This window comes from Guggenheimella bovis (assembly GCF_054492335.1).
Window position 1 is genome coordinate 1 of the sequence record NZ_JBQWTF010000001.1, and the last position, 228,702, is coordinate 228,702.

The 228,702-nt window shown below is 43.7% G+C and carries 236 protein-coding genes, 17 tRNA genes, 1 rRNA gene, 1 other RNA gene and 1 riboswitch (1 of these 256 only partly in view); of the genes, 243 read left to right on the top strand and 12 right to left on the bottom strand.

The features are described from left to right. Positions 1-6 precede the first annotated feature (6 nt). The 16 genes from rrf to ACUB3H_RS00080 all read left to right on the top strand — a co-directional run bounded on the left by rrf (position 7) and on the right by ACUB3H_RS00080 (position 1,484). Positions 7-123, top strand: a 5S ribosomal RNA gene (rrf, locus tag ACUB3H_RS00005). A gap of 8 nt (positions 124-131) precedes the next feature. Further along, positions 132-206, top strand: a tRNA-Asn gene (locus tag ACUB3H_RS00010). Positions 207-218: 12 nt separating this feature from the next. Next, a tRNA-Leu gene (locus ACUB3H_RS00015) sits at positions 219-306 on the top strand. A 27-nt stretch (positions 307-333) separates the two neighbouring features. Then, positions 334-410: transfer RNA gene (locus ACUB3H_RS00020), tRNA-Asp, on the top strand. 3 nt (positions 411-413) lie between these two features. Further along, positions 414-489: transfer RNA gene (locus tag ACUB3H_RS00025), tRNA-Thr, on the top strand. A 13-nt stretch (positions 490-502) separates the two neighbouring features. After that, positions 503-587 (top strand) — tRNA-Tyr (locus ACUB3H_RS00030). An 18-nt stretch (positions 588-605) separates the two neighbouring features. Further along, positions 606-679, top strand: a tRNA-Gly gene (locus ACUB3H_RS00035). Between the two features lie 17 nt (positions 680-696). Then, positions 697-773: transfer RNA gene (locus ACUB3H_RS00040), tRNA-Arg, on the top strand. Positions 774-786: 13 nt separating this feature from the next. After that, a tRNA-Gln gene (locus ACUB3H_RS00045) sits at positions 787-862 on the top strand. Between the two features lie 6 nt (positions 863-868). Next, a tRNA-Lys gene (locus tag ACUB3H_RS00050) sits at positions 869-944 on the top strand. Between the two features lie 7 nt (positions 945-951). After that, positions 952-1,040, top strand: a tRNA-Ser gene (locus ACUB3H_RS00055). 5 nt (positions 1,041-1,045) lie between these two features. After that, positions 1,046-1,137 (top strand) — tRNA-Ser (locus ACUB3H_RS00060). Positions 1,138-1,142: 5 nt separating this feature from the next. Next, positions 1,143-1,218: transfer RNA gene (locus tag ACUB3H_RS00065), tRNA-Trp, on the top strand. A gap of 17 nt (positions 1,219-1,235) precedes the next feature. Further along, a tRNA-Ile gene (locus ACUB3H_RS00070) sits at positions 1,236-1,312 on the top strand. An 11-nt stretch (positions 1,313-1,323) separates the two neighbouring features. Then, positions 1,324-1,399 (top strand) — tRNA-Phe (locus ACUB3H_RS00075). Between the two features lie 8 nt (positions 1,400-1,407). Then, positions 1,408-1,484, top strand: a tRNA-Arg gene (locus ACUB3H_RS00080). A 42-nt stretch (positions 1,485-1,526) separates the two neighbouring features. Here the strand turns inward: ACUB3H_RS00080 and ACUB3H_RS00085 are convergent. Further along, positions 1,527-2,726 (bottom strand): AI-2E family transporter, encoded by a 1,200-nt coding sequence (locus ACUB3H_RS00085; protein WP_459128605.1) that lies wholly within the window; start codon positions 2,724-2,726, stop codon positions 1,527-1,529. A gap of 66 nt (positions 2,727-2,792) precedes the next feature. Between ACUB3H_RS00085 and ACUB3H_RS00090 the strand changes: the two genes are divergently transcribed. Next, positions 2,793-3,149 (top strand): phage holin family protein, encoded by a 357-nt coding sequence (locus tag ACUB3H_RS00090; protein ID WP_459128606.1) that lies wholly within the window; start codon positions 2,793-2,795, stop codon positions 3,147-3,149. On the opposite strand, the gene surE is transcribed toward ACUB3H_RS00090, so the two are convergent. Continuing rightward, positions 3,146-3,880, bottom strand: coding sequence for a 5'/3'-nucleotidase SurE (gene surE / locus ACUB3H_RS00095; protein WP_459128607.1), 735 nt, complete (start codon positions 3,878-3,880; stop codon positions 3,146-3,148). The two genes, ACUB3H_RS00090 and surE, sit on opposite strands and share 4 nt — an antisense overlap. After that, positions 3,858-4,568: a tRNA threonylcarbamoyladenosine dehydratase gene (locus ACUB3H_RS00100; protein ID WP_459128608.1), complete on the bottom strand. Its 711-nt coding sequence runs from the start codon at positions 4,566-4,568 to the stop codon at positions 3,858-3,860. Before ACUB3H_RS00100 ends, surE begins: the two co-directional genes overlap by 23 nt. A 25-nt stretch (positions 4,569-4,593) precedes the next feature. Here ACUB3H_RS00100 and ACUB3H_RS00105 point away from each other — a divergent pair, with 25 nt between their 5' ends. The 16 genes from ACUB3H_RS00105 to ACUB3H_RS00180 all read left to right on the top strand — a co-directional run bounded on the left by ACUB3H_RS00105 (position 4,594) and on the right by ACUB3H_RS00180 (position 18,946). Further along, on the top strand, positions 4,594-5,406 hold the full coding sequence (locus ACUB3H_RS00105; RefSeq protein ID WP_459128609.1) for a tRNA 2-thiocytidine biosynthesis TtcA family protein: 813 nt from the start codon (positions 4,594-4,596) through the stop codon (positions 5,404-5,406). Then, positions 5,407-5,934 carry a cob(I)yrinic acid a,c-diamide adenosyltransferase gene (locus ACUB3H_RS00110; RefSeq protein ID WP_459128610.1) on the top strand — a complete coding sequence of 176 codons (528 nt, stop codon included), beginning with the start codon at positions 5,407-5,409 and terminating at the stop codon, positions 5,932-5,934. Then, positions 5,918-7,036 (top strand): beta-N-acetylhexosaminidase, encoded by a 1,119-nt coding sequence (gene nagZ / locus ACUB3H_RS00115; protein ID WP_459128611.1) that lies wholly within the window; start codon positions 5,918-5,920, stop codon positions 7,034-7,036. Before ACUB3H_RS00110 ends, nagZ begins: the two co-directional genes overlap by 17 nt. Next, a complete protein-coding gene (polA, locus tag ACUB3H_RS00120) occupies positions 7,029-9,422 on the top strand; it encodes a DNA polymerase I (protein WP_459128612.1) in 2,394 nt (797 codons plus the stop codon). The genes nagZ and polA overlap by 8 nt, the downstream gene beginning before the upstream one ends. Continuing rightward, positions 9,412-9,987 (top strand): dephospho-CoA kinase, encoded by a 576-nt coding sequence (gene coaE, locus ACUB3H_RS00125; RefSeq protein WP_459128613.1) that lies wholly within the window; start codon positions 9,412-9,414, stop codon positions 9,985-9,987. The genes polA and coaE overlap by 11 nt, the downstream gene beginning before the upstream one ends. Before the next feature lie 37 nt (positions 9,988-10,024). After that, positions 10,025-10,111, top strand: a tRNA-Leu gene (locus ACUB3H_RS00130). Between the two features lie 153 nt (positions 10,112-10,264). Further along, entirely contained in the window at positions 10,265-10,645 is a 381-nt protein-coding gene (locus tag ACUB3H_RS00135) for a BlaI/MecI/CopY family transcriptional regulator (RefSeq protein ID WP_459128614.1), read from the top strand. Between the two features lie 2 nt (positions 10,646-10,647). Then, positions 10,648-12,030 (top strand): M56 family metallopeptidase, encoded by a 1,383-nt coding sequence (locus ACUB3H_RS00140; RefSeq protein WP_459128615.1) that lies wholly within the window; start codon positions 10,648-10,650, stop codon positions 12,028-12,030. A 114-nt stretch (positions 12,031-12,144) separates the two neighbouring features. Further along, positions 12,145-13,167 (top strand): C39 family peptidase, encoded by a 1,023-nt coding sequence (locus tag ACUB3H_RS00145; protein ID WP_459128616.1) that lies wholly within the window; start codon positions 12,145-12,147, stop codon positions 13,165-13,167. A gap of 14 nt (positions 13,168-13,181) precedes the next feature. Continuing rightward, positions 13,182-13,616, top strand: coding sequence for a hypothetical protein (locus tag ACUB3H_RS00150; RefSeq protein ID WP_459128617.1), 435 nt, complete (start codon positions 13,182-13,184; stop codon positions 13,614-13,616). 335 nt (positions 13,617-13,951) lie between these two features. Further along, on the top strand, positions 13,952-15,274 hold the full coding sequence (gene rsxC, locus ACUB3H_RS00155; protein ID WP_459128618.1) for an electron transport complex subunit RsxC: 1,323 nt from the start codon (positions 13,952-13,954) through the stop codon (positions 15,272-15,274). A gap of 6 nt (positions 15,275-15,280) precedes the next feature. Beyond that, positions 15,281-16,216 carry an RnfABCDGE type electron transport complex subunit D gene (locus tag ACUB3H_RS00160; protein WP_459128619.1) on the top strand — a complete coding sequence of 312 codons (936 nt, stop codon included), beginning with the start codon at positions 15,281-15,283 and terminating at the stop codon, positions 16,214-16,216. Continuing rightward, the gene (locus tag ACUB3H_RS00165) at positions 16,213-16,779 is read left to right on the top strand and encodes an RnfABCDGE type electron transport complex subunit G (protein ID WP_459128620.1); all 567 of its coding nucleotides are present in this window, start codon (positions 16,213-16,215) and stop codon (positions 16,777-16,779) included. The genes ACUB3H_RS00160 and ACUB3H_RS00165 overlap by 4 nt, the downstream gene beginning before the upstream one ends. Continuing rightward, complete coding sequence (rsxE, locus tag ACUB3H_RS00170) at positions 16,776-17,372, top strand: electron transport complex subunit RsxE (protein WP_459128621.1); 597 nt, start codon at positions 16,776-16,778, stop codon at positions 17,370-17,372. Before ACUB3H_RS00165 ends, rsxE begins: the two co-directional genes overlap by 4 nt. A 2-nt stretch (positions 17,373-17,374) precedes the next feature. Further along, positions 17,375-17,956: an electron transport complex protein RnfA gene (locus ACUB3H_RS00175; protein WP_459128622.1), complete on the top strand. Its 582-nt coding sequence runs from the start codon at positions 17,375-17,377 to the stop codon at positions 17,954-17,956. Positions 17,957-17,965: 9 nt separating this feature from the next. Beyond that, positions 17,966-18,946, top strand: a complete 981-nt coding sequence (locus ACUB3H_RS00180; protein ID WP_459128623.1) for an RnfABCDGE type electron transport complex subunit B — start codon at positions 17,966-17,968, stop codon at positions 18,944-18,946. A gap of 14 nt (positions 18,947-18,960) precedes the next feature. On the opposite strand, the gene ACUB3H_RS00185 is transcribed toward ACUB3H_RS00180, so the two are convergent. Continuing rightward, complete coding sequence (locus tag ACUB3H_RS00185) at positions 18,961-19,467, bottom strand: DUF4364 family protein (protein WP_459128624.1); 507 nt, start codon at positions 19,465-19,467, stop codon at positions 18,961-18,963. A 109-nt stretch (positions 19,468-19,576) separates the two neighbouring features. Here ACUB3H_RS00185 and ACUB3H_RS00190 point away from each other — a divergent pair, with 109 nt between their 5' ends. Further along, the gene (locus tag ACUB3H_RS00190; RefSeq protein ID WP_459128625.1) at positions 19,577-20,329 is read left to right on the top strand and encodes a transposase; all 753 of its coding nucleotides are present in this window, start codon (positions 19,577-19,579) and stop codon (positions 20,327-20,329) included. A 47-nt stretch (positions 20,330-20,376) separates the two neighbouring features. Then, the gene (gene hpt / locus ACUB3H_RS00195) at positions 20,377-20,904 is read left to right on the top strand and encodes a hypoxanthine phosphoribosyltransferase (protein WP_459128626.1); all 528 of its coding nucleotides are present in this window, start codon (positions 20,377-20,379) and stop codon (positions 20,902-20,904) included. 12 nt (positions 20,905-20,916) lie between these two features. Here the strand turns inward: hpt and ACUB3H_RS00200 are convergent, their stop codons facing one another. Beyond that, positions 20,917-21,723 carry a hypothetical protein gene (locus ACUB3H_RS00200; protein ID WP_459128627.1) on the bottom strand — a complete coding sequence of 269 codons (807 nt, stop codon included), beginning with the start codon at positions 21,721-21,723 and terminating at the stop codon, positions 20,917-20,919. 27 nt (positions 21,724-21,750) lie between these two features. Here ACUB3H_RS00200 and ACUB3H_RS00205 point away from each other — a divergent pair, with 27 nt between their 5' ends. The 15 genes from ACUB3H_RS00205 to holA all read left to right on the top strand — a co-directional run bounded on the left by ACUB3H_RS00205 (position 21,751) and on the right by holA (position 43,423). Beyond that, positions 21,751-22,434 carry a class I SAM-dependent methyltransferase gene (locus tag ACUB3H_RS00205; protein ID WP_459128628.1) on the top strand — a complete coding sequence of 228 codons (684 nt, stop codon included), beginning with the start codon at positions 21,751-21,753 and terminating at the stop codon, positions 22,432-22,434. Next, positions 22,431-23,003 carry a DUF445 domain-containing protein gene (locus ACUB3H_RS00210; protein ID WP_459128629.1) on the top strand — a complete coding sequence of 191 codons (573 nt, stop codon included), beginning with the start codon at positions 22,431-22,433 and terminating at the stop codon, positions 23,001-23,003. The genes ACUB3H_RS00205 and ACUB3H_RS00210 overlap by 4 nt, the downstream gene beginning before the upstream one ends. Positions 23,004-23,096: 93 nt before the next feature. Further along, positions 23,097-29,357 carry a Cna B-type domain-containing protein gene (locus tag ACUB3H_RS00215; RefSeq protein ID WP_459128630.1) on the top strand — a complete coding sequence of 2,087 codons (6,261 nt, stop codon included), beginning with the start codon at positions 23,097-23,099 and terminating at the stop codon, positions 29,355-29,357. Positions 29,358-29,581: 224 nt separating this feature from the next. After that, on the top strand, positions 29,582-31,510 hold the full coding sequence (thrS, locus tag ACUB3H_RS00220) for a threonine--tRNA ligase (protein ID WP_459128631.1): 1,929 nt from the start codon (positions 29,582-29,584) through the stop codon (positions 31,508-31,510). A gap of 138 nt (positions 31,511-31,648) precedes the next feature. Beyond that, the gene (locus ACUB3H_RS00225) at positions 31,649-33,847 is read left to right on the top strand and encodes a G5 domain-containing protein (protein WP_459128632.1); all 2,199 of its coding nucleotides are present in this window, start codon (positions 31,649-31,651) and stop codon (positions 33,845-33,847) included. Between the two features lie 14 nt (positions 33,848-33,861). Continuing rightward, positions 33,862-34,446, top strand: a complete 585-nt coding sequence (locus ACUB3H_RS00230) for a hypothetical protein (RefSeq protein WP_459128633.1) — start codon at positions 33,862-33,864, stop codon at positions 34,444-34,446. Between the two features lie 86 nt (positions 34,447-34,532). Continuing rightward, positions 34,533-35,792, top strand: coding sequence for an MBOAT family O-acyltransferase (locus tag ACUB3H_RS00235; protein ID WP_459128634.1), 1,260 nt, complete (start codon positions 34,533-34,535; stop codon positions 35,790-35,792). Positions 35,793-35,800: 8 nt separating this feature from the next. Beyond that, entirely contained in the window at positions 35,801-37,138 is a 1,338-nt protein-coding gene (locus tag ACUB3H_RS00240) for an alginate O-acetyltransferase AlgX-related protein (protein WP_459128635.1), read from the top strand. 291 nt (positions 37,139-37,429) lie between these two features. Next, complete coding sequence (gene trpB / locus ACUB3H_RS00245; RefSeq protein WP_459129837.1) at positions 37,430-38,641, top strand: tryptophan synthase subunit beta; 1,212 nt, start codon at positions 37,430-37,432, stop codon at positions 38,639-38,641. A 141-nt stretch (positions 38,642-38,782) separates the two neighbouring features. Further along, complete coding sequence (infC, locus tag ACUB3H_RS00250) at positions 38,783-39,301, top strand: translation initiation factor IF-3 (RefSeq protein ID WP_459128636.1); 519 nt, start codon at positions 38,783-38,785, stop codon at positions 39,299-39,301. 11 nt (positions 39,302-39,312) lie between these two features. Then, a complete protein-coding gene (gene rpmI / locus ACUB3H_RS00255) occupies positions 39,313-39,507 on the top strand; it encodes a 50S ribosomal protein L35 (RefSeq protein WP_459128637.1) in 195 nt (64 codons plus the stop codon). 9 nt (positions 39,508-39,516) lie between these two features. Then, complete coding sequence (gene rplT, locus ACUB3H_RS00260) at positions 39,517-39,876, top strand: 50S ribosomal protein L20 (protein WP_459128638.1); 360 nt, start codon at positions 39,517-39,519, stop codon at positions 39,874-39,876. A gap of 91 nt (positions 39,877-39,967) precedes the next feature. After that, positions 39,968-40,468: an ECF transporter S component gene (locus ACUB3H_RS00265; protein WP_459128639.1), complete on the top strand. Its 501-nt coding sequence runs from the start codon at positions 39,968-39,970 to the stop codon at positions 40,466-40,468. Between the two features lie 50 nt (positions 40,469-40,518). Continuing rightward, a complete protein-coding gene (locus ACUB3H_RS00270) occupies positions 40,519-42,438 on the top strand; it encodes a ComEC/Rec2 family competence protein (RefSeq protein WP_459128640.1) in 1,920 nt (639 codons plus the stop codon). Positions 42,439-42,442: 4 nt separating this feature from the next. Next, the gene (holA, locus tag ACUB3H_RS00275) at positions 42,443-43,423 is read left to right on the top strand and encodes a DNA polymerase III subunit delta (RefSeq protein ID WP_459128641.1); all 981 of its coding nucleotides are present in this window, start codon (positions 42,443-42,445) and stop codon (positions 43,421-43,423) included. A 26-nt stretch (positions 43,424-43,449) separates the two neighbouring features. Here holA and rpsT read toward each other — a convergent pair whose 3' ends face one another. After that, positions 43,450-43,713 (bottom strand): 30S ribosomal protein S20, encoded by a 264-nt coding sequence (gene rpsT, locus ACUB3H_RS00280; protein WP_459128642.1) that lies wholly within the window; start codon positions 43,711-43,713, stop codon positions 43,450-43,452. Positions 43,714-43,838: 125 nt separating this feature from the next. On the opposite strand from rpsT, the gene lepA reads away from it, so the two are divergent. From lepA to ACUB3H_RS00550, 54 genes are all read left to right on the top strand, one after another. Then, a complete protein-coding gene (gene lepA, locus ACUB3H_RS00285) occupies positions 43,839-45,650 on the top strand; it encodes a translation elongation factor 4 (protein WP_459128643.1) in 1,812 nt (603 codons plus the stop codon). After that, the gene (gene hemW, locus ACUB3H_RS00290; protein ID WP_459128644.1) at positions 45,640-46,713 is read left to right on the top strand and encodes a radical SAM family heme chaperone HemW; all 1,074 of its coding nucleotides are present in this window, start codon (positions 45,640-45,642) and stop codon (positions 46,711-46,713) included. The genes lepA and hemW overlap by 11 nt, the downstream gene beginning before the upstream one ends. A 12-nt stretch (positions 46,714-46,725) precedes the next feature. Continuing rightward, complete coding sequence (locus ACUB3H_RS00295; protein ID WP_459128645.1) at positions 46,726-49,260, top strand: calcium-translocating P-type ATPase, PMCA-type; 2,535 nt, start codon at positions 46,726-46,728, stop codon at positions 49,258-49,260. A gap of 104 nt (positions 49,261-49,364) precedes the next feature. Next, on the top strand, positions 49,365-50,384 hold the full coding sequence (gene hrcA, locus ACUB3H_RS00300; protein ID WP_459128646.1) for a heat-inducible transcriptional repressor HrcA: 1,020 nt from the start codon (positions 49,365-49,367) through the stop codon (positions 50,382-50,384). A gap of 8 nt (positions 50,385-50,392) precedes the next feature. After that, complete coding sequence (gene grpE / locus ACUB3H_RS00305) at positions 50,393-50,896, top strand: nucleotide exchange factor GrpE (RefSeq protein WP_459128647.1); 504 nt, start codon at positions 50,393-50,395, stop codon at positions 50,894-50,896. A 23-nt stretch (positions 50,897-50,919) separates the two neighbouring features. After that, entirely contained in the window at positions 50,920-52,734 is a 1,815-nt protein-coding gene (dnaK, locus tag ACUB3H_RS00310; RefSeq protein WP_459128648.1) for a molecular chaperone DnaK, read from the top strand. Between the two features lie 31 nt (positions 52,735-52,765). Beyond that, positions 52,766-53,917, top strand: coding sequence for a molecular chaperone DnaJ (dnaJ, locus tag ACUB3H_RS00315; protein ID WP_459128649.1), 1,152 nt, complete (start codon positions 52,766-52,768; stop codon positions 53,915-53,917). A 41-nt stretch (positions 53,918-53,958) separates the two neighbouring features. Beyond that, complete coding sequence (gene prmA / locus ACUB3H_RS00320; protein WP_459128650.1) at positions 53,959-54,822, top strand: 50S ribosomal protein L11 methyltransferase; 864 nt, start codon at positions 53,959-53,961, stop codon at positions 54,820-54,822. Continuing rightward, entirely contained in the window at positions 54,819-55,505 is a 687-nt protein-coding gene (locus ACUB3H_RS00325) for an RsmE family RNA methyltransferase (RefSeq protein WP_459128651.1), read from the top strand. Before prmA ends, ACUB3H_RS00325 begins: the two co-directional genes overlap by 4 nt. Next, positions 55,502-56,683 carry a tRNA (N(6)-L-threonylcarbamoyladenosine(37)-C(2))-methylthiotransferase MtaB gene (gene mtaB, locus ACUB3H_RS00330; RefSeq protein ID WP_459128652.1) on the top strand — a complete coding sequence of 394 codons (1,182 nt, stop codon included), beginning with the start codon at positions 55,502-55,504 and terminating at the stop codon, positions 56,681-56,683. The genes ACUB3H_RS00325 and mtaB overlap by 4 nt, the downstream gene beginning before the upstream one ends. Beyond that, positions 56,671-57,012: a histidine triad nucleotide-binding protein gene (locus ACUB3H_RS00335; protein WP_459128653.1), complete on the top strand. Its 342-nt coding sequence runs from the start codon at positions 56,671-56,673 to the stop codon at positions 57,010-57,012. The genes mtaB and ACUB3H_RS00335 overlap by 13 nt, the downstream gene beginning before the upstream one ends. Before the next feature lie 94 nt (positions 57,013-57,106). Then, the gene (gene rpsU / locus ACUB3H_RS00340) at positions 57,107-57,298 is read left to right on the top strand and encodes a 30S ribosomal protein S21 (protein ID WP_459128654.1); all 192 of its coding nucleotides are present in this window, start codon (positions 57,107-57,109) and stop codon (positions 57,296-57,298) included. Then, complete coding sequence (locus ACUB3H_RS00345; protein ID WP_459128655.1) at positions 57,255-57,734, top strand: GatB/YqeY domain-containing protein; 480 nt, start codon at positions 57,255-57,257, stop codon at positions 57,732-57,734. The genes rpsU and ACUB3H_RS00345 overlap by 44 nt, the downstream gene beginning before the upstream one ends. Positions 57,735-57,800: 66 nt before the next feature. Further along, positions 57,801-58,739, top strand: a complete 939-nt coding sequence (locus tag ACUB3H_RS00350) for a PhoH family protein (RefSeq protein ID WP_459128656.1) — start codon at positions 57,801-57,803, stop codon at positions 58,737-58,739. Next, positions 58,736-59,182, top strand: coding sequence for an rRNA maturation RNase YbeY (gene ybeY / locus ACUB3H_RS00355; protein WP_459128657.1), 447 nt, complete (start codon positions 58,736-58,738; stop codon positions 59,180-59,182). Before ACUB3H_RS00350 ends, ybeY begins: the two co-directional genes overlap by 4 nt. Next, positions 59,179-60,201 carry a DUF3048 domain-containing protein gene (locus ACUB3H_RS00360; protein ID WP_459128658.1) on the top strand — a complete coding sequence of 341 codons (1,023 nt, stop codon included), beginning with the start codon at positions 59,179-59,181 and terminating at the stop codon, positions 60,199-60,201. The genes ybeY and ACUB3H_RS00360 overlap by 4 nt, the downstream gene beginning before the upstream one ends. After that, positions 60,198-60,581: a cytidine deaminase gene (cdd, locus tag ACUB3H_RS00365; RefSeq protein ID WP_459128659.1), complete on the top strand. Its 384-nt coding sequence runs from the start codon at positions 60,198-60,200 to the stop codon at positions 60,579-60,581. The genes ACUB3H_RS00360 and cdd overlap by 4 nt, the downstream gene beginning before the upstream one ends. After that, positions 60,574-61,452 (top strand): GTPase Era, encoded by an 879-nt coding sequence (era, locus tag ACUB3H_RS00370; RefSeq protein WP_459128660.1) that lies wholly within the window; start codon positions 60,574-60,576, stop codon positions 61,450-61,452. The genes cdd and era overlap by 8 nt, the downstream gene beginning before the upstream one ends. After that, the gene (gene recO, locus ACUB3H_RS00375; protein WP_459128661.1) at positions 61,449-62,126 is read left to right on the top strand and encodes a DNA repair protein RecO; all 678 of its coding nucleotides are present in this window, start codon (positions 61,449-61,451) and stop codon (positions 62,124-62,126) included. Before era ends, recO begins: the two co-directional genes overlap by 4 nt. 11 nt (positions 62,127-62,137) lie before the next feature. Then, on the top strand, positions 62,138-62,467 hold the full coding sequence (locus ACUB3H_RS00380; RefSeq protein ID WP_459128662.1) for a hypothetical protein: 330 nt from the start codon (positions 62,138-62,140) through the stop codon (positions 62,465-62,467). Positions 62,468-62,469: 2 nt separating this feature from the next. Continuing rightward, complete coding sequence (locus tag ACUB3H_RS00385) at positions 62,470-63,855, top strand: glycine--tRNA ligase (protein ID WP_459128663.1); 1,386 nt, start codon at positions 62,470-62,472, stop codon at positions 63,853-63,855. After that, on the top strand, positions 63,848-64,645 hold the full coding sequence (locus ACUB3H_RS00390) for a pyruvate, water dikinase regulatory protein (protein ID WP_459128664.1): 798 nt from the start codon (positions 63,848-63,850) through the stop codon (positions 64,643-64,645). Before ACUB3H_RS00385 ends, ACUB3H_RS00390 begins: the two co-directional genes overlap by 8 nt. Beyond that, a complete protein-coding gene (locus ACUB3H_RS00395; protein WP_459128665.1) occupies positions 64,642-65,655 on the top strand; it encodes a deoxyguanosinetriphosphate triphosphohydrolase in 1,014 nt (337 codons plus the stop codon). Before ACUB3H_RS00390 ends, ACUB3H_RS00395 begins: the two co-directional genes overlap by 4 nt. Beyond that, complete coding sequence (gene dnaG, locus ACUB3H_RS00400) at positions 65,646-67,325, top strand: DNA primase (protein ID WP_459128666.1); 1,680 nt, start codon at positions 65,646-65,648, stop codon at positions 67,323-67,325. Before ACUB3H_RS00395 ends, dnaG begins: the two co-directional genes overlap by 10 nt. A gap of 10 nt (positions 67,326-67,335) precedes the next feature. After that, positions 67,336-68,451: an RNA polymerase sigma factor RpoD gene (rpoD, locus tag ACUB3H_RS00405; protein ID WP_459128667.1), complete on the top strand. Its 1,116-nt coding sequence runs from the start codon at positions 67,336-67,338 to the stop codon at positions 68,449-68,451. A gap of 8 nt (positions 68,452-68,459) precedes the next feature. Then, positions 68,460-69,056 carry a tRNA (adenine(22)-N(1))-methyltransferase gene (locus tag ACUB3H_RS00410; protein ID WP_459128668.1) on the top strand — a complete coding sequence of 199 codons (597 nt, stop codon included), beginning with the start codon at positions 68,460-68,462 and terminating at the stop codon, positions 69,054-69,056. A 30-nt stretch (positions 69,057-69,086) separates the two neighbouring features. Beyond that, positions 69,087-69,415, top strand: an RNA gene (gene rnpB, locus ACUB3H_RS00415) — RNase P RNA component class A. A gap of 113 nt (positions 69,416-69,528) precedes the next feature. Next, complete coding sequence (locus ACUB3H_RS00420; RefSeq protein ID WP_459128669.1) at positions 69,529-70,500, top strand: CpaF family protein; 972 nt, start codon at positions 69,529-69,531, stop codon at positions 70,498-70,500. Continuing rightward, on the top strand, positions 70,478-71,011 hold the full coding sequence (locus tag ACUB3H_RS00425; RefSeq protein WP_459128670.1) for a hypothetical protein: 534 nt from the start codon (positions 70,478-70,480) through the stop codon (positions 71,009-71,011). Before ACUB3H_RS00420 ends, ACUB3H_RS00425 begins: the two co-directional genes overlap by 23 nt. Further along, positions 71,008-71,721: a hypothetical protein gene (locus ACUB3H_RS00430; protein WP_459128671.1), complete on the top strand. Its 714-nt coding sequence runs from the start codon at positions 71,008-71,010 to the stop codon at positions 71,719-71,721. Before ACUB3H_RS00425 ends, ACUB3H_RS00430 begins: the two co-directional genes overlap by 4 nt. A gap of 2 nt (positions 71,722-71,723) precedes the next feature. After that, positions 71,724-71,891 (top strand): Flp1 family type IVb pilin, encoded by a 168-nt coding sequence (locus tag ACUB3H_RS00435; protein WP_459128672.1) that lies wholly within the window; start codon positions 71,724-71,726, stop codon positions 71,889-71,891. Positions 71,892-72,152: 261 nt separating this feature from the next. Beyond that, the gene (gene pduL, locus ACUB3H_RS00440; protein WP_459128673.1) at positions 72,153-72,731 is read left to right on the top strand and encodes a phosphate propanoyltransferase; all 579 of its coding nucleotides are present in this window, start codon (positions 72,153-72,155) and stop codon (positions 72,729-72,731) included. After that, positions 72,724-73,356 carry a deoxyribose-phosphate aldolase gene (gene deoC, locus ACUB3H_RS00445; protein WP_459128674.1) on the top strand — a complete coding sequence of 211 codons (633 nt, stop codon included), beginning with the start codon at positions 72,724-72,726 and terminating at the stop codon, positions 73,354-73,356. Before pduL ends, deoC begins: the two co-directional genes overlap by 8 nt. 84 nt (positions 73,357-73,440) lie before the next feature. After that, on the top strand, positions 73,441-75,621 hold the full coding sequence (locus tag ACUB3H_RS00450) for a DNA gyrase subunit A (RefSeq protein ID WP_459128675.1): 2,181 nt from the start codon (positions 73,441-73,443) through the stop codon (positions 75,619-75,621). Next, positions 75,609-76,907, top strand: coding sequence for a UDP-N-acetylmuramoyl-tripeptide--D-alanyl-D-alanine ligase (locus ACUB3H_RS00455; protein WP_459128676.1), 1,299 nt, complete (start codon positions 75,609-75,611; stop codon positions 76,905-76,907). Before ACUB3H_RS00450 ends, ACUB3H_RS00455 begins: the two co-directional genes overlap by 13 nt. Next, the gene (gene mraY / locus ACUB3H_RS00460; protein ID WP_459128677.1) at positions 76,904-77,848 is read left to right on the top strand and encodes a phospho-N-acetylmuramoyl-pentapeptide-transferase; all 945 of its coding nucleotides are present in this window, start codon (positions 76,904-76,906) and stop codon (positions 77,846-77,848) included. The genes ACUB3H_RS00455 and mraY overlap by 4 nt, the downstream gene beginning before the upstream one ends. 8 nt (positions 77,849-77,856) lie before the next feature. Beyond that, a complete protein-coding gene (gene murD / locus ACUB3H_RS00465; protein WP_459128678.1) occupies positions 77,857-79,146 on the top strand; it encodes a UDP-N-acetylmuramoyl-L-alanine--D-glutamate ligase in 1,290 nt (429 codons plus the stop codon). Further along, entirely contained in the window at positions 79,139-80,227 is a 1,089-nt protein-coding gene (locus ACUB3H_RS00470) for an FtsW/RodA/SpoVE family cell cycle protein (protein WP_459128679.1), read from the top strand. The genes murD and ACUB3H_RS00470 overlap by 8 nt, the downstream gene beginning before the upstream one ends. Further along, positions 80,224-81,312 carry an undecaprenyldiphospho-muramoylpentapeptide beta-N-acetylglucosaminyltransferase gene (murG, locus tag ACUB3H_RS00475; RefSeq protein ID WP_459128680.1) on the top strand — a complete coding sequence of 363 codons (1,089 nt, stop codon included), beginning with the start codon at positions 80,224-80,226 and terminating at the stop codon, positions 81,310-81,312. Before ACUB3H_RS00470 ends, murG begins: the two co-directional genes overlap by 4 nt. Then, the gene (locus tag ACUB3H_RS00480; RefSeq protein ID WP_459128681.1) at positions 81,312-82,010 is read left to right on the top strand and encodes a cell division protein FtsQ/DivIB; all 699 of its coding nucleotides are present in this window, start codon (positions 81,312-81,314) and stop codon (positions 82,008-82,010) included. Before murG ends, ACUB3H_RS00480 begins: the two co-directional genes overlap by 1 nt. A gap of 100 nt (positions 82,011-82,110) precedes the next feature. After that, complete coding sequence (gene ftsZ, locus ACUB3H_RS00485) at positions 82,111-83,247, top strand: cell division protein FtsZ (protein ID WP_459128682.1); 1,137 nt, start codon at positions 82,111-82,113, stop codon at positions 83,245-83,247. Positions 83,248-83,283: 36 nt separating this feature from the next. Then, positions 83,284-83,742 (top strand): transcriptional regulator NrdR, encoded by a 459-nt coding sequence (nrdR, locus tag ACUB3H_RS00490; protein ID WP_459128683.1) that lies wholly within the window; start codon positions 83,284-83,286, stop codon positions 83,740-83,742. Continuing rightward, positions 83,729-84,385, top strand: a complete 657-nt coding sequence (locus ACUB3H_RS00495) for a purine nucleoside phosphorylase YfiH/LACC1 family protein (protein ID WP_459128684.1) — start codon at positions 83,729-83,731, stop codon at positions 84,383-84,385. Before nrdR ends, ACUB3H_RS00495 begins: the two co-directional genes overlap by 14 nt. Beyond that, positions 84,360-85,649, top strand: a complete 1,290-nt coding sequence (locus ACUB3H_RS00500) for a DUF512 domain-containing protein (RefSeq protein WP_459128685.1) — start codon at positions 84,360-84,362, stop codon at positions 85,647-85,649. The genes ACUB3H_RS00495 and ACUB3H_RS00500 overlap by 26 nt, the downstream gene beginning before the upstream one ends. Beyond that, positions 85,646-86,971 (top strand): ribosome biogenesis GTPase Der, encoded by a 1,326-nt coding sequence (gene der / locus ACUB3H_RS00505; protein ID WP_459128686.1) that lies wholly within the window; start codon positions 85,646-85,648, stop codon positions 86,969-86,971. Before ACUB3H_RS00500 ends, der begins: the two co-directional genes overlap by 4 nt. Continuing rightward, positions 86,968-87,960 (top strand): NAD(P)H-dependent glycerol-3-phosphate dehydrogenase, encoded by a 993-nt coding sequence (locus tag ACUB3H_RS00510; RefSeq protein ID WP_459128687.1) that lies wholly within the window; start codon positions 86,968-86,970, stop codon positions 87,958-87,960. The genes der and ACUB3H_RS00510 overlap by 4 nt, the downstream gene beginning before the upstream one ends. Then, positions 87,957-89,099 carry an HlyD family efflux transporter periplasmic adaptor subunit gene (locus ACUB3H_RS00515; RefSeq protein WP_459128688.1) on the top strand — a complete coding sequence of 381 codons (1,143 nt, stop codon included), beginning with the start codon at positions 87,957-87,959 and terminating at the stop codon, positions 89,097-89,099. The genes ACUB3H_RS00510 and ACUB3H_RS00515 overlap by 4 nt, the downstream gene beginning before the upstream one ends. After that, positions 89,100-89,771 (top strand): YggS family pyridoxal phosphate-dependent enzyme, encoded by a 672-nt coding sequence (locus tag ACUB3H_RS00520; RefSeq protein WP_459128689.1) that lies wholly within the window; start codon positions 89,100-89,102, stop codon positions 89,769-89,771. Next, positions 89,768-90,256 carry a cell division protein SepF gene (locus tag ACUB3H_RS00525; protein WP_459128690.1) on the top strand — a complete coding sequence of 163 codons (489 nt, stop codon included), beginning with the start codon at positions 89,768-89,770 and terminating at the stop codon, positions 90,254-90,256. The genes ACUB3H_RS00520 and ACUB3H_RS00525 overlap by 4 nt, the downstream gene beginning before the upstream one ends. Beyond that, complete coding sequence (locus ACUB3H_RS00530; RefSeq protein WP_459128691.1) at positions 90,256-90,516, top strand: YggT family protein; 261 nt, start codon at positions 90,256-90,258, stop codon at positions 90,514-90,516. Before ACUB3H_RS00525 ends, ACUB3H_RS00530 begins: the two co-directional genes overlap by 1 nt. A 186-nt stretch (positions 90,517-90,702) precedes the next feature. Then, complete coding sequence (gene ileS / locus ACUB3H_RS00535) at positions 90,703-93,792, top strand: isoleucine--tRNA ligase (protein WP_459128692.1); 3,090 nt, start codon at positions 90,703-90,705, stop codon at positions 93,790-93,792. Further along, the gene (locus tag ACUB3H_RS00540) at positions 93,789-94,694 is read left to right on the top strand and encodes an RluA family pseudouridine synthase (RefSeq protein WP_459128693.1); all 906 of its coding nucleotides are present in this window, start codon (positions 93,789-93,791) and stop codon (positions 94,692-94,694) included. The genes ileS and ACUB3H_RS00540 overlap by 4 nt, the downstream gene beginning before the upstream one ends. Next, positions 94,691-95,209 (top strand): bifunctional pyr operon transcriptional regulator/uracil phosphoribosyltransferase PyrR, encoded by a 519-nt coding sequence (gene pyrR / locus ACUB3H_RS00545; protein WP_459128694.1) that lies wholly within the window; start codon positions 94,691-94,693, stop codon positions 95,207-95,209. The genes ACUB3H_RS00540 and pyrR overlap by 4 nt, the downstream gene beginning before the upstream one ends. Positions 95,210-95,222: 13 nt before the next feature. After that, positions 95,223-95,297: transfer RNA gene (locus ACUB3H_RS00550), tRNA-Thr, on the top strand. A gap of 12 nt (positions 95,298-95,309) precedes the next feature. On the opposite strand, the gene ACUB3H_RS00555 is transcribed toward ACUB3H_RS00550, so the two are convergent. Next, entirely contained in the window at positions 95,310-96,920 is a 1,611-nt protein-coding gene (locus ACUB3H_RS00555; protein ID WP_459128695.1) for an Rqc2 family fibronectin-binding protein, read from the bottom strand. A 29-nt stretch (positions 96,921-96,949) separates the two neighbouring features. Beyond that, a riboswitch (cobalamin riboswitch) is annotated at positions 96,950-97,086 on the top strand. Positions 97,087-97,142: 56 nt separating this feature from the next. On the opposite strand from ACUB3H_RS00555, the gene ACUB3H_RS00560 reads away from it, so the two are divergent. The 18 genes from ACUB3H_RS00560 (at position 97,143) to ACUB3H_RS00645 (ending at position 114,959) form a co-directional block, all read left to right on the top strand. Continuing rightward, positions 97,143-98,102, top strand: coding sequence for an ABC transporter substrate-binding protein (locus ACUB3H_RS00560; protein WP_459128696.1), 960 nt, complete (start codon positions 97,143-97,145; stop codon positions 98,100-98,102). After that, positions 98,102-99,064 (top strand): FecCD family ABC transporter permease, encoded by a 963-nt coding sequence (locus tag ACUB3H_RS00565; protein ID WP_459128697.1) that lies wholly within the window; start codon positions 98,102-98,104, stop codon positions 99,062-99,064. The genes ACUB3H_RS00560 and ACUB3H_RS00565 overlap by 1 nt, the downstream gene beginning before the upstream one ends. Beyond that, on the top strand, positions 99,061-99,828 hold the full coding sequence (locus ACUB3H_RS00570; protein WP_459128698.1) for an ABC transporter ATP-binding protein: 768 nt from the start codon (positions 99,061-99,063) through the stop codon (positions 99,826-99,828). Before ACUB3H_RS00565 ends, ACUB3H_RS00570 begins: the two co-directional genes overlap by 4 nt. A gap of 333 nt (positions 99,829-100,161) precedes the next feature. Then, complete coding sequence (locus ACUB3H_RS00575) at positions 100,162-101,073, top strand: hypothetical protein (RefSeq protein WP_459128699.1); 912 nt, start codon at positions 100,162-100,164, stop codon at positions 101,071-101,073. A 39-nt stretch (positions 101,074-101,112) separates the two neighbouring features. Further along, on the top strand, positions 101,113-102,123 hold the full coding sequence (locus ACUB3H_RS00580) for an FAD:protein FMN transferase (protein WP_459128700.1): 1,011 nt from the start codon (positions 101,113-101,115) through the stop codon (positions 102,121-102,123). Further along, on the top strand, positions 102,120-103,976 hold the full coding sequence (locus tag ACUB3H_RS00585; protein WP_459128701.1) for an FAD-dependent oxidoreductase: 1,857 nt from the start codon (positions 102,120-102,122) through the stop codon (positions 103,974-103,976). The genes ACUB3H_RS00580 and ACUB3H_RS00585 overlap by 4 nt, the downstream gene beginning before the upstream one ends. Positions 103,977-104,033: 57 nt before the next feature. Next, positions 104,034-104,888, top strand: coding sequence for a polyprenyl synthetase family protein (locus ACUB3H_RS00590; RefSeq protein ID WP_459128702.1), 855 nt, complete (start codon positions 104,034-104,036; stop codon positions 104,886-104,888). Continuing rightward, positions 104,888-105,802, top strand: coding sequence for a UbiA family prenyltransferase (locus ACUB3H_RS00595; protein ID WP_459128703.1), 915 nt, complete (start codon positions 104,888-104,890; stop codon positions 105,800-105,802). Before ACUB3H_RS00590 ends, ACUB3H_RS00595 begins: the two co-directional genes overlap by 1 nt. Further along, positions 105,799-106,170, top strand: coding sequence for a NusG domain II-containing protein (locus tag ACUB3H_RS00600; protein ID WP_459128704.1), 372 nt, complete (start codon positions 105,799-105,801; stop codon positions 106,168-106,170). The genes ACUB3H_RS00595 and ACUB3H_RS00600 overlap by 4 nt, the downstream gene beginning before the upstream one ends. Next, complete coding sequence (locus ACUB3H_RS00605; RefSeq protein WP_459128705.1) at positions 106,154-106,696, top strand: Gx transporter family protein; 543 nt, start codon at positions 106,154-106,156, stop codon at positions 106,694-106,696. Before ACUB3H_RS00600 ends, ACUB3H_RS00605 begins: the two co-directional genes overlap by 17 nt. Positions 106,697-106,769: 73 nt before the next feature. After that, positions 106,770-107,861, top strand: a complete 1,092-nt coding sequence (gcvT, locus tag ACUB3H_RS00610) for a glycine cleavage system aminomethyltransferase GcvT (protein WP_459128706.1) — start codon at positions 106,770-106,772, stop codon at positions 107,859-107,861. Between the two features lie 12 nt (positions 107,862-107,873). After that, positions 107,874-108,245, top strand: a complete 372-nt coding sequence (gene gcvH, locus ACUB3H_RS00615; RefSeq protein ID WP_459128707.1) for a glycine cleavage system protein GcvH — start codon at positions 107,874-107,876, stop codon at positions 108,243-108,245. Beyond that, a complete protein-coding gene (gene gcvPA, locus ACUB3H_RS00620; RefSeq protein WP_459128708.1) occupies positions 108,245-109,573 on the top strand; it encodes an aminomethyl-transferring glycine dehydrogenase subunit GcvPA in 1,329 nt (442 codons plus the stop codon). Before gcvH ends, gcvPA begins: the two co-directional genes overlap by 1 nt. Continuing rightward, positions 109,573-111,018, top strand: coding sequence for an aminomethyl-transferring glycine dehydrogenase subunit GcvPB (gcvPB, locus tag ACUB3H_RS00625; protein WP_459128709.1), 1,446 nt, complete (start codon positions 109,573-109,575; stop codon positions 111,016-111,018). Before gcvPA ends, gcvPB begins: the two co-directional genes overlap by 1 nt. Beyond that, positions 111,015-111,872 (top strand): bifunctional 5,10-methylenetetrahydrofolate dehydrogenase/5,10-methenyltetrahydrofolate cyclohydrolase, encoded by an 858-nt coding sequence (locus tag ACUB3H_RS00630; RefSeq protein ID WP_459128710.1) that lies wholly within the window; start codon positions 111,015-111,017, stop codon positions 111,870-111,872. Before gcvPB ends, ACUB3H_RS00630 begins: the two co-directional genes overlap by 4 nt. Beyond that, positions 111,856-113,517 (top strand): formate--tetrahydrofolate ligase, encoded by a 1,662-nt coding sequence (locus ACUB3H_RS00635; protein ID WP_459128711.1) that lies wholly within the window; start codon positions 111,856-111,858, stop codon positions 113,515-113,517. The genes ACUB3H_RS00630 and ACUB3H_RS00635 overlap by 17 nt, the downstream gene beginning before the upstream one ends. Further along, positions 113,501-114,538: a dual-specificity RNA methyltransferase RlmN gene (gene rlmN, locus ACUB3H_RS00640; RefSeq protein ID WP_459128712.1), complete on the top strand. Its 1,038-nt coding sequence runs from the start codon at positions 113,501-113,503 to the stop codon at positions 114,536-114,538. Before ACUB3H_RS00635 ends, rlmN begins: the two co-directional genes overlap by 17 nt. Positions 114,539-114,548: 10 nt before the next feature. After that, positions 114,549-114,959, top strand: coding sequence for an ATP-binding protein (locus tag ACUB3H_RS00645; protein WP_459128713.1), 411 nt, complete (start codon positions 114,549-114,551; stop codon positions 114,957-114,959). 9 nt (positions 114,960-114,968) lie between these two features. On the opposite strand, the gene ACUB3H_RS00650 is transcribed toward ACUB3H_RS00645, so the two are convergent. Continuing rightward, positions 114,969-115,682, bottom strand: a complete 714-nt coding sequence (locus ACUB3H_RS00650; RefSeq protein WP_459128714.1) for a TrmH family RNA methyltransferase — start codon at positions 115,680-115,682, stop codon at positions 114,969-114,971. A gap of 90 nt (positions 115,683-115,772) precedes the next feature. Between ACUB3H_RS00650 and ACUB3H_RS00655 the strand changes: the two genes are divergently transcribed. The 16 genes from ACUB3H_RS00655 to ACUB3H_RS00730 are packed head-to-tail and all read left to right on the top strand — an operon-like array spanning position 115,773 to position 130,476. Then, complete coding sequence (locus ACUB3H_RS00655; RefSeq protein ID WP_459128715.1) at positions 115,773-116,573, top strand: GTP pyrophosphokinase; 801 nt, start codon at positions 115,773-115,775, stop codon at positions 116,571-116,573. 1 nt (position 116,574) lies between these two features. Beyond that, a complete protein-coding gene (locus ACUB3H_RS00660) occupies positions 116,575-117,270 on the top strand; it encodes a metallophosphoesterase (protein WP_459128716.1) in 696 nt (231 codons plus the stop codon). Then, positions 117,267-117,893 carry an HAD family hydrolase gene (locus ACUB3H_RS00665; RefSeq protein WP_459128717.1) on the top strand — a complete coding sequence of 209 codons (627 nt, stop codon included), beginning with the start codon at positions 117,267-117,269 and terminating at the stop codon, positions 117,891-117,893. The genes ACUB3H_RS00660 and ACUB3H_RS00665 overlap by 4 nt, the downstream gene beginning before the upstream one ends. Further along, positions 117,890-118,816, top strand: a complete 927-nt coding sequence (locus tag ACUB3H_RS00670) for an ROK family protein (protein ID WP_459128718.1) — start codon at positions 117,890-117,892, stop codon at positions 118,814-118,816. Before ACUB3H_RS00665 ends, ACUB3H_RS00670 begins: the two co-directional genes overlap by 4 nt. After that, positions 118,813-119,691 (top strand): YicC/YloC family endoribonuclease, encoded by an 879-nt coding sequence (locus ACUB3H_RS00675; RefSeq protein ID WP_459128719.1) that lies wholly within the window; start codon positions 118,813-118,815, stop codon positions 119,689-119,691. The genes ACUB3H_RS00670 and ACUB3H_RS00675 overlap by 4 nt, the downstream gene beginning before the upstream one ends. Before the next feature lie 2 nt (positions 119,692-119,693). Further along, entirely contained in the window at positions 119,694-120,311 is a 618-nt protein-coding gene (gene gmk / locus ACUB3H_RS00680) for a guanylate kinase (protein ID WP_459128720.1), read from the top strand. Continuing rightward, positions 120,277-122,451, top strand: a complete 2,175-nt coding sequence (locus ACUB3H_RS00685) for a primosomal protein N' family DNA-binding protein (RefSeq protein ID WP_459128721.1) — start codon at positions 120,277-120,279, stop codon at positions 122,449-122,451. Before gmk ends, ACUB3H_RS00685 begins: the two co-directional genes overlap by 35 nt. Before the next feature lie 8 nt (positions 122,452-122,459). Next, the gene (gene def, locus ACUB3H_RS00690) at positions 122,460-122,951 is read left to right on the top strand and encodes a peptide deformylase (RefSeq protein WP_459128722.1); all 492 of its coding nucleotides are present in this window, start codon (positions 122,460-122,462) and stop codon (positions 122,949-122,951) included. Then, entirely contained in the window at positions 122,948-123,862 is a 915-nt protein-coding gene (fmt, locus tag ACUB3H_RS00695) for a methionyl-tRNA formyltransferase (RefSeq protein ID WP_459128723.1), read from the top strand. The genes def and fmt overlap by 4 nt, the downstream gene beginning before the upstream one ends. 2 nt (positions 123,863-123,864) lie before the next feature. After that, positions 123,865-124,542 (top strand): zinc metallopeptidase, encoded by a 678-nt coding sequence (locus ACUB3H_RS00700; RefSeq protein ID WP_459128724.1) that lies wholly within the window; start codon positions 123,865-123,867, stop codon positions 124,540-124,542. Beyond that, entirely contained in the window at positions 124,539-125,783 is a 1,245-nt protein-coding gene (locus ACUB3H_RS00705; protein WP_459128725.1) for an RsmB/NOP family class I SAM-dependent RNA methyltransferase, read from the top strand. Before ACUB3H_RS00700 ends, ACUB3H_RS00705 begins: the two co-directional genes overlap by 4 nt. Then, complete coding sequence (locus tag ACUB3H_RS00710; protein ID WP_459128726.1) at positions 125,780-126,487, top strand: Stp1/IreP family PP2C-type Ser/Thr phosphatase; 708 nt, start codon at positions 125,780-125,782, stop codon at positions 126,485-126,487. The genes ACUB3H_RS00705 and ACUB3H_RS00710 overlap by 4 nt, the downstream gene beginning before the upstream one ends. Before the next feature lie 2 nt (positions 126,488-126,489). Then, complete coding sequence (locus ACUB3H_RS00715) at positions 126,490-128,376, top strand: protein kinase domain-containing protein (protein WP_459128727.1); 1,887 nt, start codon at positions 126,490-126,492, stop codon at positions 128,374-128,376. Continuing rightward, the gene (gene rsgA, locus ACUB3H_RS00720; protein WP_459128728.1) at positions 128,373-129,236 is read left to right on the top strand and encodes a ribosome small subunit-dependent GTPase A; all 864 of its coding nucleotides are present in this window, start codon (positions 128,373-128,375) and stop codon (positions 129,234-129,236) included. The genes ACUB3H_RS00715 and rsgA overlap by 4 nt, the downstream gene beginning before the upstream one ends. Further along, the gene (rpe, locus tag ACUB3H_RS00725; protein WP_459128729.1) at positions 129,236-129,880 is read left to right on the top strand and encodes a ribulose-phosphate 3-epimerase; all 645 of its coding nucleotides are present in this window, start codon (positions 129,236-129,238) and stop codon (positions 129,878-129,880) included. The genes rsgA and rpe overlap by 1 nt, the downstream gene beginning before the upstream one ends. Continuing rightward, positions 129,877-130,476, top strand: coding sequence for a thiamine diphosphokinase (locus tag ACUB3H_RS00730; protein ID WP_459128730.1), 600 nt, complete (start codon positions 129,877-129,879; stop codon positions 130,474-130,476). Before rpe ends, ACUB3H_RS00730 begins: the two co-directional genes overlap by 4 nt. Positions 130,477-130,498: 22 nt before the next feature. Here ACUB3H_RS00730 and rpmB read toward each other — a convergent pair whose 3' ends face one another. Next, positions 130,499-130,693 carry a 50S ribosomal protein L28 gene (rpmB, locus tag ACUB3H_RS00735; RefSeq protein ID WP_459128731.1) on the bottom strand — a complete coding sequence of 65 codons (195 nt, stop codon included), beginning with the start codon at positions 130,691-130,693 and terminating at the stop codon, positions 130,499-130,501. 147 nt (positions 130,694-130,840) lie between these two features. Here rpmB and ACUB3H_RS00740 point away from each other — a divergent pair, with 147 nt between their 5' ends. From ACUB3H_RS00740 to ACUB3H_RS00770, 7 genes are all read left to right on the top strand, one after another. Further along, entirely contained in the window at positions 130,841-131,185 is a 345-nt protein-coding gene (locus ACUB3H_RS00740) for an Asp23/Gls24 family envelope stress response protein (protein WP_459128732.1), read from the top strand. After that, the gene (locus ACUB3H_RS00745; RefSeq protein ID WP_459128733.1) at positions 131,185-132,768 is read left to right on the top strand and encodes a DAK2 domain-containing protein; all 1,584 of its coding nucleotides are present in this window, start codon (positions 131,185-131,187) and stop codon (positions 132,766-132,768) included. The genes ACUB3H_RS00740 and ACUB3H_RS00745 overlap by 1 nt, the downstream gene beginning before the upstream one ends. A 32-nt stretch (positions 132,769-132,800) precedes the next feature. Continuing rightward, positions 132,801-134,741 (top strand): ATP-dependent DNA helicase RecG, encoded by a 1,941-nt coding sequence (locus ACUB3H_RS00750; RefSeq protein ID WP_459128734.1) that lies wholly within the window; start codon positions 132,801-132,803, stop codon positions 134,739-134,741. Then, positions 134,738-135,289: a 16S rRNA (guanine(966)-N(2))-methyltransferase RsmD gene (gene rsmD / locus ACUB3H_RS00755; RefSeq protein WP_459128735.1), complete on the top strand. Its 552-nt coding sequence runs from the start codon at positions 134,738-134,740 to the stop codon at positions 135,287-135,289. The genes ACUB3H_RS00750 and rsmD overlap by 4 nt, the downstream gene beginning before the upstream one ends. Positions 135,290-135,291: 2 nt before the next feature. Further along, positions 135,292-135,771, top strand: a complete 480-nt coding sequence (gene coaD / locus ACUB3H_RS00760; RefSeq protein WP_459128736.1) for a pantetheine-phosphate adenylyltransferase — start codon at positions 135,292-135,294, stop codon at positions 135,769-135,771. Then, a complete protein-coding gene (locus ACUB3H_RS00765) occupies positions 135,768-136,253 on the top strand; it encodes a hypothetical protein (protein WP_459128737.1) in 486 nt (161 codons plus the stop codon). The genes coaD and ACUB3H_RS00765 overlap by 4 nt, the downstream gene beginning before the upstream one ends. Before the next feature lie 247 nt (positions 136,254-136,500). Continuing rightward, the gene (locus tag ACUB3H_RS00770) at positions 136,501-136,887 is read left to right on the top strand and encodes a hypothetical protein (protein ID WP_459128738.1); all 387 of its coding nucleotides are present in this window, start codon (positions 136,501-136,503) and stop codon (positions 136,885-136,887) included. Between the two features lie 94 nt (positions 136,888-136,981). Here ACUB3H_RS00770 and ACUB3H_RS00775 read toward each other — a convergent pair whose 3' ends face one another. Next, the gene (locus ACUB3H_RS00775) at positions 136,982-138,370 is read right to left on the bottom strand and encodes a hypothetical protein (RefSeq protein ID WP_459128739.1); all 1,389 of its coding nucleotides are present in this window, start codon (positions 138,368-138,370) and stop codon (positions 136,982-136,984) included. 165 nt (positions 138,371-138,535) lie between these two features. Here ACUB3H_RS00775 and ACUB3H_RS00780 point away from each other — a divergent pair, with 165 nt between their 5' ends. From ACUB3H_RS00780 to lipA, 56 genes are all read left to right on the top strand, one after another. Next, a complete protein-coding gene (locus ACUB3H_RS00780; protein WP_459128740.1) occupies positions 138,536-139,624 on the top strand; it encodes a metallophosphoesterase family protein in 1,089 nt (362 codons plus the stop codon). Next, positions 139,621-141,984 (top strand): ATP-binding protein, encoded by a 2,364-nt coding sequence (locus tag ACUB3H_RS00785; RefSeq protein ID WP_459128741.1) that lies wholly within the window; start codon positions 139,621-139,623, stop codon positions 141,982-141,984. Before ACUB3H_RS00780 ends, ACUB3H_RS00785 begins: the two co-directional genes overlap by 4 nt. Next, the gene (locus ACUB3H_RS00790) at positions 141,981-142,853 is read left to right on the top strand and encodes a cation diffusion facilitator family transporter (RefSeq protein ID WP_459128742.1); all 873 of its coding nucleotides are present in this window, start codon (positions 141,981-141,983) and stop codon (positions 142,851-142,853) included. The genes ACUB3H_RS00785 and ACUB3H_RS00790 overlap by 4 nt, the downstream gene beginning before the upstream one ends. A 39-nt stretch (positions 142,854-142,892) precedes the next feature. Then, the gene (locus ACUB3H_RS00795; protein ID WP_459128743.1) at positions 142,893-143,144 is read left to right on the top strand and encodes a hypothetical protein; all 252 of its coding nucleotides are present in this window, start codon (positions 142,893-142,895) and stop codon (positions 143,142-143,144) included. Positions 143,145-143,153: 9 nt separating this feature from the next. After that, on the top strand, positions 143,154-143,822 hold the full coding sequence (locus ACUB3H_RS00800; RefSeq protein WP_459128744.1) for a metal-dependent hydrolase: 669 nt from the start codon (positions 143,154-143,156) through the stop codon (positions 143,820-143,822). 72 nt (positions 143,823-143,894) lie between these two features. Continuing rightward, positions 143,895-144,230: a YlxM family DNA-binding protein gene (ylxM, locus tag ACUB3H_RS00805; RefSeq protein WP_459128745.1), complete on the top strand. Its 336-nt coding sequence runs from the start codon at positions 143,895-143,897 to the stop codon at positions 144,228-144,230. A gap of 8 nt (positions 144,231-144,238) precedes the next feature. Continuing rightward, entirely contained in the window at positions 144,239-145,585 is a 1,347-nt protein-coding gene (gene ffh / locus ACUB3H_RS00810; protein ID WP_459128746.1) for a signal recognition particle protein, read from the top strand. An 18-nt stretch (positions 145,586-145,603) separates the two neighbouring features. Then, positions 145,604-145,849: a 30S ribosomal protein S16 gene (rpsP, locus tag ACUB3H_RS00815; RefSeq protein WP_459128747.1), complete on the top strand. Its 246-nt coding sequence runs from the start codon at positions 145,604-145,606 to the stop codon at positions 145,847-145,849. Between the two features lie 11 nt (positions 145,850-145,860). Further along, positions 145,861-146,088: a KH domain-containing protein gene (locus ACUB3H_RS00820; RefSeq protein WP_459128748.1), complete on the top strand. Its 228-nt coding sequence runs from the start codon at positions 145,861-145,863 to the stop codon at positions 146,086-146,088. After that, positions 146,085-146,549 carry a ribosome maturation factor RimM gene (rimM, locus tag ACUB3H_RS00825; RefSeq protein ID WP_459128749.1) on the top strand — a complete coding sequence of 155 codons (465 nt, stop codon included), beginning with the start codon at positions 146,085-146,087 and terminating at the stop codon, positions 146,547-146,549. The genes ACUB3H_RS00820 and rimM overlap by 4 nt, the downstream gene beginning before the upstream one ends. Continuing rightward, the gene (gene trmD / locus ACUB3H_RS00830) at positions 146,546-147,292 is read left to right on the top strand and encodes a tRNA (guanosine(37)-N1)-methyltransferase TrmD (protein ID WP_459128750.1); all 747 of its coding nucleotides are present in this window, start codon (positions 146,546-146,548) and stop codon (positions 147,290-147,292) included. The genes rimM and trmD overlap by 4 nt, the downstream gene beginning before the upstream one ends. Then, positions 147,270-147,617 carry a 50S ribosomal protein L19 gene (gene rplS / locus ACUB3H_RS00835; protein WP_459128751.1) on the top strand — a complete coding sequence of 116 codons (348 nt, stop codon included), beginning with the start codon at positions 147,270-147,272 and terminating at the stop codon, positions 147,615-147,617. Before trmD ends, rplS begins: the two co-directional genes overlap by 23 nt. A 37-nt stretch (positions 147,618-147,654) precedes the next feature. Further along, positions 147,655-148,482, top strand: coding sequence for a ribosome biogenesis GTPase YlqF (gene ylqF / locus ACUB3H_RS00840; protein WP_459128752.1), 828 nt, complete (start codon positions 147,655-147,657; stop codon positions 148,480-148,482). Beyond that, positions 148,463-149,206: a ribonuclease HII gene (locus ACUB3H_RS00845; protein WP_459128753.1), complete on the top strand. Its 744-nt coding sequence runs from the start codon at positions 148,463-148,465 to the stop codon at positions 149,204-149,206. Before ylqF ends, ACUB3H_RS00845 begins: the two co-directional genes overlap by 20 nt. Positions 149,207-149,262: 56 nt before the next feature. Continuing rightward, positions 149,263-149,952, top strand: a complete 690-nt coding sequence (dprA, locus tag ACUB3H_RS00850) for a DNA-processing protein DprA (RefSeq protein WP_459128754.1) — start codon at positions 149,263-149,265, stop codon at positions 149,950-149,952. After that, positions 149,900-151,957, top strand: coding sequence for a type I DNA topoisomerase (gene topA, locus ACUB3H_RS00855; RefSeq protein ID WP_459128755.1), 2,058 nt, complete (start codon positions 149,900-149,902; stop codon positions 151,955-151,957). Before dprA ends, topA begins: the two co-directional genes overlap by 53 nt. A gap of 126 nt (positions 151,958-152,083) precedes the next feature. Then, positions 152,084-152,866: a 30S ribosomal protein S2 gene (gene rpsB / locus ACUB3H_RS00860; RefSeq protein WP_459128756.1), complete on the top strand. Its 783-nt coding sequence runs from the start codon at positions 152,084-152,086 to the stop codon at positions 152,864-152,866. After that, positions 152,866-153,801: a translation elongation factor Ts gene (tsf, locus tag ACUB3H_RS00865; protein WP_459128757.1), complete on the top strand. Its 936-nt coding sequence runs from the start codon at positions 152,866-152,868 to the stop codon at positions 153,799-153,801. Before rpsB ends, tsf begins: the two co-directional genes overlap by 1 nt. Positions 153,802-153,838: 37 nt before the next feature. Then, positions 153,839-154,549 carry a UMP kinase gene (gene pyrH / locus ACUB3H_RS00870; protein ID WP_459128758.1) on the top strand — a complete coding sequence of 237 codons (711 nt, stop codon included), beginning with the start codon at positions 153,839-153,841 and terminating at the stop codon, positions 154,547-154,549. Next, positions 154,546-155,103: a ribosome recycling factor gene (frr, locus tag ACUB3H_RS00875; RefSeq protein ID WP_459128759.1), complete on the top strand. Its 558-nt coding sequence runs from the start codon at positions 154,546-154,548 to the stop codon at positions 155,101-155,103. Before pyrH ends, frr begins: the two co-directional genes overlap by 4 nt. A gap of 6 nt (positions 155,104-155,109) precedes the next feature. Next, on the top strand, positions 155,110-155,808 hold the full coding sequence (gene uppS / locus ACUB3H_RS00880) for a polyprenyl diphosphate synthase (protein WP_459128760.1): 699 nt from the start codon (positions 155,110-155,112) through the stop codon (positions 155,806-155,808). Then, positions 155,789-156,559: a phosphatidate cytidylyltransferase gene (locus ACUB3H_RS00885; RefSeq protein WP_459128761.1), complete on the top strand. Its 771-nt coding sequence runs from the start codon at positions 155,789-155,791 to the stop codon at positions 156,557-156,559. The genes uppS and ACUB3H_RS00885 overlap by 20 nt, the downstream gene beginning before the upstream one ends. 50 nt (positions 156,560-156,609) lie before the next feature. After that, positions 156,610-157,731: a 1-deoxy-D-xylulose-5-phosphate reductoisomerase gene (gene dxr, locus ACUB3H_RS00890; protein ID WP_459128762.1), complete on the top strand. Its 1,122-nt coding sequence runs from the start codon at positions 156,610-156,612 to the stop codon at positions 157,729-157,731. Continuing rightward, positions 157,719-158,726, top strand: coding sequence for an RIP metalloprotease RseP (rseP, locus tag ACUB3H_RS00895; protein WP_459128763.1), 1,008 nt, complete (start codon positions 157,719-157,721; stop codon positions 158,724-158,726). The genes dxr and rseP overlap by 13 nt, the downstream gene beginning before the upstream one ends. Then, the gene (ispG, locus tag ACUB3H_RS00900) at positions 158,723-159,754 is read left to right on the top strand and encodes a flavodoxin-dependent (E)-4-hydroxy-3-methylbut-2-enyl-diphosphate synthase (RefSeq protein ID WP_459128764.1); all 1,032 of its coding nucleotides are present in this window, start codon (positions 158,723-158,725) and stop codon (positions 159,752-159,754) included. The genes rseP and ispG overlap by 4 nt, the downstream gene beginning before the upstream one ends. Continuing rightward, complete coding sequence (locus ACUB3H_RS00905; protein ID WP_459128765.1) at positions 159,751-163,863, top strand: PolC-type DNA polymerase III; 4,113 nt, start codon at positions 159,751-159,753, stop codon at positions 163,861-163,863. The genes ispG and ACUB3H_RS00905 overlap by 4 nt, the downstream gene beginning before the upstream one ends. A gap of 93 nt (positions 163,864-163,956) precedes the next feature. After that, complete coding sequence (locus ACUB3H_RS00910; RefSeq protein ID WP_459128766.1) at positions 163,957-164,406, top strand: ribosome maturation factor RimP; 450 nt, start codon at positions 163,957-163,959, stop codon at positions 164,404-164,406. Between the two features lie 3 nt (positions 164,407-164,409). Then, on the top strand, positions 164,410-165,453 hold the full coding sequence (gene nusA, locus ACUB3H_RS00915) for a transcription termination factor NusA (RefSeq protein ID WP_459128767.1): 1,044 nt from the start codon (positions 164,410-164,412) through the stop codon (positions 165,451-165,453). Beyond that, a complete protein-coding gene (gene rnpM / locus ACUB3H_RS00920; RefSeq protein WP_459128768.1) occupies positions 165,440-165,706 on the top strand; it encodes an RNase P modulator RnpM in 267 nt (88 codons plus the stop codon). The genes nusA and rnpM overlap by 14 nt, the downstream gene beginning before the upstream one ends. Next, on the top strand, positions 165,699-166,007 hold the full coding sequence (locus ACUB3H_RS00925) for a L7Ae/L30e/S12e/Gadd45 family ribosomal protein (RefSeq protein ID WP_459128769.1): 309 nt from the start codon (positions 165,699-165,701) through the stop codon (positions 166,005-166,007). The genes rnpM and ACUB3H_RS00925 overlap by 8 nt, the downstream gene beginning before the upstream one ends. After that, positions 166,000-168,225, top strand: a complete 2,226-nt coding sequence (infB, locus tag ACUB3H_RS00930; protein ID WP_459128770.1) for a translation initiation factor IF-2 — start codon at positions 166,000-166,002, stop codon at positions 168,223-168,225. The genes ACUB3H_RS00925 and infB overlap by 8 nt, the downstream gene beginning before the upstream one ends. Continuing rightward, the gene (rbfA, locus tag ACUB3H_RS00935) at positions 168,222-168,575 is read left to right on the top strand and encodes a 30S ribosome-binding factor RbfA (RefSeq protein WP_459128771.1); all 354 of its coding nucleotides are present in this window, start codon (positions 168,222-168,224) and stop codon (positions 168,573-168,575) included. The genes infB and rbfA overlap by 4 nt, the downstream gene beginning before the upstream one ends. After that, a complete protein-coding gene (locus ACUB3H_RS00940) occupies positions 168,568-169,497 on the top strand; it encodes a DHH family phosphoesterase (RefSeq protein ID WP_459128772.1) in 930 nt (309 codons plus the stop codon). Before rbfA ends, ACUB3H_RS00940 begins: the two co-directional genes overlap by 8 nt. Continuing rightward, positions 169,481-170,323 carry a tRNA pseudouridine(55) synthase TruB gene (gene truB, locus ACUB3H_RS00945; protein ID WP_459128773.1) on the top strand — a complete coding sequence of 281 codons (843 nt, stop codon included), beginning with the start codon at positions 169,481-169,483 and terminating at the stop codon, positions 170,321-170,323. The genes ACUB3H_RS00940 and truB overlap by 17 nt, the downstream gene beginning before the upstream one ends. Continuing rightward, positions 170,320-171,204 (top strand): riboflavin biosynthesis protein RibF, encoded by an 885-nt coding sequence (gene ribF, locus ACUB3H_RS00950; protein WP_459128774.1) that lies wholly within the window; start codon positions 170,320-170,322, stop codon positions 171,202-171,204. The genes truB and ribF overlap by 4 nt, the downstream gene beginning before the upstream one ends. A gap of 9 nt (positions 171,205-171,213) precedes the next feature. Continuing rightward, positions 171,214-171,660, top strand: coding sequence for a MarR family transcriptional regulator (locus tag ACUB3H_RS00955; RefSeq protein ID WP_459128775.1), 447 nt, complete (start codon positions 171,214-171,216; stop codon positions 171,658-171,660). Continuing rightward, positions 171,660-171,887 carry a glutaredoxin family protein gene (locus tag ACUB3H_RS00960; protein WP_459128776.1) on the top strand — a complete coding sequence of 76 codons (228 nt, stop codon included), beginning with the start codon at positions 171,660-171,662 and terminating at the stop codon, positions 171,885-171,887. Before ACUB3H_RS00955 ends, ACUB3H_RS00960 begins: the two co-directional genes overlap by 1 nt. A gap of 114 nt (positions 171,888-172,001) precedes the next feature. Next, positions 172,002-172,265, top strand: a complete 264-nt coding sequence (gene rpsO / locus ACUB3H_RS00965; RefSeq protein ID WP_459128777.1) for a 30S ribosomal protein S15 — start codon at positions 172,002-172,004, stop codon at positions 172,263-172,265. Positions 172,266-172,318: 53 nt separating this feature from the next. Beyond that, positions 172,319-174,700 (top strand): polyribonucleotide nucleotidyltransferase, encoded by a 2,382-nt coding sequence (gene pnp, locus ACUB3H_RS00970; protein WP_459128778.1) that lies wholly within the window; start codon positions 172,319-172,321, stop codon positions 174,698-174,700. Continuing rightward, positions 174,678-175,115 (top strand): dUTP diphosphatase, encoded by a 438-nt coding sequence (gene dut, locus ACUB3H_RS00975; protein ID WP_459128779.1) that lies wholly within the window; start codon positions 174,678-174,680, stop codon positions 175,113-175,115. Before pnp ends, dut begins: the two co-directional genes overlap by 23 nt. Positions 175,116-175,121: 6 nt before the next feature. After that, positions 175,122-177,407, top strand: a complete 2,286-nt coding sequence (locus ACUB3H_RS00980; RefSeq protein ID WP_459128780.1) for an FtsK/SpoIIIE family DNA translocase — start codon at positions 175,122-175,124, stop codon at positions 177,405-177,407. Next, a complete protein-coding gene (rimO, locus tag ACUB3H_RS00985; RefSeq protein ID WP_459128781.1) occupies positions 177,408-178,682 on the top strand; it encodes a 30S ribosomal protein S12 methylthiotransferase RimO in 1,275 nt (424 codons plus the stop codon). Beyond that, positions 178,679-179,209 (top strand): CDP-diacylglycerol--glycerol-3-phosphate 3-phosphatidyltransferase, encoded by a 531-nt coding sequence (gene pgsA / locus ACUB3H_RS00990; RefSeq protein WP_459128782.1) that lies wholly within the window; start codon positions 178,679-178,681, stop codon positions 179,207-179,209. The genes rimO and pgsA overlap by 4 nt, the downstream gene beginning before the upstream one ends. After that, on the top strand, positions 179,206-180,282 hold the full coding sequence (locus ACUB3H_RS00995) for a molybdopterin-binding protein (RefSeq protein ID WP_459128783.1): 1,077 nt from the start codon (positions 179,206-179,208) through the stop codon (positions 180,280-180,282). The genes pgsA and ACUB3H_RS00995 overlap by 4 nt, the downstream gene beginning before the upstream one ends. A 33-nt stretch (positions 180,283-180,315) precedes the next feature. Beyond that, positions 180,316-181,329 carry a recombinase RecA gene (recA, locus tag ACUB3H_RS01000; protein ID WP_459128784.1) on the top strand — a complete coding sequence of 338 codons (1,014 nt, stop codon included), beginning with the start codon at positions 180,316-180,318 and terminating at the stop codon, positions 181,327-181,329. A 75-nt stretch (positions 181,330-181,404) separates the two neighbouring features. Beyond that, positions 181,405-182,946 (top strand): ribonuclease Y, encoded by a 1,542-nt coding sequence (gene rny, locus ACUB3H_RS01005; protein ID WP_459128785.1) that lies wholly within the window; start codon positions 181,405-181,407, stop codon positions 182,944-182,946. Between the two features lie 188 nt (positions 182,947-183,134). Next, complete coding sequence (locus ACUB3H_RS01010; protein ID WP_459128786.1) at positions 183,135-183,905, top strand: MarR family winged helix-turn-helix transcriptional regulator; 771 nt, start codon at positions 183,135-183,137, stop codon at positions 183,903-183,905. Positions 183,906-184,017: 112 nt separating this feature from the next. Next, positions 184,018-185,451 carry a cobyric acid synthase gene (locus ACUB3H_RS01015; protein WP_459128787.1) on the top strand — a complete coding sequence of 478 codons (1,434 nt, stop codon included), beginning with the start codon at positions 184,018-184,020 and terminating at the stop codon, positions 185,449-185,451. After that, on the top strand, positions 185,448-186,371 hold the full coding sequence (gene cbiB, locus ACUB3H_RS01020) for an adenosylcobinamide-phosphate synthase CbiB (protein ID WP_459128788.1): 924 nt from the start codon (positions 185,448-185,450) through the stop codon (positions 186,369-186,371). The genes ACUB3H_RS01015 and cbiB overlap by 4 nt, the downstream gene beginning before the upstream one ends. After that, complete coding sequence (locus ACUB3H_RS01025; RefSeq protein WP_459128789.1) at positions 186,368-187,297, top strand: threonine-phosphate decarboxylase; 930 nt, start codon at positions 186,368-186,370, stop codon at positions 187,295-187,297. The genes cbiB and ACUB3H_RS01025 overlap by 4 nt, the downstream gene beginning before the upstream one ends. Continuing rightward, positions 187,294-187,818 (top strand): bifunctional adenosylcobinamide kinase/adenosylcobinamide-phosphate guanylyltransferase, encoded by a 525-nt coding sequence (gene cobU / locus ACUB3H_RS01030; RefSeq protein ID WP_459128790.1) that lies wholly within the window; start codon positions 187,294-187,296, stop codon positions 187,816-187,818. The genes ACUB3H_RS01025 and cobU overlap by 4 nt, the downstream gene beginning before the upstream one ends. Further along, a complete protein-coding gene (cobS, locus tag ACUB3H_RS01035; protein WP_459128791.1) occupies positions 187,815-188,534 on the top strand; it encodes an adenosylcobinamide-GDP ribazoletransferase in 720 nt (239 codons plus the stop codon). The genes cobU and cobS overlap by 4 nt, the downstream gene beginning before the upstream one ends. A gap of 1 nt (position 188,535) precedes the next feature. Further along, positions 188,536-189,036, top strand: a complete 501-nt coding sequence (locus ACUB3H_RS01040; RefSeq protein WP_459128792.1) for a histidine phosphatase family protein — start codon at positions 188,536-188,538, stop codon at positions 189,034-189,036. Further along, positions 189,026-189,733, top strand: a complete 708-nt coding sequence (locus ACUB3H_RS01045) for a hypothetical protein (protein WP_459128793.1) — start codon at positions 189,026-189,028, stop codon at positions 189,731-189,733. Before ACUB3H_RS01040 ends, ACUB3H_RS01045 begins: the two co-directional genes overlap by 11 nt. A gap of 7 nt (positions 189,734-189,740) precedes the next feature. Continuing rightward, a complete protein-coding gene (locus tag ACUB3H_RS01050) occupies positions 189,741-190,721 on the top strand; it encodes a lipoate--protein ligase (RefSeq protein ID WP_459128794.1) in 981 nt (326 codons plus the stop codon). Next, complete coding sequence (gene lipA / locus ACUB3H_RS01055) at positions 190,711-191,556, top strand: lipoyl synthase (RefSeq protein ID WP_459128795.1); 846 nt, start codon at positions 190,711-190,713, stop codon at positions 191,554-191,556. Before ACUB3H_RS01050 ends, lipA begins: the two co-directional genes overlap by 11 nt. 32 nt (positions 191,557-191,588) lie before the next feature. Here lipA and ACUB3H_RS01060 read toward each other — a convergent pair whose 3' ends face one another. Further along, positions 191,589-192,608: a branched-chain amino acid aminotransferase gene (locus ACUB3H_RS01060; RefSeq protein ID WP_459128796.1), complete on the bottom strand. Its 1,020-nt coding sequence runs from the start codon at positions 192,606-192,608 to the stop codon at positions 191,589-191,591. Between the two features lie 122 nt (positions 192,609-192,730). On the opposite strand from ACUB3H_RS01060, the gene ACUB3H_RS01065 reads away from it, so the two are divergent. From ACUB3H_RS01065 to ACUB3H_RS01090, 6 genes are read left to right on the top strand one after another with little or no spacing between them, the layout of a single operon-like run. Continuing rightward, on the top strand, positions 192,731-193,135 hold the full coding sequence (locus tag ACUB3H_RS01065) for an RrF2 family transcriptional regulator (RefSeq protein ID WP_459128797.1): 405 nt from the start codon (positions 192,731-192,733) through the stop codon (positions 193,133-193,135). A gap of 2 nt (positions 193,136-193,137) precedes the next feature. Then, complete coding sequence (nifS, locus tag ACUB3H_RS01070; protein ID WP_459128798.1) at positions 193,138-194,289, top strand: cysteine desulfurase NifS; 1,152 nt, start codon at positions 193,138-193,140, stop codon at positions 194,287-194,289. An 11-nt stretch (positions 194,290-194,300) separates the two neighbouring features. After that, entirely contained in the window at positions 194,301-194,750 is a 450-nt protein-coding gene (nifU, locus tag ACUB3H_RS01075; protein ID WP_459128799.1) for a Fe-S cluster assembly scaffold protein NifU, read from the top strand. Next, the gene (gene mnmA, locus ACUB3H_RS01080; protein WP_459128800.1) at positions 194,743-195,774 is read left to right on the top strand and encodes a tRNA 2-thiouridine(34) synthase MnmA; all 1,032 of its coding nucleotides are present in this window, start codon (positions 194,743-194,745) and stop codon (positions 195,772-195,774) included. The genes nifU and mnmA overlap by 8 nt, the downstream gene beginning before the upstream one ends. Positions 195,775-195,783: 9 nt before the next feature. Next, positions 195,784-196,536, top strand: a complete 753-nt coding sequence (locus tag ACUB3H_RS01085) for a nitroreductase family protein (protein ID WP_459128801.1) — start codon at positions 195,784-195,786, stop codon at positions 196,534-196,536. After that, entirely contained in the window at positions 196,533-196,796 is a 264-nt protein-coding gene (locus ACUB3H_RS01090; protein WP_459128802.1) for an ATP cone domain-containing protein, read from the top strand. Before ACUB3H_RS01085 ends, ACUB3H_RS01090 begins: the two co-directional genes overlap by 4 nt. Positions 196,797-196,828: 32 nt before the next feature. On the opposite strand, the gene ACUB3H_RS01095 is transcribed toward ACUB3H_RS01090, so the two are convergent. Beyond that, positions 196,829-198,220, bottom strand: a complete 1,392-nt coding sequence (locus ACUB3H_RS01095; protein ID WP_459128803.1) for an alanine/glycine:cation symporter family protein — start codon at positions 198,218-198,220, stop codon at positions 196,829-196,831. Positions 198,221-198,513: 293 nt separating this feature from the next. Between ACUB3H_RS01095 and alaS the strand changes: the two genes are divergently transcribed. From alaS to rpsA, 36 genes are all read left to right on the top strand, one after another. Next, complete coding sequence (gene alaS / locus ACUB3H_RS01100; protein WP_459128804.1) at positions 198,514-201,135, top strand: alanine--tRNA ligase; 2,622 nt, start codon at positions 198,514-198,516, stop codon at positions 201,133-201,135. Between the two features lie 10 nt (positions 201,136-201,145). Continuing rightward, the gene (locus tag ACUB3H_RS01105; RefSeq protein WP_459128805.1) at positions 201,146-201,400 is read left to right on the top strand and encodes an IreB family regulatory phosphoprotein; all 255 of its coding nucleotides are present in this window, start codon (positions 201,146-201,148) and stop codon (positions 201,398-201,400) included. 1 nt (position 201,401) lies between these two features. Beyond that, positions 201,402-202,304, top strand: coding sequence for an aldo/keto reductase (locus ACUB3H_RS01110; protein ID WP_459128806.1), 903 nt, complete (start codon positions 201,402-201,404; stop codon positions 202,302-202,304). Further along, on the top strand, positions 202,304-203,017 hold the full coding sequence (gene ruvX, locus ACUB3H_RS01115; protein WP_459128807.1) for a Holliday junction resolvase RuvX: 714 nt from the start codon (positions 202,304-202,306) through the stop codon (positions 203,015-203,017). Before ACUB3H_RS01110 ends, ruvX begins: the two co-directional genes overlap by 1 nt. Next, entirely contained in the window at positions 203,017-203,469 is a 453-nt protein-coding gene (locus ACUB3H_RS01120; RefSeq protein WP_459128808.1) for a Fur family transcriptional regulator, read from the top strand. Before ruvX ends, ACUB3H_RS01120 begins: the two co-directional genes overlap by 1 nt. Then, positions 203,462-205,138 carry a ribonuclease J gene (locus tag ACUB3H_RS01125; RefSeq protein ID WP_459128809.1) on the top strand — a complete coding sequence of 559 codons (1,677 nt, stop codon included), beginning with the start codon at positions 203,462-203,464 and terminating at the stop codon, positions 205,136-205,138. Before ACUB3H_RS01120 ends, ACUB3H_RS01125 begins: the two co-directional genes overlap by 8 nt. Further along, positions 205,139-205,465, top strand: coding sequence for a YlbF/YmcA family competence regulator (locus tag ACUB3H_RS01130; protein WP_459128810.1), 327 nt, complete (start codon positions 205,139-205,141; stop codon positions 205,463-205,465). Continuing rightward, complete coding sequence (gene mltG / locus ACUB3H_RS01135) at positions 205,462-206,490, top strand: endolytic transglycosylase MltG (RefSeq protein WP_459128811.1); 1,029 nt, start codon at positions 205,462-205,464, stop codon at positions 206,488-206,490. The genes ACUB3H_RS01130 and mltG overlap by 4 nt, the downstream gene beginning before the upstream one ends. Continuing rightward, positions 206,490-207,101: an O-methyltransferase gene (locus ACUB3H_RS01140; RefSeq protein ID WP_459128812.1), complete on the top strand. Its 612-nt coding sequence runs from the start codon at positions 206,490-206,492 to the stop codon at positions 207,099-207,101. Before mltG ends, ACUB3H_RS01140 begins: the two co-directional genes overlap by 1 nt. Next, positions 207,089-208,276: a peptidase U32 family protein gene (locus ACUB3H_RS01145; RefSeq protein WP_459128813.1), complete on the top strand. Its 1,188-nt coding sequence runs from the start codon at positions 207,089-207,091 to the stop codon at positions 208,274-208,276. Before ACUB3H_RS01140 ends, ACUB3H_RS01145 begins: the two co-directional genes overlap by 13 nt. A gap of 54 nt (positions 208,277-208,330) precedes the next feature. Then, on the top strand, positions 208,331-209,389 hold the full coding sequence (locus ACUB3H_RS01150) for a M24 family metallopeptidase (RefSeq protein ID WP_459128814.1): 1,059 nt from the start codon (positions 208,331-208,333) through the stop codon (positions 209,387-209,389). Between the two features lie 8 nt (positions 209,390-209,397). After that, entirely contained in the window at positions 209,398-209,958 is a 561-nt protein-coding gene (gene efp / locus ACUB3H_RS01155; protein WP_459128815.1) for an elongation factor P, read from the top strand. Positions 209,959-209,968: 10 nt separating this feature from the next. Next, positions 209,969-210,421, top strand: coding sequence for a CD1247 N-terminal domain-containing protein (locus ACUB3H_RS01160; RefSeq protein WP_459128816.1), 453 nt, complete (start codon positions 209,969-209,971; stop codon positions 210,419-210,421). Positions 210,422-210,490: 69 nt separating this feature from the next. Beyond that, complete coding sequence (locus ACUB3H_RS01165; protein ID WP_459128817.1) at positions 210,491-210,844, top strand: Asp23/Gls24 family envelope stress response protein; 354 nt, start codon at positions 210,491-210,493, stop codon at positions 210,842-210,844. After that, the gene (nusB, locus tag ACUB3H_RS01170; RefSeq protein WP_459128818.1) at positions 210,834-211,250 is read left to right on the top strand and encodes a transcription antitermination factor NusB; all 417 of its coding nucleotides are present in this window, start codon (positions 210,834-210,836) and stop codon (positions 211,248-211,250) included. Before ACUB3H_RS01165 ends, nusB begins: the two co-directional genes overlap by 11 nt. Then, complete coding sequence (xseA, locus tag ACUB3H_RS01175; RefSeq protein WP_459128819.1) at positions 211,228-212,475, top strand: exodeoxyribonuclease VII large subunit; 1,248 nt, start codon at positions 211,228-211,230, stop codon at positions 212,473-212,475. Before nusB ends, xseA begins: the two co-directional genes overlap by 23 nt. Continuing rightward, positions 212,465-212,671, top strand: coding sequence for an exodeoxyribonuclease VII small subunit (gene xseB / locus ACUB3H_RS01180; protein WP_459128820.1), 207 nt, complete (start codon positions 212,465-212,467; stop codon positions 212,669-212,671). Before xseA ends, xseB begins: the two co-directional genes overlap by 11 nt. Next, entirely contained in the window at positions 212,652-213,488 is an 837-nt protein-coding gene (locus ACUB3H_RS01185; RefSeq protein WP_459128821.1) for a polyprenyl synthetase family protein, read from the top strand. Before xseB ends, ACUB3H_RS01185 begins: the two co-directional genes overlap by 20 nt. Continuing rightward, on the top strand, positions 213,488-215,281 hold the full coding sequence (dxs, locus tag ACUB3H_RS01190) for a 1-deoxy-D-xylulose-5-phosphate synthase (RefSeq protein ID WP_459128822.1): 1,794 nt from the start codon (positions 213,488-213,490) through the stop codon (positions 215,279-215,281). The genes ACUB3H_RS01185 and dxs overlap by 1 nt, the downstream gene beginning before the upstream one ends. Beyond that, complete coding sequence (locus tag ACUB3H_RS01195) at positions 215,271-216,026, top strand: TlyA family RNA methyltransferase (protein WP_459128823.1); 756 nt, start codon at positions 215,271-215,273, stop codon at positions 216,024-216,026. The genes dxs and ACUB3H_RS01195 overlap by 11 nt, the downstream gene beginning before the upstream one ends. Then, positions 215,983-217,578: a DNA repair protein RecN gene (locus ACUB3H_RS01200; protein WP_459128824.1), complete on the top strand. Its 1,596-nt coding sequence runs from the start codon at positions 215,983-215,985 to the stop codon at positions 217,576-217,578. The genes ACUB3H_RS01195 and ACUB3H_RS01200 overlap by 44 nt, the downstream gene beginning before the upstream one ends. Then, the gene (locus ACUB3H_RS01205; protein WP_459128825.1) at positions 217,575-218,723 is read left to right on the top strand and encodes a phosphopentomutase; all 1,149 of its coding nucleotides are present in this window, start codon (positions 217,575-217,577) and stop codon (positions 218,721-218,723) included. The genes ACUB3H_RS01200 and ACUB3H_RS01205 overlap by 4 nt, the downstream gene beginning before the upstream one ends. After that, on the top strand, positions 218,720-219,994 hold the full coding sequence (locus ACUB3H_RS01210; RefSeq protein WP_459128826.1) for a thymidine phosphorylase: 1,275 nt from the start codon (positions 218,720-218,722) through the stop codon (positions 219,992-219,994). Before ACUB3H_RS01205 ends, ACUB3H_RS01210 begins: the two co-directional genes overlap by 4 nt. A gap of 11 nt (positions 219,995-220,005) precedes the next feature. After that, positions 220,006-220,497 (top strand): ferritin-like domain-containing protein, encoded by a 492-nt coding sequence (locus tag ACUB3H_RS01215; RefSeq protein WP_459128827.1) that lies wholly within the window; start codon positions 220,006-220,008, stop codon positions 220,495-220,497. 50 nt (positions 220,498-220,547) lie between these two features. Next, entirely contained in the window at positions 220,548-221,282 is a 735-nt protein-coding gene (locus ACUB3H_RS01220) for a segregation and condensation protein A (RefSeq protein ID WP_459128828.1), read from the top strand. Continuing rightward, positions 221,275-221,778: an SMC-Scp complex subunit ScpB gene (scpB, locus tag ACUB3H_RS01225; RefSeq protein WP_459128829.1), complete on the top strand. Its 504-nt coding sequence runs from the start codon at positions 221,275-221,277 to the stop codon at positions 221,776-221,778. Before ACUB3H_RS01220 ends, scpB begins: the two co-directional genes overlap by 8 nt. Continuing rightward, complete coding sequence (locus tag ACUB3H_RS01230; RefSeq protein WP_459128830.1) at positions 221,775-222,458, top strand: pseudouridine synthase; 684 nt, start codon at positions 221,775-221,777, stop codon at positions 222,456-222,458. Before scpB ends, ACUB3H_RS01230 begins: the two co-directional genes overlap by 4 nt. A 108-nt stretch (positions 222,459-222,566) precedes the next feature. Further along, positions 222,567-222,779 carry a 4Fe-4S dicluster domain-containing protein gene (locus ACUB3H_RS01235; protein ID WP_459128831.1) on the top strand — a complete coding sequence of 71 codons (213 nt, stop codon included), beginning with the start codon at positions 222,567-222,569 and terminating at the stop codon, positions 222,777-222,779. Continuing rightward, positions 222,769-223,902, top strand: coding sequence for a 2-oxoacid:acceptor oxidoreductase subunit alpha (locus ACUB3H_RS01240; protein ID WP_459128832.1), 1,134 nt, complete (start codon positions 222,769-222,771; stop codon positions 223,900-223,902). Before ACUB3H_RS01235 ends, ACUB3H_RS01240 begins: the two co-directional genes overlap by 11 nt. Continuing rightward, positions 223,902-224,726 (top strand): 2-oxoacid:ferredoxin oxidoreductase subunit beta, encoded by an 825-nt coding sequence (locus tag ACUB3H_RS01245; RefSeq protein WP_459128833.1) that lies wholly within the window; start codon positions 223,902-223,904, stop codon positions 224,724-224,726. Before ACUB3H_RS01240 ends, ACUB3H_RS01245 begins: the two co-directional genes overlap by 1 nt. Continuing rightward, the gene (locus tag ACUB3H_RS01250) at positions 224,723-225,274 is read left to right on the top strand and encodes a 2-oxoacid:acceptor oxidoreductase family protein (RefSeq protein WP_459128834.1); all 552 of its coding nucleotides are present in this window, start codon (positions 224,723-224,725) and stop codon (positions 225,272-225,274) included. Before ACUB3H_RS01245 ends, ACUB3H_RS01250 begins: the two co-directional genes overlap by 4 nt. Further along, a complete protein-coding gene (locus ACUB3H_RS01255) occupies positions 225,252-226,103 on the top strand; it encodes a MurR/RpiR family transcriptional regulator (protein ID WP_459128835.1) in 852 nt (283 codons plus the stop codon). The genes ACUB3H_RS01250 and ACUB3H_RS01255 overlap by 23 nt, the downstream gene beginning before the upstream one ends. A gap of 46 nt (positions 226,104-226,149) precedes the next feature. Next, positions 226,150-226,794: a (d)CMP kinase gene (gene cmk / locus ACUB3H_RS01260; protein WP_459128836.1), complete on the top strand. Its 645-nt coding sequence runs from the start codon at positions 226,150-226,152 to the stop codon at positions 226,792-226,794. Continuing rightward, positions 226,769-227,377 carry a lysophospholipid acyltransferase family protein gene (locus ACUB3H_RS01265; RefSeq protein WP_459128837.1) on the top strand — a complete coding sequence of 203 codons (609 nt, stop codon included), beginning with the start codon at positions 226,769-226,771 and terminating at the stop codon, positions 227,375-227,377. Before cmk ends, ACUB3H_RS01265 begins: the two co-directional genes overlap by 26 nt. Further along, positions 227,358-228,188 carry a 4-hydroxy-3-methylbut-2-enyl diphosphate reductase gene (locus ACUB3H_RS01270; protein WP_459128838.1) on the top strand — a complete coding sequence of 277 codons (831 nt, stop codon included), beginning with the start codon at positions 227,358-227,360 and terminating at the stop codon, positions 228,186-228,188. Before ACUB3H_RS01265 ends, ACUB3H_RS01270 begins: the two co-directional genes overlap by 20 nt. 15 nt (positions 228,189-228,203) lie before the next feature. Further along, a protein-coding gene (gene rpsA, locus ACUB3H_RS01275) for a 30S ribosomal protein S1 (protein ID WP_459128839.1) crosses the window boundary here: on the top strand, positions 228,204-228,702 show its start. Its footprint extends 557 nt past the window's final position; only the first 499 of its 1,056 coding nucleotides appear in the window; it begins with the start codon at positions 228,204-228,206; its stop codon lies off the right edge, out of view.

Genomic DNA, 228,702 nt, shown 5'->3' on the forward strand with positions numbered 1-228,702 from the left:
TCAAAATCTAGTGATTATAGCAAGAGGGATACACCTGTTCCCATCCCGAACACAGAAGTTAAGCCTCTTCACGCCGATGGTACTCGGAGAGTGATCTCCCGGAAGAGTAGGTCGTCGCTAGTTTTAAGCGTTCCAAAGTAGCTCAAAGGCAGAGCACTCGGCTGTTAACCGATAGGTTGTGGGTTCGAATCCCACCTTTGGAGCCATTTTTATATTATGCCGGGGTGGCGGAATAGGCAGACGCACAGGACTTAAAATCCTGCGATCATTGCGATCGTACCGGTTCGATCCCGGTTCTCGGCACCATTTCATGCCACTCACAATACTATATACGGTCCGGTAGTACAGTTGGTTAGTACGCTAGCCTGTCACGCTAGAGGTCGAGGGTTCGAGCCCCTTCCGGATCGCCATAAGCCAGTGTAGCTCAATTGGCAGAGCAACTGATTTGTAATCAGTAGGTTGCGGGTTCGAGTCCCATCACTGGCTCCATATTTACTTATACGGAGGGATTCCCGAGTGGCCAAAGGGAACGGACTGTAAATCCGTCAGCAACGCTTTCGAAGGTTCGAATCCTTCTCCCTCCACCAATTTAATAGACCATACTGGCGGGTGTAGCTCAATGGTAGAGCCCTGGCCTTCCAAGCCAGTCGCGAGGGTCCGATTCCCTTCACCCGCTCCATTTTAATGTTTAAATCCGCGTCCGTAGCTCAGCCGGATAGAGCAACGGCCTTCTAAGCCGTGGGTCGGGGGTTCGAGTCCCTTCGGACGCGCCACTACAGTAAATTTTGGGGATTGGCCAAGTGGTTAAGGCAACGGACTTTGACTCCGTCATTCAGAGGTTCAAATCCTCTATCCCCAGCCAATATATGGTCCATTAGCTCAGTCGGTAGAGCACCTGACTTTTAATCAGGGAGTCCCGCGTTCGAGTCGCGGATGGATCACCATCTTCTTGGAGAGGTACCGAAGCGGTCATAACGGGGCGGTCTTGAAAACCGTTAGGGTGCAAGCCCACGTGGGTTCGAACCCCACCCTCTCCGCCAAATATGGAGAAGTACTCAAGTGGCTGAAGAGGCTCCCCTGCTAAGGGAGTAGGCTCTGAATAGGGGCGCGAGGGTTCAAATCCCTCCTTCTCCGCCATATGGAGGGGTGTAGCTCAGCTGGTAGAGCAGCGGTCTCCAAAACCGCGTGTCGTGGGTTCGAATCCTGTCACCCCTGCCATTTAACAACAAATTCGAGGGCCATTAGCTCAGTTGGTTAGAGCATCCGGCTCATAACCGGCCGGTCCGGGGTTCGAGTCCCTGATGGCCCACCAAATATATACTTGCCCAGATAGCTCAGTCGGTAGAGCAATGGACTGAAAATCCATGTGTCGCTGGTTCGATTCCGGCTCTGGGCACCAAATCATATGCGCTTGTAGCTCAGCTGGATAGAGTACATGACTACGAATCATGGGGTCGGGAGTTCGAACCTCTCCAGGCGCGCCAAAGAAAAAGCTCGGTCAATGACCGAGCTTTTTCTATTCCTCATTATTCTTCATTCTTATTAGGTCTAACCGCACGTATCGGATTCTTTCGGTTTGAGAGCGCTTTCATATCTTCCTTATGTTTCAATCGAGCATTCGTTTCTTCTGTAATAAGAGTATAGAGAATACTCATCACAGGAACACCTAGAATCATTCCGGTAAAACCAAAGAGATTACCTAAGATCGTCACAGAAAAGAGTAAGAGCAGTGCAGGAATACCTAAGCGATTTCCAGCAACGTGGGGGTAAATGAAGTTTCCATCGACTTGTACCACGATCAAAATGAGGAGCACTCCTATAAGCGCTTTAAGCGGGTTAGAGATGAACATAATGAGTCCACCGATGATCGTTGCAAAGATGGCACCAAACATCGGGATCAGGGCTCCTACGCCCGTAATAAAGGCTACTAAGAGACTCTGTGGCATCTGAAAGATCGATAGGACGATGTAGGTGAGTGTTCCGCAGATGATCGATTCTAACATCTGTCCTGTTACGAAGTTCTTAAAGGCCGAAACACTTAGGTATACGATGTGACGAATCTGCTTGGCTCGCTTCTCAGAAAGGAAAGCTTCCATGAAGCGGAAGAGGTGCTTAAGGATCGTTTCCTTCTGAAGTAGAAAGTAGATGGCAAAGACGAAACCGATGAATACGGTAAGCGTCGTAGAAAGTACGCGAGAACTTAACTGCAAGAAGGAGTTAAAGGCATTTGGGAGAAATCCCGTCATGAACTTTGAAACTTCCTTCGTGATGTTCTTCGCATCAAAGTTTGACATCTCCATCCATTGGCTGATCGCCGGATGACTCTTTGCAAAGTTATCGAAGTAATGTGCTACGGCATTTAAGCTCTCCGGTACCTTTAGGGCAAATTCCTGAAGGCTTTGAACGGCCTTAGGCATAATGATCACAACGATAAAGCCGAGAATGGCTAAAAAGACGATGACCGATAGGAAGACACTTAAGGGACGTCTAATTTTCTGATAGACGGGCTTATCTGGTTTCGATACGAGCACGTGCTCTTCAATGATGTCGTTAAAGACATCGAGGATAAAGGCCAGTGCCATACCGATAAGTATTGGCATCATGAGCTTTAGAATGTACAAAAGGCTTGCCCAGATGATCGATAGATTATCGAGACCCCAGGCAAAGAGGATGCCTATAATAATGAGATATAATAACTGTTTTACAGGTAAATTTTTTCGTGTCATAGAGCCTCCTAGGCTCATTATAGCAGAGTGAAACCTTCTTATGGTAAAATAGGGCGGAGGTGAAAGATGAAATTTATCTTAAACTGGGCCTTAAATGGCCTCATTATCTATCTAGCAAGTCACACCTTCCACTTAATGTACGTCGAGGATCTTAAGACCGGACTTATCGTGAGCCTAGTCGCTGCCGTCATAACGCTCCTCATACGCATTTTAAGTGGAGTATTAAAGGTAACAGGATGTTTGACGCTTGGGATCACGTACATTTTAGGGCTCATTATAGGTCTCTTTGCGATTCCCATTGCCCTTCATTACACCCAATATGTCGTCGATGGATTTAAACTAAAAGACATCCTATCGACGATCATCGTAAGCTTCTTTATCTCTGTAACGAATTCAAGTGTAATAAAAAGTAAGAAGGACTAGCCTTTGATGCGTTCCTTTAGCGCTTCCACTTCTTTATAATCCGTGCGGTCAAAGCCTAAGGGAGTAATCGAAGTATAGCCATTGGAGCAGGCGAAGACATCTGTGTTTTCGTCATTTTCTGTCGTTAAAAGACTTCCTTCGGACCAGTACATGCCATTTTCATGGCGGAACTTAGCACTAAATAGACGCGTACCTTGCGTTGTAATCTTTATTCCTTTGGAGTGATTGAACTCTCTTAAGGGGAAGTTTACGTTGAGGACGATTCCAGGACTACTTAGCTTCTTTTCAAGAATGTACTCTAACGTTTCACTTAAGAGATTCTTTGCGATGTCAAAGTGGCCAAAGTCCGTACTAAAGGCGATGGCAGGAATGTCGTAGATGACTGCTTCTGTGGCTGCAGCAACGGTACCAGAGTAGAGAATGTCGGTTCCGAGGTTGGGGCCATCGTTTACTCCAGAGAGCACGAGATCGATGGGAAGTCTTAAGTATTCTCTTGCGACCTTTACACAGTCTGCAGGCTTACCGCTAATGTCCCAAGCGAAGGTATCAGGGCTTAGTGGCTCTGCACGGTCGATTTCTAGTGGTTCATGGATCGTAAGACCCATGCTCACAGCGCTCTGTTGACTTTTCGGTGCTACGACGTAGACCGTACCAAAGTTCTTTGCGACCTCAGCTAAGATTTTAATGCCGTCTGCTTTAATGCCGTCATCATTTACAACGAGAATGTTCATTTTGAATCCTTTCATGTATCGTTTGGAGTACAAAGTGAGCAATGCATAATCCTGCTGCATTCGGTACGAGTGAGATGCTCGCTGGAATATGGCGACCTAATTCTTCTTTTACAACGACCGGAGTAGGAATTTCCGTCGAAAAGACGACAGGAAAGTCCTTTAATCCACGCTTACGTGCTTCATAGCGAAGGACCTTCGCAAGTGGATCGGTATTTGTCTTAGCAAGCTTCGTGACTAAGACTTTAGAGGGATCGGTGCGATTGGCCATGCCGAGGGAACTAATAAAAGGAATACCTTCTTCTTGAGCTTTACGAATAAGAACGAGCTTATTGGTCACTTGATCGATGGCATCGACTAGAATGTCACACTTCGGAAGAGTGGAGTCTTCTGTAAAGAGCTCCTCAACCGTTTCAATCTCCATCTCGAAGCGCTCCTCAAGAAAAGCCTTTAGTGCCATGACCTTAGATGTACCGTTCGTCTCCTTCGTCCACTGGATGTGACGGTTTCCGTTGGAATCACTCAGTGTATCAAAGTCCCAAAGGGTAATCTTTCCTACACCGAGTTGACTCACAGCTAAGCTCGCCGCACTACCAACGCCTCCACATCCGATAATACCCACATGTGTTTGTTTTAGTTCATGCATCAGTGCTTCTCCTAAAAGAGCACGGTTGCGTTCAAAAATATCCATAACATCTCCTTAGAAAGTGAAAACAATGTCTCGAATTGATCGACTCATACAAAAAACCTATCGTAAAAAGCTCTGGACACCCTTTATCCGAGCGATAAAAGACTTTGAGCTTATAGAAGACGGCGATAAGATTGCCGTAGCCATTAGCGGAGGAAAGGATAGCTTTCTTTTAGCGAAGCTCTTTCAAGAACTCTATAAGCACGGTAACAGAAACTTCGAGGTCTCCTACTTTGTCATGGATCCCGGCTACGAAGAAGAACACCGAAAGCACATCCTTGATACGGCAGAAGCCTTAGAACTTCCCATCACGATCTTTGAACGTGAGATCTTCGATGTCGCGATGAAGCTCGATGAAAAGCCTTGCTACATGTGTGCAAGAATGAGAAGAGGTCATCTTTATTCCATCACAAGAGAGCTTGGCTGTAATAAACTAGCCCTAGGTCATCACTTTGATGACGTCGTGGAAACGGCCCTCATGAATGTCTTAAGTGCTGGAACGACCATGGCGATGATGCCTAAGCTTCACTCCACAAACTTTCCTGGACTCGAACTCATTCGTCCTCTTTATTATATCGAAGAAAAGGACATCATCCGCTTTAGTAAGGAAACGGGGCTGACCTTTTTAAACTGCGCTTGTAAGGTGAGTACAGGTGAGATCGTAAGTAACAGAAAGCGCATCAGAATCCTCATAGAGTCCCTTAAAGATGATTTTCCTAACCTAAAAAAGAGTATATACTATTCGACGGTCAATGTGCATACAGAGGCCATCTTAGGAAGCGTTAGAAAAGGAATACATTATAGCTTCCTCGAAACGTATCATACCCCAAAGGAGGATTAAATGGATATTTATACAAAAACGGGAGATAAAGGAACGACATCACTTTTTACAGACCAAGTCGTTCCCAAGGATAACATTCGCGTAGAAGCCTACGGAACGATCGATGAGCTCGGTTCTTTCATCGGCTTTGCTAAAGTCAAAGTGAACGACGAAATGCGTGCATGGCTCGAAGACATTCAACAACAGCTCTTTGTCGTAGGAGGAATCCTTGCAAGTGAGGGCGAAGAATATCCTTATAAAGTCGTAGAACAAGACGTAAGAAAATTAGAGCGCATCATCGATGACTTAAAGACGAGAGATACCTTCCCGTCACTCGAGCACTTTATTATTCCAGGGTCAAGTGAAGAGAGTGCAAGACTTCACCTCGCTCGTACCGTTTGTAGAAGAGCAGAGCGCCTCATGGTTACACTAGATAGAGAAATAGGAACAGATCCCATGGCCATTAAGTATGTAAATCGTCTATCCGATGTGCTTTACACCATGGCACGTTTCTATGAAGCAGAAGAGACGTATGTCGAATGGAAGTAAGTGGCTCATTTTGCTCTTGGTTCTTTTACTTGTAGGCTGTGAGAATCTCGTAGCCTTTGAAAGCACAGAGCTAAGAACCTTTGAACCAGAAACCACGGAAGTAAAAGTCAAACCCATTGAAACGTTGGAGCCTGAGGTAGAGAGAGTGATCTCTGCCTCTCGCTTTCTTGTCGTAGGGATTTTTGGCACTCACTTAACGGAAGATGAAAAGCGGATCTTTAAAGAGTATGAAATCCAACACGTCATTCTCTTTGAGTACAACATTGAATCTGTTGATCAGCTTCAAAGTCTTGTTGAGGAACTTCGAGAGATCAACCCTAACATGCTCATTACGATCGATGAAGAGGGTGGACCCGTTCAGCGCTTAAAAGAAGTGGGAGAAGCACTTCCTAATGCACGTAAGCTCGGAAAAGAAGATCGTGACGCTTGGTTAGAGCAGGGAATAAAGATCGCAGAGAATCTAAAGAAGTTTGATATCGACCTTACATATGCTCCCGTAGCCGATATCTTTTCTAATCCTCTTAATAAGCTGTTTTTAAACCGTTCCTATGGAACGACACCGGAGCACGTCATAGACGTTTCTACGGCCGTTTATGAAGGCATACGTGAGGGTGGAAAAAAGGGAGTCGCTAAGCACTTTCCAGGGCACGGTGATACGAGTATCGACTCACACTATGAACTACCGTATATCGATAGAACACTAGAAGAACTAGAAGAAAGAGAAATGAAACCCTTTAAGGCACTAATCGATGAGGGAATCGACGGTGTCATGGTAGGCCATCTCCGCTGTAAAGCCTTTGGAGAGTTACCTACGAGTATTAATCCTGAAGTCTTTAAGTATCTAAGAGAAGAACTTCAATATAAGGGTGTCATTTTTAGTGACGACATGAACATGCAAGCGATCTCTGAGCGCTATGGCATAGAAGAAGCCGTCTTTCGCTTCTTAGAAGCAGGAGGAGACCTAGCCATTACACCCATTCAAGGAAAGCGCTTAGAAAAGCTTTTACTAGGCTTAGAGGAACGAATCAAAGAATTACCTAAAGAAGATCTCCAAGAGAAACTTCAACGGATCGATTCACTGAAAGAGGAAAGACATGAATAAACTGATGATCATCGATGGAAATGCCATACTGAACCGTGCCTTCTTTGCACTGCCACCCCTTACGACGCGCGATGGTATTCCCACAAACGCCGTCCTAGGCTTTCTTACGATGCTCTTTTCTGTCGTGAATGAGAGAAAACCGACGCACCTCATCGTCACCTTCGATGCCGCAAAAAAGAACTTTAGACACGAGCTCTACAGTGACTACAAGGGAACGAGAAAGGGAATGGCCGATGAACTGAGGGCACAGCTTCCCATTTTAAAAGAAATTTTAGACCAGTTAGAAGTTGACCGTCTCGAATGTGAAGGCTATGAAGCCGATGACCTCATAGGAACTCTAACAAAGCGTGCCGTTCAAGATGGAATGGCTGTAGAGGTCATAAGTGGCGATAAAGATATTCTACAGCTCGTAAAGGACCATGTGACGGTAGGTATTACAAAGCGTGGCACCAAAGATGTCCTGTATTACGATAGAGATCTCGTAAAAGAAGACCTTGGCATCTACCCTGAACAAGTGATCGAATACAAGGGTCTAAGAGGCGATACGAGCGATAACATTCCTGGTGTAAAGGGCATCGGAGAAAAGACAGCCGTATCGATGCTAGAAGGAAATAAAACACTGGAAGAAGTCTACGAGAACATCGAGACCTTTACGAAGAGACAGCAGACGCTTCTCACAGACGAGAAAGACATGGCATTTTTAAGTAGAACGCTTGCTACGATCAATGAAGACGTTCCGATCGATCTTTCTTTTGATACCATGCTTCACGAAGGATTTCAGGGTGAGAAGGCAAGAACCATCCTTTCACGCTATGAACTAAAAAGCATCATGAAGCAGCTAAACCTCGATGAAGTCGCTTCCGTAGAGGAAGTCGTAGAGGAAGTGAATCCCCCCACGAATGAGCGCTTTGTAAAGGTCGTAGGAGAAGACCTCATTGAAAGGGGTGGAGATGGACCCGTCATCGGTTTTAACCTTCAGCCAGCCTTCTTAAAGGGCTTAGAAGCGAAAGCATTCTATGACGTATCACTAGAGCACTATCTTTTACACCCAGAGCTCGATAGCACCGATCCCGTACAGGTTGTAGGAGCAAAGGTAGAGGACGACGACTTCTTCGAAAAGCTCTGGGCAAAGCATGTGACCTTTATGAAGGAGCTTAAGGAAAAGGATCTCCTTCACGTATACTTAGATATTGAGCTTCCCCTCGTACCGATCCTTACAGAGATGACGAGAGAAGGCTTTCGAGTAAATACCAGCACACTCGATGAAATCGATCAAGAGATTACAAAGAGACTTACGGACCTAGAAAAGAAGATCTATGAACTTGCCGGGGAGGAATTTAACATCAACTCTCCCAAGCAACTCGGAGTCATCCTCTTTGAAAAGCTCGGTCTTCCACCGATAAAGAAAACGAAGACAGGATATTCTACGAACAAGGATGTCCTCGATCGTCTTCTAGACCGCCATGAAATCATAAAAGAAATCTTAGACTACAGAACGGTTGCAAAGATCAAAGGCACCTACATCGATGGACTTAGACCCATGATTAAAGAAGACGGAAAGATCCATTCGACCTTCCAGCAGACGATCGCCGTCACTGGACGCCTTTCATCGACCGATCCAAACCTTCAAAATATTCCCATTAGGCTTGAAGAAGGAAGGCAAATTCGAAAGATGTTCATTCCTTCTACGAGTGAGAGAGTTCTATTAAGCTTTGACTACTCACAAATTGAACTTAGAATTCTCGCACACGTCTCTGAAGATGAGCACCTCATCCATGCGTATAATAACGGAATCGACATTCACGCCCTAACAGCATCTAAAGTCTTTGACATTCCTCTAGAAGAAGTGACAGGGGATGTCAGACGTGACGCCAAGGCCGTAAACTTCGGAATTGTCTATGGTATCAGTGACTTCGGATTATCGAATAACATACAGATTACTAGAAGTGCAGCAAAAGATTATATCGACAAGTACTTCGAAGAGTACCCGAAGATTAAAGAGTACATGGATAAGTCCGTTGCCTTCTGTAAAGAGCACGGCTATGTAAAGACGCTCTCTGGTAGAATCCGTGAGATTCCTGAGATCAATGCAAAGAATTTTAACTTACGATCCTTTGCAGAAAGAACGGCTATTAATACGCCGATTCAAGGTTCTGCTGCAGACCTCATAAAGATGTCCATGATCGAAGTCGATAGAAGAATGAAAGCAGAGAAGCTTAAGAGCAAGATGATTCTTCAAGTTCACGACGAACTCATCTTCGATGTCGAAAAAGATGAACTCGAAACCATGAAAGCGCTCGTAAAAGACGTTATGGAGAACATCGTAACCCTTAAATTACCGCTAGAAGTCTCTACCGACGTAGGAGATACGTGGTATGAAGTATAAACACACCTATGCGATTACAGGAGCCATCTCTTCCGGAAAGAGTGCAGTAGGAGAGATCCTTCGTGAACTCGGCTATCCTGTAATAGATAGCGATCAGATTGCAAGAAAAGTCGTAGAACCGAATACAGAGGGTCTACGAAGAATTGAAGAAGCCTTTCCAGAAGTCGTCGTAGAGGGAATCCTAGACAGAAAGAAACTTGCAAAACGCATCTTTCATTCGGAGGAGGAGAGGATCAAACTCAATGAACTTCTCCATCCTCTCATCCGTAAAGAGAGCGATGAGATCCTTACTTCCTTCAATTCACTCTCTTTCTATGAAGCCCCCTTACTCTTTGAAGTAGGCATAGAACATGACTTTAAGGGAGTCATCTATGTCGATAGTGCCTTTAAGCTAGAACGCCTCATGAACCGAGACGGAATTGATGAAGCGTATGCGAAAAAGAAGCTACAATCCTTCAAACGCCCCGATTTTCCCTTTACCTTTATCGTTTGGAATAACGGTTCCAAAGAGGCTTTAAAAGAGACCGTAAAAAAAAGTATCATTTGGCTTAAAAAAAATGCTTGACATTCGTCGCGCGCTTGCTATAATTTTCTTTAGACGCGCAAGAGTGGCGGAATCGGCAGACGCGCTACTTTGAGGGGGTAGTGGTATTATTACCGTGTGGGTTCAAGTCCCGTCTCTTGCACCAAAACGAGACCGACAGTTGAGAAAATCAATTGTCGGTTTTTGTTTTACCTAAAAACATTCCAAGATTATTTTTGTAAATAGATTGTCAAAATGTTAATACAATGTTATACTCAAGATGAAAATAAAACGGATATCGGTATTGGGAGGTGAAATTTTGGAATTTTCAAATGGTGAACTCACTGTGATGCAGATGCTCTGGGATGGAGAATGTTTGGATGAAAACGGAGAGATTCAAGCTCTAGAGTTATTCAAGCTTCTTAACGAAAAATTTGGATATCAAAAGACTTCATGTTATACCTTTTTTGGTCGCCTTCTTGATAAGGGAGCTATTTCAAGGCGTGAACCTAAATATACGATAAAGCCCGCTATATCAAGAGATGAGGCGCTAAGAGATCAGCAAGAGGAAGCGATTCAAAAATTATTTCAAGGATCTTTCGTTAACGTTTTTAGGGCGTTTTTGGACCACAGCCATGTTAGTCAAGAAGAACTACAGGAAATGAAAGACTTCATCAAGAATTTTGAAATAGAGGAATAAAGATGGATGGAATAGAGTTCTTAACCATATCGTCACTAGAAAGAAGTATCAAGAGCATTTTCGTGATTGCTCTTATACTCTTGATTCGTAGACGATTGAACCTTAAGAGCCTCAAATGGGCAAATATGATTTTATGGTCATTCCTCATCATCTATTTGCTAGTTCCATATACCATTTTGATCGAAATCAAAGAACCAGACCAATATGGAATCTTAAAGTATTTACTAGAACCAATACTGACCATAGAAAATGACATTCGATCCTTTGAATTAGAATTTGGCTATTTCTTATCTAAAGCAAATCGTTTCTTTGTAGGATTCTTGTTCCTCATCTATTTCATTACTCAGGTGATGAAGAGGAACAGGGCATTTGAAAATGCCATACCGATTCTTCATGATATCAGAATTGAAGAGGCGATTCATTCATTTGGATTAAGACGAACAGTGAGCGTATTTAAAAGTAATAGCCTAAAAATTCCAGTAACCTACGGTGTTCTTCACCCGAAGATCTTTCTTCCAGCCGGGGTCATAGACGATAACGAATTACTAGAACACGTGTTATACCATGAATTAGTGCACATCAAGAAGTACCATATGGTCTTTAATCATTTAAAAAATCTCATTACCTGTACGTATTGGTATAATGTGTTTTTTCTTCTTGCCTCAAGATACATGGAAGACGATATTGAAGTTCTATGTGATAAAGACGTGATCCAAAGATTAGGAGATACGGTTCAACATAGAAGAGAATACTGCATGTCTATGCTGAAGCTCATTGAACCGAAAGAAAACTCAAGAAAAGTCGTTCTACAGTTAAATCCGACTATGGAAAGGATGATCATAATGAAAAAATGGAAGACCAAATTTTCAGGTATTTGCGCTTTCGCATTCATCTTGATGTTATCCATGACAACCTTTGCAGATGTAAGAGTAGCGCAAACGTCAGTCGTTATTGAAAGCGAGGCTACTGAAATATCCGAAGTAAATCTTGATCACAGAGTCAACGAAATAACAGACGAAATGTATGAGAAATTAATTCTTGAAGAAATACCTCAAAGTGAATTAGCATCTGCAAATATAGATCATAAAGTGACGTTAGATGGATTAAGTCACAAATCATACTCATTCAATATGGAATCGTGGACAGAACCTAATCACGATGGATTTACCATCAAAACGAGTGAGATGTCATGCAACGGGGGATTAAATTACGCACTAATCATAAAAGAAAACGGAAAAGAAATCTATAATAAGCACTATACGAAAGCCACCACACTAATGGTAAAGGCATTTTACAAGAGTAGATTCGAAGTGATTGTTAACAACAGTTCTACAAACGCATTGACCTATAGGGTCAATATCAATAGCTATATCATTAGGAGGTGAGGAGATATGAAGTACATGAACCCTCAAAGGTATAAGAACGGAGATGAATAAAGGGAAGTAAACACTTAGAATCTCAATACTTAATTATTCACAGTTTAAACCAAGGAGGAATACATGAAACAGATTAATAAAAGAATTATCAGTTTGACTCTTTGTTTCTTACTTTTGACTTCATTTCTGATGAACCAAACTACAGTATTTGGACAAGATCTAAATGCTAACTATCCAAGTCAATTAGTAAAATTAGCTAAGTTACGTGCAGAAACATTCTTAACGAACATTGGCAGACCGTTACAACTCGAAGAGGGGACTCTGCTAAAGAATATTAATGGAGAATTTGAAGCGGTGTCGTTTAATTTCCCGACAATGGGCTATATCATTGTGAACATTAAAGATATGAGTATTCCAGAGTTAAGCTTTAAAAACTCAAACCCCTTTAATGGTGTACAGAATCCAGTGTTTAATGGTCCATTGAGTTACTACAGCATGGTTGGAAGCGACTTCATATCTCTGAAAGGTACTAAGCACATTAAAAGGGAACAGTTTGATTATGAATATTGTAGACCCGTAAAACCTTTTACGAAACTTACTTCAGGAAGATTAGAAGATAGCGCTCCGAATGCAATAGGTTATGGTATTACAGAAAAATATTTAAGAGGGTCATTAAAAGTCTGGACAAGCAACTGTGAGAGTTGCTGTGGAGCAATAGCAAGTGCAATTTGCATGAGATACTATTATGACTATGTTAGTACGAGTTATGTACCTAGGGCCAGTATAGAGCGAATTGAACTCATATCACTCATGCAGAAATATGTAGGAGAAGCCTTAACACATTACGGGAACGTTACTAATGGACTAAACAACTATTTTAGATCAATGAAAATAAATAATACGGCTAATGTGACCAGAGTAGACGAATTTCTACAAATTAAAACTGAAATCAATAGAAATAGGCCGATCATAATAGGTATGATTCAATTTAAGCAGAGTGGAGGGCATTGGTGCGTAGCATATGGATATTTTGATAGTAAAGAAGATGGAAAATATGTAATCGTAAATGATGCTGATGGTAGAACTGATGTTTGGATTCAACCGATTTCATCTATAATTGATGGAAGTATTTATTTCACAAATTAAGTAAGGACGTTGTGATGAAAAAAAAGATTCGTATCATTGCTCTATTATTATTCCTAGCCCTATTCATGGGTTGTACCTCGCGTGAATCAGAGTACAATGTTCGATTAAATTTTAAATTAGATGAAATAGAAAGTGTTATTGTAGGGAGGACTGGTGGATACGATTCGGTTGAAGTTAAAGGAGAAAGACTGGAGCGTTTAATCGAAACGTTAAATTCCTTTAAACTTAAGGCACTTCGAGAAGAACTGGGAAAAGGTACGAAGTATGGAATCGGCATCTACAAAAAAGATGGTGAATCCATTGTAATTCGAATAGTTTTCGGTGACATGATCATTGGAACAACCTACTATGACATTTTGAATTTTGATGAAGAAGCTCTTTTAGATGCCTATCGGATCGTTCCCATAGGAAAAAGAGGCCACCCTTCTAAAAATTTTATGTGGTACTAGTGATATCGATACATACAGGACTGAATTATTCAAAACTCATTAGAGATGGATTTTACCTAAGAAAGGCTAAGTACTCACGTGGTGCTTAGCTTTTTCTTCGTAAGTTTCCTCTCATTCTCTTTCAGAATGAATTGCTTTCTTCTAACATATTAGAATTATCTATTACAGTATAAAAACCTGAAATAATTATGAATCCATTGTGATTAGGGCACTTTTTAGAAAAAATGAAATCTCATTAAAAACCTGTAAGGATCTTTTCACTTTGCAAGTGTTAGTGTGCTATAATTACAATAGTATTTTTTAAATACGGCGGACTTATATTTTAGGAGGTTTCAATGGATATCCGGACCTTTAGAGGAGGTGCTCATGTACCTCACAATAAAAGTGCTACGGAAGCCATAGCTACGAAAGTCGCTACAGCCCCGCAGAAGCTCTTTTTCTCTATGCGCCAACACATTGGTGCTCCGGCAAAACCCCTTGTTAAACCGGGTGATCGTGTTCTTAAGGGACAGATGATCGGTGAACCTGGTGGTTTTGTTTCTGCTCCAGTGCATTCAAGTGTTTCTGGAACAGTGAAGAAGATTTCGATGATGAAGATTCAAGGTGTAGATACGGAAGTCATCGAGGTCGAGAATGATTTTAAAGAAGAACTAGATCCAACGGTTGTTCCACGTGAACATGTAGATCAACTGACTGGTAAGGAAGTGAAGGACCTCATCGCTAAGAGCGGTATCGTAGGTATGGGTGGAGCAGGATTCCCACTTCATGTAAAACTCTCACCTCCACCAGAAAAGACGATCGATCTCATCATCTTAAACGGTGCAGAGTGTGAGCCTTACTTGACATGTGACCACCGCTTAATGTTAGAAGAAGCAGATCAGATTATTCAAGGTCTTCTTCTCATCATGAAGAGTGTCGATGTCAAAGAGGGTTACATTGGTATCGAGACGAACAAGCCCGATGCGATTGAATCCATGACCAAGGCTGCATCACCTTATTCGAATGTACATATTGTGGGACTTGTACCAAAGTATCCGCAAGGCGCTGAAAAGCAGCTCATTAATGCCGTAACGGGACGAGTCGTTCCGAGCGGTGCTCTTCCACTAGACGTAGGTGTGGTTGTAACGAATGTCGCAACAGCAAAGGCTGTCGCTGACTATGTTGTTCTCGGTATTCCTTGTATCGAACGCTACACGACCCTTACAGGAAGTGCTATTAAGAGTCCTGGTAACTTCGTCATTAAGACGGGTGCTCTCCTAAGTGACATCATTAAAGAGGGTGGAGGAGTTACGAGTGACTTTAAGGAACTCATCCTAGGTGGACCTATGATGGGTAACTCCGCACAAAGCTTTGACATTCCTGCGACGAAGACAACGGGTGGACTTCTTTTCTTAAATGATAAAGAATCGAAAGCTTATGAACCGAAAAACTGCATTCGCTGCGGTCGCTGTGTCGAAGCTTGCCCTATGCACTTACTACCTCTTTACATCAGCCGTGCTATGCTCAAAGATCGCTTAGATCTCGCTGAGAGCTATCATGCACTCGATTGTATTGAATGTGGCAGCTGTTCATTTGTCTGCCCCTCTAGAAGACCTCTCGTTCATTCCATTCGTATGGCAAAACGCGCCATCATGGAAAACAGAAGAAAGCAAGGGTAGTGAAGTATGGAACAAAGATTATTTTCAACGTCTTCACCCCATATTCGTACGAATGAAGACATTACAAGAGTAATGCTCGATGTCATCATCGCATTGCTCCCGGCTGTCGCTTGTGCCGTCTATTTCTTTGGGGTACGCACACTCGCAGTCATTGGTATAGCCATTCTATTTGCTGTTATTACAGAAGTCATTTGTCAAAAAGCCATGGGAAGACCCAACACGATCGGCGATCTCAGTGCTGTCGTTACGGGCCTCTTACTAGGCTTAAACCTCTCGAGTGCGATTCCTCTATGGATTCCTGCAGTCGGTGGTGTGTTTGCGATCTTTATCGTAAAAGAAGTCTTTGGCGGAATCGGCCAAAACTACATGAACCCAGCTCTTGCTGCACGTGTTTTCTTAGCAATTAGCTATACACAAGCGATGGGCGTCTTTAAAGAGCCTATGACCGATGCAGTGAGCCAAGCTACAGCACTTACGCTTTTAAAGAGCGGTGCTGTCAATGAACTACCGAAACTACAAGATATGCTCATCGGTAACATGGCAGGAAGCCTTGGTGAGACGAGTGCTATCGCGCTCCTTATCGGTGGAATCTATCTCTTAGTTCGTAAGGTCATTGACTGGAGAATTCCAACGTTCTTCATCCTTACGACCTTTGTGATGAGTTTCCTTCTCTACGAGATGAATCCTACGGTCGCTTTGCAAGCTGTTCTCTCTGGTGGTGTAATGATCGGTGCCTTCTTCATGGCAACGGACTTTGTAACCTGCCCTGTAACACCTGTAGGTCGTGTGATCTTCGCTATCGGATGTGGATTATTAACTGTTCTCATCCGCCGCTTTGGTGCTTATCCAGAGGGTGTCATGTTTGCTATTCTTCTCATGAATGCGATGTCACCAGCGATTGAGAAGTTTACTGCCCCAAAGGTGTTTGGAGGTAGAAAATGAATAAGATCTTAAAGTACGGACTGCTTCTGTGTCTCTTTGGAGCACTGAGTGCACTGCTCTTAGGTGTCTTCAATCAGATTACAGAAGGTCCTATTCAAGAAGCACGTTTAAAGGCTGAGATGGAAAGCCGTAAGCAAGTTTTCCCTGAGGCCGATAACTTCGAAGAAATGCCAAACCTAGAAGCACTACAGGCAGGAGATACAAACATCCTTTCTGCCCATAAGGCACTAAAAGGTGCTGAGACGATTGGTTATGTCATTAAGACCAAAGCCAACGGCTTCAGTGGCCCTGTAGAAGTTATGATCGGTGCCAAGGTCGACGGTAGCATTAATGGCGTACGCATCGTAAACCAAACGGAGACTCCAGGAGTAGGAGACCGTTCGACCAAGCCTGAATTCTATTCACAATATGAAGGGAAAACCCTTACATCAGAAATTGGCGTAAATAAGCAAGCTCCACAAGGCAATGAAATTCAAGCTATTAGTGGTGCTACTGTTACATCAAAAGCCGTTACCAAAGCTGTTAACTTAGCGAAGGGCGTTTTAGAAAGGATTGGAAAATGAGATTAAAATATTTAACAAATGGTCTTATTAAAGAAAATCCGACGTTCATTCAATTGATCGGTATGTGTCCCGTATTAGCGATCACGACGAGTCTTCAAAATGGTATCGGTATGGGTCTTGCAGTAACGGCTGTATTGATGCTCTCTAACATGATGATTTCAGCCATTCGTCGAGTTGTACCGGGTGAAATTCGTATTCCGATTTTCGTCATTGTCATTGCAACCTTCGTAACGATCGTAAGTATGGTGCTTGAAGCCTTCGTTCAACCGCTTTATAAAGCACTCGGTATCTTCTTACCATTGATCGTTGTAAACTGTATCATTCTAGCTCGTGCAGAAGCCTTTGCTTTTGACCACGGCATCTTCGATTCCATGCTCGATGGTATCGGTATGGGACTCGGTTTTACCGGTGCACTTTGCATCATTAGTTCGATCCGTGAATTCTTAGCGACTGGTGGAATTCATGTGGCTGGTGTTGGATTCCAAACAGCTCTTCCTCCAACCACATCCTTTATCCTTCCTCCAGGAGCCTTTTTAACGCTCGGTCTGATCATCGCCGTGATCAACCACCTCAAGAATAAGAAGGAGGCTTAATCATGGAAAATGCTAGTATTCTTACGATTATGATCAGTGCGATTCTCGTCAATAACTTTACATTAAGCCGTTTCTTAGGAATTTGTCCTTTCTTAGGAATGTCTAAGAAGACAGAGACAGCCCTAGGAATGGGTCTTGCTGTTATCTTCGTTATTACGATGAGCGGTATTTTCTGCTACTTTGCAAACGAATACTTACTGAAACCACTCAGCATGGAATACATGAAGACTGTTATGTATATCCTTATCATTGCAGCTCTCGTACAGTTTGTTGAAGTAGTTCTTAAGAAAATGCTTCCTTCACTCTATCAAGCACTCGGTATTTTCTTACCACTTATTACGACCAACTGTGCCGTACTAGGTGTTACCTTACTTAATGACCAATTTGGTTATAACCTTCTTTATACCATCGTTCACTCCATGAGTGCTTCGGTTGGTTTTACGATGGCTATTGTGCTCTTCTCAACGATTCGTGAGCGCAACGAACTCAACGATAACCCTAAGGCCTTTGACGGATTCCCGAAAGCCTTGATTACCGCTAGTCTACTTTCCTTTGCCTTTTTAGGCTTTACAGGAATGGTGTAGGAGGTAGGTATGGATTTCAATTCTCTCATTGGTCCGATTGCCAGTATGGCAGGCTTAGGCGTTGTCTTTGGTAGTGCCTTAGCTTATGCTTCACAAAAATTTGCTGTTCCTGTCGATGAACGTGCCGTAGAAATTAATGCGATCCTACCACAAGCAAACTGCGGTGGCTGTGGATTCCCTGGTTGCATGAACTACGCTCAAGCAGTCGTAGAAGGCGCTGAGATGAACCGTTGTAGCGTCGGTGGTGCTCCTGTCGCCGTTAAGATTGCAGGAATCATGGGTGCTGAAGCAAACTTTGACTCTGTTCGAATGGCTGCAAAGGTCCTCTGTCACGGTGGAACGAATGCCGTCGATCTCGTAAGCTACTCAGGTATTAAAACCTGTTCTGCTATGAACCTCGTTAGCGGTGGGCCAAAGGCTTGTAAGCAAGGATGCTTAGGCTGTGGTGACTGCGTTAAGGTTTGTCAATTTGGTGCGATTAAAATCAACGACATCGGTGTAGCAGAGGTCGATCCTGAAGCTTGTACAGCATGTAAAAAGTGTATCGAAGCTTGTCCTAAAAAGATCATCATGCTCATCCCAGCTGATCAAAATACAGTTGTCACCTGTTCTTCATTAGATCCCGGAGCAGTCGCTAAAAAAAGCTGTGAAGTCGGATGTATCGGTTGTAAACTCTGTGAAAAGGCTTGTCGATTTGATGCCATCCACGTAGAGAACAACCTCGCACGTATCGACTACACGAAGTGCACCGACTGTATGGAATGCTTCAAGGCATGTCCTACGCATGCGATTACGGCAGATGAAAGCCAAAAGAAAAAGGCTGAAATCGATGAAAGTAAGTGCATCGGATGCACCATCTGTGCAAAGAACTGCCCAGAAGAAGCCATTTCAGGTGAATTAAAAGCAGTACATAAGGTCGATCAAGAAAAATGCATCGGCTGTGGCGTCTGCGAAGAAAAATGTCCAAAACAAGCGATCACATTAAAATAAGCTTCCGAAGAAGCTTAGCGATCGAGTAAAAAACGAATGAGGTCCTCTCGAAAGAGAGGATCTTTTTGTTTTGATAAAAGTCTTTCCGAGATTTCTGGATCGACCTTAATCATTAGGTGCACGAGACGTTCGTGGTTCTCAAAGTAATCGAGGTGAAGGTATCCGTCTTGATCGAGAAACCTTTCTAGACTTTCTTGAGGTTCAGGATTTGAGACAAGAATCGCGTTATCGATATCGATCCTTACATCCTCGGGCAAGCGGTCGAGAAAAAAGCTCATGACAACGAGTCCCTCATCACTTATAGAAAGTGTATTATTCCCACTGTTTATGTCAAATATGACGAGATCGCTACCAAATATGTCGGTTTCGCATTTTTGCCACTCGTCATCTGATACATTAAAGGTGTCTTGGAAAAGGGACTTCAATTGCTCTCTTGATACTTTACCACCGAGGGATTGAATGGTGTAAAGGATCGTGAGACGTCTTTCAATTTGTGAGTAATGGGCAATGTCTTTTTTCATGAGTCTATTTTATCACAAAAAGTGGAATCCGTTTCCAGATTGGTAAGATTCATGCTAGGTGCTACTCAAAAATGTAGGAAGAAGTAAGATGAATTCGAAAGGAGGTCGTATGAAGAAAATTTTTCACATTGTCGTAGGCACAGCCCATGAAAAGGTTCTTTTCCATTCACTTGAGGACGAAAAAAGACTAAAGGACTACTTACATATTTACAAAGAACGAAATCATCTAGAAATTTTTGCCTACAGCATGAAGTCGACGGTGCTTCATCTCATCATCCGTGCAGAACATGCGGATACGTTCATTCAAGGACTCATGGAAGCGTACCAGTATTATTTGGAAATGAAGTACCAAGAGGAATACATGATAAAGATGAAGGTCTTTATCATCTCAAGTATGGACGAATTTTGGAAGCTGATGCGATATCTGCATCAACAAGGATCGAACTCAGGAATTGACTACATGGATTACACGCGCTATAGAAAGCACCCTTTCTTAGATATGGGTCCTATTATTCAGAGCTTCCAAAATGATTCTGAGGATCCGAAGAAGCAATTCTTTAAAGAAGTTATTAAGGAAAATGTTTCAGACTATACCGCAAAGATGGAAAAGCTTGAGGTCTTTGAGGTCGATAAAATGAGTAAGAGAAGAGCGAGAGCGGAAGAATTTTTCGATGACTTTTTACGTGAACACCACTTGAATAAGTTTGAAATCATGCTCGATGAGAATAAGCTTCTTAGAGTTACACTCATTGAACGCTTCAGAAAAGAGACGGATTTAAGTTTTCGAGACATCGGTTATGTCTTAGGGATTAGTCATACGAGCGTCATACGGACACTACAAATGAATCAACCTCGTTCTTGAAAAGAGGAAAGAAATTTGAGATAATGAGAACCATAAGGGGGTAACTTATGGAGAATCACAACGTCTTATTTTCTAAAGAGGACATTCAAAAAAAAGTTGATGAACTAGGAAGCCAGATTACGAAGGACTACGAGGGAAAGAATCTCCTCATCATCGGACTTCTTAAAGGTAGTTTTGTCTTTGTAGCCGACCTCATGAGAGCCATTAAACAACCTGCAGCTATCGAATTTATGACAACGAGCTCTTATGTAGGAGATACGACAGAGACGTCTGGAAAGGTGAGAATCGTCCACGACGTAGAGAAGGATCTAACGAACTTTGACGTCATCATCGTAGATGACATCATCGACAGTGGACTCACGATGAGTGAAGTTTATAAGCTCATTAAGGAGCGCCTTCCTAAAAGTCTTAAGACGTGTGTACTCTTAGATAAACCCTCGAGACGACAGGTCGATTTTAAAGCCGACTACACGGGCTTTGAAATTGAAGATCAATTCATCGTAGGTTACGGACTAAACTACGGTGATCACTTTAGAAATGTAGATCATATCTTTGTCTATGAAGAAGAAAAATAAAATCGATAGCTTCTAGCTATCGATTTTCTCCTTTTTAAGGTTGTAGATCTGTAAGAGGTTTAGATAGAGCACATGCTCTGGATGGCCCTCTAAGAGGACTGTAAGTCCACTATCGACGGATAGGTCTCGAGCTATTCGAACGACCTGTATAGGGCGTCCTGGGCCCATAAATGCGATTCCTTTTAAGATGTCCCAGATACCTTCGAGGTTAAAGGGACGAAGGAAGTCAAGCTGGATTAAAAAGCGCTCTTCTAAGAGGCGAGTAAAGCTATCCGTTAATAGTCCAAAGCGAATCTGTTCGTTCTTTAAGCAGGCGAGAACGTGACCGATCACTTGATCTTCAAGGTCTGTATAATCGACGGAATTCGGGCGTTCACTTGCTTCTTGAATGATCATCGAACGAGCATGACGTAGATTAAAGACTTCGTCGATCTCATTTAACAGGTGGCTAATCACTAAAGCATAGGGATGAGCGACCTTTAAAATGTGAACCTCATCAGAGAGCTCCTTTTGAAAGAGAAAGCGCATCACAGTGCGTTCCTTTTCAAAAGAACCACTGAGGTCGACACTTAAGACATTCTTATCTTCTAAATCTAAGATGATCTCTCGGTAGTCCTCTTTATCGAAAAAATAAGCGAGATCAATTGATTCCGTCAGTAATTCTGATAGAGGGCGTTGTCTATATTCAGTTCCTTCGATGTCTACGATAGCTGCTGGAACATCTTTTCGGAAGAAGTGAAGTGTTTCTCCCTTATGATGTAGATCCTTTGCAAGCCTTAACGAGGCATCGCATCCTGTTCCTATAAGTGCAATATTCATCTTACTCCTAGCTAGAAATGAGGGCCTATGTATACGATCTTTGCAGACTTTTATGACACTCATATCGATTACGACTATAGTCGATTAATAAAATTAGTACATGATTTCCCTGTAGAAAGAGCAAAAGCGCTCGATATCGGATGTGGTACAGGGCAATTTTCAGAAATCTTAAGTCAAAGCTTTCAGAAAGTGTTAGCCATCGATCCGAGTGAAGAGATGCTCTCTTTGGCACGTTTCCGTCATCAGAGAACAAATATAGAATACCTTTTAGGCAGTACTCAATATATACCCACGAATGAAACCTTTGAACTTGTTGTAGTTATTAATGATGTAATTAATTATATTACGCCAGATAAACTTCCACAAGAGGCACAAAATATCATGAATGCCATAACCCAGGGAGGGTATCTTCTCATCGATGTCTCATCGCCTAAAAAGCTAAGAGAAAAACTAGGTAATGAAATCTATTACATAGAAGGGGAAGGGGAGGAACTTTACTGGATGAACTCCTACGACGAAGAGGAGGACAAGGTCGATTTTGAACTCGTTCTTTACAAAAAAGAAGGGGAGCTTTACCGAAGAGATTCCGAGTGGCATACGCAATATGTCCATGAAGCGGATGAGCTTCAAAGGTGTTTTGAACCTTTAGAACTCGTCTATAAAGAAGAGACAGAAGATCGTTATTTATATCTATTCCGGAGGAATTATTGAAAGAACTACTAATCATGACACTCGTGGGTGGCTTTATTGGATACATCACAAACGCCATAGCCATCCTCTTATTATTTAGACCTTATGAAAAAAAGGGACCCTTTCAGGGAATGATCCCTAAACGAAAGGTTGATATTGCAAAAAGCATCGCAGAAGTCGTAGAGACAGAACTGGTAAATTTAAATGAACTATCAACCGTAATGGCGAATGACGTTGATTTCGATGCGCTTAAAGATAGAGTATCGATGAAGCTAGCTGAAGCGATTAAGGAACAAGTAAAAGTCATTCCGACCACGATGACGTACCCCCTCATTTATCGCTACCTCGATAATAAAGGACCAGAGCTGTTAGATGAACTCCTTCAATCCTTTTTAATGGAGCAGCGAGATAAACATCTGGTCGAAAAACTCGTCGAAGATAAGATCATGTCCTATGAGGTAAAGGACCTTGAACAGCTTGTTTGGTCTATTTCAAATAAGGAACTAAATTTCATCATTATCTTAGGTGGAGTCCTTGGTGCCATCATTGGTCTACTGCAAGGTATCCTCGTCATGTTCTGGTTAAAATAGTCAAAATAAGCTTTGAGAACAAGTTCTCTATCATATATCCATATATCCGTATGTTATAATTATCAATGGTAATCGATTCATCTAGGAGGCAAAATGGTAAACAAACGATTCACTGCATTCATCTTATTAGGGGCACTACTTCTATCTATTTTATCGCCCTTTAGTTCTTTTGCTGCAACTGTAAATGTCACACTAAAAGCGGTAGATACGAGTGGAAATCCGCTTGAAGGTGTGAGATTTTGGGTCAATAACGGTTCGTGGTCTTATGCCTCCGAATATTTTACAGATTCTACAGGAACGGTATCCTTTCAGCTAGATGACACGGATACTTATTATGTGGATCAATATGTATATCCAGGTTTCGGAAAGACTGATACCCAAACCATAACCCCTACTGAAGGAGCATTCTATACCTTTACAAATCAGCCCTTACAAAATGTCACGTTAAGATCAGTTGACAGCGCAACTGGTAATGGCATTTCCAATGTCACATTCGATATTGTCGATTTGAACACAAATCTCCTTGAGAGTGTCATGACGGATTCGAATGGGGATGCTATCGCTGCACTTGATCCTTCGAAGTCATACACAATTACTCAAAGAGTAGTATATGGTTATCAAAAGCCAGCCTCCCAAAAGATTAGTGCACCCTTTGATTCGATTTACACTTTTAATAACGTACCAGGGAGCGGTAGTATTACTGTTTCTTTAAAAGATGTGAATGGATATGTGATTCCTGGTGTTCCAGTAGAAATCGCTTTAAAGAGCGATAATATGACGATCGCAACGATAACGACAAATGATCAAGGAATTGCAAACTTCGCCAACTTAGATACTGATTTATATGTCGTAAGAATTGCTAGGCAAAATCCACCTGTCTATTCCTATACGCCTCTTTCTAGAAATGAATATCAGTATGATGCATGGGATCTCTATGTCTCACAGACGAATAGTTGGAACACGCATCTTGATCTCGTACGCTCAGATTTTCCTACTTCAAAAGAAATTACGATTCAGATCGTTAAAGGATTCTTGCTAAATTATAATCCCTACGCTATAGAAGGAATTGGAGTTTATGCAGTAGAAGGATTTGGACCTGATGCACCCAAAACACTCATTGGATATACAGACGCTAATGGACAAGTTAAATACACTTTAGATCTCACTTCACAATTTAAGCCTCAATTTACAAACGACAAAATCGATGGATTTTACGTAATAGATAGTAATTATATTCCCAACTCAGAAAATCCAACCAAAGTGATCATTAATAATATACCGGAAGAACAGTATATAGCTGATTCGATCACTGTAAAAACCGTTGATAAAACGACGGGTCAACCAGTACCTCAGGTTCAAGTTAGGCCATATTATAAATTATCAGCGGATGAATTACTCTACCGTATGCCTCCTGAAATGAAGTTGATAAATGGTGAGTATTATGCTCCTAGCAGTTTTCATCCCTTTATTACAGACGGTTCTGGAACTTTCACATCTATAGGGTATACTTATGATCCGTTCGTATTTGCACCAGAAGGATCCATTCGCGGAACGATCGATACCGTCGTATTTTTCGCAGAAGGAAGTCCATTTGGATATATCACAACGGATCAGACATTCACCATCGATCCTACAACGAAGGAAGTGATCATCCCCTTAGATCGATCCACCTCAGTTGATTATGTTCCAAATGATGTTGTGCTAAGAAAGACGGACAACAATGGAAATCCATTAGTGGGTGCTGTCTTTAATTACTACTATAAAAAAGACCCTATCGAAGTTCTTCCACCGACGGCTGAAGTCATTCAAGTGGGCGGTGTCGAATATGTAAAAGGAAACTCTTTTCCTATTTACACGGGAGCAGACGGTACTTTTACCTTTACTGGTTATACGTTTGACCCGGCTAGCCCACCACCATATAGCGCTTTAAGAGGTAACTTAGGAGAAATTTTACTCCAGGAGGTTCAAGCACCATTTGGTTATGCACTAGATAAGACTTTCATTCCAATTAATTCGAATGAAGTGACCGCAATAAATCAACCTGGTACCAGTTCGAATATCACATTCAAGTTTGTGGATGCCGATACCTTGGAACCTATTACGATCGATCCAGGTCTTTTGCCAGACTTCACTTTATTTAAGGGACCCCTTTCAAACCCGGATTTCTATTCAACCTCACTTCTAAGCACAACGGGAGAAGTTACTTTTGAAAATCTGACGAATTCCTATGAGTACTTTTACCAAGAACCTAACATCCAGGGCTATACGAACTCTCAAGAATATAAACTGGTTGATTTAACCAAGAGTGAAATTATTGTTCCTTTGAAAAAGGTCGGTACAAGTAGCAGGTTCATCATAAGAACAAGCCAGTTTACGCTACAAAATGGTACTCCTTATCCCTTGCCATTGGCGGGAAAAACGTTAAGACTGTATGATGCGAATGGAACTTTACTTGAAGAATTTACTTATGGTCAAGACACGGCGGATTACTATACAAAAAATGACTATCCAGAAGGAACTTATACAGTAAAGTTATTTGAAGGACCAGTACAAGTCGGCGAGCGTACTTTTACGGTAACGCAGCAAGATTTCATAAACACTGCTGGATTGCCATTTAGTGTAAATTTCTTAATTCAACCTGCTCCGATTCGAGTACAAGTAGATAAGTATGATTCGGTGACGAAAAGTAAGCTTGCGAATGCCGAATTCGCTATCTATAGATATTTCGAAATGCCTAAAGGCCCCATGATGGTTGGCCCACTTCCAACCCTTGAAAATCAGTTTAACTACGCTGGAAAGCAATGGACGTATTATAAAACAGTTAAAACGAATGCCGATGGTCAATTTGATCCTGAGCTTCAATTAGACCGATTAGGCATGGAATTAGTAGGATCTCCAGCTTATGAATATCTAATGGTTGAGATCAAAGCACCAGACGGATATGCGAATAATTTTGAACCTGTCCTGATTTCAAAAACAGAAGATCTTCAAACCTTTTCTATTCCAAACGATCCAACCTTTATCGACGTTGAGAAGAAGTGGGTGGATGGAGACAACGTGAATAATACACGTCCTGCATCCATAGACGTTGGTTTATATAACGACACGACACTAGTTCAGAGTGCAACACTTGATGCTACGAACAACTGGAGTCATCGCTTCACTGGACTCAATTACTACGATGCGAATGGGGTTCTCATTAACTATACCGTTAAAGAAATCAATCCTTTAACCAACTATGTGACGACCTATGCTCAAGAAGCAGGTAATCCTCATAAGACGATCATTACAAATACGCTTACAAAGGATATTCATGCGATAAAAGAATGGGGTGAAGGGTCAACAGAAGTACCTGTAACCTTTGAGCTTCAAAAGACAGTTAATGGTATTACGACGACTGAAACTAAAACATTGGATTCGACCAATGGATTTACTACCGTTTGGGAAAAACAACCTGTTTTTGATGAATTAGGTAATGAAATTACGTACACGGTAGTAGAAAAAGATCCACCAGTAGATTTCATTGTTTCAGAGACGACGGGTACGGGAATAGAGACAGATCCATTTAATATCACAAATACACCAAAGCCAAAACTACGTGACGTGATCGCAGAGAAGAAATGGTCTTTGGGATCAACGCCACAAGCTGTGACCTTTGAGCTCACCCAGACTTTAAATGGAACGACGACTACCATGGGACAACTCGAGGCAAATGATTCCAATGGATATCGTGTGGCTTGGGAAAATGTACTCGCTGAAGATGTCTATGGAAATGTAGCGACGTATTCCATTACTGAAGTAAATCCTCCAGCTGGATTTAAAGCCAGTGCTGTAACAGGCAATGGAACGGTTGATTCCCCCTTTGCCATTACAAATACTGAAGTAAAAGATGTTTATGCTAAGAAATCTTGGTCAGCTGATGCTACGCCAGCACCTGTAGATTTGACGCTAAACCAAGTGATTAATAATGTCTTGACACCCGTAGGAACAAAAACTGTAAACGACGCTAATTCCTGGACTGTTTCATGGGCAGAGCAACCCGTTTACGATGCATCTGGAAATGAAATCCAATACATCGTCACTGAAAATGTTCCCGATGGTTATTCAATGAAATATGACGGTGGAACCGGAACAGCGGCAGAGCCATATATTATCACTAATACACTGAATCCAATACCTGCTCCAAAGACTGTAGATATCTATACAGAGAAACGATGGGCAGCGGGTTCTACTCCTGTAGCTGTTACGCTTCAACTTGCGAAAGTTACGGATAATGGTCTCGTGGTTGTGGGTGAAGCTGAGTATAATGATCAGAACGCCTATAAACATACCTTTACAAATCTTCTTTTAGAAGATGAGTTAGGCAGTGTGATTAGGTATGTACTCATTGAACCGAATGAACTAGCTGGATTTAATTCAAGTCCTGCTGAAGGATCAGGTACAGAAATAGATCCTTTCTTCATCACGAATACGCCGATTCCAGTACCAAAGATCGACATTCACGCGAAGAAGGAATGGGCTCCAGGGTCTACACCTCAGGCAGTTACCTTTGAATTAAGTAGAATTGATGGATCAACGGTAGAGACACTTACACAAATGACTCTAGATGCTCCTAACTGGGATGCTACTTGGACGGACCTCGAACAATTTGCTCCAAATGGTAGCGAGTACACTTACATCGTTAAAGAAATCGATGTTCCAACAGGTTTTACAGCAAGTGTTCCTACAGGTACAGGTACGGTTAGTGATCCCTTTATTATCACTAATACACCAGATTCAACGCCAGTCGTTGTAGAGACCGTAGATATCTATGCTGAAAAACAATGGGAAACGGGTTCAACATCCGTTCCAGTTATATTGGAATTAAGAAAAGTCGAAGGCGATAACTTAGTACTTGTTGATCAAGCTGAATTCAACGAAGGTAATTCCTTTAAACACACCTTTGTGCGTGTTCCATTAAAGGATGAATATGGTAGCGATATCCAGTATGTTCTAGTTGAACCCAACGTACCCACTGGATTTACTTCGAGCGCTCTAAGTGGTTCTGGAACACAGACAGATCCTTTTGTCATTAAAAATACGCCAAAGCCACTCCCACCAAAAGAGACTGTTGATATTCACGCAAAGAAGGTATGGGAAATTGGTTCTACTGGAGAACCTGTTACCTTTGAACTTACACGTATTCTAGGAACAGATCTAGAAGTTCTAGAATCAAAGACTTTAAGCAGTGATACGGAGTGGAAGGCTAGCTGGACTGGTCAAGATAAGTTTGCTCCAGATGGAAGAGAATACACGTATCTTGTAAGGGAAATCAATCTTCCGACCAATTACAAAATGACCTCTGAGACCGGATCTGGTACATTGGATGACCCATTCATCATCACAAACGGAGTCAACGAGACACCACCCAAACTTCGAGACGTTTATGCGAAGGTCATTTGGGCTCCAGGTACAACGCCGGGCCCGATCGAACTAGAATTAAGTAAAATTGAAGATGGTAAGGTTGTAGTCATCGGCAGGGTAACTGTTTCAAGTTCAGATAACTGGTCTACAATCTGGAGAGATCAACCCATTTATGATGCATATGGTAGCGAAATCGTCTATCTACTGAATGGGGAAAAGATTCCACCATATCACCATAAGAGTGATACGACGGGCGTGGGAACAGAAACGAATCCTCTAGTTATAGAAATTTCTACTCTTACAACTCCAGCAGAAGTCATCGACATTCATGCAAGAAAAGATTGGGAAGAGGGGCTTAAAAAAGTTCCAGTCACCTTAAAACTTTTTCGCATCGAAGGACGAAACGTCGTTGAAGTTGAACGAAAAGAAGTCGATGAACTCGTCGGATGGAATGCCAGCTGGTACAGTCTACCTAAGTTCGATTCGAACGGGGAACTCATTCGCTATGTCGTAAGTGAAGTCAATGTACCAAGCGGAATGTACGCAAGTGTTCCAACGGGTACTGGCGCATTAGATGATCCGTTCGTCATCATGAACCGAAAGATCATTATCCCGCCTGATCCAGTCGATCCAGTCGATCCAACGCCTGTTGATCCGACCGATCCATGGACTCCACCTGTGAGACCCACGGACCCTACAGATCCTGTAACGCCTCCAGTGAAGCCCACAGATCCTGTGGTACCAACGGATCCTGTGAGCCCTGAGACACCTACGGAACCTACGAAACCAATAAAACCACCTGTGAATGGTAATCCTGCTCCTGAGAAGGAAACGAATAATCTACCTAAGACGGGTGTAGGCTCTGACGGAACGCTCTATGTGGCTGTTGGATTCATCGTACTCGGAATTCTTTTTCTTCAAAGACAGAAGAAAGTTGTTTTAAAGAAATAGATAGGGTATAATACTCTTGCAATGATGAGGAAGAGTAATTCAAGATACCATTTCAGAAAGGGATCGGGTGTGTGAGATCCTATGGCCTTGAACGAAGACCACCCTCTAGCTTCGGTTAATGTCCGACGGTCGTCCCGTTATAACGTAAAGAGTAAAATATTTAGGTGGAACCGCGAGCAATCGCCCTATGGGGCATTGCTCTTTTTTTATCCAAGGAGGAAAAGATGATTGTACTAACATACCCTGATGGGTCTAAACATGAATTTGAATCAGGAGTCCTTCTCTATGATGTGGCTAAAAGCATCTCAGAGGGTCTCGCAAGAAATGCACTAGGTGCTGTCGTTAACGGTGAAACACGAGGTCTACAAGAAAAGGTTACAGAGGATAGCGACATTCGCTTCGTCGACTTTAAGGATCCAGAAGGAAAGGATATCTTCCGTCATACGAGTGCTCACATTATGGCTCTCGCTGTTCAAAGACTCTATCCCGATGTAAAGTTTGCCATCGGACCTGCTATCGACAACGGCTTCTACTACGACTTTGATACAGAGCACCGCTTCTCGCCTGAAGATCTCGAAGAGATCGAAAAGGAGATGAAGAAGATTATTAAAGAGGGTCATGAGCTCGTTCGCACCGAGATGAAGCGTGAGGATGCATTAGAGCACTTTAAGAAGCTCGGTGAGGTCTATAAGGTCGATCTCATTGAAAACCTTCCAGAAGGAAGCGTCATTAGCTTCTATCAGCTCGGTGAATTCATCGACCTCTGTAAGGGTCCACACTTAAAAGACATTTCTAAAGTTAAAGCTGTAAAACTTCTATCCATCGCTGGTGCTTACTGGCGTGGTGATGAGAAGAATAAGATGCTTCAACGCATCTACGGTACGACCTTCGAAAAGGCGAAAGAACTTGAAGAGTACTTACACTTCTTAGAAGAAGCCAAGAAGCGTGACCACCGTAAACTCGGTAAAGAACTCGACCTCTTTACACTACACGATGAAGGTCCAGGATTCCCCTTCTTCCATACGAAGGGTATGATCATTCGTAATGAACTTGAGACTTACTGGAGAGCAGAGCATAAGAAAGCTGGTTACGGAGAAATTCGCACACCGATGATCCTAAACGAAGCACTTTGGCATCAATCGGGTCACTGGGATCACTACAAGGAAAATATGTACTTCACCGTGATCGACGACAAAGACTATGCGATTAAGCCGATGAACTGTCCGGGTTCTATCATGATCTATAAATCGGGTCTCTACAGCTACCGTGACTTCCCACTTCGCTGGGCTGAACTCGGTCTTGTTCACCGTCATGAGCTCTCAGGAACCCTTCACGGTCTCATGCGTGTTCGTGCCTTTACACAAGACGATGCTCACCTCTTTATGACACCTGCTATGATCAAGGATGAGATTAAGGGAGTCATCGAGCTCTGCGATAAGATCTATAAGACCTTTGGCTTTGAATATCACATGGAGCTTTCTACACGTCCTGAGAATTCCTTGGGCGAGAAGGAAGTCTGGGATCACGCAGAAAATCAACTTCGTGAAGCTCTTCAAGAGATGGGAAAAGACTTCATCCTAAACGAAGGAGATGGTGCTTTCTACGGACCAAAGATCGACTTCCACCTCTCAGACTCCATCGGAAGAACATGGCAATGTGGTACGATTCAACTCGACTTCCAGATGCCTGAACGCTTCGACCTCACCTATATCGATGAGCACGGCGAGCGCGTACGCCCTGTCATGGTTCATAGAACAGTCTTAGGCAGCATGGAACGCTTCATGGGTATCTTGATCGAACAATTTGCTGGTAAGTTCCCACTTTGGATCGCTCCTGAACAAGTTCGTTTGATTCCTGTAACGGATCGCCACAAAGACTTTGCTAAAACCATTGAAGAGAAGCTACGTGCCATTGGCCTTCGCGTTCACCTCGATGACCGCAATGAAAAGGTAGGATATAAGATCCGTCAAGCTCAGCTTGAAAAGGTACCTTACATGTTTGTTATCGGTGATAAAGAGATGGAAGAGAATGTCTTTACGATTCGTCACTTCTTAACCAATGAAAAGGGAGAAAACGAGCAATTTGAAATGAACCTCGATCAATTTATTGAAAAGGCTCAAGAAGAAATTGCTACCAAGAAGTTCTTCATTTAACAACGTAAAAACCTTGCGATGATGTATCGCAAGGTTTTTTTATGTTCGTATGAACCGATCTTTTGAATGGTTTAAATAAATGATTTTGTATGATAAAATGGCATAGGTTAGGTAACTTGTTATTATTTGGAGGAAACTGTGAAAAAGAAACTAAGCATTTCAATAGCAGTTTTACTGCTATTGGCATGCGTCGCAGGCATCATGATTCATCGGAAAAACGTTGCTTATCAGAACTGGTACAACGCCGAAAGAGTCAAAGAGAACGTTACGATCGAGGTAGGAGAGAGTTCCATCGACATTAAGGACTTTCTACTCGATCAAAAGGAACAAGCTGTTTTTCTGAAGGTTCCTGAAATTGATTTTTCTAAACCCGGCACTTATGAACTCACGGTTCATGCTGGACCACGCGATTACAACACATCGCTAACCATCAAAGATACAATCCCACCTACATTGGAAGTAAAGGATCTCACGGTTCCTATTAAAACGGAGCTTGAAGCAGAAGACTTTATCGTAAAGAGTGAAGATCTAACGCCACTCACGTTTGAACTCGTATGGTCTGGCGATGCTTCAAAGCCCGGTGAACACGACGTGAAGCTCATCGCTACCGACTTAGGTAACAACAAGGCAGAACAAGCTGCTAAAGTTCGCTTTGTCTCGGTCGTCGATAAGATCGAAGCCGAGTGCGGTGAACTAAAAAAGCTTGAACCTATGGATTTTGTTCTCGGTGGCACGCTAGGGGATATCAAATTTATTACCGACATCACGAAAATCAACCTCAATAAAGTCGCCACGACCAAGGTTGAAGTGATCTATAACGGTACCCATGTATTTATTCCAGTCATTATTAAAGACACCTCTTCCCCTAAAGGTGACGCAGTCGCTGTGAAAGCCTACCAAGGACAAAAGATCAGTGCCAACCAATTTGTAACAAACATCAAGGATAATTCCAATGTCAAGGTGTACTTTGGTTCAAAGCCCAATGTGAACTCGATCGGTACGCAAAAGGTTTCCGTCATCTTAGAAGACGAAGGAAAGAATCAGACGAAACTTTCTTCTTCTTTGACCATTGAAAGAGACAATGTGGCTCCCGTTATTAAAGGAGCAAGAAACATTCGCGTCACGAGCACTTCTGGCGCAAACCTTAGGAACGGCGTCTATGCCATTGATAACGTCGATGGAAGATTAGCTGTAAGTGTCGATAGCTCAAGAGTTAACGTCAACAAAGAAGGTACATATACACTCATCTATTCCACACAAGATAGGAATAAGAATAAAGCCGTAAAGCAAGTGACCGTTACGGTTGACTTTATTACACCGTATGCACCAAGTGGTTCCACTGGATCTGCAGCACTCGATAATTTATGCGATAGAATCTTGAGTCGCCTCGTCAATAACGATATGTCCGTTTCTTCTAAAATGCGAAAAATCTACGGATGGACAAGTGGTAACATCGCTTATTCAGGCTCTGCTTCAAAAGCGATGATTCCAAGTGCCATCCAAGGTCTTACGACCAGAAGAGGAAACTGCTACACGAGAGCCAATGTCTTAAGAGCACTCTTTGCACGCATCGGTGTAGGAAGCTCTTTAGGTCAAGAGTACCGAGGAATGCACGCCTGGGCTCAAATTGGTGGCCGCGTTTACGATACAGGCTTTGGTCGCTATGGAACACCTTTGAGTTCCCTTCAACATGTTAAGTCCCATGATGTCTACATGTACCGAACGACAGCCTATGATCCAAACGTTGCGAAAGAAGGCTATCGTTTAGAGACCAAGACCACGAAGATTCCTTTTAAGACCGAATACATTGAAGATCCGAACCTTCCTTTAGGCACAACGAAAGTCGTACAGGAAGGTGAAGACGGAAGCCTTTCTATTACGGTACAAATTCGTCTCCGTGATGGCAGACGTACACAAACGGAACGTGCAGAGACACCTCCTATTAATCAGATCATCGCCAAAGGAACAGGTACGGGAACAGGTACAGGTACCGAAACGCCACCTCCAAGTGAAACCGCTACGGGTGGAAACGAAGGAACCGTGACACCACCGCCCACAGAAACAGTAGGTGGAGGAACGGATGTCGTTGAAACGAAGGAAATCTCTGAAACCATTAAAATTGAAAAACCTCAAACCGTTTACATGACAGATTCCAATTTAGCCTACGGTGAAACGAAGACCGTAACCGGAAAATCCGGAGAAAAAGTAATCTACTACCGCATCCAATTACTAAATGGAAAGGAAACGAGCCGAACCGTCATTCGTGAAGAAGTGACCGTCCAGCCGTATCCAGATGTCATCTTTAGAAACCCCGATGCAAAACCAGCAAACCCATAACAGAAGGAGTAACTATGCGTATCATTTCAATTCTCTTATGTCTCGTCCTACTCGTATCTTGCACACCCAAAATGGAAAATACACAAACCGTTGAAGGAAGCACTGTCATCCATTCAACCGAACAAAAAGAAACAGATACACCACAATCTACTGAATCGAAAGTCGAAGAAGTAGGTGGCGTTACAACGGAACCAGAAGCTCAATTTAAGCTCGTTTATAACGGTGTCTCCATCGTTCCTAAGAAGGAATGGGCACCTGCTTTAGAAAAACTAGGAGCACCTACTGATAAGGGTGAAGCTCCAAGCTGTGCTTTTGAAGGAAAGGATATCAAATATACGTATCCTGGTTTAGAAGTTCAAACAGCTATGATTCAAGGCGTAGAGACAGTTACAGGTGCATTTATCACAGATACTTCTGCGAAGACTCCAGAAGGACTAACAATCGGTTCATCCATCGACGACATGAAAAAGGCCTATGGCGAGAACTTCACCGAAGAATTTGGCTCCTTCACGTATGATCAAGGCGAATATCGCTTAAATATCGTTGTGATCGACGATAAGGTAACAGCTATTAGCTATATTGGAAACTTTGGACAATGATCTTTAGCTCAGCTATTTTCATCTTTTTGTTTTTTCCAATAACCTATGTCGTGACACGACTACTACCAAAAGCATGGAGAAATTCTATGCTTTTATTTGCGAGCCTCGTTTTCTATGGTTGGGGAGAGCCCATCTACATTCTTTTGATGCTCTTTAGTGCAGCAGTCAATTACTTCTCAGCCCTTCATATTAAAAAGAAGGGCTGGTTTGTCTTTAATGTAGCTTTTAACATAGGTATGCTCGTCGTCTTTAAATACACCGACTTTTTGATAGGTTCTGTGAATGGCCTCTTATCCCTTCAGATTCCACTCACGCATTTAAAGCTTCCCATTGGAATTAGCTTCTATACCTTCCAGACCATGAGTTACGTCATAGACGTCTATCGCGGAGAAATCGAACCTCAAAAGAGCTTCTCGAAGCTTCTCCTTTACATCACTTTCTTCCCGCAGCTCATCGCAGGTCCTATTGTCGTCTACAAGGACATCGCTTTAGAGATCGACGACAGAACGATGGATCTCGATGGTTTTGTTACTGGAATGGAACGCTTTACCTTGGGCTTTGCAAAAAAACTACTTATTGCCAACCAAATGGCCTACATTACAGATGGAATCTATAGTCTCAATGAATTCTCTACCTTAGGTGCTTGGATTGCATCCATCACCTATATCTTTCAGATCTACTTCGATTTCAGTGGCTATTCTGACATGGCCATAGGTCTTGGTAGAATCTTTGGCTTCCACTTTAAAGAAAACTTTAATTATCCCTATATTGCAGAGACCATCCAAGACTTCTGGCGCAGGTGGCACATTTCGTTATCGAGCTGGTTCCGTGACTATCTCTACATTCCTCTAGGGGGAAATCGAAGAGGGGAGAGAATCGAGTATCGAAACAAGATCATCGTCTTTTTCTTTACCGGTCTTTGGCACGGAGCAGCCTGGACATTCGTCCTATGGGGATTGTGGCATGGACTTTTTCTCCTCCTTGAAAAAGCCTTTTTGCATCCTAAAAAATGGTGGAAACCATTTCGCCACGTATACACCTTGCTCGTCGTTCTCATTGGTTTTATCATCTTCCGCTCTGAAACGATCGGTTACGCCTTTGAGATGACGAAAAACCTCTTTATCTATCGTCCTTCGAGTGTTCTCATGTTAGATGCCATCATGACTCGAATCGATAGCTACCGAATCTTTATCTTTGGCCTTGCGATCTTCTTTAGTACACCCATTTATAAGAGAATTCGTTTGGGAGAAAGCAGTAAACTTTGGCTTTCCTTCCTCTTATTCCTTTTATGTGTGCTGTCGCTTTCTGCTACGACCTATAATCCCTTTATCTACTTTAGGTTTTAGGAGGGACCATGAAAATTCAAAAACGAATCTTTTTAGCTCTCGTTCTTTTCATCACCTTCGTCCCACTCCTAGGGCTCATCTTTCATCTCGATAGCCCGAACTACGCTTCTTCAGAACTCAGTAAAGAACCGAAGTTCATGATTGAAGGGAAGCTGAATCCCAACATTACAAAAGAGATCGACACCTACTATTCAGACCACTTTGCCTTTCGTTCGGCTTTTGTGAGTCTCTATCACGATCTCTTAGGTACGCTCTTTCACTCATCACCGCACCCAAAGGTCGTCGTGGGAAAGGACGAATGGCTCTTTTTCGGAGAAACTACGAATGAGATGCTCTATGATGAACAGCTTACAGTAAATGACGTCCAGAGAATCAAAGAGGTACTCCGTATTCAGCGCGATTTTGTCACCTCTCTTGGAAAAAAGTTTGCTTTTACCATTGCACCCAATAAGGCATCCATTTACCCCGAAAAGCTTCCTTATCATAAGAGTCCTGTTGGAGACTTTAAACCGCTCGATCTCTTTCATAAGGACGTTCCAGAATACTACATCGATCTATATCATCTCCTTAAAGATCATAAGAAAGAGGATCTCTACTTACTTCGTGATAGCCACTGGAACAATCGAGGTGCTCACCTAGCTTATAGAGAGATTCTTTCAGCGTATGGATTTACGCCCATGACTTTTCAGGAAACGAATGATCTTTCTGAAGAGCAGGGTGACTTAGATCGCATGTTTACGCCTTCTTTCTTAAAGAAAGAAGCACAGACGACCTTTAACACTGAAAGAGATTACGCATTCACTCGACCGATCAAAACACATGAGGACATCTTTATAAAGACGCAAAAGCCTAAGGGAGAGGGAAGTCTATATATCTTTAGAGACTCCTTCTTTAATGCCTTACTTCCTTTCTTTTCGAAGTCCTTTAAAACCGTAAGCTACGATCGCGTCATTCCCTACGATTATCGAAATGTCCTAGCGGAACCAACCGATGTATTAGTAGAAATTGTCGAAAGAAACCTCGACTGGCTCCTACAGGGGACGCCTGTAATTCCAGCGAAAAAAGTGGAGAAGAAAGAAGCACCCTTAGGGGACCGTTCCGCGACCATTCTATTAGAAGAGAGAAAAGGCTATCACTATCTAAACGCTAAGTGGAATCAACCATCAGACGACATCCTTGCCGTTTCCGTTTCCATCGGAGGAGAGTGGTATGAAGCCTTTCCCGTCTATGAAGATGGACTTCTCGATGAAGAGATCACGAGAGGCTTTAGTCTCTATGTAGAAAAACCGATTGATTCACTTGAAGTCTATTACAATACAAGTAAGGGTTGGTTTAAAGCAAGATAGCTTTCTCATTGTTTTTTACTCCCTTACGCGTTATAATGAACCCAAACCATTGATGCGGGAAAATGATAAACAAAGCCTTTCTAGAGAGCTGGCGTAGGTGGAAGTCCAGTAAGAAACCGTTTATCTATGGGCCGCTGAGGGCTAAACGAAATGAAAAGAGTAGTCTTAGACGCGAGGCATGCGTTAGTTGCTAGGAGTATGTTGGTACTCTGAAACGTATGAGGTGGTATAGCGATTTTTCGTCCTGATAATTCAGGACGATTTTTTTTAGAAAGGATTCCTATGAAAACAATCGACTTTGAAACGTATTTTTTTAATTATCCTAATGAAGAGGGTTTTTTTGGAGACTTTGGTGGAGCGTTTGTAGATGATGAACTAAGTAGAGCGATGAAGGAGACGACCAAGGCCTATTACTCCATCAGTCAGTCGAGACAATTTATTTCTGAGCTACGACGCATTCGTAAGGAGTTTCAAGGTCGTCCGACGCCCATTTCTCACCTTCAAAACCTATCGAATCACTTAGGTGGAACGGTTCAACTCTATGTAAAACGCGAGGACTTAAATCACAGCGGTGCGCATAAGCTCAATCACTGCATGGGAGAAGGACTCCTTGCAAAGTACATGGGAAAGAAAAAGGTGATCGCAGAGACGGGAGCTGGTCAGCATGGCGTCGCTCTCGCTACCGCAGCAGCTTACTTCGGTCTTGAGTGTGACATCTACATGGGTGCAATCGATGTAAAAAAGCAAGCGGCGAATGTCTCTAGAATGCGCATCTTAGGTGCTCGAGTCATCGAAGTCGAAGAGGGCTATCAGTCTCTAAAAGAAGCCGTCGATGCAGCTTTTAACGCCTATAAAAGAGAATACGACACGGCCATCTACTGTATCGGTTCAGCTCTAGGACCTCATCCTTTTCCTATGATGGTTCGAGATTTTCAGCGCATCATAGGAATCGAAGCCAGAGAGCAATTTTTAGAAATGACAGGAAATCTTCCCAACGTCGTCACAGCGAGTGTCGGCGGTGGAAGTAACTCCTTAGGCATCTTTTCAGGCTTTTTAAATGATCCCGTAAAACTTGTAGGCATCGAACCCTTAGGAAAGGGAAGAGGTTACGGAGAACACGCAGCGAGTCTCCATTTAGGAGAAGCTGGAACAATGCATGGCTTTCATAGTATAATGCTAAAGGATCCTAAGGGAGAACCTGCTCCTGTCCATTCGATCGCAAGTGGACTCGATTATCCTTCGAGCGGTCCAGAACTCGCTTTCTTAAAAGAAGTAGGGAGGCTATCGACCGATGTCATTACTGATGAAGAAGCCGTCGATGCTTTCTTTACGCTTCCTCGCTTAGAAGGTATCATTCCCGCTCTAGAGAGCTCCCATGCTGTCGCCTATGCGATGAAACTAGCAAAGACCATGGATCACGGCTCGATCCTCATAAACCTCTCTGGTCGTGGCGACAAAGACCTCGAGTTTATGATCGAACATTATGGAAATAGGATAAAATAAGGCTTGACAACGGACGTTAGATCATGTAAAGTTACATGGTAACTAAGCAGAAGTCCGTTTCTCACCTGGATGCTGAAGCGTCGGGTTAATACTGAATTTTTTAGTGCGGACTTTTGTGTCCGCATTTTTTTTATGGAAAGGGTGACTATCATTATTAAAAAGAACGAAATCAATGAAGAAATCAGAGACCGCGAGCTTCGTGTCATCGGAGCCGATGGAGAACAAGTTGGTGTCATGAGTGCAAGAGAAGCTTTGGCTCTCGCTCAAGAAGAACATCTAGACCTTGTTAAGATCGCTCCTGGCGCTAATCCACCGGTCGTTCGCATCATGGATTATGGTAAATTCCGCTACGAACAGACGAAGATGGAAAAAGAGCAGAAGAAAAAACAAAAGGTCATTCAGGTTAAAGAGATTCGCTTGTCTGTAACGATTGACGATGGAGACTTAAATACAAAGGCGCGTCATGCCATCGAATTCTTGCAAGACGGCGATCGACTCAAGGTTTCGCTCCGCTATAAGGGTCGTCAGCTCGGAAGAAAAGAACTCGGCGTAGAAGTTGTAGATCGTTTTACAGAGATGATTAAAGAGTACGGAGAGTTAGAAAAAGCTCCCATCGTCGATGGAAGAAGTCTAACAGCACTCTATTCACCGAAGAAATAAGGAGGCACATTATGCCAAAAATGAAAACCAGAAACAGCATTGCAAAGCGTTTCAAGAAGACTGCTTCAGGTGGCCTAAAACGTGGCCGTCAAGGTATGCGTCATAAGCTCAGTCAAAAGAGCTCCAAAGCAAAAAGACACTTAGGTAAACAAGCAATGACAGCTAGCGGCGATATCAAACGTATCATCGACGCTATGCCTTACTAGGAGGAAACCATGGCACGCATTAAAGGCGCAGTAAACGCAAAGAAAAAACACAAGAAAGTACTTAAGCTCACCAAGGGCTTTTACGGTCAAAAGAGTAAGGTCTTTAGAGCTGCAAATACTGCCATGCTCCATTCCCTTCGCTCCATGTTCATCGGAAGAAAACTCCGTCGTAGAGACTTCCGCAAACTTTGGATTGCTCGTATTAACGCAGCAAGCCGCATGAACGGAATGAGCTACTCCAAGCTCATGTTTGGCTTAAAGAACGCTGGCATTTCTATCAATAGAAAGATGCTCGCTGATCTTGCAGTCAATGATCCACAAGCTTTCACAAGCCTTGTAGAACAAGCTAAAACTCAAATTAACGCGTAAAGATTGCTTCGGCAATCTTTCGTTTTGGAACAAAGAAGTGAGATTGCCATTAGAAGTCTTTTGCGTAGTAGACTCTCAATAAGGAGACCCTATGAAAGACACTAGAAAAATCGTACTAAGTGGTTTATTTATCGCTATCATCTTTGTCCTAACAGCCTTTGTAAAGGTTCCATCACCAAAAGGATACATCCATGCTGGAGATGCCTTTGTTCTCCTAAGTGGTGTCGTTCTCGGACCTGTTTTAGGTCCTATCGTTAGTGGTGTAGGTTCTGCACTTGCTGACTTACAAGCAGGTTACGGCATCTATGCACCTGTAACTTTTGCCATTAAAGCGATCATGGCACTTATCGTTTCCATCGGTTTTACTCGTACAAAGGTCATCATGACGGTAAAGTTTATCCTTGCAGAGATCTTAATGATCGCAGGCTACTTTACCTTTGAAGCGATCATCTACGGTGGCATTGCACAAGCAACTCCAAGTATTCCGCTAAACCTGATTCAGGGTGCGTTTGGCGTTCTCTTAGGAGTCGTACTCATGTTTGCCCTTAAGAATCAAATTCAATGGAACAAAGATTCGAACGAAGAGAAGTAATTCTCTTCTTTCTAGTCCTCTTTTTTATAGAACTGACATTCCTGAACAGGATGAGTTATTTACTCATCCTGTTCCTTTTTGTTTTCCTTCTCTTTTCTCCTTCAAAGCTCCATCTCTTCTTTATAGCTATCGTACTCATACGCTTAGCGATTCCCGACATTCTCCCTAGTGAAGTGAAAGGTCAGGCCCTAATCGAGCGCTACAACGATTTTAGCGTCACCTGTTCGATCGGTGGAAAGAGGTATCTCATACGAGAAGCGTTAGAAGAGGGGGAGTATCAGGTTGAAGGAAAGACCCTTCCTTTTTCTACGAAACGTGGGATCTTCTTTTCAACGGAAGAAGAGCAGTACCGCTCCAAAGGAATGAGAGCGAGTCTCGTACTAAGGAAGAAGGAACTAATTAAGAAAGTTCCTTCCTTTCGAACGAAAGTGACGACCTTTGTTCAGCGTCGAACAACGCTCTTTGGTGACCTCACGCCTTTTGTTTCAAGTCTACTCATAGGACAAGGAAGCCTTAAAAAGGAAGATGAAGTCGCACTAAAGGACTTAGGACTTTTGCACCTCATTGTTGTGAGTGGACTTCATCTAACGATCTTAGAAAATGCCATACGAAAGATTTCTGGAATCCTACTCATTCCAAAGTTCATCGTGCACGGTATTCTTTTAGCACTCTTTTTTACCTTAACAGTCCTTACAGACTTTCATCCGAGTGCCGTTCGCTGTGCACTTATCTACGTCTTTAGAGTGATACAGTTTTATCGGCTTCGAGAAAACGATGCGATCGATCAGTTCTTCTTGGCTGTCAGTCTCATGCTACTTGTGAATATCTACTGGGTCACAAGTCTTTCCTTTTGGCTTGGGTTTACAGCTCATGCGTCGCTCGTCCTACAGAAGAAGCCTTCGATTCTGACACTTTACCTCTGGATGATTCCCATGACGCTCTTATTAAATGGCGTTCTAAACCCCGTCTATTACGTCGTAAGTTACATCTTAACAGAGCTTCTTTCTTTTGCTTTTCCTTACCTCGCTGTCTCTGTCATTGTCTTTGTACTACAGCCACTACTTTATGTCTTTTTAAAGGGCTTCTTAGCTCTTACGAAGCTAACGAGTCAAGTCTCAATCTTTAGCCTAAGTGTCCTAAGACCCAATGTCTTTGTGGGAGGGATCCTGGTGCTCTTTTTCATTCTCTTTCTTTTAAGCTTTTTAAGAAAAGAGTTCTATGACTTTAGAAAAAGGCACATGGTAGGTATTCTTTTCACCATGATTACGATGGTCTTTCTAGCGATGTTTTTCATTCAAAGCCTGGAGCGAGGCGTCTTCTTCTTAGACGTCGGTCAAGGGGATAGTGCTCTCATCATAACGCCCACTAGAAAGACGGTTCTTATCGACACCGGGAAGGATAGGACTCTACCGACCCTTCTTCGCCACTACACCGTAAAACCGATTGATACCGTCTTTATTACACATCCCGATCTCGATCACAGCGGAATGCTCGATTCCATTCACTATGAGACGCTCTATGAAAACGCTTATGGTGTCACCTTTGGAGGAATTCCCTTAAAAGAAGATGACGTCGTAACGGTCGATGGGATCAATTTTTTGATCCTTCATCCCAAAGTAGACCAGTTTGATGCAAACGACAACTCGCTTGTCATCCGCTTCACTTACCAGGATGTGACGTATCTCTTTTTAGGCGATGTCTCCGCGGATTACCTCAAAGAAGAATGGTTTGATGGAGTCGATGTCGTGAAGTTTTCTCACCATGGTTCGAAGCATTCTTTGAACCCTTCCATTTCAGCACAGAAAGTAAAGCTCACGATTTTAAGCTACGGAAGGAATCGCTTTGGACATCCAGCAAAAGAGGTGCTGGAGTATTTAAAAGAATCTACTGTTTTACATACCTTCAAAGAAGGAACGATTTTTATAAAAGGAAAGGCGTATAGACGTCAATCTCCCGTTTTGATAAAATGAATCTATGACATACATGGAAGCGTACCGATTACTAAAAGAGAATAAGTTAGATCATTTGCTCATTTTACAAGGGGCGGAGCCCTATCTCGTAGACGACTTTTTAGAAAAAATTCGAAGTCACTACGGTTTTGACGGCTCCAACGAATTAAATGAGCTTACTTTTGATGCTTCAAAAGGGAGTTTAGAATCCCTCTCTAACTTTCTTTTAGGACTGGGCTTTTTCAGTGATCAAAAGCTCTGTATCGTTAAGAACTTAGAAGAAAATAGTAGTCTTTGGGATGACTTTAGAAAGCTCTGTGAACAAGTGGAGGAGCATATCATTGTCGTCTTATATCCCGGTAAGTGTAAGCTTAAGGGTTTTACGACCGTCGACATGAAGCGCATCACTAAGAGCGAACTCCCACGCTGGATCACCAAGCAGTTTTCACTTCGAAAAAAACGCATCAATGACCGAGCGCTTCAGTACATGATCTCTTTTCTTCGCTACGACGAATGGGGCTCTACGACCGATCTCTACTTTATTTTAAATGAGATTCTAAAACTCTGTAGCACGAGTGAAGAAGTGATCACAGAAGAACGTGTCATGAAAAATATTGATAGGCCCTTAGAAGATAACGTCTTTGAACTCATCAGTGAAGTGTCCAATCGAAAGACAGAAAATGCCATGAGAAGGTTTCGTGAATACAAGAAGGCTGGGGGAGATCTCCATCGCTTCCTCAGTATCATGACGAGTACGTATTCAACACTCATGGTAACAAAAGAGCTCACAAAACGCGGCTATCCGCTTCTTACAGTCATGGATCGAACCGATGTCAAAAAAGAATTTGCCGCAAAGAAGAATCTAGGAATTTCCAATCAGTATTCGAAAGAAGAATTGTGGGATAGCTTCGATCGGGTCTTTAAACTACAGTTCTTATCGAGAAATGAGACCGTATCCATGGAGAGGGAAGTGGAGTCCCTTCTGTTACAGCTTTTAAGGAAATAAAAAAGGCCGAAACCTTCGGCCATTTCTTATGCTAAGCTAGCTAGTTTTTTAGCGAGACGACTTACTCTACGGTCAGCGGCATTCTTATGAATGGTACCCTTAGAAGCAGTCTTACGGATTGTCTTTTCTGCTTCGAGGAAAGAACGAAGAGCAACGTCTTTATCTCCAGCTAAACATGCTTCGTTAAACTTACGAATAGATGTTTTCATTTTAGACTTAGCAGACTTGTTGATTTCTGTTTTTTTCTTGATGACAGAAATTCTCTTTTTTGCAGATTTAATATTTGCCATGACTTCTCACCTCCTTAAGGCGGCTTATAACAGAACAATTCTATCATGATGAACTAGCTATTGCAACAATAAAACGATGAATAATACCATGATTTTTGATATAATACTTCCTGTATGGAGGAAACATGAACCAAATAAATCAAGAACGGATAAGGAACTTTTCAATCATTGCGCATATTGACCACGGTAAGAGCACACTCGCAGACCGCATGATTGAGCTCACGGGTACCTTGACATCTCGTGAGATGAAAGCTCAAGTCCTTGATGATATGGAGCTTGAAAGGGAACGTGGAATTACGATTAAGCTTACAGCGAGTCGACTCATTTATAAGGCAAAAAATGGGGAGGAGTACATCTTTAACCTCATCGACACCCCTGGCCACGTCGACTTCACCTATGAAGTATCTCGTTCCTTAGCAGCTTGTGAAGGAGCTATATTAGTCGTAGATAGTTCTCAAGGCGTAGAAGCTCAGACCATTGCCAATGTCTATTTAGCAGATAAAGTAGGACTTGAAATCGTCCCAGTATTAAATAAAATCGATCTCCCTAGCTCGATGCCAGAGGAATGCATTCAAGAGATTGAAGATATTATAGGAATCTATGCAGAGGATGCTCCTAGAATCAGTGCCAAGAGCGGACTCAATATCGTCGATGTCTTTGAAGCCATTGTAGAAAAGATTCCAGCTCCCACGGGAGATGTCACAAAACCACTAAAGGCTCTCATCTTTGACTCCTTTTACGACAGCTACCGAGGAGCGATTCCGCTCGTTCGAATTTTCGATGGCGAAGTCAAAAAAGGCGATGTGATTCAGATGATGGCAACAGGTGCCGAGTTTGATGTCGTGGAAGTCGGTTATTTTACCCCGAACATGACACCGACGAGCTCCTTACGCGCAGGTGAAGTCGGTTACATCAGTGCAAGCATTAAAGAAACGAAGTACGTACGTGTCGGTGAAACGATTACGAATGCCAAGCGTCCCGTCTCCGAACCGCTTCCCGGTTATGAACCAGCCCTTCCCGTCGTCTTCTGTGGACTCTATCCTGCAGAAGGGGAGGACTATGAATCGATTCGAGATGCTTTAGAAAAGATGCAATTAAACGATGCTGCGCTCGTCTTTGAACCAGAGAGCTCCGTCGCTCTAGGGTTCGGATACCGCTGTGGTTTTCTCGGCCTTTTACACATGGAGATCATTCAAGAGCGCTTAGAGCGTGAGTTCGACCTCGATCTCATCGCAACAGCTCCTTCTGTCATCTATCGTGTGACGACGACCAAGGGCGAACAGCTCATGATTCAAAACCCTTCGAACCTACCTGATCCCACGATGATCGAGCTCTTTGAAGAACCGATTGTTAAAGCCGATATCATCGTACCGAAAGATTATGTAGGTACCGTGATGGAACTCTGTCAGAATCGCCGCGGAACCTTCATCGACATGCAATACATCGATGAAAAACGCGTCATGCTTCACTACACTCTGCCGTTAAATGAGATCATCTACGACTTTTTCGATGCGTTAAAATCGAAGACCAAGGGCTTTGGATCCTTTGATTATCACTTAGATGGTTATGAAGCAAGTGATCTCGTTAAAATGGATATCTTAATTAACCACGAGCTCATCGATGCCTTCAGTATGATCGTTCATAGAGAAAAGGCTGTAAGCCGTGGAAGAATGATCGTAGAAAGACTCAAAGATGTCATCCCGCGTCAGCAATTTGCGATTCCCCTTCAGGCAGCCATTGGTAATAACATCATCGCGAGAGAAACCATTAAGGCGCTTCGAAAAGACGTCTTGGCGAAGTGTTATGGTGGTGATATTAGCCGTAAAAAGAAGCTCCTTGAAAAGCAAAAGGAAGGTAAGAAGCGCATGCGTCAATTTGGTAGCGTAGAAGTACCACAGCAAGCCTTCTTAACCGTATTAAAGTTTGATGAAGAATGATCTAGGAATCTACATTCACTTGCCGTTTTGCGAAAAGAAGTGTTCCTACTGTGACTTCTATAGTTTAAGGAATGATTCACTACAAGAGCCTTATCTTGAAGCTCTTCTAAAAGAACTAGGAAGCATCGAACTACCTAGAAAACTTTCTACTGTATACTTAGGTGGAGGAACGCCCTCTTACTTTAAACCACTTCCTAAGCTTTTAGATTTTTTTAATGACTATGAAGTGGAAGAGTTTACGATAGAAGCGAATCCTGAAAGCGTAAGTCTAGAAAAGGCTTGTCTTTGGAAGGACATGGGGATCAACCGAGTCAGCATGGGCGTTCAGAGTATGAACGATGAGATGCTTAAAAAACTCGGAAGAATTCATGACAAAAAACAAGTGGAAGTTGCCGTCGAAGCAATAAAACGGGCGGGCATTAAAAACTTCAACCTCGATCTCATTTATGCGATCGATGAAGATGAAAAGGGAATTGAAGACTCTCTTCATAGGCTCATAGACTTTGAACCCACGCACATCAGTACGTATGAATTAGAGCTCTATGAAAATAGGCCACTATCGAAAGTTCTAAGAAAAGTCGATGACGAGGTGAGTTCCAATCAATTTGATCTCATCCTGAATCTATTAAAAGAAAAGGGCTATGCTCGCTATGAGGTCAGTAACTTTTCACATCCTGGCTTTGAATCGAAGCACAATCTTCGCTACTGGAACCGTTTGGACACCTTAGGGATCGGCGCCGGAGCGCATGGACTTCTAGGGAATGTTCGAACCAAGCATTTACCTCATATCGAAAGCTATCTAAAGGATCCTACTCTTACAGAAAAAGAAGTACTGAGTGAAGAGGATATTGCCTTTGAAGAGCTGATGCTCGGCCTTCGACTTGTACGAGGAATCGACTATGAAGCCTTTAAAAAGGCTCATCCTTCCTACGAGGAAAACATCAAAGCTAATGTTTTAAAGCATATTGAAAACGGTAACTTAATTTATGATGGGTTCTTAAGGCCAACCAAACAAGGCCTAGACCTTCTTCATAGCGTCTTAGTAGATCTACTAGACGAATAGAAAGGAACGAGTATGTATAGGCAACAACTCGAAGAACAATATACGAATTTAAATACGAGTGCGGATGGCCTCACATCAAAAGATGCAAAAGACCGCTTAAAGCAGTTTGGACCGAATGAGATTATTCAGACCGATCGTGAATCCATTCTCTCTGTCTTTTTTGGAAACTTTAAGGATGTCATGATTCTCGTGCTCCTTGCAGCATGTGTCGTAAGCGTCTTATTAAAGGAATATACCGATGCCATCCTCATCTTAGCGATTGTCATCTTAAATGGTGTGATCAGTACGATTCAAGAATATCGTGCTCAAAACGCCCTAGATGCACTAAAAAAGCTCGCTCAACCAGAATCGGTCGTCTTAAGAGACGGAAAACAAACGAAGGTTTTAACGAGTGAAATCGTTCCTGGAGACATCGTTTTCTTAGAAGCAGGAAATGTCATTCCTGCAGACGGTCGTCTCATTAGTTCCATGAACTTTCAGGTCGATGAGAGCGCTTTAACGGGTGAATCGACACCTGTAGAAAAAGACGAACACTTTTCTGCCTTTGAAAATGTTCCAATCGCCGATCGAAAGAACATGGTCTTTAGTTCGACGATCGTGACCTATGGCCGTGCGAAGTTCCTCGCTATGGAAACGGGCATGCATACGGAAATCGGTAAGATTGCTTTTATGATCATGAACGACGACGGAGAGAAGACACCGCTACAAAAGCAACTCGATCACCTAGGAAAAGTCTTGGCGACGCTCGTCGTACTCATTTCTCTTGTGATCTTTGGCTTAGGAATTCTAGAAAAGCGCGAAATCTCCGAGATGTTTATCACAGCCGTAGGTGTTGCGGTAGCTGCCATTCCTGAAGGACTTCCTGCGATTGTAACGATCGTCATGGCCGTTGGTGTTTCTAAGCTTGCGAAGAGAAATGCGGTCATTCGTACACTTCCTTCTGTAGAAACGCTCGGTTCTGCCAGTGTCATCTGCTCCGATAAGACGGGAACCTTAACGCAAAATAAGATGAAGGTCTTAAGAGCGTATCTTTTAGATGATAAAAATGAGGAACTCGTCACAGGACTTTCCCTATGTAATGACGCTTCCATTTCGGATGCTGAAGCCATGGGAGATCCTACCGAGGTAGCTCTTTTAGACTTCGCCAAGGAATTCCAGATGAATAAGGCGGACCTTGAAGAAAAGTATCCGAGAATTGCTGAGCTTCCTTTTGACTCTGAACGTAAGATGATGAGTACGCTTCATACGACAGAATCGGGTTACATCCAATTTACCAAGGGTGGTATCGATGAGATCTTAAGTCGTACGACGCACATCGTAGAAAACGGAGTCGTTCGTCCCATTACAGAACAAGATAAGTACATCATTCAAGATAAGAACGAAGAATATGCGAAGGATGCTCTGCGTGTGCTTGCCTTAGCAAAGAAAGATACGAAAGCTCTCTCTGAAGAGGGACTCACCTTTGTCGGCATGGTCGGCATGATGGATCCTGCGAGAGAAGAGGTCGTGGATTCCATTAAAAAGGCGAAAGGTGCTGGCCTCGATGTCGTGATGATTACAGGAGATCACCTTCTTACAGCCACGACCATTGCTAAAAATATTGGTCTTTTAGAAGAAGGACAGCTCGCCATTCGAGGCAGTGAACTCGATAAGATGAGCGAAGAAGAATTTTCTGAAAAGGTTGAGCAGATTCGAGTCTATGCTCGAGTAGCTCCCGAACAGAAGGTTCGAATCGTCGATGCCTGGAAGAAAAAAGGTAAAGTCGTCGCTATGACAGGGGACGGTGTAAACGATGCGCCAGCTCTTAAACGAAGCGACATCGGTGTTGCGATGGGTAAGGTAGGAACAGACGTTGCAAGAGGTGCTAGCGACATGGTTCTTCTCGACGACGACTTCTCTACGATCGTGAAAGCCATTGAAAGTGGACGCGTCATCTACGATAACATTCAAAGAACCGTTCGCTATCTCATTAGCTGTAACTTAGCAGAAGTCATTCTCATGTTCTTTGCGATTCTTTTCAATCAGCCCATGCCACTCGTCGCCGTTCAGCTCCTCTGGATCAATCTCGTGACCGATTCACTTCCAGCTTTAGCACTCGGTGTGGAAGCCCCGGAAAAGAACGTTATGAATCGTCCACCGCGAGGTGTAAACGAAAAGGTACTTACGAAAAAAGGCGTGACGCTCACTGTCATCGAAGGACTCTTCATCGGTCTTCTCACTTATGCTGTCTTTTTAATCGGCCTAGAGACAGAAGTCGAAGTTGGTCGTACGATGGCCTTTGCTACGATCGCCTTTGCACAGCTCGTTCAAGCCATTAACCAGCGCAGTAAGAATAGTGTCTTTGTAAGGGGACTCTTTTCTAACCGTTCCTTTATCATGGCTTTCCTTGTGAGTGTAGGACTACAGTGCGCCGTACTCTTCTTACCGCCACTCATGACGATTTTTAAAGTCGTTCCGCTCTCGAGTGAATCGTGGCTTATCGTTCTGGCTGCAAGCTGTATGCCATTTCTCTTCGGAGAGATTCGTAAGCTCATTGTTAAAGAATAAAGCTCTTTTAAAAAAAGAGCTTTTTTTTGTTGACGAAAGAGAGGATTGGTGTATAATGTAATTAGCACTTAGGTGTGTTGAGTGCTAACAAAGGTGAGGAGCATATGATTACAGATAGACAAATTGCGATTCTTAGACTCATCGTCGATGACTTTATCCGAGAGGGACAGCCCGTAGGAAGTCGAACGATTTCGAAGCATCCAGGTGTCAACCTTTCACCGGCTACGATTCGTAACGACATGGCAGACCTCGAGGAATACGGCTACATCATTCAACCGCACATTTCTGCTGGACGCATTCCTTCAGAGCTCGGTATGCGATATTACCTCGATGAGATCTTCTTAAAAGACTTCGAACGAGATGATCTCAATGAGCAAGTGGGAAGCTTATTAAGTGGAGATATGAATGGTGAGCGCATCTTAAGAAAGGCTTCACGCATGCTAAGGGAACTTTCTGAGATGACGGCCATCGTTACGATGCCAGCTTTTAAGAAGATGACACTCCAAAATTTAAAGCTCATTCGCATTGATTCGACGCGCTTCCTCATGATCCTCGTGAGCGACAATGCAGATATCAGGACGATGGAGCTTTTACATGACAACGCCTCACAGGAGACGATGGATCATCTGTCAAAGCTCTTACTCGATAAGTTTAAGAGTCAGACGATTGAGGCGATGGATCTCAAAGCGTTCTCAGATATTTTAGGAAATAATGAGCTTTTAGACCGCTTGATTATCTACATTCTTCCAAAGCTAAGAGAAGCTTTGAAAGAATTTAATCAAGACCAACTTTTCATTTGCGGTCTTGAGCACATTGTAGATGGTACGAACTGTACAACGCTTGAAGAAGCGAAGGCCATCCTCGAGTTCTTTAATGATAACGATAAAGTCTTACAAATATTAAAGCCTGGGGATGAGGGAACGCAGATTATGCTTGGTAATGAGCTTCACGATGAGCGCTTTAAACGACTAGCTCTCATTAAAAGCGATTATTACTATAATGGCGACGATAAGGGAAGCATTGCTCTTATCGGTAGTGTTCGCATGGATTACCGTAAGGCCTTAAATCTCATTGAGGACATTCGCGATACGGTAGAGCAGATTTTCTCAGGAATTACTTTATAGGAGGAGTCGTGGAAGACATCAAAAACGAGACCAACGAATCAGTAGAAGTAGAACAGATGGAAGAAAAAGAGGAGAACGAACTCACGGTACTTCAAGAAGAAGTGGAAAAATGGAAAGATCAGTGTCTAAGATCACAGGCTGAACTTCAAAACTACAGACGTCGCGTCGAAAAAGAAAAGCAGGATCTCATTCAATTTGGAAACGAACGCTACCTCAGTCGACTCTTAGTCGTCATGGATAGCGTAGAAAAAGCACTCCTTTCAGGCGAAGAACAGTCAAAGCTCTATGAAGGCGTAAAGCTCATTGAAAAGAGTTTCAGAGAGTTCTTAGAAAAAGAAGGAGTACAAGCGATAGAGGCCGAGGGAAAACCTTTCGACCCGACACTCCATCATGCAGTGCTTACGGGAACAGAAGAAGGCGTTGAGCCCGGCATCATCTTAGAGGAATTACAAAAAGGCTACACATTACACGGAAGAACCATTCGCGCAAGCATGGTTAAAGTGAGTGAATAAATTTATTTTTAGGAGAAAAAATTATGAGTAAAATGATTGGTATTGACTTAGGTACAACAAACTCTTGTGTCGCTGTCATGGAAGGCGGCGAAGTTAAGATTATTCCAAGCGTAGAAGGTAACCGTACGACCCCATCGATCGTCGCTTTCACGAAAAATGGTGAGCGTCTCGTCGGTGAAACAGCAAAAAGACAAGCGATTACAAACCCAGAACGTACGATTAGCTCCGTTAAGCGTGAGATGGGTACCGACTGGACCAAGACGATCGACGGAAAGCCTTATACACCACAAGAAATTTCTGCTCTCATCCTTCAAAAGATGAAGTCTGATGCAGAAAGCTACCTCGGTGAAAAGATTACAGAAGCTGTTATCACCGTTCCTGCCTACTTCACAGACGCTCAAAGACAAGCGACAAAAGATGCTGGTAAGATTGCTGGTCTCGACGTAAAACGTATCATCAACGAACCGACAGCAGCAGCGCTTGCATACGGTCTCGATAAGAGCGAAACGAACAAAAAGATCCTCGTCTTCGACTTAGGTGGTGGTACCTTTGACGTATCGATCCTTGAAATCGGTGACGGCGTATTCCAAGTTCTCGCTACAAACGGTAACAACCGCCTAGGTGGTGATGACTTCGACCAACGTATCGTCGACTGGCTCGTCGAAAGATTCCAAAACGAGCACCAAATTGACCTCAAGACTTACGGTAAAGAAGGCGAACGTCTCAGTGCAATGCAACGCATTAAAGAAGCTGCTGAGAAAGCAAAAAAAGAACTTTCTACCACTCAAACGACATCCATTAACCTACCCTTTATCACGATCGGACCAGAAGGCCCACTCCACATGGACATCGACCTCACACGTGCGAAGTTCGATCAATTGACAGAAGACCTCGTTAAAAAGACGGAAGGACCATCAAGAGCCGCTCTTAAGGACTCTGGACTCGAAGCAAGCGATATCGATGACGTCGTACTCGTCGGTGGATCAACTCGTATCCCAGCAGTTCAAGACATGGTTCGTAAGATTGTAAATAAAGAGCCTCATAAGGGCGTAAACCCAGACGAAGCTGTAGCAAGTGGTGCAGCCATTCAAGCAGGCGTTCTACAAGGTGATGTAAAAGAAGTTCTCCTTCTAGACGTCACACCACTATCCTTAGGTATTGAAACGATGGGTAACGTCTTTACACGACTCATCGAAAGAAATACAACCATTCCTACAAAGAAGAGTCAAACCTTCTCCACAGCAGCTGATAACCAACCGGCTGTAGACATTCACGTTCTTCAAGGTGAACGTCCAATGGCTAGCGATAACGTAACACTCGGTATGTTCCAACTCGACGGCATCGCTCCAGCACGCCGTGGTGTACCGAAGATCGAAGTTACCTTTGACATCGACGCAAACGGTATCGTTCACGTTTCTGCAAAAGACCTTGGAACAGGTAAGGAACAATCGATTAAGATCACAGCTTCTGCTAACCTAACAGAAGAAGAGATCAAGAAGAAAGTTCAAGAAGCTGAGATGTATGCAGAAGAAGACAAGCGTCGTCAAGAGCTTGCTGAACTCAAGAACAGAGGCGAAAGTCTAGCATACGAAGCAGAAAAGAACATCAATGAACTCGGTGACAAGGTTACTGAGGAAGAGAAGACTTCTGTTCAAGAAAAGATCGAAAAGACCAAAGAAGCTACTAAGGGCGAGGATGCAGAAGCCATTAAAGCTGCTATCGAAGAGCTTGAAAAGGCATTCTATCCGATCGCTGAAAAGATCTATAAAGAAGCTCCACAAGAGCAAACACAGCAAGGAACAGAATCAACAGAATACGAAACGGTCGATGAAGAATAGGCATTAGCCTATTCTTCATTGTGAGGTGACTATGTCGAATCGTGACTACTACGAGGTACTGGGTGTCGATAAAAAGGCGAGTGCCGAAGAGATTAAAAAGGCCTATAGAAAGCTAGCCATGCAGTACCATCCGGACAGAAATCCGGATAACAAAGAAGCAGAAGCTAAATTTAAAGAGATCAATGAAGCGTACGAGGTGCTTAGTAACGAAGAGAAGCGCTCTCGTTACGACCAATTTGGTCACGCTGGAGTCGATCCGAACCAGGCAGGCTTTGATGGCTTTGGTGGTTTTGGTGGCTTCCAGGGTGGCACTTTCGAAGGGTTTAGCGGTGGCTTTGATGACATCTTAAATTCATTTTTTGGAGGCGGAGGCTTTACACAACAGAGCCAAGGCCCTAGAAGAGGTAGCGACATCGAACTCGAGGTCGAGCTAAGCTTTGAAGAAGCCGCAAAGGGCGTTAAAAAGTCTGTAAGCTACTACCGCTTAGAGGAGTGTCCTACTTGCCATGGAACGGGTGCTAAGCCTGGAACCAAGGTCAATGACTGCGTCCGCTGCTCCGGTACAGGTAAAGTAAAGATCATGACTCGCTCTCTCTTTGGAGAGACCGTAAGTGTTCAGACGTGTCCTGAGTGTATGGGAACAGGAAAGAAACCTGAAGTCCAATGTGACACCTGTAAAGGAAAGGGCAAGGTTCGAAAGAAAAAGACCATTTCGATCGATGTTCCAGCAGGAGTCGATACAGGTAATGTCATGAACGTAAGAGGTGAGGGTGACGTCGGAGATACGGGAGCACCGAGAGGTGACGTACGCGTTCACTTTAGAGTAAAACCGTCCGATACCTTTAAAAGAAAGGGCACGAACCTCTACGCCAAAGCCCATATTACCTTCGCTCAAGCGACCCTTGGCGATGAGATTGAAATTCCTACGCTCGAAGGAAAAGAAAAGATCAAGGTTTCTGCCGGTACTCAAAGTGGCACAGTGAAGAGACTTTCCGGAAAAGGCGTCCCGAATGTGAACGGCTACGGTAAGGGCGACCTCTTTGTAGAACTCATCGTAGACATTCCTACAAAGCTTACAGAAGAACAGAAGAAAGCACTCCTAGCTTATGCTCAAACCATGGGCGAAGAGACACCGAAGAATCAAAAAAGCTTCTTTGAAAAAGTAAAGGATACATTCAGTTAAGCTCTGCAAAAAGCAGGGCTTTTTTTTGCTATAATAAAACTATGAAAAGATTAAAAATTTACTTACCCCATGAAGACGTAGAACACGTTGAAGAAAAAATACTCCTAGCAGCCATCAATGGCATGGAGATTATAGACAGTCTCTCTCCGCTCTATAAGGAGATGAACTGGTACGAAGATGAACGTTTTATTCCTGAGATCACTGAAGTTCAGGTGATCATCGTCTATGCAGAAGAGAAGGTCTTAGAAGCACTTCGTAAGCAGTACAAGAAGAAATATAAGGTTGAGATCGAAGAACTGGAAGAGCAAAACTGGAATAAGCTCTGGGAACAGAGCTTCCAAGGAACGCTCATTCACGATAAGGTCTTTGTAAGACCGCCTTGGATTGAACCCTTAGAAGATAAGATCGACATCTTAATAGACCCCGGTATGGCCTTTGGAACGGGAACACACGAAACGACGAAGGGCTGTATTACAGCACTCATAAAATATATGCGTCCTACCTACGATGTCTTAGATGTCGGTAGTGGCTCAGGCATTCTTTCGATCCTCGCTAAGAAGTTCGGTGCTTGTCACTTAGAAGCCGTTGAGATCGATAGCATGGCTGTAAAAAATGCTATGCTAAACCAAAGCTTAAATGGCATCCATTACATTCAGCATGAAGGCGATAAGACGTGTGAGGTAGAAGGCACCTTTGACCTCGTCCTTGCAAACATCCTTCCTGAAGTTCATAAGCACCTTTATAAAGACTTTTTACGTCTCGTAAAACCTGGTGGAATCATCATCCTCTCTGGTATTTTAGATAGCAGAGAAGAAGAAATGCTCGACTACTTTAAGGGCTTTGAACACGTTGAGACCTTCCCAGAAAACGACTGGGTCACAGTGGTTCTTAAGAGGACTTTATGATCCGTTTCTTCTTTGAACCACACTCAGACTTTGTGATGACCGATAAGGACGAACTAAACCACTTAAAAAACGTCCTTCGTGCCAAAGTCGGTGACGAATTTGAAGGCATAAGAGAAGGCGTTCTTTACTATGTGCGTCTTGAAGAGCTAGCTAAGAACGAAGCTCGCTTTTCACTCATAAAAGAACTCGGTTACGATGAGGAACGCTATGATTTTACCGTCATTCAAGGGCTTCCTAAAGGCGATAAGCTAAGTGAAGTCATAAACTTGTCGACTCAAGCAGGAGCCCATCACTTTATCTTTACCGAGCTCGATCGTTCGATTAAAAAGCACGCTGAAAAGTCCGAGCGCTATGAACGAATCGCTAAGAGTGCTGCCATGCAGTCGAAAGCAAACGCGATCCCTGATATAAAAATGTTACCTTTTGATTCTATCGACTGGGATTCCTTTGACGAAATTTACTTCTGTTACGAAGAGTCAAAGGAAACTTCCTTTGAACCGAAAGGAACGCACTTTGCTGTCGTCATCGGTCCAGAAGGCGGCTTTTCAGAAGAAGAAGTGGCATTTTTCCATGAACTTTCGCATGCCAAGGAAATTTCTTTAGGTAAACGAATCTTAAGGACAGAACTTGCAGCAACGGTCGCTCTTACGATCCTTCAAGACCGCTTAAGGAGGGCAGAATGAAAGTAAAAGTCGTGACGCTCGGCTGTAAGGTCAACACCTTCGAAAGCGAAGAGCTAAAAAGAGAACTTTCCGACTACGGCTATACGATAACAGAAGAAGAGAGCGATCTCGTCGTGATTAACGGCTGTTCCGTCACGCACGTAGCCGATACAAAAAGCGATAAAGAAGTACGAAGAGCTCTAAAGACAGGGGCTAAGGTCGTCCTCATGGGTTGCCATGAACCAAAAGGTGACCTCTTAAAAGACATCCTCTTTATTCCGAATGAAGAGAAGCACCGTGTCGTTCAGATGATTCTAGACACCTTTGGACGAGGAGAAAAGGTTTCTCCCTACGTCGACCAATATACGCGTAGCTTTGTCAAGGTGCAGGATGGCTGCAATAACTTCTGTAGCTACTGCATCATCCCATACATGCGTGGTAGAGAAGTTTCTTATCCTCTTGATTCGATCCTATCGGATGTCGCCTTACAGGTGGAACGGGGCCATAAGGAAATCATCCTTAGTGGCATTAACTTAAGTCACTACGGTAAAGACACGGGATCGTCTTTAATCGAACTTGCAGAAAAAGTCGATGGTGTTCCAGGTGTCATGAGACTTCGCTTTGGTTCCCTCGAACAGAGCATCGTAGACGATGACTTTTTAGCTCGTCTTAAAAAGCTCGAAAGCTTCTGTCCACAGTTTCACCTATCGCTCCAGTCGGGATCCGATACGGTGTTAAAGAGGATGAATCGCCACTATACGACAAAAGAATACCTCGATACCGTCGAGCGTATCCGATCCTATTTCCCAAAGGCTGCGATCACGACCGACATCATCGTAGGTTTTCCCGGTGAAACAGAGGAAGAATTTTTAGAGACCATGGACTTTGTCAAAGCCGTTCGCTTTTCTCGCGTTCACGTCTTTCCATATTCGAGGCGTGAAGGAACGAAAGCTGCTCTTCTTAAAGATCTACCGCGCGAGCTAAAAAGAGAGCGCCATGAAAGGCTTACAGCGATTACAGAGGCGCTTGAAGTCGAATACGCTTCGAGCTTTGTAGGAGAGATGGTCGAGGTCCTCTTCGAAGAAGAAGGTGGCTTTACACGCGAATACGTTCGCGTTCAAAGTGATAAAGAATACGGAATGAATGAGATTATAAGGGCGAAGGTGATTTCGCAGAAAGGAAACGTATGTTGGATCTAAACTGTATCTTTTGTAAAATTATCGAAGGAACGATTCCTTCCGAAAAGGTCTTTGAGAACGACGCGGTTCTTGCTATAAAAGACATCGAACCGACGGCTCCCATTCACTACCTTGTCATTCCTAAAACCCATGTGAGAAGAATGAGTGAAGCCGATCCCAAGACGATTCAAAGCCTCTTTGAAGCTGTGAAAGAGATTGCTAAAACCGAGGGTCTTGAAGAAAAAGGCTATCGCCTCGTCATCAATACGGGAGAAGAGGGCGGTCAAACCGTCGATCACCTTCACATCCACCTTATTGCAGGCCGTCCACTCACTTGGCCTGCAGGATAAAATTGTTTGCTTTTTTCATACGAATCCATTATAATAGTCTAGTGCTACCTGCATGTACTTTGTACAAATCCTGCTAAGAAAGGGGGGTAGAAAGATGACAACTATTCGAGTCAAGCAAAACGAATCTCTTGAGAGCGCACTCAAACGTTTTAAGCGTGAAACCTCCAAAGCAGGTTTAATGGCTGAAATTAAGAAGCGCAAGCACTACGAAAAGCCAAGTGTTATCAAGAAACGTAAGATCGATGCTGCTAAGAGAAAGCGTCGTAAGAACAGTCATACAATGTAGGTGTAACGTGTTAAAAGAACAGCTTTCAAATGACCTTAAGGTCGCCATGAAAGAAAAAAATATCGACAAAAAGAATACGATTACGCTACTTCGTGCTGCGATTAAGCAAGTCGAGGTCGATGAACGCAAGGATCTTTCCGACGAAGACATCCATCCGATTATTCAGAAGGAAATTCGTCTAAGAGAAAAGGCTCTCGTCGATTTCGAAAAAGCTCAAAGAACCGATCTCACGGAACAAGCAAAACGTGAAATCGAGATTCTTCGAGCCTATCTTCCCGCTCAGCTTTCTGAAGCTGAGATTATAACCATCGTTGAAGAGACGAGGAGGGAAGTTGGTAACGAAATGGGTCCACTTATGAAGGCTTTAAAAGCACGCCTCAATGGCCGTGCTGACATGGCTCTCGTAAATAAGATCGTACGTAACCATTCTAATTAACAATACCTTAAGAGGTATTGTTTTTTTATCCCCCTCTTTTATGCTAAACTAGTAATGAGGTGACACATGGAAAAAATCGTTGAATTGAACCCACACGTTAGTTTACAGGACTTGTTTGGTAAGTTTGATGAAAACATCATGATCATGCATGACTCACTCGACGTTGATATTTACAGTCGCTCCGATGGTATTGTCATACAAGGAGATCGCAGAAACGTAGAAGCTGCCGTATTCGTCTTTGATCGTCTTCAGCAGATGATCGCAAACGGCGAAATCGTAGACCTTCAAAAGCTTGAATATACGATTCTCATGGCGACAGAACCAGAACGAGGAAATGAGGACTTTGACCAAGAAGCGATCGTCAGTACCTTAAAAGGTAAGGTCATTAAGCCAAAGACCGTCAATCAAGCGAAATACGTTCAGGCGATTTCAGAAAACACCTTGACCTTTGGCACAGGACCTGCAGGAACGGGTAAGACTTTCCTCGCTGTTGCGATGGCTGCACGTTATTATAAGAAAAAAGAAATTAGTCGCATCATTATTACGCGTCCCGCTATTGAAGCTGGAGAGAAGTTGGGATTCCTTCCTGGAGATCTTCAGGAAAAGGTCGATCCCTATCTAAGACCCCTGTACGATGCCTTGACCGACATTTTCGGAACCGAGGGTCTTCAGAGGATGCGTGAGAAGGGTGTTATAGAGGTGGCACCGCTCGCCTACATGCGCGGTCGTACCTTAGATAATAGCTTTATCATTCTAGATGAAGCACAAAACACTACGAAGGATCAGATGAAGATGTTCCTCACTCGCTTTGGCTTTGATTCCAAGGTCATCGTAAATGGTGACATCACACAAGTGGACCTTCCGAGTGGTAAGATGAGTGGTTTAGAGCACGCTACGACCATCTTAAAGGATGTCGATGATATTTCAGTGATCGAGTTTACGACCGAAGACGTCGTTCGCCATTCGCTCGTAAAGAAAATTCTCGATCGCTACGAGAAAAAATGAAGATCGTTTGGAACATCAGTGCTCCTCTTACAGAGGAGGAGAATAACTACATAGAACGTGCGATTGAGAGTGTCTTAAAGATCGAGGATCTTTCGATGGAGGGGGAAGTATCCGTGAGTGTCTTTGATTCCGAAATGATTCGAAGCCTTAACCGAGACTACCGAGGAATCGATCGTACGACCGACGTCTTGAGTTTTCCTCAATACACGTCGTTAGAAGAAATTCGAACCGAACGATATCTCTTTTTAGGGGATATCGTATTAAATGTTGAAAAAATGAAGGAGCAAGCTTTAGAATATGGTCATTCTACCGAGCGTGAGATCGCATATCTTACGATTCATAGCATGTACCATCTTCTAGGGTTTGACCATGAAAATGAAAACGATAAACAGGCGATGCGTAAAAAAGAAGAAGAGGCGTATCGCCATTTGGAGGAGCAATGAAGCGAGCACTTTTTGTACTAATCCTTTGTGTCGTACTATTTGGCGTTTCCTGTAAGAAAGCGGAGGTCGCCCCAACGAGTGAACCGGTAAAAGTAGAAACGCATGAACCCGTCGTAGAGACCCAGGAACCTGAAACGACCGAGCCTGTTCTTTCGAGTCATCCGCTCTTTGAATCGAAGCGTCCCATCACTTTTATGGTGAATAATGCCAAAGAAGCGAGACCTCAGACGGGCTGGAAGCTTGCAAAGGTCATCTATGAAGCAAACATCGAAGCGAAACAGACGAGATATATGTTTGTTACAGAAGCTGACGAAGGCGTCATTGGACCGATTCGTTCGGCTAGACCTGCTTTCTTTTACCTTGCGAGCGGCTACCGTTCGATCTACGGTCACTGCGGTAACTACGCTTACGTAAAAAATAGCGGTGTCGAGCGCTTCATCACTGACTGGGATGAGTTCTATCATCCAGGTTATTACCGCTCTAAAGATCGCTATGCTCCACATAACCTCTATGCCATGGTCGATAAGGTCTATGAGGCTGTAAAAGAAAAGGGCATCGATACGGAGATTTCAGATAGTGCTAAGGAATCGTTTAAAGTGTATGACGCAGTGAAGGAATACACCGGAGGAGAGAAGGCGGAATCGATTCACTTTAGTTACGACGGAAAGAGTCAGATTGAATACCGCTATGATCCCGAAAAGAAAGTCTATGTGAAGTACATCGACGACATTCTACAAGTCGATAAAGAAACAGAAGAAGTCGTCGAGTTTTCGAACCTCTTCATCATCCCTCGCGTTCAAACCAAGATGCCCAACGGCATTCATGAAAAGATCCTCTACCAGGGTATTGACCAGCCTATGGACTACTACGTTCAAGGCCAGCGCTTTAAGGCAAGCTATGATAAGGTTACAGAAGATGCCCCCTTTCAGTTTAAACTCGATGGGGAAGAGCTCATATTAAATCCAGGGCTTACGATGATCAACATCGTTCCCGTAGAACTACCAATTGAGGTGAAATGAACGAAAAAGCATTTGAATTCGCAAAAAAAGTAAGACAAAAAGCCTATGTTCCCTATAGTGATTTTCACGTAGGCTGTGTGGTCGTCACAGAGAACGGTATGTACGAGGGCTGTAACATTGAAAATGCTTCTTATGGTGCGACCATCTGTGCCGAAAGATCGGCTTTAAGTCAAGCTTATAGTAAGGGCGACACAGAGATTAAAGAAGTCTATATCGTAGCCGATAACCCCTTTACAGCTCCTTGTGGCATCTGTCGTCAGGTGCTATTAGAACTTGCAAAAAAGGCTACGATCTACCTCTGTGATGAAAACGTATGTAAAGCGTATTCCATCGAAGACTTGCTTCCTCATTCCTTTTCGAAGGGAGACTTAGATGTTTAAATCGGGCTTTGTAGGAATCGTAGGGCGCGCAAACGTCGGTAAGAGCACCCTTTTAAACGCTCTATTAGGGCAGAAGATCTCGATCGTAAGTGATAAGCCACAGACGACGAGAAATCGCATTCAAGGCGTTTTAAATCGTCCTGATGGCCAGATCGTATTTGTCGATACACCAGGCATGCATAAGCCGAAAAATGAACTCGATAACTACATGAAGAGCGTTATAGAAGACACGCTTCAATCGATGGATCTCGTGATGATGTTAATCGATGCGAGCGCAGGCTTTGGACCAGGGGATCAGTTTATGCTAGGAGCTCTTCCCAAAGATGTTCCTGCGATTCTACTCCTTAATAAGATTGACCTCGTAAGTCAAGAAGAGGTTCAAAAACTTATCGATGAAGTGAAGGAACTTTATCCTTTTAAAGAAATCCTTGCCATTCAGGCGACGAGTCCAGAAACTTGTACGGGACTCATCGATCGCATGTTTTCCTACCTCGATGAAGGTCCGATGTACTATAGCGAACATCAGTGGACGAACCTCTCTGAGAGAATGCTCGTAAGTGAAGTTATTCGAGAAAAAGCACTTCTCTATCTCGATCAAGAGGTACCTCATGGGATCGCCGTCGTGATCGAAGAATTTACAGAAGGCGAGGGGCGAATCGACGTCATCGCTACCATCATCGTAGAACGCGAGTCGCATAAAGCCATCGTCATCGGTAAAGGCGCCAGAAAACTTAAGGGCATCGGAAAGGCCGCTCGCGTAGAACTTGAAGCGATGTTCGACTGTAAGGTTCGCTTAGATCTTTGGGTCAAGGTCAAGGAACGCTGGCGAGAGAGTGCCCATTACGTAGAAGATTACGGATATAAGAGATGATCATCGAGCTCGAAGGAATCGTTTTAAAGCGAGAAAAGATCTCTCCTTTAGATAGCTACCTGAAGATTTTCACCCGGGAAATGGGCTTAATCGACGTCTTTAGTAAAGGTGGCAATCACCCCAAGAGCGTCTTAAATAGGCTCACTCAACCCTTTGTCTATGGCCATTTTCAGCTGAATGGAAAAAATGAATTTTCCCTAAGCCAAGGGACGGTCACAGAAAGCTTTTATGCCTTACGTGAAAATCTCGATGCACTCTATAAGGTGTCGTTCTTTTCAAAGCTTCTCTTAGAAATCTTACCGCCTCGTGCGTCACAAAAGCGAATCTACGAAGCGCTTGTAAATAGTGTGTACGTCATGAATAAGTTTCCTTCCCTTTATCCCTCATGTAAGCTCTATCTCTATGGGGCAGTGCTCTACGATATGGGTATTTATCCACTAATAGAAGAGGGCGGAAGGTACTTGACGATCGAAGAGGGAACGATCTCTACAGAAGGTGAGATTGAACTCTCAGAAGAAGCTCTAAAGATTTTAAAGGAACTAAAGGGTTCTTCTTTTAAGACCTTCGTCAACACTCGCTTTGAAGAAGCTCCTTTCAATGAACTCACTGACACCTTATCGAATTATCTAAGCTATCACTTAGACATTCCTATTGATTCGATTCCAGAAGAATAACAGGAGGAAACATGGCTGAATTAAATGAACTTATGAATAGTGGTACCTTTGAAGACCTTACGAGTACACTGATCGAGTACTTCGAAAAGGGCTTAGCGACAGAGATCGTCTGCTACAAAGACGAAGCAGAACTCTTTCGTATTCCTGCTGTAGCACTCGTAGGCGTCGTCGTTCCTTTCCTAAGAAAGGCTTCCTTTTGGAGTATCGTAGGCCTTTTAGCGACAGGACACACGCTTGCCATCTACAACAAGCAAGGAAGAATTTTTTACTTAAATACGGAACGTATCTTAGATGAACTCATGCATATCAAAGAAGATTTAATGAATCCAATGGAGGCTTAACAATGAACGTAAGTATGGAGACTATCGTAGCGCTAGCAAAGAACCGTGGCTTTGTCTTTCCCGGATCAGAAATTTATGGTGGCTTATCAAACACTTGGGACTACGGTCCTTTAGGTGTCGAATTTATCGGAAATATTAAGAGAGCCTGGTGGGTCTACTACATCCAGTCTCATCCGAGAAATGTCGGCATTGATGCTGCTATTCTCATGAACACAGACGTTTGGAAAGCAAGTGGTCACGTCGGTGGTTTCTCCGATCCACTCATTGACTGTAAGGAATGTAAGAGCCGTTTTAGAGCCGATAAGCTCATTGAAGAGTATTTTGTTACAAACGACATCCACGAGAACATCAATGGACTGAATTCAGAGGCTCTTGAAAAAGTCATCGAAGAAAAGAACATTCCCTGTCCATCTTGTGGAAAACACAATTATACAAATATCCGTCAGTTCAACCTGATGTTTAAAACCTTCCAAGGCGTCACCGAAGAAAGTGCTACGACCATCTACCTTCGCCCTGAAACGGCACAAGGAATCTTTGTCGACTTTAAGAGCGTTCAGAGAGCATCTCGTATGCAAGTTCCTTTTGGTATTGGTCAAATTGGTAAGAGTTTTAGAAATGAGATTACCCCTGGTAACTTCATCTTTAGAACGCGTGAATTTGAACAGATGGAGCTTGAATTCTTCTGTAAGCCGGGAACTGAACTCGAATGGTACGACTACTGGAAGAAATTTACCATGGACTTCTTACTCCGCTTTGGCGTAAAAGAAGAGAACTTAAGAGTGCGTGAGCACGATCCAGAAGAACTCAGCCACTATTCGAATGCTACAAGTGATATCGAATACTTGTTCCCCTTCGGTTGGGGAGAACTCTGGGGTATTGCATCACGCACAGACTTTGACCTCACACGTCACCAAGAAGCATCGACAAAGGATATGAGTTACTTAGACCCGATTACAAACGAGAAGTACATTCCTTATGTCATTGAACCATCGGTAAGCCCAAATAGACTATTCCTTACGATTCTCTTAGATGCTTACGATGAAGAAGAACTTCAAGACGGAACGACCCGAACCGTTCTTCGTTTCCATCCGATGCTCGCTCCCGTTAAGATCGGCTTGACGCCACTTAATAAAAAGCTCAACGAAAAGGCAGAAGAGATCTATAGCGTTTTAAGTAAGTACTTCACCGTAGAATTTGACGATCGCGGATCGATCGGAAAGCGCTACCGTCGCTTCGATGAAATTGGAACACCGTACTGCGTAACAGTTGACTTCGATAGCCTTGAAGATGGAAAAGTTACCGTTCGTGACCGTGACACGATGGAACAAGAGCGTGTAGATATCAAGGATCTTCTCGCTTACTTCCAAAAGAAATTTGTCTATGAATAAAATAATTGCCGTAAGCGATTCCATTGGAGAGACGGCTCGCGCCGTCCTCCAAGCGGGTCTTGCTCAATTTGACGGTACCTCAGTCGTTCTTGAAGTCGTACCTTTTATCGATACGAAAAAAAAGCTTCAGGAACTTTTTTTAAGATTAGAGCCAGGTGATTTCGTCTGCTATACACTCGTGGATCCTGCCCTTCAAAAGGAGATCCAAACGTTTACGAAAGAACGTGGGATCTTTAGTGTGAATCTTCTTCAGGATGTCATCGATGGCATAAGTCATGTCTCAGGGCTCGAGCCCCTACGTAGACCGGGAAGACAAAATGCCACCAATGAAGCCTACTTTAAGCGCATTGAAGCGATGGAATTTGCCGTAAAGTACGATGACGGAAAGACGCTTCATAACATCGATACGGCAGACATCATTCTACTCGGCATCAGTCGAACGAGTAAGACACCACTTAGTATGTATCTTGCAACCCTCGGTTATAAGGTTGCAAATATTCCGATCCTTCCTGAAGTTACCGTCCCAGAGGTGCTCTTTTCCATCAATAAAAGTAAGCTCTTTGGACTTACCAATGATGCAAAGACGCTCGTTTCCATTCGTCAAGAACGAATGAAGGCCTTTGGCTTTGGAGAAGGAAGCCTCTATGCAAAAGTCGAGCACATTGAAAAGGAACTGGCTTTTTCGAATGAGCTCTTTGAACGACTTCAGATTCCCGTCATTAACGTGAACTTTAAAAGCATCGAGGAGGTCGCATCGAGTATCCTTCGCATTGTAAAGGAGAGACCATGATATTTGATCGAGTGCAGGCTGAGGCCTTTGAAAAACAACACCTCAGCGAATGGGCGACAAAGTCAGCCGATTCGAAAGGTCGCATTTATCCAGGTGAGATTCCAGACGATTTTCGCACCTGTTTTCAGCGCGACCGTGATCGCATCATCCATTCGAAAGCCTTTCGTCGTTTAAAGCATAAGACACAAGTCTTCCTATCACCAGAAGGCGATCACTACCGCACCCGTTTAACACATACCATTGAGGTTTCTCAGATTGCACGAAGTATGGCACGAGCTCTCCGATTAAATGAAGATCTCACAGAAGCCATCGCGCTTGCTCACGACCTCGGCCATACGCCCTTTGGTCACTGCGGAGAAAAAGCACTGAATGACATTCATCCCGGTGGTTTCGATCATGCGAAGCAGTCGATTCGCGTCGTCGAATTCTTAGAACGACGTCCGAAAAAAGAATTACGAGGCTTGAATCTTTCGATCGAAGTACTAGATGGAATTAGAAATCACGGCGGAAAGAACGTCGCCAGTACGCCTGAAGGTCAACTCATTAAATACGCCGACCGCATCGCTTATGTTAACCACGACACCGATGATGCCATTCGAGCAGGGATCCTAAAAGAAGATGTATTTCGTCATCTCGATTTTTTAGGAACGACGAGCTCACAGCGCATCTCAACCTTTATAAACGACCTCATCACGACGAGCGACAAGCTCGGAGAGATTACACTCAGTAAAGAAAAGGGAGAAGCACTCGATTCTATGCGTCATTTTCTCTTTTCAAACCTCTACTTTAATCCGAAAGCTAAGAGCGAAGAAGCGAAAGCAGAAGAGCTACTCAAGAGACTCTACCTCTATTTCCTCGATCATCCCAAAGAGATGGGAAAGGACTTTTACGAAGATTACCTCTTAGAGGGAAACGTTGCTGTAAAAGACTTTGTCTCAGGAATGACAGATCGGTACGCAATTCAAGTCTTTCGTGAACTCTTCGTTCCGGAGACCTGGTCATGGCACTAAAATACGTCGATGACATTGGACGCATCGTCAATGAACAAGTGAATATCGTCGATGTCGTTTCGGAGCACGTCAGTTTAAAGAAGGCTGGAAGAAACTACAAAGGACTCTGTCCTTTCCATTCAGAGAAGACGCCTTCCTTTGTCGTAGATCCCGAAAGACAGTACTTTAAGTGCTTTGGTTGCGGTGCAGGAGGAAATGCACTGCAGTTTTTCATGCAGATGGAACACCTCGACTTTCTTCCAGCACTCGAGCTTTTCTGTGAGAGAAATCATATCGACTTAGAGCCCTACCGAACGAATACCGACACGGAACGCGTTCCTACGAAGCCTTTTTATGAACTCAATAAGAAAGCAGCTCTTTACTATCTCCATGAACTTCAAACGAATAAGGAAGCGAAAGAGTATCTAAAAAAGCGCGGTATCTCTGATGAGACGGCCAAAGCCTTTGGACTAGGCGTTGCGCCAGACGAATGGGATGCACTCTTTAAAGCCTTAAAGCCAGGGCAGCAACTCATCGAACCCTCAGGACTCTTTAGTAAAACCAAGCATGGAAACACCATCGATCGCTTTCGTAACCGCTTGATGTTTCCCATCATAAACCTTCAAAGAAAGGTCATAGGCTTCGGTGCAAGAAGTATGGATGGGAGCGAACCGAAGTATCTAAATAGTCCCGATACGGTTCTCTTTAATAAAAGTTTTCACGTCTTCGGATTAAATCTCGCTAAAAACCACCTGGAAAAGCCAGAGCTACTTCTCGTCGAAGGATACATGGATGTCATCGGGCTTTACGATAAAGGGATAAAAAATGCCGTAGCGAGTTTAGGAACAGCCTTTACGAAAGAGCAGGCGAAGCTACTTTCTCGTTATGCGAAGGAACTCATCGTGCTTTTCGATGGCGATGATGCAGGAAAGAAGGCTACGAGAAGGGCTGTAGAAATTCTAAAAGAGACCGATTTAAAGACCTATATCGTCACCCTTCCTGAGAGGAAGGATCCCGATGAATACGTCCTTGCTTACGGTAAAGATGCCTTTTTATCCTACTTAGAAAAGAATAAAAAGGACATCTATAGTTATCTACTCGATGAAGCGAGAGAGAAGTATGACATCTCTCAGATTTCCGGTAAGACTGAGTTTTTAAAAGAATCTTTAAAGATTCTTTCTGACATCAAAGAACAGTCAGTAAAAGAAATCTATCTTCAGACCATTGCTACAGAACTCAATACGTCTTTAAATAGCTTAAAGCAAGACCTCGCCTTTGAACCGAAGAAAGAGATCAAGGAAACCGTTCGTCGAACGAAGGTTGAAGAACGCTTTTTAAAGGTATTATTAGAGCATCCAGAAATCGCTAAGGAGGTCATGAATCACGGTCTCTTTGGACTCTTTAAAGAAAATGAAAAGAAATTAATCTGTTTGATTGTTGAGAAAAACGGATATAATAGAGAGTCAGTACTAGATCATTTCGAGATTGCAGAAATAGAAGAATGGGAGCAGCTCTTAAAAGCCAAGCCAAATGAGACCGACGTAGAAAATTGGACGAGTCTCTTTAAAAGCTATGCGCTAGAGCTCATCGATAAAAAGATCGAAGCAATTAGAAAAAGCGACCTCGAACGACAGATGATTCTACAAGCGGTAGAAAAACTCATGGATCTCAGAATGAAGCTCAGTCATTAAAGGAGAAAGAATGAACGAAAATGTATATACCTTACTAGAGAAAAAAGGGTTAAAGGAAGGCAAGCTCTCCTACGACGACATTACGGGTGCGCTCGATGCTGAAGATCTTTCAAAGGATGAGGAGCTTTTAATTATTGAAAGACTATCGAATGCAGGAATTCTCATTGAAGAGGACGCAGATGGCGAAGAGCTTTTAGACGAAAAGGACTTTGAAGATGTCGACGAAGATAAACTCGAAGATGAGGAAGAGGTCGATGTCGATTTAAGTGCAGACTTTTCAAAAGTTGCTAAAGGCATTAGCTTAGACGATCCTGTTCGCATGTACTTAAAGGAAATTGGTCGTGTACCGCTCTTAAGTGCCGAAGAAGAGATCGAGCTCGCTCAGCGTATGGAAGCAGGCGATGAAGATGCCAAGCAAAAGCTCTGTGAAGCAAACCTAAGACTCGTTGTAAGTATTGCGAAGCGCTACGTCGGAAGAGGCATGCTCTTTTTAGACCTCATTCAAGAGGGAAACTTAGGTCTTATGAAGGCCGTAGAAAAGTTCGACTACAGAAAGGGCTTTAAGTTTTCAACGTATGCCACCTGGTGGATTCGTCAAGCGATTACTCGTTCCATCGCAGACCAAGCTCGTACCATTCGTATCCCCGTACACATGGTCGAGACGATTAATAAACTCATGCGCGTATCGAGACAGCTCCTTCAGGACTTAGGTCGTGAACCATCGCCTGAAGAGATTGCAAAAGAGATGGGCATTACAGAAGATAAGGTTCGTGAGATCATGAAGATCTCTCAGGAACCCGTTTCCCTTGAGACACCGATCGGTGAAGAAGAAGATAGCCACTTAGGAGACTTTATTCCAGACCTCGAAGCACAAGCACCAGCAGATGCTGCCGCTTTTTCCATGCTTAAAGAGGTTCTTATGGAGGTTCTAGACGGTCTCACTCCGAGAGAACAAAAGGTTCTAAAGCTTCGCTTTGGCTTAGAGGACGGAAGGGCGAGAACGCTCGAAGAGGTTGGTAAGAAGTTTGATGTTACGAGAGAGCGCATTCGTCAAATTGAAGCGAAGGCTCTACGTAAGCTCAAGCATCCAACGCGTTCGAGAAAGCTCTCCGACTATCTCGATTAATGGATCGTATGGAAGCCATCGTACAGCTCGTTCCTACAGGACTTGCTGTCGTAGATATTGGTGCAGACCACTGTAAGGTCTCAAACCTCTTAGCAGAGCGTGGGGAAGTCGTCTATGCCACAGAAGCTTCAGAGGGTCCCTTAAAGCAAGCAGAAGCGTTTAAGGATGATCGAGTCATTCTTTCCCTTCACGACGGTTTAAAGGGCTTTCATGAGCCTGTAGATGCAGCCATCATCGCTGGTATGGGCGGTGAACTCATAAAGAAAATTCTCTCTGAAAGCTTTGAAGCATTTCAAAAGCTAAAGGCCATCGTCTTACAGCCCATGCAGCACACAGAAGTTTTAAGAGAGTACCTTTTAGAGAACAACTTTCGAATCCTTAAAGAACAGATCGTCTTTGAAAACGAGAAGTTCTTTCAGATCTTTCTCGTAGAACCAGGACGAGAGGAACCCTACGATATTCGCTTTTTTAAGACTTCTTCAGAAAGTCCAGAGATTCTTCAGGCGTTTTATAAAAGAGAAATCGATAGATATGAGATGATCTATAAAAAGTCAAAGGATGAATCTATCATAGATCGCTTAGAGGAGCTAAAAAAACGTCTTTGACGTGGGATGGATTCTCTAGTATAATTGGACTCACCGAACTGAGTAATCGCGTGAATTTTCATGAGGAAAGTCCGAGCTCCCTAGAGCAAGGTGCTGGGTAACACCCAGTCGAGGCGACTCGAAGGAAAGTGCAACAGAAAGAAACCGCCTGTAAAGGTAAGGATGGAAAGGCGAGGTAAGAGCTCACCAGATGGCTGGCGACAGTTCATCTCTGTAAACCCCACCTGGAGCAAGACCAAAATAAGGGCATCTATGAACGGCTCGTTCGCCCGTGGTAGGTCGCAAGAGGGCTATGGCAACATAGCTCCTGAGATAGATGATTACAAAAACAGAACTCGGCTTATAGGTTCGGTCAAACAATGAAGAAAGACAGCTTAGCTGTCTTTTTTTGTTTCCGCTTTGGAAAGAAGAAGGCGTTTTTGACACTCCTTCACGTATGCTCGCTATACTCATCTTAAGAAAGGATGGAGGAATGGAGAACGCCTTAGAAAAGCTATTAACGGACTATTGTCCCGAGATGAGTGTAAGAGAACAGAATCCCTTAGAAAAGCTCTTACTCGTCGAGGGAAGTGAAATCATGATCAATAGTTGGAATCATGTGTACGTGGAGGAAGGAGGTAAAATACAGCGAATCGAGAATGTGTACAGCTCAAAGGATAACTATGAAAAGGATCTGTACTACTTTTTAGCAAAATACAACCAACGAATCGCTATCGATAAGCCGATACTCGATTTTGACATTGAAAACCGCTTTCGCGTCTGTGTCGTCCATTCCAACATTACACAGGCAGAGCCTGTCTTAAGTATTCGAAAAAAAGCAGAAAAACAATTTACTCGCGAACGGTTCTTACAGAATGGCTTTTTTACAGAGGAAATCGCAACATTTTTAGAACAAGCCGTAAGAGATCGAAAGACCATCTTTATTAGCGGGGAGACGAGTAGTGGGAAGACGACACTTTTAAATTACTTACTCACCTTTATCGATCCAGAAGAGCGCTTGATCGTGATCGAAGATACGCAGGAAATTAAAGCACCAAAGGGATCGAATGCGATCTATATGCGAACGGCAGAAGCGCAGTATGAAGTAAAGCCTACGACGTCAAGTGACCTCGTAAAGGCGTCACTTCGTCTACGTCCTGACCGCATCATTTTAGGTGAAATTCGCCGCGATGAGATCATTGATTACCTTCATGCGATTAATACGGGGCATAATGGAGCGCTTTCTACAGGTCACGGTAGTTCTGCGAAGGATATGCTCGCACGCCTTGAGATCCTTCTTCTCGAAGCGAATGTTCCGTATGAAGCCGTAGGGAAGTATTTAGGAGGAAGTATTGATCTCATCGTGCAGATGAGTGGAAAGAAGCATCGAAAGGTTCAAACGATATCGAGCATTCACTATGTGAATGGAAAGGTAGAAATTCATGATTTGGTTGAAAATCATTGAATGTGTGCTCTATCACATAGGGCTTGAACTCATCATAAGTTCCTATAATCCTTTGGCTCGTATAGTGGTCCTCATTAGCTTTATCGTAGCTTCGATTCAGGTCGTAAAAGACTTCGACTATAAGAATAAGGATAAGGTCCTTCTACAAAAGCTAGGTACCTTTATCGCTCTTGTCGAAGCTGGAAATTCTCCTCGTCACAGTTATGAAGAGATCGGTAGCTTTGAATTACCCTCGTACTTCATTCACCCCTCCGAGCGGGAGTTTCGCCTTTCGATCTTTAAAAACCAAGCGGAGCTCTTTGAAAAGCAGATTCTTTTAAGAGAAGACCTTGAGAGCGAATTTCAGGTGATACGTTATCGAATGAAAATGATGAAGATTCTACCAATTATCATTATGCTCTTGATGCGCTTCGTCTTGCCGTCGAGGCCATCGGATAAGATTGAACTCGTAACGGTCTTGGGATTTATTATCACGTATTATCTGAGTGACTTTTGGATTAAAAACGAATGATTGTAATTTTTATTCTCTACCTCATATTCTGGCCGATTCTTTTACAAAAGGTCTTTCAAAGCATGCGCGGAATAGAAGGCTTTGTCTTTCTTCTTACGAATACCTTAGTAAGCGGTTGGAATGAATCGTACATCGTACACTTACTATGTAAATTATCGCAGGCCTTAGAGTTATTACTCCTTCTATTAACGGTTGCATCGTTTGTAAAGGAACTTGCTTGGATCGCGATTCTTACAGGTGTCTTCTTTGTTCTCTTTGTCTTTTTAATGATTTCAGAGAGGCAGAAAAAGAGCGAGCTTCTTCTCATTGAAAAGATCAACCGCCACCTCTTTATTTACGAGCTTTCCTTACTTCGTGGAAAGCATCAGCTTCAAGCCTTAAATGAGGCCATAAGTTCTCAGGTGATCTTTGCTCCCATTCGAGAGGTCGATGAGCACTTAAAGGACTTAGAGCACCTCTATAACTTGACGCGCTGGATTGTGGTGAAGAAGATTTCGATCTTAATAGAAAAGAACAAGACCTTTACGACACGCGACTTGTCACTCGACTTTATCAGCTTGAGTGAAGATATTCATAATCGCTATTACAGGATTAAAAAGATTGAACTTGAACGCAAGGAAAACCTCATGATGATTCCTATGATGTTCAATATGCTCCTCATGATCATCTACTTGGTTTCTCCGTTTATATCTATGTTTTTTGGGAGGTAAGAATGGATTTAAGAGAAAAAGGGTTTGGAACGGTCGAACTCGTCATTTTGACAGCGATCCTCATTGGACTCGCGCTTCTATTTAAAAACTTTATCGTTGAGTATGCTCAGAACTTAATCGACAGCATTAAAGCTGTAGAACTCGACATCGAAAACATCGGTGGTCAATGAACGGCCTCATTAAGAGGCAGGGGAGGATCGAATACGTTTCGATTCTCCCTTTTCATAAAATGCCGTGGGAAAAGTTTGTTAAGCCGAAGCAGTTTGTGATTTTACCTAAATTTAAAATAAGAAGGCGATGGATTCAGTGTTGGTATCAGTTAGACCCTTATTACTACATCGACGGGAAGTTTTTAAAGGACTCAAATGAATACACGCTTTTCTAAAGCGTGCTATAATGAACATGGAATGAATTCAAAAAAGGAGATTGAAATGAAAAATATTGCAACAGTTGGCGTTTCCGCTCGCCATGTTCACGTGAATCAAGAAGCTCTTGAAATTCTCTTCGGTGAAGGCGCTGAACTTCATCCCATGAAAGACCTTTCACAACCAGGTCAATTCGCTGCTGAAGAGCGCGTAGAAATCGTTGGACCAAAGTCCACCATGAAAGCTCGTATTCTAGGACCAACACGTCCTCAAACACAAGTTGAAATCAGTCTCAGTGACTCTTTTGCTCTAGGTGTTCCTGGTGTCGTTCGTAATTCCGGAGATATCGCTGGTACACCTGGTATTAAGCTCGTTGGACCAAAGGGTGAGCTTGAGATCAAAGAAGGCGTCATTGTAGCTGCTCGTCATATTCATATGTCTACAGAAGAAGCTAGTGCTTGGGGCATTAAAGACAAGGACATTGTAAAGATTCGCGTTCCTGGCGTTCGTGCAACGGTTCTTGAAAATGTACTCGCTCGCGTTGGTTCCACTCATAAACTCGATCTACACATCGATACCGATGAAGCAAACTGCTGTGCACTTAAGAGTGGCGATGAGGTAGAAGTCATTGTCGACCATGAATAATTTTATCGACCACACGAATCTGAATCCCTGTAGTTCTAAAGCGGATATCGAAGCGCTATGTAAGGAAGCAAAGACGTATCAATTTAAAACGGTCTGTGTTCATCCGAGCTTCGTTTCATTTGCCAAAGAGTGCTTAAAGGGCTCTACCGTAGGGGTCACGACCGTCGTAGGTTTTCCTTTAGGCGTGAACTGCACGGCAACGAAGATCTTTGAAGCTGAGCTTGCTGTTAGCCATGGTGCCGATGACATTGACGTCGTCATGAACTACGGTCTATTAAAAGCAAAGGAAGACGAAAAGGTCTTACATGAGCTTAAGGCGATTCGCGATGTAACGCGTGGTAAGGTTCTAAAGGTCATCATCGAAACGTGTGAACTTACAGAAGAAGAAATCGTCCGCGCTTGTAAGATCTGTGATGAAGCAGAGGCCGATTTCGTAAAAACATCGACAGGTTTCCGCTCGGGTGGTGCTACGGTAAAAGATGTACGCCTCATGAAAGAAAACTTCTCTAAGGAAGTGAAGGCGAGCGGTGGTATCAGAGACCGTAAAACTGCCCTTGAGATGGTAGAAGCAGGTGCTACTCGTATTGGAGCAAGTGCTGGAATACAAATTGTAAAAGAAGACTGAAACTGCACATGGTGCAGTTTCTTTTCTGTTATTTCCTTTGATTGACATAATCATTTATAATAGTAGTGACAAGATGAGGTAATGATGAACGAAACGATCAAACAACCAATTACAGAAACATTAGAAAAAAATTATCTGCCCTATGCCATGAGCGTCATTCTCTCTCGTGCACTACCGGAAATTGACGGACTGAAGCCTGCTCACAGAAAGCTCCTCTATACGATGTATAAGATGGGGCTTTTAAAGGGAGCCAAGACGAAGTGTGCTAATATTGTCGGTCAGACGATGAAACTGAACCCACACGGAGATGAAGCGATCTATCAGACGCTCGTGAGAATGGCGAAAGGGAATGAGAGTCTACTCCACCCTTATGTCGATTCGAAGGGAAACTTCGGTAAGGTCTATTCAAGAGACGTGAGCTATGCTGCGAGCCGTTATACGGAAGCAAAACTTGAAACGATCACGGAAGAAATGTTTGCAGAAATCGATAAGGATACGGTCGACTTTGAGCCCAACTACGACGGTACCCTCTATGAGCCGACACTTCTTCCAGTGCGCTTTCCTACGATTTTAGTAAATCCCAATAAGGGAATTGCCGTAGGCATGGCATCGAACATCTGCTCCTTTAACTTGGGAGAAATTATCGATGCGACGATCCACTACATTAAAAATCCTAAGGTCGATCTTTTAAAATACATTCATGGCCCTGACTTTCCTACGGGAGGGTCGATCATCTACGATGAAGACGTCTTCCATCGCATGATGGAAGAGGGGACGGGTACCTTTAAGATCCGAGGAAGAATGGAATACATCCATAAGGGAAATGTCATCGAGATTACAGAGATTCCCTATACGACGACGATCGAAGCGATCATTGAAAAGACGATCAGTCTCATTAAAGCAGGTACATTAAAAGAGATCAGTGACATTCGTGACGAGAGCGATCTCAATGGATTAAAGATTGCGATCGACTTAAAACGCTCAGCCGATCCCGATCAGGTGATGGCAAGACTGTATAGAGATACTCCGCTTGAAGATACATTTAGTTGTAACTTCAACGTACTTGTTAACGCTTATCCATGTCAACTTGGTGTTCGTGACATCTTAAAGCACTGGCTTGACTTCAGAGTGAGTTGCATCCGAAGAAGCGTTCGCTATGACCTCGGAAAGTTTGAAGAAAAGCTTCACTTGATTCAAGGCTTAAAGAATGTTCTTTTAGATATTGATGCCGTCATTAAAGTCATTCGTGAGACAGAACTTGAAAAAGAAGTCGTTCCAAACCTCATGAAACGCTTTATGCTAGACGAAGTTCAGGCAGAATTCGTTGCAAACATTAAGCTTCGAAACATCAACCGCGAGTTTATTACGAACCGCATCGCTGAAGAAAAGGACCTCTTAGCTCGCATTGAAGAAGCAAAAGCACTCTATGATTCCGATCAGTTGATTTCGGAACTTATTATTCAAGAGTTGAAAGAGATCAAACGCTCCTACGGCTTGCCTAGAAAGTCTCAAATCGTTACAATAGATGAGGTTCAAGGTGATTTAGACCTACTCGAAGAGATCGAACAAAAGGTATTCCCTTTTGTAGCCTTTTTAACGCGTGACGGCTACTTTAAAGCTATTGATCCACAACACCTTGAAAAGTATCCCGAGCAGCGCTTAAAAGACAGCGATGAAATTGTAAGTCGTTTTCCGATAGACTCAGAGCATACACTCCTCTTCTTTACGAATAAGCATAATGTCTATAAGCTTCAAGGCGATCAGGTGACGTTAAATAAGTCGAGTGAGCTAGGGGTTTACTTATCGAATGAGCTTGAACTAGAGCTCGATGAACATGTGATCTACATGGCGGTTACGAAAGATTTCAGTGGACATATGCTCTTTGCCTTTGAAAACGGAAAGCTTTCGAAGGTACCGCTTTCAAGCTATGAGACGAAGACGAGAAGAAGACAGCTCTTAAATGCTTACTTCGACGGAAGTCCACTCGTCATGATGGCTCAGCTTGAAAAGGATACCGATATCCTCGTCACACGCTTAAGTAACGGAAAAGAGTACATTTTACTCGTAAATACAGCGCTCATTCCTGAAAAGAGCTCGAGAAATAACCAAGGCGTTCAAGTGACTCGTAAGACCAAGGGATCGCTCTTAACGGATGTTACGATTCCAAAGGATCCAACGAAGCTTGAAAAGTATCGAGTCGATTCGATTCCTAAATCGGGAACGGCGCGCATCCCACTTGAGGGGGGAGATTTATGGAAATTTTAGACCGATTGTTAACAGGAGAAATTAAGGGCGTCTTTATCGACAGTAGACAGGCGATCAAAGATGGTCTCTTTGTTCCCATTATGGGAGAAAAATTTAACGGCAACAGCTTTGTCCGTGAAGCCTTTGAAAAGGGTGCCAAGGTTTCTCTCGTTCAAAAGCAATACTACGAAGAAAACGAAGAGCAATTTAAAGGCTTAGATATCTACCTCGTAGATGATACCTTAAAGGCATTACAGTGCCTAGCAGGTTCCTTCTTAGAAAAAACGGGTGCCAAGGTCGTAGCGATTACAGGTTCCAATGGAAAGACCACGACGAAGAACTTCATGCGCTCTGTCGTTGAACGCGCTTATAAAACGCACGCAACCGACGGGAACTTCAATAATGAAATCGGCTTACCCTTAACAGTTCTAAACATGCCGAGAGATACGGAAGTGTTGATTCTTGAGATGGGAATGAACCACGCTGGAGAGATCGAACTATTAAGTAAACTCGCTCATCCTGATATCGCGCTCATTACAAATATCGGAACGAGCCACATTGAATACTTGGGATCGGTTGAAAATATCCGAGATGCCAAGCTCGAAATTCTCTCTGGAATGAATGAATCGGGTGTGTTAATCGTAAATGGAAGCGATCCCATGCTCGAAAACTACGATTATAAGACCGAAGTCAGTGTAAAAAAGACCGACTCAACGCTTGTTACTGACATTCAGAGCATGAATGGTAAGTACTCCTTCATCTACGACGGACTACCAATTTCTCTTAACGTTCCTGGTAGACATAATATCGATAATTCGCTTCTTGTTATAGAAGCTGCGAAACTCCTTTCGATCGATCAAAAGCTCATAAAAGAAGGCTTAGAATCGTATCAAGGGGAAATGATGCGAATGAATATCCTGGAGTTCGGTGGAATTACAGTCATTAACGATACGTATAATGCTTCACCGATGAGCATTTTGAGCTCTATTCGAACGCTTCTTGAAATGGATGGAAAGAGGCATATCGCCGTCTTAGGGGATGTCTTTGAGCTCGGTAGCTTCTCGAAGTCCGAGCATCAAAAAATTGGACAAAATCCACTCTTAGAAGAGCTCGATACGGTCTATACCGTAGGAGATTTTTCTAGCTTCATTTCGATGAATCACAAGGATGGACATCACTTCTCGAACATCACTCAATTAAATGCCGTCCTTAAGGAATCTCTAAGGCCAGGTGACATCGTACTTGTAAAAGCTTCTCGTGGAATGGAATTAGAGCGTGTGGTGAACTTTTTAAAGGAGAATCTATGACCAATATCATTTACGTTGTGGTATCTTTTATTGTCACCTTTGTCGCTTTGATCTTTTTAATTCCGTTCTTAACGAGACTTAAGTTCGGTCAACCGATTCTTGAGGATGCTCCAAAGACCCATCAAAAGAAACAGGGAATACCTACTATGGGTGGCATCTCTTTTCTCTTTGCAACAGTCGTCGTGAGCTTAGTTGCTTTAGGAGCTCATGAGAATCACGTCTTCATGGTTTTAGGTATGGTTCTCTTTGCAATCGTTGGATTTTTAGACGATGGAATCAAGATTTCAAAGAAGCACAATGAAGGACTCACACCGACTCAAAAGCTCATCCTTCAGATCATCTTTGCTTTCTTTATGGCATACATTTTAAGAGATAATGCAAGAACCATCCGCATTCCTTTTTCAAAGACTCTCTTTGACTTGGGAATCCTCTATTATCCCTTTGTCATCGTCTTCTACTTAGCGATGACAAACGGTGCGAACCTCACAGACGGCGTCGATGGACTTCTAACAGCTGTCACCATGACGATCGTGATCTTTACTCTTCTCATCGCAAGAAGCCTTCATAAACCCTTTATCTTTTCAGGAAACGTGATCTTTTTAGGCTCTCTCTTGGCCTTCTTTGTCGCAAACAAGCATCCGGCAAAGATCTTCATGGGAGATACGGGATCGCTTGCGATCGGTGGCTTCATCGCAACCGTTCTACTTCTTGTAAAGATGCCGATCTACGCCATCCTAGTTTCGATCATCTACGTGCTAGAAAGTTTAAGTGTTATCATTCAGGTGGCTGTCTTTAAACGCACCGGAAAGCGCTTCTTTAAAAAGGCACCACTTCATCATCACTTTGAAGAGTCGGGCTACAGTGAAAACATGATCGTCGCATTCTTTAGTGCCATAAACCTTGTAGGCGTCATCTTAGCGCTACTTATCTTTAATCTCTAGAAGGTATCATGAAACAGTATTTAATTATTGGTTTTGGAAAAACAGGAAAAGCACTCTACGAATACTTAAAAAGTGAAGAGGAGTGCATTCTTCACGTATATGACGACAATCCCATTGAGGGAGTAGAGCTCTTTAAAGAAGGCACCCCTTACGACGCAGCGTTTGTGTCTCCTGGTGTTTCTGTTCTTCATCCCATGTTTCAATATTGCACCGAACACTCAATTCCAGTCATCGGTGAAACAGAACTCGCCTATGGAAAGCTTAGGGGCGATATCATTGGAATTACAGGAACAAACGGAAAGACGACGACGACGACGCTCATCTATGAGATGATTAAAAAGGAGCATGAACGCACCTTTTTAGCGGGTAACATCGGCTTTCCGATCCTTTCCTACGTAAAGAATTCAAAGGATGGGGACTTCTACATCACGGAGCTTTCGAGCTTTCAACTCGAAACGACAGAACACTTTTCGGTGCGTCTAGGTGTCCTTACAAACCTAACCCCAGACCACATGAAGTGGCACGGTGGTTATGAGCCTTATGTCGATAGCAAGATGAAGCTCTGGAAGAACGTAGAAGATAAAAAGAACATCGTCATTAACTACGACGATCCTGGAATCTATGAAGCCTTTGAAAAACGAGGTCTCTTACTAAGTGACTTCACTCGTTTTTCTACCTTTGAAAAAGATGTCGAATGCTTCGTAAAAAATGGAATGATCCTCTTTAAAGGAGAAGCCATTCTAAGGACTGATGAGATTCTCATTCCAGGAAACCACAACCTTCAAAATGCACTAGCAGCAATTTGTATTTCAAAGCTCTTGGGAATTAAAAACGAAACGATTCGTGAAGTCCTAACGACCTTTAAAGGAATCGATCACCGCTATCAGATCATTGGAGAGAAAAACGGCATCCGCTTTATTAATGACTCTAAAGCGACGAATCCAGATTCTACCATGCCAGCGATTAAAAGTGCTAAGAGACCAACTGTTCTCATCGCTGGAGGAATGGATAAGGGTTCTGACTTTAAACCGCTCATTAAGGCCTTTCCAGAGTCTATAAAGAAACTCATTCTTTTTGGTGAGACGAAAGAAGAGATTCGAAGACAAGCTTTATCTGTCGGTTACGATGCGATAGAAATTGTAAATAATCTCGATGAAGCGTTTCAAAGAGCGACAGAAATTGCTGGAGAAGGGTGGGATATACTCCTAAGTCCCGCTTCAGCAAGCTGGGATATGTATCCTAGCTATGAAGTACGAGGCGAACATTTCGTTCGACTTTTTAAGGAATATCATGTTTAGAAAAATCAATTGGGGAATCCTTCTTCCTGTCATCCTACTCTTAGGAATTGGTTGGATTCTCGTTCTCAGTTCATCAACTTATTATGCCAACGACCGCTACGGCGATATGTATCTCTTCGTAAAGAATCAGACGATCAATATCGCCATCGGTTTGGTTGGACTCTTCCTGCTCTTTGCCATTAACTATCGCTTTTGGGATAAGCTTTGGGTTGTGGGAGGATTGAACTTAATAGGCCTTGTGCTCATGATCATGAGTCTCTTTAACACAGGCCGAAAGGGTTCGACGCGTTGGGTTAAAATCGGTGGCTTTGACTTCATGCCGATCGATATTGCAAAGATGGCCGTCATCTTTTTTCTAGCCTACTTACTGAGTCGAATCGTTCCTAAAAAGAACAAGTTTGCAGCCCTTATCGTCTTCGTATCGATGCCGATGATCTTTATCCTTTTAACGATCCTTCAGCAGAACTTCTCGTCGACGATCATCCTCTTTCTCATTACAGCAGGTATCCTCTTTATCGGATATAATTCCACCGCGATCCTCATGGGTATTGGTGTGACGGGTATTGTGGGTCTTGCGAGCATGATCCTTGCAAACATGAACCGCTCCACTCGTATTACGAGCTTTATCGCATCGCTATCGAATGTCAATGCGATGAATGAGCAGATTCGTTATACGGTCTTTGCCATCGCTTCCGGTGGACTTTTTGGCGTTGGTTTAGGAAGAAGTACTTTTAATAAGCTCTATATCCCAGAGCCCCATAACGATATGATTCTTTCGACCCTGGGTGAAGAAACGGGATTCTTAGGCATGATCATCGTCTTAGCACTCTACTTCGTGCTCATCACGAACATCATGCGAGTTTCCTTCCGAAGTAAAAATCTCTTTGGTCGCTACTTGACCTTTGGGATTGGTATGATGCTCTTTTCTCAGATGTTTATTAACTATGGAACGTGCTTAAACATGATTCCACCGACGGGTGTTCCACTTCCTTTTATTAGTTACGGAGGTACGAACCTGATCGTGGCTTTAGCGAGCGTAGGTCTCTGTTTAAGCGTAGATCGTATGGAGAATATGGAATGAAAGTAATCGTAAGTGGAGGAGGAACGGGAGGACATATCTACCCGCTCATTTCGATCATTGAACAGATGCGTCTATTGGACCCGACGATAGATATCATCTACGTGGGAAATAAGGGATCCTTAGAAGAGCGCATCGCAACACAAAATGGACTGCACTTTTTTCCTGTAGAAGTTCAAGGCGTGAATGGAAAGAAAGGCTTCGGTCTCATCCGTTCCTTGTATTTGCAGCTAAAAAACACCTTTAAAGTCATAGGACTTATGAATCGCTATAAACCGCACCGCGTACTTACAGCAGGTGGCTACGTTTCAGGGCCAACGCTCTTAGCAGCGGTCCTAACAAGAAAGTCCATTTTGATGCACGAACAAAATGCCTTTCCAGGGGCTGCCAATCGACTCTTTTCACGCTTTGCCGATAAAGTCTTTTTAAGCTTTCCTGAATCCATGAAGTACTTTCCCGTACCAAAAAAGCGCATGATGATCACGGGAAATCCCATTCGAGCAAGCTTCCTTTCATTAAACCGAAAAGAAATTCGAAAGATGAAGGGACTCGAAGGAAAGAAGATGATCTTAAGCGTTGGTGGTAGCGGGGGAGCGAAGAGCTTAAACGACTTCGTCTTAAAAGCAGATGAAGTTCTTAAGGACCGTAAGGATGTCATCTGGGTTCATGTGACCGGAAAGAACTACTATGAGTCGTATAAGTCGCGCTTTCCGAAACTTCCGAACCTCATGGTCTACGATTACTTAAGTAACATGCCAGAAAACCTCGTAGCGAGCGATATCGTGATTAGCCGTAGTGGAGCCAATGCTTTAACAGAAATATCTGCCGTTGGTATTCCTTCCATTCTCGTACCATCTCCGAACGTCGCAAACGATCATCAGATGAAAAATGCTAAGGTCTACGAAGAAAATGGAGCAGCCTACATCGTTCGAGACGACTCCTTAGATCACGAATACACGTATAAATTAATCAATGACCTTTTGGATGACGATGATCTTCGTCAGGAAATGGCTAGTAAGAGTAAAAATATCGGTCTACTCGGTGCAAGTCATCTCATCGCTCAATACATCATCTTTGGAGTGGAATAATGAAGAGACTCTTCTATGGAGTACTTCTATTACTTGCGATCGCTCTTATCGCTTGGGTCGTCATCTATTCCGATGTCTTTACCATTAAGACGATTCATGTCTACAGTGAAGTCCTCGATGAAAAGGACATCTTAGAAATGGGCGACGTCAAAATAGGAGATCACTTACTCCGAGTCGATCTAAAAAAGCTTCATGAAAAGCTATTAAAAAATCCCAAGGTAGAAACCGTTACGACGAATACGATTCTTCCGAGCACGTTAGAAATTACCGTAACGGAGCGTAAGCCCTTTGTGATCCTCGAAACGAAAGTAGGACCGCTCACGCTCGATCAGACGGGAAGAGTCATCGCCGTCAATGAAAAGCTTTCTTTAGTTCACATTAAGGGAGCACCGATTACAGAGTATACACTTGGTGGATACGTCGTGACAGAGAACGAATATCTCCTTCGAAAGTCTTTGGACCTTACGAGTCTTATCTATCAAACGGATCTAAAAGATATCGTGATCGAATTTAAGAAGGATCAAATCTATCTCTTCTTAAATCCCGATTACCGAGTAAACTTTGGAACGTGTTCTGACATTGAAAGACAGTTCAGTAACTTCATGGCACTTTATAAAGAAAATGCTTTGGGAGGAACGGATAAGGGCTTTATTGACGTCCGCGATCCCGACAATATGATATTTAAGCCATTTGAATAGACTTTTTTTAAAAGATTTACACGTTTATGTTGAAAGAATCAACTAAAATATGCTAGAATAGAAAACAATGAAAGGGAAACTATCTAAGGAGGCCCCGCAGATGTTTGAGATTGAAGAAAAGAACGAAAATTATAATTTTACGAATATCAAGGTCGTCGGTGTAGGTGGTGGCGGAAACAACGCCATAAATCGCATGATCGATGCTGGTTTAGAAGGTGTTGAGTTTATCGCTGTCAATACAGATAAGCAAGACCTCTCACTCGCAAAGAGCGAAATCAAGCTTCAAATCGGCGAGAAGATTACGCGAGGACTCGGAAGTGGTTCCAAACCAGAAGTTGGTGCTAGAGCTGCAGAAGAAAGCCGCGAAGAAGTAAGAAATGCTCTTCAAGGAGCAGACCTCGTCTTTGTCACCTGTGGTATGGGTGGTGGAACGGGTACAGGTGCTGCACCGATCGTTGCTGAAATTGCACGTGATCTTGGTGCACTAACAGTCGGTGTCGTGACAAAGCCCTTCATGTTTGAAGGTAAGAAACGCTTATCACAAGCGGAAGACGGCATTGAAACACTAAAAGAAAAAGTCGATACGCTTGTCATCATTCCAAATGATAAGCTTTTAGATATCGTCGATAAAAAGACGAGCCTCGTAGATGCCTTAAAAGTAGCTGACGACGTCCTACGTCAAGGTGTTCAAGGTATTTCCGACCTCATCACAGCTCCTGGTCTCATTTCACTCGACTTTGCAGACGTATGCACTGTCATGAAAAACCGTGGTATGGCTCACATGGGTATCGGTATCGGAAAGGGCGAATCGAGAGCCATCGATGCAGCGAAACAAGCTGTCTTCTCACCGCTACTTGAAACAACCATCGAAGGCGCTACAGGCCTCTTAATTAACGTCACAGGTAATAACACCGTCGGTCTACACGAGACGGCTGAGGCATTAAACCTCATCACTGAACTTGCTAACCCAGAAGCTGAGATTATCTACGGTACATCGATCAATGAAAGCATGAACGATGAAATTAAGATCACCGTTATCGCAACCGGCTTCCAAGGAAGAAAAGATCGTCGCTTCCCGAAACTTACAGGAAATGCTTCGGATGAATATCATCCACTAAAGGAAGTTAAGCCGATCGAAAATACGCGTGAAGAAGTCATTGTTCCAAAGAGTGAAGCACAAACTTGGGAAACACGCACCAAGAGCGAATTACCGAGCTTCCTAAAGAATAAACGATAAAAAAAGGCCAATGGGCCTTTTTTTTGGAGGTAGAACATGAGATGTCCATTTTGTAATGCTGACGATTCGAAGGTAGTCGATAGTCGTCCCAACTTAGAAAACAACTCCATTCGAAGAAGACGAGAGTGTATCCAATGCGGAAAGCGCTTTACGACCTATGAGAAGATTGAAGTCTTAGACATCATTGTCGTAAAGAAAGATAACAACCGCGAATCGTTTGATCGTGAAAAGATCATGGCTGGCATTATGCGTGCGAGCGAAAAGAGACCTGTGAGTGCTCAACAGATTGATGACATCGCTTCTCGCATTGAACAAAGAATCGCGAACAATATGAAAAAAGAGATAACCTCGATTGAGATTGGTGAGATGGTTATGGAGGAACTCAAACAATTAGATGAAATTTCATATGTTCGTTTTGCCTCCGTTTATAAACAGTTCAAAGACATTGATACCTTCGTAAACGAGTTAAAGAAGATTCTCCATGAGAAGAATTAAAGAAGGCCTCCTATATGGTTACGAAAGCTTTCCCATTCCCATGAGAAACCTTTCGAGTGAAGTTTTTTTAGAGCATGGAAGACAAATTGGTGAACGCTTAGGCTCGAATTTCATTTCGATCATGGAACAAGTTCATTCGGATCATGTGGAAGAAGCAAAAAGGAATACCTCACATGCTTCTACCGATGCACTCTATACGTTTGATCGTGATCTCTTATTGATGGGCACTTTCGCAGATTGTGTCCCTCTTTATTTTTATTCACTATCCACTGGCTTCCACGCCTTAGCCCATGCTGGTTGGAAGGGAACGAAACGTAAGATCGGGCAAAAGGTCATTGTACTTGCGAAAGAACTTGGTGTAACGGACCTTAAAGCCATCATCGGACCTTGTATTCACGTCGAGAGTTATGAAGTAGGGGAAGCCTTTAAAGAAAACTTTACTGGAACAAAAGAAGACGTCTATACGACGCGCTTTGGTTCTGTTCACCTCGACCTCGTAAGGGAAAACTTCTATCAGCTCGAGGAATTCCTTCCAAAGGAGAGCATCTTCATCGATTCAGAAAATACCTTTACGAGCACATACCATTCGCACCGAAGAGACAAGGAGTGTGACCGCAATGTCGCTTACATCAAAACGTTATAATATTAAAGCGGTAGAATCAGGTAGCATCGCAGAAGAACTAGACATTCAAGTAGGCGACGTGCTTTTACGTGTAAACGACAAGGAGATCGAGGATACCTTTGACTATCTCTTTCAAATTTCTCAAGAGAAAATTACCGTGGATATCGAGATGGATGATGAGATTGTCACTTTTGACATTGAAAAGGAAATCGATGAAGATCTAGGACTCAGTTTTTCAGATCCTCTCATGGATCACGCCAAATCGTGTAAGAACAACTGCATCTTCTGCTTTATCGATCAACTTCCGAAAGGTCTTCGAAAGACACTCTATTTTAAAGACGACGACTCGAGACTTAGCTTCATGCAGGGAAACTTCATCACCCTAACAAACATGTCTGAGAAAGATTTACAGAGAATCGTAGACCTCGGCATTCACCCGATTAATGTCAGTGTCCATACGACAAACCCTCAGTTGAGAGTCGAGATGACAAAAAATCCGAGAGCGAAAGAGATCATGAATCAGCTCGAGTTTTTAAAGTCTCACGGCGTAAAGATGACGGCTCAGATTGTATTAGTTCCAGGATTTAACGACGGAAAAGAACTTCAAAGAACCCTTCAAGACCTCACGAAATTCTATCCTGAGATGCATAGCGTTGCGATCGTTCCTGTAGGGCTTACAAAGCACAGAGAAGGATTAATAAAGCTTTCTCCTTTTACGAAGCGTCAGGCGAAAGAAGTCATCGAGATCGTTTCTACATTTCAAAAGGAATGTTTAAAAAAAGGAACGCGATTTGCCTTTTTAGCCGATGAATTCTATCTCTTAGCAGAAGAAGAACTTCCTTCAGAAGATGCTTACGAAGGCTATCTTCACTACGAAGACGGTGTCGGCATGGTCCGCATGTTCGTAGAAGCTTTTAAGAGAGAACTAGAAAAGGGCAACAGCTTTCTTTACAGGGATGCAACCTTTGTAACGGCCACGGCCTTCCATCCTTTTTTAGTAGCATTGCTAGAAGAGGCCAACATCAAGTATAATATGAATGCAAGGGCTGTCGCTGTAGAAAATGAATTCTTGGGGACGACGATTAACGTCAATGGACTCCTAAGCTTTCAGGACGTCGTTAAGAGACTTAAAGGGGAAAAAGGACCCTTTGTCCTCTGTAATAATCTACTAAATTTCGATCAAATGACACTAGACGACAAGACCGTAGAAAATTTTGAAAACGAGCTTGGGGAAGTCGTCTTTGTAGAGCCCTATGCCGAATCACTCTTTAAGGAGAAGGAATGACCAAACCAACCGTATGTATCGTAGGGAGACCGAATGTAGGGAAGAGTACGCTCTTTAACCGCCTTATCGGTTCTCGTATATCCATAGAAGAAGACTTTCCAGGCGTTACAAGAGACCGCATCTATGCCGATGCCTCATGGCTAGGAAAGCACTTTACGCTCATCGATACGGGAGGACTCGATCCTTCCAATGAAGACGTATTGATCTCTGAAATTAGAAACCAGACGAAGTTAGCGATTGAACTCTCCGATCTCGTCCTCTTCATGGTCAATGGTAAAGAAGGCATTACCATTACCGATGAAGAGATCGCAGAGCTTTTAAGGCTATCTAGAAAGCCCGTTCTACTCGTTGTAAATAAGATCGATTCCTTTACAGAAGAGCGTGACATTTACGAGTTCTATCAACTCGGATTTACTCCACTTCCGATTAGCTCCATTAATAACCTTAACCTAGGGGATCTCTTAGATGAGATCGTAAAGCACTTTCCCGATAAAACGGAAGCTTTTGAAGATGAATCGGTCGTAAGTGTCGCAATCGTCGGTAAACCGAATGTCGGAAAGAGTTCGCTATTAAATCGCCTCTTAGGTGAAAACCGCGTCATCGTTTCACCTCTTGCTGGAACGACGCGTGAAGCGATCGATGCCGACTTAAAAATTCACGATAAGACGTATCGCTTTATCGACACGGCAGGCATTCGTCGAAAGAAAAAGATTGAAGATGAATCGATCGAACGCTACAGCGTCTTACGAAGCTTTGCAGCCATCGATCGAAGTGAAGTCACAATACTCGTTATAGACGCTTCTGAGGGCTTTACTGAGCAGGATAAGAAGATCGTAGGCTATGCTCATGAAGCTGGTAAAGGCATTCTAGTACTCGTCAATAAGTGGGACCTCGTAGAAAAGGGCAACAAGACGTATAAGGAGTGGACAGACCGCTTCTATAAGGAATTTCCTTTCTTAAGCTATGCCATGATCGAAATGGTTTCCGTCCTTGAAAACCACCGTATTCACCGTGTGATCGAACTCATCGATAAGATTCATGAAAATCGCAGTCGACGAATTTCTACGGGACAACTCAATGACCTCTTAAATGAAGCCATTCTCATGCATCCACTGCCACAAGACAAGGGCAAGAGCTTAAAGATCTACTATGCGACGCAGTCTGATGTCGCACCACCTCAATTTGTCTTCTTCGTAAATACGGAAGATCTGATGCACTTTTCCTATTTACGCTACTTAGAAAATCGCATTCGTGAGGCCTTTGATTTTAAAGGCACACCGATTCAATTTATCTTAAAAGAGAAAAAGAAGGACAGGGAATGAAATTTTCCGTACTCGGTTCCGGAAGCTGGGGAACGGCCTTTGCAAACTACTTAGCTCATGAAGGCTATGAGGTCGTCCTATGGGGTCGTAATGCTTCTGTCATCGAAGAAATAAAGACGAACCATACGAATCATCGTTACTTAAAAGAGGCCCTCTTAGATACCTCTTTACAGGTTTCAACTGATCTAGAAAAGGCCTTAGAGGGGGATTCCATCGTGATTCTCGCTTTAAGTGCACAAAACATGAGATCCTTTTTAACCGAGCACTTTGAACTCCTAAAGAAAAAGGAGTACTTTGTAAACCTCGCAAAAGGCATAGAAATTGGAACACTTCAACTCATGCATGAAGTCTTTTTCGAGATTTTTCCCGAAAAGACGTATGCTGCTTTAAGTGGACCATCGCATGCAGAAGAAGTGGCAGCCTTTCAAGCGACGATGCTCGTCTGTGCTGGACGTGATGAAGCGTTTAATAAGCGCATTCAGTCCATTTCTTCAGAGAGCCTTCGAATCTACACATCATCAGATCTCGTCGGCGTCGAAAGCGGTGGTGCATTAAAAAATATCATTGCGATCGCTGTCGGCATTTTAGACGGACTCCACGAAGGCGATAATGCTAAAGCTGCCATCATGACTCGAGGCATGCATGAAATTACGCAGTTAGGGCTAAAGCTCGGTGCAAAGCTTGAGACGTACCTCGGCTTAAGTGGCATGGGGGATCTCATCGTAACGTGTGATTCCAAGCACTCGAGAAACCGACAATTTGGTGTGCTTTTAGCAAGTGGAAAAAAGCAAAGTGAAGCCACAAAAGAAGTAGACATGGTGGTCGAAGGACTATATACTTTAAAAAGTGCGCTCGATCTATCGAAGCACTATGGGATTGAGCTTCCTATTAGCTCGCTTCTCTACGAAGTCATTTACTGTGACATGCCCCTCGAGCAAGCGAGAAAAGAGCTCATGACAAGAACGTACAAGGAAGAATTCGTTTTATGAAGAAGTTCAATTGGTCGCGCGTCATTCTCTTTCTTTTTGTCGTGCTACTAGGCTTAGTGTTTATCAATCAAATAGGTCTCTTTGAAGAGCAGATTGCAACGTATCCTGCCCTTCAAAAGGAGCTTACAAATGAAAGACAGCAAGATGTCATCGTCTTTCGTCATGAGACACTCGTCGCATCCAAAAAAGCAGGCAGTGTAAAATTACTCGTAAGTGATGGCGTAAAGGTCAGGGCCGGTACACCTGTAGCAGAGGTCAACCTTTCTGGCGATGAGAAGTACTTACCGTACGAAGCGCCTAAAGAAATGATGATCGATATCGAGCCCATCCTAAAAGAGTATCAGACGAAACAAGATGAGCTGAGTTACCTCGTTAAGGAAAATAAATACGATCAAGTTCAGGACGTTGAAAAGCAGTTAAAGAGGCTTTTACTCATAAAAAAAGCATATGAAGAGCAAAAGCAGCTTGAACTCAGTGAGGTCGTAAGTACGGGAGAGTACGGGGGAGGAAAGCTTCTCATCCAAAGCCCTACGGCTGGTCTCGTTTCGACCACCATGGCCACAGACGATCCCTTATATCAAACGGGAAATATCTTCTTAATCCAGTACGATGAACTAAAGCCTCATCCACCAGGAAAAACCCTTACCGAAGTCAAAGCGAACGAGCCCTTTCTTCGAATCGTCGATAACAGAGAATTCTTCTTTGTTTTCCTTGCAGACGAAGAGACGGCAAAAAGCTTCTCGACAGGAAAGCGCATTGCAGCGGTCGTAAATGGTTACAGCGTGAAGCCCATTATCGACGATATCTTTCCCTATGGAAACAAGTTTGGTATTGTATTAAAGGTGACAGAGGACGTCCCAAATCTTCAAAACGAGCGATTCTTAAAGATCACACTCACCATCCAAAAGAGGAAGGGACTTGCGATCAAGAATTCATCGATCATAGAAAAGGATAAACAACTCGGTGTTTATCTTTTAAAGAACAATTTTCAAAAGACATTCGTACCCATTAAGATCCTTGAAACGTTCCAAGACGAATGTATTGTAGAAAGCGATTACTTCTCTACCGTCGATGCCGATGGAAAGGTAACGCAGACAAAGACGATCAGTTTATATGATCAGATTGTGGAGGGAAAATAAATGCTAGAGCAAAACATTCAAAAAGTATTAGAAACGATTGAAGCACATAAAACCGTCGATAAGGTCACGCTGGTCGCAGTGACGAAGTTTGTCGATATCTTTCAGACCAACGAGGTCGTTCGACTCGGTGTGAAAAACATCGGTGAAAACAAGGCACAGACTTTAAAAGACAAGCTCCCTTACCTTATTGGAGAACCTGTCATTCACTTTATCGGTCATCTTCAGAGAAATAAGGTCAAGGAAATTATCGAATCCGTAGACCTCATTCATTCTGTCGATAGTGTGCGCTTAGCAAAAGAGATCGACTTAAGAGCAGGAGAGATCGGAAAGAAACAAGCGATCCTCGTTCAAGTGAACATTGCCAAAGAAGAGAGCAAGTTTGGATTCTTTGAAGAAGAGCTAGAAGAAGCCATGAAAGAGATCAGTCAATTAGAAAATATTGAGATTCACGGTTTCATGATGATGGCTCCACTGGAAGAGAATCCAGAAGATACACGTATTTACTTTAAGAAAATGAAAGAACTCTTTGACAGTTACAAGCAGTCTGACTATAATAAAGAGTATATGAATACTCTATCCATGGGCATGAGTAATGACTACATGATTGCACTAGAGGAAGGTTCCAACATGGTTCGTGTAGGAACTGCCCTTTATTCCAAGGAGGAAGAATGAACAACTTCGGCGATAAAGTAAAGCACTTTTTCGGCATTGAACTTGACGAGACCGATGCACCTCAAGAAGAAGTCGTAGAAACTCGTCCTGAGCGCAAGCGTTACGAGCAGGCAGAACCAGTTGAAAGAAAGCCTGAGTGGGAAGCACCACGCGAACGTCGTACAACCGTTCAAAAGCCTGTCTACCAAGAACGTATACCTCAGGATAATAAAGTGGTCATCTGTAAGTACACACCTCTTGATCACAGAGAGAGTACATCGATCATCGATGACATTCGAGCTGGTCGCCCTGTCATCTTAAACTTTGAAGACACAGACGATTTTGTGGCTGCAAAGATCATCAACATCTGTGAAGGTGCTGCTTATGCACTCGACGCTGATATCAGTAAGATTGCTAACGAAATCTTTATCGTCGTTCCACACGGCATCGATATCATGAATAACATTTCTAATAAGCCTGTAACATCAGAGGGAACGACATATTAATGCGTGAGCAACTAGCCCTTCTCTTTGCGAACTTTCTAGGCTATTACCAATATGTCATTCTCATTCATGCAATTTTAAGCTGGTTTATCCCAGAAACGCATATGATTCGACGCATGCTAGGGCTTCTAACAGAGCCTATTGAAGCTCCCTTTAGAAATCTTCAAATGAAGCTTTTCGGGCCTTCTGCATTCGATCTAAGTCCTTTATTTGCGATGGTATTCTTACAAATTGCTGAAACAATACTTTACAACTTCATCTAGACATCCAGAAGACAACGTCGAATTGTCCCTTCGTCAAAGAGAGCAGGAGAAGCTGAGAACCTGTACGAAAGCAATTTGAATATCACTTCATGAAGGAATATTTTATTAAGTGGCCATTGGCAAATAGGGTGGTACCGCGATCCGTCGTCCCTATCTACCGATGGTTTTTATTTTTTAGGAGGAAAAATGTATCCAAAGCTCATCGATTCATCGATCAAGAATGCTGAAAGAGCCCAGTCTCTCTACTGGAAAGAAATTGATCTACTACACGAAACACTGAGAACGAGAGAAGGACAGAAGAACTTCGTCTTCTTTGAAGGACCACCAACAGCTAACGGAAAACCAGGTCTTCACCACGTGATCGCAAGAACACTAAAAGATTCCATCTGCCGTTATAAGAACATGCAGGGCTTTTACGTACGTAGAAAAGCCGGTTGGGATACGCATGGACTACCGGTAGAAATTGAAGTAGAAAAGAAGTTAGGTCTACACAATAAAAAAGATATCGAAGCGTATGGTATCGATAAGTTCATTGAGAAGTGCCGTGAAAGCGTTTTCGAATACGAGGCTATTTGGCGCGAAATGACAGAGGAGATGGCATATCTCATCGACCTCGATCATCCTTATGTCACGCTTCAAAATGACTACATCGAAAGCGTATGGGCGCTCTTAAAGCGAATCTTTGATAAGGGCCTCATCTACGAAGGAAACCGCATTCTACCTTACTGTACTCGCTGTGGAACAGGTCTTGCATCGCACGAAGTGGCACAAGGATATAAAGACCGTAAGCAAGAGACCGTAACGGTTGCCTTTAAGAGAAAAGATAAAGAAGAGTATTTCCTCGTCTGGACGACGACACCTTGGACTCTCCCTTCAAACGTCCTCTTAACTGTTAATCCTGACGCTGAATATGCAAGAGTCGAGCAGGGTGGACACGTCTTCATCATGGCAAAAGAACTTATTGGTCAAGTCATGGGAGAAGATGTTAAGATCTTAGAGACCTTCCCTGGTAAGAGCCTCGAATACGTCGAGTATGAACCCATCATGGACTTCGTAAAGCCGAATAAAAAGGCTTATTATGTAACGGTAGGCGATTATGTCACACTCACAGACGGTACAGGTATTGTTCATACAGCACCTGCTTTCGGTGAAGACGACTATCAGCTCGGACGTAAGTACGACGCTCCTATGCTTCAACCCGTTAACGAAGAAGGAAAATTCACAGAAACACCTTGGAAGGGCCGTTTTGTCATGGATGCCGATGAAGACATCGTCACCTGGCTTCGTGAAAACGGAAAGCTTTATAAGAAGCAACGCATCGATCACAACTACCCACACTGCTGGAGATGTGATACACCACTTCTTTACTACGCAGCACCAAGCTGGTATATCGAGATGAGTAAGTTCCGTAAGGAACTCGTAGCAAATAACAACACCGTCAACTGGTATCCTGACTACATCGGAGAAAAGCGCTTCGGTAACTGGCTCGAAAACATGAAGGACTGGGCACTATCTAGAAGTCGCTACTGGGGAACACCACTACCGATCTGGATCTGTGAAGACGGCCATAAGCACGCCATCGGTTCCATTGAAGAGCTTAAAAAGATGGCGACAAAACCCATCGATACGATCGACCTTCACAGACCTTACGTCGATGAGGTCGAGATCACTTGCCCTGAATGTGGTAAGCCCATGAAGCGCGTACCTTATGTCATCGACGTTTGGTTTGACTCAGGTGCAATGCCTTTTGCACAGCTTCACTGGCCTTTTGAACATCAGGACGATTTTGATGAGTACTTCCCAGCAGACTTCATCTCTGAAGGTATCGACCAGACGCGCGGTTGGTTTAACTCGCTTCTATCGATTTCAACCCTCATCACGGGAAAAGCGCCTTATAAGAACGTGCTCGTAAACGACATGCTCTTAGATAAAGACGGAAAGAAGATGAGTAAGCACGTAGGAAATACGATTAACCCCTTCGACCTCTTTGAGCAATACGGTGCCGATGCTGTGCGCTGGTATCTAAACTACACGTCACCCGCTTGGCAGCCCACAAAGTTCGACATTGCAGGTGTAAAGGAAGTTTTAAGTAAGTTCTTTAACACCTTGAAGAACGTCTATAACCTCTTTAGCCTCTATGCAAACTACGACTCTATCGATGCTTCAAAGCTTGAAATCGAACCAAAGGATCGCAGTGAACTCGACCGTTGGATTCTAAGTAAAACGAATAAACTCATTCAAGACGTGACGAATGCCTATGAGAGCTTTGACCTAACGATCGTCACACGTCTCATTCAAGACTACGTGAACGACGACCTCAGTAACTGGTACATCCGCCGCTCCAGAAGACGCTTCTGGCAAAGTGGTATGACTGAGGATAAAAAGGCTGTCTTTAGAACGACCTATGAAGTCTTAAAGACCGTGACACTTCTGTCTGCACCGATCGTGCCGTTCGTTTCGGAAGAGATTTACCGTGCACTTACGAATGAAGTCTCTGTTCACCTAGCGAACTTCCCTAAGCATGACGAAACACTCATCGACGAACAGCTTATGAAGAAGATGGAGATGGCAAAGACTATCGTTCAGCTCGGACGTGCATCGCGTGAAAGCGTATCGATTAAGGTACGTCAGCCACTTTCTCGAGTCCTCTTAAGTAAGACATTAAAGGATGAACTTTCTAGCTTAGAAGACGTCATCATGGAAGAGTTGAATGTGAAAGCAATCGACTACATCGAAGACGACGCAGAGTACTTAAACTTCCAGCTTAAGCCCGTTTTCCCTGTCCTCGGACCGATCTTAGGTAGCAAGATGGGACTCTTCCAAAAGGAACTCAAGCAGAGAGATCCGAAGGAACTAAGTAGAAAACTCCGTGCAGGAGAAAAGGTCACCTTTGACCTTGGCGGTGAAGCTTTCGAGTTCTCGAAAGAACACATCGACGTGACGGTAACGGCGAAAGAAAACTACAATGTCATGACAGAGCAAGATCTCTATGTCATCTTAGATACCTCCTTAGGCGATGAACTCGTAAAAGAAGGTTACGCGAGAGAATTTGTTTCAAATATTCAGCAAACACGTAAAGCCATGGACTTAAATGTTTCTGATAAGATCAAAGTCACCTACACGAGTACACCTGAGTTTGTAGAAGCCATTAAGCTCTACGATGGCTTCATTAAGACCGAAGTCCTTGCGACAGAACTTAAGGAAGCTCAAAACGACGGTGAAAACTTAGTATTAAATGGACAACCGACACAAATTAAAGTGGAAAAGGTTCAATGAGCCAAAAAAAGTTTGAAATTACGGAAGCGTTTCAAGGCGAGAGAATTGATCTCGTCCTTGGAACGCTTACCGATTTTACGAGAAATCAGCTCCAACAATTTTTAAAAGAAGGTCTCGTTCAAGTGAACGGCAAGGTCGTTAAAAAGTCGTATCTCTGTGAGGTAGGGGACAAAGTAATGATGGAAGTCATCGAAAAGGAACCCACCGAGCTAGAAGGGGAGAACTTACCCTTAGAGATCCTCTATGAAAACGATCGCTTTGCCATAGTCAATAAAGAACGTGGGGTAGTCGTTCATCCTGCACCAGGTCACCCTGATGGAACGCTTGTGAACGCTCTTTTATACCACATGAATTCTCTGAGTAATGAAAAGGACACGATTCGCCCTGGAATCGTCCACCGAATGGATAAGGACACTTCAGGCGTACTTCTCATTACAAAGACCAATGAAGCCCATGAATACTTTAGTCGACTCTTTAAAGCACATGACTTAAAAAGGTGTTATGTTGCGATCGTAGAAGGTGTCATAAAAGAAGACGAGATCGTCGTAGAAGAAGCGATCGCTCGTAGCGAAACGAACCGAAAGGCTTTTACGGTAGATCCTAGTGGACGATACGCAAAGACGCTCGTAGAAGTTATAGAGCGCTTTCAAAACTACACGCTCGTTCGCTGTACACTCTTTACTGGAAGAACGCATCAAATTCGCGTTCATCTAAAGTATCTAAACCATCCCATCGTAGGAGATCCCGTCTACGGCATGAAAAAATCGAAGATAAAAAAAGACGGTCAGTATCTCCATGCGATAGAACTTGGCTTTACCGATGAAAATGGTAAAAGCTATGACTTTAGCGTCGATCCGCCTGAATACTTTCAGTCCTTTCTTCAAAAAATGAGGCAAGTATGAACTACAAAACGATTATCATGGAACACGATTCCATCGAGCGCACGTTAAAGCGCTTAAGCTATGAGATCATAGAGCGCCACAAGGGAGTCGATGAACTCGTACTCATCGGTATCTATACAAACGGCGAATGGATCGCAAAGTTCATCAAAGAACAACTCGACCGCTTAGAAGGAGCCGATGTTCCGATCGGCTTTGTTGATATTGGAAAATATCGAGATGACGAACGAGTCGTTACGGGAGACAGAACGCATCTACCTTTTGATATTACGAATAAAAAGATCATTTTAGTCGATGACGTTCTCTATACGGGAAGAACCTTTCGAGCAGCGATCGAATTACTCTTCGATTTAGGTCGACCGAAGCAGATTGAAGCGGCTGTTCTCGTAGACCGCGGTCATAGAGAATTACCGATTCGAGCTGATTACGTCGGAAAAAATATTCCTACTTCACAAAAGGAAAAGGTTGTGGTAAGATTAGAAGGTAACACCGACGAATTTTGTGTTTATCTGGTGTAAAGAATCTAATTTTGCTGATGTGGCTCAATGGCAGAGCAGCGGTATCGTAAACCGCAGGTTGTCAGTTCGACTCTGACCATCAGCTCCAACAAAAAAAGACCTAATGGTCTTTTTTTCTTTGTAGAATTTGCTGTAGATCCTTCGTTACATAACGCGTCTTTTGATTCGTATAATTCACAAAACCCGTGGGGGAGCCACTGGGCTTTTTTACAAAAGAAAGCTTCGTATAATCGACAGGAACGTTAGGGCTCTCCGAAGCCTTTGAAAAATGGGCTGCGAGCATTGCACCAAAGTGAATGTGGTCTTCTTTTAAATTCTCTAAGGGAGCATCTGCTAGTACGTGACTACCAGGGATGTTTTTCGCATGAAACCAGGTCCTGTTCTTATTTTTCGAACGGATGGAGAGCGCTTCATTCTGTGAGCTATTCTTACCGACGTAAAATCTAATTCCCTCGTATTCAAAGAGATGCGGCTTACTTTGCTGTTCTTTCGCTTGAACTCTTTTCTTTTTGATGACACCGATCCGTACGAGCTCCGATCGCACTTCATCGATCTCTTCTTTCGTCGATAGCTGAGAGAGATCGTATTGAATTTGAGCTAATATTTCAAGTTCCTTGTCGGCTTCTTCAAGTTGCTCCTTGACGTAGTTTTGCCCACGCAGTTCCTTACGGTAGCGCTCGTGGTAATAAATGGCATTTTGTACAGGAGTCTTTTGTGGATCGAGTGGAATGAGAATCTCCTCATCTGATTCAAAATCCTTTGCGAGAAGCTCTTTTTCATGTCCCTTTAAAAGATAGAGATTCGCATAAATGAGATCTCCATAGAGTCGATAGCGATCGCAAAGCTCGAAGTCCTTAAGCGTCTTAAAGAGCTTTTCTTTTTTTAGCTCCAACGAATCGATTCGTCCCTTTACAAGGTGTAAGAAATTCTTCGCAGCTTCTGGTGCCGTATTCTCTTTCTTTCTCGAAGCATAGAAGAGTTCCATGGCTTCAGAGAGGGAAGAGACCTCTTTGGTTTCAAGCTTCTCATTCTCAAAGGAATGAAAGTCAACAATCTGATCTTCTTTTAGGTAAAGCGTAGGTGATTTTTGTTCTAATAAGAAGCGATGAACGTCAGCAAAGGTTCCACTCTTTACATTATCCGGTAGGAGTTTAATGAGCCTCTTATGAAAGCCTTTAAAGTCTAGGGCTCTCGTTTCATCAAAGGGCTCATAAACATCCTTACAGACCTCTTTATCGCTCTTAAGTACTTCATACTTCTCATGCGTCAAAACGAGATGGCTTTCATTCGAAGAGAGCTTTATCGCCCTTAAGACCACATCCTCTTCATCGGTTAGGATCATGTTGCTGTGGCGACCCATGAGCTCGATATAGAGACTCCATTCGACCGTTTCAAAGAGTTGGTTTGATGAGAGAAGTTTAAACTTCACCGTGCGATCAAAAAACATCTGCTCGATCGAAAGGATCTTGGCGTTTTCGAGGGCACTTCGCCAAGGCATTAAGTGAGCGGGTTGAATGTATTTTAAGTCGGGTTTACTTGAAAGAAGCCCAAGATGGTAGCTCTCTGCTCCCAGGTCTATGAGTAGAAACAGATCGCCCTTGAATTTTAAAACGAATTTATTTCCTTCTGCCATCCAAAGCTTTTGAACGCGTTGATTTAAAAGCACGTTCGCTTCTAGGATCCAGTTTTCTATAAAATAACTATCAAACATAATGTACCTCTAACACATCATAGCACACGCATTTGACAGCGTGTTATTTTATGATAAAATTAGAGAAACATAAGATGTAACCATGGAAATCGGTGTGAATCCGATACGGTCCGGCCACTGTGATTCGAAAGATAAGTCAGATACATGGAAAAACTATCACTCACCAGGAGATGAGCTAGCTTGCTTCCCTGGTGGAAGCATTTTTTAATTTTAGGAGAAAACATGAAAAAGAAACTGTCACTACTACTCGTCGTCTTAATGATTGTCACTGGACTCGTCGCATGTACGAAAGCGGTTCCATCAGGTGAGCCACAAAGTACAGAAACAGTAACACCTCAAGAATCTACAGAACCTGTCAGTGAATCCGCTGAACCCATTAAAGTAACAGATTCTTTAGGTACAGAAGTAACCTTTGAAAAGCCTGTAGAAAAGGTGGTATCTCTCGCTCCAAACATGACAGAGATTCTCTTTGCTGTAGGCGCTGGAAAGCAAGTCGTTGGACGCACAGATTACTGTGAATATCCAAAGGAAGCAGCTGAGATTCCAAGTATCGGTAGCATGCTTGAACCAGATGTAGAAAAGATTATTACAGCGAAGCCTGATGTCGTACTTCTAGCAAACCCCAATGAAGAAGTGACGAAGAAGTTAGCTGAAGCTGGCGTAAAGGCTCTTGTTTTACAAAATGCAACAAAAGTCGATAAGACATTCGAAATAATCGAAACAATCGCGAACCTCACTGGTCATAAAGAAGAAGGCCAAAAGGTCACAGCTGACATGAAAGCCAAAATCGAAGAAGTAGCAAACATGGTAAAGGATGCTACACCAGTTACAGTCTATTATCCAGTAAGCGTTGGTAAGGATGGTGACTTTGCAGCAACAGGTGATACCTTCATCCACGACATGCTAATGATCGCTGGTGGAGATAACATTGCGAAGGATGCTCAAGGTTGGAGCTTTAACCTCGAATCGATCATTAAGGGAAATCCTCAAGTGATCATTGTAGGACAGGGCATGGGTGTCAAAGAGAAGCTTCAAGAAACAGATGGTTATAAGGATTTAACTGCTGTTAAAGAAGGAAAAATCTTTGAGATCGAAGCTGACCTTTTAGAGATCCAAGGACCTCGCATTGCGGAAGGTATCTTAGAGCTTGCTAAGATCTTACATCCAGACTTGGTGAAATAATGATTCGCTCCAAAAAAGCCGGACTGATTTTTATTAGTCTGGCTTTTATCCTCATATTTATCGCTTCCCTTATCATAGGTTCAGAATCGATCTCTCTAAAAGAAATCTTTACACCCACCGATGAAACAGCGAGGCTCATTTTATTCAAGCTAAGGCTTCCAAGAGCCATTGCAGCTGTCCTCATCGGCATGGGTCTTGCATCGAGCGGAGCTGTCTTTCAGTCGGTACTAAATAATCCCATGGCAGACCCCTACATGTTAGGTGTGAGTGCCGGTGCAGCCCTAGGAGCAAGCGTAAGCTTCATCCTAAACGGAGGAGCTATTTTAACACTTCTACTATCCTTTGGAGGTGCCATCGGTTCTGTCCTTATAGTCTTTTCCATCGGGAAAAAAAGAGGGCTTCTAAACGGCACCACGCTCATCTTAGCAGGTATCGCATTGAGCTTTCTCCTAAGTAGTACGACGAGCCTCATCGTCGCTCTTAATAGAGAGCGGATGGAACGCATCATCTTTTGGACCATGGGAAGCTTAAACGGGATTCAAATGAAAGAACTTACGTATCTATCGGTTCCTTTAATCCTAGGTAGCCTTTCTTTTCTTTTCTACTGGAAAGACTTAAACCTACTTTACTTGGGAGAGGACCGTGCCAAAGCGAGCGGCGTCGATACAGAAAGAAGAAAGCTTGAGCTACTACTCATTTCGTCTCTTGTAACGAGTGTAGCTGTAAGTCTCGGAGGAATCATAGGATTCGTCGGACTCATTGTACCGCACATGGCAAGACTTCTCGTGGGAAACGACCATAAACTCTTACTTCCAACGACACTTCTTACAGGAGCGACTTTCTTACTCCTCTCAGATACGATCGCAAGGACCATCGTTTCTCCCATGCAACTACCGATCGGTGTCGTTACGAGCTTTTTAGGGGCGCCGTATTTCATCTATCTTTTAAGGAAAAAGCAATGATCGAAGCAAAGAATCTCTCGATTACGATCGATGACAAACCGATTCTAAAAAATCTAAATTTTAGCCTTAAAAAAGGATCACTTGTGAGTATCCTCGGCGAAAACGGCGTAGGAAAGACGACGCTCATAAAAGCCATCGCAGGCATCCTTCCTTACGAAGGAAGTCTAACGCTAGATGGGGCAGAGATTAAAAGCTTTTCTTCAAAAGAGAGGGCAAAACGATTCTCCTACTTAGAGCAGCTTCAAACGACAGTCTTCGATCTCACCGTCTGGGAATACGTTAGCTTTGCTCGCTACGTGCATACCGATTCCTTCCATGATCTTTCCAAAGAAGATCTTGAAATCGTAGACTACTATATCGATCTACTGAAACTAAACGCCTTTAGAGACCGCTCCTTAAAAGCCTTAAGTGGGGGAGAACGTCAGAGAGTCATGATCGCATCGGCTTTTACACAGTCGACTGAAATTCTTCTTTTAGATGAACCGATCAGTTTCTTAGACATCAGCATGCGCTATGAAATGCTGGAAGAAATTGTCACCCTTGGTAAGAAGGAAGGAAAGACGATTTTAAGCGTTATGCATGACATCGATCTTTCCGACCGTTACTTTGACCAAGCACTCGTCTTAAAAGAAGGGACACTTTATTCTTATGGCCCGAGTCAGGAAGTCATTACCCCAAAGATGCTTCAGGAGGTCTTTTCTATCGATGCAGAAATTCTAGAAAAGGACGAAGAACGCTTCTTTTTGATATCTGCAAAACGTTAGCGAACACAACATTATTACAATACTGTGTCAAATATTACGTAATCTAAAGTCCAGGTTCTTTATTTATTTTTTGAGAGCGCTTCACGTCAATTCTTTTTGAGTGAAGCGCTTCCTTTTTCTATTTACCATTTCTCTAAGTGCTAATATATCAACGTTTGTAAGCCTTAAAAACTAATCCTAAAAAGGTCCGAAAGGTTCATATCGAGTCACTCAATATGTAACAATCGATTGTATACAGTTGGCAAAGGCTATGAATTAATCTGTGTTTTTTCCAAAAAACTCATTGACAATCTCAAAATTTGTAATAGAATACTTCCATATGGAGGAACAACTATGAAAAAAACGTTATCAATTCTATTAATTCTTGCACTTGTACTCGTCGGTGTTGTTGCATGCCAACAAAAACCAGCTGAGTCACAAGAGCCAGCCGCTTCTTCAAACGAAGCAACAAGTCAACCAGCACCAGCTCCAGCTCCAGCTGAAAACGGTGCAACACTCAAAGACGGTACATACTTCGCTACTGGCGACAACTTCGATGAAAAGACAGGTTGGAAAGACGCCGTTCTTCTCGTTGTAAAAGACGGCAAGGTAGAATCAGCAAACTGGAACGCTATCAGCAACAAAGTCGGTTACGACAAGAAAACAGCTGTAAAGCTCGGAAAGTATCCAATGGTTGCTGCTGGTAAAGCACAAGCTGATTGGGACGTTCAAGCGAAGGCTGTTGAAGACTACTTCGTAGCGAACCCTGATCCTGAAAAGATCACTTACAAAGACAACGAAGGTCATACAGACGCTATTAGCGGTGTATCCATTCACGTAAACGGATTTTTCGATGTAGCTAAAAAAGCTCTTGCTCAAGGACCTGTTGAAAAGGGACCTTACACAGATGGTTCATACCATGCTGAAGACGAAGACTTCGGTGAAACAGGTTGGAAAGAATTCGTCGATGTAACAGTAATGAATGGTAACATCGTAAGCGTTAAATGGAATGGTCTTAACAAAGATAATCCGGAACTTGATAAGTTAACAGCAGTAAAAGAGGGTAAATACCCAATGGTTGCTAAAGGTGGTGCAAAGGCTGAATGGGATGTTCAAGCACAAGCTGTTGAAAGCTTCTTACTTGAAAAGCAAGATCTTGCTTCCATCACATACTCAGACGCTGAAGGCCACACAGATGCTATCAGTGGTGTATCCATTCATGTCAAGAACTTCTTTGAATTAGTTAAGAAAGCGCTTGGAATGTAATAATGAAAGGGCCATAGGCCCTTTTTTTTTGGAGGAATTTTGAAACGAATCGTCATTTGTCTACTTGCACTCTTTCTCATAGGTTGTCAAGAAAATAAACCCGTAAGTTTTGAATATCGAGAGTTTTTCGCTATGGATACAGCCATGCGTATTCAGCTCTACGATCATGGGACCGAGGAGAACTTTAAAAAGCTTGAAACGCGCGTAAGAGAGATTGAAAATACGCTCTCAACGACCGTAAAATCGAGCGACATCTATAAACTAAATAACAATCCAGAAAAGATTCTCCTAAATCCAGATACCTATGCCTGCTTAGAGGCGGCAAAGGCTATGTACGATCGAACGGGTGGTGCCTTTGATCCAACCATTCGTCCCGTTGTGACGCTTTGGAACATTGGAACGGAGAGTGCGAGAGTTCCCGCTCAAGCTGAAATTGACGATGCCTTAAAGCACGTTGATGGATCAAAGCTTCAATTACAGAAGGAAATGAAACTTCCAGAAGGTATGAAGCTAGAACTCGGAGCGATTGCAAAGGGCTATACAGCAGATGAGTTACGTAAGACTGCGGAGAGTTTAGGCATTCGAAATGCCATCTTTAACCTCGGTGGAAACGTACTCGTCATGGGAAGTAAGAACGGACAAGACTTTAAGGTTTCGATTCAAGATCCAAACGAGGAGCAAAATAGCTTCTTCTGTACCGTAACAGGAACTGACTTTACGGTCGTTACGAGTGGAGACTACGAACGTTATTTCATGGTAGGGGATAAGAGGTATCATCACATCCTTGATCCTAAGACAGGGTACCCTTCCGATAATGACTTACGTAGCGTATCGATCGTAACAAAGAGCTCAACCCTAGCAGATGGTTTTAGTACTTCTCTTTTTGTCATGGGACTAAAAGATGGACTGGCTCTAGCAAAGAAGACGCCTGAAATTGGCGTGATCTTTGTAACAAAGGACAATCGGGTTATTATTACTGACAATCTAAAGGATCGATTTACCCTCGATAATACAAACTACAAGCTAATTGTAGGAAAGGAGAACGAATGAAAGAGATCGTCGTACTGGGAGCTGGTTACGGCGGCATATTGACAGCGAAAAAGCTGGCAAAGCGCTTAAAACACGAAGATGTAAAAATTACGCTGATCGATAAGAATACGTATCATACGATGCTAACAGAACTTCATGAGGTCGCTTGTGAACGCGTACCGAATGAAGCCATTCGAATTGATCTTCAGAAGGTCTTTGCTCGTAGAAATGTCAATGTCGTTCATGACCTCATCGAAACGATCGACTTTGATCAAAAGAAGATGAAGGGCACGAAGGGCGATTACTCCTACGACATGCTCGTCATCGCATCAGGATCTAAACCAACCTTCTTTGGTACACCAGGGGTTGAAGAAAATGCCTTTAAGCTATGGAGCTTTGAGGATGCTGTTACGCTTAAAAATCAAATTCACGACGCTTTTCAAAAGGCATCGGTTGAATTAAACGAAGAAAAAAGAAAAGAACTCTTGACCTTTGTCGTCATCGGCTGTGGATTCACAGGTATTGAATTTATCGGTGAACTCGCTGAGTTCAGAGATCGCCTCTGTCAAATCTATGGTATCGATCAGAAGGAAGTTCGCCTCGTCGCTTGCGATATGGCACCAAAGATTCTTCCGATCTTTGACGACGTCGTCATTGAAAAAGCTAAGCGTTACTTAGAAAAGATGAACGTCGAGATGATCTTAGGTGCTAAGATTACAGGCGTGACGGGTTCTAGCGTAGATTTTGATGGTAGAGAACCCATCCGTACAAAGACTGCTGTTTGGGCTGCAGGTATTGAAGGAAGCGACCTCATGGGTGCGATTGACGCTCCAAAGAATGGTCGTGGACGCATCGAAACCGATGAATTCCTTCGCATGAAAGGCCGTGAAGAAGTCTATGTCACAGGCGATAACATCTTCTACATCGCACCTGGTGAACAACGTCCAGTTCCTCAGATGGTTGAAAACGCGGAACAATCGGCTGAAATTGTCGCTAAAAACATCGTTTCAACCGTTAAGGGAACAGCTTTGACAGCCTATGAACCGAACTTCCACGGCGCCATGGTTTGTATCGGTGGTCGCTACGGTGTCGCACAGCTCAATACAAAGAAGAAAAAGTTCCACTTAAGTGGCTTCTTTGCAATGTTTGTAAAGCACTTTATTAACATCATATACTTCTTACAAGTAGCTGGCTTTAATAAGATTTGGACCTATCTAAGTCATGAATTCTTTGATGTTCCAGATAGAAGATCTTTTGTCGGTGGACTCCTATCAAAGCGTTCCTCAAACCTCGTACTCGTTCCACTTCGAATCTTTTTAGGTGTGAAGTGGCTACAAGAGGGCTTAAATAAGTTCCCGAGAATTCAAGCGAACCCGAACGACATCTTCCTCATTCCTAAGAAGACTGCACAAGTCTTTTCTATGATGGGTGGAGGAGATGCAGCAAGTAGCGCATCACAGGCAGCGGCTGAAGCACCTAAAGCTCTACCAGTTCCTGACTTTATTAAGGCGATCAGCGACTGGTTTATGGATCTACTCTTTTATAATCCAGACGGATCTTACACAGCACTTGCACCAATTTTCCAAGCCTTTATGGTCGTCATGGAAATTGGTATTGGTCTCGCACTCATCGCAGGTCTCTTTACCTTCCTCGCATCCTTTGCATCGATGGGTATGGCCTTTATGATTTACTTAAGCGGTATGGCAAGCGCAGAAATGCTTTGGTATTTCTTCTCAGCACTCGCAGTTCTTTTAAGCTCTGGTAGCGTCATCGGTCTCGACTATTGGGTCATTCCGTGGCTTAAGGAGCGCTGGAAGAAATGGGGCTGGGTCAAGAAGTGGTATCTCTTTACGGATCGACAACGAGGCTTTTAATTGCATTCCTTTCAAACTGAACTGGAAAAAATCTTAAAAATAATTGAAGAACACGCCATGACAGGGAATCGTCTATTAGACGATTCCCTCCATGACGTTACCGATCACCCTGGTAAGCTTTTAAGGCCTCTTTTGCACCTTGCGAGTGCACACTACGCAAAGAAGAAGGTAGACCTAGAAGTCGCAGCTTCCATTGAGATGCTTCACTTAGCTTCTCTCATTCACGACGACATCATCGACGAAGCCAAGCTTCGAAGAAACCTTCCTACAATTCAATCGAAGTACGGAAAAGACTATGCCGTCTACATGGGAGACTACCTTTTAAGCTCGGTTCTTGTGCTTTTAGCATCGACGGACCTAGAAAAGGAGCACCTCGGTGAAATTGCCAAGGTCATGAATCGTATGTGTGTCTCTGAGATGAAGCAATATCACGCTCGTTACCACTACGATCTACGTAAGAGAGACTACTTAGATATCATCTCAGGAAAAACCGCCGCCCTCTTTTCATTAGCCATGGGAAGTGCTGTCACAGATGAATTAAAGCCGCTCTTTTTAAAGGCCGGATATCTCTTAGGGATCGCTTTTCAGCTTCAAGATGACCTTCTTGACTTTAAGGGTGATGAACTCGTCGTAGGGAAGGACTTAAAGAGGGATCTTTTGATGGGTTATTACCATCTTCCGATCATTCACTCACTATCCTTGGATGACCGCATGAAAAAGGCTCTAGAGGGTGAAATCGATTTAAAAGAGATTGAACACATCCTCATTGAAAACAAAAGCATCGAATACACAGAGAAACTAACTGAAGCGTACTTTACGAAGTGCATCAAGCTTCTTGAAACGCTTCCTGAAACAGAGGAGAGAAAAGATCTAATCGATCTCATCCTGACCATTACAAAGAGGAATAACTGATGTTTCGATCCTACTTAAATCTCGTAGAAATTAGAACCAAGGTAGCTAGTGTCTTTCCTATGCTCTTTGGTTTTTTCTTAATGCTTCAAAAAGGCATCTTTCGCCCTATAGAAAGTCTTCTTTTCTTTCTAAGTCTCGTCACGCTCGACATGGCGACGACCGTTTGGAATAACGTTCAAGATGAAAATAAGGTGGAGGAGAGCTTTAATTACCGAGAGCTCAATCCTGTCATGACAGGAAGAATTCCTCGAAAAAAAGCCTATGGACTCTACTTCTTTTTACTAGTAATTAGCTTTATTACGGGACTTTTACTGGTCCTAAGAACCGATATCTACGTCCTTTTACTGGGCCTTTTAAGCTTTTTTGTAGGCTTTTTATATTCCTATAAGCCCTTGGCATTAAATCGCTTACCGATTGGTGAACTCGTCAGTGGATCGGTCATGGGATTTGGTATTGTTTTCCTTTCGTGTTATATTCAATTAAGTAATCCTAAACTCTTCTTTTACGAAGAAGGGTACTTTACGATCCATCTTTTAGAAATGGTGAAGCTTCTTCTTCATGGCTTGCCGTTCTTCTTTCTCATCGCAAACATCATGCTCATGAATAACACCTGTGACATCGAAGAGGACGCCTTAGTCGGAAGAAAAACACTTCCTACTCTCATCGGAAGAAAGAATGCCACAGCGCTCGTGATCCTAAACATGCTCGCTGTGTATGTGAGTATCGTTTTTAACGTAGCATTAGGTCTCTTTCCTAGGAGTCTTTTACTATCGCTCGTTACGGCCTTTTGGACCGTAAGAAATACGATTACTTTTCAGAAAAATCCCAGTAAGGAGCATACCTTTAAGTATGCGATTATTAACTTCTTTATCGTGAGCTTGACGCTCATGGTCTTATTAATGGTGAAACTGTGACAAAGATAAAAACCCCTGATATCGTCGTAGGAGTGCTTTTCATCCTCCTTGCGATGGCACTTCTTTACGTCAACGCGACGCTTCGAACGAGTGTCGGTGAACGCGTTGAAGTGAGTTTTGAAGGAAAAGTTATCAAGGTACTCCCTTTAAATGAAGATACGATCTATCGAATCGATCACGACGGACACATTAACGTCGTAGAAATTCGAGAGGGTAAGTGCTACATGAAGGAAGCCAACTGCAGAGATCAGCTCTGCGTAAATAGTCGCCCTATCAAGATTACAGGGGAGACTATCATTTGTCTTCCTCATCGAATTAGCCTTCGTGTCGTAGGTGGAGAAGGAGAGGTCGATGCGTTCAGTCGCTAGAAGTACGAAAGAATTTACCTTGATGTCTATACTCATTACGATCGCGCTCGTGCTTGGTTACATGGAGCGCTTTCTTCCTGTGTCTGGAATACCAGGTGTAAAACTAGGACTTGCAAATATCGTTAGTCTCATCGGTATCATCGTCCTACCCTTTAGACAAGTTCTCATCGTCGTCGTTCTTCGAGTCGTGATGCTTAGCTTCTTTGGAGGAAGTGCTGTGAGCTTTCTCTATAGCTTTTCTGGGGGCGTTTTAGCGCTCATTGTCATGTATCTACTCGTTCGTTTTGGTCGTAAAATTTTTAGTTTTGTAGGTATCAGTATCATCGGTGCTTTTGCACACAATACAGCTCAGATGATCGTACTCGGTATCTTAATGAAAAGCTTTTTTATTCCATTAAATTATTATCCGCTTCTTATTCTTGCTTCCGTCGTCACAGGTGCTGTGACGGGCTTTGTCACGTCAACTTTTTTTTCTCATATTGAACACATTCCTCTTCTTGACAAGCCAAGGTTCGATATTTCATAATTTGCATGAAAGCCGTTAGAAGCTTTCAATTTTTGGTATGTATGAAACAACTGAATAGGAAAGTGAGGCTACTATGAAAAAAACACCCCTCTATGATGAGCACGTTCGTTTAGGCTCAGACATCGTAGAATTTGCTGGTTGGCAAATGCCAATGACATACACATCTCTTGTAGATGAACACGAGTCGGTCCGGGAAAGTGCAGGAATTTTTGACGTCTCCCACATGGGAGAGATTCGAATCAAAGGTGAAGATGCCGAAGCATTCGTCTCTCACATCTTTACAAATGACGTCGAAAATCTAAACGACAACCAGATCAACTACGGTTTCTTACTCTACGAAGACGGTGGTATCGTCGATGACCTCTTAGTCTACCGATTTTCAAAAGAACACTTCTTACTCGTGGTAAACGCTTCCAATGTCGACAAGGACTTCGAATGGATTACTTCTAAAAAAGAAGGTTTCGACGTTGAAGTCGTAAACGAAAGCGATATTACAGCAGAAGTTGCTCTACAAGGTCCAAAGGCTCAAGAGATTCTTCAAACGCTTACCGATACGCCGCTCGATTCGATTGCTTTTTTCCACTTCTTAGATGATGTATCCATCGCTGGAAAGAAAGCACTTGTCAGTCGAACAGGTTATACCGGTGAAGATGGCTTTGAAATCTATACGAGTAACGAAGACATCACGACCGTTTGGCAAGAGATCTTAAAAGCTGGTGGAGAGCGCGTGAAGCCAACAGGACTCGGTTGCCGCGATACGCTTCGCTTTGAAGCAGCGCTTCCTCTTTATGGAAATGAGCTATCAAAGACGATTACTCCCATTGAAGCAGGCTTTGGCTTCTTCGTTCGTAAGACCGGCGGATTTATCGGCGACGATCGCATTGAAAAGGACCGTGCAGAAGGGGCTCCACGTAAGATCGTAGGCCTCGAGATCCTTTCAAAGGGAATTGTTCGACACGGCTATCCAGTACTCAACAAAGAAGGCGAGACCATCGGTGAGATCACAACCGGATATTTCTCACCGACACTTAAGAAAACGATTGCGAATGCGCTGATCGATGCCAAGTATGCAAAGCTCGGCGAGCCGCTTTACGTTATGATGCGTAACAAACAGCTAGAAGCTGTTCAAGTTAGTAAAAAATTTCTACAAAAAAAGACCAAATAATTAGGAGGAATCATGGCAAATCTTTATTTTACAAAGGAACACGAATGGGTGCTCGTTAAAGGAAATCTCGCTTACATCGGAATCACCGATTATGCAGCTGAAAAGCTCGGTGATATCGTTTTCGTAGAGCTTCCTGAAGTCGACGATGAGATTGAAGCAGGAGACGCTTGTGGTGTCATCGAATCCGTTAAGAGCGCTAGCGACATCTTTAGTCCCGTTACAGGTAGAGTTGCAGAGATCAACGAAGACCTCGAAGACTCCCCAGAAAACATCAATGAAGACGCTATGGATTGCTTCGTTTATGCAGTAGAAATGACAGATCCATCTGAACTCGACGAACTCATGGATGAAACGGAATATAAAGATTTCATCGGAGAAGAATAATGTATCGCTATATCCCGAGCGCTGGAAGGAATGGCCAAGCGCTCTTAGAAGAGCTTAACGTTTCTTCTGTCGATGAGCTGTTTAAGGATATTCCAGAGCATCTTCGCTTTGAAGGCGAACTCGATCTTCCGGAATCAAAGAGCGAACTCGAAGTGCTTCGAACGATGAGCGACTATGCGAACGAATCGGTCTCTCAAAGTAGCTTTGCGTCCTTTTTAGGAGCAGGCGTCTACGATCACTTCCGTCCACTTATTATCGATCACATCATCGGTAGAAGTGAGTTCTATACGGCCTATACGCCTTATCAAGCTGAAATTAGTCAAGGTACCCTTCAGGCGATCTTTGAGTACCAATCGTTCATCTCCGATCTCACAGGAATGCCTGTATCAAACGCTTCCATGTACGACGGATCAAATGCATGCGTAGAAAGTCTTCTTCTTGCTATAAATAATGACCGCAAGGCGACAAACGTTCTCGTGAGTGAAGGCGTAAACCCTGAAGTTTTAGCAGTTATTAAGACCTATCTACAATTTAGAGATATCGAAGTCAAGATGGTTCCATTAAAGGACGGCGTGACGGATCAAGAGAAGCTCAGTGAGCTCCTCGAAGGATCTCCTTCCTGCTTCCTCTTCCAAAACCCCAACTACTTTGGTGGAATTGAAACCATGGCTCCTTTAGCATCCATGTGTAAAGAGAAAAAAGTACTATCGATCGTTAACGTCGACCCCATTAGCTTAGCTGTCATTGAAGCTCCTGGAAAGGTCGGTATCGACATCGTCGTAGGAGACGGTCAAAGTCTCGGTAACGGCATGAACTTCGGTGGACCTTACTTAGGCTTCATGGCTGTTACGGATAAGCTCGTTCGAAAGATCCCAGGTCGTATCGTAGGTCTTACGAAAGACGCGAGAGGAGAGAGGGCGTTTGTCCTTACACTTCAAGCGAGAGAGCAACACATCAGACGCTATAAAGCGACGAGTAACATCTGCTCCAACCAGTCCTTAAATACACTCGCTGCTTCCATTTATCTCGTTACCATGGGTAAGACGGGTCTAAAAGAAGTGGCTGTTCAAAGTCACTCGAAGGCCACTTATCTTCGAAAGGGACTCATTGAAACAGGTCAATTTGAACCTGTATTTGAAGGACCCTTCTTTAAAGAATTTGCCCTTCGTTATAAAGGAAATCTCGACGCACTACTCGATGAATTAAAAAAACATGGCATTCTAGGTGGTGTACGTCTTTCTTCCGATACGCTTCTAATCGCTGTTACAGAAAAGCGCACAAAAGAAGAAATGGATCGTTTCATTGACGTCGTAAGGAGGTGTCAATAATGAGTTTCTATAACACCTTAATTTTCGAAAAGAGCGTACCTGGTCACGTAGGGTACTCGCTTCCAAAGCTCGATGTCGATGAAGTAAGTTTTGATGGTTTTCCAGAAGTAAGAGAAGAATTACCACTTCCTGAAGTTTCTGAAAATGAAATCATCCGCCACTACATCAACATGTCAAACAATAACTATCACGTCGATAAAGGATTCTATCCGCTCGGAAGTTGTACGATGAAATACAATCCGAAGATCAATGAAGACGTAGCTAAGATGAGTGGTATTTCAGATCTCCATCCACTTCAACCAGAGGAGACCGTGCAAGGTGCCCTTCACCTCCTCTATGATCTAAAAGAAAAACTTCTAGCCATCTCTGGAATGGACGATATGACGCTTGAGCCTGCAGCAGGAGCTCACGGTGAACTTACAGGACTTATGCTCATTAAAGCCTACCATCAGGATCGAAAGGACTTTGAACGCACAGAAATTATCGTTCCTGATACGGCCCATGGAACAAACCCTGCAACGGCTGCGATGGCAGGCTTTGACCTGATCGAAGTTCCATCCAATGAAGACGGTGGCGTAGATATTGAAAAGCTAAAGGCCAGTGTAAGTAATAAGACAGCTGGTCTCATGCTCACGAACCCATCAACATTAGGTCTCTTTGAAAAGCACATTGAAGAGATCGCTACGATCATTCACGATGCCGGAGGTCTCCTTTACTATGATGGTGCCAACATGAACGCTATCCTTGGTAAAGCACGTCCAGGAGACATGGGCTTTGACGTCATGCACTTTAACGTTCATAAGACCTTCTCAACGCCTCATGGTGGTGGAGGACCGGGAGCAGGCCCGGTGGGATGCAAGGCACACCTCGCACCATACCTCCCGAACCCAACGATCGTAAAGACCGATTCCGGCTATCACCTCGAATACGACAATCCCAAGTCGATCGGTAAGGTCAAAGCTTTCTACGGTAACTATGGCATTCTCGTTCGTACGCTAAGTTACATCATGACGCTTGGTAAAGACGGTCTAAAGGCGATTTCTGAGACGGCTGTACTCAATGCCAACTACCTCATGGAACGCTTAAAGAAGACGTATCATTTACCTTATGACATGACGTGTAAGCATGAGTTTGTCCTTTCTGGAATCAATGATGCTCCAGAGACCTCGACCTTAGATATTGCTAAGCGTCTTCTAGACTTCGGTTTCCATCCGCCGACCATTTACTTCCCGCTCATTGTGAATGGTGCGATCATGATAGAGCCCACGGAATCTGAAACCAAAGATACACTTGATCGCTTTGCAAGTGCCTTAGAACAGATCGCTGTTGAAGCCAAGGAAAACCCTGAGATCTTAAAAACAGCTCCTCATAACACGCCTGTAGGACGTGTCGATGAGGTCTATGCTGCAAAAGAGCTCATCTTAAAATACGGTGACATCAAATGATTGAGCTTTTAGGAAAGCCCTATCAAAAAGAAATTGAAAAAGAACTCAAAGAACAAGTCGAAGCCATGCAAGCCAGGGGAATCACTCCTGGCCTTGCATCGCTTCTTGTAGGAAATGATCCTGCGAGCCAAGTATACGTACGAAACAAGGAGCGAATGGCTGAAAAACTAGGCATCCGCTCTTTTCGTTACACGCTCCCAGAAGATGCTACAGAAGAAGAGGTTCTAAAGACAATTCAGGAGATCAACGAACATCCTGAGATCGATGGTCTTATCGTAGAACTTCCACTTCCTAAGGGAATCGATGAAAAGCGCGTGATCGATACGATTTCTCCTTTCAAGGACGTCGACTGCTTTACGCCAGAAAATGTAGGAAAGCTCTATCTAGGAGATCCTGTCTTTTCACCTTGTACGCCCTTAGGAGCGATCACTCTACTAAAAAGCTATGAAATTCCACTTGAAGGAAAGCACTGCGTCATCATAGGTCGCAGTAACATCGTCGGTAAACCGCTCGGTGCTATGCTTTTAAAAGAAAATGCTACGGTTACCATCGTTCACTCAAGGACCCAAAATCTTCCTGAGATTACAAAGACTGCAGATATCCTCTTTGTCGCCATCGGTAAAGCTCATTTCGTCGATGAAACGATGGTAAAAGAAGGTGCTGTTGTCGTCGATATCGGGATCAATTCGCTCGATGGAAAGCTCGTGGGAGACGCGAACTTCAGCCAACTAGAGCCTATTGTAAGTGCCATGACACCTGTACCAGGTGGTGTCGGCGTACTCACCAATATGATGCTCATGAAAAATACAATAAAAGCTTGTGAATTAAGGAGAGTCCATGAAAACCGACGTTGAATTAGCTAGAGAAGCGAAGATCCTTCCGATCGGAGAGATTGCAAAAAATCTCGGAATCGATGAGGATAAGCTCGAACTCTATGGAAAATATAAAGCAAAAGTAGATCTTTCGGCCTTTAAAGACCATGAACCGAAAGGAAAATTAATCCTTGTAACAGCCATCACACCGACACCGGCAGGAGAAGGTAAGACCACCGTAAACGTTGGTCTATCGATGGCACTCAATAAGCTCGGATATAAAGCTGTAACGACACTAAGAGAACCTTCCTTAGGCCCTTGCTTTGGTGTGAAGGGTGGAGCAGCAGGCGGTGGTATGAGTCAAGTGCTTCCTATGGAAGACATCAACCTCCACTTTACTGGTGACATTCACGCGATTACAGCAGCTAATAACCTCTTAGCTGCCATGATCGATAACTCGATCTTTCAGGGTAACCCTTTAAACATCGACGTTCGCCGTGTCGTATGGAAGCGTGCGATCGACATGAACGATCGAGCACTCAGAAACATCGTCATAGGACTCGGTGAAGCAACCGATGGCATTCCTCGTGAGGATGGTTTTAACATCTCTGTTGCGAGTGAAATTATGGCCATCATCTGTCTCGCTGAAAGCGTAGAAGACTTAAAACAACGCTTAGGACGCATGATTGTAGCCTTTACAAACGATAAATTGCCCGTCACCTGCGACGACTTAGAAGCCACAGGTGCGTTAAGTCTCTTACTGAAAGATGCCATTAAGCCAAACCTCGTTCAGACCATTGAAAACACACCAGCGATCATTCACGGTGGACCGTTTGCGAACATTGCTCATGGCTGTAATAGCGTCTTAGCGACGAAACTTGCACTGAGCTACGGCGATTATGTCGTCACGGAAGCAGGCTTTGGTGCAGACTTAGGAGCTGAGAAGTTCTTTGACATCAAGATGCGTCAAAGTGGACTCACACCAAGTGCTGTCGTATTAGTTGCGACCATTCGTGCTTTAAAGATGCATGGAGGTGTAGCAAAGACAGAACTTGCGACTGAAAACCTAGAGGCTGTAAAGAAAGGTCTTTGTAACCTTGAAAAGCACATGGAAAACCTCACGCTCTTTGGCGTTCCGTTTGTCGTTGCAATCAACGAATTCCCAACAGATACCGATGCTGAAAAGGAACTCGTCGTAGATTTCGTTAAGTCGAAAGGCATTCGAATCGCTCCATGTAACGTCTTCCAAAAGGGCTCAGAGGGTGGATTAGAGCTTGCTAAAAATGTGATCGAAGCAATCAATGATGAGAATCACTTTAAATACCTCTATGATTCGAACCTCTCTATCGCTCAAAAGATCGAAACGATCGCGAAAAAGATCTACGGAGCAAAGGCTGTAACCTTCCATTCAGAAGCCAAGACCATGCTTAAGCGCATTGATGAACTTGGACTCAATGACCTTCCCGTATGTATGGCGAAGACTCAATATTCCTTCAGTGATAATGCCAAACTCTACGGTCGACCTGAGGACTTTGAACTCACGATCCGTGAAATTCGAATCAGTAGGGGAGCAGGCTTCATCGTAGCTCTTACAGGCGTCATCATGACGATGCCAGGACTACCAAAGGTTCCTGCTGCCAATCACATGGACATTAAAGAAGATGGTGAAATTGTTGGACTCTTCTAGTCTTTTTGAAAGCACGCTTGAACAACTTAAAGAAAAACTTCCTGGATTTAAAGACTTTCGCTACAAGCAGCTCCATCACTGGTTTCACGACAAAGGTGTCACTGATCCGAAGCTCATGACGAACCTACCAAAAGACTTGTTAGAAGCGATGGAAAAGGTTTCCATTGCCCCAGAAGTCACTGTCGACAGAGTACTTGTGAGTGAAGATGGAACGAAGAAACTCCTCTTTAAATTAGGCGACGACTATGCCGAAGGCGTGCTCTTAAACTACCGCTATGGTACGAGCATGTGTATGTCGACACAGATCGGCTGTGCCATGGGCTGTGTCTTCTGTGCATCCACGAAAGGCGGTTTCATTCGAAACATCACACGCTTTGAGATGGAACGCATGCTTCAGCTTGCGAACGAATACTCGAATTCTAAGATCAATCACATCGTCTTTATGGGAAGTGGTGAACCACTCATGAACCTCGACGAGGTTCTTGGTTTTCTTCACTACCTAAAAGACAACGAGAGCTTCGGGATGAGCCTACGGAATATTACACTTTCCACGTGTGGTATCCCTGAAAAAATTCGTGAGCTATCAAAGAGTGGATTTCCTATCACGCTCGCTTTGAGTCTCCATTCACCCTTCGATATGTCTAGGCGAGAGATCATGCCCATCGCTAGAAAATACAGCATTTCCGAAGTATTAAAAGCAACTGATGAATATATTCAATCAGGAAATCGTCGTGTGACGATTGAAATGGCTCTTATTCAGGGTAAGAATGATAGTGAAGAGAATGCCCGGGAACTCTCTAGACTTATCAAGGAAAAGTTGTACCATGTCAATTTGATTCCTATCAATCCAGTGGAGGAAGTGAATTTTTCAGTTCCATCAACTGACGCGATTTCTAATTTTAGAAAAATCCTTGAAGGTAATCAAATTCATGTTACAATTAGAAGAGAACTTGGAAGCGACATTGCTGCAAGCTGTGGGCAGCTTCGCAACCGAGCCTTGAAAGAACAAAATAAAGATTAAGGAGATACGTATGGTACAAATTATTGCCGGTGAAACAGGGACAGGTAAATCAAAACGCCTCATCTCTCTAGCCAACGAAGCCGCAAAGCAATCTACTGGAAACATCCTTTTTATTGACGATGATAATCGAAATATTTTCGAGCTTGATCACGCTGTTCGCTTTATCAATCTTGAAGAGTTCAACATCGATCAACCAGCTACATTCTACGGCTTCATCTGCGGTCTCTTAAGTGGAGATTACGATATCGATACGATTTTCGTAGATGGTCTCGATTACATCAGCAGTATGGATCATAATCGCTTAGAAGAGATCTTTAAGACCTTAACTGAAATCTCCGGAAAACACGAAGTAAAATTCGTAATTTGTATCAACACTGACTTCGAAGATTTTAGTGACGATATCAAAAAGGCATTAATCTAAAGGACGAGCTTAGCTCGTCCTTTTCTTCATGAATGTATATAAACCGATCGACGCCGCCACGGTTAAGTTTAAGCTATCGATATCCTCACTCATCTCGAGTGTCACGGGAATCGTTTGTTTTCTTATCGCATCTTCTAAGCCGGTCGATTCATTACCTAAGACGAGTCCAAAGGGATTCGTCCTATCTATTTGTACTTCTTCAACATCTATCGCTTTACTCGTATAGAAAGAATAGAGCGTATGATCTTTAAAGCGCTCTCTGTAATCGGTAAAGCTTTGAAAACATTCGATTCGAACGCTAAAGAGAGATCCCATACTGGCACGTAAGACTTGAGGATTAAAAGGATCACAACAAGGCTCTATGAGAGCGATATCTTTAAAGCGAAAGCCCAGGGCACTCCTAATAATCGTTCCTAAGTTTCCAAAGTTTGAAGGGTTTACGAGGACGAGGTGATCCCCAGTAAAAATCTTTTCTTCATACTTTTTAAAGACGCCGATCACGAGCGTCTTTTCCGTATCACGAAGCTTTTCCACACTCTTTTTATCTTCTGTAAGTGGAACAGGGGAGATGGATTCGATCAAATGGTACAATTCATCACTCAGATCGGGATGAACGAGCACAGCCTCCACGGTATCTTTTTTATGTTTAAGTAATTCGATCGTCGGAAAAGGTCCTTGGGTGTAGGACCGATCGTCTTTTTTCTGATAACTCTTATAGGACATGTAAACCTTCTTACTGAATGCGTTTTTTTTATTGTATAATAATTATGAAGGCGATTCAAACGAATGAATGGGTTCTTACTAGGAGAAATCATGAAAACACCGATTGAAGATATCAGGGAGTGGAAACGTTTCTTTATTCCCTACGAACAAGCTGTCGAAGAGCTTAAGATTAAGTTTCGCTCCATTCGAAACGGATACCGCGAGGTGAGCGAATATTCTCCCATTGAATTTGTCACGGGACGAGTAAAAAAGCTTTCGAGCATTATAGAAAAAGCCAAGCGCTATGACATCGCTCTAAAAGATGTAGAAAACCTCATGGAAGACATTGCAGGGATTCGCATCATGTGTCAGCTCTTAGATGACATCTATACGGTCGTCGATCTTGTGAGAGAGAGAAATGGCTCTGACTTTGAAATTGTCTATGAGAAGGACTACATTCATGACTTTAAACAGAGTGGCTACAGGAGTTATCACATTGTGATTCGCTATCCTGTTCATACGGCCTTTGGTTTAAAGACGATTTTAGCTGAGATTCAAATTCGAACGCTTGCCATGAACTTCTGGGCGACGATCGAACACTCATTAAATTACAAGTACCGAGAAAATATTCCAGAGGACGTCAAGCGCAGACTTCAAAATGCTGCCGATGCCGTCTGGAGCTTAGATAATGAGATGCTTCAGATTAAAGATCAAATTATGGATTCTCAGGTGCTCTTTGAATACAATTCAAACATCGTCCGCTCGATTAGTGAAAGAATTCAAATCCTAAGATTAGCAAATGGAACGAGAGCCGATGAATTTGATGAGAGATTATCTGAGATTCTAGAAAGCGGACGTTACGACGAATTAGATTCACTTCTCGAGGAAGTGACAGAATGCCTTGAGAAGTGATATGAGAGTATTTGTCATTAGCGATTTACACCTTGGTTTTGGCACCGATAAGCCGATGAACATCTTTGGCGATCACTGGCTCAATCATCACAAAAAAGTGAAGACCGACTGGCTTCAAAAGGTCTCTCAAGAGGATATTGTGATCGTCGGAGGAGATATCAGCTGGGCCATGAGGCTAGAAGAAGCCCTTGTGGACCTCGAATGGATCGATGCCTTACCAGGTAAAAAGATTTTTATAAAGGGAAATCACGACTATTGGTGGCAGTCCCTTCAAAAGCTCGAAACAGAGTATCCCAACATTCACTTCATGCAAAATAATGCCTATATAAAAGACGGGCTTGCGATCACTGGTACGCGAGGCTGGATTCTACCGGGAAGTGAAGAATTCACGATAGACGATGAGCGCATCTTTGAACGAGAAAAACTTCGCCTCGAGCGTTCACTCATCATCGCTCACTCCAATCCTGAGGTCGAACACATTATCACAGCGCTTCACTATCCGCCGCTTCTAAAGGGGATGGAGTCGAGTGATTTCACAGACATTCTGGAGCGATACAATGTAAAGGATGTGACCTATGGCCACCTTCATGGAAAGGAAAATTGGCACTCTGGAGTACGCGGAAAACACCACGATATCAACTACTATTTGACTTCAGCCGATTCAACCGACTTTAAACTAACGGAGATTACGAGATGACCAAAGGCTACATCTTTGATTTTGACGGCACCTTGATCGACTCGATTCCACTTTGGATGGAACTAGATATCAACTACTTAAAAAAGCGAGGCATAGCTTGTCCCATGGATGTTCATTCAGACATTGAAGGTATGAGCTTATGGGACTGTGCAGAGTACTTTAAAAAACGCTTTTTGATCCCCGATACCCACGAAGAGATCATGAACGAATGGCGTGAAATGATGTGGGAAAGCTACTTGAATACACCGCTAAAAAATGATGCAGTGGAATTCATCTTAAAGACCGATAAAGCCGTTTCGATCGCTTCGAGTTCTGAAAAAGCACTGATCGAACGCGTCATTGAAAAGAGTCCGATAAAGAATAAGGTTCAGCACATCGTTACGAGCGATGAAGTAGGTAAGAGTAAGCCAGACCCTGCGGTCTTTCTTGAAACGGCCAGAAAAATGGGCCTGGATCCTCAGAACATTGTCGTCTTTGAAGATACGCTTGCTGGCGTCGAAGGCGCGAAGAATGCTTCGATGCAAGTCGTTGCTGTCTTTGAAAAGAATAACCATAAGTGGGAGCAAACGAAACGAATTGCAGACTCCTGGATCCATTCCTTCGACGATTGGAGGGAAGATTGAATACGTATCTATCCGTCGATGTGGGTGGTTCAAAGATCCTAGGCTGTCTCTTTGACGAGAACAGAAAGGTACTAGAAAAGCATTTAATCGAGACGTGTGCCCATTTGGGGCGTGAAGAAGTGAAAGTAAGACTTATCACACTCATCGAAAAGCTCTTAAAAGAGAACACATTGGGAATCAGCGTCATTCTACCTTGTGTCATCAAAGACGACATCTGCGTCGAGTGTTCGAACGTTCCCATTAATGGCTTTGACGTTAGAAAACATCTCGAGGAACGCTTTAAGCGTCCAGTATTCATCGGTAATGACGTAAACCTCGCTCTTTACGGCGAAGTCAAAGAGAGAGAGGTAAAGCACGCTGTCGGCATCTATGTTGGAACAGGTGTCGGTGGCGGTCTCTTTTTTAACGGCGAGCTCTATACTGGACTTGGAGCAGCCGGTGAAGTCGGTCACATGACAGTAGCCTATGAGGGGCTTCCTTGTGGCTGCAATGGGCAAGGATGCCTCGAAGCGTATGCAAGTAAGCGAGCGATGCTTAAAGAGATCGTACGAGCTAAAGAGAGAAAAGAAGAGAGTCTACTCTTTCAGTTCATCACAAATGACGAAGAGATGTTTAAGTTAGAGGATCTCTATAACGTTTATAAGAAGGGCGATGCACTCGCGAAAGCCCTCATCGATCGTTCCACGCATTATCTCGCACTTACCGTCTCCAATCTCCATACACTTCTTCATCCAGAAGTCTTTATCTTAGGTGGTGGCGTGATCGAAACCTTCGGTGAGATCATGCTTCCTGAGATCACAAAGAAAGCAAAATTACTAACCATGCCGTCCTTAAGAGACGACCTACGAATCGAACGAACGATTCTAGGCGATGACGGTGGTGTCATAGGAGGATATTATCAAGTGAAAGCAGGTCTTAAATGATTCAAAGTATGACAGGTTATGGAAAACACCAACTAGAAAATGAGCACTTCACGCTAAAGCTAGAACTTCGCTCGGTAAACTCTCGTTTTCTCGAGATGAACTTTCGCATGCCGAAGCTCCTCTTTCCCTATGAGGATCTCTTACGAAAGAGCCTCTCTAAGCGCTTAAACCGCGGAAAGGTCGATTGCTTCATCGATTTTAAACTAAAGGGCAATGACGCTGTTTCTGTCACCGTCGATCACGTCCTTTTAAATAAATATCATAAAGCTTATCAAGAAATTCAAGATGCCCTCCAGCGTGACGATGTCATCGGAATTTCTCAGTACTTCAATATCCCAAACCTCATCACGGTAGAAGGCTTAGAGGCCGATGAGGAAGTCGTAAAAGATGCTCTTTTTACGGCATTAAACGGTGCTATCGATGGACTTTTAGTCATGCGTGAAAAGGAAGCCGTTCATCTCGTAAGTGACATTGAAGAACGCTTAAAAGAGATGGAAGTCATTAAAGAGCGCATTCGTTCCATTTACCCTGAAACCATGGAACGAGCCAAAGCACGCTTTGAAGAGCGTATCAACGAGCTTCTAAGTGACCATACATTAGACCCCTTCCGCTTAGAAGAAGAAATTGCCATCATGCTCGATAAGAGAGATGTAGAAGAAGAGATGACACGTATCACTTCTCATATTGAACAGATGCGTCAGACCCTTACGGTCAATGAACCGATCGGAAGAAAGCTCGACTTCATCTGCCAAGAACTCAATCGAGAGATCAATACGACGGGTTCTAAGAGTACAGAATTAGAAATTACGAACGCTGTCGTGGAGCTTAAGACGCTTTTAGAGCAAATTCGCGAACAAGTTCAAAATTTGGAGTAGACATGAAAAAAGGTCATATTTTTGTCGTAAGTGGCCCAAGTGGTGCAGGGAAGGGAAGTATCATTAAAAAAGCCCAGGAAACAGGAAACTTTTGGTTAAGTCTTTCTGCTACCACAAGAGAAAAGCGAGCCACAGAAACAGACGGCGTCGATTACTACTTCCTAAGTAAAGAAAAGTTTCAGCAAATGATCGATGAAGACGGCTTTATCGAGTGGGCCTCTGTACATAAAAACTACTATGGAACACCGAAAGCACCACTAGAAAAAGCTATCCAAGAAGGAAAGGATGTCATCTTTGAGATCGACATTCAAGGTGGTTTACAAGTAAAGAAACTCTATCCTGAAGCCAAGCTCATCTTTGTTATGACCCCTTCCTTTAAAGATTTAAAGGATCGTATCATCGGTCGATCGAGTGAAACGGAAGAAACACTTAAAACGCGTCTAGAGACTGCTATCGGTGAAATTGACTACATGAAGTATTACGACTACCTTCTCATTAATGACGTCCTAGACGATGCAGCCAGAAAGCTCCTAGAAATCATTGAAGTAGAAAACCTTCGACTTCATTCGGAGCAGATCGAATACTTTGAAGAACAAAAGAAAGGCTTTCTCTTTGATTGAAGTTGAGGTTGCCCTATTAGATGCAGTAAAGGGCTACGATAAACGCTATAGTTTTTTTTCTCCTACAAAGCTTCAGCCGGGAACGCGTGTCATGGTTCCCTTTGGGCCCTTTAATAAGCCGAGAGAAGCGGTCGTATTAAATGAAACGAAGGCTTTAAAGAGCACCAAAGAGATCCTCTCTGTGATCAATGAAGAGGGGCTTTTAAAGGAGCAGATGGAACTCTTTTCTCTTACAGAAGAGCTCTATTCGATCACGCCAGGAGAACTTCTAAAGCTCTTTTTACCGAAATCGCTTCGAATCGACGCGAAAGAAGTGATCGAGTTTACAGATCACGAAGTCGATCTATCGACTGCAAAGAAAAAGGCCGAAGCGCTTAAAGAAGGTCTCATAAAGATTCACTATGAAGTAAAGAGACCGAGGAAAAAAGAAGAAGAGTATTTGTCGCTCTTAAGTCTCGATGCACTAAAGGATGCGAGAAAGCACTTACCAAAGCGCTTTCGTAAGGTTCATTCTATTCTCAATGAACTCGAAGAAGAAACGGTCATTAAACGCACTAATAGCATGACCGATGAGCATCTTTCTCTCATCGAAGCCTTTGGTGTCTTTGAACGAATCGATAAGAGAATCTACAGGCATAAACAGTATGAAAAAGATCATAAGGAAAACTCTTTCCACTTTGATCCTCCTAAAAGCCCTCACTTGATCATCGAAAAGAGCCCTTTAAAAAAACGAGAGCTCATGCTTTCACTCATTAAGGAAAAGCGAACGACACTTCTTCTCGTGCCTTCTTTTACCTTAGTCGATGAATTGAGTGAGTACTTGAGTGAGCATGGCTTAGAAGTTCTCGCACTTCACTCGAGACTTACAAATACAGAGCGATTAGATACGTATAGTGCTATTCGAGAAACTCGCTTTGACGTCGTCGTAGGGACGAGAAATGCACTCTTTACACCATCTTATTATGATCAGATCGTAGTAGATGAAGCCGATAGTGAGCATTATTACTCGCTTGATCCGAACTTCGACACACGAACGCTCGTGTTAGAGTATTCGCATAATGTCGGTACGAAGGCCTATTTTTTCAATGAAACCGACACCTTGCTCTTACCGGAAGAGCTTCCGAGGTTTAGAAATAAAGATGTAAGAAGCATTCAAAAGACATTGGTCGATACGAGGCTTTGTTCTCGTGACAGCCTCTTATCCGATGAATTAAAGAATAGCCTTCAAAGAGTCTATAGAAATCATAAGAAGAGCTTTCTGTACTTTAATAAGAATGGCGAAGCGAGAGTCGTCGAATGCAAGGCCTGTCATTATATCGAGCGCTGTCCGAGCTGTGAACGACCGATGATCTATTCAAAGGACAAGAAAAAGCTCGTCTGTAAGCTCTGCCAAGTGAGTAAAGAACTCCATAAGACCTGCCCTGATTGTGGAAAGAATGAATTTCAATTTTCCTATGGTGGCATCGAAAGACTAGAATCTGAAGTTAAAGCACTTCTAAAAGAGGCCCGGGTCATTCGCTTTGATACCTTTTCCTTAGGTAAAAAACAAACGCTTTTTGATACCCTCCAAGCGATTCGTGAAGGAGACTTCGATGTCCTCCTTGCGACGAGCTTTTTAAGTCAAGCACTTCATCTTGAAGACCTTGAACTCGTAAGTCCCATTGAACTCGATTTTCTTTTAAATATGCCAGAGTACTCTTCCCAGGAAAAGACGTATCAGACGCTCATACACTTAGAATCGATGCTTGAAACAGGGGAGATACTCATTCAAACGAAGGAACCTACTAATTACGTCTATCGCTACTATCTCGAAGAAAGCGAAGAAGCTTTCTTTGAAACCGAGCGTTCCATTCGAAAACGATTACACTTTCCCCCAGAAGAAGATTACATTCGTGTCTCTGTAGCGGGTAAGAGTATTCAAAAGACCTATCTTGCCATGAAGGAATTTGAAAGCTACTTAAACGAGCGACACATTCCTAACCGTGGCATCTACCGGCCCATCCACGAACGCGTAGGAAGCTTTGAACGCTTTGATCTTTTAGTTCAAGGGTTAGAGCATAAAGAGTTGTTAGAAGCTTATACGTTTCCAACCGATCTACGCATTCAATACTTTATGAATCCCATTCACTTTTTATACTAGGAGGTTTTATGGCTACCTTTCAAATTCGTAAAGACGATGATCCCATCTTAAGAAAAATGTCAAAAGAGATCGTTAACTTCGATTCGAAGTTAAAAGAGCTCGCTGACGATATGCTAGAGACGATGTACCAAAGCGAAGGCGTAGGTCTCGCTGCCGTTCAAATTGGAAAACTTCGTAAGCTCATTGTGGTCGATGAGTATAAAGGCGATGGTCCAATGGTACTCGTAAACCCATCGATTACAGAAGAATCCGGGGAGCAAGTGTCTCAAGAAGCTTGTCTTTCCGTTACTGATACGTTTGGTAAGGTGATTCGCCCCGATCGCATTACGGTAAATTATCAAGATCTCGATGGAAATCCGAAGACTATAGAAGCTGAGGGAAATTTAGCACGCATTCTCTGTCATGAGATCGATCACTTAAGTGGAATTCTCTTTATCGATAAGGCCGTAAGCATCGATGAAGAAGACGATGACGACGATTACGAGGACGACGAAGAATGAAGCTCGTCTTTATGGGAACGCCAGAATATGCCGTTCCAAGCTTAAAGCTTCTTCATGAAAAGCATGAGATTCTTGCCGTCTATACAAAGGCCGATGCGCCAAAAAATCGTGGAAAAAAGGTACTTCCTACACCTGTAAAAGAGCAAGCACTCGAGTTTTCCATTCCTGTTAGGACGCCAAAGAGTCTAAGAAATCCGGAAGAAATCGAGTACTTAAGATCCCTTAAGCCCGATTTCATCATCGTGATCGCCTATGGACTCCTTTTACCAAAGGACGTCTTAGAGATTGCACCGTGTATCAATGCTCACGGTTCACTTTTACCTAAATACAGAGGAGCGTCTCCCATGCAAGAGAGCATCCTTAAAGGGGACGATGTAACAGGTGTTACGACCATGCTCATGAACGAGGGAATGGATACAGGCGATATCCTTTTAAAAGCGGAGACATCGCTTAAAGATAAGGACATTGAAACACTCCACGATGAGCTCTCACTCATGAGTGCCGAATTACTTCTTGAAACGATTGAACGCTTTCAAACGATAACACCTATCAAACAAGATGATTCTCAAGCAACCACATGTCACCGCATAGAAAAGCACTCCGGAAAGATTGACTGGACGAAATCTGCTAATGAAATCTATCGCATGTCTCTCGCTTACAAAGGCTGGCCCTCGATCGAGACGACTTTGGGTGGAAAGCGACTAAAACTTACGAAAATAACGCCACTCATTGAAGACAGTACCTTTAAACCAGGTGAAGTGTTACAAACAGACTCTTCGGGTATATATGTTCAAACTGGTAAAGGCATTTTACAGATAGAAGAAATGCAACCAGAAGGAAAGAAAAATATGCGCGCGAGAGACTTTTTAAACGGTCATCCGATCGAACTCGCGACACCATTAGGAGAGTGAAAATGTATTGGTTTATTATCATCGTATTTGGTCTGCTATCTTCCTTTGCCGCTAGCAGAGTCAATGGAAAATTTCAAAAGTACTCACAAGTTATGAATGCCAGAATGCAAACGGGTGCAGAAGTAGCAGCGACCATTAACCGTCAGCATAACCTCGGTATCGGCATCGAAATGAGCCCAAACGGAAGACTTTCCGATCACTACGATCCGAGAAATCGAACGATCTATCTCTCACCAGAGGTTTATCAAGATACGTCTGTGGCAGCAGCAGCTGTCGCTGCACACGAAATGGGTCATGCCATTCAACATGCGAAAGGCTACAGCGCACTTCAGATTCGTAATGCCATTTTCCCCGTCGTAAGCATTGCAAGTAACCTCTGGATCTACTTTTTCCTCATCGGTTCCTACATTGCAACGAGAAGTGGAATGAACTTCTTTATTACAGCTGGCATCTTGATGTTTCTCATGGTCGTGATCTTTCAAGTGATCACGCTTCCCGTCGAGTTTGATGCCAGTCGCCGTGCTCTACAGAGCCTTGAAGAAAATGGAATTATAGGTGACCGAGAGAAGGAGGGAGCAAAGTCTGTACTTCGTGCAGCGGCTCTCACATACATCATCTCAGCACTCGCAAGTATTGCCCAGCTCATCTACTATATTTCAGGTTCGAGAAGACGTTCATGAACTTTTATACGTACTTGAATCATGCCCTAGAGCGTGAAAAAGAGGGTGTCGATTCCAAACTGATTTTAAAAGATGGAAGAGCCGACCTAGGCTCTTCCTATCCTCATTTTCATGCGCTCTTTAAAGGGATTCTTGAAACCAAGAGTGATCTCTTACGAATCCTTCAAAAGCACTCGAAAATGAGTCTAAAAAAGTATCGAAAAAATCATCTCAATTACATGCTAATTGGGATTTTTTCAATTCTCGAATCGAACACTCCAGACTATGCAGTCGTCAATGAAATCGTTGAACTCGTAAAGGCGGAGACACCGGGTCTTGCAGCCTTAACAAATGGCATATTAAGAACCATCGCACGCTCTTCAGAGACACTGAGCTTCTCTACTAATCCCGAACTGAGAGAACTCATTCAAAAAGATTACTCCTTAGAATTTTTGGAAGCCTACGAAAGGGAACTCAGAAGACCTGTCTCTTTAGATATCCTTTCACTGATCGACCGAGAAGAACTTAAAGAGAAGCTCGAAAGAGAAGGAAACGAACTCACAGCGTTAACGTCACGAAACGGACTTCGTTTTAACTATAAAGAGACGACCTTTGAAAACGATCCCTACTTTTTAAACGGCTCTTATTACGTTCAGTCGGAAGCGAGTCAACTCGTCGCAGAACTGATCCTAAAAACCAAAGGGAAACGCGTTCTAGACCTCTGTGCAGCGCCTGGAGGAAAGAGCATTACGATGTATTCTCTCGATCCCGAGAGAAGTTACTTATTAAACGATGTCAATGAAAAGAAGGTGCAAAAGATCAAAGAGAACATCGAGCGCTGTAAGCTTCCTTTTGAGACTTCTGTTCAAGACGCTCGTATCTTAAAAGACGAGTGGATCGATTCCTTCGATGTCGTCTTTATTGACTCTCCATGCTCAGCAAGCGGCATTATGAAAAGGCAGATGGACGTCGCAAAGTCACGAAGCAAAGAAGATGTCGATCGCATCGTAACACTTCAAGAAAGCATTTTAGAAAATGCCAAACACTACGTGAAAAAAGAAGGCTTTTTGATTTATTCAACATGTAGTATACTAGAGAGAGAAAATGAAGGGCAAGTGCGCCATTTCCTAGAAAACAATCGTGATTTTGAACTCATTTCGTTAGAAGGAGAACATACGGTCCATGGTTTTCTAAAGACCTCTCCTGCAATTTCTGGAATGGATGGCTTCTTTGGTGCCCTTTTACAGAGGAAGTCGTTATGAAATCGTTCGGACTTACAAACATAGGAAATTACCGACTTAAAAACGATGATTCTTTCTTTGTTTCTGACGGTCTCATTGGTATCTATATTGTCGCCGATGGGATGGGCGGATATAAGGGCGGAGAGATAGCAAGTAAGCTTGCAGTCAGTACCTCTGTCCAGATCCTAAACGAAAAGAATCATCTCGATCAAGAGGTCGGTAACGAAATCATACGAGAGATTCAAGCAAAATTCCAACGTGAAATCAATAAAAACAGATCTTTGAAGGACATGGGTACGACATTGATCTGTTGTTATGCTGTAAAAAACCATTTGAGCTTTATGCACGTGGGAGACTCGAGGGCCTATCACATTACAAACGATGAGATCAGGCAACTCACAGAAGACCATACGCTTGTAAACGTTCTTTATAAGAGCGGTATGATAAAGAAAGAAGAGCTAAAAAATCATCCCCAGAAGAACGTACTCATGAAGACGATCAATGCCTTCGATGTGTACGATGCCGATTACTTTGAACTCGAGCTTTTAAAGGATGAATTCATTTTACTCTGTTCGGACGGACTCACCGACATGATTCAAACGGACGATATGAAGGGTTTTTTCGACGCCTCTTATCAAGCAGAGGAGATTGCGAAAAACCTCGTAGAACGCGCAATACAAAACGGCGGTAAGGATAACATCGCTGTCGTTGTAATAAAGGGTTAGACATGGTAGGAACAATATTACATGATCGATATGAAATCATAAATGAAATCGGCACCGGCGGAATGGCGACGGTGTACTTAGCGTACTGTCGAGTGCTGAAGCGAAAGGTCGCTATTAAGGTATTAAATACCTTTGAAGAGAATGGTCGAGAAAATCTTTTAATCTATGAAGCAAAGGCCATTGCTCGAGTCAATCATCCGAATATCGTCCAAGTGTACGATATTTTTGAGGACGATGAAAAGACGTATATCGTCATGGAATACGTCTCTGGTATTACTCTTAAGGAGCTTTTAAGACAGCAGGCACCACTACCTGAAGAAGATCTCATTGAGTATTCTCAAAAGCTCGCTCAAGCACTCGCTCATGCTCACCAAAATGGTGTCATTCATAGGGATATTAAGCCTGAAAATATCATTATCGACAGAAATCATGAGCCCAAAATTACCGATTTTGGTATTGCTCACGTTTCTAACGAAAATACAATAATCCGAAGTGATCAAGTCTTTGGTTCACTTCGCTATGCATCACCAGAACAGCTCAAGGGAAATGTCATCGATGAACGAAGTGACATCTATTCCTTGGGCGTTGTCATGTACGAAATGGCCACCGCTTCCATGCCTTTCCCTGATGAATCGCCTGTGACAGCAGCTTTTCGAAAGCTCAAAGAGCCACTTCCGAACGTTCTTACATTAAATCCACACCTCTCTGAAAGAGTGAGTCGTGTCATTTTACGTGCAACCGCCATCGATCCTCAAGAGCGTTACCGCTCCATGGGAGAAATCTATAACGATCTAAAGGATCAAAAAGAGCCAGTGACCAAGGCACGCTATACGTCGACCAAGACGCCACCAACTCCGACCTATCGTGAAGAGCGAATGCCTCGACAAAAGAAGACGTCACTTCGTCCTCTCTTTATGGGCATGCTCGTCGCCTTTATCTTAAGTGCTATCATTCTCCTTGCAGCTCTTGGTATGAAAGAGCCTACTAAACCAGATCTCAATGCGCCTAACGTTCAAAACATGTCGGTGAAGGATGCAAAGGTTCTTCTCAATAAAGAAGGCTTTTTAGCTGCAGTCATCTCGACTGAAAGCTCAAAAGACGTTCCACGCGGATCGATTATTCGCTATGAGGTCGTTCCCTATAAAGAAGGTGAGAAGCCTCGCGTCAATCTCATTGTTTCGAGTGGAAAGAATCAAGCGGAAATTCCAAGCTTTATTAACCTCACGAAAAACGAAGCCATAGAACTTGCTAGTAAAAAGGGACTACGTATCGAGTGGCAAGAAGCCTTCGATGATCACGTAGAACTCGATCACGTCATTCGTCAATCGATCGATATCGGTGAACTCGTAGAGCCAGAAACGTCGATCGAATTGACGGTTTCTAAGGGAAAAGAAATTCTCATGGTAAAGGTTCCTTATCTCATTAACGAAACCTTTATCATTGCAAAGACAAAGCTCGAAAGCGTGAAGCTTGAAACGGGTAGTGTCGAGTACGAATACAGTAATGACATTGCAGAAGGCAATGTCATGAAGCAGTCAGTCGAAGCCGATACGGAACTGGAAGAAGGATCTAAGATCGACCTTGTGATCAGTAAAGGAAAAGAAAAGAAGGATACGCCGACTGAACCAAAGCCACCTGTAGTGCAGACGAACGAGCCAGGAGAGATCGAAATGAGACTCATGGCTGTAACGCTCGATACGACGTATGTTCAAAAGGATTCCTTCCTAGTTACGGCAGAGTATATTACAGACGGAAAGACCGTTCAGGTTTACTCGAAGAACCACAAGAAGAGTGAACAGACGATTCAGTTTAATATTGAAGGTCCAAGAGGTGCTGCCTGGAAGGTTCGCATCGATGGAAAGACCGTTCAACAAGGTGTTTTCAATTGATCGATGGCATCATCATTTCAAGTGTTGCAGGGACGTACCAAGTTCATACGGAGGAAGGGCGATATCTTGCCAAAGCGAGAGGTATTTTTCGCCTGCAGGAAATTAAGCCGGCCGTAGGGGATAGAGTACGCATCTCTGTACATGAAAAGGAAGCAACCATAGAAGAAATTAAGGCTCGAACGAATGAACTCGTTCGGCCTTTTGTTGCAAATATCGACTATTGTCTTCTGACCTTTGCACTGAAGGACCCTGAGCCAGATCTCGTACTCTTAGATACACTCATTATAAATGTCCTATCAAAAGGGATTGAACCTATTCTTCTCTTTAATAAGACCGATTTAGGTGTATCGAATGAAGAAGAGGAACTAAAAAAGATCTATGAAAAGAGTGGTTTTCCCGTCCACTTCTTCAGTGTCTATTCAAAAGAGGGCGTAGAAAAGATGTTCGAAACGCTTCCCAAGGGCATTTTTGTTCTAGCAGGTCAAAGTGGAGTAGGAAAGAGTTCGCTTTTAAACGAACTTCTGGGAGAAGAACTCGAAACAGGTTCCATCAGTAAAAAGCTCCTACGTGGTCGTCATACGACAAGGACGACATCACTCCTTGAAGGTCCCGATGGACGCTACTTCGTAGATACGCCTGGTTTTCAGAGTTTAGAACTAGAAGACACGATAGAACCCATCGATGTCCTCTTAGGTTATCCTGAATTTCAGCCCTACGAAGGGCACTGTAAGTTTGCAAACTGCACGCACGAGAATGAACCTGGATGTGCCGTAAAAGAACACTTAAATGAGTTCCATCCGATTCGTTATAAGAATTATGTGACACTACAACAGAAACTCAAAAAAAGGAGAAAGTATTAATGCTAATTGCACCGAGTGTGCTTTCAGCCGACTTTTCAAGGCTGAGAGAAGAAATAGAAGCGATCGAAGATCACGCCGAATGGCTACACTACGATGTCATGGATGGTCAGTTTGTTCCTAACATCAGCTTTGGTCCCAAAATCTTAAAAGACATCAAAGGACACACGGAACTCTTTATCGATACGCACCTCATGGTAAACGAACCGAGTCACCTCTTTGAAGCCTTTGTGAAGTCAGGAAGTGACCTCATTACGATTCACGTAGAAGCCGTAAAAAATGTCAGGAAAGCGCTCGATCAAATTCATGGACTAGGAGTTCTTGCAGGAATTAGCTTAAATCCTGAAACCGATTTAAGTGCCATCCTTCCATACCTCGATCAAGTGGAACTCGTACTCATTATGAGCGTTCATCCAGGCTTTGGAGGACAGTCCTTCATTTCTTCAAGCATTGAAAAACTAGAAGAACTCGTTAAGATTCGTGCTGAAAGAGGGCTTTCTTTTAAGATCGAAATGGATGGTGGCATCGGAACCGATAATGCACTAGACCTACACAAAAAGGGAGTCGACGTGATCGTAGCAGGTAGTGCGATCTTTAAGTCGGATGACTATGAAAAAACCATAAAGAAGATGAGAGGGATCGAATGAAAGTTCTCCTCGTAGGAGGAAGTGAGGTCTCGGAGGACCTCCTAAAAAAAGTATCCTTAGAACACGATTACATCATCGCTTTAGACCGAGGATATGAGCATCTTAGAAGATGGAATCTGCCGTGTAATGAAGTGATCGGAGATTACGATTCCATCGATGAGGTGCCTTCTTTCGCAAAAGCTCCTTTTAAAAAAGAAAAGGACTTTACAGACCTCGAAGCAGGAATAGAAGAAGCCATCGGTCATGGTGCTACATCGATTACTGTTGTAGCGTGCACGGGAGGAAGACTCGATCACTTTTTAAATGGCGTGATGCTTCTTTTTCGCTACGACCTTCCGATCGAGATCATCGATGAATCGAACGTCATCTATGCGAAAAAGAATTCCTTTACCTTAGTTCCTCGAGGCTTTCAGTTTTTCTCTCTTATTCCCCTTCGAGAAACGACGATTACGATTGAGGGAGCGAAGTACAACCTGAAAGACCGCTTTGTAGAGCCCTTTAGCTCACTTCTTGTAAGTAATGAAACGGAAAAGGAAGCTCAGATTCGCTTTAAAGACACGCCCATGATCGTCGTGTTATCAAAAGATAGGAAATAAAAAAACCCCTTCTTGGGGCTCTTTATTGTGCGCGACGCACTTTGTCCGAGCGGAGGCAACGGGTGCATACTAAAACACGTTGAACTCGGTTTGCTTCATCGAGAATACGTACGCGCTTTAGATTTGGTTTCCAAACTCTTTTCGTATGATTTAAAGCATGGGAAATTTGATTACCCGTGACATTACCTTTTCCGCAGACGAAACATTCTTTTGCCATATTTCCTCCTTAGCAGGTTAACACAAGTCATTGTAACAAAACGGGAGGATCTTTGCAAGATGTTTCTGCGTTATTTGACATTGTCCAGCTATTTTTTCTTGAAAGACAGAAGAATAATGAGTAGAATAGGATAGGATAGGAGGATCCATGAGTATTGAGATAAAAAACAAATACGGCTCCATTAATATCGAGCCTCAAATTATAACAGAGACCGCAGCAATCGCAGCCAGTGAAGTCTATGGCGTAGTGGGTCTTCAGGCTCCAAATCTCGTAAAAAACATTTTAAAACCTGATGCTTCTAAGGGCGTCAGTGTAGAAATCGAAGAGGACGGTGTAAAGATCACACTAGACGTGATTCTTCTCTATGGCGTTAAGATCAACACAGTCGCTCAAAATTTAGTCGATAACGTTCGCTATCAGACGGAAAAGCAACTCGGCATTCGTGTGAAGGACGTGATCGTAAACATTGTCGATATAAAGGTGGATCGCTAATGAATAGATTGACAGGTACTGAGCTCACAAAGCTTTTTGAACAAGGCTATTTGAGTCTTGAAGCGAATAAAGAAAAAATCAACGGCTTAAATGTCTTTCCCGTTCCCGACGGTGATACGGGTACAAACATGAGCTTGACGCTTCAAAATGCGGTCACTAACATGAAAAAAGAAGCGGACCAGAAGGTTTTCATGAAGGCCAAAGCCCTTTCGAGAGGTGCTCTCATGGGAGCCCGTGGAAACTCTGGCGTCATTCTTTCACAGATTCTTAGTGGTTTTTCTAAAGGCGTTTCAGAGCTTGAAGAACTGAGCGTAGAAGATTTTATGAACGGCTTACATCAAGCGGTAGAGACAAGCTACAAGGCTGTAATGAAGCCCGTAGAAGGTACGATCCTCACGGTCATTCGTGAGACGAGCGAGGGGCTTAAAGCGCTTAAAGAAGTACCTGAAGATTTTGAGGGCCTCTTAGATAAGATCTATGAGTTTTCCAAAGCTTCTCTCGAAAATACCCCTGAACTCCTTCCGATCTTAAAGCAATCGGGTGTCGTCGATGCCGGTGGAGCAGGACTTGTCGAAGTCTTTAAGGGCATGAGAAACTACGTGCACGGAGAAGAGCTTGAAACAGTAGAGAATACGAGCATTCCCTTTGACTCCAAAGAATATCATCAGACACTTACAGAAATCATCTACCAATACTGTACCGAATTTATCATCGGAAACGTTCGTGTTCCTGCTAATGAACTGAAGGAGCGCATCCAAAGCCTAGGCGATAGCATGGTCTTTGTACAAGATGACGATGTCGTAAAGGTACACATCCATACGAACCATCCCGGTGATGCACTAGAAAGTGCACTAAAGGTAGGGGATCTCGTTACAGTAAAGATCGAAAATATGAAGCTCCAGCACGAGACCATCCTAGAGCACCAAAAGGAACTCGGAATCGTCGCAGTCTCTGCAGGAGAAGGCTTCTCTGAGATCTTTAAGGAACTCGGAGTCGATGTCGTCGTGACGGGTGGTCAAACGATGAATCCATCTACAGAGGATATCGCAAGTGCCGTAAAGAGCATCTTTGCAAAGAACATTATCATCCTTCCGAATAACTCCAATATCGTCCTAGCCGCCAAACAAGTTTCTGACATCATCGAAGACAAAAAGGTCTACGTGTTAGAATCAAAGACCGTTCCTCAAGGAATCAGTGCCATGATGGGCTTTGATCCTACAAGGGATGCTGAAACGAACCTAGAAAACATGGGTGAAGAGTTAAAGAAGGTTTCGACATTACAGATTACAACCTCTGTAAGAAATACGAAGATCAATGGCTTTGTCATCATGGAAGGCGATAGCATCGGTATCTTAGATGGCCAAATCGTAGCCGTCGATAAGACAGCCGATAAGGTTCTTAAGACCGTCATTCAAGATAACAAAGAGAAGTATGAACTCATCACTATTTACTACGGCGAAGAGATGGAAGAAAAATCCGTCAATAAGGTCGTAAATCAGCTTACCAAAGCGCTTCCTGATCTCGACATCGAGGTCTACAGTGGAGGACAACCCGTTTATAACTATATCGTATCACTTGAATAAAGAGGCTATGCCTCTTTTTTTAGGAGTATAACATGAAGCTTTCTGATCTCAAGGGAGTGGGACCCAAGAAAGAGGCCATCTTAAATAGCATGGGGATAGAGACGGTTCAAGATCTTCTCTATCATCTTCCCAGTAAATTTGAAGACCGTCGAGTAGAACTCGATCCCTTTTCTATGGAACCTGGTTGGTTTGAAGCGAGAGTCATTCGAATCAACAAGTGGTTTCAGAGAGGGAAGAAGCAGATGCTCGTCGTAGACTGTCAAAGTGCTTTTTTTAGAGCGAAGGTCATCTTTTTTAACGCACCCTTTTTACAGAAGGCTTTTTCCTTTCAAAAGGACTATATTTTCTACGGGAAACCGGAGAGAAAAACAGGTTATTTACAATTTGTCCATCCTGCTTTTCTACCGCTTGAAAAGAAAGATGAATTTAAGCGTTTAATCGCCCACTACTCGGTTAAAAAAGGCATCTCTTCAAACGAATTTGCTTCCTTTGTAGAGCTCGCCTTTAAAGCACCCTTTAAGCCTTTCTTCTTAAAAGAAGACTTAAATGCCTGGGAACTCATGGAAGAAAAGGAAGCACTCTATGAACTTCACTTTCCTACAGGAGACCGTGAGCGCTATAAGCGAGCGAAGTATACACTCGTCTTTGAAGACTTCTTTCGCTATCTCATTTTAAACCGATCGAGTGAAAGAAAAGCGAGAGCTCCTTATAACTTCCATCCATCCATTCTAGATCGATTCATGGAACGTATTCCCTTTACACCGACAGAGAGTCAAATTCAAGGTTTTAAAGAGATTCTTCACGACATGAATCTCGGTTCTCAGATGATTCGTCTCGTTCAAGGCGATGTCGGTAGCGGAAAGAGCGTGCTTGCCTACTTCGCCTGCTATCTCGTTTTAACGAGTAATCACCAGGCTGCCTACATGGCACCGACAGAACTTCTTGCCACCGAGCAGTATGAGCGCATGAAGGACCTTTTTAGCGACTTTAAGGTAGAACTCATTACGAGTTCCACAAAGAATAAAAAAGCCCTCTATGAGCGTCTAGCAAGCGGTGAGATCGAACTCCTCGTAGGAACGCATGCGATGTTCCAAGACAAGGTTGTCTTTAAGAACGTAGACCTCTTTGTCATCGATGAACAGCAGCGCTTTGGCGTAGAGCAGCGTGAGACGCTCATGAAAAAGGGGGAGCTCGCACACGTCCTCATGCTTTCTGCGACACCTATTCCTCGAACGATGAGTATGTTACTCAATAAAAACTTAGATCTTACGATCATTTCTGAAAAGCCCATGGGAAGAAAGCCCATAAAGACAGAACTCATTCGAGAGGATGAGATCGAGAAAGCGTATGAAGTCATCGATCGGGAAGTAAAGCTCGGTCACCGAGCCTTTATCGTCTACCCTCTTATCGAAGAGAGCGATGCTCTCGATGCCCGTTCGATTGAAGGGGAAGAGGAGAAACTGAGAACACGCTTTGGTAACTCGATCGAATTCCTCCACGGACGAATGACTTCAGAAGAAAAGATTGAGATCATCGAGCGCTTCCGTACCGGAGAGAAGCCGATCCTCGCAGCCACCTCACTCATTGAAGTGGGAATCGATGTGAAGGAAGCGACCGTCATAGTGATTCGTAATAGCGATCGCTTTGGTTTAAGTCAGATTCACCAGCTCCGTGGAAGAATTGGACGAAATGAATTTGATTCCTACTGCTTCTTGACCTATGAGAAGGGTGCCCCTAAAGAGCGTCTACAGGTGCTAGAAGACACGCAGGATGGTTTTCTTATCGCAGAGAAGGATCTAGAGCTTCGTGGCCCTGGAGAGCTTCTAGGAACGAAACAGAGTGGCTCCATCGACTTTCCCATCGCCGATCTCTTTAAGCACCGTGACGTCTTAAAGCGCGTCGATGAAATTCTTACCGATGAAGTCCTCCAAAGATATAAAAAGAACCTTTTAGAAGAAAGGGTAAAATTATGAGAGTCATTGCTGGTGTAGCGAAGGGAGTGCCCCTCGTTACGATAAAAGAGCGCACCACACGACCTACGATCGACCGGGTGAAAGAGAGCCTCTTTAATATCATCCAAGGATATATCCCCGATGCAACCGTCATCGACTGCTTTGCAGGAAGCGGTTCACTTTGCATCGAATGTTTGAGTAGGGGAGCAGAGCTTGCAGTCTTCGTAGAGAAGAACCCCGAGGCCATGGAGTGCGTCAGAAAGAACTTAGAAAAGACGCATCTAAAAGAAAAAGCACTCTGTATGAAGACGTCCTTTTCCGTCGCTCTTCAAGAAGTTAAAGGAAGAGGCTTGACCTTTGACATCATCTTCTTAGATCCTCCTCACCGAAGTGGTCTTCACCGAGAAGCGATGCGACTCATTGACAATTTACATTTACTCAAAGACCATGGTATAATCGTTTGTGAACATCACACAGAAGAAGCGTACGAAGATGAACTCCACGGATTTTTGCGAGTGCGCAAAGAGAAGTATGGAAACACGACGCTTAGCTTCTATGAAAAGGAATAACGTTGCGATTAATTTATCCAGGTAGCTTCGACCCAGTCAGTTATGGTCATCTAGACATCATCGAGCGTTCTAGTAAGATCACAGACTCACTCGTCGTCGCCGTCCTCACAAACCAAAACAAGAAGCCCTTATTTACCCCGGAAGAACGAAGAGAACTCATTCGCGGAGCCACTAAGCACCTTACGAACGTCGAAGTCGTATGCTACGATGGACTCCTCGTCGACCTCTTTAAGAAGTATCAGATTGATGCCATCGTAAAGGGATTGCGTGCTATCTCGGACTTTGAATACGAATTCCAGATGGCTCAAATTAACCGACAAATGAATAGTTCTGCGGAAACACTGTTTATGATGACCTCTCCTAAATTCAGCTACCTAAGCTCAAGCATGGTACGAGAAATTAGTCTCTTTGGAGGAAACATCTCAGACTTTGTACCGCCTAACGTAGTAGAAGCCATGAAAAAGAAAATGGAGGAAAAATGAAAGTACTAGAACTGATCGACGAATTTAAGAGTAAGATCGAAACGACACCGAACATGCTCATGACAAAGAAGGTATTAATCGATCGAGATGAAATCGAATCCCTTCTTACAAACATCGAAACCTTCTTACCAGATGAAGTAAAGCATGCTAAGTGGATCAAAGAAGAACGTGAAAAGATCTTCGCGGATGCTAACACAGAAGCAGAAGAGATCGTACTCGAAGCAAAGAAAAAAGAACGCATGATCATCGCTGAAGCAAAAGCGCAATTTGAATCCATGGTCAACGAATCTGAAATCTTCCGTGAAGCAGAAGAAAGAGCCAATGAACTCTTAAACCAAGCACGTGAAGAAGCAAGACAAGTTCGTATGAATAGCTATCAGTACTCCGAAGACATGCTCATGAGCCTTCAAGATAACCTCGACAAGAAGATGCACGAGGTAAACGAAGATCTAAGAGCTCTTCAAGAATTTCTTCAGAAATAAAGACTCATTAGAAAACCTAATTCGTATCTTTTAAGAGTTACACAAGGGCTAACCCTATTCAAAAAGGGTTAGCTTCTTTTTCTTTAGAAGTAAATATATGTTTCTATATTTTTACAAATTTTATGGATGATTGGGTATGATTACCAATAAGTTAATGATGTTCGTCGATAATTCCTTAAAAATTGAACCAAGCCAGGTTTATTTAGGTGGAACAATCCATTTTACTAATTAAAGCGAGGTGATATTTATGAAGAAGATATCTCTTATTGCCCTAATTATTTCTTTTATGCTCCTATCAAGTTGTCTTCAAAATAATTTCGAAGAGAAAACAACCTTGAAAATTGATCCGGTTGATATAGAACAGATTTCAATATCAACTCAAATGACTCCAACAGTTCAAAATCGCGTCCTGGAAAAAGAAGAAATAAAGGGTGTACTAGATAAACTGAATTCGTATACAGTAAAAGAAATAAATACTGAGGACGAAGCCGGTTGGGAATATTTCTTAACCATAGAAAAAAAGGCTGGGACTCAAACTCTAATCACTTTTATGGATAATAAAGTCAAAGTGGATGACAAAGTTTATGAAGTGAATGGATATAAAAAGGATGACTTTTTATATCTATTTGATTGAATTTTGTTCTAAACAGAGTTGTCCTCTAAGCCGCGAAAAGAATTTAATGAAAATGATTCAACTAAAAATAAGTCCCTTACTTAGGTAAGGGACTTTATTTGTGTGATCGAATATTGAACTGGTCGAACCAGACATTTCCATCAAAATCTAAGACTTTAATCACGAGCTTATCGATCGAATCTGTCGTAAAGGTAAGCTCATTCTTTTTCCATTGCTTTTCACTGACGGTGATGGACTGAGAACGCTCACTCACGAGCTTTCCAGCGGAATATCCTTCAATCTTTAAGAGGATGGGTTCCGTGTGATCAGAGTAGCTAAAGAAGTCAACGGATACGGAATCTTCGAGGTAAATGTTTTCTAAGTAGATTTCGCTGTTCGATTTATCGACGCGAATTGATTTCGTACCAAACTTCACGATGTCCTTATCGTAGACGGCTCGTTGGAAGTTAAAAGAATCGAGATCGTCATTACCAGTAGAAGTATTTCGATGTTGTATCGTCTTTTCGTAAGGCTGCGACCAATTTCCTGCGGTGTCCTTGACACGAAGGACGATTCGATAGTTTCCATCCTCGCGGAAAGTGAGGTTTAATTTATTTGTCTTACCAGATTGATAGAGTGCATTGTCTTTAAAGACATCCCACTTCCATTCAGAAATTGTAAAATCAGAAGGGGAGTAACTCTCATCTAAGATCAAGTAGTTATCATCACGGCTTTCGATTCGAAAGAGTGCGGTTAGATTCTGTGTATCTCTTAGATTCACGGCATGGATCATTGCAAACGTTGCAGTCGATAAAAGGATCAAGAACATCGATACCATCGTGACGAGCTTAAAGTTCATGTATTTGACGTGATTATTTACGACTTTCACTTCTTCTACAGGAACGAGCGTCTCTTCGACGAAGAGGTCATTGATGTAGACATCCTTGACTTCATCGATGATATTTTCAATCGTCTTAAAGCTAGTGGCGTTATTTTGTAAGTTTCTAAAGTAGTTCTTAAAATTGAAGAGGTTTACGTCCTTATCAATTAAGTTCAGTGCAAACTTACTGATCGCCTTTATGAGATGAGCGTAGGTTAGAGGGTATCTAAAGTCTACGTCTTCTATAATAAGTACGCCTCGATGCATGAGCTCGCCGTTTACGATGTAGAAGTTTTCTTCTCTGACGAGGTTCATTTGCATAAAGAGCGGTAGGTCGCTAAAATCCTTAATGATCTTTAAGTATTTATTAATGATATCTACTTTAGCGGAGCTCGATAGATCGGTCACATCGACTAAAGGCTTTCCGAGTAGTACTGGGCTAATAAAGATAGCTCGATCATCCTCGAGCTTAAAATCTTGTAAGTTAGGGAGATGTAATCTCGTCTCACTTAGAAGCTCTGGGGTCAAAAACTCGGAGAAGTAGATCTCGTTTTTGATGTAATTTCTATTCAGTTTCGTGATTCTTTGGTAGTCACCCGATAGGCTGACATTCCGTTCTCTCATCATTGAATCATGTCCTCAATTTTGCTATAGTGGTTACGACATGATTCATTATATATGAAGACGGAGAAATTGAAAAGGACTCCCATAACGAATTGATGAATTTTCGAGCAAAAAAACCCGTTGTCGATTCAACGTTCGGTTAAACGGGTTCAACAAGGAGAAATGATGCTTCAATTCTACCACTTAGCTGATATTCACTTCGGTGTATCATTTAATAGCCGTTCTGAGTCGACTCGAAGTAAGCTCAGGCTCGCTCAGATGAGGGCTTTTGAGAAAATGGTCGACACAGCACTTGAAGAAAAAATCGACGGAATTCTTATCGCAGGAGACCTGTTTGATAAATCTTCTATCGATCCAAAAACTGAAAACTTCATCTATCATCAAGCAAAGCGTTGCAATGACGCCGATATACCCATATATTGTATCGAAGGAAATCACGACTTCAACATATTGTGGGATCGTAGCTTTGTAAAGGTGCTCTCTTCAGAGCTAGAAATCCTTGAAAATGACCGATTCCGCATCGTCGGTCAGAGTTTCGAAAGCCCCTCAGACATCCGTGAAATCAAAAATCTACCGACCTTTAAAGACGATCTCCCTACGATCGGTCTCTTTCATACTTCATTAAACACAGAAGGATATATGCCATCACTCCTTTCTGCCTTCGTAGACGCCGGCTACGACTATGTAGCGCTCGGTCACATCCATACGAAAGCCTCTTATTTTGAAGGAAGAGTGCAGTATCCAGGAAGCTTTTTTCCAGTAAATAGCAATGAGACAGGAGATCGAGGATACCTAAAGGTACGTCTAGGGGAAACACTTCAGACGGAATTCGTCCCCTCCACAGACGTCCAGTTTCAAAAATTCGACCTCACGCTCTCGAACGAAGAAGGCTTTCGAACGAATCTCTACAATAAGCTCAAAGAACTGAGTGAACAGAGCACTTTTTCAAAGGTCTATCTACATGGAGCTCTCCTTCGAGAAAATCGCCTCTCTTTAAAGCAGATGCTCGATGATAACGACTTTTCGGACGCTATTGAAATCATCGATGAAACGACACTCATGAGCCCCATTCCTTTAGAACAGAATCCTTTTTTAAGAGATCTCTTAGTAAATCTCGAAGGGTCCATTAAAGAAAAGCTTCAGACGGAAGAACTCTTCTTACAAAGCAGGGAAGAGCTTGAAGTCGCACTGGAAGAAAATCCAAAACTCGTAGAGTCTCTCCTTTATGAGCTCTTTATCCGAGGTGAACAATGAAGATCCAATCGATTCGACTCCATCCCTTTGGGAAGTTCGAAGATCAGACATTCCATTTTGATACGCACAAACTGAATCTCGTCGTAGGAACAAATGAAGCGGGAAAGAGTACGCTCTTTGAAGCGCTAAAGACTGCTATCGCAGGCTTTTCTCCAGCCAACAGAAACCAATTTGGCTACATTCCTTGGGAAGGAAGCGAAGCCTCTGTGACGCTCACCTTAGAAAAAGAGGGAGTCGTCACGAGAACGCTTCAAAGTAGCGTAAAGGGCAGCTGGATTAAAGAAGAGGAAGCGGAAAAAATTCAAAATCGTCCGCTCTACGATATCGAACGAGTGCTTCTAGAAGAGCTCTATACGATACATGCTGAGGACCTCTTAAGCGTATCAGAAAAGAGCTTTGATAAGGTTTTCGATGAACTATCGACTACACTCAATCTCGACCTTTTACGCTCTCCTAGAGAAGCGATTAAAGAAGCAAACGATCAGCGAAAAGCACTGTATGCAAACAATGCGCACTCGACAAAACCTATAAATCTCCTCACGAAATCCATCGAAGAAAAGAAGGAAGCACTCGAACGCTACCGAGAAAAAGAGGGAGAATACCGCGAGAAAAAGCGCCTTTCTTCTGAACTTGAGCGTGGAATCTCTGAACTAAGAGAAAGTCTAATAGAGAAAAAAGAGAACCTTTCTAAACTTCAAGAAGAGAAGGAGTGCTTCGAGGACTGGAAGAAAGCAGAAGAAGTCAAAAAAGAAATCAAGCATCCTGAACTCATGACAAATGAGACGGAAGAAAAGTATAAAGAACTTGAAGAACAAAGACTTCGACTCGTTCAAGTCAAAGAAGACCTTAAGGTCACGCTAGAAAAGAAAGAATCTCTAAAGAACGCTTCTTCATTAAGTGAAGCGGAAAGGGAAGAACTAAAGCGTGGCGATAAGGTCTTAAGAGAACTTGAATCGTTTGAAAAGGATCTTTTAAAGAAAGAAGAAGCGATTCGGTCGATCGATGAAAAACTCGCGGAACAAAAGCTAAGCTTTGAAACGATCGCAAAAGAAGAACTCACAGAAGTTCCCGAGATGGAATCCTACAACTGGACTCCACCTAAAAAGAACGAAATGGAACTTCCATTAGCACCTTCACTTCTTTCCTTTGGACTCGCCTTAGCCTTCTGGTTTCTCGTCTTTTTAAATATCCCTTACATGAGAATTCCAGCCATCCTACTCACAGGCTTCGGTATCCTCTGGCTCGTCGCGATGATCTACTTTCAGAGTCGCTACGTTGTCTACTTAAAAAAGAACCATTTAAAGAGTACGTATCAGACGAGTAAGCTCCATGAACTCTATGCCATAAGAGAGCAGCATCGACTCCTTTCAAAGAAGCGCAGTGAAGAAATTGGCTTACGAGAAGAGATGAAAGCTTATCTTAAGAGTATGTATGCTCACTATCGAACCGATAATAGTGAAAGCTACAGTCAGACACTCGAAGCCCTTAAAGGGAAGGAACTCGAAGCGATCGAAAGCGCTAGCATGAGCGAAGCGTTAGATGATCAGTTGAACATTCTATCAGCAAGAGAAGAGAGCCTCACTCACAGTATAGATGCATTAGAGACTGTCTTTCAGGTCTATGAGAATGGAAGTCTAGGATATAAAAAGGACCGAGAAAATGCAACCTACTACGAGCAATTTGTAAAGTCATTAAAGCCTGCTCCAGAAACAGATCCTGAAGAAGAACTCGTGAAGACCGATTCCCTTATAAAAGAATTACAAAGTAAACTCGAATCCGACCTCTTTCAAAAGGCGACCTTTGATGAACAACTGAAGTCCTTTGAAAGCGAAGAAGTCTATGCGGAAACGGAGAGTAAATGGAAGCTTTTAAAAGAGGAGCGTAACGATCTCGTCACGCGCTACAATGTGCTTGGATTACTCGGTTCACTCATCGATGATCAGTACCGAAGCTACTTAAAAAAGCATCAACCCACGATCCTCATTCGTGCGAGTGAACTCTTAAAGCGTTTTAGTGCCGGCCACTATGAGCGCATGCTCAGTATGGACGATGGACTCTACCTTACAAAGTCCGACTTTTCGCTTCAAAAGCTCACCGATACGCATTCTAAAGGCACACTCAATCAGATCTATCTCGCACTACGTATAGCGATTATAGAAGAACTTGAAGGAGAGAATAAGAATCCTATCTTCTTCGACGAAGCCTTTGTCAACTGGGACTCCGAGCGTTTAAAAGAAACCTACGATTTACTTTCTGACGTTTCGAAGGAGCGACAGATTTTCTTCTTTAGCTGTAATGAAGAACTACGCAAGGCTTTCCCTGAAACAGATGTACACGTTGTAGAAATGAGTAGATCATGAACCGAGAAAAAATTGCCAAACAGATTACGATCGTAAGCTTACTTACAAATAGTGTCCTTGCACTCTTTAAAATTATCGCTGGAACCATCGGACACTCATCGGTCGTCGTAGCTGACGGTATCGATTCCTTTTCCGACCTCTTTACGACGCTTCTTGCTTATATCGGTGTTCGAATTTCTGAAAAGAAAGAGGATAGCGAGCACCCTTATGGTCATGAACGCTTTGAATCGATCATAGGAAAGCTCTTGGCGCTCTTTTTAGCAGGCGTGGCTGTAACGGTCGCGATGAAAGCTTATGAAGAGCTCTTTTCAAAAGAAGTCGCAGCACCATCTACCATTGCGATTGTCGCTGCCTTTGTAAGTATCATAGGAAAGTTTTTGCTTTCTCGCTTTGTCGTAAAGAAAGCGAAGCTCATTGAATCCAAGAGCTATGAGATGGACGGAAAGAACTACTTAAACGACACACTCACATCGTTTCTTTCGTTGACGGGTGCTTTCTTAGCACAGAAGGGTTATCCCTTCTTCCAGCCGATCTTTACCTTTATTATCGCTTTCTTCATCCTTCGCATTGCGATAGAACTCTACATGAATAGCGTCTCTGAACTGACCGACCGCTCAGCGAGCGAAGAGGATCAGGCACTCATTCAAAAGATCATCCTATCGGACCCTGAGGTGAAGCGAATTGATCTCTTAAAGACTCGAATGCACGGAAACCGAATTTACTGTGACGTAGAGATTGCCGTCGAGTCACACTTGACACTGATTGAAGCGCATACGATTGCAGAACGCGTGCATGAGTGCATCGAAGCAGAACATCCGAAAATTAAGCACATTATGGTTCACGTGAATCCCTATCAAGAGCTTGACTAGAACATATGTTCGTGTTACTCTTTTTGTGAGAGGTGAATCATGAAATTAGTAGCAAAGCCTGTACCTATGGTTGCCTCGTTCGATCCCAGTGGTCGATTAAGGCCACTCAAGTTTCGCTACGAGAACCGCATTATCACCGTAGATCGCGTGATACAAAGTGAAAAGAAAAAAATTGCTGGAGGAAACTTTATAGAGTTTCATTGCGAGAGCACCATCGAGAATCGTTTGATTCGTTATCAAATGACATTCGATGCCAACGGTTATAGTTGGGTTCTCGTTCGCATCGAATAAGGAGGAAGTATGATCTTACGATTTTTAGGCCACAGTGCCTTCTATTTAGAAGGAGAAGCATTAAAAATTCTAATCGATCCCTTTCTTACTGGAAATCCACTCTGTCCCGTAAAACCCGAAGAGTTCTTTACACTCACACATATCTTAGTAACGCATGCTCATAATGACCACGTCGGTGATACGGTGATGCTCGCAAAGCGAACGGGTGCGACGATCGTCTGTGAAGCAGGGCTTGCCGATTATTTCGAAGAGCAGGGGCTAAGTGTTCTTTCTATGAATATAGGTGGTAGAGTAGGACCCTTTCACATGGTCACAGCTGTTCATGGAAGTACGCTTCAGTCGAATCCTACGAGGGATGGTGGCATCGCCTGTGGCTTTGTCGTAACGATAGACGGTGTCAAAATCTATCATGCAGGCGATACGGCCCTTACGATGGACATGCTTCTACTTAAAGAAGAGCACATCGACATCGCCCTTCTTCCTGTAGGAGGACGCTATACGATGGACTGGAGTGATGCACTAAAAGCCGTTCGCTTTATCGAGCCTAGTTTCTTTGTTCCGATGCACTACAATACGAGCATTCACATTGGTCTCGATAAGAAGAACATGGTCGCTCCGAGAGACATCCGTACAAAGATTCTAGCTCCTGGAGAAACACTCGAATATCGAACCAAATAAAAAAAGCTTGACAAACGTCATAAACTTCTATATCATTCCCCTGTAAAGGAAAACTACTTTACAGGGGTTTTTATGTTAGATTACGATACCATTGAGCTTTACTACGACTTCTACGGTGCACTCCTCACAGAGCGCCAACAAGAAGTGATGGAGTTATGGCTCAAGGAAGATTACTCACTATCAGAGATCAGCGATCATACGGGTTCAAGCCGTCAGGCCGTTCACGATCTCATTAAACGCTCCACCGATAAGCTCTACGAGTGTGAGAAGAAGCTTTCTGAGGTTGAAGAATACCTTAAGAAGCGCTCGCTCTTAGAAGAGCTAAAGACTGAAATCGCCCCTCTTAAAGAGTCCCATGAGAAACTTTATCAAAAGCTCATGGACACGATTGAGAAACTGGAGCACTAGGAGCTAAGATGATTCTCGAAAATTTAGGTGATAAATTACAAGAAGCACTGAAAAAGCTTTCCGGAAAAGGAAAGGTTTCAGAAAAAGACATCAAAGAGGTGATGCGAGAAGTAAAGCTCAGCCTCTTAGAAGCCGATGTCAACTTCAAAGTCGTCAAAGACTTTGTCGCTAAGGTCACGGAGCGCTCTTTAGGATCTGAAGTCATGGAGAGCCTCACACCTGGCCAACAGGTGATTAAGATCGTACGCGATGAGCTCACGGAACTTTTAGGTTCCTCTTCAAGTCGTCTCACGATGAATACGAATGGTACGACCGTTTTCATGATGGTCGGTCTTCAAGGTCAAGGTAAGACGACGAACGGAGCAAAGCTTGCAGCTAAGCTCAAGGAAAAGGGCCGTCGTCCGATGCTCGTAGCACTCGACATCTATCGTCCTGCTGCTATCGATCAACTCGAAGTATTAGGTAAACAGATTCAAGTTCCCGTCTTTCGCCTCGACGGTAAAAGGCCAGAGGAAATTGCTAAAGCTGCACTCCTCGAAGCACCAAAGACGAGCCGAGATGTACTCATTCTCGATACGGCAGGTCGCTTGGCGATAGACGATGAAATGATGCAAGAACTTGAGCGTGTCAAGGAAATTGCCAAACCCACTGAAATCCTTCTCGTCGTTGATGCGATGGTAGGTCAAGAATCGGTGAATGTCGCGAAAACCTTTAACGACCGCTTAGGAATCGACGGCATCATCATGACAAAGATGGACGGTGATACGCGTGGTGGTGCTGCATTAAGCATGAAGGCCATGACGGGTGCACCGATCAAATTCATCGGTACGGGAGAAAAAATTGTCTCCTCAGCCCTTGAAGATTTCTATCCTGATCGCATGGCTTCTCGTATCCTTGGCATGGGAGACATGCTTAGCCTCATCGAAAAGGCCGAGAAGAACTTCGATGAAAAGAAAGCCAAAGAGCTTGAAGCTCGTATGCAAAAGGAAGGTCTCAACTTCAACGACTTTCTCGATCAGCTCGAGCAGATGAAAAACATGGGATCACTTCAAGAGATCCTATCCATGATTCCAGGGCTCGGTAGTAATAAGATGCTAAAGAACTTAAATATCGATGAAAAAGAGTTCTCACGCGTCGAAGCGATCATTCATTCCATGACGGAAAAGGAACGTACCAACCCTGATCTACTCAATCCTAGTCGCAAAGAACGCATCGCCAAAGGCTCAGGCACGTCCATTAACGATGTCAATCGCCTCGTAAAGCAGTTCGTTCAAATGCGAAAGACCATGAAAAAATTTACTGGAGCACAGAAAAAAGGAAAGAATCCCTTTGGTGGATTTAACTTACCTTTCTGAATATAAAAGGAGGAACAAATGGTTAAAATTCGTTTAAAGCGTATGGGTCAACATAAGCGCCCCTTCTACCGCATTGTCGTTGCTGATTCAAGAAGCCCAAGAAATGGTCGCTTCATTGAAGAAATCGGTTATTACAATCCTATGGTTGAACCGGAAGTCTTAAAAATTGACGCAGAAAAAGCACTCGAATGGATCAAGAACGGTGCTCAACCGACTGACCGTGCCCGCGATCTACTCAAGAAAAACGGCGTCATCGACGCGTAATGGGTAAGGGCATGGAAGATTTAATTCGTGTGATGGTAGAACCTCTCTTAGAACAGCCAGAAAGCTTACACTTTGAGACCGAGACCGTCGAGGATGAAATTACGATCACCATTCACGTGGCAGAATCAGATATCGGCCGCGTCATTGGTAAGGGTGGTAAAGTCATCAATGCAATTCGCACGGTTGTTAAGGCTGCTGCCATCAAGAAGAACTTAAGAGTATTCGTAGAAGTCGTATGATAGTCATTGGAAAGATCGTAAGAACGGTAGGACTGAAGGGCTTTGTTCGTTTTTATCCCTATGCCGAAAAGACGTCCATTCAAGAAGACGTCACCGTCTGGATTCAAGAGAAGCCCTACGAAGTTCAAGACATTCAGGTACAAAAAAATATGTTAAACGTGCGTCTCAAGGGATTCGATACGATCGAATCGGCTGAGAAGCTCGTAGGCTATGAAGTATTCATGGAAAAAGAAGATATCGAACTAGAAGACGATGAATTCCTCTTCGTCGATCTCATCGGTTTAACCGTGAAGTCGACCGAGGGAGAAGTGATCGGAACCGTTTCAGATATCTTAGAAAGATCCTATCAAGACATCTTAGTCGTAGGAGATACACTCATTCCTTTTGTCGATGAATTCATTAAGAAAGTCGACCTGGAAGAAAAGTGCATCACCGTACAAGTCATTGAGGGTCTCCTATGAAAGTGAAGATCTTTACGCTGTTTCCTGAATTCTTTGAGAGCTACCAACATTTTGGTATTATTAAAAGAGCCCTTGATCAAGGCCTGATCGAGTTCGATACCGTTCAGATTCGCGATTTTTCTACCGATAAACACCACCGCGTAGATGATTACCCCTTTAGCGGATCTTCCGGAATGCTAATGACTCCACAACCACTCTTCGATGCACTCGAAGGGGAGAAGGAAGTCATCTATCTCTCTCCTAGAGGAAAAGTCTTGACTCAGGAGAAGGCGAGAGAGCTTTCCCAAAAGAAAGAACTGACGCTCCTTTGTGGGCACTACGAGGGTATCGACCAACGCGTCATTGATACGTTTGTCACCGAAGAAATCTCCATCGGAGATTACATCTTAAGTGGCGGCGAGATTGCAGCGCTAGTCCTCATGGACACGGTGTTTCGCTTGATTCCCGGTGTCATTCGTTCAGAATCCACCCAAAGCGAAAGTCATGAGCGCTATCTACTAGAATACAATCAGTACACAAGACCGAGAGTCTTTCGCGGACTCGAGGTACCAGAGGTGCTCTTTAACGGCAACCACGAAGAAATTCGTAAGTATTTGCTCGATGAAAGCATCCGAATCACTTTACGAGAGCGTCCCGATTTAATCGAGGAAGGCCTCAAAAACAATGCATACTCCAAGGAGATCTTGGAGCGAATGAAAACAATACGAGAGGAGGATTCTCATGAACCAAAGCATCATTCGTGATCTTGAAATGGAAGGCTTGAAGCAGGATATTCCAGAATTCCATGTAGGAGATTCTGTAAAAGTACACATTCGAATCACTGAAGGTAAGCGCGAGCGTATTCAAATTTTTGAAGGACTCGTCATTAAACGCCAAGGCGGTGGTATCCAAGAACGTTTCACTGTTCGTAAGATCAGCTACGGTGTCGGTGTTGAAAAGACATTTGCTGTTCATTCACCGATGATCGATAAGATCGAAGTAACACGCCATGGTAATGTTCGCCGTGCGAAGCTCTACTACATCCGTGAGCGCGTCGGTAAAGCTTCTAAAGTCAAAGAGAGAATCTAAAGGACTGCTCCGGCAGTTCTTTTTTTAGGAGAAAAAGATGAACATCCAATGGTACCCCGGACATATGAAAAAGACCCACGACTTGATCGAAGAGCACATTAAGCTTGTCGATCTCGTTGTGGAGCTCCTAGATGCAAGAGCCGTACGTTCTACGATCAATCCTCAATTTGACGATCTTCTAGGAAATAAAAAGAGGCTTAAAGTCCTCAATAAATCGGATCTAGCAGACCCCGAGATCAACAAAGAGTGGATCGACTATTTTCAAAGCACCGGTTACGATACCTTGCTCTTTAATGCGAAAAGCGATAACCCGAGTAAGCTCATTCAGCAGATTGAAGCGACGGGTCGCTTTGTGCACGAAAAAAACCTCGAACAAAATCGCCGTCCAAGAGCCATTCGAGCCATGATTATAGGCGTTCCTAACGTAGGAAAGAGCTCCCTCATTAACCGCATTGCAGGAAAATACGTCGCAAAAGCACACAATAAACCGGGCGTAACGCGTGGAAAACAGTGGATTCGCTTAGGTCGTGTCGATCTCTTCGATACGCCTGGTATCCTTTGGCCTAAGTTTGAAGACGAAAGGCAAGCGAGACACCTCGCTTTCATCGGTTCCATTAACGATGACATCTTAGATTTACATGAATTGTCCTACTATCTCATAGAGGAACTTCAGGAGAAGTATCCAAACGCCCTTAAGGAGCGCTTTTCGATCGAAGGAATCGATCCTTTTTCTGAGATTGCAAAGAAACGTGGATGCATCCTAAGCGGTGGAAGGATTGATGAAGAACGTACGAGTACGCTCATCATGGATGAATTCCGATCTGGTAAACTCGGGAGGTTTAGTCTTGAATCGCCCACTGAGTGAACTTAAAGATGCTCCCTTAGAGGAGCTATTAGAACTTGTAAAGACGGATCAGAGAGTAGGGCTTAAAAACCTCATTAAAAGAAAAGAGCGGGAAAAGGAAAGGGAAGCCAACCTAATAAAAGAATATAACGAGAGAAACGTATATGAGCTTCCCTACTATGAAAAAGGTCTCTTGGTCGCTGGAATCGACGAGGTAGGGCGGGGACCCCTAGCGGGCCCTGTCGTAAGTGCCGTCTGTATTCTAGATCCTAAAAAGAGAATTCTAGGTTTAAAAGACTCGAAGAAACTCACTGCTAAGGCGAGAGAAGAACTCGTGTTAGAGATTAAAGAGAAGGCTATCGCATATTCCATTCAAGAAGTGAGTGAAGCGGTCATCGATTCCATTAACATTTTAAATGCCACGAAAAAAGCCATGCTTCAAGCGCTTCAGACGATAAACCCGAAGCCCGATGTCCTCTTGATCGATGCCCTTACGCTCGATACACCCATCTTTCAGAAAGCCATCATTCACGGTGACGATCTCAGTAATAGCATCGCTGCCGCAAGTATCCTTGCGAAAGTCTATAGAGATGAACTTATGGATGAGTATTCAACGCTTTACCCGGAATACGGTTTTGAAAAAAACAAAGGCTACGGAACGAGTGAACATATGGAAGCACTCTATTCTATTGGCCCATGTCCTATTCACAGAAAAAGCTTTTTACACCTTACCAATTTGGAATAAATTCCCCTTTTTAACGCATGCCTTCCTCATTTTCCTATGATACTGAGGGAGGCATTATGATTTTAGAAAAAAAAGACTATCCAGAAGCACTTCTTAACCTTTATCCGGCCTTAAAGAATCTCTATTACAGAGGAAATTTAGAACTACTTCAAAAGCCCAATGTCGTTATCGTTGGCACTCGCCAAATGACAGGCTACGCTCGTTCTGTCACGGAACTTCTGGTTGAAAAACTCGTTTCGCATGGTATAGTTATAATCAGTGGCTTTGCAGAGGGAGTCGATTTTTGTGCTCAATCTACGGCTTTAGCCCTTGGAGGAGAGAGCATTGGCGTGCTCGGAAGCGGTGTATTTGTCGATTATCCGAAAGGGCGACAAGCGTTCTTTCATCGCTTTCAAGAGTCCTTACTTCTTTTAAGTGAGTACAGCGATCAAACGACGCCAAAGCCGTATCATTTTCCCATGAGAAATCGCATTCTAGCTGCTCTCTCACAAAATATTGTCGTCATCGAAGGTTCCTTTCAAAGTGGAACACTCATTACTGCAAAGCACGGCTTAGAACAGGGTAAAAACATCTGGGCACTGCCACACCGAACGATCGATGAACTCGGAAGCGGTTGCAACTGGCTCATCAGTCAAGGTGCTTACCTTTTAGATAATCCCCAAGAACTCATCGAAGACATCCTGAGGAGGAATTATGGCCGACCATTTGGTTATCGTAGAGTCCCCTTCCAAAGCGAAGACCATTGAAAAATTTTTAGGTAAAAAATATAAGGTGTTAGCAAGCGTAGGACACATTCGTGACCTTCCTAAAAGCAAGCTCGGAGTCGATGTAGAAAACGACTTTGAACCTCAATACATTACGATCCGTGGAAAGGGTCCTGTCATTCAAGAGCTCAAAAAAGAAAAGCTCAAAGCCAAAGATGTCCTCATCGCAACGGACCCTGATAGAGAAGGGGAGGCCATCGCTTGGCACATTGAACAAGCGCTTGAACTTGACCCCAAGACGCCATCTCGCGTCACCTTCCACGAGATTACAAAAGATGCCGTTTTAAAGGCTGTAAATGAACCTCGAACGATCGACATGTCGCTCGTAAATTCTCAGCAAGCTCGCCGTATCGTAGACCGTCTCGTAGGTTATAAGATTTCTCCTATCCTTTGGAGAAAGGTCATGAAAGGTCTTTCTGCCGGTCGTGTTCAATCGATTGCAACGCGCCTCATCATCGAGCGTGAACGAGAAATTCAAGCCTTTGAAGCGAAGGAATACTGGGAGTTCTTTATCGACTTTGAGACGAAAAAAGGAATACTTAAATCGCAAGTCGATAAGTACAACGGAAAAGCTTTAAAGATTTCAAACGAAGAAGAGGCGACACCTATTACAGAGCTTCTAAAAAAAGAGCCTTTTCACGTGTCTTCCATTCAAGAAAAAGAAAAGACACGTGCTCCTTACTTGCCCTTTACGACCTCAACCTTACAGCAGGATGCCGCTAATAAGCTAAACTTTTCATCATCAAAGACCATGATGGTCGCTCAAAAGCTTTATGAAGGTATTCCTGTCAAGGGACAAAATACAGGTCTCATTACCTACATGCGTACAGACTCCACACGCGTGTCGGAATCTGCATTAGAACAAGCCAAAGACTACATCGTAGCTACCTTTGGAAATGACTACTATTATAAACGTCAGGCGAAGGCCGATAAGAATGCACAAGATGCGCACGAAGCCATTCGTCCGACTTACATCGAATACACGCCAGAAGAGCTTTCAGTCTACTTAGGCCGTGATGAACTTCGGCTCTATACGCTCATCTGGGAACGCTTCATCGCTTCGCAGATGTCAAATGCTCGCTTTATGACCAAGACCATCGTCTGCCAAAGTGAACACTTTGAAACCAAAGCGAAAGGCGATACGCTCCTCTTTGACGGTTTCTTAAAGGTCTATACACACGCAAAAGAAAAGGCAGACCTTTTACCACTCGTAAGTGAAGGCGATTCACTTAAGACAAAACACGTCACACCCGAACAGAAATTCACCCAGCCCCCAGCTCGTTACACCGAAGCTTCCCTCATTAAGGAACTTGAAGAGCTCGGCATCGGCCGCCCTTCGACCTACGCTCCAACGCTCTATACCATCTTAAAACGTGGCTATGTGTCGAAGGAAAAAAAACAACTCGTTCCGACGGAACTAGGTGAGGTTACGAATAAAATCCTAGAAGAAAACTTCCTAGACTTCGTCGAACCGACCTTTACGCGTGAACTCGAAACGAGCTTAGACGGCATCAGTGAAGATCATCTCGACTGGAGGAGCGTCGTAGGTAACCTCTATGGTCACCTTGAACCTCTCGTTCAGAAGGCGGAAGAAAGCGTTCAGAAATACGACCTCAGCGAAGTGACCGATCTCAAGTGTGAAAAATGTGGTTCCCCGATGCTCATTAAAAAGACTGTAAAGGGAAACTTCTACGCATGCTCGAACTATCCTGAATGTAAAAATACGAAGTCGATCTTAAAAGAGATCGGTATTCACTGTCCACTCTGTGAGGACGGTCAGATTGTAGAACGAAAGACCAAGAAGCTTCGCGTCTTCTGGGGTTGTTCGAACTTCCCAGAGTGCTCCTTTGCAAGCTGGACGAAGCCCATCGATAAACCGTGCCCTGAATGTGGCTCGCTTTTAAGCGAAGGAAATGGAAAACTTCGTAACTACATCGTATGTACCAATAAAGAGTGTGGTTATAAGACCCCTAAAAATAAGGCCTAATTGGCCTTTTTTTCTTGCATACTTTTCGAACGTATGGTAGTATTTTTAGTGGTTTACAAATACACACCCGTTCATGCCCCTTGTGGAAAATTCAACCGGACGGGGAGGTAAAACAAGGAGGAAACCATGTCAGTTATTTCTATGAAGAGTCTTTTGGAAGCAGGCGTTCACTTCGGTCACCAAACAAAACGTTGGAACCCCAAGATGAAGCCATATATCTACACAGAGCGTAACGGCATCTACATCATCGACCTTCAAAAGTCAGTAAAGATGCTCGAAGAAGCTTACGACTTCGTACGTGAACTATCTTCAAAGGGCGGAACTGTGCTCTTTGTCGGTACAAAGAAGCAAGCGAGAGAATCTGTTCAACAAGAAGCAGATCGTTCTGGTATGTACTACATCGACCAATCCTGGAAGGGTGGTCTCTTAACAAACTTCCAAACGATTAAGAAACGTATTGATTACTTAGATCAACTCGACCGCATGGAAGCAGATGGAACTTTTGATGCACTTCCTAAGAAAGAAGTTATTCTCTTAAAGCGCGAAAAAGAAAAGCTCCTTCGTTTCTTCAGCGGTATCCGCAAAATGGATAAGCTTCCAAGTGCTCTCTTTATCATCGACCAAGCAAAAGAGAAGCTCGCTATTCACGAAGCTAAACTTTTAGGTATTCCGGTTATCGGTGTCATCGACACCAATGCCGATCCGGACGATATCACATTCCCGATCCCTGGTAACGACGACGCTATCCGTGCGATCAAGCTACTCTGTGCAACGATCGCTGATGCTGTCATCGAAGGCCGTCAAGGTAAAGATGCCGAGGTTACGGAAACAGCTCCAGAAGAAGTTGTAGAAGAAGTCGAAGAAACAGAAGAAGTTGTAGAAAGTGAAGAGGAAGGAGAAGAAGAATAATGGCTATTACCACAAGCATGATTAAAGAGCTCCGTGAAATGACCGGCGCTGGTATGCTCGATGTTAAGAAGGCACTCGAAGAGTGCGATGGAAACATGGAGGCAGCAGTAGACTATCTTCGTGAAAAGGGACTCGCTAAGAGCCAAAAGAAGAGCGGTCGTGTCACAGCTGAAGGCCTTGTTGCTTACTACTCTGAGAACGCAAAGAGCGGTGCTGTCGTAGAAGTGAACGCAGAAACAGACTTCGTATCAAAGAACCAAGAGTTCGTAGATATGGTCGATCTCTTTGCTAAGACTGCCTATGAAAATAAGATTTCTGACGTCGAAGTTCTAAAAGAAACAAACCTTTCTGGACTCAATCAGAAAGCAAGCGAACTCCTCACAGAAAAGATCGCAAAGATCGGTGAAAACATGAGCCTACGTCGTGCGAAGTACGTCGAGGGTGACGTCGTAAGCCAATACAACCACGGAAATGGTCGTATTGTAGCCATTTGCTCCTTTAAGACCGACGCTACAGCTGAACAGCTTGAAGAAGTCGGTAAAGACATCTGCATGCAGATTGCTTCCATGAATCCACGCTACATCTCACCAAAGGATGTAGATAGCGATTACATTGCTAGAGAAAAAGAAGTCCTCATGCAACAAGCACTCAATGAAAATGCAGAGCTTGAAGCACAAGGTAAAAAAGGTAAGCCAGTAAACATCATCGAAAAGATGGTTGAAGGCAGACTTCAAAAAGAGCTTAAGGACGTATGTCTAACAGAACAGGCCTTCATCAAAGATGGTGACTTGACAGTAGGTAAGTACCTAGAAAACGCTGCCAAGACTCTTGGTAAGGCTGTTGAGATTGCTGAAATCGTTCGCTATGAAGTGGGCGAGGGCATTCAAAAGAGAGAAGAAAACTTCGCCGAAGAAGTCCAAAAGCAGATCGGTTAAAGAGAACACTCTGTGTTCTCTTTTTTTAGGAGGAATGATGAAATACAAGCGTATCTTATTAAAACTGAGTGGTGAAGCACTAGCAAAAGACACGGGCTTCGGCATTAGCGATGAAACCGTTCGTCGCACTGCAGCACAGATTAAAGAGCTCTATCAAAAGGGCTATGAGATTGCTATCGTCGTAGGAGGAGGTAACTTCTGGAGAGGAAGAACGTCTGGAAGTATGGACCGCTCAACGGCAGACTACATGGGCATGCTGGCAACCGTTTTAAACGGTCTTGCTCTACAAGATGCCATTGAAGCCATCGACATTCCTACGCGCGTCATGAGTGCCATCGAGATGGATCGTGTGGCTGAACCCTACATTCGTAGAAAAGCTGTTAGTCACCTTGAAAAGGGTCGCGTTGTCATCTTTAGCGGTGGTACGGGAAACCCCTTCTTTTCAACCGATACGACAGCTGCACTAAGAGCTGCTGAAATTGAAGCAGAAATCATTCTCTTTGCAAAAACCATCGACGGAGTTTACGATAAAGATCCGAAGGTATGGAAAGATGCCAAGAAATTTGATAAAATGACATATAAACAAGTTTTAAATCAAGAGCTTCAAGTCATGGACCAGACGGCTGCTGCCCTCTTAAAAGAGACCGACATTCCTTGTCTCGTTTTCGCCATGAAAGAAGAGGGAGCCTTGATTCGAGCGCTCGAGGATGAATCGATTGGTACGATCATCAGGAAGGATGTAGAATGAGAAACGATATTCATGTACAACTAGAGAAAACTATCGATAAGACGATTGATTTTATGAAAACGGAGCTTTCAAGTGTCCGTGCTGGCCGTGCAAATCCACAAATCTTAGACCGTATCCGTATCGACTACTACGGTACAGAAACACCATTAAAGCAACTCGCTACGATCAACTGCCCAGAGGCACGTCAAATTACCGTGACTCCTTTTGACCGTTCAGCCATTGCTGCCATTGAAAAAGCCATTCTCGTAAGCGACCTCGGACTCAATCCATCAAACGACGGAAAGATGATTCGCTTAAATCTTCCTGTTCTTACAGAAGAAAACCGTAAGGAACTTACGAAAGTTGCTAAAAAGATCGGTGAAGATACGAAGATCAACGTTCGTAATGCGAGAAGAACGGCGAACGACGAATTAAAGAAACAAGAAAAAGAGGGCGAGATTTCAGAAGACGACCGCATCAGTGCTGAAAAGGAAGTTCAGACCATTACAGATAAAGGCGTCGTTGAAATCGATAAGCTCATCGAAGAAAAAATCAGCGAAATCATGGAAGTATAGTTTTCGATGATTCCGAATCACGTGGCCTTTATCATGGACGGAAATGGCCGTTGGGCGACCCAAAAAGGGTTAAAGCGTACCGACGGGCATCGTGCTGGCACGGAGAACATTCGCTCGATCATTCGTCATTCAAAAGACTTAGGGATCAAGCATTTGACCTTCTATGCCTTTAGCACAGAAAATTTCAGACGCCCCTTAGAAGAGGTTCAATATCTCATGGAACTCATTAAAGAATACTTTCTTTCTGAGATCGATGAGCTCTTTACAGAAGGTGCGCGGATTCACGTCATCGGAGAGCTAGAACGCTTTAGCTTTCCCATTCGAAAAGTTCTTACGAATGCGATGGAAAAAACCAAAGAAAACGATACCATTCACATTTACTTAGCGCTCGCCTATGGTGGACGACAGGAAATCGTTAGAGCGGTCAATCGACTACTCGAAAGTGGTTCAAAAAGCATATCTGAAAAGGAATTTGAGGAGATGCTCTATACGAAAGGCGTTCCCGATCCCGACCTCGTCATTCGCACGAGTGGGGAGGAGCGCATTTCAAACTTCCTTCTCTATCAGATTGCTTATTCTGAGTTCTACTTTACTGACGTACTTTGGCCTGATTTTTCCGTAGCGGAATACGATAAGGCTCTCTTAGAGTTTTCCAAACGGACGAGACGCTTTGGAGGTTTACAGGATGCAAAAACGACTCATTAGTGGCTTCATTGGACTGCTCTTATTTGTCGCAGTTCTCATTGTAAAGGGACCCATTCAACGCATAGCTTTTATCATCGTGAGCTTCGTTGCGATGCTTGAATTAAAGCTCGCCATAGGTGCCCCAAAAAAGATGGATCTGATCCTTTCAATGATCACGCTGTCCTTCATTTTCTATATCCTTCCCGATATGGTCATGGGGGCCATTATCCTTTACTACTTAATGAGCGTCTTACTATCCATCTTACACAAGGATGTGTCCGTCGATCGCTTCTTAGGTAATACCTTTGCATTTACCTACGTAGCACTGGGCTTCTTTCTCATTCAACGTGCGATCAGTGCTCCCATTTCGACACCGAACTATGCGCTCATCTTTACGGTCGCTTGGGGATCTGATACGGCTGCCTACTTTGTAGGTCAGTACTTTGGAACGAAGAAGCTTGCTCCTCGCATTTCTCCCAATAAAACGGTAGAAGGAGCACTCGGTGGAATCTTAGGAAGTGTGCTCGTTAGCTTCATCATCTACCTCTTACTCTTACGTAACGGTGGACTCACGATGGTCGGCGTTCTCGCCTTTAGCGTCATCGGTGCAATCATTGCAGAACTCGGTGACCTCGCGGCATCCAAACTTAAGAGAGACTTTAATATTAAAGATTACGGTTTCATTCTACCGGGTCACGGTGGAATCATGGACCGCTTCGATAGCGTCATTCCCGTAGCGGCTCTCTATTACCTCATGTATTTATTAATGTAACGAGCGAGTGCTTTAAAAAGCCCTCGCTTTTTTTGTGGTATAATCTTCATATGAAAAAAATAGCATTATTAGGAGCCTCTGGCTCCATTGGAAAACAAACCTTAGACTGCATTCGCACGCAGTCTGAATTTTCGCTTACGCTCGTAAGCGTTCATAAAAACCTCACATTTCTCGAGAAAATCGTCCATGAATTTCATCCGAAGACACTCCTTGTGACAGACGATGAAGCGTACAAAATCGCTAAAAAAACCTTCCCCAATGTCTACTCCAAGAGTGATCTCGAAGAAGTCCTTAAAGAAAGCGATGCAGATATTCTTTTAAATGCCATCGTAGGAGCAGCAGGACTCATGGCAACCTACGTCTGGCTTCGAGAGGGAAGAAAATTAGCACTCGCAAATAAAGAAAGCCTTGTAAGTGCTGGTGAGATCGTAAATGATTTACTTAAGACACATGGAGGAACAATTTATCCCGTAGATAGTGAGCATTCGGCGATCTATAAGCTCCTACGCGGTAAAGACCCTGAAGAGATAGAGTCCTTAGTCATTACCGCAAGTGGGGGAGCCTTCCGCGATAAGACGTGTGAAGAGATTAAGCATCTTAAAGCCAAGGATGCACTGAAGCACCCGAACTGGGCTATGGGTCAAAAGATTACAATCGACTCTGCAACACTCGTAAATAAAGGCCTAGAAGTCATCGAAGCTCATTATCTTTTTAAGATGCCTTTAGAAAAAATTGAAGTCGTCATGCAACGAGAAAGCGTCATCCATTCACTCGTTCGCTGTAAGGATGGTTCGCTCTTAGCAGAACTTGCACCTCATGACATGAGAAATCCCATTCTCTATGCACTCCATGAAGGAAAGCATCGCCCCAATCATCTAGAAAAGCTTGATCTTACAAAGCTTACATTACACTTTGAACCGATCGATGAGACGCGCTTTCACGGGCTACGACTTGCTCGCTACGCCTTAAAAGAAAAGGGAAGTATGCCTCTCGTATTAAATCTCTCCAATGAAATCTTTGTAGAACGCTACCTCAAAGGAGAGATCGGATTTTATGACATTACAGAAGGCATCGAAAAAGCCATGCTTTCCCATAAAAAAATAGAAAAACCTACCATTGAAGACCTCTTTCAGATCGAAAAAGAGGAAAAGGAGAGAATATGCGCCCTTTAATCACGGCGATCAGCTTTATTATCATCTTTGATATCTTAGTCTTTGTACACGAATTTGGCCACTTTATCATGGCTCGAAAAAACGGAGTAAAAGTCCATGAATTTGCCCTAGGAATGGGACCCATCCTTCTTAAAAAGCAAATGGGAGACACGCTTTATGCTCTCAGAGCCTTTCCCATTGGTGGCTTTTGCCTCATGGAGGGAGAAGACTCCGATGTAGAAGGTCCCGATAGCTTTAACTCGAAAACGCCATGGCAGCGCTTTCAGATTATTGTCATGGGAGCCGTCAATAACATCCTCTTAGCTTTTATTGTGATGCTCATTCTGAACTTAGCTACAGGGGTACCTACGAGTAAGATCGAAACCGTCACTCCAAACTCTGCAGCAGCCCTGGCAGGAATCGAACCAGGGGCAGTCGTGATGGAAGTAAACGGAGAAGGCTTTTCCATCTGGCCTGAAGCATCCATGCTCATTGCAGAATCCAAGGATGAAGTGAAACTTTTGGTCTACCAAAATGAAACCGTTAGGGAGAAGATCTTAAAGCCTGAACTCAATAAAGAACTAGGAAGAAAAGTCATCGGAATCAGTGTAAAGACGACAAAGAATGTCGGTGGCGTCGTAGGGTATACGACGAAAGAGATGGGCTACTTTGCAAAGACCATCATCCGCTTCTTTAAGCAGCTCTTTACCGGTAAGGCCGATTTAAATCAAGTATCAGGTCCCGTAGGACTCGTAAAAGTAGTCGATGAAACGGCTCAATACGGCATTACAAGTCTACTCTTTTTACTCTCGCTCATTAGCCTGAACCTCGGTGTCTTTAACCTCTTACCACTACCTGCACTCGACGGAGGAAGACTTCTCTTTATCCTGATCGAAATGCTCCGCGGTAAACCTGTTCCACCAGAAAAAGAAGGGCTCGTTCACCAAATTGGCTTTATCCTACTCATCCTCTTTATCGTGTTCATTACGTATAAGGACATCGTAAAATTACTATGACAAAAGAAATTAAGATCGGACGAGTCACCATCGGGGGAAAGAACCCCATTGTGATCCAGTCGATGACGAATACAAAAACTGAAGATATTAAGGCTTCCCTCGAACAGATTCGTGCCTTAGAAGAGCTCGGCTGTGAGATGGTTCGATTAAGTGCCAATACGGAAGCGAGTGCCAAAGCTTTCCGCTTTCTTAAAGAGGAAACCGACATTCCTCTTATCGCTGACATTCACTTTAATCAAAAGCTCGCCATCTTAGCTTTAGAAAACGGTGCCGATAAGATCCGAATTAACCCTGGAAACATGCCAGAGAGTGCACTGGATGAGATCATCCACTGCGCAAAAGAATATCACAAGCCCATCCGTATCGGCGTCAACAGTGGCTCCATTCAACGAGATATCGTAGATAAAATGGGTGTTACACCCGAGAGCATGTACTTAAGCTTAGCTCGTTCGATTGCACTCTTTGAAGAAAGAGGCTTCTACGACCTCGTACTAAGTGCTAAGAGTTCCTCTGTAAAGATGAACATCGAGACCAACCGAAAGATTCACGAGCACTTCGATTATCCCATTCACCTAGGTGTTACAGAAGCAGGAACCTACGATAGAGCACTTGTAAAGAGTGCCATCGGTATCGGTTCCCTCTTAGCAGACGGCATCGGGGATACGATTCGCGTATCGATTACAGGTTCTCCCTTAGAAGAGATCCCTGTCGCTCAGTCGATCCTAGAGTCCCTAGGCCTTCGTAAGGGCTTAAATATCATCAGTTGCCCTACGTGTGCCAGAACCAACGTAAACCTTTTAAAGCTCGTGAAGGAAGCAGAAACGGCTCTTAAAGGCTTAGATTGCAATAAAACGATTGCCATCATGGGCTGTGCCGTCAATGGTCCAGGAGAAGCGAGAGAAGCTGACTACGGGATCGCCGGTGGAGATGGCGTAGCCCTCCTCTTTAAAAAGGGTGAAATCATCGGAAAGTACCGCGAGGATCAAGTCGTCGAAGAACTTCTTAAGCTCTTAAAGGAAGAACTATGACAGTCGATGAGATTCAGAAAAAACATCTCATAGAGATTCTAAAAATGGAGTACGAAAAAGCGACACAGACGCTAAGCGTACTCTTTTTCTCGAGCAATGAATCGCTTGACATAGAGAGCGACCTAAAGAGCGCTCTTCCTTTCGTAAAGAATATAAAACTCTATCATGTAAATGACGACGATCTACGCGGAGCCATTTCATACTTCTATCGTCCTGAGGCCCTTTCATTAGAAAAACCTATTCCAAACGACAGTGAAATCGATCTAAAAAAGGAGAACATAGAAGAGCTCCTAAGCTTCTTAACCGATCTTGGTTTTACCGTTCGTCTTAAAAAAGAAGATGACCTCGAAGAAGCGAAAAGACTCATCGAAGAATCGAAAGAACAGGCGCTAAAAAACATCTTCTGGAACGATAAACCACAAGAAACAAAAAAAGAAGTTCGTGTGAAAAACGACTACGGTCGTTTTGAAAAGGTTTCGATTCATGAAGCGCTAGAAAATCCCGACAACGTTCGAGTCATCCTTACAGGAGAACTCTGTAACATCGAGGAGAGAACGCTTCGAGACGGAAGAGTTCTCATGAGTGCGACGCTTCTCGATGACACGAGAGGCATCGCTGTAAAAAACTTTCTAAAGCCCGAAGAATACGAGAAGGTCAAGGATACCTTAAAAAAAGATCACTACTACGAGTTAAAGGGTATGATCTCACTCGATCGCTATTCGAATGATAAGTTCTTAAGGCTTTCAAGCTTTAAAGAAGTTTCGAAGCCCGGCCAGAGAGAAGAGCGATCGAGCTACCGAAGAAGTGAGCTAAACTTTCATACCAACATGAGTAGCTTAGACGGTATCGATAGCTTCTCTGACTACTTAGCGACAGCAGAACGATGGGGAATGAAGGCCATCGCGATCACAGACATCGCATCAGCGAATGCCTATCCTGAAGCGTATCAATCAAAGCGCTCCACTGACATTAAAATCATCTACGGCATGGAGATGGAGACCTACGACGACACGTATACCATCGTAGATAACAATGTCACAGAGCCTTTTAGTGGGGATTTTGTCGCATTTGACATTGAGACGACTGGTTTTAATCCTGAGACGTGTGAAATTATAGAGATCGGTGGCGTACGCATTAAAAACTTCGAAGTCGTCGGAAGCTTTAACGAACTCATTAAGCCTAAAACAAGGATTCCCGAGCACATTACAGAACTTACAGGCATTCGTAATGAAGACGTAGAGCATGCCAAGGACGCCGAAACCGTCCTTAAGGCCTTCCATGAATTCATTCAAGATTCGACCCTCGTCGCTCATAATGTCGACTTCGACTATCCCTTTATTCAAACGGAATACAGAAGACTCGGTATCGACATCCAAAACCCGAAAGTCGACACCTTAGCGTTAAGTAGACTCTTACTGACGAAAATTAAGAGACACCGCTTAAATCAAGTGGCGAAGTTCTTAAAGATCACACAGCTTGAGCATCACCGTGCCCTAGACGACGCGCTCGTCTGTGGTAAGATCTTTATTCACCTCTTGCACGACCTTAACGCTCGAGGCATTGAAGACTTCGCATCGATTCAATCTATCGTCGATGACGACTTCTATATTAGAAACTCCTTTAAAAAGAACGTGACGCTCCTTGCAAAGAGCGAACTAGGCGTCACCGAGCTCTTTGAAAACTTATCGGAAGCATCCATTAATCACGTCGATGGAGGAAGTGTGTACCTTCCTATGAGCTTTCTTAAGACTCACCGAGAACATCTACTCCTAGGTAGTGGCGACTTTGAGTCCGAGCTTTCCGATGCCCTAACGCGCGGAAAGAGTCCCGAAGAAGTTCGTGCCATCGCTAAGAACTATGACTTTTTAGAGATTCTTCCTGTAGAGAGCTATTCAAAAGAACTTAAAAATCACGTCTTTTCAGGAGTCGAAGAAATTCAAGAGTACCTAAAAAGCATCGTTTCACTTGGAAAAGAATTAAATATCCCCGTCTGTGCGACGACGCATGCTCGCTACATCAACCGAGATGACTATGAGTTCCGTAACATCATTCGTTCGGCTCAAAACCGCTATTTCCCAACGGAAGACGGAGGACTCTATCTTCGAACGACGCAAGAAATGCTCGATAGCTTCGCCTTCTTAGGAGAAGAGGACGCATACCAAGTCGTCATCGAAAACCCCAACCTGATCTCCGATTCCATCCCTGAAGTCAAGCCTTTCCCCGATGGAAAGTTCCCACCTTTCATCGAGGGTAGTGACGAAGAGCTTCGAAATAAGTGTATCGGCCGTGCCATCGAACAGTATGGTTCACCCTTACCAGAAATCATCGAAAAGCGCTTAAATTACGAGCTCGATAGCATCATTAATAACGGCTACTCCGTCCTTTACATCACGGCAGAAAAGCTCGTAAAAGAGTCTGAACGCATGGGCTATCTCGTAGGTAGCCGTGGTTCCGTCGGTTCGTCTTTTGCAGCGACCATGGCAGGAATTACAGAAGTAAATCCATTACCTGCACACTATTACTGCTCTTGCCACTACATCGAATTTCCAGACATCACTCTTGGTGCAAACGGCTTCGACTTACCGGATAAGGTGTGTCCACAGTGCGGAAAAGACCTCATGAAAGCGGGCTTTAACATTCCTTTCGAAATCTTCATGGGCTTTGAAGGAAACAAGGAGCCTGATATCGACCTGAACTTTTCACCGGCCGTCCAATCGGACATTCACCGCTACACCGAATCGATCTTCGGTGAAGGCCAAGTCTATAAAGTAGGAACGACCGGAAAGATTGCAGAGCGAACGGCCATGGGCTACGCCATTAAGCACTTTGAAGAAAAGGGCATGAGCTTTACAAACCCAGACCTGCTTCGAATCGCTCGAAAGCTCACTGGCGTCAAGAGATCTACGGGTCAACACCCTGGAGGTCTCGTCGTCGTACCGAGAGGTCATAAGATTACGGAGTTTACGCCCATTCAGTATCCTGCAAACGAAAAGGAAACGGGCATCATTACGACCCACTTTGACTATCACGGTGCCATCGAAGGAAAGCTCTTTAAGCTCGACATTTTAGGCCACGACGTTCCGACCATCATTCACGACCTCGAAAAGATGACGGGCGTGAGTTCTGCTCACATTCGCTTCGACGATAAAAAGATCATAAGTATCTTTAACTCGACCGATGCCTTAGATATCAAGGATCCATCCTATAAGCAGTCGAAAGGAACACTAGGTATTCCTGAATTCGGTACCTCCTTTGTCCGTCAGATGTTAGACGATACGAACCCTCAAAACCTCGAGGACTTGATCCGTATCTCTGGACTTTCGCACGGAACGAACGTATGGCTAGGGAATGCTCAGGACCTCATTGTAAACGATGGCCTTTCGATTAAGGACGTCATCGCAACGAGAGATCAGATTATGCTCTATGGCATTCAGATGGGACTCGAACCGAACGTCGCCTTTAAGACCATGGAGATGGTCCGTAAGGGAAAGAAGTTATCGCCTGAACAAAACGATGGACTTCGTGAAAAGGGAATCCCTGAGTGGTTTATTGAAAGCTGTAAAAAGATCAGCTACCTCTTTCCAAAGGCCCACGCTGTAGCCTATACCTTAATGAGCTTCCGCATCGCCTTCTTTAAGGTCTACTATCCGCTCGCATTCTATGCAAGCCACTTCTCGACAAAGGTTCAAGACTTTGACTGCGAGACGATGTGCTTTGGAATCGAAAAGGTAAGGGCGGCCATGGCTGCCATACGGAATAACCCCAAGGCCTCTAAGAAAGAGCAGGATACATTAAGTGTCTATGAAGTCGTTGAAGAGTTCTACTCGAGAGGCTTCACGTTCGAATCGATCGACCTCTATAAGAGTGATGCGATGAAGTTTACGATTCAAGACGGAAAGATTCTTCCACCCTTTAGGTCCATTCAAGGGCTAGGGGAGGCGGCTGCCTTAAGTACTGTGGAAGCCAGAGAAGAATCCTCCTTTAATTCCATCGAGGATCTACAGCGCAGAGGAAAACTCAATCAAAAGAACATCGATACACTTCGATCCATGGGAGCTTTAAAGGGCCTCAGTGAGACGGATCAGCTCGACATCTTCTCACTTCTTTAGCTTGCAACAACATTTCGAATGTGTTACAATGTCATTGTTAGAAAGAGAGGGAGATTCCCTCTCTTTCATTCTTGATAGGAAAGGAGAAAGGACATGCATTCTGTTGTGGAACTCGTTACACAACTGTTGGAGGACACCTTAAAGGAGAACAATCTCGAACTTTATGATGTCGAATTCGTGAAAGAGGGAGCTGATCGCTACCTCAGAATCTACTTGGATAAACTAGATCGAGTCACCATTGAAGACTGCGAAAAAGTCAGTCGCTTTCTCAGTAAAGAACTCGATCGACTCGATCCCATTAAAGAACAATATTTCTTAGAGGTTTCCTCAGCTGGTGCCGAGAGAGACTTAAAAAAAGACGCCGATTTTATTCGTTTCATGGGAAAACCTGTAAGTGTATCACTCCTGAAGCCCGTTGAAGGACTTCAGCTCTATCGAGGTATTCTCGTTTCGAAAGATCAAGAAACGCTTACGATCAAGAACGAACACGAGATGACCTTTGAATGCTCGAACATTAAAAAAGTAAGGACAATTTTGGAGTAATTGATGGAAAACATTGTACAAGCGATAAAAGAGATCGCAAAAGAAAAGGATCTCTCGGAAGACATCCTATTTGAATCGATTCAGGCTGCGCTCGTCACGGCTCTTAAGAAAAACTTCACTCAAAATCGTCAACCTCGCGTCACGATCGACCGTGAGACGGGTGAAATTCACGTCTACTCGCTCTTTAACGTCGTCGAAGAAGTAGAGAACGATGAATTTGAAATGAGTCTTGAGGACGCAAGGGAAATCGATAAAACCTACAACGTCGGTGATGTCGTAGAGATCGAAGAGATGCCAAAGGACTTTGGACGTATCAGTGCCTTAGCCGCAAAGCAAGTCGTCGTTCAGCGCATCCGTGAAGCCGAACGCTCGAGCGTCTACGACGAATTTAAAAACCATGAAAATGAGCTCGTAACAGGACTCATTCAACGAATTTCTAATAACGTCGTCTACTTTAATCTCGGAAAAGCCGAAGCACTCCTTCCTCCTAAAGAACAAGTTCGTGGAGAACGCTACCGCGTAGGAGAGCGCATGAAGCTCTATCTCGCAGAAGTCAAGCAGACCTCGAAAGCACCACAACTCATCGTTTCAAGGACGCATCCCGGACTCGTCCGTAGACTCTTTGAACTCGAGGTTCCAGAAATCATGGAAGGGGATGTACTCATTAAGAGCATCGCAAGAGAAGCAGGATCAAGAACAAAGATTGCGATCGCTGCCAATCACCCTGACGTTGATCCCATCGGTAGCTGCATCGGACCGAAAGGTCAGCGCGTAAATAACATCGTCGATGAGCTATCAGGGGAAAAGATCGATATCATCGAATACACAGAAGATGTTCAAAAATACATTGAAAATGCCCTTTCACCTGCCAAAGTAACGAGTGTCACCATGATCGAAGAGAAATCAGCTCGCGTCATTGTACCCGACTTCCAGCTTTCCCTTGCGATCGGTAAAGAAGGACAAAATGCTCGATTGGCTGCTAAATTAACAGGCGTCAAGATCGACATCTTCAGTGAGTCACAGGTTCAAGAAAATGAACAAGCCTAAAAAGATTCCGATGCGAAAATGCGTCGGTTGCAACGAATCATTTGAAAAGCGTCAGCTCATACGAGTTGTCAGAAATAAAGAAGGAGAAGTCTTCTTAGACCTTACGGGAAAGCAGAATGGCAGAGGTGCCTACCTGTGTAAGAACGTAGAGTGCTTTGAGAAGGCTCTTAAGAGAAAAGCCATTGAACGAGCGTTAGAAGTAACGCTATCGGATGAAATCATCGAGACCATCAAAAGAGGTCTGAATGAATAAAGTACTCGGATTTTTAGGTATCGCAAGAAAAGCCCAATGTGTCGTTTTTGGTTACGACAACGTCACGGAAAAGATCAAGAGAAAACGTGCCCATTTGATCCTTTTAGCGAGTGACGCATCTGATAACTCGAGGCGAGCCATATTAAATCAGAGTCAAGAGATTCCTGTCATTGAACGTTTTTCTTCCTTCGAACTCTCCAGTGCCATCGGATCGAAACGCACCGTTGTCCTCTGTGTGACGGACAAAAAATTTGCCGCGGCCTTATTGGAGAAAATTAATGAGGAGGTCTTGAATGACTAAAATACGCGTTTATGAATTAGCGAAAGAATACAAAATGACTTCAAAGAACTTGATCGCAAAGCTCTCAAAGATCGGTGTCGAAGTCAATAACCATATGAGTGTGCTCACGGAAGAGGATTACAACAAATTTATGGATTTTATCAATCCCAACCGTAAAGAGACAGAAGAGCCTGTAAAAGAGGAGAAAAAAGAAGTGCCGGTAAAGACTGAGAAAAAGCCTACTGCTATCGAAGAAGTAGACGACGTAGAAGCGGAGGAAGAAGGGGAAGAGAAGAAGTCTGCTCCCAAAGCGCCTCGCGTCGTCAGTCGAAAGAGTAAACCACAAAAATCTCGTTTTGAAGAAGAGCTTGCCATTGAAGATAATCTTCCAAAGTCAGAGCGCAAGAGTTTCCGAAAGAAGAAACGCGGCACACGTGCTCAGTATAAAAAGACCAAGGATGATACGGTCGATCTAACCAATCAAACGGTAGAAATTGACGAGTCTATTACACTTGGTAACCTCGCTGAGACACTCCATAAGCCAGTAAGTGAACTCATCATGAAGTTTATGGAACTAGGCGAAATGTATACAATTAACTCGACCATTAGCTTTGATGAGGCCGAGCTTTTAGCGAGCGAATACGACATTCATCTCGAACGCCGTCAGACGCTAAAGGAAATTGAAGAAGAGCAATTTGACTTTGAAGATAAAGAAGAGGATCTCGTAGAAAGAGCTCCGATCGTCACCGTCATGGGTCACGTAGACCACGGTAAGACGTCGATTCTCGATGCCATTCGTCGTACAAGCGTAACAAAGCGCGAGGCCGGTGGTATCACACAACATATCGGTGCTTCTGAAGTTGCCATTCAAGGAAAGAAAATTGTCTTCTTAGATACACCTGGTCACGAGGCCTTTACGACCCTTCGTGCCAGAGGTGCACAAGTTACAGATATTGCAGTCCTAGTCGTTGCAAGCGATGACGGCGTCATGCCACAGACCGTTGAAGCGATCCATCACGCGAAAGCGGCCGATGTTCCGATCATCGTTGCCATCAATAAAATGGATAAGCCCGATGCCAACCCCAACCGCGTCAAGCAAGAACTCACAGAGCACGGCCTCGTCGTTGAAGACTGGGGTGGTGATGTCATCTGCTGTGAAGTTTCTGCACTTACCGGAGATGGTATCGAAAACTTACTCGAGATGATTCTTCTCGTTGCAGAAGTCCTCGAATTAAAAGCGAACCCCAAACGTCCTGGCGTCGGAACGATCATCGAAGCCAACGTCGATAAACAAATGGGTATCGTCGCAACCGTACTTCTTGAAAAAGGAACGATGAAGGTTGGAGATAACGTCTTCGCTGGTTCCTCTTCTGGTCGCGTTCGTACCATGACAAACGATAAAGGTAAGCGCTTAAAGGTCGCAGGACCATCTTCTGCTTATGAAATTACAGGACTCAATAACGTTCCGCAAGCCGGTGAAAAGATCTACGTCGTAGCAGACGATCAGACGGCACGTGCCTTTGCTGAAGCAAACCAACAAAAGGAACGTGAACAAAAGCTTCAAACACCGAAGAAGGTCGCATCACTCGATAACCTCTTTGAGGACGATTCTGTCGAAGCCAAGGAATTAAACCTCATCTTAAGAGCTGACGTACACGGATCGGTTGAAGCCATCAAACAGTCGCTCGAAAAAATTGGAACGGATGAAGTTCAAGTCAATCTCATTCGTGCCGATGTCGGAGCGATTACAGAAGCTGACATTCTCTTAGCAACGGCTTCTCATGCGATCATCCTAGGATTTAACGTCCGTCCTAATAACAACATTCAAAATATCGCAGAACGCGAACACGTCGAAATACGCACCTACCGCATCATCTACGACATCATTAATGACGTCCGTGACGCACTTAGCGGCATGCTCGATCCAGAAGAGAGAGAAGAAGTCGAAGGTAACATCGAAGTCCGTGAGACCTTCCGTGTACCTGGCGTCGGAACGATTGCCGGTGGTTACGTTCAACGCGGTAAGATCTCTAGAACCTCACGCGTTCGTCTCGTTCGTGATGGCATCGTCATCTACGAAGGTGAAGTCAGTAGCTTAAAGCGCTTCAAAGACGACGTCAAGCAAGTGGCTACAGGCTTTGAATGCGGTATCGGCTTAAAGAACTACAATGACATTAAAGAAGGCGACATCATTGAAACCTTCTTAATTAAAGAAATTGAGAGGTCACTCGAGGAATGAAAGATACGAGACTCAGAAAAATCGCAGAAGAAATCAAACGCATAGTAAGTAGTGTGATTTTAAACGAGCTCAAAGACCCACGTCTTCCTCAGATCATCTCCATTACCTCCGTTGACGTAAAGGCCGATCTAAAGACGGCTATCATTTACGTTTCTGCGATCGATAAAAATATCGTCGACCGATCCGAAATGGTCGACATACTAAATCGTGCTAAAGGTGTCTTTCGTAAGGCCATAGGCGATGAGCTCAAGGTCTTTAATACGCCTGAACCGAAGTTCGTCTACGACGATTCCATCGAAAAGGGACTCGAAATGGACGCACTTCTTAGAAAGATCAATCAGAATGAATAAGACGATCGAAGCGATGCACGAAGCGCTCCTAAGAGCCAAGCACATTCGAATTCTTCCTCATAAGCATCCGGATGGCGATACGCTAGGCTCTAGCTTTGCGTGCTTTGAAGTCCTAAAAGCTTTAGGAAAAGAAGTCGATATCGATATCGAAGGAGACATCCCTGATAACTTATGCTTCTACTTTAAAAAAGAGGATCTCATTGATACACCTGTCGATCTCTATCTCGTCGTCGATAGTTCTTCAAAAGATCGCGTCGAAGGTAGACTTCAAGACGGAATCTTTACCATCGTGATCGATCACCACTTGACGAACCTCGCTTTTGGCGACTTAAATTTCGTCGACGCAGAAGCCTCGAGTACGTGTGAAGTGCTCTACGAGATCTTTTCAGAACTTAAGATTGAACTCAATGAAAGAGCTAGGACATCGCTCTATATTGGCCTTACGACCGATACGAATCGCCTCTTCTACGAAAGTGCGAGACTCGAAGCCTTTAAGATGGCTTATGAACTCAAAGCAAGTGGTGTCGATACGGCCTGGATCCACAAGAAGCTCTATTCTGAAAGAAAGCTTGAAAAGATGCGCCTCGAAGCGTATGCCATTGAGCATGCGACAAGAAGAGGGGAGATGATCTTTGCTCTCCTCGATGAAGAGGCTCAAAAGAAACTAGGATCAAATGATACTGACGACATCGTAGAACTCCTAAGAGACCTTGAAGGCATTGAAGTGAGCGTCCTATTCTACGACAAAGAAGGAAAGCGCAAGGCTTCCTTGCGCTCTAAAAACTACGTCGACGTCAGTCAAATTGCAACAACATTTAACGGCGGTGGCCACAAAAGAGCTGCCGGAATCAGCGACATGAAGGGCCAAGAGGAACATATCCTAAAGGCCATAGAAAACGTGCTCCATGTACGGTCGTGTTGATATTCATAAGCCCATGGGCCTAACCTCACATGATGTCGTAAACCGCGTAAGGCGTGTCTTTAATGAACGTCACGTCGGTCATTCCGGAACACTCGATCCTAACGCAAGTGGCGTCTTAAACGTATATGTCGGTCGTTCTGCCACTAAATTTATCGACATTTTAAAGAGCGATTCCAAGGAATATATCGCGACTATGAAATTAGGTCTTGAAAGCGATACCTACGATATTTGGGGCGATGTAAAACAAACAAGTAGAAAAGACGTTTCTGAACAAACAGTTAACGTTATATTACAGTCATTTTTGGGTAAATCTGAACAGGTACCTCCTATGTACTCTGCACTCAAGCGAAATGGACGTCCTTTGTATGAATATGCAAGGCAGGGGATTGAACTCGAGCGCAAAGAGCGTGAAATCTGGATCTCTGAAATGGAACTATTGAAGTTCGATGGAGAGAATATCCAATTTCGCACGCGCTGCTCAAAGGGAACCTATATTCGTTCCTTAGTCGTAGACATTGCAGCAAAGCTCGATCAAACGGCTGTCATGAGCGAACTCATTCGTACAGAAAACGATTCCATTTCACTAAAGGATACCATCTCCTTAGACGCACTATCTGTGAATAGTTTAAAACCTGTCGACGATGGTGTACCTCTTGAGAGATGGAGTATTCAGGAAGATACATTAAAAGAACTTTATCAAGGTAAGCAAATTCATATTGACACAACTTTGACATCAAATCGGATAATACTTATGTGTAATGGAACTTTTGTCGGTACAGCAATTAGAAAAGGTTCGACCTATGTAAGAGAAAGGATGTATCCATGATCGTCCATACTCCAAATGAACTCCAAAAAGGCGCCTATGCCATTACGATTGGCACCTTTGATGGCGTCCATCTAGGTCATCAAAAGGTTTTATCAACCCTTATAGAAGAAGCGAAAGCTAGAGGGCTACGTGCACTCGTCGTTACCTTTACGAATAATCCGAAGTCCTTTATCAAGCACGAACCCGAAAACGACGTCATCTCTGTCGAAGACAAACTGAGACTCATCGACGAGATGGGTGTCGACGTGTTGGCACTTCCATTTAATGATTTCATTCGAAATATGAGTGAAAAGGAGTTTCTAGACTACCTTTCGATCTCCATTGAACTCATCATCGTCGGATATGATTTCCGCTTTGGTAATGAGCACTCCGAGCACATTCAAACCATTGAACGTAAACTCGTAGAGCCTGTTTACTACCTCGATGAGGTCATTTCGAGTACTCGAATTCGACGTTTACTCTCAAATGGCGATCTAAAGACCGCAAACCATCTCCTAGGAAGACCTCTCTCATACGAAGGAGAGGTGGAGCATGGCCGTAAACGTGGAAAAAACGTCTTAGGCTTTCCAACCATGAATGTGCGTGTGTCGAATTCCTTTCATACGATTCGACGCGGTGTCTACGTAACGAGAACGATAGTTGAAGGAAAGAGTTATCCGAGTGTGACCAACATCGGATTTAATCCCAGCTTTTCCGACAAACCCTTTACGTTAGAAACGCACCTACTAGATTTCGATTCCGACATGTACGGAAACGTCATTCGAGTCGAATTCTTGGAATTTCTAAGAGATGAGATGCGCTTTGAAGATCTTTCCGATCTTTCAAAACAAATTCAGTCAGATGTCACTCAGGTCAAAAAGTATTTCAACATCAAAGGATAGGAGAACATTATGTCAAAACAAATCAATGAAATCGAACTCTTCAAACGCTTTTTGAATCTTACTTCACTCATGAAGAAGGCAATCTTTGCCCCAGAAGTAACGAGAGAGTTCACGATTAGCCGTAAGCAACTCTATGCGATGAGCGTTTTAAACGAACGCGGTCAAATGAACATGACACAACTTGCTCAAGGTGTAGGTGTATCCAACCAACAACTTACAAAAATCGTAGACGTCCTCGTACAAAAAGGAATGATCCAACGTTCTTATAACCCCAATAACCGTCGTGTCGTTCTCGTTCATCTCACCGATGAAGGTGTAAACTACATCACAAGAATGACAGAGAGGATCATTGAAGTCGTCAAATCAAGAGGCATCAATACTGACGAAAGAAGCATGCAACGTCTCTATGACAACATCGAGTACATGGAGAACTTTGTATCGAAGCTCGTACGCTAATGAAATTAGAACTCTTTATTATGCCAACCTGTCCCTTCTGTAAGCGCGTCTTACGTCCTGCAAAGGATTTTCATGAGCCCATCGAGATCTACGATATTACGAGTGATCCAGAGGCTTATAAGAGACTCCTAACGGAAGGTGGGGAAGATCAGGTGCCTTGTCTCTTTATCGATGGCAAGCCACTCTATGAATCGAAAGACATTCTTTCTTGGCTCAAAAACAATTAACAATTTACTTCTAGCATTTTTTATGATAGAATAACTAAGTACTTTTGCTCAGTGAATCGTTATCTCCGAACGTTCACTTAGCATAAAGTGTAATCAAAACTCAAGGAGAAATAAATGACAAAAGAACAAAAAAGAGAAATCATCTCTAACTACCAGACCCATGAAGGCGATAACGGTTCTGCAGAAGTGCAAATTGCAGTACTATCTTTTCGCATCAACGAATTAAATGAGCATCTCAAGGTGCATGTAAAAGACCACCATTCACGCCGCGGGCTATTGAAGATGGTTGGTAGAAGACGCAACCTTTTAAACTATGTGAGAGAACAAGATATCGAAAGATACCGCTCGCTCATTGAAAGATTAGGTCTACGTAAATAAGGTGGGAGAGTTCCCACCTTTTTTTATAGATTCTTTACCCTTTAGGAGGAAGTATGCAGGAAAAAGTTTTCCTAAAACAGATCGCAGGGCGTGATCTGGAAATTGTCGTAGGTAAGTTTGCAACATTAACCGATGCTACCGTACTCGTTACATATGCCGATACGCAAGTACTCGTCAGTGTCGTGAGTGCAGACCCAAGAGAGGGAATCGATTTCTTCCCATTGAGCTGTGAATTCCAAGAAAAGCTCTATTCCGTAGGAAGAATCCCCGGAGGCTACTTAAAGCGCGAAGGACGTCCCACAGAAAAAGCAACGCTCGCTTCAAGACTTATGGACCGTCCGATCCGTCCACTATTTCCAAAGGACTACCACAACGAAGTACAAATCGTTGCTCAAGTCCTAAGTATCGACCACGAGGTATCACCAGAAATCACAGCGATTATCGGTGCATCGATTGCACTTAGCATCTCAGAAAAGATTCCTTTTGAAGGACCGATTGGTGCCGTTCAAATGGGTTATATCGACAACGAATTTGTCGTAAACCCATCGGAAAGTCAAATGGAAAAGAGCAGCTTAAACCTAACGGTAGCTGGTACAAAAGATGCTGTCATGATGGTTGAAGCTCAAGTCAACATCTTACCTGAAGACGTCGTATTAGAAGCGATCCTTAAGGGTCATGAAGAAATCAAAGAAATCATCCAATTCATCGATGAAATTGTCGCAGATCTAGGAATTGTTAAGATCCCATTTGTCGCTCCTGAGAAGGATCAAGAGATGGAAAGCTTCTTCAGAGATCGTGCGTACAATGAAATCGATCATATTCTACACACGACGACCGATAAAGAAGATCGTCAAAATCAACTCGATGCACTTCAAGAGCGCATCTTTGAAGAGTACCAAGAAAAGTACGAAAATCTCGAAGAAAAGATCAATGACATCAATGCTACCTGGAAGTCTTTAGAAAAAGAATCCATGCGTAAGATGATCATGACCGAAGGCCGCCGTCCCGATGGACGTAAAGCGACAGAAATTCGTCCCATCTCTACAGAGGTTGGTCTCATCCGTCGTACTCACGGCTCTGGCTACTTCGTAAGAGGACTTACGAGTGCTCTATCTCTAACAACTATCGGCGCACTTCGCGACGCACAGCGTCTCGACGGCATCGAAGAAGCAGAGACCAAGCGCTTCATGCTTCACTACAACTTCCCACCACTATCAGTAGGTGAGACAGGTCCTATGAGAGGACCAAACCGTCGTGCCATCGGTCACGGTGCACTCGGTGAAAAAGCTCTCTTAGCTGTTATTCCATCGGAAGAGGAATTCCCTTATACCATTCGTATCGTAAGTGAAATTCTAAGCTCCAACGGTTCTACAAGCCAGGCTTCCATCTGCGCAGGCTCCATGAGTCTTATGGATGCCGGTGTACCGATCAAGGCTCCTGTCGCTGGTATCGCTATGGGTCTCATTAAAGAAGACGAGCGCGTAGAGATCCTCTCCGACATTCAAGGCATCGAGGACTTCCTTGGTGACATGGACTTTAAGGTCGCTGGAACCAAGGACGGCGTTACAGCCATTCAAATGGATATTAAGATCGCAGGTATCGACCGCACGATCCTTGAAAGAGCATTAAAGCAAGCTCACGACGGGCGTATGCACATCTTGTCAAAGATGAGTGAAGCCATCAGTGAACCGAACGAACTCTCACCATACGCTCCACGAGTCATCCTCATGTGGATTCATCCTGATAAGATTCGTGAGGTCATTGGAACGGGCGGTAAGGTCATTCAAAAGATCACCGCTGATAACAACGTAGAAATCGAAATTACAGATGACGGAAAGGTCCTCATCTATTCAGTAGACGCTGAAGGCGGAGAGAATGCGAAAAAGCAAATTGAAGCCATCGTAAAAGACGTTGAAGTCGGTGAAATCTACGATGCTAAAATCGTTCGCATTGCAAAATTCGGTGCCTTTGTCGCACTCGATGATCACCACGAAGCACTCGTTCACATCTCTGAACTCACACATGGTCGCTTAGAAAAGGTCGAAGATGAGTTTAATGAAGGTGACGTCATTCAAGTGAAGATCATCGGCATCGATGATGAAGGTAAAATCAAAGCTTCAAGAAAGGTTCTTCTCGAAGACGATATCAAGAAGGATCGCTTAAAGCTTATGGAAAACATTAAAGTAGGAGACATCTTCACCGCTAAGATCCTCCGCATCGCGAAGTTCGGTGCTTTTGTAGAGCTTTCAGAAGGCGTAGAAGCACTCTGCCACATTTCTGAACTCACCATGAAGCGCTTAAACCGCGTCGAAGATGAATTCAAAGTTGGCGACGAAATCGTCGTAAAGGTTCTTCATATCGAAGAGGATAAGATCGGCGTCTCCAGAAAAGCACTCCTTCAAGAGGCCCAAAATGATTCTGAAAGTCATCAATAAATCCAATAATCCAATGCCGGCATACCAAACAGAAGGTGCTGCCGGCTTGGATTTACATGCTTATATTAATGAACCCATTACTCTTAAGCCACTCGAACGACGACTCGTAGAGACGGGACTCTACTTAGAAATCCCCGTAGGCTACGAAGGACAAATTCGTGCGAGAAGTGGTCTTTCTGTAAAACACGGAATTACCCTCATTAATGCTGTCGGAACGATCGATAGCGATTATCGCGGCGAGATCAAAGTGGGTCTCGTAAACTTAAGTAACGAAGAGTATACGATCTCCAATGGTGATCGCATTGCACAGCTCGTCTTGAGTCCTATCGTACAGGCTGAAATCATTGAGGTTCAAACGCTTGATGAAACAGAGAGAGCAAGTGGGGGATTTGGGTCAACAGGTTTTACAAAGTAGGAATTCATGGCAAAACGTCAAAATACTAAGAAGCCAGTAGAAACGAAGAGCGTTCATATTCCTTATGAACTAAAGCTTCTACTGCTTCTTGCTTTTACCGTATTTTACATCTTAAGTATCTACTTTAACCTAGGTGGTTTACTAGGAAAAGTCTTACGTGAGGTCTCCTTTGGATTAAATGGCTTCACGGGCTTTTTCATGCCCTGGATTCTCTTTTTATTGATCCTCTTTAGCATCAATCCAAACTTTAAGTTCAAGCGCATCAAGCGCATTCTAGGCGTCGTCATGTTCTACCTGAGTTCGCTCTTTCTATCAGGACTCATTCACTACGAACAGATTCATACGCTCTTTACAAACTTTAAGCCCACGAGTGATTCATCGCTCTTTCTCGCTTCTTATCAGTCGGGACAGACCTTTGAAACGAGCGGTGCTTTAGGAAATCTCATCATCTACTACTTAGGTCGAATGATGGGTCCTACGGGAATCGCCATTCTCTTTAGTCTATTCGTTCTATTATGCTTCTACTTCTTCACAGGAATCACCTTTGGTGACATCAAAGAAAATGTCCAAAGGGTCCATGAAAAGAATCAGGAGAAGCGAAAGAAAGAAGCCGCAGAAGCTGTAGAAGTCGTTCAACGAGAGCCATATAAAGAACCAAAGATTCGTAATCATACCTTTGAAGGACAAAACTACGATCAGTTCCTCGTTCCAGATGAACCGAAAGAGAAACCTGTTAAAAAGGAAAAGCCTAAGGTTAAGAAAGAAGTGCCCACTGAAAAGCCTTTACCAGTCATCAAAGATCCCGTCGTAGAAAAGGTTCCAGAACCGACGGAAGAAGAGAAAAAAGAGGTTGAAGGTGAAATTGAAGAGGGCTTAAAAGAGAAGGTAGAAGAGTACAAGAAGCCTTCTTTAAACCTCTTAAATGTAGGAAAACAACCAACAGAAGACCGTGAAAAAGCACGTCAGATCATCATGGAAAAGGCCAAACGGCTTGAAACCATCTTAGAAAACTTCGGCGTTCATGCGAAGGTCGTAGAGATCACGCGAGGCCCCATCATTAACCGCTATGAGATTGAACTCGAACCGGGAACGAAGATTTCTAAGGTCGTAGGTCTTAGCGATGACCTCGCACTAAACCTCGCTGTAAGTCAAGTGCGTGTCGCACCGGTACCGGGTAAAGTTGCCGTAGGTATCGAAGTTCCGAATAATGAAAATGTCATGGTCGTCATTCGAGATATCCTAGCGAGTGAAGAATTCCAGACGAATAGTAGCATCTTAAAATTCGGTCTCGGTAAGGACGTGAGTGGTAAGAGCGTCGTCGTAGACTTAAGTAAAATGCCGCACTTACTCATCGCAGGTACGACGGGCTCTGGTAAGAGCGTCTGTGTAAATACGATCATCACATCGATTCTCTACAATGCAACCCCTGATGAAGTGAAGCTCTTAATGATCGACCCCAAGGTCGTAGAGCTCAATACCTATAATGGCATTCCACATCTCATTCTGCCTGTCGTCACAGACCCTAAGAAGGCTGCCATTGCCCTCGGTTGGGGTGTCAATGAAATGACCAAGCGCTATGAGTCGTTTGGTGAAACGGGATGTAAGGATTTAGATAGCTTCAATCAGAAGTTCCCAGAAGAAAAGCTTCCACGCATCGTCATCATTATCGACGAGTTGAGTGACCTCATGATGGTCGCACCAAACCAGGTGGAAGATGCCATCACTCGAATTGCTCAAATGGGTCGTGCTGCAGGTATCCACTTGATCGTAGCAACTCAGCGTCCTTCGGTCGATGTCATCACAGGTCTCATTAAAGCGAACATTCCATCTCGTATCGCCTTTGCCGTTTCTAGCGGTATCGATTCACGAACGATTCTAGACTCCGTAGGAGCAGAAAAGTTACTCGGTAAAGGAGATATGCTCTATCTTCCGATCGGAGCCAACCGACCACGACGTGTTCAAGGAGCCTTTATTAGCTCGGATGAGACAGAGGCCATTGTCGATTTCATTAAAAATCAGGGAATGGAGACAAATTACAACGAAGAGATCCTCACGAAAGCCGTCGCCAAAGAAGAACAAGATGAATTTGAAGACGAACTTTTAGAGGATGCCATTCAGCTCGTCATCGAGATGCGAAATGCCTCAGCGAGCATGCTACAAAGAAAATTTCGAATCGGCTATTCGAGAGCCGGAAGGCTCATCGACATGATGGAAGAGCGAGGTATCGTTGGACCTCCACAAGGTTCCAAGTCTCGCGATGTCTTAGTTGATTCGTTCGATACGGAGGAATAGATGAAAACCATTTACATGGATACTTTAGGTTGTTCCAAAAACCAAGTCGATTCCGATCGCATTCGAGCCCTTCTTGAAAAGAAGGGCTATCACTTTGTTCAGGAGAATGAAGCAGAGCTCATTCTCTTAAACACGTGTGGTTTCATCGAACCAGCCGTTCGAGAAGGAATCGATCGAATCTTAGAACTGAGTGAATACAAACAAGAAAAATGTAAGCGTCTCGTCGTCATGGGATGCATGGCAGAGCGCTATAAAGAAGAGCTAGAACGTGAACTTCCTGAAGTCGATGCCTTTTTAGGTACAGGGTACTTAGAAGGCGTCGTCGATTTTCTAGAAGGCAAGAAGAAAACGGGTTATGAAGCTCGCGATCACGAAGAGAAAGTTCAACTGTTGCCTTTTCTACCAACAAAGCACAGTGCTTTTTTAAAGATTGCAGAGGGCTGTGACAATCACTGTAGCTACTGCTTGATTCCAAAACTAAGAGGGACGTTTAGATCTCGCGCAGTAGATGAAATTGTACGAGAAGCAAAGGCTTTTTCAAGATTAGGCGTTAAAGAACTCATCTTGATCGCCCAGGATACCTCAAGATACGGGCTCGATATCGGAACAAACCTCATTACACTTCTTAAAGAACTCGATCAGATTGAAGGGATCGAATGGATCCGCTTAGAGTACGTCTATCCCGATAAGTTAGACGATACGATCATCGAAGAGCTCTCAAAGCTCAAGAAATTTGTTCCTTACTTCGACATTCCCATTCAGCATGTATCGAACCGTATCCTTAAGCTTATGAACAGACATACCGATAAAGAATCAATCGAATCGGTTCTTCAATCGATCCGTCGTCACTTTAAAGAATCGGCCATTCGAACGAGCATTATCGTGGGCTTTCCATCAGAAACCGATGAAGATTTTCACGAGCTCTTAACATTCATCGAGGAGCATCCCTTTGATCGATTGGGTACTTTTACTTACTGGGACGAAGAAGGAAGCGCAAGTAGTAAACTTCCAGAAAAAGTAGACCAAGAGACGAAGGAGAGAAGAAGAGATATTCTCATGACAAAGCAAGAGAGCATCTCAGAAGAACTCCTTTCAAAGCGGGTAGGTAAGATCTATGACGTCCTCGTCGATGAACCGGGAATCGCTAGGAGTGCCTTTGAATCCCCTGAAGTCGATGGCATTATTAGTATCGAGCCCGATATTCCTGTCGGAAGCTTTGTGAAGGTCAAGATCACCTCGAACACCGAGCACGACTTAGTAGGAGAAGTCTTATGAATACGCCAAATAAGTTGACCGTTTTACGAATGATTTTAGTTCCTATTTATGCAGTCGTTCTTTTTACGCTAAAAGAACCCGTCTGGGCTCTTCTCATCTTTCTCGTGGCTTCCTTTACCGACTTTTTAGATGGCTACCTCGCAAGAAAGATGAACCTCATTACAGACTTTGGAAAGTTCATGGATCCCTTAGCAGATAAGCTCCTTACGATTACAGCGTTTGTCATCTTTTCAAAGCTCGACATGATTTCGATCTACGTCGTACTCGTCATTATCGCAAGAGAGCTCATGATAAGCGTCTTTCGTGCTATTGCCGCTGGAAAGCAAGTGGTCCTTGCTGCAGGTAAGAGCGGTAAGCTAAAGACCGTTTTTCAGATCCTTACGATCATTGGTTTAAGTATTCTTCAGATTCTGGGTCAAAAGGAGCACGTGGTGACGAATGTTCTCATCATACTAACTCTCCTTTTAACGCTCTACTCTGGAACGGAATATATCCTCAAAAACAAAAGTGTATTGGAGGAAAAATGAAGCTATCGGTATTGAGTGTCGGTACGGAACTACTCACTGGAAAAGTCATTAATACGAATACGCATGCCATTGGCGCGTATCTTAAACGCATGGGTCATGAAATCGAGAGGCAAGTGGCCGTACACGACCGCGTAGAAGACATTCACCGTGCACTCGATTATCTCATTAAAAGTGACATTATCTTTGTCACAGGCGGTCTTGGACCCACACACGATGACCTCACAGAGCATGCCTTTGATCTCTATTTTCCTGGATTTAAAAAGACATCGATTGAGAACCATTGTGGAATAGCACCTGGTGTTCACTACACCGATGGTGAGAAGCATGTTATTTTAGTTCCAGGTCCCCCCAATGAATGCGAGGGAATGCTCTCTGAACTAGAACCGCTAATTGAAAAGGGAAATCTAGAGCGCATCGACTACAAGATCGCTGGACTCAATGAGAAGTACATCGAGGATCGCTTACTCGAGCACTTAAAAGAAGATGATTTTGCGACTTATGTAGGTAGTGGCGTTTGCACCGTTTGTTTGGAGCATCCCAATGATGAGCTTATGCGATCGCTCTTTGGAGCAAATTACGTAAATAACGATGGACGTTCACTCGAAGAGGCGACAATCGACCTTTTAAAGAAGCTAAAGCTTTCCATTCTCACGGTCGAGTCTGTCACTTGTGGCATGATTTCTTCTGCTCTCACATCCGTCTCTGGTTCGAGCGAAGTCGTCTATGGAAATATCTCTCCTTACATGGCTCTTGCCAAAGAAGAGATCTTAGGAATCGATCCCTTAGATGTTGAGCGCTACACGACCGTTAGTCCTGAGATGAGTCACCTCTTAGCAGAGAGTGCAAGCCGCTACGGAAGTGACCTCGTATTAGCTGTTACGGGTTATGCAGAGCACACGGATCCCGAGCTTCACGGACTCATTCACATGGAGCTAAAGACGCCTAGAGGAGTGGTTAAAGAAACGATCCGCTACAACTCGAAGTCGAGAGAGAGAAACCGTCTTCGCATGGTAAGCGGTGCCATCGAATTTCTCCGCGAAAAGCTCTTGCAATTCTACGAGGATCAAGTATAATAAAAGCGAACGTATGTTCTGTTAGGAGGTAAGATGTCCGAAAAAGAAAAGGCGCTGTCAAGTGTCCTCAGTCAAATTGAAAAGCAGTTCGGTAAGGGCTCTATCATGCGCTTAGGCGATAGACCCCTTGAAAACAATATCGATGTCATTCCCACAGGAAGTCTATCATTGGACTTAGCCATTGGTGTGGGTGGTATTCCGAGAGGCCGTGTGATTGAAATCTACGGTCCAGAAAGTAGTGGTAAGACGACCGTTACGCTACACGTCATTGCAGAAGCACAGCGTCTCGGCGGTACGGCTGCCTTTATCGATGCGGAACACGCACTCGATCCCGTCTATGCAAAAGCTATCGGTGTCGATACCGATAATCTCATCTTAAGCCAACCTGATACAGGTGAGCAGGCACTAGAAATTGTCGATGCGCTCGTAAGAAGTAATGCCATTGACATCATTGTCGTAGACAGTGTTGCAGCTCTCGTTCCGAAAGCAGAAATGACAGGGGAGATGGGAGATAGTCACATGGGACTTCAAGCTCGTCTCATGAGCCAAGCGTTAAGAAAGCTCACGCCTATCGTTTCAAAGAGTAATACGGCAATCATCTTTATTAACCAGCTTCGTATGAAGCTCGGCGTCATGTTCGGTAACCCTGAGACGACGACGGGTGGTAATGCCCTTAAGTTCTATTCTTCGCTTCGACTCGACGTCAGAAGAGTCGACTCCATCAAAGAGAGAGAAGATGTCATCGGTAACCGCACTCGAGTGAAGGTCGTAAAAAACAAGGTCGCACCTCCTTTTAAAAAGGCTGAGTTCGACATCATGTACGGCACAGGAATCTCTAAGATAGGAGACATTCTAGATGTCGCTACTGAAGATGAAATCGTACAAAAGAGTGGATCTTGGTATAGCTATAAAGAAGAAAAGCTAGGTCAAGGTAGAGAAAATACAAAGAAGTACTTAGAAGAAAATCCCGATCTTCTTAACGAAATTCTAACACTCGTCTATGAAAAACACGGAATCGTGCAAAAACCTAAAACAACGGCTGAATAAGCCGTTATTTTTTTCTACATGTTATTCACAAGCTATGATATACTAAAAATAGAATCTTGGAAAAGGAGGTGTCTAATGCCCCACTTCTCTCAAATTCTAGTAGCTATTCTAATCGCTATCGTAAGTTTAATTATTGGATACATGCTTCGTAAGAGCATTGCAGAAAAAAAGACCGGCTTAGCTGAAGAAAGAGCCGATCAAATCATCACTGATGCTAAAAAGAATGCTGAAAATTTGAAAAAAGAAAAAGTCTTTGAAGCGCAGGAAGAAATCCTGAAACTACGATCAGGCTTGGATAAAGAAACTAGAGAGCGTAGGACAGAGCTCCAGCTTTTTGAGCGCAGAAATCTTCAAAAGGAAGAGACGCTTGAACAAAAAAGCAAGGAGCTGGACAAAAAAGAAAAAGAGCAGAAAGCTCAAAGTACCAAATTAGATGAACTTCAATCTAAATTAGAAAGTCAAGTGGCTGCTCAGGAAGAAGAACTACAACGCGTCGCTTCCATGAGCCGTGAAGAAGCCAAAGATGTATTACTAAGTCAAGTTGATAAGACCCTCGATCGCGAGAAAGTACAGCGTATTCGCGACATGGAAGAAGAAATCAAAGAGAACGCTAAGGTCATGAGCCAAAAGATTCTCTCCAATACGATTCATCGCATTGCGAGCGACTTTGTCTCAGAGAATACCGTAAGCGTCGTTGAACTTCCAAGTGACGAGATGAAGGGCCGTATCATCGGCCGTGAAGGTCGAAATATTCGTTCCCTTGAAAAGGAAACAGGTGTAGACCTCATCATCGACGACACACCAGAAGCAGTTATTCTTTCAAGTTTTGACCCAGTGCGTCGTGAAATTACTCGTCTCGCTCTTGAAAAACTCATCGCTGATGGTCGAATTCACCCGGCACGTATTGAAGAAATGGTCAATAAGAGCCGTAAAGAAGTCGAAGAGAAGATGAAAGAAGAAGGTAAGAATGCCGTCTTCGAACTAGAACTCAACCGCGTTCATCCAGAACTCGTTAAAATGATCGGTCGTCTCCAATTCCGTACAAGTTACGGTCAAAACGTCTTAAAGCACTCCATTGAAGTTGCTAAGATCGCAGGCATGCTTGCAAAAGAACTCGGCGGAAATGTCCGTGTAGCAAAGCGTGCAGGTCTCTTACACGACATTGGTAAAGCCATCGATACGGATCAAGAAGGAACACATATTGATCTCGGTATGCAGGCTCTTAAGAAGTTTGGTGAAAGTGAAGAAGTCATCCATGCGATGAGTACTCACCACGGAGACTTTGAGCCACAGACCATTGAAGCTGAAATCGTCACAGCAGCTGATGCCATCAGTGCTGCAAGACCTGGTGCAAGAAGAGAATCGCTCTCGAACTACATCAAACGTCTCGAAGCACTTGAGACGATTGCAGATAGCTATGAAGGCGTAGAAAAGAGCTTCGCTATTCAAGCAGGTCGTGAAGTCCGCGTCATGGTTATTCCTGAAAAGATCACCGATGAAAAGATGGTTCTACTTGCTAGAGACATCGCTCATCAAATTGAAGAAGAGATGGATTATCCAGGACAAGTCAAGGTCAATGTGATTCGAGAATCAAGAGTCACTGATATTGCAAAATAAAGCGCATTCATTGCGCTTTTTTTTCTTTCCCTGCTTGCTACTTTCCCAAAATATAGGTACAATGGTTGTTAGACGTATTACTGTTTGAAAGCCCAACTAAGTAGCAAGTTCAAGGAGCGACCATGACACCATTAAGCATTCAAGTGCAAAAATTGTCTCGAATGATTGAAACTGTTTTCGAGGATAAGTTGACCCGCACAACCTTACAGCGTGGTCAGTATATTTATCTTCTCTATCTTCAACAAAACGATGGATCCAACCAATACGATATTTCAAGGGATCTCTTTATCGATAAGACGACGGTTGCCAAAGCGTTAAAGAAGATGGAAGATTCTGGAATCATCTCTAGACGCACGGATGCCCATGATAAGAGAAAAGTCAATGTTCATCTGACCGCCAAAGGAAAGCTTTTATATAACGACGTGGCAAAGATTGCCAACGAAGTTGAAAGCATGATGATTAAAAACATCGCTTCCGAGCATCAGGTGGCTTTTGGTGAGCTTCTAACGATCTTTAACGATGAACTCGACCTTCACTGGTGTGACATTAAAAACTACAAGGGTTCGAGTGTCTTCAATCTCGCTTCTCAAGAAGACTATCAACGCCTTCAAGAACGAAGTGGTCTGCACCTAGAAGAAGGCGAACAGATCTATGCTGAGTTCTTCGACAAGTACTTGCTCAACTGGTTACGCTTTAGCTACAAACCACAACAGGATGCTTCTCAGGTGGAGGAGATGAACTTCCACTCTATAAGTGATACGATCATCGACGGTATGAATCTCATTAAAAACTTTGAGACTTGGCACTTTGCCAACCATACGGGACCGATCTTTGTTCGAATTCCAGACGGCTCCATCGATGAACAAAAGCTCCTTCATAAGAATGGTTATACTTTCCATCACTACGATAAGACCGTTAATGGTACGGTTCTTACGTACGAAAAAAAGAAACTAAAATAACGATCGAATAAGGTGCAATTCCTTAACAGCCCCCGCTACTGTATAGTCAGACCGAAACTGGCGGGATGGTCGACGAAAGGACGAGCTGCCAGCGAGCAGCTCATTTTTAATTATGAAAAATTTAATGTTTCAAGGAACGGCTTCTTCTGTAGGTAAGAGCCTATTAACAGCAGGATTTTTAAGAATCCTATCGAACGAGGGCTACCACGTAGCTCCCTTTAAAAGTCAAAACATGAGCCTCAATAGCTTTGTCACTCAGGCAGGTCTAGAGCTTGGAAGAGCACAGGCTATGCAAGCTGAGGCTGCACGCATCGCACCCGATGCTGCGATGAATCCTATTCTCATGAAGCCCACGGGACACATGGGTAGTCAAATTGTCATCATGGGAAAAGTCGCCGGTAACTACAGCGCAAGAGACTATTACCGTGAAAAGGAGAAGTGGCGAGGCGTCGTTGTTGATGCCTACGAATCGCTTCGAAAGGCACATGACGGCATCGTCATAGAAGGCGCGGGCTCTCCCGCAGAGATCAACCTCCGCTCAGGAGACCTCGTGAACATGGGCTTCGCAGAGCTCGTAGATGCTCCTGTTATCCTTATCGGAGATATTGACAGAGGCGGTGTCTTTGCGTCTCTTTATGGCACGGTAAAGCTCTTAAGTGAGAGCGATCAAAAGCGCATCAAAGGCTTTATTATTAATAAATTTAGAGGCGATGTGACGCTACTAGAACCTGGCATAAAAATGATCGAAGAGAAGCTAGGTATCCCTTGTGTAGGTGTACTTCCTCATGAACCCTTCCAACTCGATGAAGAGGATTCTGTCACCTTAAAGACGGTAAAAAAAGAGCATCCTTTACTCAAGGTTGCTGTCATTCGTACGCCCTCTATGTCAAACTTCACGGACTTTGAAGCCTTCAATGCCGACAAAGACTTTGAACTCCACTACATAAAGCCATCTGAGAGAGGCGAGTACGACCTTTACATTCTTCCTGGAACAAAGACGACGCTTTCAGACTATGAAAAGATGGAAGACGATCTAAGAAAACTCGTAGAATACCTCAAAGAAAAGAAGATCCCTCTCATCGGAATATGCGGGGGCTATCAGATGCTTGGAAGAAAGGTCACCGATCCAGAAGGCGTGGAAGGAAAATTAAAAGAACGTGAGACGCTAGGGCTCATTCCCATGGAAACAGTGATGCGAGAAACGAAACGCACCTGTCTTTCAACCTTCCCCTATAAAGGAAAGACTGTTACGGGCTACGAAATTCACATGGGTGAGAGTATCTATTCAGAACCTGTAAAAGAACTTCTCGAAGGAGAAGGTTACATCAGTGAAGACGGGCTCGTCATGGGTACGTACCTCCACGGCATCTTAGAAGATGACGTCTTTCGTAATGAACTAAAAAAAGAGCTCTTAAAGAAAAAAGGCATCGAAACGTGCGAAACCTTTTCCTATAGTGAGCTAAAAGACAGCGAACTAAACCGCCTGGCAGAGCACATGAAAGCACACCTAAATATCGACTTCCTAAAGGAACTCATGGGCATATGATGGTCGCCATTAGCTTAGCCGTAGACACTTTCTTTAAGGACCCTCAGAGTGCTTTTCATCCCATTGCCCTCATCGGTCGCCTCATAAGTTTTCTTGAAAAAAGACTCTATCCCATAAAGAACAAAAGGGTAGGAGGCGTACTCCTTTGGATCTTTACGGTCCTGATCGCTGAACTCATTACACTACCTTTTTACTTTTTAAAAGGCCCCTACCGAATCTTCGTCTTCAGTCTCTTTAGCTTCTTTTTACTCTCCGGTAAAACCCTTCGAGACGTTTCTTCTGAACTTGAAGTGAGTTTAAAGACCGAACCGATTGAAAGGTCAAGAGAACGCATCTCGATGTACGTGGGAAGAGAGACTTCAGAATTAAGTGAAAAGGACATCCAAAAGGCTGTCGTCGAGACATTAGCAGAAAATAGTATCGATGGCATCTTTGCCCCCTTTTTCTACTTAATCCTTGGAGAACTACTAGGGATCGGCTTTAGCCTAGCACTCCTTTATAAAGTAACGAATACACTCGACTCCATGGTAGGCTACAGAAACGATAAGTATCTCGACTTTGGTCGCTTTAGCGCCAGGTTCGATGACCTATTAAACCTCATTCCAGCACGCATCGGATCCATCGTTCTACTCTTTAGTGGACTAATCTCTGGGCTCGACTTTAAAGAAGGACTTCGTATCTTTTTACGCGACCGTAAAAAGCACCTTTCTCCAAATTCAGCTCATCCTGAGAGTGTGGCTGCTGGACTCCTTCGCGTCACCCTTGGAGGAGCGCATACCTACCACGGAAAAGTGGTCGAAAAACCAACTCTTGGTGACTTCGACGAGTGGGATGGAACGACCCTTCGAAAGACCAACCATCTGCTTCTCGTCTTTGAGCTCACCTTACTCGTCATCGCCTTACTGGGAGAACTATTATGAATTTTCACGGTGGAAGTGGTTCCAAAGATCTCATAGACTTCAGCGTTAACGTCAATCGGACGAAAAAAAGTGAACACATTCGAAAAATCTACGAAGAAACATTCGATCATCTTCACGAGTATCCATCGATCGATCAAGCGGATCTTATAGAGGCACTTTCTGACCATTATGGAATCGATAAAACCCGCTTAATCGTAGGTAATGGTGTGACGGAACTGATGTTTCTTTTAGCACGTAACCTTAAGCTTAAGACGATAGGAATTTTCGAACCGACTTATTCAGAATATAGGAGAGCCTTTGAGCTCGCTGGTACGAAAGTCGTATCCCTCCAGTATCCTAAAATCATTCCCTTAGATGGTTACATCCTCTGTAACCCCAATAATCCTACAGGTACGTATGAACGGGAAATCGATGCTCTCTTAGCTACAGGAAAACCTGTCATTTTAGATGAATCCTTTCTAGACTTTGTAGAAGATCCCGTAAGCTTTTCAAGCCCAAATCTTATAAAGCTTCATTCTTTGACGAAGTACTTTGGTATCGCTGGTCTTCGCATAGGTTTTATCGAGGGAGAGCCTTCGCTCATAGAGTCCCTCTTTAAAGAAAAGGAACCCTGGACTGTAAACAGTGTCGCAGAAGCGCTGTTAGAGCCTTTATTAAAAGACACCTCTTTTCACGAAAAGACGAAAGAGTGGCTAAGAGAAGAGCGCGCTTATCTAAAGCGTGAACTTCCTATGATAAAAGGCGGGGAAGCCAACTTCTTTCTTCTAGAAAGCGAGAAGGAACTCTTTGAACCGCTTAAGGAAAAGGGGATCTACGTGAGACCTTGTAAGGACTTTTCAGGTCTAGCTAAGCACAGCATTCGATTTTGCATCCATTCCCACGAAAACAATGTCCTTCTTGTGAAGGCGTTAAAGGAGATCTTATGATTCGAATCATTTTAGGGGGAGCGAGGAGTGGAAAGAGCACCTACGCTCAAAACCTCATCCATTCCGATTCCGTCACCTACGTTGCAACATCCATTCCCTTTGACGATGGGATGAAGCATCGCATCAAACTGCATCAAGAGAGTCGCCCAAAAATCTGGAAGACAGTCGAAAAGTATAAGGGCTTTTCTGAGCCTTTTGATACTGACATTGTCTTAGTTGACTGTCTGACACTCATGGTTTCAAACCTTTTAATGGAAGCCCATGAAGACTTTGATAAAGTGTCTCCTGAAGAACTACAAGAGACGGAGGAGCACATTAAAGAAGAGATTCTTGCTCTCATCGAATGTGCGAAAGGGAAGGATCTCATCATCGTATCGAATGAAGTGGGACTCGGTCTCGCTTCTCCTTATAGCCTAGGAAACGCCTTCCGTGACATCTCAGGCCGCATGAATCAGCTCGTCGCTCGTTTAAGCGATGAAGCGTATTTCATGGTATCGGGTCTTCCTATGAGGTTAAAATGATTCCCATATTACAGCATCTCTTTAGCTTCTTTAGCATCATTCCCGTAGGAAAGTACGATTACGACGAAGAAAAGTACAGAAAAGCACTCTACGGCATGGGGCTCGTAGGAGTCGTACTGAGTTTCTTTCTTCTTATCGTCTACTATCTCTTTCAGGACCTTACAGCGCTTCAACCCATCATGCTCCTTTTAACTTATGTCCTTCTAAGCGGTGGCATCCACTTAGATGGCTATAGTGATACACTTGATGGAATCCTTTCACGCTCCAGTCGCGAAAGAACGCTTGAAATTATGAAGGACTCTAGGCTTGGAACCTTCGGCATGTTAGGACTCTTCTTTTTACTGATCCTCTACATCGTGCTACTCTATGACGCATCGAAAGCCTTTTTACTCTTTCCGATCGTTGGAAGATTCAATGCCCATCTATCGAACGTAAAGCATCACTATGCCAGAGAAAAGGGAATGGGAAAGCTCTTTATGGAAGAAGACTTTCTACCGCTTCTCTTTCTAGAGACGGCGATCTTCTCTGGAATCGTGATCTTCTTACTGCGTTTTGATTACTTTGTCGTTCTATCGCTCCTTGTAAGCTACCTCTCAACGCTTCTCATGGTTTTCTTCTTCGAAAGAAAACTCGGCGGCATGACAGGAGATACGGTAGGCTTTTCGATCGAATTCAGTCAGCTTGTATACCTCTTTTTGCTATACCTTTGGAGGTAAGATGATACTCATTCGACACCCGAACACGCTAGCCAACGAGTCAAAGCGCTTTCCTACGCCCGATGTAGAATACTCGGAGCTTGGTAAAGAACAATATGACGCCCTTTTGGAAAAAGACATCACGGGAACCATCATCTATTCATCGCCTTATAGGCGCTGCCTACTTCTTGCAACTGCTCTTTTTAAGAAACTTCAGGTGCCACTCGTCGTAGACCACAGACTTCGAGAGATCGACTGTGGCGACTTCATCGGTTACACCTTTGAAGAGATTGAAGAACGCTTCCCAGAGGAAGTCGAAGAGTGGATGAAGCTAAAGGAGAGCTTTCGTTATCCTAACGGCGAGAGTTTAGATGAACTCCATTCCAGGGTAGAGTCCTTTATGAAAGACCTCCCTAAGGGAGCTATCGTGATTACCCATCAGGCCGTACTCTACTTTTTAAGTCAAAAGAAACAAGACACCCAAACGTTTGAAACAGGAGAGATGAGGACGTATGAAGATTAGTAGAATTCGAGATCTTTCGCTCGTAGAAACGAAAAAACGCTTGCTCTTTGCAACCGATTCAGCAGGAAGTATCGGAGAAAAAGAAACCGATCAAGTTCAAACAGATCCTAAGATCACTGGCTTTTATCTTGCAAGAGTCCCGATTCTAGAACTCCTCTGCCACGGAGCCTTCCCAAAGAGTTTCATCTTAGATAGCTGTAATGAGTGGGAACCCACGACAAAGAGACTCAACGAAGGCGTTATGGAAGCCTTTGACGGCCTTGAGATCGATCCGAGCTACATTAATGGTTCGACCGAAGAGAACATGAAAAGCCACATGACAGCGGCAGCCATTACTGTCTTTGGAGAAGTGGAAGACGATTGGACTCCTCATAACGTAAAGAGTGGCGAATACGTCTACATGATCGGTGAACCCTATGTCGGTAATGACGTTCTTAAAAATCACGACATCATTATAAGTACCAAGGAAGTTCTTTCCCTTCGAAAGAACCCTGTAATAAATGTCATGATTCCACTCGGTTCGAGAGGAGCCCTTCATGAACTCGAAGAACTCGGTGCACCGTACACGCTTCTAACAGAAGAGCCTTTAGACATATCAGCCGGTCCCTCGACGGCACTTATCTTTACATCCTTTGAAGAACTCTCAAGCTTTAAAGATTTCGGGCAACCAGTCCGTTTGATCGCGAAAGTGAACTGATAAACGCATGAAATACTTACTACATTCATCCACCGATCCCTATTTTAATCACGCCTTAGAAGAGTACCTGCTTCGAAAAAAGAGTGATGAATTCGTGATGCTCTGGAGAAATGTTCCCACAGTCCTTCTAGGGCGCCATCAGATTGCAAAAAAAGAGGTCGATCTATCCTTCTTAAAAGAGAACGACATTAAGCTTGTTAGGAGACTCTCCGGAGGCGGTGCCGTCTACAACGACCTCTCCAACTTCAACTTCAGCTTTATCGTCAATAATCGTGAGGACGATTCCTTTCGAAGCTTTGCAGAAGTCCTCGTTAAAGCCATGCACTCCTTTGGCATCAACCTTCGCTTTTCCGGAAGAAACGACCTCCTTTTAAACCAAAAGAAGGTGAGTGGCAATGCTCAGTACCATGCGAGTAAGCGCATGCTTCACCATGGAACGGTACTCTATGATGTAAACGAAGTCTTTATGCAACGAGCCCTCACGGTAAGAGGGGAAAAGTATCAAGGTCGCGCAGTTGAAAGCGTACGCTCTCGTGTTACGACTATTCGCCATGAAGCTCATCGAAGTGAGACGCCAGAAGAGTTCTTTAAGCTCCTACAAAATCGACTCATTCAGCTTTTAGGTTGCGATGAGATCGTAACCCTCACGGAAGATGACCTAAAAGCCATTGAAACCATTCGAGAAGAGCGTTTTCTAACACATGAATGGAATTACGGGAAGGATTCCGACGAAACGAGAAAGACCGTAAAGCACGCCTATGGCCTCCTCGATATCGAAGTTCAGACAAAAAGTGGTATTATTACTAAGATAACGTTTGATGGTGACTTTTTCTCAAAGCTCGAAGTGAGTGAGCTCGAAGAAAAACTCACCCATATCCCTTTCGATAGAAAGAGCATTGAAAGAGCGCTAAGCGATGTCGATGTAGATGATTACATTCGAGGAGCTAGCTTAGAAGAGCTCGTGGAGGATATCATAAATGAATCTTAGAAAACCAGTCTGGTTAAGAAAAAAGACGGAGATCACAAGAACGTCGAAGGAAGTCTTAACGGTCATCGATGAATTAAAGCTTCATACCGTTTGCTTAGAAGCCAATTGTCCCAATCAGATGGAATGCCATGCCAGAGGTACGGCGACCTTTCTGATCCTAGGAAGAAACTGCACTCGAAACTGTACCTTTTGTAATGTAGAGCGCAGTGAACCGGATCCCTTTGATCCAGAGGAGCCAAAGCGCGTTGCAGAAGCTGTAAAGCGCATGGGATTAAAGCATGCAGTCATTACATCCGTCACAAGAGATGATCTTCCCGACGGTGGTGCAGGTGCTTTCCGAGATGTCATTTTAGAAATTAGAAAGCTCGATCCTAAGATTACGGTTGAAGTCTTAATACCAGACCTTAAAGGCGATGAAGAATCCCTTCGACTCGTAGTCGATGCAAAACCTGACGTCTTAAACCACAACGTTGAAACCGTCCCTTCACTTTATTCTAAAGTGCGCCCCATGGCAGACTTCGAGAGGAGCCTTTCGATCTTTCGAATGGCAAAAAATATGGATCCAAGCATCTTAACGAAATCTGGAATGATGCTAGGGTTAGGGGAGACGACAGAAGAGGTTTTAGAAGCACTTAAGAGACTAAAAGACGCTGGCTGTGATCTCTTAACACTTGGTCAGTACCTAAGGCCGAGTGAAAGACACATCGAGCTCGTCGAATACATTACACCAGAAAAATTCTTAGAATATAAAGAAAAAGCCCTTGAAATGGGCTTTAAGGGCGTAGAGAGCGGTCCTTTTGTAAGAAGCTCTTATCACGCTGAAGAACTACTGTAACTTAAAAGGTCCCTCCTATGAGGGACCTTTCATTATTTTACTGTTACAACCCAGCCGTGTGGGTCTTCGATATCACCAAATTGGATACCAGTTAAGTATTCGTATAGTTTTCTCGTTACAGGACCAACTTCAGTCTCTGAATAGAAGACGTGTTTCTTACCATTGTGGCTAATAGCTCCGATCGGGCTAATAACAGCTGCTGTACCGCAAGCTCCAGCTTCTGCATACTTATCGAGCTCTTCAATGAAGACATCTTCTTCTACAGCTTCCATGCCGAGGTCTTTAGCAGCTTGTAGGAGAGAGTACTTTGTGACAGAACCTAGAATTGATGGAGAGATCGGTGTAACGAAACGACCGTCTTTTGTGATAGCAAAGAAGTTTGCTGCACCAACTTCGTCGATCTTTGTATGTGTGAGTGGATCGAGATAGATACAGTCAGCATAACCTGCATCGACTGCTTCCTTGTGAGGAAGAAGGCTTGCTGCATAGTTACCACCGACTTTAGCTTGACCTGTTCCCTTGTGAGCAGCACGGTCATAGTCTGTCGTGATGAAGTTTACAGGTGTCATACCACCCTTAAAGTAAGCACCTACTGGTGAAACAAAGATGATGAAGAGATATTCCTTTGCAGGCTTAACTCCTAAGTTTGGACCTACGCCAATTTGCATTGGACGAAGGTATAGGCTTCCACCTGTTCCATAGGGAGGAATGAATTCTTCGTTAGCTAAAACGACTTTTTTGCAGGCGTCAATAAACATTTCTTCGGGCACTTCAGGCATTAAGAGACGATTTGCCGTGCGGTTTAAGCGCTTGGAGTTCATGTCAGGTCTAAAGAGAAGAATACGACCATCTTTTGCTCGATAGGATTTTAAACCTTCGAAGCTCTCTTGTCCGTAGTGCAGAGCTGTACTTGAAACGTGGATGTTGATCATGTCGTCTTCTACGAGATGACCTTCATCCCATTTGCCATCCTTCCAGTGTGCGACATACATGCAGTTTGTCTTTGTGTACTGAAAGCCGAGCTCTTTCCAATTGATGTCAGGTTGACTCATGGTTTACTCCTTATAACGTAAGATTTTTCTTCAAACATTATAACATAAAAATCCTTTTTAGCCCGTTGACAAAGGACAATTGAGGGATATAATAAAAGTACACTAATTTAGTAGGAGTTAGGATGAACCTATCAACGAGAGGTCGCTATGGACTTCGAGCACTGTGTGAACTTGCAAAATCACACGGTTCCGGGCCCATGAGTTTAGCCTCTATAGCAAAAGAACAGAATATCAGTGTACGATACCTCGAACAGCTCTTTCAGAAGCTAAAAAAAGCTGGTATTGTGGACAGTGTACGAGGTGTAAACGGAGGGTATCTCTTAGCAAGAGATCCAAAATCCATTACCGTCGCTCAAATTGTTGAGCCCTTAGATGGCGATGTGAGCCCCATTCCATGTACTCCCGGTTGCACCGACTGTGCTGACCCTTCAAGCTGTCCAACAAAACCACTCTGGAGTAAGCTCCATGAAAAAGTTTATGAAGTGATGGATCAAACCACACTATTCGATCTCATAGAAAGGGAATAATAATGAAAACCATCTACCTTGACCACGGTGCCACGACACCAATGAAGCCTGAGGTCATTGAGGCAATTACAAAAGCCTTTAAAGAAACGTACGGAAACCCCTCAAGTATCCATCACATGGGCTTAGATGCCAAAGAAAAGCTTCTCGAAGCGAGACAAAAGGTCGCAAGTCTAATCGGAGCAGAGGAGCGAGAGATCTATTTCACCTCTGGTGGAACAGAGAGTGATAACTGGGCTATTCACATTGCAAAAAAGACGAAGCCCGGTAAACACATCATCACAAGTCTAATCGAGCACCATGCGATTTTACATCCACTTCAGGAACTCGAAAAAGAAGGTTACCGCGTAACCTATCTAAAACCTGATGAATTTGGTATGATTCATCCAGAGCAGGTTAGAGAAGCCATCACAGACGATACGATTCTCGTGACACTCATGTTTGTCAATAACGAGATCGGAACGATCAATCCCATTAAAGAGATTGCAGCCATCTGTAAGGAAAAAGGCGTGCTCTTTCATACCGACGGTGTACAAGCCGTAGGTAACATCCCTGTAGATGTGAATGACCTTGGAGTCGACATGATGAGCATGAGCTCCCATAAGATTTATGGACCCAAAGGCATCGGTGCACTCTACATCCGAAAAGGCCTTAAGGTCGTTCCATTCATTCACGGTGGAGCACAAGAGAGAAGAGTTCGTGCTGGTACAGAAAACCTTCCAGGAATCATCGGCTTTGCCAAGGCCGCTGAACTTGCGAAAGAAAACCTTCCTACACACGTAGAAAGACTTACAGCACTTCGTGAAAAGCTCGTAAAGGGAATTCTAGAGAGAATCCCAGAGACCAAGTACAACGGACACCCGACCCTTCGTCAACCGGGAAACGTGAATGTCTGCTTTAAATACGTCGAAGGCGAGTCGATCCTCTTACTTCTCGACATGCATGGCATCTGCGGCTCCAGTGGTTCCGCATGTACCTCAGGTAGCCTCGATCCCTCGCACGTTCTCATGGGAATCGGCTTAACGCACGACATCGCTCACGGTTCCTTACGCCTTTCTTTAGGCGATGGCACTACAGAAGAAGAAATTGACTACGTACTTGACGTCTTACCAAAAATTATCGAGAGACTCAGACAGATGAGTCCGCTCACAGAATAAAAGGAGAAATTATGTCACTTTATAATGATCGTGTCATGGATCACTTCATGAACCCAAGAAATGTTGGAGAAATTGAAAACGCAGACGGCGTAGGAGAAGTCGGTAACGTCAAGTGTGGCGACATCATGCGCATCTACCTAAAGGTCAATCCAGAAACGGATGTCATCGACGACATCAAGTTTAAGACCTTCGGCTGTGGTTCTGCTGTCGCATCAAGCTCTATGGCTACAGAGATGATGAAGGGTAAGACCATTGAAGAAGCCCTAAAGATCACAAACCAAGACGTTCTAAAGGCACTCGGTGGACTACCAACCGTTAAGATTCACTGCTCCGTCCTTGCAGCCCAAGCTTTTAAAGTAGCTGCTTTTGACTATGCGACAAGACACAACAAAGAGTATGAAGCCCTAAAAGGCTTTGATCCAAAAGATCTAGAGCACGATCACGATCACGATCATGAGTAAGATTCAAGTCGGTTTGAGCGGCGGCGTCGATAGCGCCGTCGCCTCTTATTTATTAAAAGAAGAAGGACACTCCGTCACAGGAACCTTCCTTCTTTTAAACGAACTCGATACGACGCTAAAGTCTCTGGAAGAAGCGAGAGAGGTAGCAAAGACCTTGGAGATTCCTTTTGAGGTCTTAGATCTTAAAGAGGCATTCCGTGAGACCGTCATCGAACCCTTTAAACGTGCTTACCGTGAAGCGAGAACACCAAACCCGTGTATTCTCTGTAATAAGGCGATTAAGTTTGGACTGTTCTTAGATAAGGCAATCGATAAGGGCTTTGACTACGTAGCGACGGGACACTACGCCAGAGTCTATGAAGAGAATGGGCGTTTTCGCGTAAAAAAAGCCAAAGATCCCTTTAAGGATCAGACCTACATGTTCTATACTTTTAGCCAAGAAACGCTTTCAAGACTCATGATGCCACTCGCATCCTACGAAAAAGAAGATGTTCGTCAGATTGCGAAAAACATCGGTCTTTCAGCATCGAATAAACCCGACTCCCAAGACATCTGCTTTATTCCAGATGGCGACTATGCACGTTTTCTTTTGGAAGAAGGGGAGAAGGAAATTCCAGGAGAATTCTTCTTCGACGGAAAAGTCATAGGAAGCCACAAGGGACTTCTTCACTATACCGTAGGTCAGAGAAAAGGCCTTGGAATAAGCTACAGTGAGCCTCTTTTTGTCAAAGGACTCGATCAAAAGAACAATCGTGTACTACTTTCTACACAAAGTGAGCTTTATCGTGATTCACTTACGGGTACAAATTTTAATGCCATCTATGAGGACCTTCCACTCGAACAAGAAATTGAACTCGACGTAAAGGTTCGCTACTCCCATACGACGTATAAAGGAAACCTAACACTTCACGAAAAAGGCCACTTTCAGATCGACTTTAAAGAACCCGTACGTGCCATCACACCGGGCCAATCGGTCGTCTGTTACTTAGGGGACGATCTATATGGTGGCGGTATCATTGATTAAGGAGTCCAAATGAATCAAACGATTGAAACACAACTAAATCACCGTTCCATCAGAAAGTGGGAAGGGAAGGTCGACAAAGAAACCATTAAACTTCTAGAGAAGGTCGTTAACCGCACTGCTACGAGTAATGGCATGCAAAACTTCAGCGTCATAAGAGTCGTCGATCCCATGGTCCGTGAAAAGATCAGTGAGGTCTGTAAGCAAAAGTACGTCACCGAAGCACCCGAGTTTTGGGTCTTTATCGTAGACTGCTATAGAAATGCAAAAATCACCGAAGAAGCAGGGGAAGATTTACCTGCTAAAGCCGACATGGACCGCTTCTTTCAAGGATACAGTGATGCTGTCTTAGCGGCACAAAACCTTACAAATGCTATAGAAAGCCTCAATTACGGCGCCGTCTTCTTTGGTTCCATCCTTAATGACTCCGAGCGCATGATCGAACTCTTACATCTACCGAGACTTACGTTTCCCGTACTCGGCGTAGGCTTTGGCATGGTAGCAGAAGAGCCTGAAAAGAAGCCTCGTATGAAGACGAAATATAAAGTCTTTACCGACCAGTATGAAAAACTTGAAAATTACCACGAAGCCCTAAAGAACTACGACGAAAAGATGAAAGAATACTACGATCTTCGCGATACGAGTAAACCCCTAGATTCTTTCACAGCACAAGTTGTAGATAAATTAAAGCATCCCATTGAAAAGCGCTCCAAGATCGTTCAAGTCATTGAAAAACAAGGCTTTAAGTTAGGGCTAGAAAAATGAAGCTTTTAAAAAAGGACGGAAGAATTCAAGACTATGACGTAAAAAAGCTTGAGACATCGCTCCTTCTTACGGCAGATGACATCCAGTTCCCACTCTCTCAAAAAGAAGCAGAGCTTTTAGGAAAAAAGGTAACAGAGATTCTAACTAGCTTAAGAGGAGAAGATGGTTTAACGTCGAGCTTTGAAGTTCGAGGCGTTACGGTTGAAGTTCTTCTTGAAAATAAGTACAAAGATCTTTCTAGACACTTTAGTCACATGTAAAAAGGCAACCTTTCGAGGTTGCCTTTTATCCATTAGTTGTCTATTTCATAAATAGGTTCGTCATCGACTCTATCAAGACCGCCTTCCGTCCATAAGTACTTGTCCGTAAGTTTTACTATGACACCGGAGAGGGCGAGTAGACTGATGAGGTTCGGTATAGCCATTAATGCATTCGCAGCATCTGCAAAGTCCCAAACGATTTCTAGAGACTGCGTAGCACCGATGAAAACGACGAGTGTATAGAGAATACGATAAGGTTTGATTCCCTTTTTACCGAATAAGTATTCAATACAGCGTTCGCCGTAATAGCACCAACCGAGGATCGTACTAAATGCGAAGGTCGCAAGACCGATAACTAGAATGATCGGACCGACGGTTGGGATCATCTCAAAGGCAGCGTTCGTAAGCATGGCTCCGTTAAATTTCGGATCGCCTACAGCACTAATATGTTCATACTTAAAGACGGTACTTACGAGTACGAGACCTGTCATCGCACAGACGACGACTGTATCCCAGAACGTTCCTGTCATCGATACGAGAGCTTGTCTTACAGGGTTTCTCGTCTGAGCAGCAGCTGCTACGATCGGAGCAGAGCCTAGACCTGATTCATTACTAAAGAGTCCTCTCGCTATACCCCAACGAGCGGCTGTCATGATCGTAGAACCTACGAATCCAGCACCAGCTGCACGCGGTGAAAAGGCACTAGAGAAGATGAGGTTTATGGATTCACCTAAAACGTCCCTATTTAATACGAGAATGTAGATACATCCTAAGACGTAGAAGAGTGCCATAAAGGGTACGAGCTTTTCACAGACTTTAGAAATACTTTGAATACCACCTAATACGACAAAGGCCGTACAAACGGTTAATACGATTCCTGTGATCCAGGTTTCAATGCCGTGTGACTTCGCGAGGTTACTGATCGAGTTCGCTTGTGTCATATTACCGATACCAAATGATGCAATGGCAGTAAATACAGCAAAGAGAACAGCGAGCCACTTCATCTTCATTCCACGCTCAAGTGCGTACATCGGTCCTCCAAGCATCGTACCATCGGAGGTTCTTACACGATACTCTACGGCCAAGAGTCCTTCGCCGTACTTGGTAGCCATTCCAAAGACACCCGTGAGCCAGCACCATAGTACAGCTCCAGGGCCTCCTAATGTAATAGCCGTTGCAACACCTACAATATTTCCCGTTCCAATCGTTGCAGCGAGTGCCGTAGCAAGGGCTGCAAACTGACTGACGTCTCCACCAGCATTAGGGTCGGGGGTTACAGAAAGTTTAATTGCTTTAAACACATAGCGTTGGATGAACCTCGTTCGAATGGTTAAGAATAAGTGCGTTCCAACAAGCAATATAAGCATTACCTCGCCCCAAAGAGCAGCGTCAATCGTCTTAATGACTTGATGTATGCCTTCCATGTTTCCCTCCTTACAATATTGTTATTTTTATTATACTTGTCATTTTTGTAACACACAAGTGTTTTTTATTGCCAAAGTAAGATTTTTTATGCTATAATACAAGTGAGATAATGAGTCTAAAGACGCTATAGAGAGCCAGGCAGGGTGGAAACTGGACGTCGACGCCAACTCAAAAAAGCTATCTCAGGTAATTCCTATATCATTCAATGAAGTGGCTTTCGGGCAAGCAGGGTGGTACCGCGTGTAAACGTCCCTGCAATCTGAAGCGCTTTTTTTATTTTAAGGAGAAAAAAATGGAAAAAATGACCGTCAACGAACTCAGAAAGGCTTTTTTGGATTTCTTTGAATCCAAAGATCACTACATTTTCCCATCCGCTAGTCTCATTCCAGAAGACGACCCCTCAATTCTTTTGATTCCTGCGGGAATGGCACCCTTAAAGAAGTACTTTACAGGTGTTTCTAAGCCTGTAAAGAATCGCTATGCATCAAGTCAAAAGTGTATTCGTATTAACGACCTCGAAAACGTAGGACGCACCGCACGTCACTTGACCTTCTTTGAGATGCTCGGAAACTTCTCCTTTGGCGATTACTTTAAGAGAGAATCTTTAAACTGGGGACTCGAGTTCCTACTAGACGTACTAAAGCTTCCGAAAGATAGACTTTGGCCCTCCGTCTATGAAGAGGACGAAGAGAGCTTTCAGATTTGGCGCGATGAACTAGGCTTTCCAGAAGAGCGCATAGTTCGCTTAGGTAAAGACGATAACTTCTGGGAAATTGGACTAGGCCCATGCGGACCTTGTTCTGAAATCTATATCGACCGCGGTCCCGAGCACGGCTGTGGATGTGAAACTTGTAAACCTGGTTGTGACTGCGATCGCTTTATCGAATTCTGGAACCACGTCTTTACTCAATTTGACCGTAAAGAAGACGGCACTTATGCACCTTTAAAGCACAAAAACATCGATACCGGTATGGGACTTGAACGCATTGCTATGATTGTTCAGGGCGTAGATAATGTCTTTGAAATTGACACCATGGCACGCATCATTGAAACCATCGAAAACATCACAGGAAGTAAGTATAAAGTCGATGAGAAGACGAATCGCCGCATTCGTATCATCACAGACCACATTCGTTCCATCACCTTCTTACTTTCAGACGGCGTCATTCCTTCAAACGAGGGAAGAGGCTACGTCTTAAGAAAGCTCCTTCGCCGTGCATCGCTACAGATGAAACGCCTAGGATGCGATGAGCCTAGACTAAAAGACGTGGCTTTAACGGTATTAGACCTCTACAGCGAAGCCTATCCACTGCTCGTCGAGAGAAAGGAAACGATCCTAAATATGATCGTCCTCGAGGAAGAAAAGTTCCAACAGACACTTAAAAAAGGACTTACTTACTTAGAGGGCATCATCGAAACGATTCCAGAGGGTGGAGAACTCGCACCGGGGGAAGCCTTTAAGCTATATGATACGTATGGATTCCCCTTTGAACTCACAGAAGACATCGTGACCGAAGCCAAGCGCACCGTCGATAGTGAAGGCTTTGAAAAGGAGATGGAAAAGCAGAGAGAGCTTGCGAGAAGTGCTGTCGATCACAGCGGTGAATCGTGGCAGAATGAAGCTGAAAAAGAGCTTGCAAAGCTTCCTAAAACGGTCTTCTTAGGCTATGAAAAGTTCACGACAGAAGCGACCGTTCTTGCAATCGTTAAGGATCATGAAATCGTTCAGGAATTAAACCAAGGAACAGCTGAGATCGTTCTCGATCAAACGGTCTTCTATGCGACAAGCGGTGGACAAGTCGGTGACCTCGGAACGATCTCTACCGATGACTTTGTCTTTGAAGTCAAAGAGACCGTAAAGCATCACGACCTCTACATTCACCGTGGTAAGGTCGTTAAAGGAAAGCTTTCTACGAAAGACAGCGTAAAAGCTTCCTTTGAAAGAGATAATAGAAAACTTACTGCAAGAAATCACTCGGCTACACACCTTCTCCATAAGGCTTTAAATATGGTCTTGGGAGATGGCGCAAGTCAAGCTGGTTCCTACGTCGATTCTTCAAGACTTCGCTTTGACTTCAGTTACTTTAAACAGCTTACAGAAGAAGAACTAAAGCAAATTGAATTCCTCGTAAACGAAGCCATCGCCAAGAGCTATGACGTAAAGACCGATCTCTTAGATATTGAAGCGGCCAAAGCAAGTGGAGCGAAGGCACTCTTCAGTGAAAAATATGGTGACACCGTCCGCGTCGTATCAATGGGCGATTACTCCAAAGAACTCTGTGGTGGTACGCACGTAAAGAACACCGGTGAAATCGGTTCCTTTACGATTCTCTCCGAACGCGGTATCGCAAGTGGTGTTCGAAGAATCGAAGCGCTTACGAGCATGGAGGCGATGAAGCACCTCCTCGGTTTAAAAGAAGAGCTCTTTAGTGCTTCCAAGGAATTAAAGACAGAACCTAAAGAGATTACAAAGAAAATTCAAACGCTTCTTGAAGAAGAGGGAGAATTAAAGAAAGAAAACCGCACCCTTCGAGATAAACTCGCTGAGAATTCGACAAAAGAGCTCTTAAACGAGTGCGAAGACCTAGACGGCATTCACCTCTATGCCCTTCATTTTAGCGATAAGTCGATGGACGACTTAAAAACGCTAGCAGACCAAATTGCTTCAAAAGACGATTCAAGCTTTATCATTCTCGCAACGACCCAGGGAGGAAAAGTAGGTCTCGTTTCGAGCGCTAGTGAAAAAGCCGTTGAGGCTGGGTATAAAGCAGGTAGTATTATTCGAACGGTAGCAAATCGCTTAGGTGGCGGTGGAGGAGGCAAGGATCGCTTCGCTTCTGCCGGTGCTAAAGACGTACAAGCTGTCGAACAAGTCTTTCAGAATATGAAAGACCTCATTCGTTCGAATCAATGAGGAGGACTCAATGGAAAACAATAATACGCAAAAGTTCAACAACGATCTTTTAAAGAGCCAAGAGACGCGTCAGATTCTACTTAAGGTCTACGATGCACTCGTTGAACGCGGATACAACCCGATCAATCAGTTAGTAGGTTACTTCATTTCAGGAGATCCTACCTACATTACGTCAAATCAAGATGCAAGAAACTTGATTAAGAAGATCGATCGCGACGAAATCTTAGAAATTCTTTTAAAGAACTTCATCGACAACGAACGTTAATATGGGTATCGAAAAACTTTGTTTTGGCACCCTCCCAATCTCTCCACTACAGAAGAATTTCCCTATCAAAAGACAGGTGGAGCTCTTTTCCTATGCCTATGAAAAGGGTGTTCGCTTCTTTGATACAGCAGAACTCTATAGAAATTACGACGCCTTAGGTGAATTTCTATCTAACGTAGATCGAAAGAGCGTGACGATTTCTACAAAGAGCTACGCCTACGACACGGAAACGGCCGAGCGTTCGATAGAACTCGCTTTAAGGGACTTAAAGACCGACTACATCGATTTCTTTCTATTACACGAGCAAGAGGATCATCTCACCTTAAAAGGCCATAAGCCTGCGATCGATCGACTCCTAGAATACAAGAAGGCCGGTGTCATTAAGCGCTTTGGCATCTCTACGCACTACGTAAAAGGAGCCATTGCTGCTTTAAACGATGAACGCATTGAAGTCGTTCATCCCATCATAAATCTTCATTCCATCGGTATCGCCGACGGAACGAAAGAGGACATGTATCAAGTCTTAGTAGACCTTAAGACCGTAGGAAAGTTCGTCTACATCATGAAGGCACTAGGCGGTGGACACCTCTTAGGTAGTTATAAGGAGTCCTTAGAATACGCCTTAAAGCTTCCCGCAAACGCCATCGCTATCGGCATGCAATCGGAATCGGAAATTGACTCGAACGTACGAGCCTTCACAGGGTCCATCGACGAAGAAGCCGTTTATTCAAAGCGCTCTCTCTACATTGCCGACTGGTGTGTGGGCTGTGGAAACTGTGTCGCTCGCTGTCAGCAGAAAGCACTCCAATTAGTCGATGGAAAAGCCAAAGTCGACATGAACAAATGTACGCTCTGTAGCTACTGTGTTGAGCGCTGTCCAGACTTTTGTATCAAGGTGATATAATGAGATGGTTGGGATTAGACATCGGTGATGTCAGAATCGGCCTAAGTACAGGTACTAATGAACAAAAAATTGCCTTTCCTCATTCGACGCTTCATCGAACGACGCGAAGAGAGGATGAACGGGCGATTCAAGAAATCATTGAAAAAGAACAAATTGATGGCATCGTCTACGGACTACCGAGACACATGACAGGAGAACTCAGCGAACAAGCAGAAAAAACAGAGAAGTTTATGGATAAGCTTCTTCACAGACTCCGAAGTGCTGGTTTTAGTGGCGAAGTCCATGCCATTGACGAACGACTCACGAGCGTTCAAGCAGAACGTTCACTCCTAGCTCAAGATATGAGTAGGAAAAAACGAAAGGATCATATCGATGCCATAGCGGCCTCGATTATCTTACAAACATTTTTAGATCAAAAAAAGGAGAACAAAATGGTAGAAGAACTAAACAAGGAAGAACTCGAAGAAATGGAAGAAGAATTTGAAGCACAAGAGATTGAACTCTTAGATGACGAGGGAAATCCTGTTACATTTGTCATCCTCGACTGGTTCAATTACGACGACAAACTCTATTGCATTTGTGTCGAATCAGGCGACGATGAAGATGACGGCGTACTCTTTAGAGTCGAAGAAGATGGAGAAGAGATGAACTTCATCACACCCGACGAAGAAGAATTTGAAGAAGTAAGCGCTTATTACGAAGAACTCGAGTAATGATCGACAAACGAACCTCTATTATTGAAGCACTAAAAGCCGCTCATATGAAGCTGACCACGCCGAGACTCAGCGTGATCGATAGTCTCTTACAATCCGATAGACACTTTACAGTAGAAGAGCTCTACAGGGAGATGAACCGAACAGGTCCCACTGTAGGGCTTGCTACTGTGTACCGAACGATGAATGCGCTTCTTAAGCTCGGCATCGTAAAAAAACTAAACCTTTCAGATGGGCTTGATCGCTACGAATTGAGTGATGATCTACATCAGCATCATCACCTCATCTGTACATCCTGCCAACGAGTCATCGAGTTTCATGAAGATTTTTTAGATGAACTCGAATACCAAATTTCAGAAACCTTCCATTTTCACGTAAAGGACCATGAAGTGCGCTTCTATGGCCTTTGCGACGAATGCTATAAAAAGATTCACGGAGAAAACCATGAGTAGAAAAAAACAACCCTCGAAAGAAGTACTTCGAGTCATACCGCTCGGAGGACTTAAGGAGGTTGGTAAGAACATGACGTGCTATGAGTACGGCGACGAGATCATCGTTGTCGATACGGGCAGCATGTTTCCAGACGATGAACTATTGGGTGTCGACATTGTCATTCCCGATACGACTTACTTAGAAAAAAACTTTGATAAGGTCAAAGCTTACGTATACACACACGGCCACGAAGATCACATCGGGGCCGCTCCTTACGTTCAAAATATCGTAAAGGCTCCGATCTATGCGACGCCTTTTACAGCAGCACTCCTTCGCCACAAGTTCGAAGAGCACGGCAATAAGAACGTAAAGATCGTTGAAAAGCGTCCTGGTGAAACCTTTTCCATCGGCTCTTTTGAAATCGAGATGATCCACGTCAATCACTCCATTCCAGATGCAGTGAGCCTCTTTATTAAAACACCAGCAGGAACCGTCCTACAGACGGGTGACTTTAAGGTCGACTACAATCCTGTTCGCACAGACATCATCGACCTCGCTCGCTTTGGAGCACTCGGAACGATGGGAGTAGACCTTTTATTAAGTGACTCCACAAACGTCGAACGCGCCGGATCCACGATGAGCGAATCCATGGTAGGAATTACCTTTGATGAGCTCTTTCGAGAGATCGATGGACGTATTATCGTTGCGAGCTTCGCTTCAAACGTCGCACGCATTCAGCAGGTCGTAAACGCTGCCGTCGTAAACCACAGAAAAATTGCAATCACCGGTCGCAGTATGAATACGATCGTAAACATTGCCATGAACCTCGGCTACTTGAAGCTTCCACCAAATGATCTTATCGACATTTCAACCATTAACCAATATCCCGATAATGAAATTGTCATCATGACGACGGGTTCTCAAGGAGAGCCCATGGCAGCTCTTACACGCATGGCCGATAAGAACCACGCTCAAGTGGAGATGAAGAGCGGAGACGTCGTCATTTTAAGTTCTTCACCTATTCCAGGAAACGAAAAGAGCGTAAAAAATGTCATCAATAAGCTCTTCGAACTCGGTGTCGAAGTCATCTATAACCAGCTTGCAGACGTTCACGTCTCAGGACACGCACACAGAGAAGAGCTAAAGCTCATGCTCGCTCTCGTAAAACCGAAGTACTTTATGCCCGTTCACGGTGAGTACTCGATGCTTCGCGTCCACGGAGACCTTGCAAAGCACATGGGAATGAACCCGAACAATGTCCTTCTTATGGATAATGGCCATGTAGCAGAGATTTATAACCATGAACTCAAGCTTGCAGAACCCGTTCCAGCAGGAAAAGTCTTAATCGACGGTTCCCTTGTTGGTGACGTCGGTTCCGCCGTCCTTCGAGACCGAAAACAGCTCAGTGAAGACGGTCTCTTTATGGTGATCTTGCGAATGGACAGCGAAGATGGTAAACTTCTTAAAGATCCCGATATCATCTCCCGTGGCTTTGTCTACATGAGAGAATCGACTGACCTCATCGATGAAGCAAAAGCGCTTATCACAAAGACGCTCGATTCATTGAAGCCTGCGACACGTATTGACTGGCAACAAGTCAAGCACATGACTCGTAATGAGCTCAGTTCTTTCATCTACAAAAAGACCAAGCGCCACCCGATGATACTCATATTTATATTGGAGGTTTAGATGAATCCTTTTGATAAAGCAAGGGAGCTCACAAACGCAATTAAAGAGAGCGATACCTACAAAGATTACCAATCGAAAAAAGCGAACATCGAAAAGGACGAAGTCATTAAGCGCGTCGTCGATGACTTTAGAGCTCGTCAATACGAATTGGAAAAGAAACAACTTCTTGGTGAGAAGCCATCCGATGAAGACATGAAAAAACTTCAAGAAATGTTTGGCATCCTAAGTCTTAATCCTGTAGCAGAAGAATATCTACAAGCTGAATTCAAGTTTGCTCACATGATGCAGGAAATTTCGAAGATTCTTTCCGAAGTGATCGATCAATGAAACGTTTCCTACTCATTTTAGCACTGCTCTTCACACTCGTAGGCTGTGATCAAATTGAATCGTCCATGCACGAACCTGTCGATCCAAACGACAAGACCATGGTCGATTTCACTGTTGAAACGGGTGAGAGTGTAAAGAGTGTCGCAGGTAAACTCGATGAAATGAAGCTCATCGCAGATAGCGGTGTCTTCAAAAACTACATGTCAGATAACGACCTCGCAAAGAAACTCCGACCAGGCACCTATAAGCTCTCTAAGAGTATGCGCCTAGAAGAGATCGTCGCTACCATCACTAAGCCGAAAGAAACGGCCCGTGAAACGGTAAAGGTCACCTTCCCAGAAGGTTTTGAGGTCAAGGACATCATCAATAAGCTCGTAGAAGAAGGCCTTGTAAGCGATGTAGAAGCGTTTAAAAAGGTCCTTAAAGAAGAGCCTTTTGACTATGAATTCTTACAAGGAGTCGATCGAGAATCGCTCCTCGAGGGATACTTATTCCCAGATACGTACGAGTTCTATAAGGACTCTACGGCAAAGGAAATTATCGAAAAGTTCCTAAAGAATTTCGATAAAAAATATTCTGAAGAGCTTAGAGCTCGTGCAAAAGAGCTCGATCTTTCGACGAACGATGTCGTTACCTTAGCATCGATCATTGAACGAGAAGGTAAGAGCAAGGATGAATTTCCTATCATCGCAGGTGTCTTCTATAACCGCATCAAAGATGGCATGCCTTTCCAAGCTTGTTCAACGGTTCAGTACATTCTAGGAGAGAGAAAACCCGTCCTATCGATCGCTGATACGAAGATCGAATCACCTTACAATACGTACCTTCATAAGGGACTTCCGCCAGCACCGATCGCATCGCCATCCCTAACTGCGATCAAAGCGGCACTCTATCCTGAAGAGCACGATTATCTCTTCTTCGTCGTAAAGAACATGGGCGATGGTACACACTACTTCGCAAAGACTTACGATGAGCATCTTAAGAATATTGAACTCAGTAAGAAGAATCTCAAGGAACACCAATAATGGAACGAAGCGACTTTTTGGCTCAGTGGAGCCATGTAAAGGAGCCCTCTCTATCCATGCAACATGCAGCCAATGAACTCGGCGTGTCTGCGTTAGAAGCAGATGTTGCCGAGTTTCTTCTGTTCTTTTTAAAAGGTCTTAAAAAGAAACACGTCGTTGAAGTAGGGACAGGGGTAGGCTATTCTGCCATGCTCTTTCGAAAGATATTTCCGCAGGCGAGCATCGTAACGATCGATCGAGTCGAAAAGAGACAAGATAAAGCCAAGGAATTTCTCGCTGAAAACATCCGCTTTATTCTCTCAGAAGGAACGGCTTGTCTTACGGAATTTACTGAACCCATCGACCTCCTCTTTCTCGATGGAGCGAAGGCTCAGTACCTTTCGATGTTAAAAGCTGCAGAAAAGAACTTTACAGAAGACATCTTAATCATTGCTGATAACATCTTTGCCCGCGGAAAGAGCTATGAAGTCGTAAATCATCGCTTTCGAACGCTTCAAAATCGCATGAAATCCTTTTTAGATTATGTCGACACGAACTACGAAATGGTCATCTTAAACATTGGAGATGGACTATTACTTGCGAGAAAGAGAGGAACAGGATGGAACTATTAGCCCCGGCTGGAAATCTAAAACGCTTAAAGGTCGCCCTAGACTACGGTGCAGATGCCGTATACGTCGGAGGATCTCTCTTTGGGCTTCGTGCGAAAGCGCCTAACTTTACCCTTGACGAACTAAAAGAAGGTGTCCAATACGCACATGAACGAGGAAAGAAGGTTTTTCTCACCTTAAATATCATGCCTCACGACGAGGATTTGGAGCTTTTAGAAGAGTACCTCGAAAGCTTAAAGCCTGTAGGAATTGACGCCTACATCGTCAGTGATCCGGGAACGTTTCAAGTGATTCGAAAAGTCGATCCTGAACATGAAGTTCATCTTTCGACGCAAGCGAACTGCATTAACTCAGAAAGTGCTCGCTTCTGGTTTGATCAAGGAATACAGCGCGTCATCTTAGGTCGTGAACTCTCCTTAGAAGAGATCACAAAGATCGTTAAGAATAATCCCGGCAAGGACTTTGAAGTCTTTGTGCACGGTGCTATGTGTATGGCTTATTCCGGACGCTGTCTCATTTCAAACTACTTGACGGGAAGAGACGCCAACCGCGGTGACTGCGTGCAAGCGTGCCGCTGGAACTACCATCTCGTAGAAGAAACGCGTCCTGGTGAATATATCCCAATCGTCGAAGAAGAAGAGGGGACAGCTATTCTACAAGCGCACGACTTAAATACACTTAAGATCCTTCCAGAAGTCATTAAGACGGGCGTTATGAGCCTAAAGATCGAAGGAAGAAATAAGACGGAGTTCTACGTCGCAAGTGTCGTTCGAGTGTACAGAGAAGCCCTTCGACGACTTGAAGCAGGAAACTTTGTCACAGAAGACCTCGAAGAAGAGCTCAATAAGCTCTCTCACAGAACGTACTCTACAGGCTTTTTTGAAGGTCCTGCAAAGAGCGGTGGAGCGAGCGGTTACATCAACGACTACGACTTCTTAGCAACCGTTTTAGACGTTCAAGACCACATGGTTCTCGTCGAACAACGCGGAAAGTTTTCTGTAGGGGATGAAATTGAAATCTTCGGCCCTGATTACCGAAGTGTTCGTTTTACGTTACAGAAGCTTTACGATCAAGTAAAAAATGAGCGAGAGAGTGCACCCCATGCAATGGAAAAGCTTTGGATTGAAGCACCTTTAGGCGTTCAGGTCGGAGACATGATCCGAAAAAAGAGCTCCTAAAATCTTCTCAGCTTTTCTTTAGTGTGCTATGATAGTTTATGAAAGAAGGTAGTTATGCAACGCATAGGAAAACTAAGAACCGTCATGCAAGAAAAGGGTCTCGATGCTGTCATGTTCTACAAGCCAGAAAACCGCTATTATGTCTCTGGTTTTGAAGGAACGACAGGCTATGCCCTCATCACAAAAGACGATACGTTCTTTATCACCGATTTCCGCTATGTCACTCAAGCGAGTGAACAGACGAATTTCAAAGTGGAAATCATCGGTTACGACCGCAATGTCTACGACGTCATCAATGAAAAGGTCCAAGGCAAGCTTGGCTTTGAAGATGATTTCATGAGCGTCGAAGAATTTAATCATTTTTCAGAAAAGCTCCAAAGTACGCTCGTTCCCATGAAGCGCCTCATCGAGGACATCCGCATCATTAAAGACGAAAAGGAAATTGAAACACTTTCAGAAGCTGCTAAGATCGGCGACAGAGTCTTCAATTATCTCCTAACCGTCATCAAGCCCGGTATGACAGAGAAGCAAGTCTACCACATGATGCTAAATAAAATGCGTGAACTCGGCGCAGAGAACGAATCCTTTACAGCTATTGTAGCAAGTGGCGTACGCGGTGCCATGCCTCACGGCTTAGCAAGTGATAAGGTCATCGAAGAAGGAGATCTCTTAACACTCGACTTCGGTGTCATCTATAACAAATACTGCTCCGATATGACACGTACCATCTGTGTCGGTAAAGCCTCCGACAAGCAAAAGGAACTCTACTCGATCGTGCTCGAAGCACAGCTTCGTGCCCTCGAAGCGATTAAACCTGGTGTCACAGGAGAAGCAGTCGATAAGGTCGCAAGAGACTATATCGCAGAAAAAGGCTACGGAGATCATTTCGGTCATGGTTTAGGCCATGGCGTAGGCGTAGAGATTCACGAGGCTCCACGTCTTGCACCGAAAGCAACACAAGTCTTAGAACCTGGCATGATCGTTACCGACGAACCAGGAATCTATATTGAGAACTTCGGCGGTGTGCGCATTGAAGATCTCATTCTGGTGACAGAAGACGGCTATAGGCTACTTTCTCATTCACCGAAAGAATTAATCGAACTGAACGTCTAGGAGGAAACATGATTCAAGCAAGTGAATTCAGAAACGGCCTGACCTTTGAAAAAGATGGCGAGCCACACGTAATTATCGATTTTCAGCACGTTAAACCTGGAAAGGGTGCTGCTTTCGTACGTACAACGTACAGAAACATCATTACCGGTGCTACACGCGAAGAAGCGTTCAACCCCACCGATAAATTTAATCCAGCTCACGTAGAGCGCAAGAGCATGCAATATCTCTACACCGATGGTGAAGTCTATAACTTCATGGACAACGAGACCTTCGAGCAAATTCCACTTTCACAAGAACAAGTGGGAAATGCCATCAACTATATCCGTGAGAACGACTCGGTAGACGTTCGTTTCTACAAAGGGAACGTCATTGATGTCGAAGCTCCGAACTTCGTAGAACTTGAGATCATTGAAGCAGAACCAGGTATTGCTGGTAATAGTGCTTCCAATATCACCAAGAAAGCTACGGTAGAGACGGGCGCAGTCATCAATGTTCCGCTGTTTATAAATGTTGGCGACAAAGTAAAGATCGACACGCGTTCTGGAGAATACCTCTCACGTGTCAAATAAGGAGGAAAAGATGAGCTATATTCGCGAGAAATTCACGTACCTTCAAGGCCTTGCTGACGGAATGAACCTCGACAAGTCCACAAACGAAGGGAAGATGATCGACGGTATCATGAGTCTTCTAGATGAAATGACCTTCCGCATGGAAGAAATGGAAGACGTCATCGACGAACTAGACGAATTTGTTGAGTACATCGACGAAGACCTCTCTGATCTCGAAGACGAAGTCTATGACAATTGCGATTGCGACTGTGACTGTGACTGCGACTGCGACGATTTTGATGAGGATGAGATCTATTGTCCGTCTTGCGGCGAAAAGCTCTATGCCATGGATGATGTTGAAGAAATCATCTGCCCCGAATGCGGTCAAGCAATTGAAGTCTGGGACGAAGAGTACAGCGATACGTACGAAGATGCGTTCGAAGATGACGACGATTTCGAAGACGACGAGGAAGAAGACAACTAAATCTAAGGACTCCATGCTCCGATGTGCAAGCATCGGAGTTTTTTAGTATAATAGAGGTTGGAGGTGTCTATGAAGAATACAACACTCAATGAAAACGGTGTCATCGTCATTAGCGACGAAGCCATCGGTACTTTAGTAAAAATCGCAGCTCAAGAGATTGAAGGCGTTACAGGTCTACAACACAACATCGCCGATCAGCTCACGAGCTTCTTTGGAAAAAGCAAATTGCAGAGTGCCATTCGCATGGAAAATGACGAAAGTGGCATCGTCTTTGACGTAAACCTCAGAGCAAAATACGGCTACAACGTAGCAGAAATTGCTTCAAAGGTTCAAAATAACATTAAGCAAGCGATCGAATCGATGCTAGATATTACGGTTCAAGCTGTAAATGTCCATATTGTAGGATTAGATAGTGAAAAGTGATTCGAGAAAAAATTCGCGCGAAGAGCTCATGAAGCACTTCTATGCGATGGACATGAAAAATGAATATGGAGAAGAAGAGCTAGAAGTACTCCTAGAGCCCGTTTTTAAAGAACGTGAAAGGAACTACATTGAAGCTCTTTTTCGGGCGTTTACAACGCACCGTGAAGAGATCGATCAGAAAATCGAACAAGCCTCTACAAACTGGAGCTTAAAGCGCATCGGTCGCGTAGAACGAGCCATCTTAAGAGTAAGCACAACGGAACTCCTCTACCTAAAAGAGATTCCGACTCAGGTTTCCATCAGTGAAGCACTTGAGCTTTCAAAGACCTACTGCGATGAGAAGAGCACGCCCTTTATTAACGGTGTCCTAGGAAAGATTGCCGATGAAGACGCTATCAGTCAGTAATCTGAATCTTCTCATTCAAAAAGAGCTTTCGCTCATCGCTTCTCTTAGAAATTTAGAAGTCGAAGCTGAGGTCGGACGCGTCACAAGACAAGCCTCTGGCCACATCTACTTTACGATAAAGGATGCCTTTTCTTCGATCGACTGTGTGATGTTTCGCTCGAGTGCAATGAAACTTAAGACCCCCTTTAAGGAAGGTGACCACCTGCTCTTAAAGGGGCAGATTTCCATTTACGATAAAACGGCTCGACTTCAATTCATGGTAACGAGCGTTGAACCTTTAGGAGAAGGTGCCCTTTTACGTGCCTTCTATGAGAGAAAGGAGCGCTTTGAAAAGGAAGGTCTCTTAGATCCCGCTTCAAAGCGTCCCATAAAAAAGTATCCTAAAAAGCTAGCGCTCATTACGAGTCAGACGGCTGCTGCAAAGACCGACTTTCTCAAAGTCTTTCTAAGAAAGAATCCCTTCTGTGAAGTCGTACTCTTTCCTGTAAGCGTACAAGGGGAAAAGACCGTTCCAGAAATTGTAAACGCGATAAAAGAGATCGACGAATCCTTCGATACAGTCGTCATTACGCGTGGTGGGGGAAGCTACGAAGATCTCAGTATCTTTAACGATGAATTCCTCTGTAGAGAGGTTCATAAGTGTAAAGTACCTACAATTTCAGCCATAGGCCATGAGATCGACTTTACGCTCGTAGAACTCGTAAGTGACTTAAGAGCACAGACGCCTACAGAAGCGGCCGAACGAGCGACGGAAAACGTCACCGAGACGCTTTTAGAGTTTGAACTTCTCTTAAAGCGTGGAATGAAGGATTCTCTTGATAACATCGCTCGAGAAAAGCATCGCTTAAAGGACCGCTACGAGACGTATTACAGACTTCGTATGGAATCTCGTATCGCAGAATCGATGCGAACAGCCGATCGATTAAAGCAAGCCTTCCTTCATAAGACCAATGAGTACAAGTCCATTCAAAATGAACTGTTACACGGGATTCGAACGAGCTTTTTTAAAAAGCTTTCGAAGGAAGAAGAGAAGCTTGAAGGCATTCGCACCTTCTTATTAAACGTCAATCCCTTAGCGACGCTAGAGCGTGGCTATAGCTACGTCTATCAGGATCAAAAGATTTCATCGGTTGAAGAGATTGACCCAGAAAAGATCATGATCAACATCTTTAGAGATGGTAAGGTGCATTCAGAAATAAAGGAGATCATTCGAAATGACATTTGATTATACAGATTGCCTAAAGAGAATGGAAGAGATTCGAGAAAAGCTTCAGGATCCTAAGACGAACCTCGATGAATCCCTGGCCCTCTATGAAGAAGGCATCGGACTCTTTCGTGAGATGAATAAGTATTTAGAATCGATTCAAAAGCGCTTTGAAGCACTCGATGAGGAAATGAAGGATGCTAATAAAGACGCTTAAAGAGGTGCTTTTAGAGCACTCCAAAGAGGGAACACTCCGCGATGCCATGCACTACTCCTTATTTGCCGGCGGAAAGAGGCTTCGTCCGACGCTCTATCTCATGCACGTCGAAGAAAAGCGGCCTCTGACAGAACTCGACTACCGCTATGCATCGTGCATCGAATGCATCCATACGTATTCCTTGATCCATGACGATCTACCGAGCATGGATAACGATACCTTAAGAAGAGGAAAACCCACCAATCACATGGTCTATGGAGAAGCGATGGCAATACTCGCAGGCGACGGTCTCTTTAGTGTAGCGAGTGAAGAACTCTTTTCTATCGCAACGAAAGATCCATCCTACCTTAAGGCTTGTAAGCTCCTCGTAGAGTCTTCAGGAAGCGCTGGCATGGTCTATGGACAGAGCCTAGATATCCTCTACGAAGGGAAAGAGATCGAAGAGTCGATTCTTACAGAGATCGATTCCTATAAAACGGCAAAGCTCATCACAGCGCCCATTGTAGCGAGTGGCCTTACAACGGATGGTGATGAAGAAGAGCTAAAAGAACTTTATCAACTAGGTGAACTCCTAGGTGTCGCGTTTCAGCTTCAAGACGATCTCTTAGACGTCCTAGGAAAAGAGGAAACGCTCGGTAAATCCTTAGGAAAGGATGCCGATACCGATAAGCAGACCTACTTAAAGTACTATGGCATTGAAGAAGCAAAGAAACGCTATGAAGAGCTGAAGGAGTCGATTCTCACACTCCTCATGAAAAGAAAGCCTTCCGATGCACTCGTCGATTATTATAAAAAACTATTAGAAAGAACGTATTAATGACAAACATCTTAGATGCGATTCATTCGCCTCAGGATCTAAAAAAACTAAATCATACAAAACGACAAGAACTCGCAGAAGAAATTCGTGAGTTCCTTTTAGAAAGCGTTTCAAAGACTGGGGGACACCTCTCGAGTAACCTCGGTATGATTGAGCTAACGATCGCTCTTCATACGGTCTTTGATTCACCGAAAGATAAGATCATCTTTGACGTCGGCCATCAGGGCTATGTCCATAAGCTTCTCACAGGAAGAAAAGAAGGATTCAAGACTCTTCGTAAACTCGATGGGATGAGTGGCTTTTTAAAGCGCGGTGAGAGCGAACACGACATCTTTGGAGCAGGCCATGCTTCGACGAGCCTTTCAGCAGCCCTTGGAATTTCCATTGCAGAGAAAAAGCTTGGTCGTGATGGCTACATCGTAGCCGTCATCGGTGACGGTAGCTTAACGGGTGGAATGGCATATGAAGCGTTAAATATGATCGGTGACCGCTCTGAAAATGTACTCATTATCGTAAACGACAACGAGATGAGTATCGATCGAAATGTCGGTGCGCTTCAAAGAAAGCTCACGGATATTCGTACGTATCACACCTATACAGGTCTTAAAAAGGTCCTGAGAGGGAAGTTCGGCAGAGGAGCAAGACAGACGATTGGAAGTGTAAAGAAAGTCTTTCGTCACTTGTTCTTACCTTCGAGCTTTTTTGAAGAACTCGGAGCCAAGTACTACGGTCCTGTCGATGGACACAATACAGAACTTCTCATTCGTTACCTTAACCGCGTAAAAGACATTGAAGGACCTGTCGTCTTACACGTCCTCACAAATAAAGGTCACGGCTACTATGAAGCCGAAAACGATCCTGCAAGCTATCACGGTGTCTCGGAGTTTAATCCGAAGAGAGGACTTTCATTAAAAGCGAAGTCAGACTTTTCTTCGCTCTTTGGCGATACACTAGTAAACCTTGCAAAGACGAACGAGAACATCATGGCTGTAACGGCTGCGATGCCATCGGGAACAGGACTCGTCGCTTTCAGGGATTCCTTTCCTGACCAATTGATCGATGTCGGTATCGCAGAAGAAAATGCTGTTACAATGAGTGCAGCCATGGCTCTCATGGGACTAAAGCCCTATGTTGCCATCTATTCGACCTTCTTACAGCGTGCCTATGACCAGATCATTCACGACGTCGCCCTTCAAAAAGCTCCTGTCGTTCTCTGTGTCGACCGCTCGGGACTCGTAGGGGCTGACGGAGAAACGCACCAAGGACTCTTCGATACGAGCTATCTAACGAGTATTCCTAACCTCGAAGTTATAGCTCCTAAAGACGGTCCGGAGTTTGTGCGCATGCTAGAAGCAGCTCAACATTTCGATAAGCCTCTAGCTATAAAGTATCCGAGAGAATCGACCTATACATTAAACGACGATACGAGCGATGTCTTTCAAAATGAACTCATAAAAAACGGCTCCGATACGCTTCTCGTAGGCTATGGCCGTATGATTAAGCGCTTCTTTGAAGTAAACGAAAAGCATCCCGTTGACATCTTAAATCACCGTCACGTCTTTCCGCTCGATCTAGAAGCCTTAGAAGAAACCTTTAAACTCTATAAGAACGTCTTCATTTACGAAGAGAACGTACACGAAGGAAGTCTCGCTCAAAAGCTAAAGGAACATTTTCCAAACCTTCATACGAAGACCTTCCCCAATGCTTTTGTAGAGCACGGAAGCATTCCCGAACTCCTCGATCGCTACGGTTTTTCCGTAGAAGACATCGTAAGGGAAATCAATGAGAGCTGATCTACTGCTCGTTACGAAAGGACTCGTAGAGAGCCGAAATAAAGCGAAGGAACTCATTGAAAAGGGAGCCGTCTACGTAGGGGAGGAAAAGATCCTTAAGCCCTCTACACTCTTAGATGACGACGCTAAGCTCCTTTTAAAGGAAACGCCTCACGTATCGAGAGCGTATGAAAAGCTCAGGGGAGCACTCGAAGCGTTTCCCATCGAGGTAAAGGATAGTGTCGTTCTCGATGTAGGAGCGAGTACGGGAGGGTTTACAGAACTTCTCATCGAACGAGGTGCAAAGAAAGTCTATGCCTTAGATGTCGGAACGAATCAGCTTCATCCGAGTCTAAAGGAGAATCCTAAGGTCGAAGATCTTTCACCGGTAGATATTCGAGATCTTAAAGTAGATTCGATTGAACCGGTAGACCTCATCACAGTCGACGTTTCCTTTATTTCATCGTCTCTTGTAATCGGTGAACTCGAACGCTTTTTAAAGCCTACAGGAAATGTCATTTATCTTTTTAAACCGCAATTTGAAATGGGAAAGCGATCAAAACCCGTCATACGAGACTCAAAGACCCATAGAAAACTCATTGAGGCCTTTCTTTTACATCTTTTAAAGACGCCTTTTACTTGTCACGATATCATCCGTTCCCCGTTAAAGGGCACTGACGGAAACCAAGAGTTTTTCATGCACCTTTCTTTAAGGAGGAACGATGCTTCTGGAATTGAACTTAAAAAACTTCATCTTGATCGATGACGTCAAACTCAAGTTCAAAGAGGGTTTAAACATTCTAACCGGTGAAACGGGAGCGGGTAAGTCCATCCTCTTAGAAGGACTACGCATTGCACTCGGTAAACGAACGAGTAAGGATTACCTCAGAAACCCTGAGGAGAAGGCAGTCTTTGAACTCATCTTTACCACAAAAGACGACCTCTTTGCGATTACTCGAGAGATCTATCCTTCGGGTAAAGCCATCTCTAGGCTCAATGGAGATATTACGAATGTCTCAGAGATTGAAGAGAAGGTCGCTCGCTACTTAGATATCTACGGACAGCGCGATCACTTCTTACTTTTAGAGCCGAAGTATCAAATGGATCTCATCGATCAATTTGCCTCAAAAGAACTAGAAAGCATTTTTTCTGAGCTTTCAAGTGTTAAGCGCGAAGGCGATGAACTCTTTCAAAAACTAAATGCCCTAGATGCCTTTAGTGAAAGCGATTATGAAGAGGCTCTTCGCATCTTCGATGAACTTCATAAACTAAAACTTGACCCTGAAAAAGACGCGACCGTTGAAGAACGTTTTGAATCCTTAAACCATCAAAAGGAGATCATGGAGGCTCTTGAAGAAGCCTCGTCATCCCTTGAAGCGTCACTCGATGGGCTCTATGAAGCGAGTCGTGCCATCGATAAGATGGATCGCTACTTTTCACTTCCAAAGATTTCCGAACGCATTCAATCGGAACTTATAGAACTAAAGGACATCCAAAATGAGATCAAAGAGGAATCCTATTCCTTTGACCTCGATGCTTCAGAGATTGAAGCTTTAGAAGCACGCTTTAGTGCTCTCTTTGAAGTCCAAAAGAAGTATCAAAGGTCTCTTGAAGAGCTTAAGGCCTATGAAGAAGAAAAAGAACTTGAAATCAAGCGCTATGAATCAAGAGTGAGTGAAAGGGAAGAGACGAGAGAGAGAATCGATGTCCTTTTAAAGAAGCAAGCGGAACTTACAGAAAAGCTCCGTATAAAGCGAAAAGAAGCCTTTCAAGTTCTTGAAGAAAAGCTTCAAACCATTCTTTCCGAAGTGGAACTAAAGGACGTTGCCCTCGATCTTCGATTTGACTCCTTAGAAGCGGGTAAGTTTTATGAAAAGGGAAGCGACCGTTTCGAGATTCTAGCGAGCATGAATAAAAATCACCTCGTACCGCTTAAGGATTCCTTGAGCGGTGGTGAGATGAGCCGTTTTATTCTCGCATTAAAAGAGATCTTTAGTGAACTCGAAGAAACGGAGACCATGATCTTTGACGAGATCGATACGGGAATAAGTGGTGTGACGGCTTTTCAGGTGGGAAAGCTCATTCAAAAGCTCTCCACGGGAAAGCAGATTATCGCCATTACCCATCTTCCGCAGCTCGCTTCCTTCAGTGACACCCACTACATCATAGAAAAGATCGATCATGAGACGTCTGTTCGTGAACTAGACGAACAATCCGCGATCGATCGACTCGCTACGATGATGACCGGTTCCTCTACAGAAACTAGTAGAGAAGGGGCTAAGGAACTCATCGAGCGAGCTAAAAAGGAGCGAAAATGAAACGAGCCATAGTCATCGTACTCGATAGCTTCGGTATCGGAAATAGCCCCGATGCCGATCAATTTAACGATACGGGAGCCAATACATTAAAGCACATTGAAGAGTCTGTTGGACTAAAACTTCCGAACCTCAGTCGTCTAGGACTTTCTGAGATCGATGGTGTCGATGCACTCGGACACACCGAGCCCATGGGAAGTTACGCGAGACTTTTTGAAGTATCAAACGGAAAAGATACGACCATTGGTCACTGGGAACTCATGGGTCTATCGATCGAAAGACCTTTTCCCGTCTACCCGAATGGTTTTCCAGAAGATGTCATGAAGACCTTTGAAGAAGCCGTTGGAAGAAAGACGCTTGTAAATAAGCCTTATTCTGGTACGGAAATTCTTAATGACTACGGAGAAGAGCACATGAAGACAGGGATGCCCATCGTTTATACCTCTTCTGATTCGGTCTTTCAAATTGCTTGCCATGAAGAAGTCGTTCCCTTAGAGGAACTCTATTCCATGTGTGAAAAGGCGAGAGAGATCCTACGAGGAGAGCATGCCGTAGCCCGCGTCATCGCAAGACCCTTTGTCGGTTCAAAAGAGGAAGGCTTTACACGCACCTCAAACCGACGTGACTTTAGTTTAGATCCTTTTGAAGATACGGTATTAAATAAGCTTCAAAAGAGCGGTAAAGATGTCATAGGCGTTGGTAAAATCAGCGACATCTTTAACGGTTCAGGTATTACTAAGAGCATCCATACAGATAATAATGAAGACGGCATCCTTAAGACCATAGATGTCATGAAGAAGGACTTCGATGGACTTCTCTTTACAAACCTCGTCGACTTCGACGCACAGTACGGTCATAGGAGAAATCCCAAAGGCTATAGAGATGCACTCGAGCTCTTCGATTCCTATCTACCAGAAATTCTTAAGAATATGAGAGAAGAGGATCTGTTAATTCTCACAGCGGACCACGGAAATGATCCGACCTACAGAGGAACGGATCATACAAGAGAAGCTGTTCCTGTGCTTCTTTATAAAAAGAACATGAAAGCAGAAAACAAAGGAACGAAGAAGGGATTCTTCCACGTGGCAAAGACACTCGAAGCCTTCTTCGAACTACCTGATCACTTTCCTGGAGTAAGTCTGCTATGAACATGCTAGAAATCATTAAAACCAAACGCGATAAATTGGTCCTTTCAAAAGAACAGATTGACTTTTTTATAGACGGTGTGACCAAGGAGACGATTCCTGACTATCAAATCTCTGCCCTCTTAATGGCCATCTTCTTAAACGGCATGAACCATGAAGAAACGGTGTTACTCACAGATGCCATGATGCACTCTGGTGATGTCGTGGACCTTTCCTACATCCCTGGGATTAAAGTCGATAAACACTCGACGGGTGGCGTTGGAGATAAGACCTCGATCGTCCTCATTCCACTCCTTTCAAGCCTCGGTGTCACGATGGCTAAGATGAGTGGCAGGGGATTAGGTCATACGGGTGGAACGATCGATAAGCTTGAGAGCATTCCAGGCTTCAGAACAGACCTCACGAAAGAAGAATTTAAAAAACAAGTTCAAGAGTTGGGCCTCGCTATTATCGCATCAACGAGTGACGTAGCCCCTGCCGATAAAGCCCTCTACGCACTGCGTGACGTCACGATGACGGTCGATAATCTATCGCTCATCGCAAGTTCCATCATGAGTAAAAAACTCGCGAGTGGCGCCGATGTCATCGTATTAGACGTAAAAGTAGGTAGTGGTGCTTTCCTAAAGACCATCGAAGAAGCGAGAGCACTTGCAAAGGAGATGATCGCAATCGGTACATCGATGGGAAAAAAGGTGAAGGCGATCCTTACAAACATGGACGAACCGCTGGGTCTTGCAATCGGAAACTCACTTGAAGTCGAAGAAGCCATTGCGACCTTAAAGGGAAATGGACCCAAAGACTTCACAGAACTCATCATTCACCTCGCTACGGAAATGCTACAGCTCGTAGAACCCTCTTGTGATGCGAGATCCCGCGTCGAAGAAGCCCTAAAAAAAGGAAAGGCCTACGAAAAGTTCCTAGCATTCATTAAAGCCCAAGGTGCGACGAGTCTCGACTTTAAGAAGGCAAAATTCGTTGAACCCGTCTTAGCGAGAGAGTCCGGCTATCTTCAATCGACTGATGCTGAACGTATCGGTCGCATCGCAACGCTCTTAGGAGCCGGAAGACTTCGAAAAGAAGACCCGATCGATCCTTCGAGTGGAATCGTCATGCATAAGAAAATTGGTGATTCCGTAAGGGAAGGAGAGGCGCTCTGTACGCTCTATACCGATAATGAAACCGTTCTAGAGGAAGCAACCCAAACTTTTTTCGACTCCATCACAATAGGAGACGAGAAAATAGGGTATCATAGCATTGTCATCGAAACGATATAAAGGAGTCATAGATGAAAGAAGAACAATTAAAGCTCTTACGTCAAGCCATCACAAACGAAGTTGAAGGTTATGCCTTCTACAAAATGGCTGCTAACAACTCAAAGAGCGAGGAATCAAAGCAAACGCTTCTAGCCCTCGCGAAAGAAGAAGAAAAACACGCTGAGTGGCTTAAAGACCTCATGGACAAACTTCAAATCAATAAAGTCGATCAATTTGAAATGAGTGCCCTAGAAGGCGATCACTCACCAAAGATCTTTAAGTGGGATCACGTACAAGATAAAGATCCTTCCCAAGCACTAGCCGTCTTTAAGATCGCACTACAGATGGAAAAGAGCTCCGCTGAGTTCTACGAAGAAGGTGCTAAGAAGACAGATGATGCAACCATTCAAAAGCTCTTTTCAATCCTCGCTGAATGGGAATGGGGTCACTACCACACCTTTAACGACGAATATCAAAATATGCTCAAGGATTTCTGGGCAGACCAATCCTACGCACCATACTAAAAGCAGCATTCGCTGCTTTTTTTTGTTATACTAGAGAGCGTGAGGGACGTATGGCATACGAAATAGACATTGAGGACTTTAGAGGTCCTTTTGAGCTCCTTTTTGAGCTCCTAGAAAAAGATAAAATCGATATTTATAACATTCCGATCCATAAGATCACGAATGATTTTCTCGAGCGCATGGAGGAGCTTACGCTTCCCGTAGAAGAGATTACAAGCTTTGTCGTCTTTGCTTCCATGCTCCTTGAGATTAAAAGTAAGATGCTTCTACCAGACCGAGATTTAGAACCCATCGGCATCGATAGCGATGATCCGAGAAGGGAACTGCTCGTGAGACTTCTTGAATACAAGAAGGTTCGTGAGATCGATTACTTCCTCTCCGAACGAGAAAAGAGGCTTCGCTTTCAGGTGACGAGTGATGAGATGATCATTGAGCTTCCAAAGCTCATACGAATCACAGGATCCATCCCCGTAGAACTTCTTACAGAGGCCTTTCAAAGGCTTCTAGAAAAGAAGAGAGAACGAGAGACTGAAAACAGCGATGCACTCTTTTTACACTTAAAGCGAGAGCATTTTTCGGTCACGTCATCACAAAAACACATTCAAAGTCTTTTAAATCAAAGTGCGAGCATTCTCTTTGAAGATCTCTTTCTTGTCGATGAACCGAGAGGAAAGTGGATTGCAAACTTCCTCGCTCTCTTAAAACTTCAGCAGGAGGGAATCCTCACGTTGCGTCAGGATGCTCCTTTTAAAAAGCTCATCATTGAAGGTAAAAACCATGCTTGAATTAGTCAGAAAACTTGAAGTGCTCCTCTTTACAGCGCGTGCACCCATGAAGAGAAATCGTCTGCAGTCGCTTTTAGAGACCGATAAAATGGGTCTACAAAATGCCATCGAGCTCCTTCGTAAGGAGTATGCAGAAGGGAAGAAGGGGATCACGGTCTTAGAATTCGGTAACGAAGTCCAACTTGCGACAAACGATCGCTATGAAGACCTCGTGCGCGTCGCCCTCGACTTAACCGATGATAAGGGACTCGGTCCCTCTACGCTTGAGGTTTTAAGTATCATCGCTTATAAGCAGCCCGTCACGAAGATCGACATCGACCATCTTAGAGGAGTCAATAGCGACTACTCGATTCGTGACCTCGTAGGTCGAGGACTCATCGAAGTCTGCGGAACCCTAGAAACACTCGGTTCACCGAAGCTCTACCGCACGACCTCGACGTTTCTTAGAGATTTCCGTCTAGAAAGCTTAGCGGATTTACCGAAGGTGGAAGAATGAGATTACAAAAATACCTCGCCGATTCAGGTGTCGCATCGAGAAGAGCTTCTGAAAAGCTGATCCTTGAAGGCAGAGTCTCTGTAAACGGAGAGACCATTACGGAGATGGGCTATGTCGTAGAAGATGGCGATACCGTACGCTTCGACGGAAAAGTCGTAACGCCTGTCACATCACACGAATACTGGGCCTTTTATAAGCCCGGCGGTATCGTCTGTACCGTAAAAGACCCTGAGGGAAGAAAGACGATTATGGACTTCTATAAGGGCCATAAGAGAGTCTATCCCATTGGACGCTTAGACTATGATTCAGAAGGCTTACTTCTTCTTACGACAGACGGTGACTATGCAAACCGCATGATGCATCCGCGTTATGAAAAAGAAAAGGTCTATGAAGTGACACTCGATCGACCGCTCTTAGATGAGGACATCAAGAAACTCACGAAGGGCATGGAATTAGGTGAACATAAGCTTCGCCCGATCGAGATTAAAAAGCGAGATGATTTCTATCTCTTTACACTACACGAAGGCAGGAATCGCCAGATTCGAAGGATGGTTGAAAGCGTAGGCTACCACGTCGTTAAGCTGAAGCGTATTCGAATTGGTACGATCACACTCGGAAGCTTGCAATCAGGGCAGATGAGAAAGCTATCAAAGCTTGAAATTGAGCGATCCTCGAAGTAAAAATGCAAGATCATATGCGTGAACTTGCATTTTTTATTTATTATTGAAATGTTTCTTGCAATTTACTCGAACAATGCTACAATATACATAGAAAGAAGGAGGTCCATTTTGGCTAAGGAAAACTTGAGATTAACCCAAAAGCGCGAATGGTGTAAAGGCTGCGGCGTCTGTGTTGCATTCTGTCCTACAAATGTCCTCGTCATCGACAAAGATTACAAGGTCACCATTCAAGATATCGATAAGTGCATTAAGTGCGGTCAATGCGAGATGCGTTGCCCAGACTATGCCATCTACTTAGAGGAGGTCGAAGGTGGAAAATAAATACCAGCTCATGCAAGGTAACGAAGCCGTCGTACAGGGAGCCCTTTACGCAGGCTATACGTTCTATGCAGGATATCCTATTACGCCCTCCACAGAAATTGCAGAACTTTCTGCACTATACTTACCACGTAAAGGTGGAAGATTTATTCAAATGGAAGATGAAATCGGTGGTATCGCTGCTGCCATCGGTGCATCCATTGCAGGTAGTAAATCCATGACCGCAACGAGCGGACCTGGTTTTAGCTTAAAACAAGAAAACATCGGCTATGCTGCGATTGCACAAGTTCCACTCGTCATCGTAGACGTCATGCGTGGTGGTCCCTCTACAGGTCTTCCCACTCAATCTGCTCAAGGTGATGTCTATCAATCACGTTACGGTTCACACGGTGATTATCCAATGATCGTTCTCTCGCCATCGAGCGTTACAGAGACCTTCCATCTCACCGTACGTGCCTTTAACCTCGCAGAAAAGTATCGTACACCTGTCATTCTACTTACCGATGAAGTCATCGGACACATGCGTGAACGCATTCAAATTCCTGAAAAGGGTGAAATTGAAATCATCGACCGCGTTCGTCCTCAAAAGGGTGATAACCGCCTAACCTACGAAGTCAAAGAGGGAGAGATCGTTCCACCGATGGCTGAGTTTGGAACAGGCTTCCATACCCATACGACAGGTCTTTTCTATAATGAGACTGGTTTCCCATCAAACTCTGTAGATAATGCTAAGAAGCTCTTAGAGCAGCTTTTAAATAAAGTCGAAAACAACCGTAAGGACATCGTCCAAACGGATTCTTACGAACTAGACGATGCAGAAGTTGCCATCGTTACCTTTGGTTCAACGGCTCGCGTCGCTAAGAGTGCGATTAAACTTCTTCGCAGCAAAGGCGTAAAAGCTGGTATGCTTCGTGCGATCACAGTTTGGCCTTCACCTGAAGAAGAAATTCGTGAACTTTCAAAGCGCGTAAAACACATCATCGTCTGCGAAATGAACTACGGACAATATACACACGAAGTCGAACGCATCGTCTTTGGCAATTGCCCCGTTACGCACTTAGGACGATCAAATGGCAATATTTTGACGCCTACAGAAATTTGCGAATTCGTTGAGGGGGTACTGTAATGAATCCAAGTAAACTCGTTCAAAAATACTTCCGTACAGGGAATCTTCCACACATCTGGTGTCCTGGTTGCTCCCACGGTATCGTTACACGTTCGATCATTAAAGCCATCGACGATCTCGGACTCGATCAAGATAAGACGGTTATCGTAAGTGGTATCGGTTGCTCCTCTAGAGCTCCCGGATACATGAACTTCCAAACCGTTCATACGACACACGGTAGAGCACTCGCTTTTGCAACAGGTATTAAGCTATCTCATCCTGATCTTCACGTCATCGTCATCACAGGTGACGGAGACGCAAGTGCTATCGGTGGAAACCACTTAATTCACGCTTGCAGAAGAAACATCGACCTCACCGTCATCGTCTATAACAACAACATCTACGGTATGACAGGTGGTCAATATTCACCTACGACACCAAATCAAGCGTTTGCAACGACTGCTCCTTACGGAAACGTCGACCAACCGTTTGATCTCATGGAACTTGCTGGTGGTGCTGGTGCTACCTTTACAGCACGCGCTACGGCATACCATACAAACCAACTCATTAACTACATCAAAAAAGGCATTCAACACAAGGGCTTTAGCCTCATCGATGCCATCTGTGCTTGCCCAACCTACTACGGACGTAAGAACAAGAGCGGTACAGCTCCACAGATGATGGTCTGGATGAAAGACAACTACGTTGAAAAGAATGCTTACGAAAGAATGAGCGAAGAAGAACGCCAAGGAAAGCTCGTCTACGGTATCTACAAAGACATTGAGCGTCCTGAGTACACCGAAGAATATCAAAAGATCATCGACCGTTTAGGAGGCGACAAATGAAGAACATGGAATTTCGCTTAACGGGATCCGGTGGACAAGGTGTCATCATGCTCGGTGTCATCCTCGCCGATGCAGCCATCAACATGGGTCATAACGCCATTCAATCGCAGTCCTATGGACCAGAAGCAAGAGGTGGTGCTAGTAAGTGCGAAGTCATCATCAGCGAAGAAGAGATCGACTTTCCAAAGGTTCAAAAGCCATCACTACTCCTATCACTAACACAAGTTGCTTATGATAAATACGCAAAGGACTTAGACGGTGCAATCCTCATCGTCGACGAAGATGTTGAGGTAGGGGAGAACACAGGTGCAAAAGCCATTTACAAACTCCCGATCCTTCGTACGGCACGCGATGTAGTAGGTAAGGAACTTACGGCTAATATCGTAACCCTCGGTGTCATTCAAGAAATCACAAAGATTTACGACGACGAGGAGCTCTTCCAATGCGTCTTAAAGCGTGTTCCAAAGGGAAGCGAAGTCCTAAATCAACGCGCCATTGACGCAGGACACAAACTCGTGAAAGACTATGAAGCAGCAAACCGTATTTGAAACGATTAAAGCCAATTATAAGTCCCTTTCAAAAACTCACAAACGCATCGCAGACTTTCTAACGAATCACTACGATCAAGCGGTCTTTATGACGGCAAAAAAGCTCGCTGAAAGAATTCAAACGAGTGAATCGACTGTCGTGCGCTTTGCCTTTAGCTTAGGCTATGATGGTTATCCGGATCTTCAGGAAAACTTAAGAGACAATCTAAAGAACATTCTGACGAGTAAGCAAAAGCTCGCTACAAAGATGGAGCCAGAAAGCTTTGAAGGAAACATCAAAGCCTCCTTTTCTACAGACCTCAATAACATTCGAACGACGTTTGAGAATTTGAATGTTGAGGATCTACATAAGATGGCAAAAGCGATTCGAGAAGCCAAACGCGTCTACATCCTAGGTCGTCGCTCCTCGAAGGTTCTCGTCGATTACTTAAGTTTCTATCTTAGTTTCGTTCGAAACGATGTCATCTGCTTCCACCATGAAACGGGTGATACCTTTGATCAGATCGTAAACCTCACTGATGGTGATGTCGTCATCGTCATTAGCTTTCCTCGCTACTCGAAGCAGACGCTTCACTACGCCGAGATCATAAAGAAAGCGGGTCATACGATCTTTGCGATCACTGATAACTACGATTCACCCATTACACACTTCTCCGATGCCAGTATCTATGCGACCTATTCCTTAGATACCTTTATCGATTCGCACGTCGCTCCGATGGCTTTAATTAATGCCTTAGTCACAGCCATCGCCTACGACAACATCGAGGAAGTGACGAAGAAGTTTGAAGCGTTAGAGCAAATTTGGACGGAATACAATGTCTACATTTAAGAGTGCTTAGGCACTCTTTTTTGTTATAATGAGTTTGAGGTGAAGCATGAAAATAGCAATCGATGGACCGAGTGGTTCAGGAAAAAGCACGATCGCAAAGAGAGTTGCGAAGCGTCTACACATTCAATATATCGATACGGGTGCGATGTTTCGAGCACTGACGTATAGCTTTTTAAAAAAACAGGTAAAAGAAGAAGATGAGGTTAAAAAGGAACTAAAGAAGACCTCTTTAGAAGTGATAGAAGGAGGAATCCTTCTTAATGGGTTAGCCCTTACAAAGGAACTTCGTACCCCTGAAGTCGATAAAGAAGTGAGCTACTATTCTGCGATGGAAAGCGTTCGAACCTTCTTAAAAGAAGCACAGCGAATGATCGCAGAAAAGAACGATGTCATCATGGATGGAAGAGACATCGGAACAGTCGTCTTTCCCGATGCCGAGTTCAAATTCTACCTCGATGCATCGGTCGAGGAGAGGGCGAGAAGAAGAGCTTTAGAGAGAAACGATCTCGAGCACTACGAAGAGATTCTAGAAGATATGAAAAGAAGAGATCACTACGATTCTACGAGAGAAATTGCCCCCTTAAAAAAGGCATGTGATGCCATCGCAATCGATACCGATCACTTATCGATCGAAGAAGTCGAAGAAAAGATCATCGAGGTCATTCATGAAACAAAAACAACCCTTTCATAAACGCATTCTTTGGTCGGTTCTGCGTTTTGTCGTCTATCTCTTCTTTGATATTCGAATTGAAGGCGACATGCATCCAGGAGAGCGCGTCATTTTAGCGCCGAACCACGCGTCTTTTTTTGACCCCTTTGTGGTTGCAGCGTCGTACCCTGATGATCTATCAATCCTCGCAAAAAAGGAACTCTTTGAGAATAAGATCTTGAAGTTCTTCTTAGAGCGCTTAGAGGTCGTAAGTGTCGACCGCGGAAATATCGACTTAGGCAGTCTTCGTCAGATGATCGAATACGCGAAAGATAAGAGCCTCTTGATCTTTCCCGAGGGAACGAGAAATAAGGTGTTAACAGAGCCCCTTCCAGGTAAAAGCGGAACGATCATGCTCTCTCATAAGACGGGTCTTCCCATCCAACCTGTAGCTATTACAAAAAAAGCGCATCCCTTTCAGCGAATAAAACTCATCTACTTACCACTCGTTCACGTCGAAGACTACGGCTTTGAAAGACTCAATTCCAAAGCTTATCAAACCATTGCCGACGACATTCTAAAAAAGATTTATGAAAGGATCGAACTTGAACATCATCATCGCTGACCCATCGGGCTTCTGCTTTGGCGTAAAAAGAGCAATAGAGCTCACGGAAAAGAACTTAACGCTTCGTGGATCCCTTCAGAGCTTAGGAAAAATTATTCATAATGAAGATGAAATTAAAAGGCTTCAATCGATCGGTTTAGAGACGATTCCTACAACCGATGAAGCAAAGGACTGCGTGCTCATTCGCTCCCACGGTGAGTCGAAGGAGACCTTTAAGCGCCTAAAAGAGAAGGGCGTAGAAATCGTCGATGCGACGTGTCCCTTCGTATCAAAGCTTCAAAAGCTCATTGAAAAGTATTCCAAAGAGCGAAGAATTTTTCTCTTCGGTAATAGCGTACATCCTGAAGTCGAAGGTGCCATCGGTTGGTCAGAGAGCACCGTTACGGTCTTTAAAGACCTAGAAGAACTGAAGGAAATGTCCATAGAGGATGCTCCTAGTTTACTTGTGAGTCAGACAACCATGCGAGTCGATTCCTTTAATGAGGTAACTACCTACTTAGAAACGAAGATCTCAGACCTCTTAACCGTGAACACCATCTGTCATGCCACGATGGACCGTCAAGCAGCAGCACAGGAACTCGCTAAAAAAGTAGACTGTATGCTCATCATTGGGGGAAAAAACTCTTCGAACACCAAAAAGCTAAAAGAATTATGTAAACTTTATAATAAAAATACGTTGTTATTTGAAAATTCCAGTGAGATTCAAGTGCAAGAGTTAAGAAAGTATGATACTATAGGAATAAGCGCTGGGGCCTCTACACCACAATGGATCATTGACGATGTGGTGAAGAAGCTTCAAATGGAAAGATAGGAGAACTACACACACATGGAAAACACCGAAATGAAAAACCTTATGGAGCAGTCAACATTTGCTGTTCCAAAGAAAAACGAGATCCTTAAGGGCAAAGTCGTAATGATCAATGAAAACAACGTCATTGTTAGCATTGGTTATAAGGCTGACGGCATCATCCCTGCCGAAGAAATCTCAAACCCAGAGAACAAGCCTTTGTCAGAACTCTTCCAACCCGATGAAGAAATCGACGTCCTAGTACTTAAACGCGACGACGCCGAGGGCGAAGTATTGCTCTCAACCAAACGTCTACGTTCAAGAAAGGACTGGGAAGTTCTCGAAGAGAAATTCAATAACAAAGAGTCTATTAAGGTCAAAGTTACCGAAGTCGTTAAGGGTGGCTTAAGTGCTTACTACAACGATATTCGTGCCTTCATTCCGGCTTCACATATTGATACAAATTTCGTTCGTGACCTCAACCAGTTCGTAGGTCAAGAACTCGAAGTACAATTCTTAGACTTCGACCGTCGTAAGA

Excerpts from the sequence above, each read along its gene's own strand:
- dnaJ (WP_459128649.1), top strand. The coding sequence starts at position 52,766 with ATGTCGAATCGTGACTACTACGAGGTACTGGGTGTCGATAAAAAGGCG.
- alaS (WP_459128804.1), top strand. The coding sequence starts at position 198,514 with ATGGAAAAAATGACCGTCAACGAACTCAGAAAGGCTTTTTTGGATTTC.
- ACUB3H_RS00995 (WP_459128783.1), top strand. The coding sequence starts at position 179,206 with ATGAAGCTATCGGTATTGAGTGTCGGTACGGAACTACTCACTGGAAAA.
- ACUB3H_RS00665 (WP_459128717.1), top strand. The coding sequence starts at position 117,267 with ATGACCAAAGGCTACATCTTTGATTTTGACGGCACCTTGATCGACTCG.
- ACUB3H_RS01220 (WP_459128828.1), top strand. The coding sequence starts at position 220,548 with ATGGCATACGAAATAGACATTGAGGACTTTAGAGGTCCTTTTGAGCTC.
- ACUB3H_RS00800 (WP_459128744.1), top strand. The coding sequence starts at position 143,154 with ATGATCTTACGATTTTTAGGCCACAGTGCCTTCTATTTAGAAGGAGAA.
- lipA (WP_459128795.1), top strand. The coding sequence starts at position 190,711 with ATGAATCTTAGAAAACCAGTCTGGTTAAGAAAAAAGACGGAGATCACA.
- ACUB3H_RS00185 (WP_459128624.1), bottom strand. The coding sequence starts at position 19,467 with ATGAAAAAAGACATTGCCCATTACTCACAAATTGAAAGACGTCTCACG.
- der (WP_459128686.1), top strand. The coding sequence starts at position 85,646 with ATGACCAAACCAACCGTATGTATCGTAGGGAGACCGAATGTAGGGAAG.
- ACUB3H_RS00325 (WP_459128651.1), top strand. The coding sequence starts at position 54,819 with ATGATCCGTTTCTTCTTTGAACCACACTCAGACTTTGTGATGACCGAT.
- ACUB3H_RS00575 (WP_459128699.1), top strand. The coding sequence starts at position 100,162 with ATGAAAAAAACGTTATCAATTCTATTAATTCTTGCACTTGTACTCGTC.
- ruvX (WP_459128807.1), top strand. The coding sequence starts at position 202,304 with ATGAGATGGTTGGGATTAGACATCGGTGATGTCAGAATCGGCCTAAGT.
- deoC (WP_459128674.1), top strand. The coding sequence starts at position 72,724 with ATGAATAATTTTATCGACCACACGAATCTGAATCCCTGTAGTTCTAAA.
- hemW (WP_459128644.1), top strand. The coding sequence starts at position 45,640 with ATGAAGAATGATCTAGGAATCTACATTCACTTGCCGTTTTGCGAAAAG.
- lepA (WP_459128643.1), top strand. The coding sequence starts at position 43,839 with ATGAACCAAATAAATCAAGAACGGATAAGGAACTTTTCAATCATTGCG.
- ACUB3H_RS01095 (WP_459128803.1), bottom strand. The coding sequence starts at position 198,220 with ATGGAAGGCATACATCAAGTCATTAAGACGATTGACGCTGCTCTTTGG.
- rpmB (WP_459128731.1), bottom strand. The coding sequence starts at position 130,693 with ATGGCAAAAGAATGTTTCGTCTGCGGAAAAGGTAATGTCACGGGTAAT.
- ACUB3H_RS00430 (WP_459128671.1), top strand. The coding sequence starts at position 71,008 with ATGATTGTAATTTTTATTCTCTACCTCATATTCTGGCCGATTCTTTTA.
- ACUB3H_RS00650 (WP_459128714.1), bottom strand. The coding sequence starts at position 115,682 with ATGTCCTATAAGAGTTATCAGAAAAAAGACGATCGGTCCTACACCCAA.
- ACUB3H_RS00925 (WP_459128769.1), top strand. The coding sequence starts at position 165,699 with ATGAATAAAGTACTCGGATTTTTAGGTATCGCAAGAAAAGCCCAATGT.
- ACUB3H_RS00510 (WP_459128687.1), top strand. The coding sequence starts at position 86,968 with ATGAAATTTTCCGTACTCGGTTCCGGAAGCTGGGGAACGGCCTTTGCA.
- rnpM (WP_459128768.1), top strand. The coding sequence starts at position 165,440 with ATGAACAAGCCTAAAAAGATTCCGATGCGAAAATGCGTCGGTTGCAAC.
- ACUB3H_RS00385 (WP_459128663.1), top strand. The coding sequence starts at position 62,470 with ATGAACGTAAGTATGGAGACTATCGTAGCGCTAGCAAAGAACCGTGGC.
- ACUB3H_RS01060 (WP_459128796.1), bottom strand. The coding sequence starts at position 192,608 with ATGAGTCAACCTGACATCAATTGGAAAGAGCTCGGCTTTCAGTACACA.
- ACUB3H_RS00455 (WP_459128676.1), top strand. The coding sequence starts at position 75,609 with ATGGAAATTTTAGACCGATTGTTAACAGGAGAAATTAAGGGCGTCTTT.
- nagZ (WP_459128611.1), top strand. The coding sequence starts at position 5,918 with ATGTCGAATGGAAGTAAGTGGCTCATTTTGCTCTTGGTTCTTTTACTT.
- ACUB3H_RS01125 (WP_459128809.1), top strand. The coding sequence starts at position 203,462 with ATGAGTAGAAAAAAACAACCCTCGAAAGAAGTACTTCGAGTCATACCG.
- ACUB3H_RS00165 (WP_459128620.1), top strand. The coding sequence starts at position 16,213 with ATGAATAAGATCTTAAAGTACGGACTGCTTCTGTGTCTCTTTGGAGCA.
- era (WP_459128660.1), top strand. The coding sequence starts at position 60,574 with ATGTTTAAATCGGGCTTTGTAGGAATCGTAGGGCGCGCAAACGTCGGT.
- ACUB3H_RS00730 (WP_459128730.1), top strand. The coding sequence starts at position 129,877 with ATGAAAGTTCTCCTCGTAGGAGGAAGTGAGGTCTCGGAGGACCTCCTA.
- nifU (WP_459128799.1), top strand. The coding sequence starts at position 194,301 with ATGTCACTTTATAATGATCGTGTCATGGATCACTTCATGAACCCAAGA.
- gcvPB (WP_459128709.1), top strand. The coding sequence starts at position 109,573 with ATGAGTTTCTATAACACCTTAATTTTCGAAAAGAGCGTACCTGGTCAC.
- ACUB3H_RS01185 (WP_459128821.1), top strand. The coding sequence starts at position 212,652 with ATGCTAATAAAGACGCTTAAAGAGGTGCTTTTAGAGCACTCCAAAGAG.
- rplS (WP_459128751.1), top strand. The coding sequence starts at position 147,270 with ATGAACCAAAGCATCATTCGTGATCTTGAAATGGAAGGCTTGAAGCAG.
- rpsP (WP_459128747.1), top strand. The coding sequence starts at position 145,604 with ATGGTTAAAATTCGTTTAAAGCGTATGGGTCAACATAAGCGCCCCTTC.
- ACUB3H_RS00390 (WP_459128664.1), top strand. The coding sequence starts at position 63,848 with ATGAATAAAATAATTGCCGTAAGCGATTCCATTGGAGAGACGGCTCGC.
- ACUB3H_RS00140 (WP_459128615.1), top strand. The coding sequence starts at position 10,648 with ATGGATGGAATAGAGTTCTTAACCATATCGTCACTAGAAAGAAGTATC.
- ACUB3H_RS00215 (WP_459128630.1), top strand. The coding sequence starts at position 23,097 with ATGGTAAACAAACGATTCACTGCATTCATCTTATTAGGGGCACTACTT.
- ACUB3H_RS01015 (WP_459128787.1), top strand. The coding sequence starts at position 184,018 with ATGAAAAATTTAATGTTTCAAGGAACGGCTTCTTCTGTAGGTAAGAGC.
- ylqF (WP_459128752.1), top strand. The coding sequence starts at position 147,655 with ATGAACATCCAATGGTACCCCGGACATATGAAAAAGACCCACGACTTG.
- ACUB3H_RS00350 (WP_459128656.1), top strand. The coding sequence starts at position 57,801 with ATGGAAAAAATCGTTGAATTGAACCCACACGTTAGTTTACAGGACTTG.
- ACUB3H_RS00240 (WP_459128635.1), top strand. The coding sequence starts at position 35,801 with ATGAAAATTCAAAAACGAATCTTTTTAGCTCTCGTTCTTTTCATCACC.
- ACUB3H_RS01265 (WP_459128837.1), top strand. The coding sequence starts at position 226,769 with ATGAAACAAAAACAACCCTTTCATAAACGCATTCTTTGGTCGGTTCTG.
- cobS (WP_459128791.1), top strand. The coding sequence starts at position 187,815 with ATGATTCCCATATTACAGCATCTCTTTAGCTTCTTTAGCATCATTCCC.
- ACUB3H_RS00470 (WP_459128679.1), top strand. The coding sequence starts at position 79,139 with ATGTTTAGAAAAATCAATTGGGGAATCCTTCTTCCTGTCATCCTACTC.
- ACUB3H_RS00585 (WP_459128701.1), top strand. The coding sequence starts at position 102,120 with ATGAAAGAGATCGTCGTACTGGGAGCTGGTTACGGCGGCATATTGACA.
- recA (WP_459128784.1), top strand. The coding sequence starts at position 180,316 with ATGTCCGAAAAAGAAAAGGCGCTGTCAAGTGTCCTCAGTCAAATTGAA.
- ACUB3H_RS00700 (WP_459128724.1), top strand. The coding sequence starts at position 123,865 with ATGTATTGGTTTATTATCATCGTATTTGGTCTGCTATCTTCCTTTGCC.
- ylxM (WP_459128745.1), top strand. The coding sequence starts at position 143,895 with ATGTTAGATTACGATACCATTGAGCTTTACTACGACTTCTACGGTGCA.
- pnp (WP_459128778.1), top strand. The coding sequence starts at position 172,319 with ATGCAGGAAAAAGTTTTCCTAAAACAGATCGCAGGGCGTGATCTGGAA.
- nusA (WP_459128767.1), top strand. The coding sequence starts at position 164,410 with ATGGAAAACATTGTACAAGCGATAAAAGAGATCGCAAAAGAAAAGGAT.
- ACUB3H_RS01025 (WP_459128789.1), top strand. The coding sequence starts at position 186,368 with ATGAATTTTCACGGTGGAAGTGGTTCCAAAGATCTCATAGACTTCAGC.
- ACUB3H_RS00395 (WP_459128665.1), top strand. The coding sequence starts at position 64,642 with ATGATATTTGATCGAGTGCAGGCTGAGGCCTTTGAAAAACAACACCTC.
- ACUB3H_RS00960 (WP_459128776.1), top strand. The coding sequence starts at position 171,660 with ATGAAATTAGAACTCTTTATTATGCCAACCTGTCCCTTCTGTAAGCGC.
- ybeY (WP_459128657.1), top strand. The coding sequence starts at position 58,736 with ATGAAGATCGTTTGGAACATCAGTGCTCCTCTTACAGAGGAGGAGAAT.
- ileS (WP_459128692.1), top strand. The coding sequence starts at position 90,703 with ATGTATCCAAAGCTCATCGATTCATCGATCAAGAATGCTGAAAGAGCC.
- ACUB3H_RS00635 (WP_459128711.1), top strand. The coding sequence starts at position 111,856 with ATGAAAACCGACGTTGAATTAGCTAGAGAAGCGAAGATCCTTCCGATC.
- ACUB3H_RS00605 (WP_459128705.1), top strand. The coding sequence starts at position 106,154 with ATGCGTTCAGTCGCTAGAAGTACGAAAGAATTTACCTTGATGTCTATA.
- truB (WP_459128773.1), top strand. The coding sequence starts at position 169,481 with ATGTACGGTCGTGTTGATATTCATAAGCCCATGGGCCTAACCTCACAT.
- ACUB3H_RS01165 (WP_459128817.1), top strand. The coding sequence starts at position 210,491 with ATGAAGAATACAACACTCAATGAAAACGGTGTCATCGTCATTAGCGAC.
- ACUB3H_RS01210 (WP_459128826.1), top strand. The coding sequence starts at position 218,720 with ATGAACATGCTAGAAATCATTAAAACCAAACGCGATAAATTGGTCCTT.
- ACUB3H_RS00530 (WP_459128691.1), top strand. The coding sequence starts at position 90,256 with ATGCGTGAGCAACTAGCCCTTCTCTTTGCGAACTTTCTAGGCTATTAC.
- efp (WP_459128815.1), top strand. The coding sequence starts at position 209,398 with ATGATTCAAGCAAGTGAATTCAGAAACGGCCTGACCTTTGAAAAAGAT.
- ACUB3H_RS00110 (WP_459128610.1), top strand. The coding sequence starts at position 5,407 with ATGGATATTTATACAAAAACGGGAGATAAAGGAACGACATCACTTTTT.
- trmD (WP_459128750.1), top strand. The coding sequence starts at position 146,546 with ATGAAAGTGAAGATCTTTACGCTGTTTCCTGAATTCTTTGAGAGCTAC.
- ACUB3H_RS01040 (WP_459128792.1), top strand. The coding sequence starts at position 188,536 with ATGATACTCATTCGACACCCGAACACGCTAGCCAACGAGTCAAAGCGC.
- ACUB3H_RS00785 (WP_459128741.1), top strand. The coding sequence starts at position 139,621 with ATGAAGATCCAATCGATTCGACTCCATCCCTTTGGGAAGTTCGAAGAT.
- ACUB3H_RS00595 (WP_459128703.1), top strand. The coding sequence starts at position 104,888 with ATGTTTCGATCCTACTTAAATCTCGTAGAAATTAGAACCAAGGTAGCT.
- hpt (WP_459128626.1), top strand. The coding sequence starts at position 20,377 with ATGGAGAATCACAACGTCTTATTTTCTAAAGAGGACATTCAAAAAAAA.
- ACUB3H_RS00150 (WP_459128617.1), top strand. The coding sequence starts at position 13,182 with ATGAAAAAAAAGATTCGTATCATTGCTCTATTATTATTCCTAGCCCTA.
- topA (WP_459128755.1), top strand. The coding sequence starts at position 149,900 with ATGGCCGACCATTTGGTTATCGTAGAGTCCCCTTCCAAAGCGAAGACC.
- ffh (WP_459128746.1), top strand. The coding sequence starts at position 144,239 with ATGATTCTCGAAAATTTAGGTGATAAATTACAAGAAGCACTGAAAAAG.
- ACUB3H_RS00515 (WP_459128688.1), top strand. The coding sequence starts at position 87,957 with ATGAAGAAGTTCAATTGGTCGCGCGTCATTCTCTTTCTTTTTGTCGTG.
- ACUB3H_RS00645 (WP_459128713.1), top strand. The coding sequence starts at position 114,549 with ATGGTACAAATTATTGCCGGTGAAACAGGGACAGGTAAATCAAAACGC.
- ACUB3H_RS00780 (WP_459128740.1), top strand. The coding sequence starts at position 138,536 with ATGCTTCAATTCTACCACTTAGCTGATATTCACTTCGGTGTATCATTT.
- rpoD (WP_459128667.1), top strand. The coding sequence starts at position 67,336 with ATGAACGAAAATGTATATACCTTACTAGAGAAAAAAGGGTTAAAGGAA.
- ACUB3H_RS00910 (WP_459128766.1), top strand. The coding sequence starts at position 163,957 with ATGCATTCTGTTGTGGAACTCGTTACACAACTGTTGGAGGACACCTTA.
- dut (WP_459128779.1), top strand. The coding sequence starts at position 174,678 with ATGATTCTGAAAGTCATCAATAAATCCAATAATCCAATGCCGGCATAC.
- ACUB3H_RS00090 (WP_459128606.1), top strand. The coding sequence starts at position 2,793 with ATGAAATTTATCTTAAACTGGGCCTTAAATGGCCTCATTATCTATCTA.
- ACUB3H_RS00380 (WP_459128662.1), top strand. The coding sequence starts at position 62,138 with ATGGCTGAATTAAATGAACTTATGAATAGTGGTACCTTTGAAGACCTT.
- dxs (WP_459128822.1), top strand. The coding sequence starts at position 213,488 with ATGACAAACATCTTAGATGCGATTCATTCGCCTCAGGATCTAAAAAAA.
- surE (WP_459128607.1), bottom strand. The coding sequence starts at position 3,880 with ATGAACATTCTCGTTGTAAATGATGACGGCATTAAAGCAGACGGCATT.
- ACUB3H_RS00715 (WP_459128727.1), top strand. The coding sequence starts at position 126,490 with ATGGTAGGAACAATATTACATGATCGATATGAAATCATAAATGAAATC.
- ACUB3H_RS00180 (WP_459128623.1), top strand. The coding sequence starts at position 17,966 with ATGGATTTCAATTCTCTCATTGGTCCGATTGCCAGTATGGCAGGCTTA.
- ACUB3H_RS00795 (WP_459128743.1), top strand. The coding sequence starts at position 142,893 with ATGAAATTAGTAGCAAAGCCTGTACCTATGGTTGCCTCGTTCGATCCC.
- mnmA (WP_459128800.1), top strand. The coding sequence starts at position 194,743 with ATGAGTAAGATTCAAGTCGGTTTGAGCGGCGGCGTCGATAGCGCCGTC.
- pduL (WP_459128673.1), top strand. The coding sequence starts at position 72,153 with ATGAAAAATATTGCAACAGTTGGCGTTTCCGCTCGCCATGTTCACGTG.
- ACUB3H_RS00145 (WP_459128616.1), top strand. The coding sequence starts at position 12,145 with ATGAAACAGATTAATAAAAGAATTATCAGTTTGACTCTTTGTTTCTTA.
- fmt (WP_459128723.1), top strand. The coding sequence starts at position 122,948 with ATGAAGCTCGTCTTTATGGGAACGCCAGAATATGCCGTTCCAAGCTTA.
- ACUB3H_RS00655 (WP_459128715.1), top strand. The coding sequence starts at position 115,773 with ATGAAAACACCGATTGAAGATATCAGGGAGTGGAAACGTTTCTTTATT.
- murG (WP_459128680.1), top strand. The coding sequence starts at position 80,224 with ATGAAAGTAATCGTAAGTGGAGGAGGAACGGGAGGACATATCTACCCG.
- nrdR (WP_459128683.1), top strand. The coding sequence starts at position 83,284 with ATGAGATGTCCATTTTGTAATGCTGACGATTCGAAGGTAGTCGATAGT.
- frr (WP_459128759.1), top strand. The coding sequence starts at position 154,546 with ATGAGAAACGATATTCATGTACAACTAGAGAAAACTATCGATAAGACG.
- pyrH (WP_459128758.1), top strand. The coding sequence starts at position 153,839 with ATGAAATACAAGCGTATCTTATTAAAACTGAGTGGTGAAGCACTAGCA.
- ACUB3H_RS01230 (WP_459128830.1), top strand. The coding sequence starts at position 221,775 with ATGAGATTACAAAAATACCTCGCCGATTCAGGTGTCGCATCGAGAAGA.
- ACUB3H_RS00745 (WP_459128733.1), top strand. The coding sequence starts at position 131,185 with ATGAATAGATTGACAGGTACTGAGCTCACAAAGCTTTTTGAACAAGGC.
- murD (WP_459128678.1), top strand. The coding sequence starts at position 77,857 with ATGAAACAGTATTTAATTATTGGTTTTGGAAAAACAGGAAAAGCACTC.
- ACUB3H_RS00660 (WP_459128716.1), top strand. The coding sequence starts at position 116,575 with ATGAGAGTATTTGTCATTAGCGATTTACACCTTGGTTTTGGCACCGAT.
- xseA (WP_459128819.1), top strand. The coding sequence starts at position 211,228 with ATGAAGACGCTATCAGTCAGTAATCTGAATCTTCTCATTCAAAAAGAG.
- ACUB3H_RS01090 (WP_459128802.1), top strand. The coding sequence starts at position 196,533 with ATGAAGCTTTTAAAAAAGGACGGAAGAATTCAAGACTATGACGTAAAA.
- gcvH (WP_459128707.1), top strand. The coding sequence starts at position 107,874 with ATGGCAAATCTTTATTTTACAAAGGAACACGAATGGGTGCTCGTTAAA.
- rplT (WP_459128638.1), top strand. The coding sequence starts at position 39,517 with ATGGCACGCATTAAAGGCGCAGTAAACGCAAAGAAAAAACACAAGAAA.
- rsxE (WP_459128621.1), top strand. The coding sequence starts at position 16,776 with ATGAGATTAAAATATTTAACAAATGGTCTTATTAAAGAAAATCCGACG.
- holA (WP_459128641.1), top strand. The coding sequence starts at position 42,443 with ATGACATACATGGAAGCGTACCGATTACTAAAAGAGAATAAGTTAGAT.
- ftsZ (WP_459128682.1), top strand. The coding sequence starts at position 82,111 with ATGTTTGAGATTGAAGAAAAGAACGAAAATTATAATTTTACGAATATC.
- nifS (WP_459128798.1), top strand. The coding sequence starts at position 193,138 with ATGAAAACCATCTACCTTGACCACGGTGCCACGACACCAATGAAGCCT.
- mltG (WP_459128811.1), top strand. The coding sequence starts at position 205,462 with ATGAAACGTTTCCTACTCATTTTAGCACTGCTCTTCACACTCGTAGGC.
- ACUB3H_RS00520 (WP_459128689.1), top strand. The coding sequence starts at position 89,100 with ATGCTAGAGCAAAACATTCAAAAAGTATTAGAAACGATTGAAGCACAT.
- prmA (WP_459128650.1), top strand. The coding sequence starts at position 53,959 with ATGAAAAGATTAAAAATTTACTTACCCCATGAAGACGTAGAACACGTT.
- ACUB3H_RS01140 (WP_459128812.1), top strand. The coding sequence starts at position 206,490 with ATGGAACGAAGCGACTTTTTGGCTCAGTGGAGCCATGTAAAGGAGCCC.
- pgsA (WP_459128782.1), top strand. The coding sequence starts at position 178,679 with ATGAATACGCCAAATAAGTTGACCGTTTTACGAATGATTTTAGTTCCT.
- ACUB3H_RS00765 (WP_459128737.1), top strand. The coding sequence starts at position 135,768 with ATGAAAGTACTAGAACTGATCGACGAATTTAAGAGTAAGATCGAAACG.
- ACUB3H_RS00420 (WP_459128669.1), top strand. The coding sequence starts at position 69,529 with ATGGAGAACGCCTTAGAAAAGCTATTAACGGACTATTGTCCCGAGATG.
- dnaG (WP_459128666.1), top strand. The coding sequence starts at position 65,646 with ATGGCACTAAAATACGTCGATGACATTGGACGCATCGTCAATGAACAA.
- ACUB3H_RS01150 (WP_459128814.1), top strand. The coding sequence starts at position 208,331 with ATGCAACGCATAGGAAAACTAAGAACCGTCATGCAAGAAAAGGGTCTC.
- cmk (WP_459128836.1), top strand. The coding sequence starts at position 226,150 with ATGAAAATAGCAATCGATGGACCGAGTGGTTCAGGAAAAAGCACGATC.
- ACUB3H_RS01200 (WP_459128824.1), top strand. The coding sequence starts at position 215,983 with ATGCTTCTGGAATTGAACTTAAAAAACTTCATCTTGATCGATGACGTC.
- rsmD (WP_459128735.1), top strand. The coding sequence starts at position 134,738 with ATGAGAGTCATTGCTGGTGTAGCGAAGGGAGTGCCCCTCGTTACGATA.
- pyrR (WP_459128694.1), top strand. The coding sequence starts at position 94,691 with ATGAACTACAAAACGATTATCATGGAACACGATTCCATCGAGCGCACG.
- ribF (WP_459128774.1), top strand. The coding sequence starts at position 170,320 with ATGATCGTCCATACTCCAAATGAACTCCAAAAAGGCGCCTATGCCATT.
- ACUB3H_RS00675 (WP_459128719.1), top strand. The coding sequence starts at position 118,813 with ATGATTCAAAGTATGACAGGTTATGGAAAACACCAACTAGAAAATGAG.
- ACUB3H_RS01120 (WP_459128808.1), top strand. The coding sequence starts at position 203,017 with ATGATCGACAAACGAACCTCTATTATTGAAGCACTAAAAGCCGCTCAT.
- polA (WP_459128612.1), top strand. The coding sequence starts at position 7,029 with ATGAATAAACTGATGATCATCGATGGAAATGCCATACTGAACCGTGCC.
- rseP (WP_459128763.1), top strand. The coding sequence starts at position 157,719 with ATGCGCCCTTTAATCACGGCGATCAGCTTTATTATCATCTTTGATATC.
- ACUB3H_RS00750 (WP_459128734.1), top strand. The coding sequence starts at position 132,801 with ATGAAGCTTTCTGATCTCAAGGGAGTGGGACCCAAGAAAGAGGCCATC.
- ACUB3H_RS00435 (WP_459128672.1), top strand. The coding sequence starts at position 71,724 with ATGGATTTAAGAGAAAAAGGGTTTGGAACGGTCGAACTCGTCATTTTG.
- ACUB3H_RS00270 (WP_459128640.1), top strand. The coding sequence starts at position 40,519 with ATGAGTTATTTACTCATCCTGTTCCTTTTTGTTTTCCTTCTCTTTTCT.
- ACUB3H_RS01050 (WP_459128794.1), top strand. The coding sequence starts at position 189,741 with ATGAAATACTTACTACATTCATCCACCGATCCCTATTTTAATCACGCC.
- ACUB3H_RS00265 (WP_459128639.1), top strand. The coding sequence starts at position 39,968 with ATGAAAGACACTAGAAAAATCGTACTAAGTGGTTTATTTATCGCTATC.
- infB (WP_459128770.1), top strand. The coding sequence starts at position 166,000 with ATGACTAAAATACGCGTTTATGAATTAGCGAAAGAATACAAAATGACT.
- dnaK (WP_459128648.1), top strand. The coding sequence starts at position 50,920 with ATGAGTAAAATGATTGGTATTGACTTAGGTACAACAAACTCTTGTGTC.
- ACUB3H_RS00230 (WP_459128633.1), top strand. The coding sequence starts at position 33,862 with ATGCGTATCATTTCAATTCTCTTATGTCTCGTCCTACTCGTATCTTGC.
- ACUB3H_RS00200 (WP_459128627.1), bottom strand. The coding sequence starts at position 21,723 with ATGAATATTGCACTTATAGGAACAGGATGCGATGCCTCGTTAAGGCTT.
- xseB (WP_459128820.1), top strand. The coding sequence starts at position 212,465 with ATGACATTTGATTATACAGATTGCCTAAAGAGAATGGAAGAGATTCGA.
- ACUB3H_RS00820 (WP_459128748.1), top strand. The coding sequence starts at position 145,861 with ATGGAAGATTTAATTCGTGTGATGGTAGAACCTCTCTTAGAACAGCCA.
- def (WP_459128722.1), top strand. The coding sequence starts at position 122,460 with ATGGCTACCTTTCAAATTCGTAAAGACGATGATCCCATCTTAAGAAAA.
- ACUB3H_RS00205 (WP_459128628.1), top strand. The coding sequence starts at position 21,751 with ATGTATACGATCTTTGCAGACTTTTATGACACTCATATCGATTACGAC.
- ACUB3H_RS01130 (WP_459128810.1), top strand. The coding sequence starts at position 205,139 with ATGAATCCTTTTGATAAAGCAAGGGAGCTCACAAACGCAATTAAAGAG.
- ACUB3H_RS01195 (WP_459128823.1), top strand. The coding sequence starts at position 215,271 with ATGAGAGCTGATCTACTGCTCGTTACGAAAGGACTCGTAGAGAGCCGA.
- ACUB3H_RS00190 (WP_459128625.1), top strand. The coding sequence starts at position 19,577 with ATGAAGAAAATTTTTCACATTGTCGTAGGCACAGCCCATGAAAAGGTT.
- ACUB3H_RS01245 (WP_459128833.1), top strand. The coding sequence starts at position 223,902 with ATGAATCCAAGTAAACTCGTTCAAAAATACTTCCGTACAGGGAATCTT.
- ACUB3H_RS00105 (WP_459128609.1), top strand. The coding sequence starts at position 4,594 with ATGTCTCGAATTGATCGACTCATACAAAAAACCTATCGTAAAAAGCTC.
- rny (WP_459128785.1), top strand. The coding sequence starts at position 181,405 with ATGCCCCACTTCTCTCAAATTCTAGTAGCTATTCTAATCGCTATCGTA.
- mraY (WP_459128677.1), top strand. The coding sequence starts at position 76,904 with ATGACCAATATCATTTACGTTGTGGTATCTTTTATTGTCACCTTTGTC.
- cdd (WP_459128659.1), top strand. The coding sequence starts at position 60,198 with ATGAACGAAAAAGCATTTGAATTCGCAAAAAAAGTAAGACAAAAAGCC.
- rpsO (WP_459128777.1), top strand. The coding sequence starts at position 172,002 with ATGACAAAAGAACAAAAAAGAGAAATCATCTCTAACTACCAGACCCAT.
- ACUB3H_RS01255 (WP_459128835.1), top strand. The coding sequence starts at position 225,252 with ATGAAGCAGCAAACCGTATTTGAAACGATTAAAGCCAATTATAAGTCC.
- ACUB3H_RS00235 (WP_459128634.1), top strand. The coding sequence starts at position 34,533 with ATGCTTTTATTTGCGAGCCTCGTTTTCTATGGTTGGGGAGAGCCCATC.
- ACUB3H_RS00450 (WP_459128675.1), top strand. The coding sequence starts at position 73,441 with ATGAACGAAACGATCAAACAACCAATTACAGAAACATTAGAAAAAAAT.
- gcvT (WP_459128706.1), top strand. The coding sequence starts at position 106,770 with ATGAAAAAAACACCCCTCTATGATGAGCACGTTCGTTTAGGCTCAGAC.
- rbfA (WP_459128771.1), top strand. The coding sequence starts at position 168,222 with ATGAAAGATACGAGACTCAGAAAAATCGCAGAAGAAATCAAACGCATA.
- dxr (WP_459128762.1), top strand. The coding sequence starts at position 156,610 with ATGAAAAAAATAGCATTATTAGGAGCCTCTGGCTCCATTGGAAAACAA.
- ACUB3H_RS00980 (WP_459128780.1), top strand. The coding sequence starts at position 175,122 with ATGGCAAAACGTCAAAATACTAAGAAGCCAGTAGAAACGAAGAGCGTT.
- ACUB3H_RS00555 (WP_459128695.1), bottom strand. The coding sequence starts at position 96,920 with ATGTTTGATAGTTATTTTATAGAAAACTGGATCCTAGAAGCGAACGTG.
- tsf (WP_459128757.1), top strand. The coding sequence starts at position 152,866 with ATGGCTATTACCACAAGCATGATTAAAGAGCTCCGTGAAATGACCGGC.
- rpsB (WP_459128756.1), top strand. The coding sequence starts at position 152,084 with ATGTCAGTTATTTCTATGAAGAGTCTTTTGGAAGCAGGCGTTCACTTC.
- ACUB3H_RS01085 (WP_459128801.1), top strand. The coding sequence starts at position 195,784 with ATGAATCAAACGATTGAAACACAACTAAATCACCGTTCCATCAGAAAG.
- ACUB3H_RS01110 (WP_459128806.1), top strand. The coding sequence starts at position 201,402 with ATGGGTATCGAAAAACTTTGTTTTGGCACCCTCCCAATCTCTCCACTA.
- ACUB3H_RS01045 (WP_459128793.1), top strand. The coding sequence starts at position 189,026 with ATGAAGATTAGTAGAATTCGAGATCTTTCGCTCGTAGAAACGAAAAAA.
- ACUB3H_RS00630 (WP_459128710.1), top strand. The coding sequence starts at position 111,015 with ATGATTGAGCTTTTAGGAAAGCCCTATCAAAAAGAAATTGAAAAAGAA.
- ACUB3H_RS01160 (WP_459128816.1), top strand. The coding sequence starts at position 209,969 with ATGAGCTATATTCGCGAGAAATTCACGTACCTTCAAGGCCTTGCTGAC.
- rsxC (WP_459128618.1), top strand. The coding sequence starts at position 13,952 with ATGGATATCCGGACCTTTAGAGGAGGTGCTCATGTACCTCACAATAAA.
- ACUB3H_RS01250 (WP_459128834.1), top strand. The coding sequence starts at position 224,723 with ATGAAGAACATGGAATTTCGCTTAACGGGATCCGGTGGACAAGGTGTC.
- hrcA (WP_459128646.1), top strand. The coding sequence starts at position 49,365 with ATGATTACAGATAGACAAATTGCGATTCTTAGACTCATCGTCGATGAC.
- ACUB3H_RS00905 (WP_459128765.1), top strand. The coding sequence starts at position 159,751 with ATGACAGTCGATGAGATTCAGAAAAAACATCTCATAGAGATTCTAAAA.
- ACUB3H_RS00710 (WP_459128726.1), top strand. The coding sequence starts at position 125,780 with ATGAAATCGTTCGGACTTACAAACATAGGAAATTACCGACTTAAAAAC.
- ACUB3H_RS00525 (WP_459128690.1), top strand. The coding sequence starts at position 89,768 with ATGAACAACTTCGGCGATAAAGTAAAGCACTTTTTCGGCATTGAACTT.
- rpsT (WP_459128642.1), bottom strand. The coding sequence starts at position 43,713 with ATGGCAAATATTAAATCTGCAAAAAAGAGAATTTCTGTCATCAAGAAA.
- coaE (WP_459128613.1), top strand. The coding sequence starts at position 9,412 with ATGAAGTATAAACACACCTATGCGATTACAGGAGCCATCTCTTCCGGA.
- ispG (WP_459128764.1), top strand. The coding sequence starts at position 158,723 with ATGACAAAAGAAATTAAGATCGGACGAGTCACCATCGGGGGAAAGAAC.
- ACUB3H_RS00480 (WP_459128681.1), top strand. The coding sequence starts at position 81,312 with ATGAAGAGACTCTTCTATGGAGTACTTCTATTACTTGCGATCGCTCTT.
- ACUB3H_RS00360 (WP_459128658.1), top strand. The coding sequence starts at position 59,179 with ATGAAGCGAGCACTTTTTGTACTAATCCTTTGTGTCGTACTATTTGGC.
- ACUB3H_RS00335 (WP_459128653.1), top strand. The coding sequence starts at position 56,671 with ATGTTGGATCTAAACTGTATCTTTTGTAAAATTATCGAAGGAACGATT.
- ACUB3H_RS00940 (WP_459128772.1), top strand. The coding sequence starts at position 168,568 with ATGAATAAGACGATCGAAGCGATGCACGAAGCGCTCCTAAGAGCCAAG.
- cbiB (WP_459128788.1), top strand. The coding sequence starts at position 185,448 with ATGATGGTCGCCATTAGCTTAGCCGTAGACACTTTCTTTAAGGACCCT.
- ACUB3H_RS00955 (WP_459128775.1), top strand. The coding sequence starts at position 171,214 with ATGTCAAAACAAATCAATGAAATCGAACTCTTCAAACGCTTTTTGAAT.
- ACUB3H_RS00495 (WP_459128684.1), top strand. The coding sequence starts at position 83,729 with ATGAGAAGAATTAAAGAAGGCCTCCTATATGGTTACGAAAGCTTTCCC.
- gcvPA (WP_459128708.1), top strand. The coding sequence starts at position 108,245 with ATGTATCGCTATATCCCGAGCGCTGGAAGGAATGGCCAAGCGCTCTTA.
- rpmI (WP_459128637.1), top strand. The coding sequence starts at position 39,313 with ATGCCAAAAATGAAAACCAGAAACAGCATTGCAAAGCGTTTCAAGAAG.
- ACUB3H_RS00565 (WP_459128697.1), top strand. The coding sequence starts at position 98,102 with ATGATTCGCTCCAAAAAAGCCGGACTGATTTTTATTAGTCTGGCTTTT.
- ACUB3H_RS00740 (WP_459128732.1), top strand. The coding sequence starts at position 130,841 with ATGAGTATTGAGATAAAAAACAAATACGGCTCCATTAATATCGAGCCT.
- mtaB (WP_459128652.1), top strand. The coding sequence starts at position 55,502 with ATGAAAGTAAAAGTCGTGACGCTCGGCTGTAAGGTCAACACCTTCGAA.
- ACUB3H_RS00590 (WP_459128702.1), top strand. The coding sequence starts at position 104,034 with ATGACAGGGAATCGTCTATTAGACGATTCCCTCCATGACGTTACCGAT.
- rimO (WP_459128781.1), top strand. The coding sequence starts at position 177,408 with ATGAAAACCATTTACATGGATACTTTAGGTTGTTCCAAAAACCAAGTC.
- ACUB3H_RS00085 (WP_459128605.1), bottom strand. The coding sequence starts at position 2,726 with ATGACACGAAAAAATTTACCTGTAAAACAGTTATTATATCTCATTATT.
- ACUB3H_RS00295 (WP_459128645.1), top strand. The coding sequence starts at position 46,726 with ATGTATAGGCAACAACTCGAAGAACAATATACGAATTTAAATACGAGT.
- ACUB3H_RS00570 (WP_459128698.1), top strand. The coding sequence starts at position 99,061 with ATGATCGAAGCAAAGAATCTCTCGATTACGATCGATGACAAACCGATT.
- thrS (WP_459128631.1), top strand. The coding sequence starts at position 29,582 with ATGATTGTACTAACATACCCTGATGGGTCTAAACATGAATTTGAATCA.
- ACUB3H_RS00790 (WP_459128742.1), top strand. The coding sequence starts at position 141,981 with ATGAACCGAGAAAAAATTGCCAAACAGATTACGATCGTAAGCTTACTT.
- dprA (WP_459128754.1), top strand. The coding sequence starts at position 149,263 with ATGATTTTAGAAAAAAAAGACTATCCAGAAGCACTTCTTAACCTTTAT.
- ACUB3H_RS01145 (WP_459128813.1), top strand. The coding sequence starts at position 207,089 with ATGGAACTATTAGCCCCGGCTGGAAATCTAAAACGCTTAAAGGTCGCC.
- ACUB3H_RS00100 (WP_459128608.1), bottom strand. The coding sequence starts at position 4,568 with ATGGATATTTTTGAACGCAACCGTGCTCTTTTAGGAGAAGCACTGATG.
- ACUB3H_RS00705 (WP_459128725.1), top strand. The coding sequence starts at position 124,539 with ATGAACTTTTATACGTACTTGAATCATGCCCTAGAGCGTGAAAAAGAG.
- cobU (WP_459128790.1), top strand. The coding sequence starts at position 187,294 with ATGATTCGAATCATTTTAGGGGGAGCGAGGAGTGGAAAGAGCACCTAC.
- ACUB3H_RS01205 (WP_459128825.1), top strand. The coding sequence starts at position 217,575 with ATGAAACGAGCCATAGTCATCGTACTCGATAGCTTCGGTATCGGAAAT.
- ACUB3H_RS00770 (WP_459128738.1), top strand. The coding sequence starts at position 136,501 with ATGAAGAAGATATCTCTTATTGCCCTAATTATTTCTTTTATGCTCCTA.
- ACUB3H_RS00160 (WP_459128619.1), top strand. The coding sequence starts at position 15,281 with ATGGAACAAAGATTATTTTCAACGTCTTCACCCCATATTCGTACGAAT.
- ACUB3H_RS00560 (WP_459128696.1), top strand. The coding sequence starts at position 97,143 with ATGAAAAAGAAACTGTCACTACTACTCGTCGTCTTAATGATTGTCACT.
- ACUB3H_RS00175 (WP_459128622.1), top strand. The coding sequence starts at position 17,375 with ATGGAAAATGCTAGTATTCTTACGATTATGATCAGTGCGATTCTCGTC.
- ACUB3H_RS01065 (WP_459128797.1), top strand. The coding sequence starts at position 192,731 with ATGAACCTATCAACGAGAGGTCGCTATGGACTTCGAGCACTGTGTGAA.
- scpB (WP_459128829.1), top strand. The coding sequence starts at position 221,275 with ATGCTTGAATTAGTCAGAAAACTTGAAGTGCTCCTCTTTACAGCGCGT.
- ACUB3H_RS01215 (WP_459128827.1), top strand. The coding sequence starts at position 220,006 with ATGAAAGAAGAACAATTAAAGCTCTTACGTCAAGCCATCACAAACGAA.
- ACUB3H_RS00540 (WP_459128693.1), top strand. The coding sequence starts at position 93,789 with ATGAGCCAAAAAAAGTTTGAAATTACGGAAGCGTTTCAAGGCGAGAGA.
- uppS (WP_459128760.1), top strand. The coding sequence starts at position 155,110 with ATGATTCCGAATCACGTGGCCTTTATCATGGACGGAAATGGCCGTTGG.
- rpsU (WP_459128654.1), top strand. The coding sequence starts at position 57,107 with ATGACAACTATTCGAGTCAAGCAAAACGAATCTCTTGAGAGCGCACTC.
- rimM (WP_459128749.1), top strand. The coding sequence starts at position 146,085 with ATGATAGTCATTGGAAAGATCGTAAGAACGGTAGGACTGAAGGGCTTT.
- ACUB3H_RS01105 (WP_459128805.1), top strand. The coding sequence starts at position 201,146 with ATGGAAAACAATAATACGCAAAAGTTCAACAACGATCTTTTAAAGAGC.
- rpe (WP_459128729.1), top strand. The coding sequence starts at position 129,236 with ATGCTAATTGCACCGAGTGTGCTTTCAGCCGACTTTTCAAGGCTGAGA.
- gmk (WP_459128720.1), top strand. The coding sequence starts at position 119,694 with ATGAAAAAAGGTCATATTTTTGTCGTAAGTGGCCCAAGTGGTGCAGGG.
- ACUB3H_RS00500 (WP_459128685.1), top strand. The coding sequence starts at position 84,360 with ATGTCGCTTACATCAAAACGTTATAATATTAAAGCGGTAGAATCAGGT.
- ACUB3H_RS00345 (WP_459128655.1), top strand. The coding sequence starts at position 57,255 with ATGCTGCTAAGAGAAAGCGTCGTAAGAACAGTCATACAATGTAGGTGT.
- ACUB3H_RS00425 (WP_459128670.1), top strand. The coding sequence starts at position 70,478 with ATGATTTGGTTGAAAATCATTGAATGTGTGCTCTATCACATAGGGCTT.
- ACUB3H_RS00885 (WP_459128761.1), top strand. The coding sequence starts at position 155,789 with ATGCAAAAACGACTCATTAGTGGCTTCATTGGACTGCTCTTATTTGTC.
- ACUB3H_RS00410 (WP_459128668.1), top strand. The coding sequence starts at position 68,460 with ATGGAAGCCATCGTACAGCTCGTTCCTACAGGACTTGCTGTCGTAGAT.
- ACUB3H_RS00775 (WP_459128739.1), bottom strand. The coding sequence starts at position 138,370 with ATGAGAGAACGGAATGTCAGCCTATCGGGTGACTACCAAAGAATCACG.
- recO (WP_459128661.1), top strand. The coding sequence starts at position 61,449 with ATGATCATCGAGCTCGAAGGAATCGTTTTAAAGCGAGAAAAGATCTCT.